A 230,686-nucleotide genomic window follows, 5' to 3' on the forward strand; every position below is an offset into this window, starting at 1 on the left:
ACCACTTTTACTCCACCTTCGTGAACTGGGCATGGGTGGTTTGCTGATCTTACTGAGATGATCTTGTATTTTCTTCCGATCTCTAAATTTCCGTGGCATAGTCGTTTAAATTTGCAGTTTTCACATTCCTCTATTTCTCCCAGGTAATAAAATTCTCCTCCAGTTTTTGCAAGTTTACTACCAATGAGTGTGATTTTGGTTTCTTTGCTCATATTATCCCTAATTTTGTTATTATTTTTAATATTGTTTTTAATTTAGTTTAATTTAGTAAGATTTTTATTTTGGTTTGATTTTTTATTTTCTTTTATCGTTTTTAACTTTTATAAATTTGGAAGCCAACTCCAAATAATATCTTCCCAATTCTTCCCTAAAATAGTCCAAATCCAAATATTTGGCTTTGTGGTCTTCTAAGTATATTGCTCTATCTCCTAAGGCAGTTAATAGGTCTAATGAACTTGTGACTATGATAAAAGCACTTTCTCCTAATTTTTCTCTGTCTTCCATAATGATCTCTGCTAAGGATTTAACACCTTCAAACCACTTACTTAAAACTCCGCTAACTAATAAATTAACTGCTGAATTGTCTTCATCTATTAAAATTAGTTTGGTTTTGTTTGTTATTGCCCTTTGAATTTGATATGCCATATACATTGAGCCCGATGCAGTTCCATAGACCGCTTTAGGAGAACCTTTAATTCCAGGAGGTAGTTTTTGAAAGAATAAACTTATATCTTGCCCGCTCATTTCCATACTTCCAGTTGATGCTTTTGATAAGCTTTTTGTAGTTATTATGAATTCTCTTCCGTCTCCTATTAAATGATCGTCTCTTCCGCTATCTATCGCTTGTAGTAGTGTTGTCTTTCCTTGTGCATTTCTTCCAGTGATTATAAATATCTCTTTTCGTTTTATTCCAAGTCCTTCTACTTTTTTTCCAAATTTTAGCTCTACTTTTATTGGTTCGAGTTCTTTTGGACATTCAAATGGTATGTTAACTTCTTTAGGTCCTGCTATTCTGTAATGTCTCCTAACTTCTGTGTATTTTCTTGCTGGTTTTGAATTATTTGCAATAAAACAAACTAAATTGAGGTCATCTAATTTATCTCTTAAATATTTCTGGTTTATTATATTTTTAGCTTCTTCTATTAGTATGTCTATTTCTATTTTTTTAATAAATGCGTTTAGATCATTGCAGAGTTCATTAATTTTACTAACGATCTCTGAGGGTTCTTTTTCTTTAAATATCATTCTAAGCATTAGGTATATTTTATCCTCTTTTATGTAGTTGTATTTATCTACTTTCCAAAGATCGTATCCTATATTTAAGTCGCAGTTTACTACGGTTAGGGGCTCATATAATGCTTTATATATTCTACCAAAGTATCCTGCTAATGGGAGGAATCGTTTCTTTTTTATCATTTCTTTTTTTATTTCTTCAATAACTCTTTGTGTAGCTCCTTCTATTCCATCACTATACTCTTTAAGTTTTAAAAACTTTTCATTTTGGAAGAAAAAAGGTAAAACTACTTTTATATTACCATCTGGCTGTTTTACAGCGTAGTATACCTTGTTTTTGTTGCTTTTAGTCAGTAGGGCTGTGTTTAAAAATTTGTTCTTGTTTTGTAGTATTTTTATTATCTCATCGATTAACATGGGTTATCCCTTCGCGTATTTATGGGCATTTATACACAATCTTTTGTAAATTTAAATTTTTATGAATTTTAGTTGAATGGATTGTTTATAACTTAATATTTGTGGGTAGTTAATAATAATTAATAATTATAGGAGGTTAATAAACTAACGAAATCCTATTTAAAAAATTTAAAAAATAAAATAGAAATTCTAATATATTTTATGCAAATTAAAATTTATATGAGGATAGGAAAATAGAATCTCAGCGTAAGGAAATAAAAATGCCCCTCAGCCAGTGCCGATTTCTTCATCCCGATAAGGTCAGTGGGGGTAACTTTCATCATTAGGGCGTTTTTAAGTTTTTAAAATTTTGAAATGATTTTTTATTTGATCATTATTCTATCATTTTATTTTTTTTATTTTTTACTATATTTGTTTTTCTTTATTACCTTTATCTTTTATTTACTCCCAACCATAAATTTAAATTTTTTGAAATGGAGTTTTTATTAAATTTTGAAGGGGCAAGGTATAAATATATTTTAACCATAACTGTTCAGCGAAGGTTTCTTTAATTTAATTTTTTTTAAATTTTCTGAAAAAACAAAATAAAAATAAAAATAAGAAAGAAAAACGCAATTCATTATAATAACATAGTTAAATTAATGAATAACATCAATAAACAATATTAAAAACAACTAATATAGGTCGGAGACGATGAAGGTGATCAGGGATTCTATTCATAAGGATATATATTTAGAAGATTACGAGTTGGAAGTTATAGATAGTAGTGAAATTCAGAGATTAAGAAACATAAAACAGACGGGTTTAACGTATTTAGTTTACCCCTCTGCAAATCATACAAGATTTGAGCATTCGTTGGGGACTATGTTTATCTCCTCTAAAATAGCAGAGAAGATAAATGCAGACAAAAAACTCGCAAGAATATCTGCTCTACTTCACGATATTGGACACCCACCTTTTTCCCATACCTTGGAGATCTTTGGATATGATCATGAATATTTTGGAAAAAGAAAGATAAAAAAGATGGATCTTGTTAATTTTTCAAGTAGTGAGGTAATTAAAACATTAAATAAAAAAAACTTAGAAGGGAAAATAATATCTGGGGATGTTGATGCGGATAGGATGGATTATCTGTTGAGAGATAGTTATCATACCGGAACTGCCTATGGAATGATCGACTTGCCAAGGATTTTAAGGGGGTTAACAACTTTTAAAAGTTTTAATAAGGTTAAGATTGGGGTGTTAAAGAAGGGAATTCAGGCAATTGAGTCATTATTGGTGGCAAGGCATCAGATGTATTCAGCCGTTTACATGCATCCTACGGTTAGGATTGCAGATACGATGATGAAAAGAGCCGTTATGAAAGAAATTTTAGAAAAAAATCTTAATGTTGAAGATTTATCCCTTATGGATGATATTTCCCTTGTTTCTTTTCTTAGAATGTCAGAAAATTACTTAATGGAGAAAATAGATAGGAGAGATCTTTATAAGAATCTTATAACCTATGGGTATTCTGACTTAACTCCTGTAGAGAGGTGGATCTTTGCTAACTTGGATGAGAATCAAGTTTTGCAATTGGAGGAAAAATTTTATAATCATTTTGGTTGTGATGTGTTTTTAGATATTTGCTCAATTCCAAAAATGGAGGAGCATAATGTTTATATTGTTTCTAAGGAGGAAATTAGAAGATTGGATGAGGTTTCTCCAATAGCCAGAAGTTTGAAAATGGCAGAGATCCAACTATGGAATATTGCTCTCTATGCTCCAAGGGAGAATATAAAACATTTAAAAGAAAATGACGATGTTAAAAAGAAGATACATAAAATCTTAAAAGAAATTGACTTTGAAATTAAAAGTAAATTGGTAGATATTTTAAGAGAGTATAAGAGTATTATTGGAAAAGGAAAATTTTTAGAAATTGCAAGAGAAAGAGGAATATCTCCAAAAGAGTTTTACGAAGAATTGCACAAGTTAATATTTTGTGGATTGATAAAAGAAAGGTTCAATGGACGGAAATATATTTATTCCCTCTCTAATTCTATAAACTCTCATTATCTATAAAAATTGTATCGTTTCCTTTTTCAAGTATGATGTTTAAAAGCACTTCCCTGCTTTTAATCCAAGATAGGTTTTCTATATTGAAAAATCCGCTGTCTGCGTTAATATCATATGGAATTCCTACCTTTTTTAAGGACTGCACCATAAATTTTGAAAATTTAATGTCCTCATCTATCGATGATTGAATCTCCTTATCTTTTTTAGAGATCCAGTATGGTCTCCAAGCCCCCACCCATGTTGGGATTCTGGTTTTGTTAGACCAGTTTAATGCTAATTCTATTGATTCATTTATGTATGTTGCATTATACGTGCCATGTTTTGGTCCTCCAGCATAGATGTGCCACTCTGCAAGAATATACCCATCATTAGATACGTTTAAATATTTTAAATAAGATGGTTTAGAAACATGAGCAGGAGTTATTATAATAATTCTCTTGGGATCTATTTTTCTTATTTCAGATATTGTTCTGTTATAAACTTTGTTTAATACTTCTGGATGATCTTTTATTTTTCCACTGGATTCTATTAGAAGATCATAAGATAGCAAGTAAGAACTACCTTTAAAACACTCTGCTACTGTTTTCCACCACATTACAAAGTGATCTTGGGCCTCTATGCTTGTTGGATTATTCCTAAGTTCTGGGGCGGTGTATGTTATTATCGGAATAAGGCCTACTTTAAGACAGTCGTTAACGATCTCTTTTAGCTGAGTTAGAGCGGTTTTATTTGAAATGACATCTTGACTTACTCTAATCCTAACGTTGGAAAAGCCCTCTTCTTTAAAATATTCTGGAACAGAAACTCCTTTTGAACGCCAGTAGAAATAATATCTATGCACTCTTGGAAATGACATCCAGTCAACATCAATTCCCACGCCGAGGATCTTTTGGTATGTCTTGGCTGAGATGGAAACTTTATCTTTTGTGTTATTGACTGCGTTTATTGTCTCATTTTTGTTATTTTCATTATTATTTGTTTTATTTGGCATTATAGGTTTGAGTTTATGAGTGTATGCTTCACTGTACTTATGATACGCTAAACCAACTCCAAAAGTCAATAACAACAAAAATATAAAGATATATACAACTTTTTTCATTTTTATACCTCCTTTTTTGAATCGTTTGGAGAGATAATTACCCTAATTAAGATCTTACTCTCTGATGTTTTTAAATTTTTTTAAAGTTCTTTTTATCGAATGTTGAAAGATTTCGAAGTAAAATTTAATAAATAAATAAAAAATAGACAAAATAATGGAAAAAGAAGTAGAATAAATCTAAATCAAAATAAAATAATTGCAAAAAACGGAATAACTAAAAACAAATAAAAAATATAAATATAAAAAAGATAAAAGATGAAAAATAGAAAATAAAAAAAGAAATTAAATTAAAATAAATTAATAAAAAATAGTAGATGTTTTATGTTGTAGAGCTCTCAGCATCGTTGTATAGTTCATCTCCAATCTCTACCTCTTCTTCGAAACCTCTACTATCTTTAAGTGTTTCTATTCTGAACATGTATGATTTATACCAAATATCCTCTGGTTTTTTCTTTATTGGAGAAAGATCCCATGCTCTTGTTTCTTCTTCATAGCCCCAATTTACGTAATGATTAAAGTTTCTTATTATATCGGTTATAACAACATTAAACTCATTTATTAAAGTTCTTTGAATTTCTCTCCATTTGTCTAATGAACTCTCTCTCCTTGTGATTCCAAAGTAGCCAGCCCTTCTCTCTCCTTTTAATGCAGAAATCCCTCTACCAATAAATGTTTTTATCGCATATACGGTTTCTGGAGGATCTGTTATAAATGTGTCAAATGCCTTGCTGTATTTATCCGGAAGTGGTTTTCTTAAATCTAATGTTATAACCTCTATATTTTCATAGTTTAGTTGTTTAGCAACGTCTTTTATAAAAGAGATTAATCTATCGTCAATATCCACAACAACAATCTTTTTAGGAAGTTTTGAAAGCATCAAAGCAATACTTGTTAGATCATCGTCTCCTAAAACGAGAACATCTTTATTGAATAGATCTCCTCTTGAGTTCATTAGAGCAATTCTTGAGATTGTGCACTCAGCCGTTACAAACCCCTGATCATATTCGTGTTTTGGCATTGGTCTATTTTTAACGATCTCTTTAAATTTTTCAAGTATATCTTGATAATTTTTTAAAGAAACACCTCTGCCCTCACAGCATTCACAGATACTTTCTTCTCTTTTTCCAATTCCATATTCCTTTACAAGTTTATTTCCTTTTTCAGTTAATTTTATTCCCTCATCGATACTTACAATACCTTCTTCTTCCAACACTCTAATTATATCGGAAACGAGAGGTAGGGGCTCTTCACTGAGATCTACGATTTTCCAAAAATCTTCACTTGTTAATATTGAAGATAATACATTTTCAATTGATTTTTCATAAACTGGAATTTCTGATCTCGCCTTAACTTTTTCTAAAATATTTTCCATCATCTCACCTCTCTTCTGTATATTCTTTTAAATATTTCCTATAACAAGCACCTTGCCCTATTCCTTCGTTGATAGAGACCTCTATCCAGATAATATTTGAAAAACCGAGGTTTTTTAATTTTTTTGAAATTTCATTGGTAAAATACTTAGCCAAGTCCTCAGCAGTTGTGGATGGGATAGGCAAAAGGATAACATCCTCAACAGGAATAGTGTATTCTTTATACTTATATTTAAAGTATAAGGTTTTATCTTTTAATTCGTAGTAAACTTTTTCGTGATTTTTTGGAAGGATGAGTTTGTGGTCTAATTTTTCACAGATCTCTTTTACAACCGTTTTAATGGTTTTAAAATCGCACACGAAATTAAACTCTCCGCATCTTTCTCCAAATATTCTAACGTCTACATAATATGAGTGTCCGTGTATTACTCCACAACTTGGATGTCCAAAGACAATATGGGCTGAAGAAAATCTCAACCCTGCATGAAGCCCGTTTAATTCTAACATCATCATATTTTCACCGTTGTAATTTCCGAGATTTAACTTGAAGAAGGATTAAATCTTATGATTTTATACTAAATTTATTATGGCTGATGTTTATATTTACATATTGGAGTTATGATAACTATAATAATGACATTATTAATCCCGCTATCGATCATGAAATTTATACCCCAGAGATTTTTTATATGGGAAATAAAGCATAGGGGGAGTTAAATCATTTCTTTTAATGTTTTTTGATTATTTAATTTTATTTTTTGATTTTTTTAAGTAATTTATCAACCCTTCAGCTTTTAGTATTTCTTTTTCTATACCTTTCGGAGTTTTACATTTTATTGTTTTGTTTTTATTTAAGATCTTGATTTCTTCATTATCTAAGTCGATTTCAACTATATCATTGTCTTCTAATTCGTCTGTATTTGCGATTATTGGAAATAGTCCAATGTTTATCGCATTTCTATAAAATATCCTTGCAAAACTTTTTGCTATAACTGCTTTAATGCCACAATACTTTATTGCTATAACCGCCTGTTCTCTACTTGAACCACAACCAAAGTTTTCCCCCGCAACAATGACATCTCCCTCTTTAACCTTTTTTGAAAACTCTTTATCAATTCCATACATACAATATCTCGCTAATTCATAAGGATCAGTTGTTCTTAAATAAGGTCCTGGGATTATTGCATCAGTATCAACATCATCCCCAAACTTATGAACTCTTCCTCTAATCATACTTTCACCTCGATTTAAAAAAGATTAAATGATTTTATAATAAAAAGGTTTATTATAAAAAAGTTGTTTTGAAGTTTTTTGGAAATATTAATTATGACTAAAACAGAATATACAAAATATTCTTTCGATATGTTTTATTGTATATTTAAAGTGTATTACTCATACTCTATTTTATATTTTAATTTTTATATTTTAATGTGTTGACCTTCAAAATTTCAGTCCTTGAACAAATAAAAGGAGTGGGGGAATTATTGTTTAATTTCTGCAATTTTCTTTTTCATTGGAGGAGTTAGTATTGGTTTCTCTGGAATCAATCCAGATGGTTTGTAGTATAGGATGAGGAGCATCAATACTCCAAAGAGCATATAGGACAACCATACGGGCTCGAATGGAATATTTAGGGCATATTTTATATTATACTTGTAAATATCTAATAACACTTTAATAATAACATAGCATAAAACCCCTAACGCTACTCCTTTGTTATTCCCCTTTCCTCCAAGTAGAACCATTAGAAAAGGAAAGAATGTCCAGTCCACTCTTGTGAATGCATTTGCAATAATATTAACTGTATATAAAGAGTAGAGGACACCTGCTATTGCACCTATTGCGGATCCGATTGCCATTGTTTTTATTCTCAACATCATTATGTTTCTTCCAAATGCCCTTACAGTATTTTCATTTTCTCTCATTGCCCTTAAAACCCTTCCGAATGGAGTATTTAACAACCTTTCAAAGAATAGGAATACCAAAAACGCAATTATTAAAACGATCCCTGCAAATACCTAGCCCCTATACTCTCCAGATACAAATGCTAAAATATCGGGGGTTGAGATACCATAATAACCACCAATTATATTCAAGTTGTATGTGCAGATTAAAAATACTGCCTCACTTATTGCGAGTAGTGTTATACCCAAATAATCCTCTTTCAATTTGGCACTTGGGAGAATAAATATCGCTCCAACAATAAGCCCAAGTATTGATGCTAAGATAATGGCTAAGATAAGTATTCCTATCCCTACAATCGGATGGGAAGCGATTATAGTGTTTATTGCTGATGTTGCATACGTGCTTCCTGTGATAAAATCTCCACTTGTTTTAAAATATAACATTAAAAGTCGATCCAATATTCCTCCTACAGCGATCGCTCCTACTAAAACAGAGAGGGCTTTACCAAAGTTTGGAATTCCTGCATATCCAAATTCCATATTTAAAGATAATGAGACAATATAGTAAAGCCCAAACCATAGAAGAATCATTGAGATGATGTCGAAACTCATAATTTTCACCTCTTTTTGTTGAATTTAGTTTTTATATTATATTCATTAATAATTATCGATATTGATTATAACTACTGGGAGAGTAATCTTTTTCTTACTTTTTTCCAATCTACACCGGTAATTCCATATGGAGCAATTAATAAGGTTGCAATCATTATTATTAGCGAAACAACTTTTCCATAAACTAAGAATCCAGCTCCGAATGCCATTGCTAAATAATATGTTATCAAGCTCTCGGATATTCCAATTATGTAGCCCCCTATTAAAGCTCCACTTATATGTCTAAGCCCTCCAACTATACTCGCAGCAAATATTGAGATTATGATAAGGTCTCCTGTGGCTGGAACTATTTCTTGCATAAAAGGCAATAGTCCTCCTGCAACTCCCGCTAATGCTCCTGATAGTATCCAAGAGAATAATCTTGTTTTTTCTACATCAATTCCCATGGTTTGAGCCAGTGAAGGATTTTCCATCGATGCCCTTAATGCAATACCAAACTTTGTTTTGTAGAGGAGGAGATACAGTCCAAAAAGTAAGAGAATAACAACTAACGTTGACACAAATAGTATTCCTCTAAATCCAAAAATTGAAAAATCCAAATTAGCAAAGACAAATTTTGCCTGTGTAGATCCAACAATTTGACTTAGAACTTCGGAGTATGCCCCAATAACTCCAAGTAATATTAAATCAATAGCCAAAGTTGCAATCATCAACATCTCAACAGATGCATTTCTTTTTATAAGAGGTTTTAAAGCTAAGTAGGTTAGTAAACCAACAATTGCTCCAACAATAAATAAAACAGGTAGAGATAAGTATGGACATATTCCAAACAATTTTAATAGTGTTAATGCCACATAACTTCCAACTATCGCATAACTTCCCTGAGCAAAGTTTGGGACATTTGTGGTTATATATGTTAGAGTTAAACCAAGTGCCAATAAAACCAAAAGGTTAGAATATATAATCGCTCCTTCTATGATCATGCTTCTCACCCTACAAAATCAATTTTTGATAAAAATTGCCAAACTGATAGTAATCGATTAAATATAGTTAATATTATATTACTTTACAGACCAATCTGAATTTTAAATTTTAAAGGGCAGTTATTCCTAACGAATATTCCTTAAACTTCTCATGATTTAAGAGTTCCTCAGCCGTTCCTTCAAATGCCACTTTTCCGCTAACAAACATATACCCATTGTCGCTGATCTCTAATGCTCTCTTTGCATTCTGTTCAACAAGTAAGATTGTAAGGCCAAACTCATCCCTCATTTCAACGATTTTTCCAAATATCACTTCTGCAAGTTTTGGAGAAAGTTGTGCAGTTGGTTCATCTAACATCAAAACCTCAGCATCTCTTACCAATGCCATTCCCATTGCTAAAAATTGTCTTTGCCCTCCACTCAACGTTCCTGCTTTTCTTTTTAGAATGTCTTTAAGCTCGGGAAATACATTTAAAGCAATTTCTATTCTCTCTCTGACTTTATCCTTATCTAAAACATATCCAGCAATTTTTAGATTTTCCTCAACGGTTAGATCTGCAAAAACATTATTTGTTTGTGGCAAATAAGCAATTTTCATTCTTGCCTTTTGATGTGGTGGAACATAAGCGATATTTTTATTATTGAAAATTATCTCTCCAGAGTATATGTTAGTTAATCCAAATAGTGTTTTTAGAAACGTTGATTTTCCACTTCCATTCGGACCGACAACAGTTGTTATTTTACCCTTTTCCACTTTTGCGTTCACATCAAACAATATTTGCAGTTTTCCATACCCTGCGTTTAAATTTTTTATTTTTATCATAAACCATCACCAGCCCATAATCGTTTAATGTGTTCAAAATTTATTAAAAGTAGAATTTGCGAATAGTTAAGAAATTTTAAAATTTATCAGCACTCAAAAACTCGCTAATCTCCAATGTAGATCTCAACAACCTTAGGATCTGAGAGGACTTTTTTGATCTCCTCTTCTCCTCTACCTTCTGCAATGATCTGCCCGTTAAACATAACGTATAAATGATCTATATATTTTAAAACAATATCTAACCTATGCTCAACAATTAAAAATGTTATCCCTCTTGCTTTTAATTCAAGAACATGATTAAATATATCGTGGGCTAAACCCGGGGCAACCCCTGCTATTGGCTCATCCATAACGATCATTTTAGGATTGGTCATTAAAGCCCTCCCAATCTCAACAAGTTTCATCTGACCTCCACTTAACTCCCCTGCTTTTCTATCATAGAGATGAGATAATTTCAAAAACTTCAATATCTTGAAGGCCTTCTCTACCATTTCCTCCTCTTTTGGAATCCATTTTTTATAAAATAAAGCAGTCGTTGGCTTTTCTCCTGGATTTATATCTCCTATTAAGAGGTTTTCCAACACAGTCATCTCTTTTAAAGGTTGGGGCGTTTGAAAAGTTCTAACTAATCCATAATGATAGAGTTCCTCTGGCTCTTTGTTTGTTATATCTTTATTTGCAAAGTAAACCTTTCCCTCGTCCGCCTTTAAAAATCCAGTGATTACATTGATCAGTGTTGACTTACCGCTTCCATTTGGCCCTATAATCAAAGTTATATCCCCTTCATTTACACTTATTGAAACCCCATCTAACGCCTTAAATTCCCCAAAATATTTTACAATATTATCTGTTCTCAAAATCTCCATCTTATCCCTCAAAAAAATGATAAATATTAAAAATATGATTAAACAAAAAACCAATTTAAAAGTTTTAAAAAGAGTTATTTAAAGTTTTGGGATTAGGTTATTTCAGCCACTTTATCTGCCCTGTTTTATAGTCCCAGATTCCAACTAACTTCCATCCATCCTTCGTTACTGCGTGAATTCCATAGTTTCCACTTGCCCTATCGTTCCACTCGTTTAAGTATATATCTCCGGTAACGGGTTTAACTCCGAATTGTCCTTCTGAGTATTTGACAGTGTTTTCTTTTATTAGTTTTGATAAGAGATCTGCGTTGTATTTTCCTCCTGTCTCATTCAACATCTGAGCGTAGGAAATAGCTCCAACCCAGATGGAATCGTAAGCAATTAAAGCGTATTGTCTTGGTCTTTTACCATATCCCATTTTTTCGTATTCCTCTGCCAATTTTTTTGCTTCATCACTTACTCCATAGAACTCAGTTGAATATAGCCCAACTTTTTCTGCCTTGTCTTTTGCTTCACTAACGACCTTCTCACTATCTACAATTCCATCAGATCCAAACCATTTGACATTTAATAATGGAGAATTATCGCTTATTTGAGATAACAAGGTTGCAATTTCATCAAATCCGATTGCTAAAACTGCGGTTGTTTTTGGATCTTTTCCAGATATTTTATTTTCAAGCATCTGTATGTATGGGCTCCAATCTGATGGCTCTGGTGTACTTGGATATTCAACTTCTCCTATTACAGTTATTCCCTCTTTTTTCAGATTTTGGACTGCTGCGGTTTCTAAACCTCTACCCCATGCATCTCCTCTGTATATAACAACCACATTCTTTATTCCCATGTCCTTTATCTCTCCAGCAATTGCTTTTGCTTGGAAGTTGTCTGTTGGAACGAATCTAAATACGTATTTTTTCTGTTCTGGACTTGTGAATCCAAGCATCTGAGGAGGAGCTGTTGAACTTGGAGAGATTATGATCATTCCATTGGAGTTAATATAGTCCTTTATGTTTTTAACTTCTGCACTTGATGTAGGGCCAATAATTAAGTTTATACCCATTGCGTTGAAAGATTGAACTTTCTGTAAGCAGATTGAAGGATTGCTTTGGGTATCTTCAATATAAACTTTAATTGAGTAAGGAATTCCTTTTTCTTTAAAGTAGTTGTTTATATCATTCTGAGCCACTTTTAGGGTGTTTGCAATATCTGTTCCGTCAGATGACAGAGGTCCAGAGAGATCTGTTAAAACTCCAACTTTTATTACATTTTCATTTTGGGTAGGTTCGCTTGTTGTTGTAGTTGAAGTGTTCGTTGTGCCTGATTTTTCAGTACAGCCGGCTAAAAAGATTGATGATACCAAAAGTAGTGAGAGCAAAATTATCCATGTCTTTTTCACGTTCTCACCCCTACTAATGGAGGAAAGTATTTTCCGACCATATTATATTTTTATTATATATTAAAAGTTTTCGCTTAATTATGGAATTAATTTTTTAAATCAACAAATGTATTATATTAATATTAAATGCATGGATGTAAAATTTAAAATTAAATCGAAAAATTAAATTTTTAAATTATGGAACTTTATTCTTTCCACGTGATGTTTCCGGTTCTTGAATCCCAGATTCCAACTAACTTCCATCCATCTTTTGTTACGGCGAAGATTCCATAGTTCCCGCTTGCTCTATCGTTCCACTCGTTCAGTTTTATATAACCAGTAACGGGTTTAACTCCGAATTGTCCTTCTGAATATTTAACAGTGTTTTCTTTTATCAGTTTTGATAAGAGATCTGCGTTGTATTTTCCTCCCGTCTCATTCAACATCTGAGCATAGGAAATAGCTCCAACCCAAAATGCATCATACACGTTTAAAGCATATTGATCTGGCTCTCCATAGCCCCTCTTTTTAAATTCTTCTTTTAACTTTTCAGCTTCGCTTGTTTCTGACTGGAACATTGTTGAATATAGCTTAACTTTCTCTGCTTTATCTTTTGCTTCTTCAATAACCTTCTTACTATTTGCTGTTCCATCACACCCAATCCAGATATGATTTAACAGTGGAGAGTTGTCATCCATTTGAGATAACAAAGTTGCAACTTCCTCATAACCAATAAATATTATTCCAGTGTCATTTCCTTTTCCAGTGATTTTATTTGTGGCTGTTTGAATTATTGGACTCCAATCCCCGATATTAGGATCGTATGGGATTTCAGCAACAACATCTATACCATTTTTCTTTAACTTCTCTATTGTTGCTTTTTCTAAACCATCTCCCCATGCATCGTCCCTATATATTACAACCACATTTCTTAAACCGAGTTGTTTAGCCAAGTCCCCAATAGCATTTCCTTGGAAGTTGTCTGTTGGAACGAATCTAAATACGTATTTTTTCTGTTCTGGACTTGTGAATCCAAGCATTTGAGGAGGAGCTGTTGAACTTGGAGAGATTATAACAAGTTTGTTTGAGTTTACAAATCCCTTGATGTTTTTAACTTCTCCGCTTGCCATAGGGCCCAAAAAGAAGTTTATCCCTTGAGCGTGGAGTGCTTGGACTTTTTGAAGACAAATATTTGGATCTGCCTTTGTATCTTCAACATAAAGTTCAACTTTATAAGGAATTCCCTTCTCTTTGAAGTAGTTGTTTATATTTTCTTCGGCAATTTCACATATGTGCTTTTCATTATTTCCATAAGTTGCTAAACTACCTGAGAGATCAACGAGTAATCCCACTTTAATCGTATTGTTTGACTCCTGACTTTGCGTGCAACCGGCTAAAAAGATTGCTGAAACCAGAATCGCCCCCAACAGAAGGGCTACTGTTTTTTTAATGGTATCACCTCAAAAAATTGTAGCAATTCACTTTTTATGAAATAAATAATATTTAAGATTTTCGAGATGATTTTATTTTAATTATCTATTATCGTTTTTAATACCTCATTGACGAAAATATTAAAAACGAAATCTAAAAAACTTTATTAATACAAAATTAAATATTAAATATATAATGTAGATATTGTAAAATTGATAATAAAAATATAAAAATTTAAAAAAATTGATAATAATCCAACGTGAGAAAATGAAAGAAAGAACCTTCGTAGCTTTAAAGCCAGATGCCGTAAAAAGAAAATTAGTGGGGAAACTTATTGAAAGATTCGAAAATAAAGGTTTTGAGATTATTGCAATGAAAATGGTAAAATTAAATAGGGAAATGGCAGAGAAATACTATGAAGAGCATAAAGGAAAGGATTTTTTTGAAAATTTAGTAAAATTCATGACTTCTGGAAGGATCGTCGCTATGGTGGTGGAGGGGGAGAACGCAATAACTGCTGTAAGAAAAATGATTGGAAAAACAAACCCTATCGAAGCGGAACCCGGAACTATAAGAGGAGATTTTGCTACAAAAACTCCTGAAAATGTTATTCATGCATCCGACTCAAAAGAAAGTGCCGAAAGAGAAATAAAGTTGTTCTTTAAAGAAGAGGAGATATTTAGCGAATAATTTATTTGATATTTTAAATATTTATTTGATTGTCATTTTTATCTTTTATTTTTCTATTTTTCATCATGTTTTTTTATTTCTTTTATATATAGTGAGAATATCAAAGCATATACAAAAAATTTAACTCAATTTTAAATGTAGGTAAATAAATTCATGCTACCAAAAAATTTATATTAACTCAATACTCTTTTTAATTTTAACTTAAAACTTAAATTTTAATTTTAATTTAACCTAATTTAAAAATCTGATAAGGTGTAATTATGGACGAGAACGATATAAAATATATAGAAAATACCTTAGGAAGAAAATTAAACGATATAGAGTTAGCAATGTTTGAAAACTTATGGAGTGAGCATTGTGCTTACAGAACATCAAAAAAACTCTTAAGAATGTTTGCTAAAACAGTAAATGAAAAAACATCAAAAAACATAGTTGTTGGAATTGGAGATGATGCTGCCATAATTAGGTTAAAAGACGATATTTGCTTAGCAATAGCCATGGAAAGCCACAACCACCCTTCATATATAGATCCCTACAACGGAGCAGCCACAGGAGTTGGAGGGATCGTTAGAGATGTCTTGTCAATGGGAGCTAAGCCAATTGCATTATTAGATCCTCTAAGATTTGGAGACATATTTGGAAAAGAAGGAGATAAAGTTAGATGGTTAATTGATGGGGTTGTGAGAGGAATTGGGGACTATGGAAATAGGATTGGAGTTCCAACGGTTGGAGGAGAATGTGAGTTTGATAGTTCTTTTGATTATAACAACTTGGTTAATGTTGTATGTGTCGGTTTAGTTAAGGAGAATGAAATAATAACAGGTAAGGCAAAAGAGCCAGGTCTATCTTTAATATTGGTTGGATCAACAGGAAGGGATGGAATAGGCGGAGCTTCATTTGCATCAAAAGACCTAACTGAGGAAAGTGAGGAAGATAGACCAAGTGTCCAAGTTGGAGATGCATTCTCTGAAAAATGTTTAATTGACGCTGTTTTAGAGGCAGTAAAAACAGGTAAAGTTAAGGCAATGAAGGATTTGGGAGCTGCAGGACTTTCGGGGGCTTCATCTGAGATGTGTTATGGAGGAGGAGTTGGTTGTGAGCTTTACTTAGAAAATGTAATATTGAGAGAGCCACTAACTCCATATGAGATAATGATTTCTGAAAGTCAGGAGAGAATGTTATTGGCTGTTGAACCGGGAAGTGAAGAAGAGATAATTGAGATATTTAAAAAATATGAGTTGCCTGCCTCAGTTATTGGTAAAACAATTAAAGAGAAAAAGATTATTGCAAAATATAACGAAGAGGAGGTCGTTAATTTACCACTTGACTTATTATGTGAAGCTCCTTTATATGATAGAGAAGCAAAAGAGGACTTAAAAGAAAAAGAAGATGATAAAGAAAAAATAAAAATGCCAGAGGACTTAAATGCAGTATTACTAAAACTCTTAGAAAGCCCAAATATTTGCTCAAAAGAATGGATTTATCAGCAGTATGATCACGAAGTCCAAATAAGAACTATCATAAAACCAGGAAAAGATGCAGCTGTTTTAAGGATACTTGAAACATATCCTACCGGTATTGCCTTAACAACCGATTGTAATTCGAGATATTGTAAATTAAACCCTTATGTAGGGGCTTTAAATGCTGTTGCTGAGGCAGTGCGAAATTTGGCAACAGTCGGAGCTGAACCAATGGCTATGCTCGATAACTTAAACTTTGGAAATCCTGAGAGGGCAGAGAGATTTTGGCAGTTGGCAGAGTGTATAAAGGGCTTAGCAGATGCCGCTGAATTTTTCGAGATTCCAGTTGTTGGAGGAAATGTAAGTTTATACAATGAAACAGTTATTGAAGGAAAGGAATTTCCAATAAACCCAACTCCTGCGATATTTGTATTAGGTAAGGTCGAGGATGTTGAAAAAGTTCCTGGAGTTTTAGGTAATAAAATTAAAGATGGAGATGTATTAATAATTACAAATGAAACAAGAGATGAGATGGGTGGAAGCGAATACTATAAAGTTATACACAATACCGAAGAGGGAATAGTTCCAAGAGTTGATTTAGAGAAGGAGAAAAAGATCTATAAAGAAATTAGAGAGATCATAAAAGAGGGATTGGTTAGTGAAGCGGTGGATTGCTCAAGAGGAGGTTTGGCAATAGCTTTGGCTAAAATGGCAGTTTTAAACAATATTGGCTTAGATGTGGATTTAACTTCATATAATAAAAATAATTTAAGAGATGATGTCTTATTGTTTTCAGAAACCTCTGGAAGAATAATTTTGGCAGTTAGAGAGGAGAATAAAGATAAAGTGTTAAATAAGTTAAGCTCTGCTCACGTAATTGGAAAAGTAGGTGGAAATAGGTTAAAAATAAAAGTTAATGGGAGAGGTATTATTGATTTAGATGTTAATACCATGAAAAAAAGATATTATGAGGCGTTTCCAAAGATGATGGGAGAACTTTAAATTTCTCTAATTTTTAATTTTTTAAATTTGGTGATAACATGAATTTTGAGGATGAAAATGACTTATTTAAGAAAGCACTGGAAGAGAAAGAGAAAGGAAATTATGATGATGCCATTTATTATTTAGATTGGGCGTCTCTTATAGCTTTTGCTAAAGGGAATCTACGAAAGATTAAAGAAATCGAGGAAATACTTTCTGAATTGGAAGGAAAAACTGATTATTTAAGTTTATATGCCAGTTTTTTTATTAAAATAACCAATTTGATGATTAAAAAAGAAAAACTCTCAGATAATATAATTGATGAATTTTTTGAAATGGTAGTGGAAGGTATTGAAGAAACAAAGCCGGAAATTAAATTTGCAATAATGTCTCTAAAAAGAATAGTTAATTACATGGAGTCGATGAATCAAACAGCTCCTGACTGGGTTTATGAATGGATTAAAGATAGAGAGGAGATGATTAAAGAAATAGAGAAATTTAACCCAGAAAAAGATAAGGTTTTAATCCAATCTAAGGATTTTAAAAAAGGTTTTGTTATGGGAACTTTTGTGGGAGGAGAGTTGGACAAATCAAAAATGAAAATTGTTAAAAGAGCTAAAATGGAGTTTGGAATCATAGAGGTTGATGGGGCAGTTATAGAAATTCCTTTAATGGCAATGAACTTTACTGGGGGAGTTTTTACAGCTAAGGGAGTAAAAAATGAAGAACATTTAAAAAAGATAATAAAAACTATTGAAGATTTGATGATAGATGTCTATTTCTATTAAAAAAATACCGTTATTTGGTTATATTTTGTTAATTTAATTCATAACAACTTAATTGATTATTTATTTTTAATTTTTTAAACTCTTTACTATTTTATCTTATTGAGAACTTTAATATCTCTCTTTTTATACTTTACTAAGTTGTTTATGGATGTTGCAAAAAAAAAACACTACTTAGTAAGGTTTAAATATTAAAAAGTTAAGATAAAACTATCAAAGGATTGATAAATATAACTTTACAAAGGTAAAGTAAAAAATAGCTGGCGATGATGCCTCAGTATAGAGGCGGAGCCAAATAAAGCCCAACTACCAAATAAAGAGGGGTATTATGAAACTATGGAGCAAAGGAATATTTAAAATTTTTGCCTTAGTGGCTATGCTATGCGTTGTAGGGAGCGTTTTTGCTACATCAACAAGTTTGTCAGAGAATATATCTAAAATACCGAATAATAAAAAAATTCCTTTACGAGGAGGAGCAGGTTTAGGGACGATTATGGATTCCACACTTTCAGGAAGTGGAGTAATTTCCTGTAAAACAATAGATATTGGAAAATACCTTTCAAAAATATCTAACGATAATATTATATTAAAATATAGATGGATTAGATTATATAAAGTTAAACATAACGGTGAAGGAAACTTAAATGTTTATGTGTATAAAGTGCCATGGGGAAACTATGATATAATAACCATTTTCCCAAAAGATATGACAGTATATCCTGAAAAAGCCACGGGTGCAAAATATATAGGATCATGGAATTATTATACTGGCAATTCAGTTCAAAGCTATCACTTCTGTAAAGATAGATGGTTTGTTTGGTCAGTTCATTTAAAAGTGCCACTAAAATTCAACGCAGGTTATGGAAAACATGGAATATTAATTCTTGGAGGAAGTAGTTCTGTAATGGATAAGATTATTGGCTATTCAGGAATAGAGACTTTATTTAAAAAAGCCGTAGAGCGTTTTGCTATAAGTAGTAATGAAATTGGCATAATATTTGTAGCGATTTCTACAGGAGCAAATGTCGATATTATTGGATTTAATGAAGTATAATTCTTTTTAATTTTAACATTATTCTTTTTTAATATTATTTTGGTGGTGAAATCTATGTTAAATGAAATAAAACAACACTTAAAATGCATAAAATCAACTTTAAAATTTATTGGAAGCACCATTTCATTTATTGGAGTTATATATTACGCCTGTGGTTATGGTTCTTCTTATTTTTCTAAGGGAGTTTATTCCATACTGTATGAAGCTGTTGGTATATTAATTGGATGGTTTATACTATTTTTGCTTATAAGTATTGGAACTTATTTTAAAAATAAAGAAAGAAAAAAAGAGGTTGTAAATTCTTTAATAATAGCGTGGTTGTTCGTAATGATCCCAATTGTTGTCATGTCATTATCTACCGCTCTTTTAGTAATTGGTGATTATCTAATTGGAAAAAGTAATCCACTACTTGTGTTTTTCATAAAAATAACTGCCATATTTTTGATATTATTATCATATACAACAGTATTGTGTATAAATTTTAAAAAATGATTTTAGATTTAAAATGGTGGTAATATGAATAATCACATAATAAAATATATATTAATTGGATGGTTGATTACCTTTTTATTTTACTTACCACGACTTTTAGCTTTATTATTTTTCTGGCAGGGTTCATTTAATCCCTATTGGATTATCTTAATTATATTATTGATGAGTTTTGTAAAATCTATTGTGTATTTTGGGATTATTGCTTTATTTTTGTTATTATTTAAAAAATTGCTTAAGTTAGACATAAAAAATATTTATAAAAAGATAGTAATATCGTTTATACCATTGAGCATCGTAGGACTAACTATCTTTATCATAAGAATAATAAATTATTCATTTATCCCTCAAATAACACCATATAGAATGGTTTTTGAGCAACTATTTATTTTGTTCGGATTAATTTATTGCTATTATTTATTGGGAAAAAATATCAATACAGACGTTAAAAATTTTAAAATATCTTACTTATTATGTGGAGTTTTATTTATTATAATGTGGATTATTTTCCCATTTCCATTTTAGATAATTCTTAGCATAATAATTTATCTTCTATTTACATTTGTGAATTCTTTAGGATTCTTCTATTTAAGATTAATGGGAAAATTTAAACTACTTAATTATTGTCAAGAGTTAAAAATTCAATATTTGGTGATATAATGAATAAAAAATCATTAAAATTACTTAGAAATGTTGGGATTTTTACAATAATTGGAATGATTTTTGGAGCTTTATTTGGGTATTTTTGTATGGTTTATTATTTATTGTTCATAGATCCTTATTTAAAAATACCTAATAAATTTTATCCATTAAAATCATCTACTTTATTTTTATTTATATTTTTAATGATTTTTTTATTTGGTTTCTTTGGAGCATGCTTAGATGGTAATCCAAAAACTATCAAAGAATTTAAAATATCCACCATTTCCATAATTGTCGGAATATTTATATATTCCATAATATTGTTAATTATTATATTAGTAAGTGGGGATGCACTATCTACATATATATCATATAAAAATCAAGGCGTATTATGGATAGGAGGGATAATTGTAATCCTTTGCAGTTATTTCCTTATCAAAAAATATTTATTTAAAGTATCTTGGTGAAATAATGTCCAATCCTCTAATTAAAAAAATTTTCATAGTAATTTTTCCATTTATAATTTATTCTTTCTTAAATTTAATATTTTCCGTTAAAAATTTTGAATTAAATTATGAAATAGGTTCATTGTTTTTAGTTTGGTATTTGGGATATATTGTTTTAATTTTTGATGATAATTTTAAAATAAAGTTGAAAAATTTAATGAGTTTGTTTCTATATTCCTTGTTTGTAATATCTTGGATTATCCTTTCATTAATAATGCATCAGAATCCTGTATATGGATTTTTTGGAGAGTTCATAAATTATTGGTTATTCTTAACTATAATAATGATTTTAGCTTATTTCACTGTTTGGAGGGATAAAGAGAATGAAAATAATGCCCTTAAATTTGGATTGTTATTTTCAATTGTTTATTTGTTCATTCTTATACTCTTAAATTTAAATAACATATATATTTGCAATTGGAGGAATTTTATTAATACTATTAATTAAATTTTTGCGGTGATAATATGAATCAAAATGAAATCAAACAATATAAAATAAAAAAATTAAAAAATAGAAGATTAGGTTTATTAATTGGGGCTTTTATTTGGTTTTTTTATTTTAGTATTAAACGCTATTATTGGTTCTATGATTTCTTCAACAATTAATAGTTCAATTACTTATGCAATTGGTTATCTATGTTATGTTATTATCATACTTTTATTTTCAACATGTATATTAATTGGGATTTATTTTTTTAATAGGGATAGTTTAATGGTAAAGAAATTGTTAAAAATAGATGTTATTTGGCTATTTACAGGAATTATATTGGCAATTATTGAAGTTACATTAAATCAAAACTATCATGCATATAATGAATACTTGCCTTGGGAGATTTATATGCTTAGATTGATGATTATATATATGCTTATAGATAAAATAGCCGATGATAATGAAAAGATATTTGAATGGAAATTTAAAAGTAAATGGTGAAAAAATGGATACAAAAGCAGAAAATATTGTTGCTTCATTATCTTACCTCTCAACGTTTATTTTATTGTTTGTAGTGCCGTTGTTGTTTTTAATTATATTTAATAAAAATGGATTCATTAAATTTCATTCTTTACAGGCCTTATTATTGGTTGTAATCTATTTACTGGTTGGAACCGGAATTGCCACAATATATCTTTACTTTGGATTATATCTCATGTATTCCACGCCACCACTGCTTGATAATGCATTTTATTGCTTTTTAATAGTTTGGCTTATTGTATATGTTATATTGTGCATTGTCGGAGCTTACAAAGCATCTGGTGGAGAAAAATTTAAACTGCCAATAATTGGAAATATTGCTGGGAGGATGATAACATGAATTTTGAGGATGAAAATGACTTATTTAAGAAAGCACTGGAAGAAATATATCTCTAAAAAAATAGTTAATTACATGGGAGTCGATGAATCAAACAACCTATAACAGAGTTTATGAATGGATTAAAAAAACTTAAAAACATCTATTGGCCTAAAACTGCCATTTCTAATTCTTCGGGTCTGTGTAGTTCTCCTCCAATCTTATCTACCAAAATAACCTCAGATCTTTTACAAACTCTTTCAACTTCATAGTATATCTGTCCTAAATTCATTTCTGGAACAACGACTTTATCTGCTTTAATCTTTTTTAGAAGTTCATCAGGGAATGGATAAACAGTTATTAATCTTATGTATCCAACATCCAAGCCCTTTTCTCTTAAATTTCTAACTGCATGTTTTACAGTTCTTGAAGGAGATCCATAACATACAAACATTATTTCCGCATCCAAGTTCTCTCCTTCCCATCTAATAATATTTTCCTTATTTTTTCTTATCTTATTAACTATTCTTCTAACTAACTTGTTGTGTGTTTGAGCGGAAACATCAGGATAGCCCTTTTCATCATGAGTTAATCCAGTTATGTGGACATTATATCCTTCTCCAAAAACAGGCATTTCGGGAATTAACTTGTCGAAAGGATATGGCTTTTTACATGGCTTTTCATTTGGTGTTTTTCTATTAACAACTTCAATGTTATCGTGTAATATGACTTTCTCTCTCATATGTCCGACGATCTCATCTGCCATCACAAAAACTGGAATTCTATACTGCTCAGCATAATTAAATGCCATTATTGTAAAATCATACATCTCTTGAACTGAACTTGGAGATAATGCAATAACTTCATAATCCCCATGACTTCCCCATCTACACTGCATCATATCTCCCTGACTCGCGGAGGTTGGTTGTCCAGTTGAAGGACCCCCTCTTTGAATATCAACAATAACGCAGGGGGTTTCAGTCATATATGCGAATCCGATATTTTCCTGCATTAAACTAAATCCTGGGCCTGAGGTTGCGGTCATTGCTTTTAAACCACCCCAACTTGCCCCAATAACCGCAGCAATACTTCCTAACTCATCCTCCATTTGTATGTAATATCCGCCAACTTTTGGTAGTTCTCTTGACATTGCCTCCGCTATTTCAGTAGATGGAGTTATAGGATAGCCAGCAAAAAATCTACATCCTGCTTTTATTGCTCCTTTTGCACATGCCTGATTTCCCTGGATAAAGTCCACTTTCATAATCTTATCACCTTTTTTCACGTTTAGTTATTATTGTTTTTTGATTTGGTTATTTTTAGTATTGATTTTTTATCTGGTTTAATATTTTGCATAACACATGATCTCTTAAAGGACTAAAAATTATATATTTAGGTGGATAAAAATACTCTATCCATTTATCCCTATAACCTCAAATATTCATTAGTTTAATTACTAATTTCTTTTAATTTTTTTCTTAAAATTTCATTAACTAACTTTCCATCTGCCTTTCCTCTTAATTTTGCCATACATCTACCCATTAAAAATCCATAGGCCTTTTCTCCTTTTTCTTTAACCACATTTAAATGTTCTTTAATTATATCTTCAATGATCTTTTCGACTTCTTCTTTTGATAAACCCTTCAATCCTTTAATCTCTAATATCTCATCTATACTTTTATCTGGAAACTCACAAAAGCCCTTTAAGACCTCAACAATTCCCTCTTTTGCTAATTTTCCTTCAGATAATGCTTTAAAGGTTTCTTCTAAATGTTTGTCCTTCAATTTGTCAATATCATAACCCTCTCTTTTTATTTCCTTCAATGTTCCTTCCAACGTTGTAGCAATTAAGATCGGCTTAATGTTCTTAAATTTCTTGCAGAGTTCTTCAAATAAATCAACATAATAACTCAAAACCATTTTTCTTGCTAATTCATCATTTAATTTATACTCCTTCTTAAACCTCTCAAACTTCTCTTCTGGAAGTTCTGGCAGATTATTTTTAATTTCTTCAATAAACTCCTTCTTTATGGTTATTGGAGGAATATCTGTCTCTGGATACATTCTTGCAGCTCCGGGCAGAGGTCTTAAATAGGCAGTGTTTCCATCCTCTAACGCTTTCCTTGTTTCCTCTGGAACTCCTACTAATGCCTCCTTAGCCCTCTCTATAACTGCCTCTAATGCTTTATCTACCTTACTCTCTTCATCTGCAACGATAATTACAGCATCATTTTCCTCTGCATTAACAAACTCTCTAAGTTTTTTAACATCCTCCTCTGTAATGCCATATTTTGGCAACTCATCAGTGTGGAAAAGCCCTCCAACACCAGCTATAACTTTGGCTCTATCTGAAAACTCTGTTCCCAATCTTCTTCCTGGTTGGATCTCTCTTCCAACTAAACCAGCAAAGCCCTTTAATAAAACTGCTTTAACTTTTCCATTCTTTTTCTTTAAAGCATTTTGTATGATTTTTGATTTGCAGTCCTTAAATATCTCGCTGACATCAAATATTTTCTCAATAACCTCAGCATTTCTCTTTCTTAATTCATCTCTAATTTTTAATAAGTTTATCTGCCTTATAACTTCATTTTCAACAACTTTTTCAATTAAGTCCAAATTCTGAACTCCTTTAACTTCTATTCTTGCCCCATCTTTAATTGATATGTTTATATCTTGTCTTATTGTCCCTAAACCTCTCTTAACTTTTCCAGTAGCCCTTAATATCTCCCCAATCCTTCTCGCTGCCTCTTTTGCCATTTTTGGGGTTTTTATATCTGGAGCGGTTGAGACCTCGACTAACGGAATTCCTAATCTATCTAAATTATAAACAACTGCATCTCCTCTCTCCTCTATTTTTCTCGCAGCATCCTCCTCTAAACATAAGCTTGTTATTCCTACTTTTCCTTCAGATGTTTCTATAAACCCATCTCTTGCCAGATATATAGTTCTTTGAAATCCTGATGTGTTAGAGCCATCGATAACGATCTTTCTCATTGTATATGCAACATCAACAACCTTCATATTCATTAATAAAGCAACTTCTAACGCTATCTTTAATGCCTCTTCACTTGGTGGATGAGGGGGTTCTTCATCCAACTCAACTAAGCAAGTTGTGTCGTTATAAAATTGGTAGATGAATTTTTTCCCCTTCCTTGCTTCTATTAAAGCCGCTCTATCAACTTCTCCCATCTCACTTAATGAAGGTCTTAAAACTCTTATGATTTCTCCATCTGGCTCATCATCTCTTAAAATTGTAGGACAGTGGCAGAATAACTTTCTTTTTGTATTTAACTGTTGATGAATTTCTAATCCAACTTTTAAACCAACTTTTTCATAATCAATTTCATAATCAATCTTCATCTTATCACCATATTTAGATTTTTGAAAATAAATCTAACGTCCCAAATTCTTTTATATAATAATCATCTATTTCATTAAAAGACATTAAAAGACAATCAAAAACTATAGAATTGTTCAATATTCTATTAAACTCATTGGTAATTGCTTTTTTTATCTTGTCATATACCGATTTTTCATTAATTTTTAAATAATCCAACACCTCAAGAGATGCTAAAATGTCCTCTACACTACAAAATTCAATATCGACTAAAAGTATGAAATAGACCTTAATATTTTTCTGGAAGTTAATTATATCATTTCTTTTAATTCTGACTTCTTCATTTAGTTTATTTACATACTTACTCCTCATTAAAATTTGAATAAGCTGAATGCTATCAAATGCTTTTCCAAATAGATTAAAGTTATTAAATATCTCGTCAATATTCTTATCAATCTCCTTATCGGTTAAATTCTCATTTATCCTATGATTAATACTTTCTTTAAGCTTTTTTACTTCAATAAGATCGATTCTTTCATTTTCCTTAATTATTATTAGGGCATCAGATGATTGAAATTTTCCCAAATTGTGGTCATTACATATTTTTTCTTTTGCTTTATCGAAATCAATAATTTTTAATTTTGAGTTGCATTTTGATTCTATGGTATTCAATTCCACAATCTTAAAATATCCCAACGTAATTCCACAGAAATATATCTTCTTTAAGGTTTCTTTTGCATCCCCCATACTATCTCCCTAAGTGGTTGAGATAATGTTCTAAAGATTTTATTTATCTCTTCATCTACATTTCTGATTACAATATTATCATTCTCTTTCTCTGCTAAGTAGAACCTTGATATGTCAATAATCCCCTCTTCTATTGCAAAATATTTCAGTGCTTGAATCATATATGGGCTATGTGAGGAGACAATAACCGGAATTCCATATTTCGCCATTTTTACAAGAACATGGGCATATTTAACCTGCCATTTTGGATGTAAATGGACTTCTGGCTCATCAATGATTAATAGTATATTTTTATCCAAATAATCAGATTTTGCCAATAGTTGCAAAATCCCAAAAGATTTTATTCCACTTGCAATATTTACTGACCTAACTCTAATTTTTTCTTTATCCAATCCCTTGGAATATACGAAATCTTCGTAAGATTCTAAATAATCTACACTTCCCTCAATTATTGATGAAATTTCTTTGATAATTTTATATTTCATTTTGTTATTGTCTTCATCCAATAAACTTGGTTTATTTTCGAATTTTGCACTCTTCAATTTTGCAATTAAATCAAGTATATGAAATGGCATGGCATCTACTTTATAATCCCAAATATTCACCATGTCTAAAATCCTATGAATGTGTAAAATTGTAGGACTTTCAATATATACTACGTCATCGTAAAATATTCCAAACTCTATAACATTAGAATCCAATTTAAAATGTTTTATTTTATTTTTATGTAAGGATATGTCCATTATTTTTTCATGCCCTCCATATATTTTAATATATGATTTATCAGTATTCTTTTTTGACAATTCTCCATAAAATTCTGACTTTACAATCTTATTAAACGCTTTTTTTATCATTTCATCTTTTGTGAATTTTTTATTAATAATATTCTCAATTTCATTAAATATTTCAATAAATCTAAATTTATCATTTGAGTGGAGATTTAAACTCAAAATATTATCTTTTAAGCGATTGATAAAGGATTTTAAATCTTCATCATCATAAGTGCTATACTGTATATTATCTGACTTTATGTTTGCTTTGATTTTTTTTAAATAGTCGATACACTCATTAAACTCCCTTTTAAGTTTTAATATTTTATATCTATCGCTCTCATTAAGTTTTCTTTGATACTTACTATAAAAATAACTCATATGATATTTTATACTCATTAATGCTTTAATAATCTCTTTAATTTTATCCATTTCTCCAATTTCTAAATCCTTCTCATATCTCCCTATTGATTTTATTATTGAATATAATAATTTTCCAACAGTGCTTTTACCTCTATCATTTTCACCAGCTATAACGGTTAAACCTCCAAATTCAACTTTTGCATAATCAATAATTCCAATATTTTTTATTTCAATGGTGTATTGCATAATTATTACCTCCTAAATACCAGAGTTCTTTCAACATCCTCTTTCTTAAATCTTCCATATAATTTAATAACACTAATTTTTCTTTCAATTTCTTTTTTTATTTTTTAGTAATTTTTTCTATATATCTCAAATATATTCTAAATCCTCATCTGAAATATCAATTTTTATAATTAATATGCATCAAATCTACTTCTATATTCAATCTCCCCAACCAAATCCTTATTAATTAGTTTTTTAACCTCTTCCACATCATAATTTCCTAAAAGATACATCAACTTAACCAATGCAACTTCTGGGGGCATATCTTCACAACCAATAACTCCTATTTTCTGCAATTCCCTACCGTTTGAATAGACGTTCATATTTACTCTTCCATTGATTGTTTGGGTAGTCATTACAACTATTACTCCTTTATCAATTGCATACTTTATATCCTCAAATATATACTCTGGAGCATGCCCCAAACCAGTTCCCTCTAAAACAATTCCTTTATAGCCGTTATCAACATAGTATTTTATAATCTCTCCATCCATCCCGGGGTAAATTTTTATTAGGGCTACTTTTTCCTCTAAGTTTGTGTTTATCTCAACTTTTCTGCTATTATCTGATTTTTCAACCTCTTGCAAGTAAATAACTTCTTTTGTAAATGGATTTATCTTAGCCACTGGAATATTATTTATTGATTTAAATGCATCTCTTCTTGATGAATGGCATTTCCTAACCTTAACTCCTTTATGTAGATAGCAGAATGTATCTCCACTCTCTCCATGCATAACTACATAAACTCCTATAATCGGCTCTCTCGCAGCCAAAACAGCACTTATTAAATTGAGGGCGGCATCTGATGAGGGTCTATCGCTACTTCTCTGAGCTCCAACCAAGATTATCGGAACATCTGCCTTAACCATAAATGAGAGTGCTGAGGCGGTATATCCCATAGTGTCTGTTCCGTGGGCTATAACAACACCATCAGCTCCCTCTTCTACCTCTTTTTTTATCTCTTCAGCAATCTTTTTCCAATACTCTGGTTTCATATTTTCGCTTAGTATGTTCATTATTGCTCTTCCTTTTATGTTGGCAATGTCCAAAAGTTCTGGAACAGCCCTAATTAAATCATCTGCTGTGAAAGAGGGATGAACTGCTCCTGTCTTATAATCAACTTTTGAAGCAACAGTTCCTCCGGTTGATAGGATAGAGATCGTTTTTAATTTTTCATTCTTTTTAATGTTTAATGGTGGAAGTTCATACTTTGGCTTTTCTCCTTTGGCAATGATTTCAATGTTTTTTATATTTTCTTTTAATATCCCCACGTTGTAGCCGTTGTCCATTTTTATTGTAATTATTTCTTCTTCTGTTGAAGGGAGTAGAATTCCTTTAAAAACACCTTTTTTGGTTTCTACTTTTATAATATCTCCGATATTTGCTTCTATCATTATTACCACCATTATAGATTTTAATATTTAGTTAATCCTATTTTTCGATTATTTTTAATTATTTTTGATATTGTTTGAATTTAATGTTTTTCAATGTTTTATGTTTTTTGTTGAATTTTTTTCTTTTTCTTAGGTTTATTGATGGTTTTATTTAATTGCATAGTTGTTCGGTTTCAGCTTTATTTTATTATTCTTATTCTGTTTTTGTTGAAGAAGTACTAAACATAAAAATATCTTAAAATATATAAAAAATATGAATAACAAAAAATAGGTTATTTAACTATCTCAATGCCCCTATTTACGATCTTAAATTCTAATTTTTCCTCTCCAGCATATAGATGTTTCTCTAAAATCGCAATTCTGGTTTTTTCGAGTTTTTCTAACCTTATTATACATTTACTCCAGTATTCTAATAATCTTCCACCTGATGCCTCAAATCCATTCACAGTTTCTTTAACTTGGTTTGTTATAATTACCGCTAAATTCTTTGTTTTTGCCAATTTTAATAATGTTTTAACTTGATTTCCAAGCATTTTATTAAGAAGTATGTTTTTATTTGCTTCGTCGCTTAGTTCTAACTTGTAAAGTGAGGTTATATTATCTACAACTATTAAATTCACATTATTCGCGATTAGAGGAATTTCTTTTTGAATTATATTATTCTGCTCATAAAAATCAAAGACATTGTATATGATCATATTTTCAAGAATGTTTTTGTAATTTTCAGGAGCCAGTTGTTTGATTCGCTCTATCGACATTCCTCCTTCAGTATCTAAGTATATAACTTTACCTCCTTGATTTATCGAGTTTATTGTATTAATTAAACAGATATTTGTCTTTCCAACGCCCGGAGGGCCATATATTTGTGTGATCATTCCTTTGTTTGCATTTCCAAGTAGTATATCTTTTAGCATTGAAGATCCCCTATTTCATCATTTTTTAATCTCTTCTAAGATCATGGCAATTGCTTTATCTACGGATTTTTCGACTTCTTTTGAAAGTCCGGGTTTTATATAGGGCATGGTGAAGTTTTTTCCCTGACATCCAATAACTACAACCTCTATTCCATTATCATGAAGATCTTTAAGAAATGGGGCAAGTGGGACGTTATGGGCATCGAAAGTGTATTTTTTGATATTCGGTAGTTCTTCAATTGGTATCTTTTTTACTGTTCCAGGTTTTAATCCAAAATCGATGGCATCCACTACTATAACCTTTTTTATATCCTCATCTACAAGTGTCATTAGATAGTAAGCTCCACTGGCTCCTGCATCTATCACTTCTACATTTTCAGGTAGGGAGAGTTTTTCCAATCTGCTAATAACTTCGCATCCAAAGCCATCATCCCCAAATAACAGATTTCCGCAACCTACTACAAGTATCTCTCTCTTATTCTTCTCACTTTTCATAGAAATCATCCCTTATGTTTTTATTTTTAATTTTTTAGTTATATTATTTTTATTTTTTGTAGTATATTGTTTTATTTTGCTTTAAATGTTTTTTATTTGTTCTTTAAATTTTTTTGCAGCATTTTTAGGATCTTCTGCTTGGTAAATTGCTCTTCCAACAATCACGTAGTCATCTTCTCCAAGTTCGTTTAAAATATCTTCTATTTTACCACCTTGAGCTCCAACGCCGGGGGTTATTATCGGCAAGTTTGCAATATTTTTTAATCTTTTTAGTCGTTGAGGTCTTGTTGATGGGACAACTATTGCATCCACTTCAAGTTTTTTGGCCATTTCTGCCAATTCCTCTGCTATGGGTTGTATAAACTTTAAAGCCCCTGGATGGCTCATTTCTGTAACCATTATTACCTTTTTATTAAGATTTTTAGCAACGTCTTTAACTGCTTTAACTGAATCTTCTCCTACAAAACCGTGAACTATTATCCCATCAGCGTATTTTAGAGTTATTTTAGCAATTTTTTCATTTGTTGAGGGAATATCTGCAACTTTAAAATCAGCTATAACTTCTTTATCACATATGTCTTTTATTTTCTTTATAACATCTAAACCGCACGCTAAAACCAGAGGATAGCCGATTTTCACTGCATCTATGTAGTCATTCACTTCTTCAATTATTTTTAATGCCTTATTCTCATCAAGGACATCGAGGGCAAGCATTAATTTAGCCATTTTATCTCCCTATTTATTTGTTTTTTCTTTTTATTTTTTATTTTTTTGTTTTCTTTATTTTTTTTGTATTTTTTGATCTGTCTTCACTGATCTTTTTAATTTACTGTCTATTTGATATGTTGCTATATTGTTTTTTTATTGCATTTAATTGTTATCTATTGCCATTAAAAATTTAAAAAATTTTAAATATACGTTTAAGATAACTTTAATATAACTTAAACTAAAATTTAAATTAAAATAGATTAAAACAGAGGGTAGTGAATATTATGTCCTTAGAAAAAAAGATAGAACTTTTAAAAAAGATACGTGAATTTTTGATTCTAAATTTGGAGATAAAAAAGTTGATGAAGGAGTTAGATGTTGATGAAGAAGTATATAATGCGTATGATAAGGTAGTAGATATATTAAGATCTCCAAATATAAAACTTTATAGGATGTATTATGATGCAGTAAAAGAGATGTTCTATGAAGAGTATGGAAAAAAGAGAAAGGAGATTGAGTGGTATCCAACAATCGACTATAAAAAATGTAAAAATTGTGGGAAGTGTATAAATTTCTGTCCGAGAGGAGTTTATGACATAGAAAATGATAAAGTTGTGGTAAAATATCCTTTTAGTTGTATAATTAACTGTAATGCCTGTGCTACAATGTGTTGTGAAAATAATGCAATTATCTTCCCTAATAAAAAAATTCCAGTTAAAGAATCTTAAATAAATCCAAATAAAAACTAAAAACCCAATAAAATAAATAAAATAAAAATAAATTAGAATTAAACAACAAATAGTTAAAAGAAAAACAAGGAAATGGTAAAAAATAAAAAATTTATAATTCAAGTTCATCCTGTTTTATTAGTGCTTCAATCACGCTTCTTTTAACTGCTTTTGCAATCATCTCCCCGATCTTTGTATGCCCTCCTGTGTAGCTTACTTTTTTTCCAAAACCTTTAACAACTATGGTATTATCAGTTCCCGTCCCCGTTGCTTGGAGTTCTGGATGTTTTGTGCTTCTTATATCCAATTCTTGAAAAGCATTTGTTTTTGCTTCTGTTATTGTGATTATTGCCCTTGCCATTGCTCCATCTGTTAAGTCAGCGTTGGTAATTAAGATAATATTAACTGTTCCAACTTCTTCTTTTGGAACTAACTTTCCATCAACAATTTTGTATGTTTTAAGGTCTTTTTCGATGTAATCTGCCTCTTCATCTCCCAATCTAACTGCGTTGTATTTCGCTCCTGCTGTTGTAAATGCAACAACATAAAACTCGTCAAATTCCTCTTTTGCCACTGCAAGGTTATCCATATCCGCTCCAGTGGATAACAAAGCAATATCTTCCTTTTTAATTCCTATTTTTTCTAATACCTGTTTTTCATAGTCCTTGTAGTTGTGAACTTTGTCCCAAAAGGGAACTGGTATTGAATGATTTCCGACATACTTAACTTCTTTAAACCCTTCTCTTGTAGATAACACTCTCCTCTTCTTTTCAAACTCTATCACAAGTGTCTTTGTATTTTCTACTTCTCCATCGATCTCTACGGTGTGGGGTATTTTGTAAGCAAACCAATCATCCATTTTTAAGACATCTTCCACAACTTTACCATTTTTTAGCATGTTATTACCCTAAAATATTTTTTAAATTTTTAATGCACTCATCTAAATCATTTATACTCTTTTTTTGCAGTTCTATCATTTTTATTGCCTTTAACTTTTTCAGTTCTTCGCTAAATTCATTAAAATTAATTTTTCCTTTCCCAATACATAAATGTTCGTCAAAATTTCCGTTGTTATCGTGTATATGTATATGAGCAATTTTATCCTTTAAATCTAAAAATTTTGAGATGTTTTTATTTAAAAAAGCGTGCCCTATGTCAAGTGTTATTTTTAACTCTTCTAAATTTTCGATTATCTTTTTATCGGGCTCTCTGAACATGAACATATCATAGGATGGCATATTTTCAATGGTTATCTGAACTCCAAAGTTTTCTTGTAGTTTATTTAATTCTTTCAAGCTTTTTATTAAAGAGACGAGTGATTTTTCGTAATCGTGCTTAAACACGCAATATCCAGGATGTAATACAACAACCTTTGCATCAACTTTTACAGCATACTCTAATATATCTTTAACATATTCCAAACTTGTATTTCTTATCTTTTCTCGATATGAAGATAGGTTTAAGTCGGTTATTGGGCAGTGTAGTGTATATGTTAAGTTATATGACATTGCAGTTTCTGCATTTCCATCTTCCATTATGTTTAAATTTCCATCACATACTAATTCAACATACTTAACCTTTTTTTCTAAGTGGTTTAACGCTTCAGATAGCGATTTTTCTGTATCTAAAAACAAACTTGAAGAAACACCGATTTTCATTCAGATCACCATTAGTTGTCGCTAAGGAAGCTTCGGGCTTTAGCTCGGAGAGGAATTCAGATGAAAACCTAACGGTTTTCATTATTCTCCTCGCTACGCTCGAAGATAGGGGAGGCGGGCGGAGATAAGGTTTATATATTCAAATTGGCTTATTATTTATCGAGGCGGTCTGATCCCGCCCAATGAGCTGAACCTGCCCGATGACTCCTCGGCGACGAGGATGAGAGGGTGTTCCCAGTGGGAACCTCCACCCTTTAGGGCGGAGAGGAGGTCAGCGATCTTGCAGGTAGCGTAATATCCCAACGTGTTGGCAGTTTAGTAAAGTTATCATGTATCTTAATAAAAATAACTTAACCTTTTTATCTTTTGTGCATAGATATGATAAAATTTTCCTCTTGTCTTTTATTTGAAGTATCTGCAAGACCGGCTTTATCTCTCCGTCTATTTCCATCTCCTCTATCTCAACGTCTTTTATATTGCAAAAAACCTCATATATTTTCTCTTCTCTACCTTTCTTTACTTTAACTGCTAATATTCTCTCTATTCTAACAACAAATTCTTCTTTTATTCTTTTCTCTATAAAGGTTAAATAACCATCTTCCCATGATTTAGTTTCATTATTTTTAACATCATAAAGGATTTTTGCCTCTTTCTCGTTAAGTAGGATGTAGAATAACTTCCTTAGAAAGTTATCTATTGGGGCTTTTCCATATATTGACGTTTCAGGAGCAAATCCAATAATCACTTCTCCATTACCTTCTATTTTAACAACTAAGGATGAGTGGTATTTAATATCCTCTAATGTAGCTTTTGCAATGTCAAGAACCTTTTTTGGTAATTCAACACCTACATCTATAATATCTTCGATCTTAACCTCAATCTTTTTATCCACAAATTCAAATATTACTTTGTCTGTGTATAGGATTATCTCTAATTTCTCCCATTTTATCATTGGTCTTTCCAATATCTTTGGAGTGATTAAAACCCCTTTTCCTGAAAATCTTCCAAATTCCCTGTTTTCTGGTTCCATAACCCCTCCCCCAACTAAGATTTTATGATAAAATTAAATTGAGTTTCTAATTTTTATTATTCTCTTTCTATTACCTTTTGAGAACTTTAACTTGTAATGTTAAATATACCGATTCATTTGAGGTTTCTCAAAATGTCCTTATTATATTAACTTAATGCCATAATTTAATAACTTTTCGATTTTTTTCTAAACATTATTCCACATTATTAAAATATTAAGCAAATATTAACCAGAATTTTCAACAGAAATCGCAACAGTAGTCCCATCTTTTTTAAATTTTCTTAAAATTAGATCTATATTGCCAATATCAACATTTGCAAGTTTTTTCACAGCTAAGATCGATACTGGCTCAGAGACCCCATAAACGCCCAAATGTTCAAAGACAAAATTAGATCGTTCAATATTCAGATCTTCTTTTTTATACAATTCGTTGATTTCATCCTTTTTAAAAATAAATAGTGGTTTTTTAAATTTTTTAACCGTTTCTACAATCCCTTTTTCCTCTTTTTTATCTTCAACGGTAGCAAATGCATCAACTCTCCATGTAGGAATTCCTCTTAAATAAAGTGCCTTTTTCACTGCCCAAAAAACTTTATATCTTTTAATCCCCTTTCTTGCTCCCAGCCCAACACATAATTTCAAAGGTTTTAATTTTATTGAATCATCTATTAAAACAAACTCCTCATCGTGATATTTAATCAAATATCCGGGAATATCTTTTATTTTCCAAGTATTTGGTAAGGTTAATGAAACGTCTTCCTCTAAAATTTTTTTATTTATTTTTAAAATATCTTTTCTTTTTGGTATTTCAAGAAATAACATTTTTGAAAGCTCATCTATCCCTATCTTTCCACTAACGTCAGTTGCAGTTGTATAAACTACTTTTCCATTTATCTCCTTTGCTATGAGTTTTGAAAAGTAATTTCCTCCTCCTAAATGATTGGATAGTATGGGAATAATTTCTTTTTTTTCATTACATACAATTACAAAGGGATCTTTGAATTTATCTTTTTTTATTTTGTCGATATATTTCCTTAAAACAATTCCCATTGCACATATAAAAATAAATCCTTCATCCTCTCTTTCTAAACTAAAATTTTTTATATTTATTGCCTTACATTCATATTGGTAGTATTTAAGAGCGTTTTCTATCTCGTTGGAAATTTTTTTCCCACTTTTTGTAATGTATATAATTTTTATCATTTTTGCCCCTCAATAAAGTTTTTATCTATGATGATCGTTAATTTAATATTAATTAATATTAACCAGATTAGTTAATAAAAGTTAATAAAATTAATATTATTAGCTCAATTTTATATAGCAAATAATTATTTGGGTGAGGTAAATGTGGCTGAGCCATTTGATCTTATTAATCTTGCTGATCGTGGTTGTGATTTTGATTTTAAAGCTAACATTTAAAATAATAAAATATTTAGCAGTAAATACAATCGTTGGTTTAATACTTATTGGCCTATTAAACTTTCTTGGAATAACGCATATTCAATTAAACTTGTTAAATTTGCTAATTATTGCAATTGGAGGTGTTGTTGGAGTTTTTTTCCTGATTTTACTATCATTTATTTAATTTTATTTATTAAGATATAAAAAATTGGTGAGAGATTATGATTAAAGATATTAAAAAATATGAGGAGTTTGAACAACTTAAAGATGTTGTAAAATTTCATGGGCATTTATGCTTTGGTATCGCACTTGGATACCGAGTTGCAAAATGTGCAAACAAGTATTTTAGGAGAGATATTGACGAGGATTTGGTAGCGATAGTTGGAAATAACTCTTGCAGTGTTGATGCAATACAGTTTCTTTTAGGTTGCACATTTGGAAAGGGAAATCTTATCCATAAGGATTATGGAAAGCATGTATATGTTTTTTATTCGAGAAATTATAAAAAAGCCCTTCGAATTTCAGTTAAAGGAGATTTATTTGAATATGTAAATTCGTTAGCTGAGGACTTTGAAAACTATAAGAAATCATTAAAGGAAGAGAATAAAAATGAAGAAGAAGTGAAAGAAAGATTAAAGCAATATTCGAAAGAATTAAGAGAAAAAATTATTGATAAGGTATTAAAAACCCCTGAGAAAGAATTACTGAATTTAGAGTGGATAGATATAAACCCACCAAAAAAAGCAAAAATATACAAGTCGATAAAATGTGAAGAATGTGGAGAGTATTTTATGGAGATAAAAGGAAGAGTTGCCAATGGAAAAATCGTTTGTAAAGAATGTTTTGAGAGATTGATTAACGAGTAGTTTGATGAGTTGTTTTAATTTTTTTATTTTTTTATTTAATTTTTATTTTTATTTTGTATCAATTCTGTATAAACATTTGTATATTTCAATATACTAATCCTGATATTGGCAATTAGAACATCTAATAACATACATACTCATTAAAATTTCTTAACAAAAAATTTAAATCCACATAGTTAGAATCTCTACCGTAGTATGGATTTTAAAATAATAATAGATCTTAATACCCAAGTATCCTCTGAAAATTAATACAAAAATAAAAACAGATGATAAAATGAAGTTGGGAATAGATGTTGGATCTACAACGACAAAAATGGTTTTAATGGAAGATAAAAAAATCGTTTGGTATAAAATAGAGAATATAGGAGTTGTAATAGATGAAAACACATTATTAGAAATGATTAATGAACTTGAAAACACATATCCAATAGAAAAGATCGTGGCTACTGGATACGGAAGGCATAAAATAAGCTTTGCAGATAACGTTGTTCCGGAAGTTATCGCTCTGGGAAAGGGGGCTAATTATTTTTTTAGTGAAGCAGATGGAGTTTTAGACATTGGAGGGCAAGATACAAAGGTTTTAAAAATTGGTAAAGATGGAAAAGTGTTGGATTTTATTTTATCAGATAAATGTGCTGCTGGAACTGGGAAATTTTTAGAAAAAGCAATAGATATATTAAACATCAATAGAAACGAGATTAACAAATATAAATCAGAAAATATCGCTAAAATTTCCTCAATGTGTGCTGTTTTTGCTGAAAGTGAGATTATAAGCTTGTTATCAAAAAAAGTTCCTAAGGAAGATATTCTAATGGGGGTCTATGATAGTATAGTAAATAGGGTAGTTCCGATGATCAACAAACTTAATGTCCAAAATCTTGTATTTAGTGGAGGAGTTGCAAAAAATAAAGTATTGACTGAAATGCTCGAAAAAAAACTAAATAAAAAACTTCTAATACCTGAAGAGCCACAGATTGTTTGTTGTGTTGGTGCTCTATTAAAATAATTGAAATAAAAAATAAATAAAAAATAATTATTAATTAAGATTTTTAGTTAAAATTAGGTGGTAAGATTAATGATAAAATTAACCAATATATAATATATAATATATTTTTTATAATTATTTTTCGAAATCAAAGAGAGGAGGAATCTTATCATCAACTCCCGGCACGTATCCAAAAACATCTCTAACTTTCAACTGCATTCTATGGAAGATATATGCAAGAGGAATATCCATGGGGCAGACATCTTCACACTGACCACAATTTATACAACTTTGAGAAACGTGGCTCAATCTAATTCCCTGAAACATAAGCGGATCTGGAGGGATTTTTCCTTTTTCATCAACATAATCCTTTTCCAATCTACAATCTTCACAGAAACAGAGTGGACAAATATCTCTACAACCATAGCATTTTATACATCTGTTCCAATATTTCTTCCACTCTTCCAAAGATGGAAAATTATCCTCTAAATGTATTTTCTGGAATTTTTTAGCCAACTTTATCATTGAATTTTCGATCTTTTCTCTTATCTTTATAGCTCTCTCGGAAGGTTCTTTAACTTCTATATAACCCTCTTTTTTAGCATTTTCAATCAACTCTTTTCCTCTCTCAGAGCAAATTTCAACAAATGTCCATCCCTCTTCAGCCCCCCAATTTCCACAAGCAATATCTGCCATTCTCGGAACCATAACTTCACATCTTTGACAACTTTTTCTCCTACCAAATCCTCTCTCCTCTAATTCATCTATCTTTATCGCTTTATGCTCTCCGTTTTTTAATTTAATTATAAACTTTCCCTTATCTATTTCTTCTTTAACCACATCAAAGGGATCTACTTTATAGAACAACTCTATCATCTTCATTGCAGTTATTGGGCTTATAGTCCCTCCACAGTTTAATCCCAGCATATAAATGTTGTTAAGATCGACTTGATTTAGTTTTGAAAGTTCTTTTAATGCCATAGCATCGCAGGGTTTCGTTGGAACTGCAATTTTCATATCTCTTAAATATTTGCTTATTAATTTTCCAAAGTTTACAGGAGAGCAGTGTAAAGAACCAGCAGTGTTAAGTAGTTCTTTTGAATCGGTTATAAGTTCTGGAACTCCATCATAAATATCTTCTCCTCTTTTTAACGCTAAAACACCGTCCACTATATTTTCTTCAAGAAGATACTTAAATAGGGAGGTTATTGCCCCTCCACATTCTGCTCTTTTTAAGATCTCTTTGTCAGTAGATCTAACCAATAAATATTTCACATTGATCACCTCAATTTAGATCTTTAAGATAGTTCATAACCTCTTTATGCAATTCATCGAATGATTCAAACCCTAAGTTGATATTTAGTTTTTCAGCCAGTTTTTTTATTATTTTCCAATCTTCTAATGCCTTATGTTGTGGATCAACTGCTTTTTTTATGTGTTGTATCTTTTTTTCAAAGTTTGTAAATGTTCCGTCTTTCTCAGCCCAGCATTTTGTTGGAAGAACAACATCTGCGAGATCTGCTGTTTCTGTGAATATAACATCTTGGACAACTAAAAAGTCAACGTCTTTTAAAATATTTTTATTAACAAGAGCAGGATTTTCTCCTACAATATATAAAAACTCTGAATCTTTTAATAAGTTGAAATATTCTTCTCTGTTTAATGCAGGAATGTTGAGAAGGGTTGCACCAACAGTGTTGCAGTGTTTAGCCACTGGCAAGATCTTGAAATTTTTAAATTTGTTATTCTTGAATTTGTCAGTGTCAATTGGTGCATTGATTATGATTAGATCATCTTTAAAATCGTTTAAGTCAATATCTGAATAATCATCAACTTTTATGAATTTGTCGGCATTTAGTTTTAAAATCTCCCTTTCTTCAGTATTAAAAATCGTTATCTTAGCCCCTTTATCTTTTGCTTTAATTACTTTCCTTCCGATTAACGCATGTTCGGAAAACACATCTCCAATAATCACAATATTCTTTGCATCTTCAATACCTCCACTGATCGAGATCTCTGCGTAATCAACTTTTGGAGAGTTGCATATGCAGTGTCCAATTTTAGCTTTTAATCCATCAGCCAGTTTTTTTAACGCATAGTTATCTTCATTAGTGCATTTCCCTGAAGCAATGAAGGTTATCTCATCCCCATTATATTTTTTTAAATGAGAGGCAATATAATTTAGCGCTTCTTCCCAGCTAACTTCAACAAAGGCACCATTTTTCTTAATTAATGGATTTTTTAATCTTTTTTCATGATTTATTATTTTGTAGCAAGTTCTACCATTAAGACAGTTTTTTCCTTCGTTTATTGGATGTCTTTTGTTAGGATAAACCCCCAAAACTTTATCGTCTTTAACTATAAGTCCAACTCCACAGCCGACACTGCAATTTGGACAAATTGTGTTAATTATTTTCATCATCTCACCGAATTTAAAATTTTTTGTTCCATTTTAGTGTCTAAATTACTTATTTCTTCCAACGATGTTGAGTAGGTTTTAGTTATCCCAAGGATCTCCATCATCACAGTTAAAATATGCTTAAACATCACTTTTAATATCTTATCAGAGAGATTAACGGGCTTTTCATATATTATCTCAACGTATCCTTCTGCTGTGAATAAGATCGGGAAATTTTTTATCTCTATTAAACAAAAATACTTGTAAAAGTTAACATCCACCATCTCACACTCAATATTCCAATCAATATTCATCTCAACTTTTTTATTTTTTGGATTATCCTCTGGTCTTACCAAGTTTATTTTTTTAACGCTAAGTTTCAACTCCATTCTACGCACCAAAAAAACTTTCCTACATTTAATATCACCTCCACTTTTCATATATAATATTTACTACTTAATCAAAATTATTATTACGATAATAATATAAAATTACAAAAAGTATTACCAAGATGTAAAAAATAAAAATTTTGGATAAATTATAAACTACATCTCCCTAATCTTCTTTATAATCCTCTCTAAAATCTCCCTATCTGGCAGAACTCCATCAGGAGGATCCATAATCTTTTTCAGATGAACTGGAACTCCATCCATCCTATAAGCGGTTCCATCCGTCTCAACCCCAGCAATTGCAGGAGGAAGGATTATATTTGAGATCTCAGCAGTTGCAGAGTTATGTGGCTCTATACAGATCAGCGGGATCTTTGCCATATAGTCAACTGCCTTCTGTGGGAAATGAGCCCCAGGATCAGATGCAATATTTAACATAACATCTGCCTCTCCTCTCATCAAAATATCGGTTATACTTGTATCTCCCGGGTTAAATCGTGGATAGCCCCTTGAAAAATCTACACATAAAGGAAATCCAGTAATCCATGTGCAAACTTGGTTAAATCCATTTACGTTGTAGTGTCCTCTCATTGGCATTAGTCCGAATTTTGTGTATGCGTTTAAATCAATAACCAACTGAATAGCGTTATCAATATTCCTATGCTTACATCCTGATTGAGTCATTCCCATTCCAAAAAATAACTCTCCAAATTGAGCATTTTTACAAACTTCTACTGCTTCGTATATTAAGTCAGCTGGAACGCCAGCAACTTTATCCACTTGCAATTCAAAGCCCTTTAATACAGCCCTCATTGCACTAACCAACTCATAATCCTTATGTGGCTCAACTTGTAAGTGAATATCAGCCAACTTTGCAGTATCTGTTTCCCTTGGATCAACAACAATCAAAGTCCTATCCTCTCTCCCCCTCTCTCTGAAAAATCCTCTCGCAAATATTGAATACCTACTCATATGCCTTGGGTGGGCATGCATTGGATTAGAACCCCAAAAGATAACAACATCAGCTCTATTTTTAACCTCTCCTAATGTGCAAATTGGATAACCAACATCTTGCAATGCCCAGACACTTGGTCCATGACAAACTTCTGCTGTATTACTTACAATTCCTCCTATAAGTTCCGCTAATTCGATACCACAAGCATGTGCATGGCATTCAGTTGCGGAGAATCCATATATTAATGGAAGAGTCGATTCAGCTAACAATCTTGCTGTCTCTTCTATTGCTGTATCGTAATCAACTTTTTTAAAATCATCTTTTTTATTTTCTCTCATCAATGGTTCTGTGTATCTAACAGCCCCTTCAAAATGCATAAATTTAGCGTTTCCAATCCTACACGCGTGTCTTGTTCCTACGATATGTCCATCATCATCCAAGATAATTACAATATCATCACATAAAGTTCCGCAGAATGGACAGACAACATTTTTTATCTCCTTCATTGTTTCACCTTTCATTTTCATTTGAGTAAATAACCCTAATCAATAAATTATCAATAAATTGGATAACTTGAAATTGGATATAAGGGAAAGAGATAATAAAACAAAGTAAGAAAATGAATTAAGATAGAAAGGGAAAAATTATGCAGGATCTTTAAATGCTCCCTCAATTTGCTTATAGAGTTGTATTGTTTTGAAGTGATTCTGCTCTAACGCACCACTTGGGCATCCAGCAACGCAAGTTCCACATCCTTTACATAATGCCGCAATGACATCACAAACCAACTTTCCGTCCTCTTCAATTAATCTCGGAGCTCCATAAGGACACTGCTTAACGCAAACCCCACAACCCCCACATATTTCTTTATTTACAGTTGCGACAATTGGTTCCACTTCAACTTCTCCCTTAGATAATGGAATAGCCGCTCTTGACGCTGCTGCGGAGCCCTGGGCTACGGATGCAGGAATATCTTTAGGACCTTGGCAAGCTCCTGCTAAATAAACACCATCTGTTGCTGTATCAACTGGCCTTAATTTTGGATGTGCCTCCATGAAAAACTGATCTGGTGTTCTTGAAATGCCTAAGATTCTCTGAATTTGATCTGCTGATTTTGTTGGAATCATTCCAACTGATAAAACAACTAAATCATATTCTTTTTCTATAATTTCTCCTAATAATGTGTCTTCTGCTCTAATAATAAGATTTTTTGTCTTTGGATCTTCTAATATCTCAGCAGGCCTTCCTCTTATGAATGTAATTCCATACTGCTTGGAACTTCTTTCATAGAACTCCTCATAACCTTTACTAAATGCCCTTATATCCATATAGTAGATGTCAATATCTGTCTCTGGAGCTTTTTCTTTAATTAATTGCGAGTTTTTCATGGCATACATACAGCAAACGTTAGAGCAATACCTATTCCCAACTTTTGCATCTCTTGAACCAACACATTGGATAAAAGCTATCCTTTTTGGTTTTTTTCCATCGCTCAATCTGATAACTTTTCCACCTGTTGGTCCTGAGGCGTTTATCATTCTTTCCAATTCAAGGGCAGTTATAACGTTATCATAAACTCCATAGCCGTACTCTTCTCTAACCGTTGGATCAAATGGATCGTATCCGATAGCACAGATTATCGTTCCAACTTCAACGTCAATAAACTCCGGTTTTTGATCGTAGTCGATCGCATTTGGACCGCAAACTTTGGCACATAAACCACAGTCAATACAGTGTTCTTTGTCTATTGTATATTTTGATGGAACTGCCTGTGGAAATGGTTTATATATTGCTTTTCTCATTCCCAAACCCATATCAAACTCGTTGGGGACTTCTATTGGGCAAACCTCAGCACACTGCCCACAACCGGTGCATTTTGTTTCATCAATATATCTCGGTTTTTTCATGATTTTGACTTTAAAGTTTCCAATGTATCCTTGGACATCTACAACTTCTGAGTAGGCATAGAGTTTAACATTTGGATGTTTTGCAACATCAACCATCTTAGGGGCTAATATACAGATAGAGCAGTCATTAGTTGGAAATGTTTTATCTAATTGAGCCATCCTTCCTCCGACGGAAGGGGATTTTTCGACCAATATTGTTTCAAATCCCATATCTCCTAAATCCAAAGCTGCCTGAATTCCTGCTACCCCTCCTCCTATAACCAAAGCCCTCTTTGTAACTCCTACCTTAATAAATTCTAACGGCTCCAATAATCTTGCCTTAGCAACAGCCATTCTAACTAAGTCCTTTGCCTTTTCTGTTGCCTTTTCTGGCTCGTGCATATGAACCCATGAGCAGTGCTCTCGTATATTTGCAAACTCGAATAAGAATGGGTTCAATCCTGCCTCTGCAACACATCTCCTAAATGTTGGCTCATGTAATCTTGGAGAGCACGCAGCAACAACAACTCTGTTTAAGTTATATTCCTTAATATCTCTTTTAATCATCTCTTGTCCGGGATCTGCACACATATATTTATAGTCCCTTGCAACTACAACATTTTTTAATGTTTTAGCAAATTCTGCCACTGCTTTACAATCTACAACTCCTCCGATATTAACTCCACAGTGGCACACATAAACACCGATCCTTGGTTCTTCCATAATATCACCTTTAATATACTAATTAGATTTTCTAATAAGGTAAGGTGTAAAATTTGAAGCAAAATTTTAACTTGAAAAAACACATCTATTTTTTCTTTATTTTTTCTTTTCTTTTTTTATTTTAGTTGGAGTATTTTTTTCTCTTTTTTTTCTTTTTCTGCTATGCTTAGGCAGAGTAGGCACATTACGCAGTATCCTTTTAGTGGTAGTTTGCCTCTTGATAGTCGTAGTGTTTTCATTGGGCAGACTTCTACGCATTTTCCACATTTATCACACAAGTATGGGCTGAATTCGATTCTGTTGTATTCTTTTCCGTTGTGTTCTATTTTACCAAGTTTTAGAGCTCCTGTTGGGCATGCGACGGTGCAAGCTCCGCAGACGATGCACATTCTTACTTCTCTTTTCTCTTCATCAACGATGATTGCTTCTGTTGGACAGACGGAGGCACATTTTTTCAATACGTCAAAGTCCTCTTCTACGATGACTAAACCCTCGTCAGTTATTGGGTGTGGGGAGCTTAGTTTAACCTCTAAATCTAAAGCATTAACTGGGCAGGTGTTAACGCAGAGTTTACAGGCGGGGCATGATTTTGGTGGCACTACGATCATGTTGTTTTCATCAACTTTGATCATATCTCCTGGGCAGATTTCGACGCATTTTAAGCAGTAAACGCATTTTTCTGCATCAACTTCGAATTTTTTAACCTCTTTCCTCCTTTTTTTAGGAATCTTTCCAGCCACGAAAATTGCATTCCACGGACACGTTTGAGCGCAAATACTACAATAAACACACTTACTCTTATCAATAACCGCCTTACCATCCTCTAACGTTATAGCTCCTACAGGACACTCAGGAACACAAACTCCACAACCCACACAATCATCAGTAACGACAATTGGTTCTTTTGGAGCTTTAACTTCCTTCTTCGGTTTATCAATCACTCCAGGTATTGAGATGATCTCTATTGGGCAGACGTCAATACACTTCTGACAAAGAACACAATGCCCCTTCGAGTAAGGGAAAGTATCATCAACCCTCTTTATACCAATAGGGCAAGCATTAGCACAAGCCCCACACTTTTCACACTTATGAGCCAAATAATTAACCCTCTTCAACTTCTTCCCATTAACCTCAATCTCTTCTTCCATCAAAGCCCCAGTCGGACAAACCATAACACACTCCATACACAAATCACAAACCCTAAAACTATCTATATCAATCGCCCCAGTAGGACACTCCGCCTGACAAGCATAACAAACCAAACAAACATCCCTCTGAATCACTATGCTCATAACTATCCCACTATCTTTTTTGATATTTTATTATTTTTATTTTGAATGATTTCTAAGGTTAGTTTATCCTCATTGTTAGTTTTTTTACCAATTATATGAGTTGCACAGGATAAACAAGGGTCATAAGCCCTAATAACCATCTCCATATAATTTAAAACATTTGGTTTTGCATCTTCTGGATTTTTGATATATTTTTCAGCTACTTTTCTTACTCCAATGTCCATGGCAGGGTTGTTTTGCACTGTTGCAACTATTAAATTAACGTCTGTTATTATCCCCTGCTCATCTGTCTTGAAGTGATGAATAAGGGTTCCTCTTGGTGCTTCTACACAACCAACACCTTCTCCTGTTATTTCATTTGGCTCAGCTCTGATGTCTGTATCAACGATCTTATCGTTTTCTAAAAGTTCTTTTACTTTTTCTGCGGAAGAGAGGATTTCAATTAATCTTGCATAGTTAAATAAGATAGGATAGTGGCACGGTTTTCCAAACGTGTCAATAAACTCTTTATAATATTTCTGTGCCAATGGAGTTGCCATTTTATCTGAAACATTCAATCTTGATAAGCTATTTACTCGATATATTCCATCTTCTGGACCTTTATCTTTTAAATATGGGAATTTTAAGTAGGAATATGGTCTAACTTCTTCAGCAATATATTGTAAATAATCTTTTGGATTGAATTCATATTCTACTTTTCCTTTAGGATTTACAACTCTTAACATTCCATCGTAGAGTTCATGAGTTCCTTTATTTACCATTCCCATGTGATAGGACTCAAAGTAGCCAATATCTAACAGGTTGTTTTCTTTTATATTTTCAATCAGTTTTTTTCCAATTTCAATGGACTTTTCCGCCAATTCGATAGCCCGATCTGACAGTTTTAATAGTTTATCCCTTTCTTCTTCTGTAAGTGGTTTTGACTGTCCTCCAACAACTGCTGTGGCAGGGTGAATTGCTCTTCCTCCAACGGTTTTGACTATTGTCTGCCCTATTTTTCTTAGTTCTATTGCCTCTTTTACAACTTCTGGATGTTCTTTTGCTATTCCCAAGATATTTCTTTTTAGAATATCATCCGTAGTTGGAAACATCAAGTCGGGGGCTGCTAAGAAATAAAAGTGTAAAGCATGGCTGTGTATGGTTGCTCCTTGATGCATTAAATTTCTTAGAAGTTCTGCTGTTTCTGGAATTTTTACATTGAATATCATGTCAACTGCCTTAGCACTTGCCAAATGATGAGATACTTGGCAAATACCGCAAATTCTTGGTGTATAGATCGGTGCATCCTCTATGTATCTTCCTTCTAAAAATTTTTCAAAGCCCCTAACTTCAACAACGTGAAAATGAACTTTATCCAAGTTTCCATTTTCATCGAAGGAGATCGTTATCTTTCCATGTCCTTCAACTCTTGTAATTGGCTCAACACTCAACTTTACCATCATATCACCAAATCACTACCTTGAATATCACTTGATCTTACCGGGTATTAAAGCACTTGGAAGTGTAAATTTGTAAAAACTCCCGATCTTGTCTTTTATTGAGTTTGGAAGTATTGTTGGATCGGTTTCTTTATCTTTATTCACTCCAAAGTCAGAACATAGGGCAGAGATCATCTTAGCCCCCTGATCTGTAACAACATCTGTCGCTCCATTGCAACCACTACATGGAACCCCTACTCTCGGACATGCAGCGTTGCATCCTGCTCTTGTTGCAACACCTAAGCAAAGATACCCCTGCTCTAAAAGACATCTTTCTGGATCTGGCTTTCCTTCGAATTTCCTTTTTATCTTTTCTATTGAAATTCCCTCATTGCTTTTCTTTCTTGGACACTCTTCACATAGATTTTTCTTTGGGAGTTCTGGTTTTTTACCTTCCAATAATGCACTTAAAACCTTTGCTGTGAGTTCTGGATCTGGAGGACAACCTGGGATGAAGTAATCAACATCTATAACCTCTGAAAGGGGCTTAACTCTTGATGTTAGTGGAGGAACTTCTTCATTAGGAATGATTCCTTCATCATTCTTTGTTGATAGGGTTGATTTATACACTTTTTCTAAAATTTCATCTTTTGAGTATAAATTTCCAAGTCCTGGAACTCCTCCAAACACTGCACAGGTTCCAAAGGCAATGACTATTTTTGCCTTTTTTCTCATCTCTTTTGCGATTTCTTCGTTTTCTTTATTTCTTATTCCTCCCTCTATCAATGCAATATCAATATCATTCGGAATCTCTTTAACATCCATCAATACTGGGCAATGGACAAGTTCTACCTTTTTTAAGAGAGTTAATAACTCTTCATGTAGGTCTAATAAGCTTATATGGCATCCAGAACAACATCCAAGCCATGTAGTAGCTAATTTTAACATTTAACCACCATTTTTTAGTTGGTTCAATTAATTTATTAACTTAATTAATTAAATTAATCCATTAATTATAATTTTTAAGTTTTAGTTTTAACTCTTTTGTTATTCCTTTAATTTTTCATTTAATTTTAAGGGTCCAAGGGATTTTATTGTGTTGTGGAACTCAATCATGGTTTTTTGGAATTTCTCTCCTTCTGAAGCAGAGATCCATTCAAATCTAAATCTTTCTGGCTCAATTCCAAACTCTGGCAATAGTTGCTTTAAAAAAATAGCTCTTCTTTGCCATTTGTAGTTTCCAGCATCGTAGTGGCAGTCCCCTAAGTGGCAACCGCCAACAAAAACGCCATCTGCTCCCTCTTTAAATGCTTTTAAAATAAGTGAGGGCTCGATTCTTCCAGAGCACATAACCCTTATTATTCTTATACTTGGAGGATACTGCATTCTCCCTACTCCTGCTGTATCTGCTCCTCCATAGGTGCACCAATTGCAACAAAATCCAATAATTTTCGGTTCCCATTCCATCCTTTCACCTATTAAAAAAACTAATATATACATTTCAATTTCCAATAAGTGTTTTTATTATCTACTATTTAAAAAATTCCATTTGATTTCAAATAGAAAATCTTATAAATGATATTAGTAAATCTTATATTGTATTTCCATATGATTGAACATATAAATTTATGGTATAAAATTTTGTTATAACTTCTTCCCAATTAAGATTTTAAAAATAATATTTTTATGGTCAAAACACTATCCTTTTAATGAGTTCTCAGAAATTAAGTGAGATAATATTAAAAAAACTAATACCTAACATACCGATTAAAAACATTAATGGTGAGAAGATGAAGACACAGGCAATTGAAAAGTTAATGCAAAAATTTGCAAATAGAAAAGAACAGCTCTACAAGCAAAAAGAAGAAGGAAGAAAGGTCTTTGGAATGTTTTGTGCATATGTTCCAATAGAAATTATTTTAGCAGGAAATGCGATTCCAGTCGGTTTATGTGGAGGAAAAAATGATACAATTCCAATAGCAGAAGAAGACCTACCAAGAAACCTCTGCCCTTTAATAAAATCATCTTATGGTTTTAAAAAAGCAAAAACCTGCCCTTACTTTGAGGCCTCTGATATAGTTATTGGAGAAACTACCTGTGAGGGAAAGAAGAAGATGTTTGAATTGATGGAAAATTTAGTTCCTATGCATGTAATGCACCTCCCTCATATGAAAGACGATGCCTCTTTAGAAATCTGGATTAAAGAAGTTGAAAAATTAAAGGAGTTGGTTGAAAAAGAAACAGGAAATAAGATAACTGAAGAAAAATTAAAAGAGATGGTTGATAAGGTAAATAAAATTAGAGAACTGTTTTATAAACTCTACGAGTTAAGAAGGGCTAAGCCAGCCCCTATTAAAGGTTTAGATGTTTTAAAACTTTTCCAATTTGCTTACTTATTGGATGTTGATGATACAATTGAGGTTTTAGAGGACTTAATTAAAGAGTTAGAGGAGAGAGTTAAAAAAGGAGAGGGTTATGAAGGTAAAAGGATCTTAATAACTGGATGTCCGATGGTTGCAGGAAACAATAAGATTGTCGAGATAATTGAAGAGGTTGGTGGAATAGTTGTAGGAGAAGAGAGTTGCACGGGAACAAGATTCTTTGAAAATTATGTTGAAGGTTATAGTATAGAGGATATTGCAAAAAGATACTTTAAAATCCCCTGTGCTTGTAGATTCAAAAATGATGAAAGAATCGAGAATATAAAGAGATTGGTTAAGGACTTGGATGTTGACGGGGTTGTTTACTACACTTTACAGTATTGCCATACATTCAACGTTGAGGGAGCTAAGGTAGAGGAGGCCTTAAAAGAGGGGGGTATTCCAGTCATAAGAATTGAAACTGACTACTCTGAGAGCGATAAAGAGCAATTAAAGACAAGATTGGAGGCATTTATTGAGATGATTTAAGTTTTTGATTAGTCCTTAAACACACCTTAGTATTAGTAAAATTATATTTTCATATTTAATAATTTTTTTAAATATTTTGTATAGGGGTTTTTTGTCCCGAGGTTATTATCTTTTCTAATATGCAATTTTATATATTTTAATTTCAATTAGTTAGTTATGTGATAGCATGATTGCAATTTGCATGCGTTATAAGGATAAATCCACCTTTCAAGATAAATTTAAAAATAAACTGGTGGATTGGGGACTACATTTCTACCCGAAAATTGTAAAAGAGAAAAATATCATTGGTTATCACGCTCCAATTTTAAATTTAGATAAAAAAGATAGTGTTTTTATATTAAAGAATATTATTCAGACCATAGATGGGTGTGGTTATTTAACAGTCCATTTACATAATGGAAAGAATAAAACAGTTAATAGGGACGATTTAATTGAAAATTTATCCATTGTTAATGATTTTGCAGATAAAAAAGGAATAAAGCTATGTATTGAAAATCTAAGAAAGGGATTTTCTTCAAATCCCGATAACCTAATAGATATTGCTGATGAGGTAGATTGTCATATAACATACGATGTAGGGCATATCCCTTACAACAAAAGATTAGAATTTTTGGAGATCTGTTCAGATAGGATTTATAACGCCCATATCTACGAGATAGAAATTAATGGGAAACACCTTCCTCCAAAAGATTTAAAAAATTTAAGGCCAATACTTGACGAACTTTTAAATATTAAGTGCAAATTGTTCTTAATTGAGTTAATGGAGATTGAATCGATTTTAAAAACTGAAAAGATGTTAATTGATTACTTTAATAGTGTCGATAACCACAACTTTTCTAATAAGGACTACAAAATTTAAGAGGAGACATTCCTCCATTTAACAAAGATAACAATATATTAAAGGGTGAGATTGTGATTTTTAATGATTTAAATGGAAATTTAAACTTTATAGATTTTAAGAAGTCATTTAACACTCTGGATCTTTCAGAGGATACTTTAAAGATCTTAGAGGAAAATGGTATAAAACAGAAAGATATTGCTGTTGGAGAGTTTTCCGGAAGAGATAGTGTGGCAGCAATAATAAAGGCAGTTGAAGATGGAAATCAGGTTATTTTACCAATAGTTGCATTCACGGGAACCGATTATGGGAATATTAATATTTTTTATAAAAATTGGGAAATTACAAATAAAAGAATGAAGGAAATTTCAAAAGATAGTATTTTATTGCCTTTACATTTTATATTCGAACCAAAACTTTGGAATGCCCTAAATGGACGATGGGTAGTTCTATTATTCAAAAAATATGGCTATTATAGCCCATGTATAGGATGCCATGCATATTTAAGAATAATAAGGATTCCAACTGCAAAACACCTCGGGAGTAAGATAATTAGTGGAGAGCGACTTCATCATAACGGAGATTTTAAAATTGACCAAATTGAAGAAGTTTTAAATGCTTATGAAAGAATTTGCAGGGAGTTTAACGTTGATTTACTTTTACCAGTTAGAGACATAAAAGAAGGAAAAAAGATCAAAGAGATCATTGGAGATGAATGGGAACAGGGAGAGAAACAATTTTCATGCGTGTTCAGTGGCAACTATCGAGACAAGGAAGGAAAAGTGATATTTGAAAAGGAAAAAATAGAAGATATGCTTAACAATTATATCCTTCCCGCATCTATTGAAATACTAAAAAAGGGATATGAAGGGAATTTTAACTACTTAAACATCGTTAAACAGATAATTTGATAATTTAAATTATTAATTAAATAATTAATCGGCATAACTATAAAAGTAGGAAAAACGGAAACATAGAATTAATAAGATACAACACCAAATTCTTTTAGTTTATTGTTAAATAACGTAGGTAATCAACAAAAATGCAATCTTTGAATTTATTTTAAATTAATTAACATATACATGTTATTTTCAATTTTTCATTTAATTAGTTTTAATTACTTCAAACTTATCCACATCCGAATTTAATCAAATTATTAATCAAATTAATCCAGGGATACAATGAGAGCGATTATAATACTATTAGATGGATTAGGAGACAGATCTTCTGAAATTTTAAATAATAAAACCCCTTTACAGTATGCTAAGACACCAAATCTTGATACACTCTCTAAAAAAGGAATGTGTGGGTTGTTAACTCCCTACAAGGAAGGGATCCCCTTAGGAACAGAAGTTGCTCATTTCCTACTGTGGGGGTATTCGCTACATGAATTTCCAGGAAGAGGAGTTATAGAGGCCTTAGGAGAGAATATCGAGATAGAGAATAATGCAATATATTTAAGGGCATCATTGGGCTTTGTGAAAAAAGATGATAAGGGATTTTTGGTAGTAGATAGAAGAACGAAAGATATAGATAAAGAAGAAATAGAAAAACTCATTAAAGAATTACCGACTTGTATAGATGGGTATGAGTTTGAACTATTTTACTCTTTTGATGTTCACTTTATATTAAAAATAAAAGAAAGAAATGGATGGATCTCTGATAAAATCTCTGATTCAGACCCGTTTTATAAAAATAGGTATGTTATGAAAGTTCAACCAATAAAAGAATTATGCAATGGAGAAGTTGAGTATAGCAAAGCGAAAGATACTGCAAAAGCACTTAATAAGTATTTATTAAATGTGCATAAAATATTAGAAAACCATAAAATAAACAAAAAAAGAAGAAAATCTGAAAAAATGCCTGCAAACTTTTTACTAACAAAGTGGGCATCAAGATATAAAAAAGTTGAAGATTTTAAAGAAAGATGGGGAATAAGTTCGGTTATATTGGCACAAAGTTCTCTTTTTAAAGGGCTGGCTAAATTTTTAGGTATGGATTTCATAAGAATTAACAGTTTTGAAGAGGGAATAGATTTAATTCCAGAATTGGATTATGATTTTATCCATCTTCATACAAAAGATACAGATGAAGCTGCCCATACTAAAAATCCAATGAATAAAGTAAAAGTTATTGAAAAAATAGATCAATCTATTGGAAAACTAAAACTCAGAGAAGATGATCTATTGGTGATCACTGCTGATCATTCCACACCTTCCGTTGGGGGGCTGATACACTCAGGAGAGAGCGTTCCAATAATAATCTTTGGAAAAAACATTAGGATTGATGATGTTGAAAACTTTAATGAAGTTAGTTGTTCAAAAGGGCACCTTCGCATTAAAGGAGAGGAATTAATGCCATTAATTTTAAATTATACTGATAGGGCTTTATTATATGGCCTAAGACCTGGAAAAAAATTAAGAAGATACATACCAAGTGATGATGATGTTGACATTCTTTAATCAAACTTTATTGTTATCATTAACTTTTATTTGTTATTTATTTGTTATTATTCCTTTATCTTCTCTCTTTTTATCATCTTAAACTTCTTTCCTCCACAACTACAAACCAGATCTTCAATTTTTTTAATATCTTTTCCAACTTTATAAACCTTTCCACATTTTAGGCATTTATAATACCTTACAACTGGTTTAACTAAGCCCGTGTATATGTTCTCTGTATCACCAATAACGGGCTTTAAATCTCTTCCGATTAATCTTGCAATGAATGTTGTATTGGCAATGATCTCACTACCCTCATAATAATTGAAGTTTGGAATTAACTCAGATATAACAAATCCCATATCAGTAATAGCTTTCTGAACTAAAAGCCACTCATTTATTGGTTTGTGGGAATAGGAGAGATACGCAATCCCATCCTTTCCTAACGCATCGATCCCTCTTGATAAGAACAGCTTCAATCCGTTAGTGGTGTAAGGAGGATCCGTTGAGATCACATCAAATCTTCCCCTCAAAGATGTTGGAATCGGTTTTCTTAAATCATGTTTTATGGTTTTTATCTCCACTCCTTCCTCTTTTGAGAATTTATTTATCAAGGTTAAAATCCTATCGTCAATATCAACCACTACAACTTCCTCAGGCATGTGCGTTAAAGCAGTTGGAAGAGATGTTAAATCATCATCTCCTACAAATAAAATCCTCTTTCCCTCAAGATCCCCTCTCTCATACATTAACGCAGTTCTATATGTTGCAGTTTCAGGTGTGGCAAACGATTGATCTATTGAAGTATCGACCAGTGGTCTTTTTTCTGCCCAAACTTTAACCTTATCTAAAATATTTTCAAAAAACTCATCTAAGACAATTCCTCTACCTTTGCATTTATCGCAAGTTAGAGATCTCTTATGTTTTAATTTTAAAAAATTTTCAGCAAATTTTATTCCCAACTCCGTTAGTTTAGCCCCCCTATTAGTTCTTTTTAACATTTTCTCTCTTTCTAAGAGCGTTCTTACCTTAGCCACTATTGGTAAAGGCAACCTCGTCTTTTGAGCGATCTTTTTTGTTGATATTGGTTGATGTCTATAAATAACTCTTATAATATCTTCAACTGCTCTCTTTCCCTCAGCAATATCTGCCTTTTTCGCAATGTTATCCAAAATTATTGGAAATTTCGCTTTTTCATCAATTTTTATATTGCCACTTTTTCCAATTTTACCTATAACTTTCATAATTTCACCAAGAATAAAAATAATACAAATGATCAATAATACTATCTTTTAATCTATATCTATAAAATTTAAAATCACTAAATACACTCTAAACTTAAAAATAAACACTTTAAATATTCAGTCCCTTTGGAAGTTATAGGATGATCTGGACTTTGAGAACCATATCTTACTATTTTAGCCCATTTCTTTGCCTTTAAGCAGGCATCTATAACTAATGCTTTAAAAGCATCCGGCTCTACTGGCTGAGAGCAGGAACAAGTGATCAACATCCTATCCGTTAACCTACTTCCCAACCTATTTAACATATGATAGCCCCTAATAGCGGACTTTAATGACTTCTTTGATTGGGCAAAAGCAGGGGGGTCTAATATAACGACATCAAACCTCTCTCCGTCTTCTATAAACTCTTCCATAATTTTAAATGCATTCCCTTCTATAAACTCATATTTATCCTTTGGAATATTGTTTAACTCCATATTCTCCTCAGCAGTTTTTAGGGCTTTTTTTGATAGATCAACTCCAACAACCTCTGCCCCTCTAATAGCTGCATGAACAGAAAAACCCCCAGTATAACAGCATACATCCAAAACCCTATCCCCCTCTTTTATAAACCTCTCAAGATATAACCTATTCTCCCTCTGATCCAAGAAAAAACCTGTCTTCTGCCCATCAAAGGTAACTTTAAACTTTGCCTCTCCCTCTTTAATAATGGTTTCTGTTTTCTCTCCAGCTAATATGCCTTCCACTTCCGGCAATCCAGCCCTCTTCCTATTTCTCCCAGAACTTTTTTCGTATATGCTATCAACTCCCAAATCTAAAAGAGTTTCAACAACGACATCTTTCATCTTCTCAATACCATAGTTAAATATCTGAACTGTTGCTATGTCGTTGTATTTGTCGATAACTAAGCCGTTCAGCCAATCTGACTGAGTATAAACCATCCTATATGTGTCTTTAAATCCTAATTTTAATCTGTATTCGTTTGCTTTAATTATCTTTTCCCTTATATAATTTTCATCTAAATCTTCCTTTCTCAAAGTCATTATTCTTACTTCTCTTGGATTTTTAAAACCTCTACCTAAAAATTTTCCTCTCTTTGAATAAACATCTACAACCTCTCCAATCTCAATGTCATCAAAGTCATTTTTATTTAAAATATTCTCTCTTGGGATAATTAAATTCCCTTTCTCTATTGCTGAATAGCCCCCAAAATCAACATACAGTTTTGTTGCCATATTTAATTCACCGTATTTTTATTTTTTTGTATTTTATGTTTTATCTTCTCCTTTTTTATTTTCCTTTTTTTCATTCTCTTTTAGTTTTTCAGTGTATTTACATTTTGGATAGTTAGAGCAACCAATAAACTTTCCAAACTTGCCTTCCCTAACAACCAAGTCCCCTCCACATTTTGGGCATTTTCCTACGATCTCTTTTTCTTTTTTATTTATTGGTTCTGTGTATTTACACTTTGGATAGTTTGAACAACCATAAAACGCTCCATAGACCCCTTTCTTTAAAATTAATTCAGCTCCACATTTTGGGCAAATCCTATCTTCTTCTTTAATCTCTACCTGCTTTAAAGGACATTCTGGATTTATGCATATCTCTCTATCTCCAATTTTTAAAATAGGAGATTTACAGGCATTGCAAACTTTGTTTGGAATCTTTATTCTACCTTTATCTGGGAGGGAATAGTTTACATCACATTCAGGATAGTTAGAACAGCCAACAAACCTGCTCTTTTTATGTCTTATTAAGATTAGATCTCCTCCACATTTAGGACATTTCCCAACGATTTTTGCTTTTTTGTTTGTAGCATCTAAGTTTTTAATAAGATAGGTTCCAACATCTTCCTCTTTTTCTTTAAACTCTTCTAATATTTTCCTTAATTTATTTTCTGCCTCATCTAAAACCTCATCCTTTTTAATCTTTCTAAACTGTATTTTTTCCAACTTCTCCTCTAAGTCCCTTGTCATCTTTTCATCAACAATCTCTGGGCAGAACCTTTTCAGTGTTTCAATTACTGAAATCCCTAAATCAGTTACTTTTAAAGAGCCGTCATCAACAACATAGCCCCTTTTTATTAATTTGTCTATGATCTCTGCCCTTGTTGAATTATGAACAACTATGTTGTTGGCAATAAAGTTTAAATATTCTGAGTTGATAATATCATAAACATATCCGTTGTAGTTGATTTTTCTAATATTTGAGATTGTTTTTGTAATAAAATCTTTATTATCTGTAAATGAGATAGTTTTCATACCTTTTTTCAAGTCATTGGCTTTAACGTATCTAAAATCTCCGTTATCATATATTAAAATTGGATGCTCTTCTGTTGCCTCAATAAAACTACCATCTTCAAATTCGATTCTATAGACGCTCTCATCCTTCTCTAATTTTCTCCTACTTATAAATTTAAAACTGCTCTCAACCTCATCTTTATAATTAAATGAGAAACATTTTATGTCTTTGTTATTTACTGCTAACTCAATATTTTTCTCTTTATATTTTTCATTTAACAACTCAAATAATTTCTCAATCTCCATATATTTGATTTCATTATCAATTTTAACTTTAATTAATGTCTTTGCTGTTAAACATTTAGTCCCAAGCCCTCTTTTCTCTAATTCCTTAATTATACTTGCAACAGTGTATCTCTTTGGTGGTTGTGTTTCTTTTCTTGTTATTGTTATCTTTTCAACTTTAATTATGTCATTTTTCTTTAATGGGGGCAATTCAATCTCATCAAATTTTGGGAAGTAATAAATTTCATGCCAGCCCTCTTTTACGGTTCTTGAACCAGATAATTTAAATTTCTCTCCTTTAATGTCAATTTTTACGTTTAAATATTCTCTCTCTGCATTATCCCAGAAAGCAGATAAAGTTCTTCTTGCAATTAAATCATAAATCTTCTTCTCTTTCTCTGAAAGTTCTTCTTTTGGAATATCTACTATATGTATGGCTGGATGTGCTGGATCATCTTTTTTACCTTCAACTGGTTTTAAATTCTTCTCTAATATTTTCTCAGCCCATTTTCCATAAATTGGATGATTCTTTATTATATTCAAAATATCTTCCAAATACTTTCTGTCTTTTGGAAGTTTTTGGCTTGATGATCTTGGATAGCTGATCAGAGCTCGTTCATATAATCTTTGAGCAATTTCTTGCGTTTCCTTTGGAGATATTTTAAAATAACTGTATGCCTCTCTCTGTAAAGTTCCCAAGTCAAAAGGTGGAAGTGGCTTTATCCTTCTTTTTGTCTTCTTTATTTCAACAACTTTGGCAGATTTTTCATCTTTTATTTTTTCATAAACACTTTTTGCTTCTTTTTCATCCCAAAATTTCTCCTTTTCATGAATAGCTTTTAAATTATCTTTTAATAGTGCTTCAATAACCCAGTATGGCTTAGGAATAAATTTTTTAATTTCCAACTCTCTTTCAGTTAAAAACGCTAATGCAGGACCTTGAACTCTTCCGACACTCATCGTTTTCCATCTATTCACAGCCCTTATAGCATTCATTAAAGCTCTCGACAGATTTATACCAAAATACCAATCTAAAATATGCCTACTCTCTCCTGCATCAACTAAGCCGTAATCAATCTCATCTGGATTTTCAAATGCCTTAACTATCTCTTTTTTTGTTAAGGATGAGAATCTCATTCTCTTTGCTTTTTCTCTTCCACAGCAGTATTTTAACGCATGATAACCAATTAACTCCCCTTCAATATCCCAATCTGTTGCTATATAAAATTCATCTGCCTCTTTTGATAGTTTTTTTAATGCCTTTATGTATTTATTAACATATTCTTTTCCCTTATCAACACTTGCAGGCACCCATTTTATATCAAAGATAGGATATTTTCCAAATTCATTATTTTCATTCTCAACCAAGGTGAAGAGATGCCCGACTGCACTTGCCACTATAATTTTTTTCCCGTCTCTTTCTAATTCATAGTATGGAACTCCATCAATGCTTTTTTTCTTTGGTTTTCCTAAAGCATTAGCTATCTTTTTAGCAACACTTGGCTTTTCACATATTATCAATGCAGTCATGATTCCACATTCGTTTTATTGACTTTAAATAACTTTATTATGAATTTGTGCTTCGATTTATTTATTATTAATGTTTGTTAATGTTTGTAAGTAGTTTTTCTTATTATTGTTTTTGGGTTATAAATAGTTCATATGATTGGTTCATTAAGTTATAATTTAGTTAAAGGTTTAATTATTATTACAACTATAAATATGGATATACAAATTAAATAGTTAGAGTTAATAATTAAAATTTTGAAAAAATAAAAATAAAAAATAATGGATAGAAGATAGTTGGTAATATTATATTTGGTTTTATTTATTATTCTGGAAGTTTATCGTTGTATGCTGCGTGGGCTATTGCATGGGCTAAAAATGGAGCCAATATTAAATAAACAAACGCTAATAACGTTTCTCCGAGAGCAAGAAAAATTAAAAAGCATGCGCAGTCGATAACTCCCAATATATGAATTCGTGCATATATCATATTTTTTCTGTCTTTTTCTACCCAGAGACGATATGAGGCAACAATAATTCCAAAAGAAGCGATTACTACAAGGGCATCTTTTATTATATCAACAAACTGTTCCACTGAGCACCACCCGTTATATTGTAAAAGGCCTAAACTTTTATTTAATTTTCATTTAAATACTTGTTAATTTTGATAAATAATTGTTTTGATAAAGTTGCCTGTATCTAAATCAGTAAGTTAAATTGACCTATTAGATTATTCAAATTTAATTAAGTCAGTAGATTATAATGATCGATAATGATAGATTTTACTCGCGATTATTTATATATTACGCAAATGAATTTGAATTTAATAGTAATTCACATAACTGTATTGCTAATAGCTTATATTTGTATTTTAGTATATTAGATGAACTTTGTCTATTCCTTTGTTTGCTATTTTTTATTTTCTTTTATCTTTACGATTTGTTGTCCCAAACATTCTGAAAAGTGCAAATAATACAACACTTACCACGATCATTGCAACAGATATGGGTTTAGAGGCATTCAATCCAAAACTCATGAATCTTTCATAGATTAAGATAGGAACAGTTTTTGGATAGTATGCAATGATCAACAGGGCTCCAACTTCGCTAATTCCTCTTGCAAAACTTAAAATAGTTCCAGAAATAATATTATTTCTTATTAACGGAATAGAAATTTCAAAGAATGTTCTTAGTTTAGAAGCTCCGAGAGTTCTCGAAACATATTCTATTTCTTCATCAACACTTAAAAAGCCATCTCTTATACTGTTGATCATAAAAGGAATGCCAACAAAAAGATAAACAACAACAATCCCCCAAAAGTTGTCAACTATATACTCTCCAATAAATTTTATAAAATCAACACCATAAATAAAAGATAGAATCATAATCCCAACAACACTGTGAGGAATAGCCATTGGTAAGTCCAAAACTGCTTCAATAAAATTTTTAAATGTAAATTCATGCCTTGCTAAGATATATCCAGTGGGAATTCCAAAGATTAACGCTATTGACGTAGCGACAACCCCAGCCAGTAGTGTTGTCTTAAACGCTTCGATAACTTCTTTATCAAGTAGTTGAGATAGATCTCCTGGGTTTAAGATCATATAAACGATGGGCAAAAATACGAAAGAGAAGATAAATATTAAAAAGATTGATAGAAATGTATCAAATTTGTCCATAATTACCCCTTTAATCGTTAAAAGCTATCACATTTGACTCTCCATTTAATTTTAATTTATTGTTAATTATTTTTGGTTAATCTTAAAATTATCATAAACTCAACATTCTAATGTATAATATTAATAAAAAGGATAATCAATAAGTTATATAAAATTTGCGTAATCAGAATCAATAAACAAGATTGATGTGGAGGAATTTGCATGATAACAGTAGGAATAGATCATGGAACATCTGGAATAACAACATGCATAAAAAATAACGGAAAAAAGATAATATTTAAACTAAAAAGAACAGAACTTAAAGAAAAATCTTATTTAGAAGAATTAAAGAAATATATTCCACTAGAAAACATCGATCTAATCGCTTTAACATATTCCATGGGAGATGGTATAGATAAAATCTTACCAATAGAAAGAGTTAGAAACAGAGGAGTTTTAAGCGTAGAAGGAGCAGGGGAGAAAATTGGAGGAGGAACAAAAGTTTATGATGAGATCAAAGATTCAGGAATTCAGACAGTAGTTATACCAGGATTGCATAGAGGAATTGAATGTTTAGATGAAAGATTTAGAGCGTTGTATTCCCATATTGCATCTCCGGAGAAGGTTTCAATTGCCTACTACGCTCATAAAAAATTTGGATTTAATGATTTTGTCCTTTCAGATGTCTCTTCAAACACCGTAACACTGCTTATAAGAAATGGAATTATCGTTGGAGGTTTTGATGCATGTATTGGAGCAATTGGAATTTTACATGGGCCTATTGATTTAGAGATGATTAGAAAAATAGATGCTGGAGAAATAACAGCAAATGACGCATTTTCAAAGGCAGGGGCTGTTAAGATAGCAAAAATTTATGAAGGAGTGGAGGATACCAAAAAAACAATAATAGATAAATACAATACCAATAAAAACTGCAAATTAGCAATAGAAAGTTTAATATTAAGTGTTTCAATGGAAATAAATGGATTACTTCCTTTAATAACAAATAAAAATAAAAAGAATGTTGTTTTAGCAGGATCTATTGGAACCCTAAGATCTCCAATAGATATTCCAAGAAGATTAAAAGAACTAATTAATGCAAGGATCTATTCTTTATATGGAGAAAGTGGGGCCATTGGTGGTGCAATAATTGCAGAAGATATATTAAAAGGAAAAGACAGTATTTTAGGGATAAAAGTTGAATTTTAAGGGGTTAAAAATGTATGCTATTGGATTAGGAGAGAATAAGGATGAAATTTTAAAAGCAGTGGAAAAGTTAGAAGAAGAGGGGATAGATATAGAGTTAATTAGAGATCCTAAACGTTTAGTGGATAAGTTAATTCGTGGAGAGATAGAAGGTGCAGTGAGGGGATCTCTTCCTTCATCAAAGGTTATTCCATATTTAAAATCAAAAATCGGGAAATTTTATCGGACTTCAATATTAAAAAATCCATTTACAGGAGATATATTTTTACTCTCTCCTGTAGGGATTGATGACATCTCAGAAGAAGAGGAAGAAAGAGTAAAAGATAAAATAAAAATAATAAACCTTGCATCAAATTTTTTGCGATCTGTTGGAATCGAGCCAAAAGTTGCTCTTCTTTCTGGTGGGAGATTAGGAGATTTAGGGAGAAGTAAAACAGTAGATCGGACTATATTGGAAGCAGAATTGGTATTAAACCATATTAAGAAAAAAAATAAGAACTTAGAGATAGATCATAGGGGAATATTAATAGAAGAGTATTTAAAAGAAGGATATAATATAATAATCCCTATGGATGGAATAAGTGGAAATTTAATATTCAGATGCTTAGCCCTTGTTTGTAGAGTTTCAGGATGTGGAGCAATAATTCTCTCAGAAAAAAATGTAAAATTTATTGATACAAGTAGAAATGCAGATTGGAGACGATACTACAATGCTATTAAATTTCTTCACGATCTTAATGTTAAGAATGGAAAATTAACAAAATATTAGTTAGTATTATCAAAAAATCAAATAACTATAATTGAATGAACGTCGAACACCCAATATAAATGAATACTACCAACATTGATTAATCACCTTGCTTGAATATACAAAATAAATGTAAAATAAGTATGTTATGTTAAATCAGATGACGGATAACAAAAATATTAAAAACGTAAAATAATTAAATATTAAATAAAAATAAAGATAATTAATAGATTATAATATAGCATAACATTAAAACAAACCAGATAACTACTAACAAAAGAAAGAATATCAACTCCCTTTTAATCTTTTAATCTATATTAGATATTTAAACTTAATAACTTTAAAATAAAATAACCTAAATTTTCACGATGATTTTCCTATTTTAGAATGGCAAACTACAAAAGGTGAGGATTTTGGGAAGTATAAACACGTTAAAAAGCATTGGGAAAAGAATAATGCTCGATTTTTATAAAATTTTGGATAAATCAAGAGTATTGAAAATATATGAAAATATCTTAGAAGAATCAATAGACAAAAACAATCTTCCGAAACATATTGCAATAATAATGGATGGAAATAGGAGAACAGCTGAGATATATGGAAAGGATAAGTATTATGGGCACTATTTAGGAGCTGAGAAAGTTAGAGAAGTTCTTAGATGGTCGAGAGACCTTGGGATAAAAGTAGTTACCCTCTACGCATTTTCAACTGAAAATTTTAAAAGATCTGAAGAGGAAGTCAATAAATTAATGGAATTATTCGAAAAGAAATTTTATGAGATTGCTGATGACGAAGAAACACACAAATATGAAGTTAGGGTTAGAGCCATTGGAAGAATCAACCTATTACCGAAAAACGTCCAAAAAGCTATAAAATATGCTGAAAAAAAGACGGAAAATTACAATAAATTCTTTGTAAATATAGCAATTGCATACGGAGGTCAGCAGGAGATTATTGATGCAATTAAAAAAATAGCTGAAAAGGTTAAAAGAGGGGAGATCGAGCCAGAAGACATTAACAAAAAATTGATTGATGAACATTTATATACTGCGAATTTACCGTTTCCAAATCCGGATCTTATTATAAGAACCTCAGGGGAGGAACGAATAAGCAATTTTTTAATTTGGCAGAGTTCTTATTCAGAATTATACTTCTGTGATACTTACTGGCCTCTATTTAGAAAAATTGATTTTTTAAGGGCAGTTAGGGACTATCAACGAAGGCAGAGGAGGTTCGGAAAATGAAACATGAGGTTGATAAAATCAACGTGAACGATATAACAAACCCAAATAAAAAAATCAAAGTTAATATTAATTTATATATTATAATATGCCTTTTAATAATAGCATCTCTTTTAATATGTGGATGCACAGAAACAAAAACAAATAATATGGAGATAAATACAATGAACACCATTAACATTGATAAAGTTAATAAAACAAACATAACAGATTTAAATTTAAATCATACTAACATAAACATAGAAACAAAAACTCTTCAAACTGAGGAAAAAAATCTAAGTTATGAAATTCTTGCATATGGATCTTTTGGAAGTAAAGAAAGGGATAACTACTTCTATTATCTTGACAATAAAACAGTAATCGTTATAAATCTTGGAGAAATGCCCACATCTGGATATGTTATAAAAATCCTAAATATAACAAAAAAAGGGAATAACCTTACAGTGTTTTATACGATAATTCCTCCAAAAAACGCTACTGCAATGGTTATAACCTACCCTTACATAAAACTCTATGTAAATGGAACATTTGATAATGTAATCTTCAAAGAAAAATAAAAATAAAAATAAAAGAAAAGAGAAAGAGGAGAAGATCTGCTCATATCTGTTTTTAATATTTTAAGTTTTTATTTTTTTAATTTTTAGAGTTATTTTTGTATAGAAAAATTTGCATATAGTGTTGTTATATTTAATATTTATATTGTATTATATTTAATGCCATATTAATTTTAATTTTCAGATTTAGTATTATCATTCAGATATTTTTTAACAACCATTGGGTAAAAAAGATTTAATAGTTCGCCAACTATTTTTATTTTGAAGTTAATACATTAAAAGGAGATGGTATTTTGAGGGCGGAAATTATTTTTTTAGGATGTGGTGGTGGACGATGGGCAACTATAACACAAAAAAAAGCGACAGGAGGATTTAGAATACATACAGATGAGTTAAGATTACACGTAGATCCCGGTCCGGGTGCGATAGTTCGATTAAATGAGTTAAAAATCTCCCCTTGGAGAACCAATGCGTTATTTATATCCCACTGCCATCCTGACCACTACACCGATGGAGAAGTTATAGTGGAAGCAATAACACAAGGAATGACAAAGAAAAGAGGAATATTTTTAGGAAGTTTATCAGTTGTTGAGGGTTTTGGAGATTATGAACACGTAATTTCGAAATATCATCAGTCAAAGCTTGAAGAAGTTAAAATACTTTATCCTAAAGATGAGGTAGAGTTATATGATACTAAAATAAGAGCAACACATACAAAGCACGGCGATCCCTTTGGAATCGGATTTCGGCTTTACACACGGTATGGGGATATAGGATACACATCCGATACTGAGTTTATTTCAGAACTGATCGAAGATTTTGATGGAGTAAGGATCTTAATTGCAAACATAGTAAGAAAAAAGAATGAAAGAATAAAAGGGCATCTATGCTCTAACGATGCCATAGATCTAATAAATTCAATGAATAAAAAACCTGAACTACTGATAATGACACATATGGGAATAAAAATGACAAATCCTCAATTAGAAGCAGAGTATATCTCCCAAAATACTGGTGTAGATGTGATACCTGCACGACTTGGTTTAAAAATCGAGTTATTGAACGGAAAGTATCGATACCAACTATTAAAACAGTAATAATAGGAGGTAGAAATTACCTAATAATTATAATTAGATTTTATCTTTATAATTGCAAAGATCCCAATTAAAAATATTGTTATCGAAGTTATCAATGTAGCAATAGCTCCCCCAACTATTCCATACAACTTTACTAAAAATAGGTTTAAGATAACGTTCAAAACTAAACCAAATGCCATTATATAAAAAGACGTTTTTGCATATCCCAACCCTTGAAGAGCAGAAGATATCAAAGTATAATAGCTCATAAACAATGATGATATGGATAAAATCCTTAAACATAAAATTCCTTCTGGATTTACAACTTTAAATAAAATATTTAGGGGTATTTCTGGAAAAAATAAACATATGATAACAAAAATTGATGAAAATAAGGTATTTTGTATAATGCCCTCTTTTAACAATCCTAAATCCTTAGTTTTCGATATTCTTGGAAGAAGAGGAATGCTAACTGACGAAGCAAATAAAAACACTCCCCTCGATATTAAAGAAGAGTAACCATAAATTCCACTCCAAAAGCCACCCATTAAAGACATTATAATGATGTTATCAATATCTCCAAAGAGACGATAAGAAGAGGATGTTAATGCAATGGGAACTGAATATTTAAAAATATCTAAGTTGAATTTTGAAAACAGAGTTGAGGGATTGATTTTAAACAAGTATAAAACGTTTGAGATATTTAATGATCGACAGATCAGATACAAGCCAAAAACTCCACCAATTAAATAAGCCAAAGACACGGAGATCAAAGCTCCAAAAACACCAAGATATAATGTTAGAACAAATACAAATACAACTTTTATTGTATACTCCACAATCCATGTGAGAGATAAATATTCTATCCTCAATAAACCTTGCAAAATTCCTCTCGAAAACGCTATTAACGTTGAGGAAATAATACACAATCCCACAGCAAAGTAAAGAATATTGGGAAGAGTTAGATAATACCCTCCTAAAATATACTTGATATATGGGCTTATGAAAAATCCTACGATAGATAAGATTAGCATTAGGTAAAATATTGATGAATATTTTCTTATATTTGGATGTTTTTCTTCCGCTAAAAACTTTGCAATTGCGGGAGGAACCCCTGAAGAGAAGAATATGGTTAACGTATCAGCGATAGGAAGAATACCTTTTAATATCCCAAACTCTTCGGTTCCCAATAAAAAAGCAGTTATGAAATAAAATAAATAAGCCATCCCCTTAGAGTAAATATTTGCCATCAGAATATAAAAACTATCCTTCTTTAGAGACATATTAACCCCTTTAACTCATTCAACTTTAACAACTCAACGTTTTTATAAAATTAACCAATTCCTCCACATCTTTAAAACAGATCGGATACTCAATCACCGGTCTCTCAATCACAATAACACGTGCTCCAACTTCCAACGCTCCAAAAACCTTTTCCTTAAAGCCCCCACTCTCTCCGCTGTCTTTTGTTATAACTACATCACATTTATAATCCCTTATTAAATATTTATTTAATTCCTTAGAAAACGTTCCATACATTGCAACAATATGTTTTTGAGGTAAGATCTTTAATGCTTCACTTACAGATATTGGAAGAACTCTCGCTACAACCTTATCCTTTCCAACAATATCAACAACCGTCTTTAAATTCTTAATCCCTGCCATATGAAAAACTCTACCTGCGTTTTTAGCCAATTTTGCAGCTTCTTCAAAATCTTTAACATAGATAACATTTGGATGATCTATCCTTTCCTCTCTTCGTTCAAATCTAACATATTTTATTCTGAGTTCTTTACAAACTTCAATAGCATTTTTACTTGCATTTATTGCAAAAGGATGAGTTGCATCAACCAAAACATCTATATTATATTTTTTTAAAACCTCCCTTAATTCCTCCTTATCTAAGGGCTTTGTTATAATTTCATTGGCAAAATTCTCAGCTAACTTACCCCCATAATCAGTAGTAGAGGTATAAACAATAAATAGATCACACAACTCCTCTAATCTTTTAATATTTTTTCCAATCTCAACACTATCCTTAGTTCCGCCCATTAAAAGTATGTTCATAACTTCACCATTAAAATGTTTTTCTTATTCCTCAATGTTTAAACTCTTATAACAATAAATAATTCCAAAACACATATTAATTTAAAAGATTTTTATATACTTCTTTTTTACTTATATCAAAATGGAAAATAAAAAAAAAGAAAAAAGTAAAGTTGTCAAATTTAAATAAATTTAAAAATCTATTTTCCCATTAGAGCCATCTTAGCCAATAAAGCACTTAACTGAATTCTTTCATTCCATAGGGCTCCGCCCTATTGGTATACCCGGGGATGCATTGCCTCGCTACGCTCGACAATACCTCTTAAATTACTTTCCCATTAAAGCCATCTTGGCAAGCAATGCACTCAACTGAATTCGCTCATTAGCTCCTTCAACTATTCTAAAGTCGGTCTCTCCAATAGCATCTGCTAACTCAACCTTCTTCCTTTCATCAATATCTAAATTATTTATCTCTCTAAACATCTGATTCAATATATCCTCTCCACTCATTCCCCATTCGACCATAAGCTTATACAATAAATCCCTTGCTTCAATAAACTTTCCATTTAAAGCTAATTCCATCATCTTTTTAACTTCCTCAGGTCTTGCCCTTGATGAGACCTTATAAACAATCTCATCATCTATAACATCACTCAAAGCTGCTGCTGTCTGCAAAACATTTATTGCCTTTCTCATATCTCCTTCAGAAACATAGATTATTGCATCTAAACCACTCTCAGTTAAATTCAAACCTTCTTTTTCAGCAATCTCTTTGAGCTTTTTGGCAATATCCTCCTTTTTTAATGGAGAAAACCTAAATATTGCACATCTTGATTGAATTGGAGGAATGATCTTGCTTGGATAGTTGCAACTCAAGATGAAACGAGCTACATCTGAATATTTCTCCATAGTTCTTCTTAAAGCGTTTTGTGCATCTGCTGTTAATGCATCACTCTCATCTAAGAATATAATTTTAAATGGAACATCCCCAATTGGCTTAGTTCTCGCAAAGTCCTTAACTTTTGTTCTAATTACATCTATCCCTCTTTCATCTGACGCGTTTAGTTCTAAAAAGTTGTCTCTCCAATTTTCTCCAAATAAGTCCCTTGCTAAACATAAAGCAGCGGTTGTATTATGCAGTATAGTTGGTAAATTCCCACCTATAAAGTTGTGATATTTTGGAACATGTAAGTCATAGATTGTGAATTCACCATTTAATTGTTCAATTTCAACAATTTCGTCCCAATATAGTTGATTTTCATGTAAGAATATAAGATATAATATTGCATCCCTTAACTTATCATCTATATTGCCATCTATTGACTCTAATTTGTAGAGAATTTCTTTTAAAACATCTCTACCTAAATCAACATCTAAATTTAATTTTTCTGATAAATAGTTTAATATATTTTCATTTATAATTAAACCTTTTCCTTTTAATTTTTCATCTTTAAAGACAAAACCATCTTTTTTATAAATAATATTACATGGAACTGCTAACTTATCTCCAACTTTTAAGTTCTCTACCTTTTCCCATTTTATTTCTCCATTTTTGTTGTTTATTAATAAAGGATGATAAGTAGTTACCTTCAACTCTCTACCCATTTTGGTTTTTATTTTTATCAAAGTGTTGGTTTTATCTTTATAAACATACTGCACATCGAACTCTCTGATTTTTCCATCTTCATCAATTCCTAAAACTTTTAAGTTGTTGGTTAAAGTTGCTCCAAATTTTCCATTGCTTATCTTTTCAACAACATCTCCAATCTCTCTAATTTTTCCATTCACAATAACCTTTGTATCTCCTGTTAGGCATTTTCCAACCCCTGGAGGTCCGCTAAATAATAAATGCGGCATGCTCTTTTTTTCAACATATTTCTTTAATCTCTTTACTATTTCATCCTGTCCAACAATATCATCCAATGTCTTTGGTCTATACTTCTCTACCCATGGTTTCTCCATTATTATCACCAAAAATTTTTATAGATCAATATAATCCCTAACTTTATTCTAATGCATAATCCAAAATCTCTCCAAATCTTGACTTAACAATGTCTCTCCATAGGGCTCCGCCCTATTGGGATACCCGGGATGCATTTACTTCTTAACGGAAGTAAATGCCTCTTAGATTACAGTGGGGCTGAACGAAGTGAAGCCCCACTCTGAGGTATAGTAATCGCCCATGGGCGAGTAATGAAATCCGTAGGATTTCATCTGATAGGAGCTTTGCTCCTATGCATGTATTGCCTCGCTAATGCTCGGCAGTGCCTCTTAACATATAATCCAAAATCTCTCCAAATCTTGACTTAACAATATCTCTTTTTCCTAAAACCTTTGCATGTGCATCTAATTCAACAATTGCATAATCATAAATTTCCTTTATTGGATGATAGGTTCTTGGTCCATCACTTATACCTATCTTTATTATATTTTTGTCTATTTTTTCAATTGGTAAAGCGTGAGGAACACCAGAGACAATAACTGCATCAACATCCAAATTTTTTAATATTTCAACTGCCTTCTCTCCAGTTATTGCATACTCATCTAAACCTCCGATAGTATAATCTACATTAAACCTTTTTAATATATTTTGTGCATCTTTCCTTATCTTTGGAAGTCCTTTATTTATATCCAAATTTGCAATATTTATACAGTTAAAATACTTATTTAATACAATTAGAGGATGAGCAAATAAATAGGCGGTCTCTTTCTTAGCATTCAACACACATGCTATTTTTCCATTTTTTTCTTTTAAATTTTTTAATACGTTGATTGCTTCATTTAAATCATCATCATAACTTGGCTTTATATATTCTTTCTTTGCCATTCCCCTCTTTTTTTCAACCTCTGTCGCTTTTTTTAATAAAAACTTCTGTCTCTCAAACTCTTTCTCATCAATAATGCCTAATTTTAAAGCTGACTCCATTGCCTTTATTGCCCCAACTGTGTTATCTCCACTACCGCTATGCACTTCAACTGGGATAATTGTTGCTCTATCATCATCTATAAATTCCCATAAATCCTCTCCAATAATCATGCTCGCACACGTTCCAACGATACCGATCATTGGCTGTTCTTTATTTAATTCTCTTTTTAAATATTCAATTGCATAATCCAGGGCTTTTTTTAAGTTTTCTGAAGCTCCAAAAACAATGGCATTTTCATCAATATTGCTTGTAAAAACCCTAACTCCATCTAACTCTAAAAGTCGTGCAGTTCTGAAACAACAACCACTTGGGCCATGTAAAATTATAGCATCAACACCTAAGTCCCTAAGTTGATACATTGCAGCAGCTATTGGTGAAGGTCTTGGATGGAATATCATTAAATTTCACCTTGTTGAACTATAAGTGCAGATTTTATTGTATAGTTTTGGTTTTTAGAATCTCATATTGAATATTGTATTTTAACGGAAGTAGGTTAAGTATTTTATTCATTATCATAGGTATAGTTTTTTGTTTAATGTTTAAGAATGAGTAGATATTTATTAGAAGGGGTATTGTAATAATAAGATAATTAGAGCATAGATTCGTTTATATTTATTTTATACGTGGGCTTTATATTTGTTTAATTTTTAATTTTTTAATTGTTTGATCTTGTTTCTTAGATTTTCGAATTTTAATTTTTTGATTTAATTGCTTAAAACCGCATATTATTTATTTCATTTTTAACCATTATTTGCTTGTTTATAACACATTAATAAGGTTGGTGAGAGATAATATGGCCAAAAAGATTGTTGGACTATTGGATGGAGATAGGGTGATAGTTTTTGATAAGAACGGTATTTCAAAGTTATCAGCGAAACATTATGGAAATTTAGAAGGTAATTTCTTATCCCTATCTTTGGTAGAGGCACTTTACTTGATGAATTTAGGGTGGATTGAAGTAAAAGATAAAAATAAAAAAATTATAAGTTTTGAAGAGTTATATGAGTATGCAAGAACTGTGGAAGAAAAACTATGTTTAAAATACTTAGTTTATAAAGATCTAAGAACAAGAGGTTATATTGTAAAAACCGGTTTAAAGTATGGAGCAGATTTTCGGCTTTATGAAAGAGGAGCAAACATTGAAAAAGAACATTCTGTCTACTTAGTAAAGGTATTTTCAGAAGATTGTTCTCTTTTACTAAGTGAACTAACAGGATTTGTTAGAGTGGCCCACTCTGTTAGAAAGAAATTATTAATTGCAATTGTTGATGCTGATGGAGATATTGTATACTACAACATGTCCTATGTAAAACCATAAATGTCTCTAAGTTGAATACAATTAGATATATGGATATGGAAATTTTAAGTGAAATACTAAAAAATATTAAAAATAATTAAATTATTAAGAATTATTAAAACATAATAAAACCTTATAAAAAATAAAAAGTTCAGTAAAGAGATATGATGGGAGGGATACGATGATCTTAACACCAGAAAGTGAAAAAAAACTAATAATTGACGTTTTAAAGAAATTTGATATTCCAGAAGAAGATGCAAAAATAACAGCAGAGGTTTTTGTTGACGCGGATTTGAAGGGTTTTACATCGCATGGAATCGGAAGATTTCCACAATATATAACTGCTTTAAAAGTTGGAAATATAAACCCAAAGCCAAACATAAAAGTTGTTAAAGAAAGTCCTGCAACAGCAGTGATAGATGGAGATCTTGGCTTGGGGCAAGTTATAGGGAAAAAAGCGATGGAATTAGCAATAAAAAAAGCAAAAAATGTTGGAGTTGGGGTTGTTGCTACAAGAAATGCCAATCATTTTGGTATCGCTGGCTATTATTCAGAATTAGCTATGAATAACGATATGATCGGGATAACAATAACAAATACAGAACCAGCTATGGCTCCTTTTGGAGGTAAAGAGAAAATTTTAGGAACAAACCCCATAGCCATCGCTTTTAAAGGCAATAAATATAAGTTCTCCTTGGATATGGCCACTGCTTCAATTGCAAGAGGAAAGATTTTAGAAGCACTGAGAAAAAAATTAAATATTCCAGAAGGTTGTGCTGTGGATAAAGATGGAAAGCCAACGACAGATCCTGTCAAGGCATTGGAGGGCTGTATACTTCCGTTTGGAGGGCCTAAGGGATATGGTTTAGCGTTAGCCATTGAAATGTTATCTGCCATTGGAGGAGCTGAGGTAGGAACCAAAGTTAAAGGAACAGCAAATCCCGAGGAAAAATGCACCAAAGGGGATTTATTTATTGTTATAAATCCTGAATTTTTTATGGGAAAAGAGGAATTTAAAAGAAAGGTTGATGAATTGTTAGAAGAGATTAAAACATCAGAACCAGCAGAGGGCTTTGAAATATTGATCCCTGGAGAAATAGAGGAAAGAAATAAAATGAAAAGGAAAGATGGATTTGAAATTGATAAAAATCTATATGAGCAGTTAAAAGAAATATGTAATGAGTTGGGGCTTGATATTGACAATTATTTAATATACTAAAAATTAGAATAGTTAAATTGATGGAATAATTGATTACAAGTCAATAACTTAAATGATCAATTGCCAATAATCAGATTTAAAACTAAATCACAAATTTTAAAATTAATAATACACAATATTATTAGTTTAATAATTAAAAAATTAAAAATTTAATAATTAGTCCATTATGGTGATCTTTATGTTAGTAAAAGACGTTATGAAAAAACCAATAACAGTAAAGGATAATGATGACTTAACAGAGGTAATAAAACTATTTAGAGAAAAGAGAATAAGCGGGGCTCCTGTATTAAACGATGATGGAGAATTGGTTGGAATCATATCTGAAAGTGATATAATAAAAACACTTACGACCCATGACGAGGACTTGAATCTAATTCTCCCATCTCCTTTGGACTTGATAGAACTTCCACTTAAAACTGCTATAAAAATAGAAGAATTTAAAGAGGATCTAAAAAAAGCCCTAAAAACAAAAGTCAAAGATGTGATGACAAAAGATGTAGTGGTTGCAAAGCCAGACATGACTATAAACGACGCTGCAAAATTGATGGTTGAACATAAAATAAAAAGATTGCCAGTAGTTGATGAAGACGGGAAACTCATCGGAATAATAACAAGAGGAGATATAATAGAAGCATTAGTTTAATAACGAAAATCCATTAATTACTTTTCAAATTTAAATTAAAATTTAAATAATTTTTAATGTGTCCAATAAAATTATTTTTATTGAATTGTTTTTATTTAATTATATATTAAACATTAAGTTGTTAAAATACTGTTAAAATCATATCAATGTAGCCGATCACTTAAAATAGACAACGTTAAACAAAACAACTTTCTTTACGTCATATATTTAAAGTAAAATATTTTAATAATATTATATTATTTAATATTTTTAATAAAAACACGGTGAGATCATGAGAATTCAAACCCCTTCAAGAATTCACATGGGTTTAATTGATTTGAACGGATCTATTGGAAGAGTTGATGGAGGAATTGGTTTATCCTTGGAAGAACCGAATATAAAAATTAAAGGAAAAGAAAGTAATGATATATCTATTGAATTTGAAAAAAATTTGATTGAAAAATTTGGAGAAGAATACCTCTTATCCATAAAACAAAGAGCAAAAACGATTGCAGAAAGGATCTTAAATTTTATCAATGAAAATGGGGTGGACTTGAAAATAACGTCCTTATTTCCTGCCCATTCTGGTTTAGGTAGTGGCACCCAGTTAGCGTTAGGTATTGGGAAATTAATCTCAAAACTCTACAACAGAGACCTAAACGGATATGAAATTGCCAAGATTGCAGGTAGAGGAGGAACTTCAGGTATTGGAATAGGAGCTTTTGAGTATGGAGGATTTTTAATTGATGGAGGGCATAGTTTCGGTAAAGGTAAAGATAAAGAGGATTTTAAACCCTCTTCAGCTTCAAAAGGGGTTAAACCAGCACCAATAATATTTAGACATGAGTTTGATTGGGATGTTGTATTAATAATTCCAAAAGGAGAGCATGTTTATGGGAAAAAAGAAGTAGACATATTTAAAAAATACTGCCCAGTTCCTTTAAATGACGTTGAAAAAATCTGCCATTTAGTTTTAATGAAGATGATGCCGGCAGTTGTTGAAAAAAATTTGGATGATTTTGGAGAAGTTGTTAATAAACTTCAATATCTTGGATTTAAAAAAGTTGAGCTCTCTTTACAATCAGATATTGTTAAAAATTTAATTAACGAATTGCATAAAGATGTTTATGCAGGACTTTCAAGCTTTGGTCCAACAATTTATGCCTTTGGAGATAAAAAATTAATCATTGAAAAAGTTAATAATGTTTTTGATAAATATGGAGTTTATGGAGATATAATTATAACCAAGGTAAATAATATCGGATACAAGATTTTCTAATCGTTTAAATGGATTGTAAGTAAATGATACAATACACATAAAATATGGTGCATGTATAAAAAATAATTCTACCAAATCTTAAATTTTAATTTTATTTAGTATCATATTTAGGTGATTTTATGAATGTAGAAGAGACAATAAAAAAACTAAATTTAAAATTCAGAGATATAGATGGAGAGAGGTTAATTTTAGCAATAACTTGCGATGGAAATAAGAATGTATTAATGGTTGCGTTTATGAATGAAGAGGCATTAAAAAAGACGTTGGAGACAGGATATATGCATTACTATTCAACAAGTAGAAAAAAGTTATGGAGAAAAGGAGAGGAAAGTGGAAATGTCCAAAAATTAATAAAATTTTATAGGGACTGCGATGGAGATGCTTTATTATTTATAGTTGAGCAGAAGGGAGTTGCATGCCATGAAGGTTATTATTCTTGCTTCCATTATAAAATAGAAGATGATGATGGATTAAAAATAACTGAAGAATACTACTCCAAGGGATGAGATCATGGATTTAGAAAAATTTAAAGAGAGAGAAATATCAAAAAAAGAAGCATTAGAGTTATTTGAGGATGATGAATACATATTTGATCTATTCAAATTAGCAGACGAGTTAAGAAAAGAGAGTGTCGGAAAAATCATTACCTATGTGGTTAACAGAAATATAAACTTCACAAATATCTGCACTGGAAACTGCAAATTCTGTGCATTTAAAGCAAATGAAACTGATAAAAAGGCATATTTTTTAAATATCGATGAGATTGCTAAGAGGGCAGTTGAAGCAAAAAAACTCGGATGCACGGAGGTGTGTATTCAAGGGGGCTTACATCCAAAAATTGATACTTATTATCAAGCAGAGATTTTAAGGGCAGTTCATGAAGCAACGAAACCCTATGGGGATATACATATACACGCATTCTCTCCAATGGAAGTTTACTTCGGAGCTGAAAATGCTGGCTTAACTATAAAAGAAGCATTAAAGATATTGAAGGAGAATGGCTTAAACAGCATGCCAGGAACTGCGGCGGAGATTTTAGATGATGAAATTAGGAAAGAACTATGCCCTAATAAATTAAAAACAAGAGAATGGATTTATATAATTAAGGAGGCGCATAAATTAGGAATTCCTACAACTGCAACCATGATGTATGGACATATTGATGAATATAAGCACTGGGTTAATCATCTTTTTATAATTAAAGAAATTCAGCAAGAGACAAATGGCTTTACTGAATTCGTTCCTTTATCATTTATGCATAAATATGCCCCAATTTATAGAGAGGGAAGAGCAAGAGCTGGAGCTACAGGAATTGAGGACTTGAAAGTTTTTGCGATTAGTAGAATTATTTTTAATGGCATTTTAAGAAATATTCAAGCATCGTGGGTAAAGTTAGGAAAAAAGATGGTTCAAGTTGCTTTAAGATGTGGAGCCAACGATGTTGGTGGCACTTTAATAGAAGAGAATATCTCAAAAAGTGCAGGGGCAGAGCATGGGGTTTATATGAGTGTTGAGGAAATTAAAGACATGATCAGGAGAGTTGGGCTTATTCCTAAAGAGAGAACTACCTTGTATAAAATTCTGGACTAAGATTAGAAAATTAATAAAACAGAAAAAAGAAATTAAACAATCGAAAATTATTCAGTTTAGGTGATTAGATGGAAGGTTTAACAGTAGGGTTGTTTGGACATATTGAAGGCGTAGGAAAAGAATTAGGAAAAAAAGGAACTTCAACAGATATAACACTATACAACTACAAGCAGGGAGAAAAGGCAATCTGTTATGTTGAACCAACAAGGTATCCTGATAGAATAAATCCTTTAATATACTGTATAAATATGATGGACTACGCATTAGTTTTTATAAATGAGATAACAGGAGAATTGGGAGAGACACTTTTAGCATTGGATATGTTTGGAGTTGATAGAGGAAGTTTTGTTATTGGAGAGTATGTGGACTTGGAAATGTTAAAGAACATTATTTCTCAGACAACAATGAAAAATTTCGATATAATGGAGAAAGATTTTATAACCCTCAGAGAGAAGATGATAAATTTAGAAATTGAGAGAGATTACTCTGCTCCAATTAAAATACCAATTGATCACTACTTCACTGTAAGAAGTGTTGGGACAGTAGTGCTGGGAAAAGTGGAAACAGGAACAGTGAAGGTTCATGATGAGCTTAGGGTCTATCCGACAGACAATGTTGCAATGGTTAGAAGTATACAGATTCACGATAACGATTTTAAAGAAGCAAAAGCTGGAAATAGAGTAGGTTTGGCTTTGAAAGGAGTATCGACTGACGATTTGGATAGAGGAATGATCTTATCTAATGGAGAGTTAGGTGTTGCAGATGCTTTAACCTTGAATATGAACTGGAATCCTTTCATGCAAAAAAGCGTAAAAGAGGGAGAACACTATCAAATTATTGTAGGACTGCAAAGTGTTCCTTGCGTGGTTGAGAAAGTAGATGACAAAAAACTGGAAATTTCACTTCAAAAAAAGGTAGTTTACGATAAAGAGGACAAGTTCTGTTTAGTGGATGGAAGTGCTAAGATCAGAATACTGGGAATTGGTTCATTGGGTTAGATGTAAGTATTAGATAATGTGAATATATGATGTTTGTAGGGATAAAATAAATAAAAAATAGAAAAATAGAAAATAACATATCTGTAATATTAAAAATCTATAACTTACATACATAATCATAACAATGTTTATAATTATACTATTTACATAATAACTTTTATATAATTTTATATATTTTATTATTTATTATTTTTTATAGCAAAATTCAGCAAAATGTAAAGTAATGTGGTGATTATGTTCTTATTGGATCCGTTCTCGGGTATCAGCGGAGATATGTTTATATCTGCAATGATCGATTTTGTGGATAGGGAGGAGATGATCAAAACTATAAAAAAAGTTATAGATGTGGATATAGAAGTAAAAAAGGTAAAAAAATGCCATATATTAGCAAATAAGATAAATATCATTCCAAAAAAAGAAAGTTATAATATAAAAACCTATAAAGACATTAAAAACTTAATAAAAACTTCAGATATTCCCAAAAATGTAAAAATATCTTCATTGGAAATCCTAAAAATACTCGCTGGGGCTGAATCAAAAGTTCATGATGTCGATATTGAAAAAGTTCACTTTCATGAGGTTGGAAACTACGATACAGTTGTAGATGTTATAGGGGCATCTTACATTATAAACAAACTTCAACTAAAAGATAACTGCCTTTATAAACCAATTAACCTTGGAGGGGGCTTTGTAAAAACTAAACACGGTCTAATGCCAGTTCCCGCCCCAGCGACAGCTGAAATATTAAAAGATTTAAAGACGTTCTTCTCAGATGTAAATGAGGAGTTAACCACACCCACAGGTGCGTCGATTTTAAAATATATTAACCCAAAATTGGTTAATGGAAGATCTATGGTTATAAAAAATGTTTCCTATGGAGCAGGAGATAAAGATCTTGAAATACTAAATGCGTTAAGGGTTTTTAAAGTTGAAAAGATAGATTTAAAGAGGGTGTTTGTATTAGAGAGTAATGTAGATGACGTTCCTGGAGAGATACTTGGCCATCTGCAAGATAAGTTAAAAGGAAAAGTTAGAGATCTACACTTTATTCCAACGTATATGAAGAAGAATCGACCCGCATACACAATAAAAGCGATAGTCGATGAAGATAAAGTAAATGAAGTTGCCAAAAGTATAATGAGAGAAACTGGAAGTTTGGGGGTTAGAATCTATAATGTAGAGAGGATCGTTTCAGAGAGGAGTTTTGAAACCGTTAAATTATTTGGTGAGGATGTTAGAATAAAGATTGGAAAAGTTGATGGTGAAGTAATATCAAAAAAACCAGAATTTGAAGACCTAAAAAAAATATCGGAAAAATATTCTATCCCAATAAAGAAGTTGTATGAACTTGTCTTTTCAAAGGAGGATGAGATGGTTATTTAACTTAACTACATTTTTTATTTTTATATTTATTTTTATTAGTTAAATATTTTTTCTTGTTAATTTGATTTTTGGCTGATCTTAAATTAGATGGACTCAGTTCTTATCGCTTCTGAGATTTTGTAGGGAATAATTGCAAGAATGCCCAAGATCAAATATATCGTAATACCTTTTAAAAGATTCCACTCCTCAAAACCCAATAAAAACCCAATGCCATGAGAAATTAAAACCAAAAAAGCAACAATTCCAATTCCTAATCCTACAATAGAAGCAGTAAACAGATAAGAAACTGCTCTTATATCCCCATAAATCGCCTTTTTCATGCCTATAATATATGTTATCCCCACAGCTAAAAGTGCCAAACCCCCAAATACATCTCCTACAAATAATGGGAGAGAGATGTTAATCCCCAATATCTTACTAACTCCCAATGCCATCTCCACAAATCCTGAAATTATAAACGAACATCCAAAGATCAGAGATACTGATGCAACCATATTTCTTACTCTTCTCACATCCATATTAATCACCTTTTATCCAAACAAGAAATGCCCAATCACTGATATTAAGAGAGCAACTACATATGCAAGTATCATCTCATATGCAACTGCAAACAATGCCCATTTCCATCCAATTTCATTTTTGATGACTGCAAGTGTTGCTATACATGGGAGATAGATTAAGCAGAATGCCATAAAAGCATATGCCGATATTGGAGAAAATGCATGAGCAATAACATTTGAGAGGTTTTCTCCGGCTCCGTATAACATTGCCAAACTTCCAACAACCACTTCCTTTGCAATAATTCCAAAAACTAATGCAGAACAAGCCCTCCAATCCCATCCCATTGGAGCAAATAATGGAGTTAGCATTTTTCCTATAATTGCCACATACGAATGAGCGATCAGATTTGGGTTGTTAAATACCTCATCTCCCAAGTAGCCCGATGGGCCATAGACAGACAGGAACCAAACTAAAACTACTCCAAACACTATAACTGTCCCTGCTTTCTTTAAAAAGTCATAAACTCTCTCCCATGTATTTTTTAAGACCACGTTTAAATGTGGAATGTGATATTGTGGAAGTTCTACAATCAAATATGCCGGAGATGTTTTAAAAATCAATCTTCTAAACATCAAAGCAGTTAATAATGCTAAGATCACTCCAAGAGCATACATACTTAGGATTACAACTCCTTGATACTTAGAAAACAGTGCTCCTGCAAATAATGCATATATTGGAAGACGTGCAGAGCAGGAGAGGAGGGGGTTTATTAGTATGGTTAAAATTCTATCTTCTCTATTCTCGATAGTTCTCGTAGCCATTATTGCAGGAACATTACATCCAAAACCCATAACCATTGGAATAACTGCCTTTCCCGGAAGTCCGAATTTATTCATTACTCTGTCCATTATAAAAGGAATTCTTGCCATGTATCCGCTATCCTCTAAGAACGATATTGCAAAAAATAAAAATGCAAGTATTGGAAAGAACGTTAACACTGCCCCCACTCCTGAGATAACCCCATCTGCTAACAGTGAAGCGAGGAATTTGTTTGATATTGATGTTTTAATAAACGTTGATAAACTTGCAAATATATACTGTATTATCTCCGAAAAAGGTTTTGAAGCATCGAATGTAAATTTAAATAACATCCATAAAAATGGAATAATTAATAGAGTTCCAATTTTTTCGTCTGTTAATACATCATCGAGCATCTCTGTTGTCGTTAACTTTCCAGATGTCTTTTTTACAACGTCCTTAACAATCCTGTCTATAATTTTATATCTTTCTTCTACTACCGCTAATTCGGGCTCTCCATATTTTTTTGAAAGTTCTTTTTTTATATCATTTAATACTGGCTCCAAATCTTTCCAAATTTTGCTATTCTTTACCATTTCATTTATATATTCATCATTTTCGATTAGTTTTATTGCCAAATATCTCGGGTTGTATTTTTTTAATGCCTCATCCTTCTCTATAATTGAAGATAATCTTTTAATGTATGTTTCAAGATGTGGGTATTTTATAGAATATTTATCTTTTCTTTTTAAATTTTCTCCTTTTTTTCTTTTTTCTTCAACGGCTTCAACTATCGCTTTTTTTAAATCGTCAATACCTATTTTTTTGGATGCAGAGAGAGGAACTACTTTAATTCCTAAAATATCTTCTAATTTTTTTACATCTACACTTATGCCCAAGTTATTTGCTAAATCCATCTTATTTAATGCTAATAAAAGATCCGCTCCAATTTCCATAAGTTGAAGTGTTAAGTATAGATTTCTTTCCAAGGCAGTTGCATCTGCAATATTAACCACAAGATCTGGATTTTCGTTTATTAAGTAGTCCCTTGCAACAATTTCATCGATCGAGTTTGCTGTTAAGCTGTAAACTCCGGGGAGATCTACTATTTTAAATTTTTTTCCATCATATTCCATTTCTCCAACTTTTTTTTCAACTGTAACTCCTGCCCAGTTTCCAATGTATACATTTTCCCCAGTTAAAGCATTAAATATCGTTGATTTTCCAACATTTGGATTACCTATTAAAGCGATCTCGTATTCCATCCTCTCCCTCAAACATTGGATCAGCATTTTTCACACATGATCTTCATTGCTAAACCTCTTCCTATTGCAATATTGCTTCCTCTAACGGAAACGATCACTGGACCATTCTGATTCCTAACCACTTTTAATTTACTTCCAACATTTATCCCCATACTCGTCAATCTCTGCGTTGCTCCTGACCCTGCATCGATCTTTTTCACTACAACCTCTTCTCCTTCCTTTGTAAACGCAAGCGGATACATACTACCACAACATTTATATATGGTTAAATGATTTAATTATAGTTAAAACTTTTAATCGTAGTTAAATAATAACTTGCGGGGTATAAATACCTTTCGGTGGCATGATGTCTCAGAGTGTAGAAGATTACTTGGAAAGAATCTATCTATTCGTAAAAGAAAACAATAGACCAGTTAAAACTACGGAATTAGCAAAATTACTGAATATAAAGCCATCAGCAGTTACAAACATGGCAAAAAGATTACACAAATTAGGGTATGTCTATTATGAGCCATATATTGGAATAACTCTAACCGAAAAGGGAATGAAAAAAGCAGAAAAGATTTTTGAAAAACACAAAACAATAAAACTATTTTTAACAGAATTTTTAGGTCTTGACGAAGAGACCGCCTCAGAGGAAGCTTGTAAATTAGAACATGCTTTATCAGATGAAATATTAAAAAGATTAAAAGAGTTTATGGAAAATTTCAATAAAAATAAGTAATCTCAACAACTCTATAAGAAATACAAAAAAAGAAAAATAGATAATAATGTCCTTTTAATTTTCTAAATCTTTTAATCGTTTTCCAATTGTCTTTCCCAATGTAATTGCACTATCAAGATCATCGATCTCACAATTAATTTTTCCTGAGGCGTGTTTTAACTTCCCATTTAAAAAGACCGTAGCTTTTAATGTTAAAATTTTTTTATCTTCGTCATAAATAGACAATGCCCCAAATGGGACGCTACATCCTCCTCCAAATTCGTTTAAGGCAGTTCTCTCGCATAAACATTCTAAAAAAGTTTTTTTATGATTTATTCTTTCTAAAATTTTTTTTATTTTATTATCATCTCTCCTACATGCAACGGCAATAACTCCCTGAGCAGGAGAAGGTGTTATATCTAACCTTCTATAATTAAAATCAGAAAGATCTATATTCAATCTAATGATTCCCGCCTCTGAGAGAACTATCGCATCATACTGTCCTTCTTTTAACTTTTTTAAGCGTGTATCGACGTTTCCTCTTAATAATTTAAATTTTACATTTGGATACATTGCTTTTAAAAAAGATCTTCTCCTTATACTTGATGTTCCAACAGTTATTTCTTTATCTAATTCTAAATCTTTATTTTTATCCCAAATTATTAGATCATAATAACTATCTCTCTCTAAAACCGCCCCTATCATTAAATTTTCATTCCAAATAGTTGGAACATCTTTAAAGCTATGAACTGCAATATCAATCTCGTTATTCATTAATGCCAAGTCAAGTTCTTTTGTAAAAACACCTATTCCAATTTCAGATAGCTTTTTATTTAATATTTTATCCCCTGTGGTTTTTTTTATTATTATTTCCACTTCATACCCAAGATTTTTTAATAACTCGGCTACTTTATTTGCCTGATACAATGCTAATTTACTACCTCTTGTTCCAATTCTTAACATGGTCTCCCAATTTCTTGGTTTTATTTTTTATTTTTACTCTTTATCAACCAATTTTGCCTTTTTTATATGATAAACACCCCAGGTTTCATGCCACTCTATCTCCGCTTCTACAACTTCGATCCTCTTTTTAAACATGGGTGCATCAAAAACAAATGTTTCCGCTTCTCCACCTTCAAATGCTTTGTGTATCCCATATTTTTCACATATTCTTAGTAGTTCATCAATATTATTTTCATCTATTCTCTTTCCTAACCATTCTTTTCCCAAACCATAAGCATAAACTCCCACAATCCTAACATCGAAAAGTTCGCTAACAGTTCTTAAAATCCACTCTGGATCTTTATGCCATAATGGAGAGAAGGATTTTAAACCTAATTCTTCGCAAATTTTATCTATTCGTGATTTTTGATAAACACTTGCAACAGCCCCAGTTATAATTCCTTCAACGTCTAATTTTTTTAGCCCTTTTTTTAAATCCTCAACCTCTTTCTCTTTTTCTCCTTTTGTATATAGTTTTACTAACGGAATTTCAACGGCCTTTGAACTTAGTTCAGTTAAGTGCACATTTGGAATATGAAACATATAACTTTCTTTGTTTTCACTTTCAACATTTACTAAATATTTAACATCGAACCCCTGCTTTAATGCCCAATATAAAGCATAATTAGAGTCCTTACCTCCAGAATAAAGAACAGCAACTTCCATATTCTCCACCTCATCATTTACTCATTTCAATAAATTATTTATGAATACAGCATGGTGCAAATTATGATATAAATTATAAGATATATGGAAATATTTCCAAGCATAACAAAAACTTAAAAATCAATTACAAATCAACTATATACCTAACGATCCACCCATTATTATTTTTTTTAACTTCCATCTTATGGTAGGTAATGGCTTTTACCTCTTCTTTGACGTTATGCTTTTTTTTATCTATTTCTTCTCCATAAGCAACGCATTTTAACTTATATCCTCCCTTGTTGTCTTTTTTAATATCTATATCAAAATCTCCAAAAACCATATTCTCAACATCAGTGTAATACAGGAGTTCATTTAAAAAATTATAAAGTAGGGACTCTAAATCATCTCCCGAAACTTCAAATTCTATTTTGCCATTTTTTTCAATCTTATCAACATCGACCATTATATTATACAGCCCTCTTGCTCCTTCTTTAAATGCTTCTTCTAAACTTTTTCCTACTGCTTCAACTCCAATATCTGCTGTTGTTTCAAAATATTTGAACATGATCTTCACCAAAAAATTATTTTTATTATAGAGTCGTTAAATTGTTAATAGTTAAATACGCTTTCGGATATATCTTACAATTTCATCCCCCACCTCTACCGTTTTTAAATTTCCTCCTAAATCAGGTGTTGTTTTTTTATTGATTATACACTGTTTTACTGCCTCTCTAATTATATCTCCTTTTTCCTTTTCACCCATGTAATCAAATAGCATCGCAACGCTTAAAATAGATGCCATAGGGTTTGCTATTCCTTTTCCTGCAATATCTGGAGCTGAACCATGAACTGGTTCAAAAAGCGCTTTTTTGCCTCCAATATTAGCAGAGGGGGCTAAGCCAAGACCTCCAATTAATACAGATGCCTCATCTGAAAGAATATCTCCAAATAAGTTGGTAGTTACAATAACATCGAATTTTTCTGGGTATTTAATTAGATTCATAGCAGTTGAGTCGACTAAAAAATCATCCGCTTTTATATTGTTGTATTTTTCTTTAATTTCATTAAATATTTTTAAAAAGAGTCCATCAGACACTCTAAGAACATTTGCTTTATGGATGCAAGAAACCTTTTTTCTATTGTTTCTTTTTGCATATTCAAATGCAAATCTTATAATTCTCTCACTACCTTTTCTTGTTATTATTCTTTCAGAGATGGCAATATCATCTTCTAAAATTTTTTCTCTTCCAACATAAAGTCCTTCTGTATTTTCTCTGATTATTACTAAATCCACATCCTTAACCTTTAAAAATTCGTAGTTGTTTAATCTACCTATCAACTCTCCTACTCCAAAATTATTTATTGGTCTAACATTTGCGTAGAGATCAAACATTCTCCTTAACGTTATTATTGGGCTTTTATAGTTTTTTACTTCGTTTGGTTTAGGAGATGTGATTGCTCCGAATAAAATAACATCTGCTTCTTTTGCTTTTTCTATGGTTTCATCAGGTAGGGCAGTGCCATATTTTTTTAAACATTCCAAGCCAACATCTCCTTTTATTATCTCAAAGTCCCCGAGTTCTTTTAAAACCTTTAACGCCTCAGGAATAACTTCCTTTCCTATTCCATCTCCTTCCATAACACAAACTTTCCTCATGATCACACCAAAAACTTTTATAACTTAATTAATGTTAATCTTAGCAAGTATACAATGTAAATGATTTATCAATTGTTAGGTATAAACATTTAAAAATAAGATTAAATGAGATAGAAAGGCGTATAAAGTGTATATACGTGATAAGGGTTATTATAAATTTCGTAGTGATTGTTATTGTAAAAATTTTATAATTAAAAAAGATAATTAAAAAAGTTTTAAAAAATGAAAATGGAGGGATTGGTTATGAAATACTCTGACGTGCCAAAATTTATAAAAGAAATATCAAAAAAACAGCATGATTGGATGAGAAATAGCATAAAATTAATTGCAAGCGAAAATATAACAAGTTTGGCAGTTAGGGAAGCATGTGCAACTGATTTTATGCACAGATATGCTGAGGGTTTGCCAGGGAAAAGATTATATCAGGGTTGTAAATATATTGATGAAGTAGAAAATCTCTGTATAGATCTTGCTAAAAAATTATTCAACGCAGAGCATGCAAATGTTCAACCAACAAGTGGTGTTGTTGCTAACTTAGCTGTTTTCTTTGCAGAAACAAAGCCAGGAGATAAATTAATGGCTCTAAGTGTTCCAGATGGAGGGCATATAAGTCATTGGAAAGTTAGTGCCGCGGGAATTAGGGGGCTAAAAGTTATAAATCATCCATTTGATCCAGAGGAGATGAATATCGATGCAGATGCAATGGTAAAAAAGATATTAGAGGAGAAACCAAAGATGATTCTTTTTGGCGGTTCATTGTTTCCATTTCCTCATCCAGTAGCCGATGCTTATGAAGCTGCTCAGGAGGTTGGGGCTAAAATTGCTTATGATGGAGCCCATGTCCTTGGATTAATAGCTGGGAAGCAGTTCCAAGATCCTCTTAGAGAAGGAGCGGAGTATTTAATGGGAAGTACTCATAAAACTTTATTTGGCCCTCAAGGGGGTGTTATATTAACTACAAAAGAGAATGCTGAAAAGATCGACAACCATGTATTTCCTGGAGTTGTTAGTAATCATCACTTACATCACAAAGCAGGTTTGGCAATTGCATTAGCCGAGATGTTGGAATTTGGAGAGGACTATGCAAAACAGGTAATTAAAAATGCAAAAGCACTGGCTCAGGCGTTATATGAGAGGGGCTTTAACGTTTTATGCGAACATAAGGACTTTACAGAAAGTCATCAAGTAATTGTAGATATTGCAAGCTCTCCTGATATTGAATTTTCAGCAAGCGAATTGGCTAAGATGTATGAAGATGCAAACATCATTTTAAATAAAAATCTTCTACCGTGGGATGATGTAAACAACTCAGACAATCCAAGTGGTATTAGGTTAGGAACACAAGAATGCACAAGATTGGGTATGAAAGAAAAAGAGATGGACGAGATCGCTGAGTTTATGAAGAGAATTGCAATTGATAAAGAAAATCCTGAAAAGGTTAGAGAAGACGTTATAAACTTTGCTAAGGAGTATAGCGTAGTTCATTACAGTTTTGAAAAAGAGGATGGGTTTGTTTTACCATTTAGAGGGTTATAATTCGCAACAATAATTAAAAGCCAATAATAAAATCAAAATAAAAGTAAAAAATAATAAAAATATGAAATAAAAATATGAAAAATAAAGAAGGAAGGAATAGGTAATAAAAATGTAAAGGATTAAAAAATAACTAATTTAATCATGGGAATTTACTCCTTCATTAATTTTCTAACATCCTCTAAGAATTTTTCGTATCCAACTCTTTTCATAACTGCCGATAACCTTTCTCTTTGTGGTTTTTCAGCATATTTACCATAGACAACTAACACTTTATCAATAAAGTTTAGTATCTCCTCAACACTCATCAACTTCATTTTAATTCCTTTAACAACTTCTCTTCCTGTCTTACCTCCAACATAAACTAAATAGCCCTCTTCTTTAACTTCTCTTGCCTCATTTGGACAGTTTTTAATACACTTTCCACAACCAATACATACATTGTAGTTTGTGTAAGACATCTCTCCTCTTATATCTATCGCTTCAATCTTACAAACCTCAGCACATCTTCCACAACCGTTGCAGTTTTCCTCATTTACTTTCGGATATTTGACACCAACAATTCCTACATCGTGAATTTGAGGTCTAACACAGCAGTTTGGACATCCGCTAATTGCAATTTTAAACTTGTATGGAGCAGGTCTCTCTTTAAATTTATCTTCTATTAAATTAGCCAATTCCGTTGTGTTTATCAATCCACTACTACAATTTCCTCCTCCGGGACATGCCAACGTTGCTCTAACTAATGGCCCCTCCGAACCAGTTAATAATCCCTTCCCTCTCAATCTTAAAACAATATCTTCCGCATCGAATCCACTAATTCCATGAATTTCATATGCTCCTCTATCAGTTATTTTTATTTTTGCTCCGTATTCTTCTGCAATATTTAAAATTTCTTTTATTTCCTCTGGTTTATACCATCCTCCTGGCTTTGCTCTTATCCTTATAAAGTAGTTTCCATCAGCCCTCTTTCCGATCCCTCCATAATCTGCGATCCAGTAGAAGGATATATACTCTCCAGTTTCTTTTCTTCTTTCAACTTCTTTTTTAAATCTCTTTAATTTTTTATTCCTTAATTTATTAATTGCCTCTACATCAACACCTTCTTTTAATTCAATGGCATTTTTAATTTCTTCTCCCTTTTTAGTTCTTATTATGATTGTTGAATAACCATCTGGACTTCCAACACATCCAACTGAAACATCTGCCATTCCTGCATCAAAGTCCCTACATATATTACATCCAGAACAGACCTCAAATTCCTCTAATTTAATTTCTTTTTTATCATTTTCTAAGTAAACAATAAGTTTTCCTTTTTTAATGTCAAATTTTTTAACATCTTCAATTTTTATTCCATGTCTTTCCAAGACCTCTTTCATATTGTCATATTTGAATTTTTCCATACAGAATAATCCAATTAAATACTCTATCTTAGGTAGCTTTACGGGCTTTCCATCTCTTCCAAGTTCAAAATCATGTTTTGCCAAGTATGGGAAATACTGCAACTTCCTTAAACCGTTAATTTGACATGGCAAACCAACAACAGCAACTTTTTCTAACCCCATTTCTCCTGCTTTCCTCAAAGCATCTAACGTTGAGACAGCATATTTTGATTTTGTAGATTTTAATAAGTCATCTGCATTTTGGACAGCCATTGAGATTGGTTTCCAGCATTCATCCCCAACAACTATGGCTCCATCTATCTTCCCATTTTCTAAGAGGTATTTTAAAAAGGCAGTAACAACTCCACCATCCTGTCCTTCAATCTCACTCTTTCCATAATAGTATTTTTCAAAAAAGTTTTCTCTTATTTTTATTTGATATTTTCCAGATGAAACTCTCGGACAAACTTCAAAACACATCCCATTTCCTTTTCTCAAACACTCATCTTTTAATTTTGGTCTATCTTCAAATGTTAATAGGTTATTTGGACATACAACCGTGCAAGTTCCACATCTTGCACACATATTACCATCTACAATTTCGTTCAACTTCCATTCATACATTTTTTCACCACGTTAAAAGTGTGATTAAATTATTCACACTTTAATGTTCCTTGTCCAAAGTATATATATTTTATTATTTGATCGATAAGAATATTTTACCCATATGAGTATTTACTCCTTTCGATTTTTTTATTATCTAATTTATTAGATGCTGATTCATTATTTAATCTAAATTTAATCAATCTAAAATATTAAAAATATTAAATTAACCTAATTAGTTTCATCGCTAAACAACCTAATCTTTTATAACCTTTAACTGATTAAGTTCAATAATACTAAAAAGGTGAATGATATGGACTACATAACTCCATTTATAAAAAGCATTGAAACATCAGCATACTACACAATAAAAATATCTATAATTGTATTAATAACAATGTTTTTAGTAAGTTATTTTATGAATACAGGAGTTATGGCTAAAATAAGTTATCATCTCTCTCCAATAATGAAAAAATTAAAAATAAACCCAATCTCCGCCTCTTCAATTTTAGCGTGTTTTTTCAGTCCAACAGTAGGATATTCAATATTGGCTGAGGGTCTGAGAGAGAAGAAGATAACTGAGAAGGAATTAATAGGCACTTCTTTAGCAAATTCATTTCCCTCTGTTTTATCTCACATATTTACATTTTTTATTCCCGTTGTGATTCCAATATTGGGTCTTACAGGGGTTATATTCGTTTTAATAAGATTGGGTGTTGCATTCACAAAAACAATAATTGGCTTAGTATATTTATCACTACACTCTACAAGAGATTATTTTGAAACCCCACATATTGAGAACATGAATCGAAAAGAAAACATAAAAAAATCATTCAAAAGAACCTTAAAATTTGCAAAGCGATTAATCCCTACAATGTTTTTTATGATGGCGTTGGTAATTTATCTTTCCAAAATTGGAACTTTCGATTATATTGGGAAATTTGTTAAACCAATAACAGATCTACTACACTTAAATCCAAATGTTGGAATATTGGCTTTAACCGAAATAGTGAATGTTCAAGCAGCAATAGTTATGGCCGGGGGCTTATTAAAAGAGAATATATTAACCTCTAAGGAAGTAATAATCGGATTAATAATTGGAAATGTTTTAACATTTTCAACGAGATATGTTAAACACTCTCTTCCCCTACACATCTCACTGTTTGGATCAAGATTGGGAACAAAAATAGTTATGATAAACGCAATTTTTACGTTAATACTTGATATTTTTGTAATAATTGGCCTTTTATTGGTTTGATTTATAATTTATACATGGAATAAAAAATATAATATTTAATAGAAATAAACATTTAACCTATTTTATTACTCTTATGAAACTTTATAGAAATATTTCAAGTTATTATCTTCTCCAAATAACTCGGGATGGAGCATTTTGGCAAAGTCCAACATATAATTAGAAGGATCCCTTGCTTCCCATACATAGTAATCTGAATGTGATATATAAAACCGTCCTGTCTTAAATGCTTTTAACTCTGCAAACTCTGGACTTATATTAAGAAGTTGACTTTTGTTTGAGATATTTTCATTATAATACCACAACATTATTACAACATCCGCATTTCTTGCCTTTTCAAAGAACGTCTCCTTATCAACATATTGAAAATCACATTTACAATTTGAAAACACATTTTTTCCATTAAAATCTGCTATCATCCTGCTGTAATAGCTCTCATTTCCATATATTCCAGGCATGTTTCTATACTTTGACCAACTAAATATAACCACTGTTGGCTCTGTAGAGTTTTTTACCTTCTTTATAATATTTTCCCTAACAGAAACAACTCCATTAAACCATTTACATGCATTATCATACGCGTTTTTACCCCAAAATGCAGCTGCAAATTTTATCCACTCAACTCTTCCCATATATGTCGGCTCTTCGTAAGTATGGAATCTCGAAACAGGAATTCCTAACTCTTTTAATTTCTCTTCAACTTCATCTTCACTCTTCCAACCACTTAAAAATACCACATCTGGAGAGAGATTAGCAACCAACTCGTAGTTTATATTTCCAGGAGAGCCAATATCAACAACCTTTCCCTCTTTATACAATCTTTTAAGTGTAGGGGACTCTTCTATTGCATACTTTGGAGCACCAACTATTGTATTATGATAGGCATGTAATATATCAGCCGTTGAGATAATGGGGCAGTAAAAATCAGTAACTATCTTTTTTACAGGAACTTTTATCACTTTTGCTGAAATATTTGGGGTCTTATTATTTCCTTCAACTAATAAGAACTTGTTCCCTTCAGAATCGACAACTAAACAGTATCCTTCGTTCCAGTGGGGATAAAGTTCAAATTTCTCTGCGAATTTAACGGCAGATGTCTCATTTTTATAATGAGGAGTGTTATTGTTTTTAACACATCCTGAAAGTCCTACTAAAAGACAGACGACCATAAAAGATAAAAAAATATGGCTTTTCTTTGTCATAATCTCCCCAAAATTATTTTATATTTTTATATTGTTTATGACTTCTCATATTTGACTTCTGTATTTATTATTTATTATTTTTTATTTTACATTTTTTAATATTAAATTAATATCATTTCTGATAATGTAATACCACGTAAGATATTATCCCGAATAGATAATATAAAGTTTACTATCTACTTAAAAATATTTAAGAAAATATTTAAAATTTCTAAACAAAAATAAACTACAAATAAAAATAACTTTACTTAAAACTAAAAAATAAAAAGATAACACCATTGAGATGATTTTTATGTTAAAAGCAGAAAACCTATCAGTCGGATATGGAAACTATGTGGTGGTTGAAGGCATAAATTTAGAGATAAATAGAGGAGAGATTTTGTGCATTATAGGCCCTAATGGAGCAGGGAAATCAACACTCTTAAAAACAATTGCAACTTATTTAAAACCAAAAAAGGGAGTGGTTTATTTAAATGGAAAAAAGATTCATGATTTAAAGCCGAAGGATTTGGCAAAGGAGATGGCTGTTGTTTTAACAGAGAGGGTTAATCCGGGAAATATGACAGGTTTTGATGTTGTAGCAATTGGAAGACATCCATATACTGATCTATTTGGTAGATTGACAGAGAGGGATAAAGAGATTATAATCGAATCGGCAAGGGCAGTTAATGCAGAATATTTATTGGAGAAAAATTTCTTTGAGATGAGTGATGGAGAAAGGCAAAAGATAATGATAGCGAGAGCATTAGCTCAAGAACCAAAGGTTTTAATCTTGGATGAACCAACATCATTCTTAGATGCAAAGCATAAAATTGAATTAACCTTATTGTTGAGAAAGTTAGCAGATGAGAAAAATTTAGCCATAGTTGTTACTCTACACGATATCGAACTTGCTTTAAGAATTGCTGATAAGATGGCTTTAATAAAAAATCATAAAGTTATTGCCTATGGATATCCTGAAAATGTTATGAAAAGGGAGATAGTTAATGAACTCTATGATTTAAAAAATGCCAATTATAGTGAGGTCATTGGTTATTTTGAATTGAAAAGCAATCCAATAAAAAATAAAAAAATATTTGTTATATGTGGAGGAGGAACTGGGGCTAATGTTTTGAGATATTTAGTTAAAAATAGATATGAGGTTGTTGTTGGCATCTTACATAAAAATGATGCTGATTACTTTATAGCAGAGGCAATGGGAGTTAAGATAATTGAGGAAGAGGCATATAACAAAATATCAAAGGAGAAATTTGAAGAGGCGTTAAAAGAATTAAAAAATTCAGATGTTGTTGTTTATACTGATTTCCCTATAGGAGAGATGAATGAGCTAAATTTAAAGCTTATTGAAGAGGCAAAAAATTTAAAAAAGAGGATAATTTTTTATAGGGAGGATATTTCAGTTTTAAAGGGGGTTTAATAGTCAATCTTTATTTTCTTTTCTCCTTTATAGACCAAATACACAACCAACAATCCTCCTAATATATCCAAAACTGCTCCAATAGGAAGAGGAGAGGCAGGCCTATTTATTCCATAGATGTAATGAATTGGAAGATAATACTTCAATGAAAGGATATGGCAGGAAACCATTAAAATAACTCCCAAAAACATTGTTGCTGGAACTAAATATCTATGGTCAGAGGTTTTTATTAATGGTCTTGCTAAGTATGGAGCAATAATTCCAATAAATGCAATTAATCCAACATAGGGAATTATAGCCCCAGTTATAAACGAAGCGAAGAATAAAATTAAAATTCTTGTCTTTTTTATATCCAATCCAAAACTTTTCGCATACTGCTCTCCAAACAGTAGAGCGTTTAAGGACTTTATCAAAAACATAACTCCAATAATAAATACAATTGAGCAGATTGTCATTGGAATAATATCTCCCAAAGTTATCTTAGATAAAGAACCAACTGTAAATCCCCAATATTCTTGAATCTTCAACTCTTCAGCATTTGCAATTAAATAAGCTCTTAGACCCATAAAGAAATAACTCAGTAATAAAGCAACAATTATAACTCCATTTGCCTCTCTAACTCTCAAAGCAATGATAATCAGCAAGATCATTGAAAAAATTCCTCCACACCAGCCAGCAACTAAAATACTTTTCCCTCCAAAAATCTCAAATAAATGTGAAAGGGAATCAACAAATATAACCAGTGCAACAACCATTAAAACTCCAGAGGAGATTCCAGTTGTGTATGGGGAAGCTAATAAATTCCTAAATAGCGTTTGAAGCATTAACCCAGCTACTGACAACGTTAAACCTATAAGAACCGCTCCAATTATTGGGGGTAATCGAATATCTTTTATTATTATATCCTTAAACTTATCTCCTGTAGTTCCTGTTAATAGAAAATCTACTATATCTTTTAAAGTTATTAAATGAGTATCACCAGCCAGATATAGGGCAGTAAAGGGCAATATTAAAGATAAAACAAATAAAATTGATAAAATTCCAACTCTATTCATTTAAATCCCCATTTTTCTTATTTTTAAATATATAAGAATTGCTATTGGTGATCCAATTATTGAAAGAGGGCAGAGTAATGGAAGAACATTAGTCGATGATATTAAAACTCCTGGTCTTGTTAATATGTCTGCAACAACTAAAAACACCGCCCCTAAGAGCATAGTTGTAGGAATTACATAGATATGTTTGGAAGTTCCACAAATCATTCGTGCAAGTATTGGGCATGTTATTCCAATAAATGCAATAGGCCCAGTAAATGCTACAACCGTTGCAGTTAAAACGCAAGAGAGGATAATAAGCCACATCCTTAAAGATTTTATATCAACTCCTACACTGATTGCATACTTCTCCCCTAACAAATTTGCATCCAATTTTTTTGATAGAAAGATGTGGGTTAAAATTGAGAGTGGAATTATAATTAAAGCCATTATAACAACCATGTCCCATGTTAGATTATTTACTGAACCCATTTCCCACATCAAAAAGCTTGAAAGATTGCTGTTTTCCTCTCCAATATAATCCCCCAAATAAATAACAATAGTGGAAAATCCTGCAGCAATTGATCCGATCATTAAACCGCAAATTAACAAAGTTGAGACCTGCTTAACAACTCTTGCAATATTTATTACTATAAACATCGTTATAAACGCTCCAATGTATGCAGCTATTATAAATCCATAGATATTATGTGGAATTCCTAATTTGAAGAGCATGTAGGTAAAGATGTATAAAACAACTCCCAAAGATGCCCCACTTGCAACTCCCATTAAGTAGGGATCTGCTAACGGGTTTCTAAAATAGCCCTGCATTAAAATCCCTGCCAATGCAATAGCAATTCCAGCAACAACTGCCCCAATAGTTCTTGGTAATCTTAGATAAAATATGATTCTATCCTTTATTTGATTCCCAGTAGTTCCTTTAATAAAGTAATCCACCAATTCTTTATTTTTTATAGGGATAGTTCCTAATTTTATGCTATAAATAGAAGAAACTATTAAAAGCAAACTTAAAATTGAGATAATTACCAAATATCTTTTGATTTTCATAATTACACCTAAAACATCAAATCTTATTTTTTATAGCGGATGTGCTATTATTTTTCGTTTATTAAGAATTGTTCTATTTTTTTAATTTTTAATAATTCTTGATGGTTTTTATGATTATTTATTAACTTATAAATTATTAAACAATTATATTGTTTAATCTGTTAATTCATTTATTTATGTATTTGTTAATGGAATATCAACAATAGCAAAAGCACCAAAATAAAAATTTATATAGAACAACTATGTAAAGATAAATGAACAAAATATAAAGATCACTTTAAATTAAAATTTAATAAACCTAACGGAGGGAGTGAAATGAAAAAATTCCTTACCTTTTGCATACTGTTTGTAGTAGTTTTTATGAGTATGTTGTCAGGATGCGTAAATAGCGAGCATCCCAATATTACTAATTCATCATCCATATCCAATAATTTAACAAAAAATATGGCAAACTCCCAAATAAAAACACCTATTGTAGAATATGCAAAAAATTTTAAATTAATATATTATGATAAAAATGGGAATGAGGTTAATCCCTACACTAATGGAGATAAATGGGCATACAAAGTGTTAATTGATGCATTAGGTCAGAAATTCCTATTAAAAAATGCATCTGAACCAGTTCCAAGTTGGGCAAAAGAAAAGTTAGGGGGCAATTTTAAAGTTATAAATGTTCCATTAAAGAGAGTAGTGGTAATGAGTTCAACTGAAATTGCATTAATGGAGGCCATAAACAACGACGGTTCAGTTATAGGATCAGTTAAAGGAATAATGTGGGGAAAAGCATACAAGTGGTATTTTAATAACATAAAAGAAGGGCTGGAAAATGGATCAATAATTGATGTTGGTTCAACAAGTAATCCAAACTGGGATAAAATTATTGAACTCAAACCACAAGTTATATTTGTTTATCCTGGCTATGATGGAAATAAAGTTATATCGAAATGTAAAGAGTTAGGAATTACCTACGTTGCAGATGCAGAGTATTTAGAAAACGATCCACTTGGTAGATGTGAATGGGTTAAAATGTTTGCCGCCTTCTATAACAAAGAACCGGAAGCAAAAAGATACTTTGATAGAATAGTAAATAACTGTTTAATGGTTATGAATAAAACTAAAAACTGTCCAAAAGTTACAGTTGCATGGGGTTATAATTCACAATGGGGATGCTATGTTCCTGAAAACGACTCCTACGTTGCTAAGGAGATAACAATATACTGCAATGGAGATTATATCTTTAAAGATCTAAATGGAACGGGTAGTGCGAAAATTGACTACGAAACATTTGCTGAGAGAGCAAGAAATGCAGATGTTTGGGTTATTCCTTCAAGTGTAAAATGGCTCACAACGTTTAAAAAAGACAACCCTGGTTATGAGACATTTAAAGCAGTCAAAAATGGAAGAGTATTTTGTGAAAGTGAAGATTATTGGCAACTCGGATTATTAAAAACGGATGAGGTTATAATGGATTTAGCAACAATAATGCATCCAGAAGCATTCAAAGGAAGAAAAACACACTTCTTCCTAAAATATAATATAGAAAATAATACTGCAACACCATTCATTGCTAAATAAACAATAATACAAAACACCAAACTTTGTATAATAATTCTTTTTTCAGTTAGGATCTTTTCCACATAGTAGCTTTGGAGAATTTTATTAACAATCACAATATATTATATAATATGTTTATCACAAAATCTTCCAATGGGAATATTAATAGGAGTTCTTATGGGAGTGGGTGGATTTGTTATCCTACGATTATTAATTAAAATCTTAAAAGTGTAAATAATATTAATGATTAAAAATTTTATTCAAAATAATTTTTCCTTACTTTATCTATTTTTGTTTATTATTTTTAGTCAATAATTTTTTATTAAATTTATAATTAAACCTTTATATAACCATGATTTAGAAATTAAGTTTTTATAAACAAAAAAGAAAATAAGAAAAATATGTTTTATAAATATAATACACTATTATTTAAAAAATCTTTCTTTATATTTCAATGGTATAGGAGATAGTTATGAAAAGAGTTGTAATTGCTGGAACATCGAGTGAAGTTGGAAAGACAGTTATATCTACTGGAATTATGAAGGCGTTATCAAAAAGATATAATGTTCAGGGCTATAAAGTTGGGCCTGATTATATAGACCCAACGTATCACACAATAGCAACAGGAAATAAATCAAGGAATTTAGATTCTTTTTTTATGAATAAAGAGCAGATAAAATATCTCTTTCAAAAACATTCAAAAGATAAGGATATAAGTGTTATTGAAGGAGTTAGAGGACTTTATGAGGGAATATCTGCAATAGATGATGTTGGAAGCACAGCAAGTGTTGCCAAGGCATTAAACAGCCCAATAATTCTGCTTGTAAATGCAAAAAGCTTGACAAGAAGTGCAATAGCAATAATAAAGGGATTTATGAGCTTTGACAATGTAAAAATTAGAGGAGTTATCTTTAATTTTGTTAGAAGTGAAAAACATATAAAGAAATTAAAAGAAGCGATGAGTTATTATCTTCCAGATGTTGAAATAGTTGGCTTCATCCCAAGGAATGAAGATTTTAAAGTTGAAGGAAGGCATCTTGGTTTAGTTCCAACACCAGAAAACTTGGAAGAAATAAAAAATAAGATAGAGTTGTGGGGAGAGTTGGTTGAAAAATATTTAGATTTAGATAAAATTGTAGAGATAGCTAATGAGGATTTTGAAGATATTGACGATATATTTTTATGGGAGGTTAATGAAAATTACAAAAAAATAGCTGTTGCCTATGATGAAGCATTTAATTTTTACTATTGGGATAATTTTGAGGCATTAAAAGAAAATAAAGCTAAGATAGAATTTTTCAGCCCATTAAAAGATAGTGAAGTCCCAGATGCAGATGTTTTATATATTGGGGGAGGATATCCAGAACTTTTTAAAGAGGAGTTGAGCAAAAACAAGGAGATGATTGAAAGCATTAGAGAGTTTGACGGCTATATTTATGGGGAGTGCGGGGGCTTGATGTATTTAACAAAATCGATTGACAATGTGCCAATGGTTGGCTTGCTAAACTGCTCATCAATTATGACTAAGCATGTTCAAGGGCTTAGTTATGTTAAGGCAGAGTTTTTAGAGGATTGTTTAATTGGAAGAAAAAACATGAGGTTTAAAGGGCATGAATTCCATTATTCAAAGCTTGTTAATATAAAAGAGGATAGATTTGCTTATAGAATAGAGAGAGGGATGGGAATTATCAATAACTTGGACGGAATTTTTAATGGTAAAGTTTTGGCTGGCTATTTGCACAATCATGCTGTTGCCAATCCTTACTTTGCCTCATCCATGGTTAATTTTGAGAATCGATAAAAAGGTTTTAAAAGATTAACAGCAAAATTTTAATGCTAAAACTAAAAAACGGAAGTTATGATTGGGACATAATAAAACTATTTAATTCTTCATCTCTCTATTTTCGTTATATTTTTATATACTCTAAATTGTTTATATCAAATTGCTTATTATAACAACTAATCAAGGTTGAGAGGTATGAAGGTTGGAATTGTTGGAGCTGGATTAGGTGGATTATTAATCGGAGCTTTGCTTTCTAAACACTGTAAGATAACTGTTTTTGAAAAACTTCCATTCATTGGGGGTAGATTTACCAATTTAAACTATGAAGGGTTTCAACTAACAACTGGGGCGCTACATATGATTCCCCACGGAAGTGATGGATACTTGGCATATGCATTAAAAAAAGCAGGAGCAGATGTTAAAATTGTAAATTCACAGCCAGATGGGACATTTCTCATAGGGGGAAGGGATTACTTGTATAAAGAGTTGTTCTCTCTTTTAGGAATTAAAGAAAAAGCAAAAGCGTTTAAATTAGCTACACAATTAAAATTAGGAAAAGTTGATAAAAATATATCGTTTGGAGAGTTTTTAGAAGATATTGATTTGGCTTACAAAATTGGAAATGCCTTTACTGGATGGGCATTGAGTTTAACGGCTTATGAAACACCAATGAGTGAAATAATCGAAATTGCAAATAACTATCATAAATTTGGAGGACCAGGGGTTCCAATAGGAGGATGCAAATCAGTAATTGATGCACTATCTAATATAATAAAAAGAAATGGAGGAGAAATAATAACAGAATATAATGTAAAAAATATAGAAATCGAAGAAAAAGCATATGTTGATGATAAGGAGTTTGATATTGTTATAAGTAATCTCTCTCCAAAAAAAACACAGGAAATGTGTAATATTAAATTTTTACCTAAGGATAAAGTAAAACCCTCAAGAGGGATAAAAATAAGTATAGCAACTAAAAAAGGAATTATTAACCATACAGGAGTTCTTTTTACACCCGAATGCGAGCGAATAAATGGTTTAAATCAACCTACAAACGTAGATAGATCATTAGCCCCTGAGGGATGGCATCTTGTAATGACTCATCAAACCCAAATAACAAACAATATAAAGAAAGAGATTGACCTTGGCTTAGAGGATATAGAAAACATATTTAAAGATGTGGATTATAAAATATTACATATTCAGTCATATAGAGATGATCTTCCTGTAAATCACGCCTCAAATGGAACTGATATAGATAATATCGTATGTGATAGGTTATTTTTGGTAGGAGATGGAGCAAAAGGAAGAGGAGGAATTGAAGTTGAAGGAATCGCAATGGGTGTTTTAAAAGTGTATGATTATATTGTCCGCAACATTATAAATAAGTCAAAATGATAAAAATTAAGGAAAAGAGGAATGAGATATGGAATTCCAAGAAGAAATAAATTTGGAGGAATTTAAGGACTATTTAATTGCATATTTAAGGAATACTCATCAAGAAGACATAGTTATGGACAGTGAAGTTGTAGTTGTTGACTTAAATAATCTCTACTATTATGGATTAATGGAATTTGTCGATTATTTAATTCATAATCCTCAAAAAGGTATAGATTTTATAAAAGAGTGCTATGAATCAGCATATTTTACGTTAAAAAATGAATATCCAAAAAATTTTATAATTTCAGTTAAAAACTTACCGAAAATATTTAAAACCAATAAAAATGGGAAGCTATTTACGGTTGAAGATATAAAAAGCAATACATTAGGTAAAATTGTAGAATTTGAGGGAATAATAGTCATGGCCTCAAAAATTAGACCGATTCTTAAAAAAGCTTACTATTTCTGTCCAAAATGTGGAAAATCAGTAATTAAAGAAGTTGATTTTTTGAAAATTGCAGAAGAAAAAGAATATTGCGAATGTAAATCAGAACTAAACTTAATAGAGGAAAAATCCACTTATACTGATTTTCAGGAAATAAAGGTTCAGCAACCATTGGATCTAATGGACAACCCTGAAGAACCCCCAAAGTATATAACAGTATTTTTAGAAAATAGCCCCGGAATCTATGCTGGTAGAGTAAAAATAACGGGAATTCCTGTAAAAATTAAAAAGAGCAAGAAACTTCCAATTTATGAAATATATGTTAAGGCATTGCATTGTGAGGTTTTAGATGGAGAAGTTAAGGTGAAGATAACAAGAGAAGATGTAAAAAATATTGAAAAGATTGCTAAAAGGAATGACGTTGTTGATATATTGGCAGATAGATTGATTCCAGAGATTAGGGGTCATTCTGCAATAAAAAAAGCTGTATTTTTACAACAAATAAAAGGAGTTAAAAAGCCCGGAAAGAGGGCAGATATTCACATACTCCTAATAACTGATCCTGGAATTGGAAAAACAGTGATTTTAAGAAAGATAGCTGAAATTCCCGGAAATTTATATGGCTCTGTAACAACAGCCACGGGTGTGGGATTAACAGCCGCTGTTGTTCGGGAAAAAACAGAGATCGGAGAAGATACGTGGGTTATTAAGCCGGGTTTGTTAGTTAAGGCACATAAAGGAACTGCCTGTATTGATGAATTAACTGTTAATAAAGATCTACAAAGTTATGTTTTGGAGGCAATGGAGAGTCAGACGATCCACATTAGTAAAGGAGGAATTAATGCAAAATTGCCAGCCGAATGTGCTATTTTAGCTGCTTGTAATCCAAGATGGGGTAGATTTAATCCAGAGGTTTCAGTAGCAGAACAAATAAACATTCCAGCCCCTTTATTAAGTAGATTTGATTTAATATTTCCAATTAGGGATGAATCAGATAGAGACAAGGATAAAGATATTGCAGAGTATATTATTGACTTGCATAGGGCTTATTTAGATGAAAAAATAAATAAAAAAATGGGTCTTGACTATTTGGAGATAGATGGTGTTAAGATAGATAAGGAGTTTATAATTAAATATATCCATTATGCAAGGCAAAAAAAGCCAATCATCAGTGAAAAAGCAAAGGAGTTGTTTGTAAAGTATTATGTAGAGATGAGAAAGAGGCATCAAATAACTGCAAGGCAGTTAGAAGCATCAATAAGGATCGCTGAGGCACATGCAAAAGCAAAATTAAAAGATGTTGTTGATGAAGAGGATGCAAAAGAAGCAATAAACATAATAACCGAATGTTTGAAAGAGATTGCTTATGATCCAGAGACAGGAACATTTGATGTTGATAAGATTTTAGGAGTTTCTAAAAAAGAGAGGGATAAGTTGACAACTGTTTATGAGATTATTAAAGAGTTGTCTGAGAAATCTGAACTTGTCGAGCATGAAGATATTGTCGAAGAGGCAAAAAATAAGGGAATCAAAGAGAATGAAGTGGAAAATATAATAAAGAAGTTGATCAAATATGGAGATATAGATGAACCAAAACCAGGAAGGTATAGATTGTTATAATAACAACTCATACTAAATTACATTTAAAAATTAAAATACGTGAAATAAATAAAAAGGGGATTGTAATGCTAATAAATGGACACTGGATAGATAGGAAGGATATTGACGTTATTAATCCTTACACATTAGAAGTTATCGAGAAAATTCCTTCTTTGAATAGAGAGGAAGTTAAAACAGCGATTGATATTGCAGAAGAGTGTAAAGACAGTATGAAAAATACTTCAATCTCTCAAAGATACAAGGTCTTGATTGGTATAGCAAACAAAATAAAAGAAAATAGTGAAAAATTGTCAAAAATATTGGCCATAGATGCTGGAAAACCGATAAAACAGGCAAGAATTGAAGTTAAAAGAAGTGTAGAAACGTTTTTATCAAGCGCCTTTTATGTAAAAGAACTTAGAGATGAGGTTATTCCCTCAGATAATCGCTTAATATTCACAAAAAGAGAGCCCGTTGGGATAGTTGGGGCAATAACCCCATTCAACTTTCCAATAAACTTATCCGCTCACAAAATAGCTCCTGCAATTGCAACGGGAAATGTAGTTGTTCATCATCCTTCATCCAAAGCACCACTCGCATGTATTGAACTGGCTAAGATTATAGAGGAAGAATTTAGGAAATATAACGTTCCTCTTGGATCTTATTCTCTGTTAACGGGTTTAGGAGAGATCGTAGGAGATGAGATAGTTAAAAATGATAAAGTAAACATGATCTCCTTCACAGGAAGTTCTAAGGTTGGAGAGGGGATAACAAAAAAAGCCGGTTTCAAAAAGATTGCATTAGAGTTGGGAGGTGTAAATCCAAATCTTGTGCTAAAAGATGCGGATCTAAAAAAAGCAGTTAACTCTTTAATTAGGGGCAGTTTTGTATATGCAGGGCAGATATGCATTTCAGTTGGAAAGATAGTTGTGGAAGAAAGTGTAGCAGATAAATTTATAAAAATGTTCGTAGAAAAAGCAAAATCGCTAAATGTAGGCGATCCGTTAGATGAAAACACAGATATGGGGCCTTTAATTACCTTAGATCATGCAAAATGGGCAGAGAACCTTGTCAAAAGATCGGTAGAAGAGGGATCTAAACTTCTATGTGGTGGAAAAAGAGATAAAACCTTATTTTATCCCACAGTGCTTGAAGTAGAACCAGATAATATAATCTGTAAAGTAGAGACCTTCGCTCCAATAGTTCCAATAATTAGAGCAAAAGAAGAGGAGATGATAGAGATAGCTAATGATACGCAGTATGGGCTTCATTCAGCAATATTTACAAAAAATTTAGAAAAAGCATTAAAATTTGCTGAAAATTTAGAATTTGGAGGTGTTATAATAAACGATTCCTCCCTATTTAGGCAGGATAATATGCCATTTGGAGGAGTTAAAAAAAGTGGGATTGGAAGGGAAGGTGTTAAATATGCAATGGAAGAGATGTCTAATATAAAGACAATAGTTATTACTCACTAAAAAATTAAAAATAAAATAAGAAATAATTTAATCTAAGAGTTGGAAAAATGTCTTGGTGATGTTTATGGCAAAGGTGATCGTTAACGGAAAAGAAAAAGTTGGAGAAACATTAAAAGATGTTTTAAAAGATGAATATTATGTGAATGGAACAAATATAGTCGTGATAAAGGGTGTTAAAAAGGAAGCGGAAAAAGTTCCAAAAAAGTTTTTAATTAAAACTACAAAAGGAAATATAACGATAGCAATAACCGAGAATAATGAGACAGCGAAATTTTTCACAGAAAATTATAAAAATTTTGTTAAAAAATTGAGATGGATCAGTGGAATAGATGTTGCATTTGGATCTACAAGGATCGACTTAGAGATCTCAACAGAAGAAAAAGAATTTAAAAAATGGGATGTTGTTTTGAGCATATCTGGCTTAGACAAGGATGAGGGGCATATCGTTTTTATAAAAAGAAAAACAGAAGGAGTTTATGGTCTAAAAGATCCAAAAATTGGAATTGTAGTAGGAGGTAAGTGGGTAATTGACAGATTAGAAGTAGGAGATAAGATAATAGATATTGAGCCGATTAGAGAAGAGAAAGAGGCCGTTGATTACATCGTAACAACTGATTTAAACTTAAAACTTGAAGACGGATGGAAGATATTTACTTACTTTACGGCAGAGTTCGATGGAACACCCTCAGCAGTTGAGCACTGTTTAGCTTTAATGGAGGATGGAATCTTTGAGATAACTGAGAATACAAACACATTTGTCGCAGATTGCAGATTACAAACATTGAAAATTGAAGAAGGAAATTTAATAGACAGAGAACGTGGATTTATAACTGTAAGAAACTATGGGGCGGGAGAAGGAAAAGTTTATATTTATAGGGAAAGTAGAAGTTCATCCCTATCCCACACAGTCGTTGGTAGAGTTAAAGAGGGAATGGAGTTAGTAGATTTTTCAGAATCTGGAATTCTATCAGTAAAAACCATCCCTGAGAGGTTGTGTGTTATTGGCTTAACGATGGAAGAGGCGGAAGATCTTTTGAAGAGATATGACATTGAAGTTGAAAAAGAAGGGGACTTAGAAAATGCAATCGTTGTCGATCAACAGCCAGAATTTACCTTAGATGTATTGAAAGAGAAAAAAGTCAAAATTAGAGGATTAAATAAGGATAAAATAGTGGTTGTTGAGTTATATGAGGATAAAGCCCCAATTACAGCGTGGTATTTCAGAAAAACAACTGGCTTAACCACCAAGAGGGTAGGAAAACTCCACGTATATTTCAAACACAATGACATAATAATGTTCAAAGGAAATCCCGAATATGCAAAAGGGCTTCTCCCAGAGAACGTTCCAACAGATAAAGTAGAGGCCTGTTCGATAGGAGTTACAAACATGGTCAGTAGATACAAAGGTATGATCGGTGTTAGGTTAAGTGAAAGCGATAAATTTGGACCTACTGGAGAGAGTTTTGAAAAAACCAACATTGTTGGAAAGATCGTTAAAAATGCCGAGTTTTTGAGAAAGGTTAAAACAGGAGATGATGTCTATATCCTTTTACAAAAATAAATAAAAATAAAACAGATCAATAGAACCATTAAAAAGTTATACAAAAGGATAAAAGATAACAACTCAATAACAAACCGAATATTTTAACTTTCTCACTCAATTTTTAATGATAATATCCAATAAATACAATTCGATTTATTTTTCGAATCGTAATTGAATTTAACAATAGATAGTTTATCATACTTTATCATGATATAAAATTTACTTAATTTAAACTTTTTTGGTGAGATCTATGGGAAAAGAAGCGAATCCATTTAAAAAAATGCCGACTATATTGATGCCTGATGAATTAATGGCTAAGGCACTGAGGAGAGGAGAAAAAGTGGCAGTTGAGATGAGACAGAAAGAGTTGCCATGGCTTTTAAAGGCAAGATTCGTTGAGGAGCATAAAGTAAGAACCATCTCTTCGGTTGTGGCAGATAACTTACAGAAGGTTATAGACAAAACCCCTCCAATAAGAAAATTACCTAAATTCTATCAAGAGATGGTAGAGGTTTTAGTAGGAATTGATGAATTTAAAAAATCGATGGGAGCGTTTAAATGGGCTTCTGAATTAGTTAGAAAATTAGGAAATGAGTATGCGAGAAAAATTAGGAAAGCAAGAACTCCACAACAGGCAGGAAAATTAAGAAAAGAATTTGTTGGTAGAGTTAAATCAATATTAGAGCAGATACATCCAGAAATGGCATTTATAGCAGTGGCAAGGGAGAAATTAAAAGAACTACCGACATTTAAGGATCTACCAACAGTAGTTATTGCTGGTTATCCAAACGTTGGTAAATCAACCCTTTTAAAAAAACTCACTGGAGCAGATGTTGAAATAAACAGCTATCCTTTTACAACTAAGGGAATAAATGTTGGTTATATGGGAGAGATTCAAATGGTGGACACCCCCGGATTGTTGGATAGGCCATTACATGAAAGAAATGATATTGAGTTGCAGGCAATTTTGGCATTAAATTACCTTGCAAACGTGGTCTTGTTTGTTATAGACGCGAGCGAATTTTGTGGTTATACGATAGAAGATCAGATCAACCTTCTCAGGGAGGTAAAGCAGTTATTTAACGTGCCGATTATTGTGGCCATAAATAAAATTGACTTAGCAAGTGAAGATAAGATCAAAGAGATAGAGGAGAAGTTGAAAAAGTTGGGTGTAGAGACAGTGTTAAAGATCTCTGCCAACAGTGAAATAAACTTGGATACATTAAAAGAAAAACTTAAAAAAATAGCAATAAGGGAATTTATGAGCAAATAATAACAATAAAGCTTCTTTGATTTTATGTATTTGTTTTTATTCGTTCTCTATTTCATTTATTAAGTTAAGTGATTCAGCATCACCATATTTGTTGGCAATGGCTTTCACTTTTTCCAAAACTTTTGGTTTTTTGTTTGTTAATTTTTTTAACTCTTTGCAATATTTTATAACATCTCTATATGCGACATCTAAAAATTTGTTTTTAAATCTTGAAAGTTCATAAGCGAGTAAACCTCTCAAAACGTCATCTGTTGAGAATAGAAAGACAGGATGTATCCATATAAGGATTTTTCCATCCTCCCTTTCAACAAAATTCTCTATTCTATTAACATCCATAAACACATCAATATAGACAGAAACATCTCCTTTAAATCCTACTTCATCTATTAACTCTTCCAAAATCTCATTTACGTTTGTGTCAAATTCGATAATCTTTTCATCCAACTCTTCATCTTCTAACTCCATCCATTTTAATATCCTTTCCTTGAACTCGATTGTTGTGTTGCTTGTAGGATAAATTATATTATAATTTCTTGCGTCAAATTTATATTCTTTACTTGTTCTTGAAGATAAAGTTATAATCATCAACCCTTCATCCAGATTTTTTAAATTTACACTTTTTAATGTGTATTTTCTTGCCTCAACATCAAAATCTTCTAAATGATCAATATCCTCTAAACATCTAATATATGCCTTCTCCCCATTTTTTCCTTTTAAATAAAATCCCTTAAATTCAATATCTGCTAAATCCCCTCTGATAACATCCTTAGAAAACTCATCTAAATTTCTGTAAATATCCAGAAGTATTTTTTTGGCTAAAACTTTTGAAGTTTCTGTTTTCATAATTTTCACCTTATAAATATTTAATCAGATCAGAAAGTAAATCAGTAAGACAATTAATAAAACGAAATAATCATAAACAAACTGATTATCCTCCTTCTCTCAAATACCATCCCTTATCTTTTATATTCTTTATCATCTTACCATCAAAAAATCCAATTCCTAAAAATTCTCTATTTTTGTTAAAAACTGCGATCCTTCCAGAGCCCTTTATTTCTAAGATCGAGTTTTTAAATACATCCCTTCCATACAGGAACAATTCCTCTGCTTTTTCATTCACAATTGCGTAATTATTCATTATTCCGTTAGAAATAATAGTAAACCCCTCCAAAGAAAGTTTAAAATCTTTTCTAATCTCCCCAAATATATTGCCAACTGAAAATATATTGTTAAAGTTTTTCAACACTTTTATAACGGATGGATTTGTGTAACAAACAGTTGTCCAATTTCCCTCCAAAGCAACTAATCTCTCATATTTAAAATTTTTTACTGCATTTGGGCTTAGATACCTCCCCAACTCTTTACTAATAAGATTTATTTCTCCTTTTAATAGTTTTCTCGCTTTCATTCTTCACCTCTCGAATTATATCCCACTCAACAAATCCAAAAACTTCTTTGTTTTCTCTTTTTTGACTTTTCCATACTTCTCCAATTTCTTAACATTAACATTTTTTTCTTTTAAAACTTCTTTTATTGGCTCTATCAATGCTATCTTTTTAAGCAGATCTTCAATCTCTTTTTTATCAAAGTTGAATCTCTCTACCGCATTCCAATCGTGAATTAAGTAAAGCGCAACTCCTCCAACATTTTTTAGAGGAATTTGGTATTTTGGCAATTCTTCTTCTAATTTAAATTTTAAATCCAACACATCAGTGCAATTAATCCCATCAACCTTCATCCAAGATAAGAATCCTTTTTGAGGTGTGATCATTATTGATGGAAATAGATTACTTCTTGCTCTTTCATCCGGGGTTTTGCAAAGGTAAAATTTAAACACATCTTCAGAAAACTTCTTAACAAGTATATCCTTAGAGACCTCTTTTGAGATTTCATTTCTAATTTGAAGAGCTTTTTTCAGGGGATCTATTGGTTCTCCATTTTTAAAAAGCCCTTCTCTTTCGAGCATCTCTTTTAATTCCAATTCTTTTAATTTTTTTTCTTCCATGCATCTAATATCCAAGATTCCTCCATTTACATCTGTTTCAGTTCTAAACATCATACATATGTCTAAATATTTGTTTAGATAGGATTTTTCTTCTTCGTTTAACAACTCATCGATCTTTTTCTTGATAGAGTTTTCAATCTCATCTTTATACGTCTTCAAATATCCAATTGCTAAGACCCTTCTAACATACTGATCGTCTATTATTTTATTTTTTGAAAAATTTCTTTTTATTGATGTAATTATAGCATTTCCAAACTTTTCTTTAATAAATTTCTCGTAATTTGGATCCTCCACCTTTACTCTTTTAAATTCTCTTTTTCCCTTATTTATGACGATAAGAGAGATCGTATAAGATGTTAAAACCCCCCTACCCTTCGGCTCTAAGATGTCTAAAAAAGTTTTATACGTTGATACAAGATAAGGAGGGAATTCAAACATCATCCTCTTGTAAGATCCATCCAGAGGAAGATTTGGAGGAAGTAGGATGTTTCCAATATCCTCAGTTAAGTGGGATAAAGCGATCTTATGGGCTACTAATGCATGCCTTACTCTCTCCAAGATCCCCTTTTTTTCGCTTGCTATTCTTCTTAGGTATGTGCTATAACTTGCTATCTCTTGTAGTCCTTCACTATCATAGCCCCCTTTCAATTTCCCAACATTTTTATAAGGAGAATCAAATTCTAAAAATTCCATCTTGGATTTTAAATCTTGTAAGATCTTTAAATTTTTTTCTAATGTGGAGATTATATCGGATAATTCATTTTTATCAATATTTTTGTTTTTTATTTTCTCAACTACTGTTTTTAATTTCTCATTTAACCCGCTTAGTGAATCCAGAAATTCATTTGCATTGTTAATTAAATTTCCAGTGTTATCCATAATTACCCTACTCTGAGGTCTTTTCAATATTTAAAACATCAAATAATTTACAAAACTGTATGCTACTAAAATGTAATGTAAAGAATATAAAACCAAAAGTTAGGAATAAGTTTTATCTAAATCTAACTCAATGATCTCTCCATTTTTTGGATTTACATGTTTGGGTATTGAAATATTTACAAATTTTCCGTTTATGATGTCTTTAAATAACTCAACCACATGAGAGTATTTTCGCTCAGCATATGCACATACTTTACAACCCTTTATAAAAACTTTATCATATTTTTTTAGGAAATTTTCAACCCTCTCCCTATCGAACACAGGTGGACCTTCTCTTAATATAACCTTTGGCAGTTTCTCAACTAAAAACTCCCAATACAAATAACAAAACTTATCATCTGCAAAACACTTACTACTCAAAATTACAAATTCATTTTTAGTTATTGCTTTATTTATACTTTTTTGAAGCTTTTCCATCTGCGGGTAGAGGATGTCATCTACAACATCTTCTCTTCGAATTTTTAATATCAATCTATAACCATGTGGTCTGTCTTCCAATTTTTCCTCAATTTTTTTTCCATAATCTTTAAAAAATTCTAATGATGGGTTTTTTAAAAATTCCCTTGCATAAAATATAAATTTGCAAAAGTTCTCTTTGCTTAGTGGAGATGCAACATTTCTATTTAAATCTACAGGATCATAAACTACAAGTGGATCATCAAACCTTTTTAGATTAATTTTTTCTCTACTGTATAATTCAAAAATATCTTTTAAAATTATTGTTTTTCCTAATTTCCAATTTTGAGCATCTTTTAGTAAATTTTCAAAGGATCCATAATGTAAAATCAACAATTCACATAGATAACCAGAAAAACCCTTAGTTTTAACATCAGATCCATAAAGTCCTAAACTTCTTAAAAATGCCTTTAACACTCTAACTTCATCACATAACTCCTCATTTAACCTATTACATAAAAATTTGTGATGAAGAGGCGTTCGATCGACAGCAGATATTATCCTCTCTCCAAATTCAATTTTATAACAAGGAACTATATCTACTTCATATCCGTCTATAATTCCATTGACGTATGGATGAGAGGCATAGTTTATTGAGTAGGTTCCATTTAGTTCACTTATTGTCTCAATTCCTATCTTTATCCCGATGTCTTCAAGCGTCTCCTCATTGACAGATCTGTCAAATAATAAAAAAATGTCAATATCGTAATCGTTCTTTAAATTTGTGTTTCGTGCAGAGGATCCAACCAACAAAACTTCCAAGACAGGAAAATTATTTCTTTTGATGATCTCCCATATTTTGCCTATTATTGCGTTAGATTTACGTTTAAGATTTTCCATTTCCTCTTTTGAAGGTTTTATCTCTTTTAGAACTTCCTCTTTTATATGTTCTATCAATTAGATCACCATAGAATAAGATTTATTTCTTAAACAAAAATAAAACCAACATTGATAAGACAATGATAAGACAATAATAAAATGATTGTATCAATATTATTTATTGTATTATGATTATTTTTATTATTAGAAAAACAATATTCAACAGTGAAAGTGAAAATTTAAAAAAATGTCTCTACCCTTGGAAAACCGATAAACCCTCATCGAAGCCCAATGGCTACTCAGGACGGCCGCCTTGTGGGTAGAGTGCCGAGGTGGTTTCATCCCAGAGAGGTCTCCACCTGATTGGCAGAATATACTTTTAAAGAAGAAGTGATATATAAACGTTTTTTATAGTGTTCTTTTATAAATGTAAATATTTCTATTTTAATTTATTTTAAATAATTCGAGCAATTAATAAAATGAATTTAACAGCAAATCATTTAACTTTGTTTATTTTAACCATCCAAAGTATTTTTCAATAATATACCACGCTCCCTGTGGCGGAATCAAGCCCACTTCCGTTATTATTGCATCAATATACTTAGACGGCGTTACATCAAAAGCAGGATTTCTGATCTTTATTCCCTTATACTTTCCTTCAAAAACTACAACCTCAGAAGGATCTCTTTCTTCAATTTCTATTAATTCCCCAACTATCGTTTTCGGATGGAATTTATACGTCTCAGCAGCTGTTAAAAAGGGAACTCTACTTTCATTTGCTACTAACGCTATTTGTGAGGTTCCAATTTTGTTCACAAGACATCCGTTTGCTGTTATAGCATCTGCTCCAACAACAACAATATCTATTTCTCTTATAAAGTATCTAACTGCTGAATCTACAATGAGAGTTGTATCTATACCATAATCATATAAGGTTTTAGCAGTTATATATCCCTGATTCCGTGGTCTTGTTTCGGTGCAAAACACTTTAATTTCTTTTCCTTCATCATAAGCAGTTTTTATAACACTTATTGCAGCTTCAGAGTTGCAGTGAGTTAATATTGTATCTCCATCTCTTATTCTATTAGCCCCAAATTTTCCTATATTTTCAATTGCCTTTAATGACGAATTTATAAACTCCTCTGCTCTTTTTACGACCCCAATTTTCGGATTCTCATCTTCTAAACCCTTTAAAACAAATTTTACTGCATTTGGTAAAGAAACTGCCGTTGGTCGTGCAGATACCAACAACTCTCCCGCCTTCTTCATTCTAATTTTAAATTCTTCATCATTTAAATCTTGTATTTTCAATGCATACGTTTTCAATGCATTAGCCGCAGCCCTACCAATCCTACCAGCCCCTCTAATCTCCATATTTTTAATTTTTTCAAACGTTTCTTTTATAACATCTATCTCACGTTCCATAAATCACACCTTTTAATATCACTACACTTAAAGTTTTAACCTAACTTTTATTTAAACATAACTATTTGTTTTCTTATTTATCTTGTTGTTTGTTTTTATTTTTTTGTGTTTTGAGTTTTTAGTTTAGATTTTTGTTTTTTATTTGTTTTTAGTTGGTTTCTAAGGGGTGGTTTGTTTTATTATTTTGTATATTTGGATGTATTTAATTATGGAGATTTTTTAGAGTTTTTAATTGTTTGTAGTTGTTTTTAAAAATCCATGGTTGATTAAGTGTGTTTTTTGTTTTTATGTTTTATTTATTGTTGTTTTTTAAATAAAAGTTCGAATTGTTTTGTTATAGGGTTTATAAAGAAGAGGGGTTATCTATGGGTAGAAGTTTTATAGTGTAGAAAAATATAAATATTAGTAAAAACATTATAATGAAATAAGAAAGATTGCCCTATTAAAATCAGCACGAGTCGTGATGGAAACTCTTTTTCATCTATCTCTTTATACTGTATTAATACTGACTCAATTAAAATCAGCACGAGTCGTGATGGAAACTGAGGAAATTAAAATACAGTTAGCTGTTCAGAATGATAACATAATTAAAATCAGCACGAGTCGTGATGGAAACGTTTATATCAAATACTGATGATACTGATACTGCTGGTATTAAAATCAGCACGAGTCGTGATGGAAACTATGTGTTAAGGTTTCCAAAGCAGTATGTTAAATACGGTATTAAAATCAGCACGAGTCGTGATGGAAACTGGTTTAGTAAAAATGGGAGAAGAAGGAATCGATTTCCCAAATTAAAATCAGCACGAGTCGTGATGGAAACCATTGACATCATGTTTGAGAGTAAATTCTGAGGGTATTAAAATCAGCACGAGTCGTGATGGAAACTATGCAAGATATTCTTTATTATTGATAAAAGATCATTAAAATCAGCACGAGTCGTGATGGAAACCTGGTTCATTTTTTTAAGGAATTTTTAAAAATTTAATTAAAATCAGCACGAGTCGTGATGGAAACATAAGCGTATTTGAGTTTTATGATGATGCTACAGCAATTAAAATCAGCACGAGTCGTGATGGAAACCTTTTATACCGTTTGCGAGTGAATACCTTTCGCATTAAAATCAGCACGAGTCGTGATGGAAACAGAGCCATTGCCCCGAATTTTTGTAGTGGAAGTATTAAAATCAGCACGAGTCGTGATGGAAACTAGATTAACAAGAAAATTAAGAAATATGGGATTGAATTAAAATCAGCACGAGTCGTGATGGAAACTGAAATAGCAATAGATTCACAAAACACAGTATTTATATATTAATTAAAATCAGCACGGATCGTGATGGAAACTGAGATCAGGGGCAAAACTATTTATCTTTTTTATATTAAAATCAGCACGGATCGTGATGGAAACTTGATTGCATCATTTCCATCGGATTCTGTGTTGTTTCAAATTAAAATCAGCACGGATCGTGATGGAAACACATCAAGATTAACTGAAGAGGAAGTTAATGTTGAAATTAAAATCAGCACGGATCGTGATGGAAACACATCAAGATTAACTGAAGAGGAAGTTAATGTTGAAATTAAAATCAGCACGGATCGTGATGGAAACACATCAGATATATACTTATTATACCACTGTGTTAATTAAAATCAGCACGGATCGTGATGGAAACTACCGTAATCTACTCCGAAGTATTTGCATAATTCACTGTATTAAAATCAGCACGGATCGTGATGGAAACACATCAGATATATACTTATTATACCACTGTGTTAATTAAAATCAGCACGGATCGTGATGGAAACTACCGTAATCTACTCCGAAGTATTTGCATAATTCACTGTATTAAAATCAGCACGGATCGTGATGGAAACACTTTTGAATTTACTTAATGATGGATGGAGATCTGCATTAAAATCAGCACGGATCGTGATGGAAACATTTTATTTAGTTCTTCAACAACTCTTACAAGTTCATCAACATTAAAATCAGCACGGATCGTGATGGAAACTTATGATAATTACCCTATAAATGCATTGTTAAAAATATTAAAATCAGCACGAGTCGTGATGGAAACCTTTGTTAGAGGAAAGTAAGTTATCAGCTTGTTATACATTAAAATCAGCACGGATCGTGATGGAAACAAGAATACTCCTGCACTGCTATAAACTTGTTTAGTCCAATTAAAATCAGCACGTCTTGTAATAAAAAAGATAAAAGAAATTTGATTAATCAACTCTAAAAGAGACAGATTGCCTAACGTTATGATATAGGAATTAGGACAGATCCTATGGAACTTAAACTTTTTAAAGGATGTTTCTCTCATTTATAATTCTTTTAATTATCAAAATCAGACCTTTTTATGAATGTTAATTCCTAAAAATTATATCAATTTTTATAAAAAATTAAGTTAAAATAGCCATCTTCAAAAAGTTTTAATTTTATTTAGAGTTGTTTTCTATAACTTTAAGAACTTCTAATCCGAATACTCTTGCGTAGTTAGGAGATTGTGCAGTTATTATATTTCCATCAACAACGACTCCTTTATCCTCATATATTGCTCCATATTTTTTTAATTCTTCTATTGCCTCGGGATCTGGGAAGACAGTTGCTTTTTTACCCTTTAGAATACCTGCTCTTGCTAAAACAACAGGAGATAAGCAAATAGCTGCAACAACTTTATGATCTTCATAAAATTTCTTAACTAAGGATAACAATTCAGTATTATTCCATAGATATTCTTTGGAGCCGATCCCTCCTGGTATAACTATTGCCACATATTCGTTAGGGTTTACTTCATTTATGGTTTTATTTACAGTTATTTTATTTCCAAGCATACCTATGCATGTGCCTTTTTTTGTAGAGACGACATCTACTTTTAATCCATTTGCTTCAAATACTGCCATTGGTTCAAATAACTCCTCATCTCGGAAGTCCTTTGGAGCAATAACCATTAAAACTTTTTTATTACTCATAATTTCCCTCTTTTCGTTTGGAGAGGATGTGCACATTGAAGAGAGTAGTGTAGTTATTATCAGCGCTATTAAGATCAATTTTAACTTTGCCATGCTCTCACAAATAGTTCAACAATAGTTTATATGCATTTAGATAATATTTTTTATTGAATGATATTTTATTATCATTATTGTCTTATATCTTAATCTTAAAAATTTTTATTTTATGTTATAACTTAAATTATATTAAAAATTATATTAATTATTATTTAGTTTATTTAGTATATTTAGTTTAGGGATTGACATGATTGCGGTTGTATTTGATAGTGCTGGAACTCTTGTAAAGATTATGAGGGCAATTAAGAATCTAAAAAAGAATAAGTTTATTTGTAATAGGCAGACGGTTGATATTGTAGATGAAAAGGAAGGTAGGGCGTTAGTGATAATTAAGGATGATCCTTTGGAGGTTGTAGATAAAGCAGATTCGGATATGTTAATATCCGATCTTTTAAAGAGTGCAAATATTGGAATATCATATTGCAATCCTCCAATAGATAAGGAGGGAATTTTTAAAGATGAAAAAACGAGAGTTAAAGAGTTGCAAGATCCTCTAAATATTTTAAAGAGGTATGATGTTGAAACCGGATATGGTAGTGCGTTGATCGTTGATACAAGGTCTGGAGAAGTTGAATATACGATTGCAACTGCGGGATGCCTATTTAAAGAAGTTCCTGAGACCATTAGAAAATTAAAAGATATGGGAGTTGAGGTTTTCATTGCCTCGGGAGATAGGAAAGGATTTTTAAAGAAATTAGCTAAGATAACAGGAGTTAAAGAGGATCATATTTTAGCCGAGGCACATCAAAAAAAGAAAAAAGATCTAATTAAAAAATTAAAGAGTAGAGGTTATTTTACAATAATGGTAGGAGATGGAGCTAATGATGTTCCTGCAATGTTAGAGAGCGATCTTTCTGTTGTAACTTTACAAAATGGAAATGTATCAAAAAAAGCTCTGGAAACTGCGGATGTAAAAATATATAACATAAGAGAGATCGTGGATATATGTAAAAAAATAAAAAATGAAAATAAAAAATGAAAGAGAAGATAAAAAAGGAAAATAAGTGGTTATGCTCCAAATTTCTCATTTCTTCCAGTTAGGTCTAATAAAATTTTCATAATATGTTCTCCTTTGATCCAGTGTAGGCCCCCCTTAGCACAAGAAAATTCGTTAAAGTTTTCAACATCATCAACTCTAACACTTTTTCCCCAGATAACTATCGGAATAGGATCAGCGGAGTGATCTTTCATCTCTATTGGAGTTGAGTGATCCCCTGTCAATACAAAGTAAACATCTTCTTTACTTATATGTTCAAAAACGTATGAAAGCATGTTATCTATCTTTTCTAAAACTTCTTTTTTAAGATCATAATTTCCGTCATGGCTTGCTTCATCTGCTCCCTTTACGTTAACTAAAACGAAATCATATTTCTTTAATGCATCAACTAATGCCTTTGCCTTACCCATAAAGTTTGTGTTTGGAGTTCCTGTGGCTCCTTCTACTTCTATTGGATCCAATCCGACCATTTTTGCAATACCTTTTATTAATCCAGTTCCACAAATACATGCTCCTTTCATTTTATATTTATCATAGAATTTCTCAATTTTTGATACTACTCCTGCTCCTCTTGGAAGGATAATATTAGCCGGAGGTAGTCCTTTTTTTCTTCTTTCTTCGTTTATCGGGTGGTTGTTTAATTTTTCATAAACTATTTTTAAGAGTTTATTTAAGATCTCTGCGGTTCTTTTTGCCTCTTTGGAATCATCGAGAGGTTTTATTTCATTAACTTTTACTCCTTCTTCGTGTGGATCTCCATCGCTTACTTTGCAAGATAGCCCTTCCCCTCTAAGAACTAAAACCCCCCTGTATCCTTTTGATGATTTGAATATAATTTTAACTCCATCTATTTCCAAACCATCAATAACTTTTTCTAACTGTTCGGCTTCCTCAGGGCTGATTCTTCCCGCCCTTCTATCCAAAACTACAAAGTTTTCATCAACAGTTGCAAAATTACATCTAAATGCTACATCTCCTTCTTTCAAATCTAAACCTACACCAAACGCTTCTAACGGCCCTCTTCCAGTGTAAACCTTGTAAGGATCATAGCCCAATATTGAAAGATGGGCTGTATCACTCCCGGGCCTTATTCCTATATCGATCGCGTTCATCAAACCACAGATTCCTTCCTTTGCTATTTTATCCATTGTTGGCGTTTTTGCATCCATTAGTGGAGTTTTTCCCTGCTCGTTTGGTCTATCTCCTAATCCATCTATTATAAATATTACGCATTTTTTTTCGTTCTTCATAGTCCTCCCTCATGCAATTATAAACTCATTATCGTATTTGTCATTTTCACTACCACTACGATTCTTTTTATCATTTTCTTTTTCATTATATATACTTTCCGCTTCTTCTAAGGAATTTAAATTTTTTTTCATTAAATCCTCTTTTTCTACTCGGTATAGCTCTACAGATCCATGCTCTTTTTTTCTTCTGTTAGATTTGATGTTTAGTAAGAGGGTTTTTATGTGATATTCGAAATCGTATAGGGTATTTAAATATGTTGCATATGCATCAAATGGAGTGTCAAAGTGGCTGAAATAGTTGTGAACGTTCATATCGCAAAGGCCTTTAATTGATTGATAGTAGAGATTATCGCTTGTTTGTAAAACTTTATAAATTTTATATATCTCCTTAAATTTCCCACACATTTTTAATTTTTCTTCATTCTTTTTTATAAATCTTCCAAGGGATTTTAATTTTTCAAAGGAAATTCTTTGCATTTCATTTCCAAGCCATGCACTCACATCCCTCTCAGTGTCAGCCCAAGATATTGTAGAGAACTCATGAACGTAGAGTTCTCCTCTTGGCTCTAATCTTTCTACAACTTCACTAACATTGACAACTTCTAAGTGTTCATATTTTCCAATCTCTGCAGGAAGATGTTTTAAAAACTCAAATATTCCGGTTTCTTTCCAATGGTGCTCTCCAAACGTTTCATAATCCATATAAATATTTATAACCTCTCCAGGAGTTGAAGCTAACCATGTAGCGTATTTATCTGCTGTTAATGGATACTGATCCCAATCTTTTGCTGAAAATCTAAATCCAATATCATCACTTAATCGATAATTTCTTAAAAGAACTTTCATTCCATCTGGAGAGTGGTATAAGTAGTTTGGAGATCTCCATCCAAGTATTTTTTCAATTCCTTCTGTAAATATTGCTTCAAATCCAACATCTTTTGCGATTTTAGCAATTCTATTATTGTATATTAATTCAGTATTTCTAAAAATTTTTGCTTTATAGTTAAATAGATCCTTATAAAGTTCTCTATGCATTTCAATATCTTCAATAAACTCCTCTTCATCCTCATATAAACTTGTTAGGGAGTGATGATACGTTTCTGCGATCAACTCAACATTTCCAGTTTTTACAAGATCTTTAAAAAGGTCTAATACATACTCATTAAACTCTAAGGCCTGTTCTATGAACACTCCTGTGATGGAATAGTTGACTTTAAAGTCATATTCATCTATCAAGTCCAATATAAGCTCATTTGTTGGAATGTAGCATTTTTCAGCTACTTTATTAAACACTTCCTTATTTAATCTCACGTCCACGTATTTTTCCCAAAGGTTTGTTTTTTCCTGATCAATATCTTTATTCAATCTATGGGGTTGATGCACTTCAAAGTTGAATGTTAGTAGCATATGTATCATCTCAAAATGATTTTTCTTCAATTATTTGGCTAAAACACGTAAAATATTTTTTAAAACATTTTTACGGAATGAATACATTGTCATTCTCATACACATAAATAAGGAACATTGCATTGCTCCATCCTAATGGAATTGCGGATATTGGCACGCCTAATTCTTTATGAATCTGTTCTGGAAACAGACCGTCAAAGCTGTATTTAACTGCCCAATCAAACAATTTTTTAGATTTTTCAATATATGGTTTCCTTTTATCTTTATCAACCCCTTTACTTTTTAAAACGTTATATAATCTTCTATAATATAAAGAAAGCCATAGTGTAGTTATTATCCAAGGATTTCCTCCAAAGTATGTATCTTCAGGGTATCTTCCAATCCCTCCAACTTTGTAGTTAAATGCCTTCTCGATGGATTCAGCTGTCTTTATCATTCTTTCATCATCAACTGCTATTAAGTTGAAAGGATAACTTAAACCCAAAATGCTTGTATCGATCTCTTTATTTAGAGGATTTATTGATTTTGCGAACCTTTCTTCATCTTCTAAGTAAAATCTCTTAGGGACCTCTTTTTTTAGATATTCTAAGGTTTTACCCCAATGTTTAACATCTTCTCTTTTATTTACCGCTTTGCTCATACTGTATGCACATTTCAATCCTGCATAGACCGCTCCGATTGTATATGCAAAGACACCAAATTTCTCCTCCCATAGATCAAAGCATGGGGTAAAGTTTAAAGCAACATTATTTAAATAATTTCCAGCTTTTTCTATATTTTCCCAATATCTTTCAACGAATTTTCTATTTCCAGTTAGCCGATAATGAACATCCATTGCCCAAAGTAGAGATCCAATCTGATCGTTCTGTATAGCAGTTAGCCGAGGTTTTCCATTTACATAATAGTTTTGTAGCCAAGAACCATCTGCATTCTGTATTTTTGACATAAATTCAAAGAATCTGTCTGAGACCCCTCGTATTCCAAATAGATCAAGGGCTATTGAGATATAGCTTCCATCTCTTCCCCAAACATATCTATAATCTGGATACAGGGAAGGAGCTGCGATTATTCCTCCTTCCTTATCACAAAGCATTAATAGGGCCATTAATGCTCTTTTTGTTATGGAGTATATTTTATAATTCTGTCTTAGTTCTGGATGTATTACCCTATTTATTTTTTCTATAATGTTTTTCCAATAGTTTAGTGATAGATTTTTTATATTTTCGCTATTGTTTTTTATAATTCTAAGTTGTTCAGTTATAATTGATAGATCTCCATCAAATTTTTGGGGGAGTATGTAGATGTTAAATGCCAATGTTCTATTTTTATCTATTTCAATATTCCAAGAAATTGCACTATCAGTTAAAATACCTGAGCTTTCTCTATGTTCTTTCAAGATACCATTTTCTATATCGATATATGCACTGGTTTTGCTATATCTGTTTCCACACTGAAATGAGTCGATTTTTTTATCACTTCCTATGCAAAAGATGTATTTTCCATTACACTTAACAATACAGTCCTCATCCTCGATATATTTGACTGTATTAACTTCAGGATTTTCTCCAATCCTTAAATTTTCATAAAAAAATAGTTTGAATCTTATTTTTTCATCAAGTTTGTTTTTTATATAGATACGTTTTATTAAAACGTTATGGGAGACAGGAACAAAGTCCTTTACAGTTAATATGATCTTTTCATCTTCTAAGATCGTCTTAAATATATTTGTTTCTCCAATATACTTTTGTGTTATGTTCCAGTCCTCATCCCAGTGCCACTTTACCTTATTATCGTATATTGCCAATGCAGAGTCAAAGAAGTGTGTCTCATAGCCAATGTGGGGATAGAACATATACTCAATTTCCCCATAATCTCCAATTTTCGTTAATAGGCAGTTATTTCCAACGATCCCTCCCATAAAAATCACGCTTTGTTGTTGATAATAAGAAATTTATTTCCCTTTATTTTAATTTTTATATATTTGCTCCATATCTGGTTTTCATTCTATAATGTTATTTTTCATGTTATTTCAATATTGATTCAATAAAAGAAACGGATCTAAATTTTGATATTGATTAATTATAAAATTAAAATAATAAATTATAAATTGAACTTATATAGTCGGTATTAACTATTTTATTTATTTTGATAATTTTATTTAATATCTAATAATACTAATATATAATTACTTTAATATTCCAATTTTGATTTAATTTTTTAATTTTATAGTCCATTTCTTTTCATCTTTTAAAACGCATATTTTATCCTCTCGAGCCAGCCATCCAATAGCCATTTTCACGATGTTAGAATTGTATCCCTCTTTTCTCAACGCTCTTTCAATTTGGGAGAGGGATTTTTCTCCATCTTCTAACAGATGATAAACCCTCCCTGCGGTTTCTCCAATTTTTGCCCAGAGATCCTCCATATTATCACCAAAAGTTTTAAAAACTCCTTTTATTCTTAATGATCACTGTTAGATTCGTCTATTTTTCTCGTTAATTATTCATCTTAATTATTTATATCAATGTTTAATAATTATATCAATTTTTCTATATACTTCCAAATCTTTAATATCACAATTTTTCAGTTAATTTGATCGCTCAACTTAATCATCCTTATCTATTTATACATCTTATATTGTGTTATTTCATCATATCTATCGCAATATTGTAAACATCCACAGTTTCTTTGGCAATATTGTCCCAACTGTATTTTTCATAAACATCCTTTTTTGCATTTTGAACTATATAGTTCCTCAAACCCCAATCCGACAAGACCCTATCAACTCCCCACGCAATAGAATTCGGGTCTTTTGGATAAACCCATATTCCATTAACTTCGTGCTGTATTATCTCCTTTAAACCTCCAACGGAACTAACTACAACAGGGGTTCCCGCAGCCATTGCCTCCAAAGCAACTATACCAAACGGCTCATACACAGAGGGTATTACAACAACATCCGCAGAGTTGTAAAGTTTTTTTAATGTTTCCCCATTTACAAACCCCAAAAATATAACCTTATGCCTTATTCCCAACTGATAACAAATATCTTCTAAATAGTCCCTCATATCTCCTGAACCAGCGATTACTAATTTTGCATTATGCTTCTCCAATATTTTTGGCATTGCTCTTATTAAATATTCTATTCCTTTTTGATATGTTAATCTTCCAACAAATAGAATCATCTTTTCATCATCTTGAACTCCTATACTTCTTCTAAAATTCATCTTTTCTTCCCAACTTAGATTAAGATCGAATTCCCACGGGTTTATTCCATTATAAATAACTTTAACCTTATCTTCTGGTGTATTGAAGGTAGAGCAGACCTCTTCTTTTAAAGATTTACTTACTGTTATAACCTGACAAGATTCATATGTGGAAAGATATTCTAATCCAAATATTGTTCGAGAATCGTCAGAGTATATTCCTCCACATCTTCCGATTTCAGTGCTGTGAATGGATTGGACGTAGGGCATTTTACAGATGTGCTTTAAATTTGCCCCAACAAAGTGTGTCATCCAATCGTGGCAGTGCACAACATCATATTTTCCTATTCCTAAAATTCCAAGCTTTTTTTCCATTTCCTCAGCCATTAGCATACTCCACGTTAAAAAGTGAGGATGAGATATGGGCTTTACTCTGTAAACGTTGACTCCATTAATATTTTCGTAGTCGGGCATGTCATATCCCACAGTTATTACATCTACCTCATGTCCATTTCTAACTAACCCTTCTGCTAATCCCTTGCAATGAATCGCAAGCCCTCCTACGATTCTTGGCGGATACTCCCAAGTTATCATAGCAATTTTCATAATACCATCATTTAGATTTTTAAATATGATGTAAATCTTAGAAAGGTATAAAAACTATCTAATAGATACTTTAAATTAGATGATATAAAAAGATTGTGATACGTTATACATTATTATATCTTACATTAAAAATTAAAAGCATAATTTCGCGTTTTCAAAGTGATAGCCATGAAAATTGTAGTTCTCGCCCCAACGATAACGCCCATTGTTTCTTATGGGGGATTGGGAGATGTAATGAGAGATCTTCCTAAATTTTTAGAGAAAGAAAATGAAGTCCTTGTTTTAACTTTAAACCATAATGGTAGGTATTTTAAATTACCCTACGAAAAAATTAAGACAATCAAGATAATGTATAAGGGGACGAAAATCGTTTTTGATGTTATAAGGACAAAGCATCCAACAACAGGCATTGAATTGATCGTTTTTAGCAATGAGAATGTGAACAACTTAGACGTGTGGGATCCTGTAAAGTATGAGATATTTGCCGATTTGGTAATTGCATATTTAGATGATGTTGATAAACTCGATGTTGTCTCTGGGCATGATTGGATGTGCGGTTTGGCAATAGCAAAATGTAGTGATATTTTAGATATTCCTACAACTCTTACAATACATAACGAGGCATTTAAAGGAGATGTCGTTGAATACAAAGGAGAGGTTATGACCTTCTTGGAATTGGGATTGAAGTATGCTGACGCAGTAAATACTGTAAGTCCAACCCATGCTGAGGAAATAAAAAATCTTCCACATATTAAAAGATATATAGAAAATAAACCATTTTGTGGTATATTAAATGGAATAGATATTGAAGAATACGATCCAGTTAAAATAATTGATAGAATGATCGCCCTATCCAACAACAAACTTGATCCAAGGAACTACGCTTATATTTCTCCTTACTCTGCCGAGGATGCATACGATATAAAACCGAAAATAAAGTATTCATGGTTTTACAAGGGAGGGATCTTTGAATACATAGAGGACTGGAATAAGATAGAGAAAGAGATCTCCGCAACTAACGTGGAGGTTCATGGAAATGTTCGAGGAGATATAGAAAATCCCATGATTGGATTTGTAGGTAGAGCAACGTATCAAAAAGGATTTAACACGATATTTGAAACAATTCCTGAAGTATTGAAAAAACATGATGATATAAGATTCGTATTTTTAACGAAAGGAGACAGAGATATTGAAAATAAGCTAAAAGATCTCGCAGATGAGTATGAAGATAATATATTGGCGTTGATCGGCTACTCTTTACCATTGTCATCATTGGTATTTGCAGGAAGTGATTGGATCATGATGCCTTCCTACTGGGAACCCTGTGGTTTGGTTCAGATGGAAGCAATGGCATACTGCACTCCTGTTATTGCCACGGAGACGGGAGGGTTGAAAGACACGATTATTCCTTTGGATCCAAATCCCTGTGAACATCCAAATTTTGACAAGGCAACAGGGGTTTTATTTAAAGTTCCAGATAAATTAGGTTTAATGTGGGGAATAGAGCATGCTTTAAATTGGACATTTTATAAATTAAATGAAATATGTATGTTTATGCAATATTTAAGATACGAATGTCCAAAATATCCATACGATAAAAATGCTCCACTCTCAATGATGATGAAAAATTGCTATCATCACGTATTTAGAAATTTAAGTTGGCAGAACTCTCCATCCATAAGGAGATACAAGGGTTTATTTGGAGGAGGAATTTACCAACACTGTTTAAAATAAAATAATTTTTAAAAATTTTAAAAACTTTTCAAATATATAATAATATATCAAATAATGGATGGAAATCAATAAAAAATAAAATAAATGAATTAAATGTAAGAAAATATATCAAAAATATAATTTAAGAGAAATTTAAAATAACGGTCTATCATCTCTAAAACCTTTAAAACCGGATAAAAATTTTGTAAATTAAAAATTACTAAAAATTTAAAATAAAACCAAAAAAAGAAAAATAACTAAAAATAATAAAAAGATACTTAGGGGAGAAAAGATGCTAAATTACTACTATGAAAATGCTTTAAAGGTTGGAGAGATAAAACTAAAAGACGTAGAAAATGTTAACTTCACGAATGCATATTCCAATCTAATGGAAAAATTGGAAAACGGAGACGTTGGATTTAGAGAAGTTATCTATGAAGAAGATATAGAAAAATACGAATCACTAAGAGGGTTTAAAAACGTTGTTGTTATAGGAATGGGAGGATCTATACTTGGAACTGTGGCAATATACAGGGCAATATCTCCATTTGAGAATGGTGCATACTTTATAGATAACAGCGACCCTGAAAAAACCCTCTCCCTACTTAAAAATTTAGATCTAAACGAATCAATAATATATGTGATCAGCAAGTCAGGAAATACTCTCGAAACGCTTGTAAACTACTACCTTATAAAAAAGAGGATTGAAAAAATAAATAACTTTAAAGGAAAAATCGTATTTATCACAAATGGAGGAAAATTAAAAAGAGAAGCTGAAAAAAATAATTATCCGATATATTCAATCCCCGAAAACGTTCCTGGGAGATTTTCGGTCTTTACATCTGTTGGATTAGCCCCACTCTATTCATTAGGAGTTAATATATCTGAAATATTGGAAGGAGCAAGAGAAATGGATAAAACATGCCAAAATGATGATATATTCGAAAATCCTGCACTTTTAAATGGTGTTATTCACTATCTCTACGATAACTTAGGAAAGGATATATCTGTGATTATGAGTTATGTGGAAAGTTTGAAATACTTTGGAGGGTGGTATAAACAACTTATTGGAGAAAGTTTAGGAAAAAACGGATATGGAATAACGCCTCTCCTATCAATAGGGGCAAAAGATCAACACTCTCTATTACAACTATACATCGACGGAAAAAAAGATAAAGTAATCACATTTATGATTGCTGAAAAATATAGATTGGACGAAAATATCGCTTTTGAAGATGTAAATGATGAAGAAATTGTTTGTAAATACTCAGATATAATAAAAAGCCAGCAAAAAGCTACGGAAATATCTTTAACCAACAATGGAGTCCCAAATGTTAGAATAACAATCGATGAGGTAAATGAGAAAACAATGGGGGCTCTTCTATATATGTATGAAATGCAAGTTGGATTTATGGGGGAACTTTATAATATAAATGCCTACAATCAACCAGCAGTTGAAGAAGAAAAAAGAATATGCTGGGATTTAATAAAAAGTAGTAAAAAGCAAATCTAATTTATAAAATTATCTTAATGAATAACTAACGATCTATTGATGATTTTTATCTAACTTTTAATTATATTCTTTCTTTTTATTTTTATTTAATTTAGTTTTAGAGGGGGATAGGATGAATATTGAGAAATTTCTAAAAACCATAAAAGAAACCAAGTTATTTACCGCTTATAACACAAACGTAGATGCTGTGAAATACTTAAAAGATGAAGATGTTCAAAGATTGGTAGATATGTTTGATCACAATGAAATAATAGAGAGAATGGAAAGTTATCCTCGAATAATTAAAGATCCGCTTGATTTCGTTGCAAGATTAGTTTATAGTATAAAGACCGGAAAACCGGCAGAGGTTCCAATGAAAGAAGATGAAAACCTTCAAAGATGGTTTGATAGCATAAAGTATGATGAGGAGAGAATGGGAGGGCAGGCAGGCATCGTATCTAACCTAATGGCAACACTTCAAATTAATAGAATAATAGTGTATACCCCTCTTTTATCAAAAAAACAGGCAGAAATGTTCGTTGATTATGATAATTTACTCTATCCTGTTGTAGAAGATGAAAAGTTAGTGTTAAAAAAGGTTAGAGAAGCATATAAAAACGATCCAACAAAAATAAACCGAATATTCGAATTTAAAAAGGGATTGAAATTTATATTAAACGGAGAGAAAATCGTGGCAAAGCAATCAACACGATTTATAGTTGCTTCAAGACCTGAAAATTTAAGAATAGAAATAAAAGACGATGTAAGAAAGTTCCTGCCTGATATTGGAGAGATGGTTGATTGTGCATTTTTATCAGGGTATCAGGCAATTAAAGAAAAATACAATGATGGAAAAACAGCAGAATATTACTTTAAAAAAGCCAGAGATGATATTAAATTATTAATAAAAAGGAATAAAAATATAAAAGTTCACTTGGAATTTGCGTCCATACCAAACATAAATATAAGAAAAATGGTTGTAGATTATATCCTAAGTAGTGTAGATAGCGTTGGAATGGACGAGACAGAGATAGCTAATGTATTACATATCTTAGGATTTGAGGAGATGAGCGAAAAGATATTAAAAAACAGTTTTGTGGAAGATGTTATAGAGGGAGCAAAAATTTTACTTGAAAAATTTAAAAATTTGGAAGTGGTTCAAATACATACAATATACTACATACTTTTTGTTTGTAGAGAAGATAATCCATTAAGTAATGAAGAATTAGAAGAATGCTTAGAATTTGCGACGATCTTAGCATCAAGCAGAGCAAAACTTGGAAATATAAGAAATATTGAAGATCTTAAAGAGGGTTTAACAGTTGATCATAACAAATATGGAGATCTATTGAAAAAAATAGCAAAAGAGCATAGTAATGGATATAAGGTAGTTTTATCTCCATCAAGATATGTAGAAACTCCAAAATCAACCGTTGGATTAGGGGATACAATTTCCAGCGGGGCATTTTTATATTACGTCTCTCTTCTCAATAAAAAAGAAAAGAAAAATGAGAGAGAGGATGGTAGAGATTAGATTATCCTCAGGGAAGATACTAAACAAAAAAGTCCATAAAATTGGTGTTATTGCTCTTGGATCCTTTTTAGAGAATCATGGGGCAGTTTTACCAATAGATACAGATATAAAAATCGCTTCTTACATAGCATTAAATGCATCGATCTTAACAGGAGCCAAATTTTTAGGCGTGGTTATTCCTTCAACTGAATATGAATATGTCAAACATGGAATACACAACAAAGTTGATGAGATTCTCGATTATCTAAGATTTATGATTAATTGGGGAAAGAAAATTGGCGTTGAAGAGATTATCATAGTTAACTGCCATGGAGGAAATGTTTTAATAGAGGAGCATTTAAAAAACTTGGAAAAAGAGTTAGATGTAAGTATTGAGATGATAAATATAACCTTTACCCATGCATCAACAGAAGAGGTCTCGGTTGGAGAAGTTATAGGGATTTCAGATGTTAAAAGGTTAGAAGAACATACAAATTTTGAGAAGTATCCAGAAGTTGGAATGGTTGGTTTAAAAGAAGCGAGAAGAAATAACCCAATTATTGATCAAGAAGCTAAGGAAGTTGAGACATCTGGTGTTAAAGTAGATAGAGAACTTGGAAGATCTATTTTAAAAAATGCCATAGAAAAGGTTGTAAAAAAGATTGAAGAAAAAATAGCCAAAAAATAGCAAATTTTATAAAAATAATTGAGGTGGTGGAGTTGGAATATCGGATAAAAAATATGAGAAAGAGTGATGTAAAAAAGTTAAAAGTTGGAGATGTAATTTATTTAAGTGGAAAAATATACACAGCCCGTGATGAAGCCCATTTAAAAATAATTGAAATGGTAAAAAATAATGAGGAATTACCATTTGATTTGAAAGAAGGAATAATATATCACGCAGGGCCAATAATGCGAAAATGTGGAGATAAATGGACTTGTGTTTCAATAGGACCAACAACATCTGCAAGAATGAACAACATTGAAGAGGAGTTTATTAAATTAACTGGTATCTCCGCGATAGTAGGTAAGGGAGGAATGAAATCAGAGTTATTAAAGACATTTAAAGAGTTTGATGTTGTTTATTTATCTGCTCCAGGAGGGTGTGCAGCTCTGCTCGCAAATTGTATAAAAGAAGTGGTTAATGTTTATTTTTTAGAGGAATTGGGAATGCCCGAGGCAGTTTGGGAATTGGAAGTTGAAAATTTTGGTCCACTAATCGTATCTATGGATGCTCATGGACGTAGTGTTTATGAAAATGTTAACAAAATAGTAATGGAAAATTTAAAACATATTCTTTCTGAAATTTAGATTTATTTGGTTTTTTCGAGTTCTTTTTTTAAGATTTCTTCAACATATCCTTTTTTTGCTCCTAAAATTAAAATTGTTTTTTGTGAACTTGTCTTTCCGAGTATTATTTCTACATCTTTTTTAAAGAGGTTTCCAAAAAATTTAATTATCTCTTTGTTAGCTTTTCCTTCAATTGCAGGAGCTTTTATTTTTACTGAAAGCCGTTTTCTCCATTCGTTTATGCCCGCTATTTCATTTCGTTTTGCATTTGCTTGGACATCAATATCTATTAAAATCCCATCCTTTCTCTCTTTAATAATCGTCTCTATCATCATCTCCTCCTATCCTGTGTATTTTTTTCCATTCCTCTAAAGGAATCGAAAACTTATCTTCAACCTCCTGCCTGTGAAGTGTGTTATAAGAGCAGAATGGAATTATCCTATTGTCAGGCGTTGCATAGTGAATACAACACCTTTGAACTCTCCTGACATCAAAGTTGTAAGGATCCATAAAGTGCATGCAACTTATCATCAACATATGGTAATGAAGTTCTGCAAGTGCATCGTAATCGCTCTTTAAAACACTTAATATCAGATCAATGATTTTTTTAATATTCACTGACTTTGGAGCTTTATTTAAGTCAATTAATGAAGGTAATTTTATCGCAATTTCTCCTAAAACTCTAACATCATGCATTTTTGATCTTCCGAGTTCCTCTATTTTTTCTTTTATCAACTCTAAAAATCCCTCAACATCAATAAATCTTGTTAATGGAATTAATTTTCCATCTTCATCAACAAAAACATAAGTTGATGTTCCGCAGTGTTGATGAGCACTTAACGTTGGTTTTTTCTCTCCAGTTAATTTTTCTACAAGAACAGAGATCGGAGCAACGGAAGGAACTGGATAAAAATCTTCTTCTGAAATATCCCCACCTGTCTGCTCTTCAACTAACTTTATAAAGTCAGGAATTGTTATTCTACCTTCTAAAAGCGTTTTTTCATCGACTCTTCCAGTAAAAGAAACAGGTTGGAAGTTTATTCCTCTAATAACATTTACATTCTCAGCAGCGTATCTTATAATGTCTCCAACCTCTCCATCATTAACTCCTCTAACAAGAGTAGGAACCAAAACAACACTATCAAACCCTACTTTCTTACAATTTTCAATAACTTTTTGTTTTATTGGAAGTAGATTTTTCCCCCTCGCAATTAAATACGGTCTCTCTGACAATCCATCAAACTGTAAATATATTGTAGATAACCCCGCTTCTTTTAGTTTTTTGAGATAATTTATATTTTTTAATTTTATACCGTTAGTTGCTAACTGGATATGTAAAAATCCCATTTCATTTGCTAATTTTATTAATTCAGGAAGATCTCCTCTAACCGTTGGTTCTCCTCCTGCAAACTGTATCGCAGGAGTTGGTGGAATTTCCCTTCTTAAATTTTCCATCATTCTTTTTATTTCTTCAAAAGATGGCTCATAAACTTTTCCTGATTTATTGGCATTTGCAAAGCATATGGGGCAGTTTAGATTACATCTGTTTGTTATATCTATATTTGCGAGTATGGTTGTTGATTTGTGATTAGGGCAAAGACCACAATCGAGAGGACATCCATTTTTTATTTTTGTGTTGGTTATTGAGATTTTTCCCACAAATTCGTATTTTTCAAATTTTTTGTATAGGTTTGCATCTCCCCAGTATATATCTTTAAACTCCCCATGCTCAGGACATGTTTTTTTAATTATTATCTTGCCATCTTCCTCCACTATTGTTGCGGGTATTCTTTTTAAACATGTGGGGCAAAGAGATAATGTTTTTTTCTCCATTTCATCACCATGTATGTTGTAATTTTTGCAACTCCGAAATGTTTAAATGTATTATTTTTAATTTTAATTTTTTAATTATTTTCATTGTCCAACTATTTATTAGATGTTGAGATAAAACCATTAATAGATTCGTTCTTTCCGCTAATTAATTAAATTTTTATAGTTTATGAGGTTATAAGGTGTTAATTATATTTTTTGTAAATTAAGTTAAGTTTTTACAATAATATGATATATTGGGAGAGATATATAAGACCTATGGAACTTTTTTTAATAATTAAATTTCATTTTTTATTATTCTTATTCTTTTTTATATAATATCCATAAATCATATTAATAATATACCCTAAATAATCTTATTAATATATTACACAAATATTTCATGAACTACGTATATTTAACATTGTATATTTAAACGTACTGGTGTAAAGGGGGTAGTAATGAAGTTTGGAATAATAACAACAGAGAGGGATGAAGTGGTTAACGATCTAATAAGATGCTGTGAAAATTTAAAGATCGACTATAAAATTATAAGTCCTTCAAGTATAGTGGCAGGTTTTGGTGTGGATTTTAAATTAAAATACTATAAATCATTCTTAGATGAGTTAAACTGCTATTTTGTAAGAAACCTTGGATGGGAAAGTTTCTTCAGATTTGATGTTTTAGAATACTTAAATAAATTTGTTCCAGTGATAAATCCTCCTGAGGGATTAAATAGGGCTTCAAATAAATTTTTAACATCTATGCTTCTTGAACTGCATAATATTCCTCAACCAAGAACAATAGCCACTGAAAATATAAACGAAGCAGTTATGTGGGTAGATAAATTCGAAGATGCGGTTTTAAAGCCAATATTTGGATGCAGGGGGGAGGGTATTGTAAGATTAAAAAAAGAAATGTCAATAGCTGTTAAATTAAAGACCTTAACTGAGTTTAAGGAAAAATACGGGGTTTTTTACATACAAGAGTTTATAGAACCGATTGGAAAAGATCATAGAGATATTAGAGCTTTTGTTGTAGATGATGAAGTTGTAGGGGCGATGTATCGAATAGGAGGAGAAAATTGGAAAAATAATGTTTCTCAGGGAGGAAAGATTGAGGTCTGTGAAATAACCGAGGAAATTGAAAAGATTGCTTTAAAAGCGAAAAATGCTCTTGGATTGTTCTATGCGGGTGTTGATATAATTGAATCAGAGGACGGTTTGAAGGTTCTTGAAGTGAACTCTACACCTTCGTGGATTGGTCTATCTAAGGTCTGTGAGACAAATATTGCTGAAAAATTAGTGGAAAAGATTATCCAAAAGATTTGAATGTAGGAATATATATTTTTATATTTAACTTCTAATTTTAATCTTTAAAATCGTTATGGATCAAAGATGGAACAACTGTTTTTTGATACTTATATTTTGAGGACTTTCTTTCAGAATAACCAACATTTGCAGGAGACAATAACTTACTAAAAATTAACTGCCCAATTCGCTGATCTTTATATAAAATAACTGGTTTGTCAAATGCAGCAATTTCTAATGTTATTTTCCCTTTAAATCCTGCATCGATCCATCCAGCGGTTTGATGGGATGTTAAAAAAACTCTTCCTAAACTACTCCTTCCCTGATACTGTGCAGAAATATCATTTGGTAGTTCTATATATTCATTTGTAGTTCCTAAAATTCCTCCTTTTACTACATGATCAACACCATATCTCTCTTTAAAATAATCGATCTTATCATCGCATAACTGAAAATTTAGAGGACAGACCAAAATAGAATGTTTTATTTTTATTTCTTCATAATTTAGTTCCTTTGATAAATCGTAAACCTCATCCCTATAAATAATAAATTCTCCTCCCAACGTAACATCATAACTACACGGCCCAACAAATTTTTCATTAAAAGGTTCTATAACAAGTTTTCCTAATTCTATATATTCCAATATATCTTTATCACTAAGAATCATCACTCTCACCACACACTTTCTAAACCCTACTTATTTTTATAGAATAATTTTTAAATTTTACCCCTTCCATAAATAAAAACCATATTAATTTAAAAACATTAATTATTTTATTTATCTTGTTGTTTGTTTTTATTTTTTTGATTTTTAGGTTTTTAATTTAGATTTTTGTTTTTTAGTTGGTTTTTGTTGGTTTCTGAGGGTTGGTTTGTTTTATTATTTTGTATATTTGGATGCTTTTATTTATGGAGTTTTTTTAGAGTTTTTAGTTATTTATAGTTGTTTTTAGAGATCCATGGTTGATTAATTATATTTTATGTTTTTGTTTTCTATTTATTGTTATTTTTTAAATAAAAGTTTGAATTGTTTTGTTAAAAGGTTTATAAAGAAAAGGGGTTATCTATGGGTAGAAATTTTATAGTGTAGAAAAATATAAATATCAGTAAAAATATTATAATGAAATAAGAAAAATTACCTTATTAAAATCAGCACGGATCGTGATGGAAACACATATTGTATTGGAAAAGATGAAATAGAAACAAATGCTGAATTAAAATCAGCACGGATCGTGATGGAAACATATATTGTCTAACTGTTTTATTCAACTTATCAATATCAATTAAAATCAGCACGGATCGTGATGGAAACTTTTTAACATATTTAGATACAGTAGCTAATATCCATTAAAATCAGCACGGATCGTGATGGAAACAAACTTTTTTGGCTTGTTTTATAACCAACTCCATTATTAAAATCAGCACGGATCGTGATGGAAACAAGTTCATTATATCTCTGAACTGCACTTTACTGGCTATTAAAATCAGCACGGATCGTGATGGAAACTACGGTTCTATCACATAATACATATTCAATGTTTGATAAAAATTAAAATCAGCACGGATCGTGATGGAAACATACATCACAGGAGTAGAATTTAGTAAAGCAGATAGATCATTAATTAAAATCAGCACGGATCGTGATGGAAACCACATTTTACACAAGTGTATGTTTTTCCTGCCCCTGCACTTCCTATTAAAATCAGCACGGATCGTGATGGAAACTTACATATACTTCGTTCAATCGGGGCTCGTGCCCCATCACAATGATTAAAATCAGCACGGATCGTGATGGAAACTCCCTACGAGGGCTGATTTTAACTAAAAAAAAATTAAAAATTAAAATCAGCACGGATCGTGATGGAAACACATAGAACAGATTAAAATAAGTGATTTAAAAAGGAAGATTAAAATCAGCACGGATCGTGATGGAAACACATAGAACAGATTAAAATAAGTGATTTAAAAAGGAAGATTAAAATCAGCACGGATCGTGATGGAAACACATAGAACAGATTAAAATAAGTGATTTAAAAAGGAAGATTAAAATCAGCACGGATCGTGATGGAAACACATAGAACAGATTAAAATAAGTGATTTAAAAAGGAAGATTAAAATCAGCACGGATCGTGATGGAAACAAGGGTTCCCCGTCAAAGTCGTTGGAGACAACAGCATTAAAATCAGCACGGATCGTGATGGAAACTTAAAATAAACGATCCATTTGGTTGGGGTTCGAATAAATTAAAATCAGCACAGGTTGTGATGGAAAGAATTTTACTGGTATAAACTCAACTTCTGTTTCAGAGGTAAAATAACCTACGTTTTGTGATAGAATCAGGAAAAAAGTTATAATTTTTAAATATTAAATTTTATACTTATTAAAATCAGATCTTGGATATTAATTTCTATCAAAAGAATAAAAAAACTAAAAAAATTAATCATTATCTGGCTTAGTGAAAAGGTGTGGATAAGGTTGTATCTGATTGAGAGTTATTATTAAAGAACTGTCCTTTAAGCATTGCAATAACAAATCTTGTCTCGGCCTTATCGAGTTCTTTTAATGAATTTCCTTCAATTATGAATGTGTTGTTTACTTTCTTAATCATTGCTGGAGTATTGGTTTTTATAAACTCAATGATCATGGTTTTGTTATTGTGTTTTAAATACTCACTTTCATTTAGTTTTAACACAGTTATTGCCTTTTTTCCGTTAGAGAAGATACTTTTAACAGTAATATTATCTCCTGATCTGTTTAACTCTACAACAATATTGTGAGGATAAAACTGATTAAACCATTCTAATTTAGTTATAAAATCGATTATAGATATACCTCCCTCTTCTGGTTTTAAACTCATGTTTCCACAAATATAAATCAAAATTTTAGAGTGATAATAGTTGTATATCTCCTGATCCGTTGTATTTATTAGTTTTACATTCTCAGCTTCTCCAAGAGTAGCTCTTAAGGGAACCTCAATTGGAGTATTATTAACTTCGATTAATATACTTTTTTTTAGGTTTATATCTTTTGGATTTGTATTTAAACACATTGTAGCTGAAACTACAAGTAATATAATCCCGAATATCATAAAAAATAATTTTCTCATTCTCTCCCTCCTTTTAAATAATAGTAGAGGTAGTATATTACGAATAGTAATATCACTAAATACCAATATTCTTTTAACCATAGGGATATATAGCCAATATATGGAATAACTAATGGATGGCCATCGATCACCACAACTCTCTGTTTTATCTGATTTACAGAAACAAGTTCTGGATCATGTATTGGGTTATTATCTCCTTTTATTATAAAGTATTTTTCGTTATTATAATTTACTTCATCAATAACTCTGTGAATTACAGGAGTTGTTGGACTTTTGGGTGCGAATATTTCTAAAAGTTTGTATGTTCCTGTTTTTGCTTTTAGATCTCCTAAAAACTTTACTGAGATGTCTTTAACACTGCCTTCATTAAATATACATAGTGTTTTGTAAGGGTTTAAATTGAATCGATAGTATATATCATTTAAAAGATATTGATAACTTGGCCAGTGAGCTTTATACACAACAATGTCTCCAACTTTAACGTCATTTGGGTTAAACTCAAAACCTGCATTCTCAACTACAACAAGATCTCCTCTTTCCATTAGAGGATACATACTGTTGGACACTACAACATTAACGTGGCTCCATATTAAAAACAAAACCACTAAGAAGATTGTCCACTCAACTATATCTCTTTTTTTAATTTTATTAAGATTTAGTTCGATAATTCCACCCCAAAAAGAATGAGTTTATTGATTATCTAAATTTTAACTACTAATTTAACTATTTACCAATTAATTTTAATGGTTTTATAGTAGGTAGTTTTATATTATAATCTTGTAATTTAGTATTTTTATCTTATTTTTATTTTTATCTTTAATTCAAAGGTTCCATTTTGTTTTTAATTTTTAATTTTTAATTCATTATTTTATTTAATCTTAATATAATGGTAGATTTTTCCCCATCCTGGGAATTAAAGCCATAATTACACTTTCCCTACAAAGATCTTTTCTTGTTATGTTTGCATCTGTTAAATATCCAATTAACCCAATATTTTTTCCAATATCTTTGATTTTAGATATTTTCTCAGCAATTATTCCTCCTTCTACTCCTTTTAGCACATTTTCATATACGATCTTTGGATATTCAAAACCTTGGGAGATCCCAACTGTATCTCTAACTCCATCATAAACTACACAAACGTGAACATCAACCCAATGATTACCTATCTTTACCATTCCTGCCTCTATACCAACAGAATATGTGCATTGAATAGTTTCAAAAGCATTTTTGGCTCTATTGTATGCTCCCAAATACGTCTCCTCCAAGCCGATGGGATGAGATGAGACACCACTCTCAACATCCACACCTACAACTTCAACAGTCCCTAACACTCTTTCGAATCCCTCTCGAACTGCTTCCAACTTAACTGGATTTTTAGAACCAACACTTACGATCCTTGATTTATGACGAGCCATGCTTAAACTTTTTGCTTTTTTAAAACAATCCTCATCATCACATAGAAATTTTCCGAATAAGAAAATTTTAGCATCTTTTCCACAAATCTCGCATTTTTTTCCATTTAAATCCATAATATCCCTTAAAAAATTATTCTTTTATCGGATCTGAAAGTTAAGTATTTTCATTTAGTTTGTATTAAATAAAGTATATATAAGTTAAGCATCAAATAAGAAACTCACAAGACAGTTTGATATATTAATTGTATTATTAAACAACTTTCTAATAGATCTTCTTTAAACGATTGTTCTTCTCCCTATTAAGAAATTAAATTTAAAAAGAATATGAGTAATAAACAAATTACTTCAGTATTTTTAGTAGTTATGATAATTAAAATCAGTTAAAAACCAAATAAAACATAAAAAACAAAAAAACAAATAAAAAAGGACATGGACCTTTAAAAATTGTAATAAACATTTGATTAAGTTATTAATAAGCTATGGAAAGATATAGAGGGATACTATGGCTAAAAAGAAAAATAAAACAAAAAAAGATGAAAAATCTCAAAATCTTAGATGTCCAATTGTTTGTGTGCTGGGACATGTAGATCATGGAAAGTGTTTAATACCAAGTGAAAGTGTGTTAACTGAATTTGGAAAAATAGCAATAAAAGATCTCTTTGATAAAGGAACAACAATAGTTAAAAAAGATGAGAATACTGAGGTAAAAGAACTAAATATTAAAGTTTTTGGAGTAGGAAAAGAGGGATTATCTCAAATAACCGCAACCCATGTGTGGAGATTGAAACATTGCGGAAAAATGATAAAAGTGTTATTAAATAACAATCTTGAGATAACAACAACTCCTGAACATCCTTTCCTGACAAACTTAGGATGGTTGCCTGCTGAGGAATTAAGAATCGGATTAAAAGTTGCAATACCCGATGTTAATAATAAAGAAATAAAAATAGAAGAGAATAAAGATTTAATAGTTGGGAAGTTATTACTTGGAATAGACGAGGATGAAATTCCAGATCTTAAAAATCTGAAATTTGTGGAGATTAAGAATATTGAAAAGATAAACTATGACGGTTATGTATACGATCTAACTACAACTACTCATAATTTTATCGCAAATGGCATTTTAGTCCATAACACCACACTGCTCGACAAGATAAGACAGACAAGAGTTGCAAAAAGAGAAGCAGGAGGGATAACCCAACATATTGGAGCGAGTGAGATTCCAATAGAAGTTATAAACCAACTTTGTGGAGATCTGCTAAAAACGTTAAAGGCAGATTTAAAAATCCCAGGACTTTTGGTTATAGATACTCCCGGGCATGAAGCATTCACCTCATTAAGAAAAAGAGGAGGATCTCTGGCAGATATTGCGATATTGGTTGTAGATATTAACGAGGGCTTTAAACCGCAAACAGTTGAGGCAGTTAATATATTAAAACAATGTAAAACACCGTTTGTCGTTGCAGCAAATAAAATCGACTTAATTCCTGGATGGAACTCTAAAAATGTTCCATTTATCCTAAACTTTAATGAAAAAAGCCAGCATCCAAATGCATTAACAGAATTTGAAATAAGATTGTATGAAAATATAATAAAACCATTAAATGAGCTTGGATTTGAAGCGGATCTCTATTCAAGAGTTCAAGACGTAACAAAAACCGTTTGTATAATTCCTGTTTCGGCAATTACTGGAGAGGGTATTCCTGATTTACTTATGATGGTTGCGGGTTTGGCTCAGAAATTTTTAGAGGAGAGGTTAAAACTTAATGTTGATGGTTATGCAAAAGGAACGATATTAGAAGTTAAAGAAGAAAAAGGTCTTGGAACGACAATTGATGCGATAATATATGACGGTATTGCAAGAAGAGGGGACTATTTAGTTGTAGGATTACCAAACGATGTTCTTATCACAAAGGTAAAAGCACTGCTAAAACCAAAACCGTTAGACGAAATGAGAGATCCAAGAGATAAATTTAAACCAGTGAATGAAATTGTCGCAGCTGCTGGAGTTAAGATAGCCGCTCCTGACTTAGATAAAGTTATTGCGGGCTGTCCAATAAGGATCGTGCCAAAAGAAAAGATAGAGGAAGCAAAAGAAGAGGTTGTAAAAGAAGTTGAAGAGGCAAAGATAGAGGTTGATGATGAAGGAATCCTAATAAAGGCAGATACTCTCGGATCTTTGGAAGCGTTGGCTAATGAGTTAAGAAAGGCAGGGGTTAAAATTAAGAAAGCAGAGGTTGGGGATATAACTAAAAAAGACGTGATTGAGGTTGCATCATACAAGCAAACAAATCCTTTAAATGGTGCAATAGTTGCATTCAACGTGAAAATACTGCCAGAGGCACAGAAAGAGATAGAAAAATATGGAATAAAGGTATTTTCAAACAATATACTATATAAGTTAGTTGAGGACTTTACAGAGTGGATTAAGAAAGAAGAGGAGAAGATGAAATATGAGGAATTTGAAAAATTAATTAAACCAGCGATTGTGAAAATCCTTCCAGAATGTATATTTAGGCAGAAAGATCCTGCAATCTGCGGAGTTGAAGTTCAATATGGGACTTTAAAAGTTGGCTACCCCCTAATGAGGGAGGATGGAATGCTGCTCGGGTATGTTAAAGAAATAAAAGATAAAGGAGAGAATGTAAAGGAAGCAAAAGCAGGAAAGGCAGTTTCTATCTCCATAGATGGAAAGGTTGTGTTAAAGAGGCATGTTGATGAAGGTGACTATATGTATGTGGCAGTTCCAGAGAGTCATGTTAGAGAACTCTATCACAAATACATGGATAAGTTGAGACCTGATGAAAAAGAGGCGTTGTTAACATATATGGAGTTAATGCAAAAATTAACAAATAATATCTTCTGGGGACGATAATGAAAAGGTCTCAATTATATATTTTTTAATTTAAGCTTTCTTTTTGATTTTCTTAATTCTTTTTTATAAATTTTCTAACGGATTTTAAATTTAAAATTAAATATGCTAAATAAACTAAAAAAAGACAAAAAATTTAACAAAACTTAAAAAATGAAATTTATTAAAATAAAATTTTATTGTTTGTTAATTAATGGTATTATCAATTAGATCAAGTGAGGATTGTTTTCTACAGAGATGTAGAGTTGCCCTTTTGGCTTGTTATGGACGTAATCTCCAATAAATTTATAGAACGTTCCCTCAATTGGGGTTCCTTCATCTTTTTTACTTAACTTTATAACTGGATTTTCAACTATTCCCTCATATTTAAATGATGGTAAGACCTCATCAACTTTTCCATAAACAACGATTGCTCCTGCCTTCATTTCTCCTCCAACTCTCACGTCAACGTCTCCATCAATAATAATTATTCCACCATTTTGGTGAATTCCAGCCATTATTCCAACATTCCCCTTTATATGAATGAGTCCTTTTCTCATAAACTCTCCAATCTCGTTTCCAGCATTTCCTTCAACTATGATCTTTCCACCACTCATTCCCCTCCAGTCCCCTCTGTATGCAGATCCGACATAATCTCTGGCACTTCCTTTTATTAAGAGTTCTCCCCCTTTCATATTTTGCCCGGCCCAACTATCTGCATTTCCATTGACGATTATTTTACCTCCCTTCATCTCAGCTCCAACATACATTCCTACATCTCCTTCAACTATAACTTCCCCTTTTGTCATCTTTGAACCTACATACTTTAATTTATTGTTGGAGTTTTTAATCACAACTCTTGGCTCTCCCTCTATCTCATTCAACTCCACATCAAAAAGATCTCCAACTTTAACTCTCTTTCTTCCTTGAACTAACTCTAAGTTTTTTATTTCCTCCAAACTTAAATTTTCTATAACATTTGGTATAACTTTGTCCATCTCCACAGGAACGATTATATCTTTTTGGAGAGTCAATATCAACTCTTTCATGCCATCACCATTATTTTTTTAATATTTTTTATGATAAGATTTTTTATTCTATATTTGGCTTTTATTAATACCTTTTAACGATAACTGCCGTTCCATATGCATAATATGTCAACTCCGGAACGGAATAATTTTCATTTGAGATCTCAGCAGTTAATTCATTCGATATTCTTATTCCAATAACAGCGTTTGCACCCATATTTTTGGCAATATCAATTAAATCTTCTAATGCATCCTCTGGATCGTCTCCATAGCCAATAATAACCCCTAAATACTCGACTATTTTAAATCCATCTAATGTATCTGTTGTAGATGTTATCATTCTCAATCACAACAATAATTTTGAAAGATATTTAAGGTCTAAGGAAGATTTAAAGGTAGTTTAAGGGGATAATCCAAAAAGTTAATAACGTTAGTTTTTCAGTTTTAATTGTCTTAATATTAAGTTTTTAATTTATATCTGTTGCATCGATCTTTATAACTCTCCAACTATTTGCATATTTATCAGAGACAGGATAGTTGTCAATATTGACAGAGTAGTATCTTCTAAACTTCTCTTCCACATCCTTTAATACTTCATTCATTAAATCCTCTCCAACTTGGACATCAACATATATTGTGTCTCCAAAGATCTGTTTAACAATATTTCCATCTTTAACTACCACATCTCCTCCTTTCAAGACATATTTTGCATATCTAAATGCTTTTTCAATTTTCTTACCATCTTTCTCTTCTGGATCTATTGCATATATTGCTATATCTGCCTCAGCTCCAACTCCCAAGTGTCCTTTTGTCTCACTTAATCCTAAAACCTTGGCTTGATTAGCCCTTGTTATTTTTGCGATTTCATATAGATCATATTCTTTATCTGCATCCGCTACATGACTTCTCTGCTGTGCCCACTTGTGAACTTTGTTGTATAACCACTCATCCCTATACTTTTTACTCATTAACCATGCAATAACTCTCGGGTATCTAATAAATGGCCCAGCATTTGGGTGATCTGTGGTTAATAAAACCTTATCTGTATTGGTGTGTAGGAAGAGTTCCAAACCAATTGCCCACTGAACTGCATAGACAGGTCCTTTTGGACTGTAAATGAAAGGAACAACTCCAGAACCTGTTTCAAGTTCAACATCACAGTTTGCCCACTTTAATCCATTAGTCATGTGTAGATCGTATTCCATTGGGCCATCAGCAGTCATTGTAGTGGTTTCATCTAATGTGATCTGCCCTACATCAATAACCACATGTTTTGATTTGTTTACATATTCTGCAATTTCTATTGCCTTACTTTCAAAGTCCTTCCATGAGGTTCCTCCATAGGAGTGGAATTGACAATGGGTGTTGTAGTAGGATGTTTCCCTCTCTCCAACTCTTGGTTTTGCCTCTATTCCCTCAACACACTTCATTGTCTCTAATGTTGTCTCCCAGTTTCCAGGATGTCCCAAGTTGTTTGGATGGACGTGGATTGAGTGAGGTAAACCAAGCATCTCGTTAACTTCTGCTAAACCTCTAACGATCTCTCTTGGTGTTATATCGAAGTATGGGACTGGATCATCTAAGCTGTGAACGTTTTTACCCCAACCCCATGCCTCTGTTCCTCCAGGGTTAACGATCTTTATTGCAAAACCTCTTGTTGCCTTTAACAGCCAAGCAACATATGCAGCACATGCCTTAATATCACCCTCTTTTAAATATTCCATAACCATCCAGTTATTTCCAAATAATGGCATTGCTGCTTTGTCTATCTGTGGGGTTTCTATAAACTCTTCGTGTGTGTGTCTTGCAATTAGTGGAGGCATTGCTGCCTCAACAACCATCGTATATCCCATTTCTGAATATTGATAACCTGTTTTGTATGTAGATGGAACTGAAAATCCAGTTCCAGTTCTTAATCCCTTTTTGGCATAGATGTCTTTTACACTATCTTCTGGTCTAAATATCCTTCCTACGTTAACTTTTGCTCCTGCAAGGTGGCTGTGAGAGTCAACTCCTCCGGGCATTACTACACAGTTGGAAGCATCAATAATCTTTGCGTTGTCAGAAACGCTCTCAACGATCTTTCCATCTTTAACACATATGTCCATTTTTTCTCCATTAACACCATTTAAAGGATCGTAGACGATTCCATTTTTAATAATGTATTCCATCCTATCACCGTTTTAATTTTAAACTATTTTAAATTAATTTAATATTATTAATAGGAATTGCTCAATTATTCTCCCGTTTCTATGTATTTTTTCCTCATTAAAGCCCTCATATCTAAAAGTTCTTCATCTGTTTTCTCTACTTCAACATAAAATCCAGGATAGCCCTTAAATGTTGGCATTCCAGTGCTGTGTGTATCTGGCTTAACAACACAGTTTGCCCAAGGTCCCATCGGGATATATATCATCCCTTCAGGCATTCTTTCTGTTGCTTTTTTCACATGAACCACAACTTCTCCGTATTCGGACTTAACTTTAACTTTATCTCCTTCTTCAACTCCAAGTTTTTCCATATCTTCTTCATTGATATAAACAACACCTGCTGCTTTTACATACATATCCAAGTTTTTTCCGGCCTCCATTGCCTCTCCTTGCCATATTGTCCTTCCAGTGTTTAAAAAGAACTTCATTTTATCACCGAACTATGATTTATTGTTAAATGACTCCTTTTTGTATTTTCATCCCTTTTTGTCATGTTTTTTATTAATTTTTTAAGTTTTTATTATTTGCTAATTATTTTCTTTTAAAAACGAGTTCTATTGCCCCTACTGGACATGCCTCTATGCACGCTCCACAACCACCACAAAGATCTTTGTTAATTATTGCAACAGCTCCATTTTCTACTCTAATAACAACATCATCACTGTAAGGACCCTTACCTCCCCATGTTTCTGGATTTTTAGCGTTTACTGGACAAGCTATTACGCAATTACCACATCCGTGGCACTTTTCTCGATAAACAACCAATTCATAAGCTTTCATTTCCTCACCTTCTAATGTTGATTATATTTAGTTTCATTATATTTTTATATTTTTATGTTTAGTTAAATTTATTTAATTTTGTTAGGTTATATTAAACCCATTTTACTTTTTTAAATGCTTATTTTAGCAGATTTTACTGATTCATAAGTTTTTTAAATGCTTCCTTCCATGCAATTGCTACCGGTTCTCTTTCGAAGTTTATTTCAGTTCTTTTAACTTTTATTGCGTTAATTGGGCATGCCTTACTACAAGCTCCACACAAAACACATAGATTTTGATTTATTATGAGTCGTGGCACTTTTTCTGCCTTGTCTTTTGGCATTGGGAATTCTAACGCACCACACGGACAGATAGCTACACAAGCTCCACAGGCGTTGCAGGCATCAACATCAATTATAACTTCTCCTTTGAATGGTTTTTCAACCTCTATCGCTTCTGCTGGGCAAATAAAGGCACACCATCCACAGGTTACGCAGGCATCCTTATCAACAACTGTTTTTCCGTTAATGTCTTTATATAATTCTGCTTTTGGTATTCTTTTCATCATTGGACATTTGTAGCAAATAACCTCTATTGCATTGTGCGGACAAACAAATTCACAAACTTTACAGTATACGCATTTATCTGAGTTAACTTCTATATCTGTTATTGGTTTTGGGTTTGATGGCGTTGGATAGCAGTATTTTAGGTCTATGGCATCAGCAGGACAGTAATCAGCACAGATTCCACACAAAACACATTTCTCCTTGTTTATGTTTACTTCTCCAATAACAAACTTACTTCTCTCAGCCAGTGTTTTTTCAACTTCTATTGCTGATTGTGGACAAACCATTTCACACTGCTCACACAAGACACACTTATCCTGTGAAATTTTAATATCTCTTTTTATCTTTGGGTATCTTTCATCTTCTTTTATTGATTTTCCATTTATTTTCAAATCCATTGCATTAAAAGGACATGCTGATGCACACATTCCACACAAAACACACTTTTCTTCATCAATATCCAATTTTGGGGCAATAATATCCCCTTTTGCAATAGCTCCAAGAGGACCCATTGCTATTGCTTCAACAGGACATATGTCTGCACATATTCCACAACCAACACATGGTTCATCATTCCATAAAAGTTCTCTTGTTTCTATCTTTCCATCTCTATATATCCTAAATCCGTTTTCGAATGTTTCTTTTACTTGCTCGATCATGGTTATTCCTCCTTAACAAATTTTAGCGAGTTAGTAGGACATTGAAGAGTGCATGAACCGCAGAGATAACAGGAGTTTTCATCTATCTTTAACTTAAAGTTATCCAGTGTGAGTGCTACACACACAAGACATGAACCGCAAGCGATACATGACTTTTCATTCCATATGAGTTTTACACCATATAATTCTTTTATTAAGTTTTTTGCAAGGTTTTTATCATCTGTTAATGAATGGATCAACTTTGATCCATAATTCGGAGGAAGATCTTCTATTGTTTTAGCAACATTTAAGATTTTCCTCTTTGGATACCTTCCAGAAAGATAATGAGAAACGATAGACCTATCGCTTTTAATAATCTTTGCTATTTCTCTTTGAATCATTCCTTTTCTTCTTAGTTTCATTGCAACTATTGCCTTTATCCCTGAAAGAATATGCTCTGGCATTGTCTCACATGACATTATTGATGTTATTTTACAATTATTATATATAGGGTATGTATAAAATCCAAGTAGAAACTAATATATATTGCTGTGAGCATTGCTCACTTTTTAATGACATTCTAAAAATAGGAATAAAAGTTCCTATTTTGGAAGACAACCTTTATATTGGTAAATTATATTAATATATCATTGACCATAAAAAATAAATATCACGATGATTTAGATTAGAAGAATTTACGGTGATCAGTATGAGAGAGATATTAATATCTGAATGTATAGAATTATTAAGGGCTCATAAGTTTATTGTTTCAAAACCACTGGGAAGAAGTTGTTTTGATATGGTTGCAAGTAAGGAAGATATTCGACTTATTTTAAAAATATTAAAAAATATAGACAGTTTAAGTAAAGATCAGTCAAAAGAATTAAAAAAGATCAGCAAGATACTTCATGGAACTCCTTTAATAATTGGAATAAGGACAAGAAACGCTCCAATGGAGCACGGAGTTGTTTATGATCGATATAATATAAAGGCAGTTACTTTTGAGACATTTAGGGATTATTTAGAGGGAAGTCCGCCCATGGTTTATGCAAATAGAGGAGGATTTTTTGTAAAGATAGATGGAAATGTATTAAAAGAGGTTAGAGAGTCGATGGGCATTTCGGTTGGGAAACTTGCAGAGGTTGCAGGTGTTTCAAGAAAGGCAATATACAAATATGAAACGCAGATGGCTAATCCATCAGTAGATGTAGCTATTAAAATAGAGGAATTTTTAGATGTCCCACTGGTTAGGGGCATAGATCTGTTTGAGCCCGTTGAAGACGAGGATGTTGAGAACAAATTAGAAAATTTAGAGGATTTTAAAAAGGAAGCAATAAATTTTTTAAATGACCTGGGATTTAAATCGTTCGTTGTTGAGAAAGCACCTTTCGATGCTGTGGCAGAAAAAGATACCGAAAAAGATATGAATATTCTACTAACCAACATAGAGGAAAAAAGTAGTGAGGAAGTAAAGAGAAAGGCACTTTTTGTTAGAGAACTTTCTAAAATGTTGGATGGATATTCTCTCCTAATATTAGAAGAAAAAGAAAAAGAATACAAAAATTTACCGGTTATTAGTTTAAATGAATTAAAAAAGATGGATGATGCTCTTGAATTGATAGAGCATATAAAGTCCATGTTAAAATCATTTTAAAATTTGATTCAGTTTTTTACTGTTCTTATTTTGACTTTTTATATTCTGTTATGTAATATTTTAATATTCCAGCGTTTAATAGCCAAGTATTTAAAATATCCGCAACTAATGCTAAAATTAGAACGGTAGCAATGTTTGCCAGTATCTCTGCTACTGGGATGAATAACTTCACTACAATCAGTAGGATAAGCATTGCAGTTATTGTTGTTAAAGTCATAGTTAATCCTGTCTTCATTGCTTCTTTTACTGTTTCATCAAAACTCTTTGTTAATCGTTTTAAAACTCTTGTAGTTAATAAAATGTCTGAATCTACACTGTATCCGATAACCATTAAAAGTGCTGCAATAGTTGCAGACGAAAGTTCTATTTTCAGTAAACTCATTCCTCCCAATGCCATTATTATATCCGAGAGAGCGGAGAGGATTATAGCCCCACTTGGTACTGGACTTCTGAAATATAGGTAGACAACAATAGCCATAAACAAAAATGCAAACCCAACGGCTTTAAATCCTTCTTCAAAAAACTTTTTACTTAAAGTTGCTCCGATAGTTTTTTCTGAGTAATCCAACTTACTTAAACTATCCACATGAAAGAACTCCATAACCTTCTGTTTTACAAAATCAACATATTCATTTTTACATCTGATTACAATGTAATAACCATCCGCTGATTTAAGTTTTTTCACGGTTGCTTTTCCATCGAGCATTTCTTTTAATGGAGTAATATCAATATCTTTATTTACTTTTATCGTTATTTCAGTTCCTCCTGTTATATCTATACTTTTTGGAATCCCATTAACACCGATCAACACGATGGAGAGGATTAAAAGGCATAAAGGGATAGCTATCGATACTCTATAATCCTTTATCATCGTTCCAACCTCTTACTCTTTACATTATTTAAATTTAATTTAATCGCAATCGTTTATTTAATTACTTTATTCAATAGATCTTATCTATTACATTCGTTTGAAAATTATGTTATTATCTTTTTTAACATTATATCTTTTTTCTCTTAATTAGCTATTATAATGTTGTAATTTTTATGTTTCAAATTTTTTAACATTAAGTTGTTAGAGAACTTTAAGATAAATTTTTATATAAAAACAGTTGTTATATAGATACAAATACTTTATGGTCAAGGTGATATTCATCAAACCAAGAGATGCGGTTATTTTTTTATTGTTATTGTTTGTAGCGATCAACGCATCTTCCTCGTATGTAATTAAAAATCTAAATATTGACTGCATTGTTAATCCTGATGATACAATAAATGAGACAATAAAATTTGTGGTATACAACAACGAGGACAGAAATCTTACTGAAATATCGTATACAATCCCTCAATCAATAAAAAATTTTACAATAACATCATCTAACGGGGTTAAAGGATACAGTGCACTATACAACGAAGGGGTTACAGAACTTGATATAGAGTTTAATAAACCATTGTCAAAAGGGGACTCAACAAATATAACAATAAATTGTATAGTTAGAGATGCAATATGGACTAAAAATGGAATTAAACAACTGATAATGAGCTTTCCAATATCATCAAACAAGGCAGAGATAAAGATCGTTCTTCCACCTGGAGCGGTTATTCTTTCTCCAGAGGGAAATCTACTCGTCACCCCTTCAGGATATAAAATAACAACAGATGGAAAGCATCAAATAATTATATGGGATCTTTCACTAAATAAAGAAATAACCTTTACAATAACGGTAAAATACACCTTCATATCCTACCCTACACATAACATTATAGAACATCCACTTGTTAATGAGAATTTGAAATATTTGTTGATAGTAGTTGTTATAGGGGCGGTTATATTTGCGGGATTGTTTATAAGGGAAAGAAAACTTAGAAAAAATAATATAAAAAAGTTAGATGATTTAAATAATGAGATAGCATCTTTAAAAAATACTCTAAGTGAAAAAGAAAACCAACTTAAAGAAAAAGAAATACAATTAAATGAAAAAATAGATGAAATCAGAAAATTAGTGAGTAAAATAAAAGATCTTGAAGAAAAACTCGCAAGTGCAAGTAAAAATCTACTAAGTAAGGATGAGATAATAAATATCCTAAATGAGAAGATCGTTGATTATGAAAGTAAAATTCAGAGGTTATTGGAAGAAAACTCAACATACAAGGAAAAAATAAACGCCTTAACTAAACAGATCGAAGACCTAACAAGAGAAAATCAACATCTCAAAGAAAAAATTATAAATCTAAGTAATATTGCTAAAAAATACGTAGAAGAGAAGAAAGGTGTCTTGTGGGACTTTTTAACTGAGGACGAAAAGATAATAATAGATCTAATAAAAAAGCATGGGCATATTACACAAAAGGAGATTGTTGAGATGACTGGTATGAGTAAACCTAAGGTATCGAGAATAGTTTCGGAATTAGAAGATAGGAAAATCATAAGAAAAGAAAAGATAGGAAGAATAAATAAATTGACACTTACTGATGAAAGTAAAAAACTTCTATAAAAATTTAAAAATAAAAATTATGAAAAGTAAAAATAAAAATATAAATAAAGAAATTAAAATTAAAAAATTAAATAGAGGGATAATTTAAAAATATGATTTAAAAAATATATTAAACATTTAATAAACAATAAATACCTAATAAATTATATAAAATAAATTTAATAAAAGTGAATCTCGGGTGAGATGATGAAAAAAATACTGATTTCTGTATGTGGGGAGGGTTTTGGACATACAACCCGATGTATTGCGGTTGGAGAGGCGTTAAAAGATGACTATGAAATAGCTTACATTGCATACGGAAAAAGTAAAGATTTTATTGCTAAATACAACTATCCCGTGTTTGAGACATTCCCCGAGATTAAACTTAAAGGAAAAGATGGAAAGTTCGATATAAAATCGAGTATATTTAATAAAGAGTATAGCCCTAAAAAAGCGGTTAAAAAAGAGTTAAAAATTATAAAAGAATACAACCCCGATTTAGTGATTTCTGATTGTAAATATAGTACTGTTGTTGCAGCAAAACTTTTAAAAAAACCAGTTATGTGTATAAGCAATCAAAACTATACTCGATATAAATTAAAAACTGATTTAATTGTTTATCCAACGATGAAAGCCCTAAATATGATAAATGAAAGATGTGAAAAATTTATCGTTCCTGATTTTCCACTACCCTATACAATATGTGAATATAACTTAAAAATTATAAAAAATATGGAGTTTATAGGGCCATTAATACGATACGATATTGATTATTCAGATAACAACCAAAATAATACAGAAAAAGGCCACAATAAAGATTACAATGTTGATAATGATTACATACTCAGTGTTATAGGTGGTTTTGAATACAGATATAAAATACTGGAAAAACTTGGAAATATTGCATTAAAAAATGATTTGAAAGTTAAACTTGTCTGTGGAAGTTATGATGTGGCTAAGCGATTAAAAAGAGACCTGCATTTAACTACATATAAAAATGAAAATATAGAAATAATTCCAATAACAACAGATATGAAAGAACTCATTAAAAATGCTGAGTTTGTAGTATCTCATGGAGGACATTCCACAATAATGGAATCCCTATCTTTTGGAAAACCATTAATTGTGATTCCTGATTTAGATCATCCAGAACAGGGGAACAATGCAAAAAAAGTAAATGATTTAGGATGTGGAATACATCTCTCCTACAAAAATCTTGAAAAATTAGAGGAAGCAATATTTGATATAAGAAATTTAAAATTCTATAAAAGAAATGCACTAAAAATGAAAGAACTTGCACAAAAATATAACGGAAAGAAAAATATAAAAAAGATTGTAGATGAATTTTTCGAAACGAGAAAAAATTTAAGAAAATACTACTTAACCAACAAACTTATCAACAAATTTAGACCCAACATAAAATCCTAAAAAACTACTGAAAACTTTTAACTTCTTTAACGGTGAGATCGTGATTACAGTTCTATCCGGAGGAACAGGGACGCCAAAACTCTTGCAAGGGTTAAAAAGAGTAGTAGACAGTAAAAATCTTTCTATAATAGTTAATACTGGCGAAGATACTTGGATAGGAGATCTTTATCTTTCCCCTGATGTAGATACTGTTTTATATACACTTTCAGATTTAATAAATGAAGAAACATGGTATGGAGTAAAGGAGGATACTTTCTATACCTACAATCAATTAAAAATGCTTGGATTTGATGAGATTCTAAAAATAGGAGATAAAGACAGAGCATTAAAAATGCACAAAACATACTATTTGAGAAGAGGATACAAACTTTCAGAAGTTGTGGAAATGGAAAGGAAAGCATTAAATATCGATGCAAAAGTAATTCCAATGACAGATGATAAAGTTGAGACAAAAATACTTTCAAAAATTGAAGGAAAAGCCGATTTATTAAAATTTCACGACTTTTGGGTAAAAAGAAAAGGTGAAGTTGAAGTTTTAGATGTAATATATGAGAACTCGATATATGCGAAACCTTGCAGTGAAGCGATAAACGCAATAAAAAATAGTGAATTCGTTATAATTGGTCCCTCTAATCCAATAACATCAATAGGCCCAATTTTAAGTTTAGATGGAATAAAGGAAGAATTAAAACACAAAAAAGTTATTGTTGTATCTCCGATAGTAGGAAACTCAGCTGTTTCTGGACCTGCAGGAAAATTGATGAAAGTTAAAGGTTATGATGTTTCAGTTAAAGGGGTATATGAATATTACAAGGACATAATAGATGTTTTAGTTATTGACTCCAAAGATAAAGATATTTCAGGAGAAATTCCCTGTGAGGTTTTAATAACAAACACCATTATGAAAACAATAGACGATAAAATAAGATTAGCAAAAAATATAATAGAATTTTGTGGTTCTTTATGAGGCCGGTAGCATTGATCACCACAAAACCGGGATTCGAGCCAGAACTTAAAAAAGAAATTGAATCCCTTAAAATAAAGAAAAAGGTTGTATGGACACCATTTAGAGGATTACTAAAAGTATTATCTTACGATCCTAACAAATTTTTAAGAGAAGTAGAGTATAATAAGGAAGAACTTAAATTTTTATTTCGAGTAATTCCATTAGAAAAAGAGTGTGAGACAAATATAGAAAGCATAAAGAGGGCAGTTTTTTCTTTAATTGAAAAGAAAAAAGATAAAATAATTGGTAAATCTTTTGTTGTAAGATGCAACAGAAGAGGATCGCATTCATTTAAAAGTGAGGATATAGAAAGAGAAATTGGAAAATACATCTTAGATAAATTTAATAATTTAAATTTAAAAGTAAATTTAAAAAACTGGGATTTTAAAGTAAATATTGAAATCTTACAAGATGAATCTTACGTTTCAGTATTTACTGAGAGTTTTAAAGATATTTCAATACATAAAAACATACAAAACTTAGAAAAGTTAAAAAAGTATGAAGCGAGACCATTGAATAGATCAGAGAGAAAAATGCAGGAGTTAATAGAAAAGTTTCCAGAGTTGTTTATCGATCTTAATTGTGTGGTAGATATAGGCGCATCTCCAGGAGGTTGGGCTAAACTCTTATCTAAATTAGCAAAAAAGGTTTATGCGATAGATACCGGAGAATTAAAAGTTAAAAATGACAATATCATTCATATAAAAAAGAGGGCAGAATCTGTAAATTTTAAAGAGGATATTAACGAAGATATTGACCTAATAACTAATGATACTAATTTATATCCTATTGAATCGATTTTGTTAACACTAAGATTTGTAAACTATTTGAAATCAGGAGGTTATATTATCCACACAGTAAAAGCTGAGGACTATTCTAAAAAGAAATCCTCTTTGAGTGAAATTTTAGAGATATTGAACCGTAGATCAGATATTCACATATATAAGATAATTAATTTAAAGGCAAATACTAAAAATGAACTCACATTGATACTCAAAAAAGTGTAGCAAAAATATTATGGAATATTTCCGAAAAATATATATACTGCAAAATAGAAAATTGAAAATGTAAATTTCTGAGGTGATATTATGGCTGAGCTTCCAGTTGCACCATGCGTAAGGATATTGAAAAAGGCGGGAGCAGAGAGAGTTAGTGAAGAGGCAGGAAAATACTTTGCTGAGGTATTAGAAGAAATTGCATTAGAGATCGCTAAGAAATCTGTCGAATTGGCTAAGCATGCGAAGAGAAAGACCGTTAAAGTTGAAGATGTAAAGATGGCTTTGAATGGATAGAGCCACCCTTACATAATAATTATTAATATGCAACACCTTTTTATTTTTTGTGGATATTAATCTTTATATTTTAATACTCGAATTTATATTGAATTAAAATTAAATACTCCCTTTTTAATACTTTGAATGACTCTTTTAGACGGATCATGATAAAAGGTGAAAAAGAATGAGGATCGTTTTTGACTTGGGCGGATCGGTTGTGATGCCAAAAGAAGGAGCAGATCCAGAAAAAATTAAAAAATATGCAAATACTTTTAAGGAAATTAAAGATGAAGGGCATGAAGTTGCGATAGTAGTTGGAGGAGGTAAAACTGCAAGGGAGTATATTGAAATAGGTAGAAAACTCGGAGCAAATGAAAGTTTTTGTGATGAGCTTGGGATAATGGCTACGAGAATGAATGCAATGATACTAATAACCGCCTTAGGAAATTATAGTATAAAAAAAGTCCCTACATCATTTGAAGAGGCAGAGTTTATTTTAAATTTGGGAAAAATTCCTGTTATGGGAGGAACACATCCTGCACATACAACGGATGCGGTAGCTGCTTCATTAGCAGAGTTCATAAACGCAGATCTATTAGTTATAGGAACGAATGTCGATGGTGTTTATGATAAAGACCCAAATAAATATTCAGATGCAAAAAAACATGAAAAGATGAGTGTAAAAGAACTTGTGGAATTGTCATTATCCTCTTCATTAAAAGCTGGATCTTCCTCAGTAGTTGATCCCCTTGCAGCGAAAATTATTGAGAGGGCTAAATTAAAAGTAGCAGTAGTCAAGGGAACTCCAGAAGAACTCCTAAATGTCAGTAGAGGAGTCATAAACGGAACAATAATAGAGGGATAGATATGGAAATACCAAAACATAGACATTGTTTAAACTGTGGGATTTCTATTCCACCAGATCAAGTATTCTGCTCAGAAAAATGCAGATTAGAGTATATGCAAAGAAGAAAGAGAATGTTAAGGACACAATACATGTTTTTAGCAATTGCAGGGCTTATCATTCTCTACTACATAATTACAATTGCATTCAAAGTTTAACCAAAAACTATTTAAAACATATTCTCCTCAATAAATACTGCCCTACATTCTCTCTATTGTCCTGACCTCAGGTTGGGACTCGTTGATGATCCAGTTGAGTTCCGTTCCTTTTCCCCAAAGGAACGAAAAAACGATGAAACTGGGGAGGCGGAGGGCGATTCTAACAAGACAATCTCAACATTAAAATATTGAAAAACAAGACGTTTTTATTAACAGAAATTAAAATTTAAACAAACATTCAAAAATAAAAAATAAAAAGAAACAAAGAGGGATACTAATGCCAACAGCTAAATTCGTTGTTGCAGATCCAAAAAACGGAAAATGTTATCAAATTGAAGCAGACAACACCCCATTAGTAGGGAAGAAGATCGGAGAAATATTCGATGGTAAAATAATCGGATTAGAGGGGTATAAATTACAAATAAGAGGAGGAACCGATTCAAGCGGTTTTCCAATGAGACCAGACATACATGGCAGTAGGAAAGTTAGAGTATTGTTAAGCGCTCCTCCTGGATTTAAACCAAGGAAAAAAGGAGAAAGAAGAAGAAAGACAGTAAGAGGAAACACGATAGCTTCAGATATTGTCCAAATAAATGTCAAAGTTGTTGAATACGGCGAAAAAACCATTCCAGAATTATTGGGTCTTGAAGGAGGAAGCGAAGAACAATAAATAATTAAAAATAATTAAAATAATTAATCTAAAATAATTAAAGGACGTGTAAATAACTCTTACCATTAATCAACAACTTTTTTTATTTTTGGAGTATAATGCAAGATTCAATGTCTCTATTTTAAATACGTAGTTTATAAAGAATTTTAAGTTAGGGATAATGAAGAATAAGAAAAAATTTTAAAACTTCTATAAAAAGTTATAAATATAAATTCGTAATAACCCCAATTAATAAGGATTATTTAGTAATCACAAAGATAAATATAAAATTGTAGGATTCAACTAAACAAAAAATAAAATTAAAATAAAAAATTAAACAAAATAGATTAAATTATATTAAAAATTATAAACTAATTAAACAATAAAGGTCAAAAATAATTAAAGGGGATAGATATGACAAAGAAAAAACAGACAAAACAGGCAGAAGTTAACATAGGTATGGTAGGACACGTTGATCATGGAAAAACGAGTTTAACTAAGGCCTTAACAGGAGTTTGGACTGACAGACATAGCGAAGAGTTAAGGAGAGGAATATCTATTAGATTAGGTTATGCCGACTGTGAGATAAGAAAATGCCCACAGTGTGGAACTTACACTACAAAACCAAGATGCCCCAACTGCTTAGCAGAAACAAAATTCTTGAGAAGGGTTTCTTTTGTTGATTCTCCGGGACATGAGACGTTAATGGCTACAATGCTTTCCGGAGCTTCTTTAATGGATGGAGCAATTTTGGTTATAGCCGCTAATGAACCCTGCCCTCAACCTCAAACAAAAGAACACTTAATGGCTTTGGAGATTTTAGGAATTGATAAAATCATAATTGTGCAGAATAAAATTGATTTAGTTGATGAGAAACAGGCAGAAGAGAACTATGAACAGATAAAAGAATTTGTTAAAGGAACCATAGCTGAAAACGCTCCAATAATTCCGATCTCAGCTCATCATGAGGCAAATATTGATGTTTTGTTAAAGGCAATACAGGACTTTATTCCAACACCTGAAAGAGACCCTAATGCCACGCCAAGAATGTATGTTGCAAGAAGTTTTGATATAAACAAACCAGGAACGGAAATTAAAGATCTTAAAGGAGGAGTATTAGGAGGAGCAATAGTTCAGGGTGTCTTTAAAGTAGGAGATGAGATCGAAATCAGGCCGGGAATAAAAGTAACAGAAGAAAATAAAACATTCTGGAAACCATTAACAACCAAGATCGTTTCATTAGCCGCTGGAAACACCACACTTAGAAAAGCACATCCTGGAGGTTTAATCGGAGTTGGAACAACATTAGATCCTTATTTAACAAAATCAGATGCTTTAACTGGAAGCGTTGTTGGATTACCAGGAACTCTACCTCCAATAAGAGAAAAAATAACAATAAGAGCTAATTTATTAGATAGAGTTGTAGGAACGAAGGAGGAGTTAAAAATAGAGCCATTGAGAACTGGAGAAGTTTTAATGCTTAACATTGGAACCGCAACAACTGCAGGGGTTATAACATCAGCAAGAGGAGATGTTGCAGATATAAAATTAAAACTTCCAATCTGTGCAGATGTTGGAGATAGAGTGGCTATAAGCAGAAGAGTTGGATCAAGATGGAGATTAATTGGTTATGGGACAATTGAGGGCTAAAATTTTCATTATAACAAGTAAAATATCAAAATGAAGAATATTTAGAAATTATAAATAGTTATGATAGAAAAATTACCAAAACGTTTAATGATTTTTTAGGATATTTTTCCTTTTTTATCAAATTTTTATCTATTGTTTAGTTTTTAATGTTAATTAATCAGAAGGGGATCGTTTATGATAGAATATCTTCTAAAAAATAGAGATCAGATAATTAAAAAAATGGAAAAAATTAATGACATTGATAAAAAAGAAGTTGAAGAACATTGGATTTTAAACGATTTTGACGATCCTGTGGACTTAAACTTCGCAGGAGGAGATGGAAGTTGTAATAAAATAGATTACATCTCTTTTTCATTCTATGGTGTTGGAGCAGTTAGTTTTATGCATAGAAACGGAGAAAAAATAAGGCAAGTTGGTGAGGAATATATTTTTGACATTGCACATCCCTTAGAGATTGAAGATAGAATTAGGAGATTTATGCAAATACTTGAATTAAAAACAGCAATGTATGTTTTGAAAAATTATAATGTAGATTACTACCTCTTCGATGGCTCTTTATTCTCACTATTGATCTCTACAAAGAAAGGGATGGAGGCGTATGAGGAACAACTAAAAAATGTATTTCTTGAATATAAAAAGGAATTTAGTAAAAAAATTGATGAAGAAATAGAAACTGGAGAAATTGGGGTCATATCAAAAGATCTCGAATATAATTTAAATGAAAAAATATTGATAGAACATGTAGAATATATTATAACCCTGACAAAATTGATTAATGAATTTAAGGATAAATTAATAGGAATCTCAAAAACATCAAAAATAAATATCTACTTCGACAGAAACATGCCAGACATTGCAATATTTACAAAATATACTGATAAAGCAGGATATTCAAAACCCATCGATTTTCTTGGGAAAATAGGTGATGAAAAAAAAGAAAAACATAAACAACTGAGCAGTATAGTGAAAGGGATCCATTTTATAGAAAAACACCCATTTAATGCAAAAATTGGAACAGCATATATCCAATTTATACGATTAGAAGACAACTGTGGGGTTGTGGGCTTAACAAGCTTTAATAAAGTTGATGAAGGAGTAATCTCATCAATAAAAGAAATATCAATAAATGGCTACCCTTATATTTTAAAAAAAGCACATAATACAGTAGAACTAACTACAAAAAAGCTTGAAACCATTGCAAAGATGTTGAATATAGATGATCCAATTGCGAGACATATATTAGGTAAAAGAAAAAAATAAAAATAAACTTAAAAAATAAAACAATTAAAATTTAAAAGTTAAATGATAAAAATAGCATAAAAATATTTGAGGGATAAACATGCGATACCTAATAACCACCGCCTTAGCATACACAAACGGCCCCTTACATTTAGGACATGCAAGAAGCACCTACATCCCAGCAGATATTATGTATAAATACTTAAAGTTAAGAGGAGAGGATGTTATACACGTTGGAGGGACAGACAACCATGGAGTTCCCATAACATTAACTGCTGAAAAAGAAGGAAAAAGCCCAGAGGAGATCGTTGAAAAATATCACAATGAGATTAAAGAGGACTTAGACCTGTTAAATGTTGAGTTTGATGCCTTTGGAAAGACACACAGCCAAATACATATAGAGACAGCTCAGGAGTTTTATTTAAAGTTGAAAGAGAATGGTTATATTTATGAGAAGGAGATAGAGCAATTTTACTGTCCAAAATGTAAAAAATTCTTACCAGATAGATACGTTGAAGGAATCTGTCCCTACTGTGGAGGAGAAGCAAGAGGAGATCACTGCGAAGTTTGTGGAAGACACTTAGAGCCATTTGAGTTAAAAAACCCATACTGTGTAATTTGTAAAGGAACACCAGAAATTAGAAAAACAAAACACTACTTTTTCAAGTTGAGTGCTTTAAAAAATGAGTTAGAGGAATATATTAAAAATGCAGAGGAGATGCCAGAACATGTTAAAAACATGGCCTTGAATTGGATTAAAGAGTTGCATGATTGGGACATTTCAAGAGACATAAGTTGGGGAGTTCCAATTCCTGGAACTAATCAAGTAATGTATGTTTGGTTAGAAGCCCCTATTGGATATATCTCATTTTCAAAGATGTTAGGAGATATTTGGAAGAAATATTGGTTAGAAAAAGGCACAAAGATTTATCACTTCATTGGGAAAGATATAACGGTTCATCATGCTGTCTTCTGGCCGGGGATGTTAATTGCTCATAAGGGATTTAATTTACCAGCAGCAGTGGTTAGTGGTGGTTATTTAACCTTAGAAGGACGAAAGATGAGCACAAGTAAAAAATGGGTTGTTTGGGTTAAGGACTTTGTTAAAAACTTTGATGCTGATTATTTAAGATATTATTTGATAATGTCAGCTCCTCTCTTTAAAGATTGTGATTTCTCATTTGATGATTTTAAAAATAAAATAAATAATGAACTAATTAACATTATTGGTAATTTTACACATAGGGTTTTAACGTTCACACATAGAAAGTTTAAGAAAGTTCCAATCGTTGATGAAAACAGATTGAAAGAAGAGGATAAAGCGTTATTAAAAAAGTGTGAAGAGACGATTAAGGCAGTAGATAAAAATATAAGAAGTTTTAAATTTAGAGATGCGTTAGTTAATATACTACATCTTGCTATTGATGGAAACGCTTACTTCCAAAAGATGGAGCCATGGGCAGTTAAAGATGAGGAAAGATTAAAGGAAATATTATATACCTGTTGTAAGACAGTTAAAACTCTCATCTATTTGTTGTATCCTTACATGCCCAAAAAAGCACTTGCACTGTTGGAGTTGATGAACGAAGAACTCGATCTGAATTTAAGAGGAAATGAGTTAAAAAAACCAAAGATAATATTTAAAAAGGTAGAAGACAGAAAGATAGAGGAAATGAAGAAAAAACTATATAAAAATGATAAAAATGAAAACAACAATAAAACTGCAGAGGGAGAAAAAATGGAGCAGATAGACATAACATATTTAGAAAAGATCGATTTGAGAGTTGGAGAAGTTGTAGAGGCAGAGGATATACCAAAGTCCAAAAAGTTATTAAAACTTATAGTTGATTTAGGAGATGAAAAGAGACAGATCGTCTCTGGAATTAAAGATTACTACAAACCAGAGGAGTTGGTTGGTAAAAAAGTTATAGTCGTTTGTAATTTAAAACCTGCTAAGTTGTGTGGTGTTTTATCTGAAGGAATGATCTTGGCAGCTGAGGATGATAAAGGAAATGTTGTTTTATTAACAGTAGATAAGGATATAAAAGCAGGAAGCAAAGTTAGGTAAAATTAAAACAGGAAAATAAACATAAACTTTAACTTAAATATTTAAAAACGAAAATATAAACTTTGGGGACACAAATGAAGGAAACAAAAGTAGATTTACATGTTCACTCCATAGTGAGCAAGTGTTCTTTAAATCCAATTTTTTTACTTAAAAAGATCTGCAAAAAAAAGAATATACTCCCTGCCGTTTGTGATCACAATAAACTCACAAAATTGGACTTTGCAATTCCTGGGGAAGAGATAGCAACTAAAACAGGAGAGTTTATTGGGTTATTTTTAAATGAGGAGGTTCCTTCAAACTTGGATATTTATGAGGCATTGGATAGGGTTAATGAGCAGGGTGGGTTGGTATATTTACCTCATCCTTTCGATCTACATAGGAGAAGAAGTTTGGCTAAATTTGGAATTTTAGAAGATAAGGAGTTTTTAAAACAGGTAGATATTGTTGAAGTTTTTAATAGTAGATGTAGGGACATTACTGCAAACTTAAAGGCCTTTGAGTATGCTGAGAAGTATGGTTTTGCAATGGGATTCGGAAGTGATGCTCACTTCATTTGGGAGATTGAAAACGCCTATGTTGTATTTAATGAGTTAGATTTCGAAAAACCAGCAGATTTATCTCCAAAAGAGTTCTTAAAATTTCTAAAAATAAAAAATGATGAATTAATAAGATCAAAATCCTCTTTACTAAAAAATCCCTGGAAAACTCAATACCACTATGGTTCATTAGGGAGTAAATATAATATAACCCTTTATAGCAAGGTTCTAAAAAAGATTAGAAGAAAATTTGACATTTAAAGATATTTAATCATTAACATACATCTATGGCTTTCTTTTAAGTCGATAACCGCAATAAGGACAAATTATCCACTCTGGTTGAATAGGACGCTTACAATTTGGACATCTTAATACTGCCTCTTCCTCTTCTTTTAATTTTGCTCCACAGTGAGCACAATGTTTCCAAGAGTCGGAGATGTAGTTGTTGCAGTTTGGACACTTTGCAATCTCTTCTTCAAATTTCATGCTTTTGATTTCTGCACCACAATTTGTGCAAAAATTCCATCCCAAATCGATCGGTGAGTTGCAGGACGTACAAAGAGGAACAAATGTAGAAAATTTCGTTCCCAATGCTTTTTTGACTTTCTCAAGAGTTATCATTGCTTCTCTTCTAAGAATTTCATCAGGATCGTATTCTATAATTTGATTTAGCAAAGTAATAATTTCATTTAATGTTACTTTATCATAAGTATCTAAGTAGATAAGTGCCTCTGGTCTGACTTCTGCAATTTCTTGTAGTTTTCTTAACGTTACGAGTTTTGTAGCAGGAACTGAACTTCTCAATCCTGAGACAATACTCATCTTTTCTTCATCAGTTAAAGGAACTACTCTAACCATACGCTACCCCTCCCCTTTTAATTTTTTATTTATGATTATTTCTATCATTATTATTACGCATATTATTACAAATAATTTACTTTCAAAGCAATTACTTAACAGTTAGATGCTTATTAACCCAAAGGTCTCCTAAGGACAGTAACTTATCCATACAGTATAACGTAGCGGAAGGAAGCTCATTTTCAGAAACATTTAACAATCCTGAGAGTTCCGCATCCCTTCTATCTATTTTAAATTTATAGTATGGCTGAATTCCTCCATTTCCAGCATAATAACAGATTATTTGGACTTCATCTACGTCAGTATTTTTAAACACGTAGTATGTTATTATTGCAATATCTTTTCTGCTTTGTGCATCTAACCCATAAGGTGAAGTTCTATCTCCAATTTTAGTTTTTACCTGATAAACTATGGCAGTTTTTACCCCATTTATTGTTCTATTCTCTATCTTTATTACATCATGTTCTTTATATAACACGTCAGGATATTTTTTTGGGAATATTACAACACATCCACACAGTATCACAACTGCAAGAACCACAACTCCCCCAATAATTTTAAATTTATGCATAACCCCTCTCCCCACAAGATGTTCTTTAAAATTGGTTATATAACTAAGAACTATTTGCAGAATTTATATAAATACTATTTCTTTTCACTCTCTATTTATATGTTTATCCCTCGTATTTATTATATTTCATTTAACAATATATAATCTTCATAGCAAAAACTTGTATAACCCAAATAAAAAACAAAATAAATAGTTAAATAGATTAGATTAAAATTAAAAAACAACACAATTAAGGGGAAGAGTTATGAATGTTTTATCCTATGATTTAAATAAAATTGCTGAAAAGCTTAACATTTCATTAAAGGATTTAAACAAAGCATTTAAAAAGAGAATTTTAAGAGAGAATGAGTATAAAGATGTAAAAACACTCATATTTAAAAAAGATTTTAGGGGGATAGAGAAAGGAACAGTAATATTTTTAAATAAAAATCTTGATGTAGTTAGAGGTTATCCTAAAACTTATCGAGCAATAACTCTATATCCTACAATAAAAAAGCATTTTGTTGATAAGGTTGTTGTTGAAGAAAAGTTAAATGGATACAACATAAGAATTGTAAAGATAGAGGGAGAAGTATATGCGTTAACAAGAGGTGGGCATATATGCCCATTTACCACAAAAAAAGTAAAAAAATTTTTAGATTTAAGTATATTAGATGAATTTAATAACTATATGTTATGCGGGGAGATGATTGGAAAAAACAATCCCTACACTCCTTACTACTACGAAGAAGTAGAAAGGGGCTATGAAAATTTAGGTTTTTATATATTTGATATAAAAGAGAGGGATTCCAATAGATCCCTTCCAATAAATGAAAGAATAGCCCTCTGTAAAAAATATAACTTACCATACGTAAAACCACTGGCTATCCTTGATAAAGATACTGCCCACTTACATATAAAAGAGATAATAAATGATTTAAACAGAAGAAAGAGAGAAGGAGTTGTTATGAAAGACCCTGAAATGATAGTTCCTCCAATAAAATACACTACCCACTATACTCAATGTGAAGACCTAAGATCTGCGTTTACGTTTTTCTTTGACTTAGGTGTGGATTTTTTATTTAGTAGGGTTGTAAGAGAGGGCTTTATGAGTTATGAGTTTAAAGATAGTGAAGAGGATTTAAAAAAGAGAGCAGAAGATTTAGGAGAGGCAATATTGGTTCCGATGGTTGAGACAATACGAAAAATTTCAAATGGAGAAAGGGTCTCTGAGGATTTTGAATTGATATTTGATAGTGAGGATGATGTTGATGAATTTATATATTTTATGAGAAAGATGAAAATGTTAATTGTTATAAAGGATATTAAAAAGATCGATACCAATGAGGGAGTTAAAATAAAGGTTTTAATTGGAAAAATTTATAATAAAACCAATGATAAAGTTATAAGCTATTTAAATGGGACGCTCTGGGAATAACAAACTTTAAATACTCCTTACTCTTTTAAAATTTTATTATTTTATTAATTGTTGAACTACCAATTTTGGTTAATTGAGGTTATTTACCACCCAAGTAGTGTTAACTAAATCAATATTAAATTTAATAGCAGGGTATTAATAATAAACACAATTATAATATCCAAGATTATGGGTAAAATTTATCGGAATTGAAAATAATTAGATTAGAAAGGGGATAGGTGTGAAAATAAATGAAAAAGAATTGGCTCTAAAACTCGCCCTTCCAGTTATTGCAGTTATAGTATGGGAATTGTTAGCAATATATATAAACAATCCAGTTATTCTTCCAAGAGTTGAAGCAGTTGTAAATGTTTTAATACATCCAAATCAGGGGATATTAGGGACAGGAAACTTAATAGAGAATACACTAATCAGTATAAAAAGGGTTTTAAGCGGATTTTTCTTAGCTTCTGCTGTTGCAATTCCACTGGGAATATTAATGGGACATTATAAAACAGTCAACAACTTATTTGATACAATAATTGAACTGTTAAGGCCAATTCCTCCTCTGGCCTGGGTTCCATTATCTCTGGCATGGTTTGGATTAGGAGAGATGTCAATGATCTTTATAATATTTATTGGAGCGTTTTTTCCAATATTGATAAATACAATCTCAGGAGTTAAGAGTGTTCCAACACCGTTAATAGAAGCAGCACTAACATTGGGAGCTAAGGGAAGGGATATTCTTCTAAAAGTAGTTATTCCTGCATCATCTCCAAGTATTTTAACAGGTTTGAGGGTTGGGGCAGGGATTGCATGGATGTGTGTTGTAGCTGCCGAAATGCTACCTTCAAGTAATGCAGGTTTAGGTTATCTAATAATGTATGCCTACTCTATCAGTAGGATGGATGTAGTTATTGCGTGTATGATAATTATTGGAATAATTGGTTTGATATTAGATAGAGGTTTGAGATATATTGAGGATAAATATTTTGTGTGGAGAAAGATGATGAAATAAAACATCCAGAACATAAAAAACTAAAAAACTAAAAATCTAATTGTTAAAAATCTAATTGGATGAACAAATAATAATATTAATAATAACTAAGTAATAACTAAGAATAATAATTAAATTAAGGGATAAAATGAACGTAAAACTAAAAGTTGAAAATTTATCAAAGATCTTTGAGTTTAATGGAAATAGGGTTAAGGCCTTAGAAAACATCAACTTAGAAGTTTACGAAAATGAGTTTTTAACAGTAATGGGACCGAGCGGATGTGGAAAGACCACTCTCTTAAGAATAATAGCTGGCTTGGACACTCCAACTGAGGGGAGAGTTTTACTTGATGGAAGAGAAGTTAAAGGGCCAGGAGCGGATAGAGGGGTTGTTTTTCAACAATATACTCTAATGCCCTGGAGAACCGTGTTAAAGAACGTTACATTTGGATTAGAACTGAGGGGAGTTCCAAAAGATGAAAGGATTAAAATAGCAAAAAAATTTATTAAAATGGTTGGTTTAGAAGGATTTGAAGATGCGTATCCTTATCAACTAAGTGGAGGAATGCAACAGAGGGTAGCAATAGCAAGAACTTTGGCAAATAATCCAGAAATTGTCTTGATGGACGAGCCATTTGCAGCGTTAGATGCTCAAACAAGAAACATACTGCAAAATGAGTTATTAAAAATATGGCAAAAAGATAGAAAAACAGTATTCTTTGTTACTCACAGTATAGACGAGGCAATATATCTCTCAGATAGAGTAGTTGTTTTAACTGCAAGACCTGGAAGAATTAAAGAGATCGTTGAAATAAAATTAGAAAGGCCAAGAGATAGAACAAGTATAGAGTTCCTTGAATACAGAAAACTACTTTTAGAAATATTAAAAGAAGAAGTATTAAAAACAATAAAAAGAGGGGAGTAATAAAACCCTTAAAAAGTGAGATAAAAATATAAAAATTAAATAAAATGAAATTAAAGGGATTAGTATGCTAACAAAGAGAATTATTCCATGTTTGGATATTAAAGATGGAAGAGTTGTTAAAGGCACAAAATTTTTAAATCTTAGAGATGCAGGAGATCCTGTTGAATTAGCACAGTATTATGATGATGAAGGAGCAGATGAACTTGTGTTTTTAGATATAACTGCATCAGCAGAGAAAAGGAGCATATTAATAGATGTTGTAGAAAGAACTGCGGAAAAGGTTTTTATACCTCTAACTGTTGGAGGCGGAATAAAATCCATAGAGGATTTTAGGATGATCCTGAGAGCAGGGGCTGATAAGATCTCTATAAACACATCTGCGGTAAAGAATCCCATGTTAGTAAAAGAAGCAAGTGAGATCTTTGGTTCTCAGTGTGTTGTTGTTGCTATCGACGCAAAAAGGCATTATGTAAAAGAAGATGAAATTGAGAGTATTAAAGAAGATGGGAAAAATATATTCAAAGTTGAGGATGGCTATTGTTGGTTTGAAGTTTACATTTATGGAGGAAGAAAGGAAACAGGAATTGATGCTGTGAACTGGGCTAAGAAGGTTGAAGAATTAGGAGCAGGAGAGATCTTACTAACAAGTATGGACAAGGATGGAACTAAAAGCGGATATGATATAATTTTAACAAGAGAAATATCAAAAAGCGTTAAATTGCCAGTTATTGCCTCTGGTGGAGCAGGAAAACCAGAACATGTTTATGAAGCTTTTGTTGAAGGAAAGGCAGATGCTTCACTAATGGCAGGCATTTTACATTACAAAGAATACACTATAAAAGAAATAAAAGAATATTGTGCTGAAAGAGGTATTCCTATGCGTCTTTAATAATTAAATAAACCAAAAAACTAAAAAACAAAACTAAAAAACTAAAAAATAAATGAGAAATAGAGAAAAATAATATTGAAGAAAGATCGATGTGAGAACTTAAAACTCATCAAGATCGCTTTTTTCTTCCTCAGTTATTCCCGATATTGCCTTTGCTAATTTTAAAGCCCTTAAAGATGCAAGATCTTTTTCTAAGTAGATACTTGCTAACTCATTAGCAAGAGAGAGCAACTCCTTTGTAAACTTTGTTTTTTTGAGTTTAACTATTGGACTACTCTCTACCCACTGCCTCTCAATGTTTTGATCATAGGGCAATATTCCGATAACATCATCTATTATCTCACTAATATCTGTCAAACCCCTATACTTGTTTACGATTATTCCTGTTAATCCAATACCTAAATCCTTTAAGAGCTCCATAGTTTTCAAAGAATTTACAATGGATGGAATGCTATCTTCCCCAACAACTATAACCTTATTTATTAGTTCTAATTCTCCAACGTATCCCAATATTGGGTTATCTTCTGTTATATTTGGAGGAAAGTCATAGACGATTATATCATATTCCTCTTCAAGGGTTTGAATCAGCGTTTCAAATCTGTCAAGTTCTGGTTTATATCCAAAAACATCTGAGGAAACATCTGTATGTATAATATCTAAGTCGTCATGTTTTGAGATAATATCCTCTATTGTAGAGTGTCCAGCGAGATATGTATTTAGGTTATGTTCTCTTCCCTCTAATCCGAAGAGTATCGCAGACGTTCCCCCATATATATCACAATCAATAAGTATTGTTTTTGCTGAATGGCTTAAAATATAGGCAAAATTCGCAGCGATCGTTGTTTTTCCTGTTCCTCCTTGAATATTATAAAATCCAATTTTCATCATCTCACCAGAATGAAATTAAATTATTACTGGCATTTTTATTTTTGCATGTTTTTATATATTTTTATTTGGGTTTTTATTTTTATTCTAATTTTATATTTTTATTTTTTTATTTTCAATTTTATGTTAATCTAAGATAACGATCTTTGGTGGGTTAACAATAACATATTTACACTCTTCTCTGTTAAATTCTTCATATTTATATTTCCCATTGAAATCTTTCTTAAATACTGTTATTTTTATTCCAGTATTGTTTTTTATTAGCAGGAATTTACCTTTATAGTGGATACTGTTCTTATTGTAATTGTATAACCAATTTGCTAAGTTTCTGAAAGATACAATATCTGTTGCATTTTCTTTTAATTGCATTATTAAAGATGGGCTGTAATTTCTAATATCCGATATGTATATCCCGAAATCCTCCTCCTTTGGTGGAATATAGGTTGTTTTAACAACATTTACTCCATAAACATCTCTTAACGGATTTGGAACCCTGATAACAGGAATTCCATTTATCACCTCAAAGCCCTTCTCTCCAGGAACAACTGCATAATTTACTTTATCTTTTATATCCAATCTCCAACTTAGATTTTCGTTTTCAATACCAAAGATGGCATCTACCAAATACTTATCAGAACTCTCTAAGAAGAGTCCATCGCAACCGCTTGCAAGAGCATAAGCATAATTTTTGACAAACCAGTGGTTGAAGTATTCATACTTCTCCCACATTTTACTTTCATTTTCAGGAGATACAGGTTTTCCTTCGTAATACCATGTTGAGGGCTCGTTTGCCTTTCCATTCCAGTATGGCTCTCCCTGATCTACGTGGTAGTATTCAACTTCACTTTTAGCCCCCTCTTCCCAGTATCCATAATCTCCCGTTCCTTTATAACTTATCACTTTTGGATAGTAGTTTCCTATTGGATCGTTTCTAAATGTTTCTGGGGCTTTGTCAGTATAGATGAGTGGGTAATAACTTAATGCTAAGAGATCATATGATCCATTTAAATATTTTAGATTGCTTTCTTCGGTGTAGGGGTTGAAGTATATGTGTGTGTAGTTTGTCCATGGCTTTTTAAACCAGTAATCGTAATAAAGATCTCTAAGTTCATCTAAATTGACATTTTCTTTCTCTACCAAGGTTATTCCTTCACTACCTGTTATAATATAGCTAACATTTATACCGAATGCCTTTAATGCTTTTATTTGTTTTAATTTTGAATTCAATATATTTTCGTTTAAAACATCTACTTTTATCTTTCTACCTGCAACATCTACTGCGTAGGATCCGTCTTCATCCGGGATTATTTTATCTACTGCAACCCCTGTGGCAAGAATATGCTTATAGTATGGAGGAACTTTGTTTATATATGCAAAGACCCCTCCATTTTTTGCTATATAACTTCCAATAATATCTAAGGTGGATTTATCATTTAATGACGTTGGATACAAGATTAAAAGTTTGTTCTTTTTTATTTCATAGACACCATCTCCTATTCTTTTGTAGTTGAGTTTATAAACGGGTGGGGAAGAAACATCTACTGGAGGTTTAAATATCAAGACCCCATCTTTATCTTGATATACATATTTTTTTGGATAAATTAAAAAGACATCGTTTTTATCTACAAATATGTAGTCGTAATAGTTTGGAATACAGTTTTCATGTGGTGTGTACGTATATTTGTAATAGTAGTCGTTTGATTCGTTTTTTGGAGGATTGAAGTATATTTCTCCATTCTTTCCGACTGTGATATACTTTTTAGGATACAGTATAAATGTCGAGTTTTGAATCAACACATAGCCGTCATAGTTTGGGATTTCAGTGTTATTTGGAATTTTTATCTTATACGGTTTAACAAACTCATATTTGCTATTATTTTCATATTTTGGAGGGTTGTAGATTAAGGTTCCATCTTTTTCTCTGTAAACATAGTATTTTGGATAAACAAATATGATTCCATCCTTAGTTATATAAGTGTAGTTACCATAGTCAGGAATTTTTGATGGGGAGTATTTTTTAATCCCAAGTTTTAACATTACCTTTTCATCTATATTGTCGCTATCTACACAAAATACAACAAGAGCATTAGAGTTCAACAGTCGATCGATTTCTTTGGCATTTGCATCTGAAAGTTTTACAAAGGTTATGGGAATTGAGCTTGTGTATTTGTAGTTCAAGGCATCAGAGAAAGATAATCCCGCAACGAGGATCATTAATGTTAAGATTACAATTTTTTTCATTCAATCCACCTCGAAACGTCAACTCATTCTATCATCATCTATATTTTATAATATTCCTATTTATAATATTTTTCCTTGGTATTTATTCAATAATCTATTTGAATGGTTCATCAGTGTGTAGTAGTTAATCACACGTAATTTGATATAAAATTTTTATGTAAATTTTTAATAATAAGATTTACTAATTTTTATAGTCAAGTTTTAGTGAGAGATTTCCTCAAAACTCTCAACATACATTAGTGGATAGTCAATATCCTCAATATATTTTAATTTTAAATTAGCAATAGTTTTATTTATCTTTATTTTTAAATGAACATTTAGCATTTTTCCATCTAACGAAACATACTTTTCTCCAACACCCTTAATCTCTACCTTTATATCATATACACATGGCTGATTTTTCATTGCTTCCTCTATTGCTTTTTCTAAAATGTCCTTATTTTTAGCACTTACAGGGGTTCCAACAAATTGATGAAACAAAGCTCCAAGCGTTATTCCTCCTTCAAAGACAGCCCTCTCTCTTTCAGATAGATTTTCAAAATATTTTTTGAATATTGGATTTTCTTCTAACTTCATTATTATCCCCGTTAACGAATTAATTGTTTTTTATTTTATTTTCATTTTACTTCAAGCATTTTTTCAATAGCAATTTTTGCTTTTTTAATAACTTCTTTATCTAATTTAATCTCGTATTTTTCTTCCAATAGGCATTTCTCTAACTTCTCCAAAGTTATTTTTTTCATTTCATTACATATGGCATCTTTTCTTAATGGAATTAATTTTTTCTTTTTTCCAATCTTTTCGAGTTCAATCTCAAGACGATTTATCATTCCAACTTCCGTTCCAATTATAAATTCCTCATCCTCTGAATTTAAAACGATTTTTAATATTCCGCTTGTGCTTGCAATATGATCGGCATGATCTTGTAATTCAGGATTACATTCTGGATGAATCAGCACTTTTGCGTTTGGGTATTTTCTTTTTAGTTTTTTTAAATCGTCTAACGTAAATTTTTTATGAACATAGCATCCTCCTCCTTCTGGGATGGCAATAACCTTTTTTTCAGTTCTTTTTTTTACAAAATAAGCTAAGTTATTGTCTGGCCCAAAGAGAACTAAATCTTCTTTTAGAGAGTTTACGATCTTATCTGCATTTGCGGAGGTGCATGTTATATCTGCCAGTGCTTTTGTTTCTGCGGTTGTATTTACATAAACAACCAGTGGAGCTTCTGGATAAAGTTTCCTATATTGTTTTATAATTTCAGGAGGTAGTTGATGAGCCATTGGACACTGGGTTCCTTCAATTTCTGGGATTAAAACCTTTTTTTCAGGATTTAGTATTTTTGCCGACTCTCCCATAAAATCGACGCCACAAAAAACGATAATATCTGCATCTGTTTCTTTTGCTTTAATGCAAAGTTCAAGTGAATCCCCTAAAAAATCAGCTATTTTTTGGATCTCTTTTGGTTGGTAGTTGTGGGCCAATATTACTGCATTTTTTTCTTCTTTTAATTTTTTTATTCTTTCTTCAATCTTCATAATTATCCCTCATTAATCGTCCCAATAGATCATAATAAATAATCCAATTAAGTTTATTTTCGTGTTTTGATTGCAATACTCTTACATTATATTCTTAGTTTATTAAGTTATTTTGTTATTTTTAAGTTATTTATGCTTTTTAATTATTTTTTAATTTTAATTAATTTAGTTTTATTTAATTTTTGTTAATTTTGTTAAATTTGTTTTATGTATCTTATATCTTATATCCTGCTCTTTCTAATCGTTCAATAACTTTGCTCCACGTTGGAAGATTTGTTTGACAACCTTTCGCTTCAACTACATAAGAAGCAGTAGCAGAACCAATTAATCCACATTTTTCTAAATCGTAACCTTTTACATAGGCAGTTAAGAACCCTGCCCTATAACTATCTCCTGCTCCCGTTGGATCTGCTGGATTTTCAACTTTGATACAAGGAATTTCAATTTTTTTATCTTTTGTATAAATAATACTTCCTTCACATCCTCTTGTTATTACCAAAACATCTACCCTATCTAAATAATCCCTAATATCAAATTTTAAAAGGTTTGAAGCCCTTTCAAATTCATGCTGATTCATAAATAAAAAGTTTGTATTTTCTATAACGTCTTTCAATAAATTTCTTGAATATTGGGGAAGATCTTGCCCAGGATCAAACGAAACAAGATTATTCCCATAGGAATTTTCTGCACATCTTGCATTAAACTCTGGATCTCCAGTAGCTATGTGAACTATTTCAGTATTAAAATTTGGAGGATTTAACTCTTTGTAGTGCTTTGCCGCACCCCATAAAAAGAAAGTTATCTGATCGTTATTTTTATCTGTAAAGATCCACGCCTTTGGTGTTTCTTCTTCTTCCGAATAGTAAAGTTTTGAGATATTTATATCTAAATTTTTTAGATACCTCTCATAACCGCTGTTCTTAAAATCATAGCCAACACAGGAGAGGAGTTCAGAATCAACTCCAAGTTTTTTTATACCAACCGCAGTATTTGCAGCAGCTCCACCGTAGTATTTCCTTGCAGATGGTATTTGAATCGAAGTATTTACTTCTGGAAACTTTTCTATATTGAATATATAATCAAGGGCAGTGTGCCCTACACATGCAATTTTTTTCATAACTACCACCTTTGTCTTTGGAATGGGGTATTTTTGATAAATTTCGTAAATAGAATAAAATATTAAAACGAAATAAATAAAAGAAATGATGAAAAATTGTTTATATATGATAAACTTAAAGATTAATTATTGAACTATTACTTAAAGATTTTTAGGTGGAACATATGATAGTCCTATCTGAGAATTCCGAAGCAAAGGATCTGATTCCAATAGCAAAATCAGTCCATTTTTTAGTTAACAAGCTTCCTGTTGCTATGAGAAGTAAAAACAAGCCAGGAGTAAGGTTGGAAAAAGGAGAAGTTGTTGATACGAATTATGATGGATACGTATTAAAAATAGCAATAGAAACAGGAGATATAGTTAAAGCCACTCCAATTGTTGGGCCATATGCTGGCCTTCCTGTTATCGTAACTCCAATAAAAGAAGATGACAAAGTTATTGGAGCGATAGGGGTTGTAGATATTACTGCTGGAATATTTGAGGATATACTGGCAATAGCAAGGAGACCTGAGCTGTATAAGTTCTTACCTGACGATGTATTTCCAAGATAATTCTTTTAAAGGGATCAAAAATAAAAATAAAAATTGGAAATAGTTAATAGTTAATCACAATAAAAAATAATAAAAAATAACCACAAAAAATAAAAATAAAAAAATTAATAGAAAATGAAAAATAAGAATTTAACGTGCAAAAAATAACATAAACAATTAAACAAATGAGAGTATATAAAATAGATAAAATCAATTGTAAAGGTGAAAATTGTGAAGAAGATATTTATCTACCCTCCAAACAGTTTAATTTTAACGGATTTAGTCGAGAGATTTGGCCATAAGCCCTTAAACTTAAATATTGTTATTGGAAAGCTTGTTAGAACTCCAGAAATTGACAGTCCGCCAATGAACATAACTGATGAGGAGCCAAAAAAAGGTTTGAAATATGCTGCTGTTGAAGTTCCTTCAGGTGTTAGGGGAAGAATGGCATTAATAGGGCCCTTAATTGATGAAGCAGAGGCAGCAATAATAATGGATGAAGCCCCGCTTGCCTTTGGATGTATTGGTTGCCAAAGAACAAATGAATTAACATTATATTTAGTAAAAAGGAAAAATATTCCTACTTTGAAAGTAAAATATCCCTCTAATGAAGAAGAAGCAGAGCTTTTAGTAAATAAAATAGCAAACTTCTTAAAAAGCTTAGAAGAAGGAAATCAATAACTCAAAATCGATATTTCCAATTTTAAGGTAGCCATGTGCTTTCGTCTTTTATTTTTTCTGGAAGATAGGTATTAACTACATACTTTAACCCATACTTTGCTAATGACTGCTGTTCTGCCCTGACACCCATATCTAACATCTGTTTTAATGCCTTCTGCCACTCAGGGAAACTTCTAACGAAATCATCATTTTTTAACCCATCTTTTATTCTCTTAATATCCTGTTCTTTTAGTGGATGTGTTGGTAGATCGTAATCGACTATATCTTGAGGAGTTACCCCAATCAACCTCGCAGAGGGAATGGAAAGTTTATCAGCCAGATGTATTGCTTTTCCACTTCCGACCTTCAATGTTCTATAAATGTTCAGATACCCGTAAGGGTCTCCATCCGTAAAAACCAAAACAGGAATATCATACTCCTCATGTAATCTTTTTATAAACCTCCTTGTAGCTCTTGCAGGAACTCCTTTTAAAGATACCAATATACAGTTATGTTTATCCCAAAATCTCTCTGCATTTAACCTTGCAAACATACCTGATGTTTCTATTGCCAGTATAAAATCAGCATTTGTTTCAAGATTAAGTTTTGTTATGTCGTTTGGAATGTTATATGCTCCAGTTCCTAATTTAGAACAATCAACGACGAGTTCTCCTTCCGGTGTTTCCTCTATTATTTTTAATGGCCCTACTACTGAGGAACCATCCTCCTCTGGAATAAACCCTAAATGTTCTCTCAAAACTCCGAGTGCTGCTTCCAAGTCCTCAATAACGTTGTTTGATGCCTGCTGTTCGTCAAATCTCGCTTCTCCCCAGTTTTTTGAGACATAATATGCTTCCCTTAATGTTGAGAAATCATCTGTTTCTAATAACTGTTTTGCAAATTCCATCATTTTAGTGGTTTGAGCAAAAATCTTTGCCTGATTTACAGTTAGAGTTCTTGCTTTTTCTTTACCAACCAGTGTAAATGAACCCTTTTCTCTATCAAACATTGCATTGGATAAACTTCTAATTGGCATCGTTATTTTCGGTCTTTTTCCTTTCATTAAATCATTATACATCTTTTTAGCCAAATCGATAATTTTCTGTCTCGCAATTTCTCTCGGCTTTTTTGATAGCGTAGGAATCTTAACCATTCTACCTCACCAGATAATTTTTTAAACTAAATGTATTACATATTATCGTTATTGTTAATTTAAGATATGAACAACCAATAGATTTTTATACCTCATCTTAAAATTGAATAATAATGATATATTACAGTGATCTTGCAGGGGAATACTATATAAATATACATATATAATCATTTGGTCAACCCTCCCCTTTCTTTCATTTATTAATTTAAAAATTTATATGGAGGTTATAGCGTGAAGTTTTTAAAAAGTGTATTAGAGGAAGGAAAGAACCTTGACGAGTTTGATGAGTTGGATTTAACTCCTGAAGATAAAGAGTTGTTAGAATATCTCCAACAAACAAAGGCAAAAATCACTGTTGTTGGATGCGGTGGAGCAGGAAACAACACGATAACAAGGTTAAAAATGGAAGGGATAGAAGGGGCTAAAACCGTTGCCATCAATACAGATGCTCAACAACTAATCAGGACAAAAGCAGATAAAAAGATCTTAATCGGAAAAAAATTAACCAGAGGTTTGGGAGCTGGAGGTAATCCAAAAATTGGAGAAGAAGCAGCAAAAGAAAGTGCGGAAGAGATTAAAGCTGCGGTTCAAGATTCGGACATGGTATTTATTACATGCGGTTTAGGAGGAGGAACAGGGACAGGATCATCTCCAGTAGTGGCTGAGATCTCTAAGAAGGTAGGGGCTTTGACAGTTGCAGTAGTCACCCTCCCCTTTGTAATGGAAGGAAAAGTTAGAATGAGAAATGCAATGGAGGGTTTGGAGAGGTTAAAACAACATACCGACACATTAGTAGTAATTCCAAACGAGAAATTATTTGAAATCGTTCCAAACATGCCTTTAAAACTTGCATTCAAAGTGGCTGATGAAGTTTTAATTAATGCAGTTAAAGGATTAGTTGAGCTTATCACAAAAGATGGACTAATAAATGTTGATTTTGCTGATGTTAAGGCAGTTATGAGCAATGGCGGTTTAGCGATGATTGGAATTGGAGAGAGCGATAGTGAGAAAAGAGCAAAAGAAGCTGTAAATATGGCATTAAACTCACCTTTGCTTGATGTAGATATAGATGGAGCTACTGGAGCGTTAATCCACGTTATGGGTCCAGAAGATCTTACCTTAGAGGAAGCAAGAGAAGTTGTGGCAACAGTATCTTCAAGATTGGATCCAAATGCTACAATCATCTGGGGAGCTACAATAGATGAGAACTTAGAAAATACTGTAAGAGTTTTACTTGTAATCACAGGAGTTCAGTCAAGAGTTGAATTCGGAGAAACGGGACTTAAAAGGAAAAAATTAGAATTAACAGGAATTCCAAAAATTTAAGGGGAGAGTATGAGAGATCTAAACAAAAAAATTGAAGAACTCAAAGAGTTCTTAGAAGAATGTAAAAGGGTCTGGTTAGTTTTGAAAAAACCTACAAGAGATGAGTTTTTAGCGGTTGCAAAAGTAACTGCAATGGGAATTTCCTTGCTTGGAATATTGGGTTATATAATCCACGTTCCAGCCACATACATAAAAGGCATTTTAAAAGCAAAGCCATAAATTTTTAACTGGTTTTATTTACATACTTCAATATAATTATTTTTGTAAAGTAAAGTTAAATAGACAAGAATATAAATTATTATTCGAATTACTATTTTAGTATTAGTTTTTAACTAAAATTTAAAAGTTTGGCAACTTTTATGTTAATTATCAAATGAAAATAATAAACTTAACAAACAAATTTTTTAAATGATAAACAATAATAATTGAGGTTAAGTTATGTTAATAGTTGATGTAAATCATGGGGGCTTGATTCTTGCAGAGGAGTATCTAAAACTTGGATATGATGTAGAGATCTTTGACATATACAAAAAATTGAAAAAATCAGCAGAGGCACTGGCAAAATATAAAAAACTAAAAGAGACGTATGGAGATAAGATAAAAGTAATCTTTACTACTCCAAATTTCGATAAATATAATAAAATAATTGCTCCAATTCATTGTCCAATAGATTGCGATTTTTTACCATTTAACGATGCAGTATCTTTCCTAATCGAAAAAAAATATGGAAAGTTGTATAGAAAAATAATAAACATAACAGGAGTAAAAGGAAAAACCACAACAACATCGTTAATAGCCCATATTTTAAAAGATCAATACAACATTTTTCTCCATAACTCTAACTCTGGCTCTATCTCTCCTCCCGCAGTGTTGGCTGTGCTAAATAAATTGAATAATATATCTCACATTGATGATTATGATTATTTTATTTTTGAAACATCATTAGGCCTTGTTAAGTGCAAATTTGGAGCCATAACCAATATTTTAGAAAACTACAAAATCGCAGGGGGAAGAAGATCTGCGTTAATTGCAAAATTTGGAAGTTTAAAAAATGCCGATTATTGTTTTGTAAATAAAAAAGATGTAGAAAAATATCATCTAACCAATTTAAATTTTAAAAAAGACATCTCAATTTTGGACATTGAAAAATCAGAAATTATACAGAAGTATCCTTTAAAATTTAAATATAATGGCATAAACTTTGAGTTTAATGAAAAAGTATTTGGAAATCATTTTGTAGAGAATACCATATTTTCATTTGAGATCTGTAAGTTTTTAGTCGATGTTGACCATATTTTGGATAGGTTAAAATCGTTTAATCTAAAAAATCGTATGGAGATTAAAAAAGTTGAAGATAAAGTTATTGTTAAAAATGTAAACCCTGGATTAGATATAAAAGCGATAAAATACGCGATTAAAGATTTTTTAGAGGTTTTCAATGGAGACATTTATATAGGTGGGGACTTTGGAATTGTCTGCGAAGAGATAGATGTTAAAAAACTTGCAGATGTATTAAAACAGTTTAATTGTAAATATTACCTTGTGGGGGATATTGGAAAAGAGTTAAGAAAGTATATTGATGGAGAGATTGTAGATGAAATTAAAGAGCATGACTTCAATAAAGGCGTGTTATTGATCCTTAGAAAAAAACTATCGTAAATTTAGATTTTTTAATTTTTTGTTTTTATAATTTAGTTCATAAAATATGAATTTTAATTCAAAATAGAAAACTTTATATACCATTGTGTAGCTTACACTTTTATCGTAAAACCTTGAAAGGTGATGATGTGAAAAAAATATTGGCAATAGCACTGGGGTTGTGCTTAATAATCCCAATAATCTCACTTGCAGGATGTGTCAGCAGTGAAAAATCTTCCTCATCAACAATAATAATCAGAACTACTGGGGCTACATTTCCAAAATATCAAATCCAAAAATGGATCGAGGACTATCAGAAAACTCACCCAAATGTAAGGATTGAATATGAAGGCGGAGGTAGTGGATACGGACAAGAGGTATTTGCAAAAGGTTTAACAGATATTGGAAGAACAGACCCTCCTGTTAAGGAAGATATGTGGAAGAAATTCTTATCAACTGGAGATCAGCCATTGCAATTCCCTGAAATTGTTGGAGCAGTTGTTATAACCTACAACATCCCAGAAATAGGAAATAAAACCCTAAAATTAAGTAGAGATGTTTTAGCAGATATATTCTTAGGAAAGATCACATACTGGGACGATGAAAGAATTAAAAAAATAAACCCAGAAATTGCTGATAAACTTCCACATAAAAAGATTATCGTTGTTCATAGAAGTGATGCAAGTGGAACAACTGCTATATTTACAACATATTTAAGCTTAATTAGTAAGGACTGGGCTGAAAAGGTTGGAGCTGGAAAAACTGTTAATTGGCCAGTTGATAATATGGGAAGAGGAGTTGCTGGAAAAGGGAACCCAGGAGTTGTGGCAATAGTTAAATCAACACCTTACACAATCGCTTACACTGAACTTTCATACGCTATTGAAGATAATCTTCCAGTTGCAGCACTTGAAAATAAAAATGGAAACTTCGTTAAACCAACAGATAGTACAATAAAAGCAGCTGTTTCAGCAGTTAAAGCAAACATTCCAAGTCCAACAGAGGGATACAAAGAGGACTTAAAACAGATGTTAGATGCTCCAGGAGATAACGCTTACCCAATAGTTGCATTCACACACCTACTTGTCTGGGAAAACAAAGAAATGAAAAATGGCAAGCACCACTATACACCAGAGAAGGCAAAGGCAATAAAAGATTTCTTAACCTGGGTTTTAACAGAAGGGCAGAAGCCAGAGCATTTAGCTCCCGGCTATGTAGGATTACCTCAAGATGTTGCTAAAATAGGATTAAATGCTGTAAATATGATAAAAGAGCAATAACGTTAAATTAAAACATATCCCAATTTAATTAATTTGATTTTATAAGTTTAATAATTTTTTGATTTTTATAATTAATTTTTATATACTGCTTTTATAATTTAAAGATCATCATAAACAGTGAACAATCAACAAATCAATCATATATAAACAAATAATATTAGAAATTAATATTAAAATGACAGAATGAAAACAAAAATATATAAAAGTAAATCTGCTTAATAAACCAATCACAACCCAAGATAATGGAATACTCAATTTTTGTCATCTTTTAAAAAAACCTTAAACAGATTAAAAAGGGTTGAAAGCTATGAAGATCTTAAAAAAATTAGATAAATTTAAACTAACAACATTACCAGCAATATTTATCGTGTTTGTATTATTTGTGCTTATGTTAGGATTTTATTTTATCAATGCTCTTCCAGCCATTGAGAAGTATGGTATAAATTTATTTATAACAAATATCTGGCAAGCAGCAGAGGATCCTGCAAAAGAGGTTTATGGATTAGCAGCCCCAATATGGGGAAGCATATATACTGCAACAATCGCTATTCTTATAGCTCTACCCTTATCTCTATGTTATGCAATATTTGTTAATGACTACGCTCCTAAAAAATTAAAACATCCTTTGATTATAATATCTGATATTATGGCAGGTCTTCCAACAATAATTTACGGAATCTGGGGAGCGTTTATATTAGTTCCTTTACTCAGGGACTATATTATGAAATTTTTATACAATCATCTTTCATTTATTCCATTATTTAATTATCCTCCACTTTCGGGCTACTGTTATCTATCCGCAGGAATTTTGCTTGGAATAATGGTTACTCCATTTGCAGCAGCCATTATAAGAGAGGCATATGCAATGATCCCATCTGTTTATAAAGAGGGTTTAGTTGCGTTAGGAGCAACGAGATATGAGACAACAAAGGTTTTAATAAAATATATAAAACCAGCCATTATCTCTGGGCTTATATTAGCTTTTGGTAGGGCTTTGGGAGAGACAGTTGCTGTTTCGTTGGTAATAGGAAACTCCTTTAACTTAACATACAAACTCTTTGCTCCAGGATATACAATATCATCATTAATAGCGAATCAGTTTGGAAATGCAATCCTCTATAAGTACATGACATCTGTTCTCTACTCCGCCGGTTTAGTTCTATTCATAATCGGTTTAGTAGTAAATATCTTAGGCCTGTATTACTTGAAGAGGTGGAGAGAATATGTCTCACATTAAACACAAAACTATTAGAATGATTAAAGATAAGATTTTTTTAATTGTAGTTGGAACTTTGACTTTACTTGCAATTCTTCCTCTATTTCATATAATCATATCAATCTTTGAAAAAGGATTACCAATAGTTATGGAGAGAGGATTAACCTTTATAACTGGAACACTTAGTGAAGGAGGAATAGGGCCTGCAATAGTTGGGACTTTAATGTTAACTTTTATGGCAACTTTAATCGGTCTTCCACTTGCCTTCTTAGCAGGAGCTTATGCATATGAATTTCCAGATAGTTTTATTGGAAGAGGAACTAAGATGCTATTACAAATAATGTTAGAGTTTCCGACGATCTTGGTAGGGACTTTTATTATGGGGCTATTAGTTATTCCAATGGGAAGCTTTTCTGCCTTAGCAGGAGCGTTATCTTTGGCTTTAATATTAACCCCTTATGTTGCTGTCTATACAGAAGAGGCAATGGCAGAGGTTCCAAGGATCTATAAAGAAGGTGGATATGCGTTAGGATGCACAAGAGCCCAAGTTATATTTAAAGTCATTACAAAGATGGCTAAAAAAGGAATTTTGACAGGAATTTTAATAGGAATGGCAAAGGTTGCAGGAGAAACAGCCCCTCTACTATTTACCGCTGGAGGACTATACGAGGTCTATCCAACAGATCCCCTACAACCTATTGGGGCAATTCCCCTCCTCATCTACACCTTAGTCCAAAGTCCATCTCCACAAGATCATCAAATGGCGTGGGGAGCGGCTTTAATCATGCTTCTAATATTCTTATCAATATTTGTCCCAATAAGATATGCCTTAAAAGATGATATTAAATTGTAGGTTAAGTTTAAGTTAAATATAACATTATTTTTTTAACGTTAATATAAAAAATAAAACAGAAATCAACACTAATCCTCTATTAATCGATGAAGTCGATAAAGATAAAAAATGAAATGAAAATAAAGAATAGGACGTGGAAACTCTTTAAAAAATTTAAAAACTTCAAAAGGGATGAAAATGGCCAGTGTAAAAATGGAAACAAAAAATCTAAATTTGTGGTACGGGGAAAAGCAGGCATTATTTGATATAAATCTTCCAATATATGAGAAAAAAATAACCGCCCTAATAGGACCAAGTGGATGCGGTAAATCAACATTCTTAAGATGCTTAAATCGTCTAAATGATTTAATAGCAAATGTTAGAATAGAAGGAGAGGTTTTATTGGATGGAAAAAATATCTATGATAAAGATGTCGATGTTTATGAGTTGAGAAAGAGGGTTGGAATGGTGTTTCAAAAGCCCAACCCTTTTGCTATGAGTATATATGATAATGTTGCATTTGGCCCAAGAATCCACGGAATTAAGGATAAAAAAGAATTGGATAAGATTGTTGAGTGGGCATTAAAAAAAGCTGCATTGTGGGATGAGGTTAAAGATGAATTGCATAAAAACGCTTTATCTCTCTCTGGGGGGCAGCAGCAGAGATTATGTATCGCGAGAGCGATAGCAGTTAAGCCAGAGGTTTTATTGATGGATGAACCAACTTCTGCATTAGATCCTATATCTACCTTAAAAATAGAAGAGTTAATGGTTGAGTTAGCCAAGGATTATACGATCGTTGTTGTTACCCACAACATGCAACAGGCAAGTAGGGTTTCTGATTACACTGCCTTTTTCTTAATGGGGAAATTAATTGAGTTTGGAGAGACGGAGCAGATATTCCTAAATCCACAGAAGAAGGAGACAGATGATTACATCAGTGGTAGGTTTGGTTAAATGCACAATCAAAATTTTTTAATTAATCACAAAATATGAACTTTTATACTTGTTAGGGGATGTTTATGCCAAAAAAATTTAGTGACATAGTGAATGAGATGGATAGAAAAATAGAGCTATTAGGAGAAGAAATAATAAAAAATCTAAATCTTAGTGTTGAAGGATACTACACAAACAAAAAAGACATCTGTAATTTGGTAATTTATAAAAACAATAACATAATCAAAAATTTAGAATCATTGGAAATGTATGCAGTAAAGTCCCTATGCTTGTATAGACCCGTCTCAAAAGATTTAAGAAAATTGCTAACAATTATAAAATTGTGTTCAATGTTGGAAAAAATCGAAGAATGTGCTGTAAAGATAAGTTCTGTTCTGATAAATTCAAAATTTAACTTTGATAGAAACGATAAGTATATAAACAGAATGTCCTCTTTAACTGAGGAGATAATTTTATTGAGTATCTCATCATACATAAACGAAAATATAAATAAAATTGATGAAATATATAAACTACACAGAGAGATTGAAGAGATATTTTATGAAGAGTTTCAAAGATACTTAGCAAGAAAGATTTTTGAAGACATATTTAATGTTGCTATTGTAAATGAACTAACCAATATAGGAAAATACTTAGAAAGATGCGAAAATTCTGCAAATGATTTTAGAAAAGACATATATTTTTTAATTACCGGCAAAAAAATGATAGAGGGAAATTATGCCAAAAAAGTTTGAAGAGATTATAAAAGAAGTTGAAAACGACTTAATAGAGATGGCTGAACTTTGTGCAGACCAGACAGAAAATGCAGTAAAGGCGTTTATTGAAAGTGATAGAGAGTTGGCTAAACAGGTTAGAAAGAGAGATACTGCCATTGATTTAATGGAGATGAAAATAGAGGAAAAGTGTATTAAAGCAATTGCTTTGTATCAACCGGTTTCAGGGGACTTGAGGGAGTTAATGACTGCCATTAAAATTTCTTCAAAATTGGAAAAAGTTGGAGACAATGCATCAAAGATTTGCAAAATTTTGTTAAAATCAGATGTTGAGGGAAATAGAAAGAATGAACTTCTTATTGTTATGAAGGATTACTTAATAACCATGCTAAAAAATGCAATGGTTGCATTTAGGGCAAGAGATGAGAGTTTAGCAAGAGATGTGTATCATATGGATAAAAGGTTGGATGATTTGTATGAGCAACTATACAGAAGTATGATCAGTAAGATTATTGAAAATCCTAAAAATCTAACTCTCTACACTGAAATAATATTTGCAGGAAAATATTTAGAAAGAAGTGGAAATATCGTTGCTTCAATAGGAGATAGGATCGTTTATATGATTACTGGAGAGAGAATAAAAGAGGAGGAGATAGAAGAAGAATTAAAAAGAGAAGAAACAAGTGAGAACCCATAATTCTTTATTTGGGGGAAACGATGAGAATTGCAATAACTGGAACCCCAGGAGTTGGTAAAACCACAGTATCAAAAATTTTAGAAAAAAAACTTGGGGTAAGGGTAATAAATATTACCGAAGTCGTCAAAAAATACAAATTATACAAGGAGAAAGATGAAGATATGGATTCTTATGTAATTGATTTTGAAAAACTGGAAGAATTTATTAAGAATATTGAAACAAAAGAAGGTGTTGTAATCCTCGACGGGCATGTTTCACATCTTTTAAATCCCGACTATACAGTAGTGCTAAGATGCGATCCTGAAATTGTAAAAGAAAGATTGGAAAAAAGGAAATATGATAGAAAAAAAGTTTTAGAAAACGTTCAGGCAGAAATATTGGACGTGTGTTTGTGCGAAAGTAAAGGTAAAGTTTACGAGATAGATACGACAGGAAGGGATGTAGAAGATATAGTCGAGGAAATAATGACTGCCATTAAATTTAAAAAAGAAAGAAAAGGGGTTGCTGATTGGATGGAAAAATATTTTAACTATCTTTCTGAAAACATATAATTACCGTAAATTTGAACCTTATTTTTAATATTTCCGTAATTTTTTCATATATGGTTGTGGGTGAAATTATGGATCTATTTAACATATTGAGGGGAATAATTAAAGACAAAGATACTATAACTCCAAAGGAAATGGCAATAATAGATGAAAATGCCGAATATCTCGGAATTAAAAAAATACTACTAATGGAAAATGCAGGAAAATCCGTTTATGAAGAAATTAAAGATATTTATGCAGAAAATTATATAATATTTTGTGGAACTGGAAATAACGGTGGGGATGGGTTTGTAGTTGCGAGACATATAGGAAATGCAGAAGTAATACTAATAGGAAGAGAGCAGGATATAAAAACCCATGAAGCGAGAGAAAACTTCAAAATATTAAAAACTCTATCTGAATTTGGAGATATTAAAATAAGACAAATTTTAAGAGTTGAGGAGGTTGAAGGTATATTTAAGCAATTAGAAAATGAAAATAAAAAAACTATAATCATTGATGCGATGATAGGAACAGGGGTTAAAGGAGACCTTAGAGAACCATATAAAAGTATTGTTGAAAAAATCAATACTTTAAAGAAAAGGAATAAAAATATATTTGTCGTAAGTGTAGATGTTGAGACAGGAAATTTAGATAGTGATTTAACAATAACATTTCACAAGAGGAAGACAATAAACAGGAAAAATGCAATTGTTAAAGAGATAGGAATTCCAAAAGAAGCGGAATACATAGTTGGGTGGGGAGATTTAAAGGCACTAAAAAAAAGAGAAAAAGATAGCCATAAAGGCCAAAATGGAAAAGTTCTAATTATTGGCGGAAGTAGGGAGTTTTATGGGGCTCCAATATTAACAGGGCTTTCGTCTTTAAAGATTGCAGATTTAGTTGCGGTATTTTCAGTAAATAAAGTTATAAATAAAATAAATCATCCAGAATTCATACTCTATGGTGTTGAAGGAGATTATTTAAGTTCACAACACGTTGATTATGCGTTAAAAGTTTCTGAAAAATACGATGTTGTAGTTTTAGGTAATGGATTGTCAGTTAATAGCAAGACAAGAGCATTTGTAAATGAATTTTTATCAAGATGTGAGAAAAAGGTAGTTATTGATGCTGATGCAATAAAACTTATAGATTATGCTGAATTCGAGTTTTTGGAGAGCTATATCTTTACACCACATATAGGAGAGTTTAAACGTATGAATTTAGAGTTAGACAATCCTAAAAGTATTAAAAATTTAAAATCAACAATAGTTTTAAAGGGAGAGAAGGATATTATATTTAATAATGAAATGGTAAAAATAAACAAAACCGGAAATGCTGGTTTAACAAAAGGAGGAACTGGAGATATTTTGGCAGGGATAATTGGGGCACTATTTTCAAATAATGAAGCATTTTTATCTGGATGTTGCGGAGCTTTTATTAACGGCTATGCAGGAGATCTTCTATTAAAAGAAAAAGGGTTTTATTACACTCCAATGGATGTAATAGATAAAATCCCACACGTATTAAAGATCTTTGAAATTTAACACTAATGCAAAACAGATTATATTAAATTATATTAAAATTATCATATAGGATATTTGAGTAAATCTATTGAATGGCATTATAAATAATTAAGGAGGGAATATGAAAGCGGATCTGCACATTCATACAAAATACTCGGGTATTGGAAGATTTTGGAAACTTAAATTTCCTGATTCAGTGGAAGAGCCAAAATGTATTTTAAAAATGGCTAAGAAAAGAGGAATAGACATTGTGGCAATAACTGATCATAACACCATACGAGGCGGAATAGAAGCGAAAAAAATAGAAAAGGAGTTTGGTGTTGAAGTTATAATTGGAAGCGAAATAATGACATCTCAGGGGGAGATCATAGGACTATTTTTAAATGAGGATGTTCCAAAAGGTCTAACTCCTGAAGAAACGATAGAGAAAATTAAAGAGCAAGGAGGGTTAGCAGTAGCTCCTCATCCTTATAGTCCAATATGTAAAGCCCTTGGAGATAAAATATTTGAGCTGGAGCTTGATGGAGTTGAAGTTTTTAACGCATATCATCGTGATGGAATTGTAAACAACATCGCACTAAATAGAGTAATAAAAAACTACCATAAAAAGCCATTTGCGTTTATAGGGGGGAGTGATGCCCATATAGCCAAAATGGTTGGGAATGCCTATACATTATTTGAAGGAAACTCCTCAGAAGACCTCTACACTGCCATACGTAAAAAAAGAACAACATTCGCAGGAAAGCCGACTCCACTATATCAAGCAATACTTTGGAGTTATAAGATCGTTTATAAGTCAGAGAAAAAATTAATAAAATCGCTATTTTTCAATGTGGAAGATAACACTATAAACTCGATAAAACTTTATAAAAAGATTCTTGGGGTTTTTGGAGGGATTGTTTATATCTTAACTCCTTTACCAATTGTCTCAGGGGTCGTGGGAAACTATTATCTTAAAAGGAAGGCAAAAGAGAAGATGAAAGAGGAGATGGGTATTTAATTAAATTATTGAATTTATTTTGAATTTATAATAAATAAATAAAAGTTATAAATAAAGATGCTCTAATATAGGATGAAGGATTGTATAAAGTCCTATGATAATTATTACACTTCCGCTTATCAAGGGAAGTTTGGAGATGTTTCTATTTCCTATATATTTTTTAATCAATTCCTTACTCTCTACAAATGCAGCTGCTAAGCCAGTTAATGATATTGCCAACCCAGCGCTAAATATCGCAACATACATCAAACCATCCATTAAATTTCCTGATGAAAGGGAAAGGAGAAGAACAGCCAATGCCGCTGGACATGGAACTAATCCAGCAGATAATCCTAAGGCGATAACTCCCTTTTTTGTATCGATCTTATGCTCGTGGGGTTTTATATACTGTTTTATTATCCACATACCCACGAGGATCAGTATAATTCCTCCAACTGCACTCATGACATCATGAACCACATCGATGTTTAAACTTTCTAATAGGAAGAGAGAAAGAATACCAAGTAGAAATATCACTGCTGTATGGGATATGGTTATTGTGGTTCCCAACAATATTGCATCTTTTAGACCTGCTTTTGTTCCTAAGATATAGGCAGCAACAACACTTTTTCCATGCCCTGGCTCTAAGGCATGCAACATTCCGAGTATGAATGCAGTTATAGCATATAAAAGTTCCATAATCATCACCATAATAATTGATTTTTATATTGTTCCATTTTTTGTAATACTTAATATTACCTAAGTTGCCTTACTATTTAAATAGTTTATTACTACAAAAGATAACTTAATAGTTATTAAAAATGAATTTAATTTGATGGGTTAATACTTAGTAATAAATAATGTTAAAATTATCATACTAAATGAAAAAATAAAAATAAAAAAAGATATAAAAATGTATAAAAACACGTAAATATAATAATAAAAGAACCAAAAATCTTAAATAATAAAAACTTGAAATTAAAATTATAGTTGATTAAACGATTTAACCCTGTCTCAAAGTAGACAGGGTGCACAATTTTTCACTGCACCCCATAGTGGGTGCAGTGTAACCTTATTCATCAATTTAAAGATTAAAAAAACGAAATTATAATATAAAAAATAACTATTTTTAGTCCCTATTTTTAATTTAAAATAATTAAGAAATTAAATAAGCGACACAATTACTCTTCTTGACTATAAATTGTCCAAAGTGCTATTAAAGCGGCAGGGATCGCGTGCTCCGTAGCAAAGGTCATATGAGGGGCTAAATCTATAACGTAATCTGCAAATCTAAAAAGACCTCTTGGAATTCCTTCTCTTGATCCACAAAATATTATAACTTCTTTCTTTTTTCTAAGATCTTTCTGCAAGTTATCTCTAATTTTAGACAACTCATCTCCTTTTGGATCTGTTATAATCAGCAGTCGATTATCTCTTCTCTTATCTCTAACTACCTGATAAAGATCTTGAACAGTTATTGGAACTAACTTTATATCAAAAGGATAGGCCCTCTTTTGAATTTCATATCTTGACTGCTGTCCAATTTTAACTCCTTTAATGAACTCCATCAACTCGTAAGCATTTACTTTTTCTTTTGGGGATATAATTAACTCTTTAATTTCAAACCCTTGAGCGGATCTTCCAATCGCCTCTCCAAATTTTTTACATACGATCTTTTCTCCCAAATATGGCATTTGAACAACAACAACCTTTTTAAATAGATCTCTTGCGTTTCTTTTTTCTTTTGTATATTTTCTGTATTTTTCTCCGGGAGTTATTGAGATATATGCTTTATCTTTAAAAATCTCTACATGAACAACTTTATTGGGATGGGTTAAATCAACGGTAGCGTTTGTTAGGTCTTTAATCTTAGCCCCTAAAACAATATTTACATCTGAAGAACTAAATTCATGTTTTCCTCTTTTTTTAGTTTCTACTGCGAAGGTCTCGTTTTCTTGTATATGATCTTTTATTTTTTCTGCTAAGTTGACTATCTTATCAAAATCTGCTTCTGTCTCAAAATAAACTTTTAAAACTCTCTCAACTTCTGGGATCTTTAAAAGTTCTTCTTCAATATCTTTTTCAGTTTCGATAATAACAATTCCTTGATAACCGTTTGGGGTTAATTCATAGTTAAAATTATCAATAACCTCTTTAAGATTATTTACAACAATATTTTCAAATCCTTTCTGTGTCTTTATAATAAATTTCATATCAATCCCTTTTTGTTTATTTTGTTTTACTTTATCCTCATTTTACTTTACTTCTTTTTTTAATTCCTTTTATAATCTAATTTTTATATTTCAAATAGTCATTTGAATATTTAAGCTTTGAATTTATATACAAAAACAAAAACAGAACGATGAGAAAGCCATAGTTTATGCCTATCTCACAGTAAGATAGCAAGATCGATGCGTAAATTGCATAGAGTTTTTTGTCTCCTTGATATATATATTTTGACATTGCCCCCAAGATCATTGATACAATTATTCCATATATGCCATAATCTAAATATAGTGTTCCAAAGAGAGTGGTTGTTATATTATGTTTATAATTGAAAAGTATTTCTCCAATTTTTTCTTCTCCATTGGGAACTAAGGTTATCCCGCCCAAAGTCAAAACTCCTCCATTGATTATTTTGTTTAAAACTTGAAGATCAAAGTATGCCCTGTATGACAACAAACTTAATGGATCTAATTTCCAATGCTGATGAGATGAAAGTAAAATAATCTTTCCCATAACTCCAAGAAGAAGCAATGCAACAATAGCAAGAAAAATCATTTTTTTAAGAGAGATATTGACTCGATTATAAGCAATATATGCAACAAATAGCATTAACACACCTGCTTTATATCCAAGTAAAATTAATATCAAAAAAGATATTATAAAGAAGAATTTGTTTTCAATGCCTGAATATACAAGTGCTCCTGTTGCAATTAATCTCAACGGCTCTGAATTTATTGCCATCCTTATATCATAGTTAAACAGGGGAATTCCACCATAAACTACAACAATTAATAAAAAAGACAGTATTCCAACTGTAAGCATCATATAATTAATTATTTTTGTTCTATGTAGTTTAATAAATATCTCTACAACACCAAGAATAAACAACAAATATATTATTGCGAGAAGAAGAGAGCGTGTTGCAATAAATGCTCCAAAAATTGAAAAAAGAGAAAATAATAACAAGAATATGTATATTAGTATATTATTTTTTATTTTTATATTACCTTTATTATTGAATATTGTTTTAGTTAGTCCAATCCTTTTAAGGAGGTTATCAATAAAGAAAGGAATAGAAAAGCCGAAGATAAATAACACAATAACTAAAAAAATTTTAAAAAGTTCAAATATACTGAAATTTTTTAAATATGGAGTTGCAAGTAAGAAAATTGCCGTATAACCAAAAATCACAATTAAAACAGGATGAAATATATCTATTTTTGCCACAGTATATTTTATTTCTCCCATTATTTTTTCTATTCTTCTCATTTCAAAATCCCTTTAAATTTTTTAAATTTTTTAACTTTCCAGAAATTAATGCATAAATACACAACAACATTCCAAATAAATAGTATATTATTACATCTAAATCTAAAATTCCACTCTCAATGGCTATAAGTGTATACGCAAATAAGATCCCATAGACCCCTAAATATATCCCTTTTAATCTTTCGGACAGTTTATAAAAGAAACCTAAAAATATCCCTAAAATTCCAAAATATGGAATAACTGCAAGAGTTCCATAATCCCCAACAACCGCTCCCACGATGGTTGGGGTTATGCTAACTCCATATATACCCAATATATGAGCGATTACAGTCCTTGCACCGCTACACATCCCAAGATATGAAAAAACAGCTGAGTAGTGAATATACCCATTAAAAATTCCGTTAAAATTGTTAAAAATAATATCATAGACAGACATTGTTAACTCTATCCTTGATGTTATTGGATTTCCTCCAACACCTAAAACATACAACCTCAACGCTGAAAGAAATATTAAAACTGCAAACACCCCTATTCCATATTTAAATAATTCCCTATTCGATATATCTCCTTTGTAGTATAAAACAATAATACTTGAGATTAATAAAACTAATACATTAGTTCTATATCCAAGAAGCATAATAAGCACTGCAAACACTGCTGTATATGCAATAACTTTTTTCCTTTCGATATTTGTTGAAGCAATTACGATTGCCCAACCTAAGAGGAAGAGATGTGAAAAAGTGGTAAAGTAAACGCTAAGAAATCTTCTTGATAAGGGATCGAAAAGTGGAACGTCTCTAACCCAAAGTAGATCTGCTATAATAAAGATTAAACCAATAATCATTAATATTAATCCAAAAGTATAGTGTTTTTTTTCATTGAAATTGGGGAGAGTTGAGAACTTTGAATATAGTTTTTTTCCTACTATAAAGGAGATATAGAAAAATAGTGCAGAAATTAAAAAGACGAATGCAGAGATAATCGATATATTTGAGAATATTAAATAAATGCATGCGATTAATACAAAGAGATGGTGAAGTTCCAACCTTTCGTTTTTAATTAAGCGTAATGATGGCATAATTATCCTTTATTTCTTTTGGTATCTGATTTAAAGTGTTGTTTAGAACAATATATACTTTTAATTTGGATGTTAATACCTCAGAACTGTTTACATAGTTGTTCAAATTTTTTAACGTATTTAAATTTGTAGTTCCACTGATTATAAATCCTTTTTCCACAAAATAAATATTCATTCCTTTTTTAATTTCAGCATCAAATTTATTTAAGATCATCTGCCTCTGAACTGGAGAGAAAGTTGTAGAATCAACCCCTACATCTCCACTAACCTCAACATCTAAAATTTTGAGATTTTTATATTTTTCCAAACCTAAGGAATGGGTTATATCATTTGTAAGGTTTACATACACGTTATTTAACGTCCTTCCTTCTATCGGCTTTACGTTGTAAACGATCATTGATTTTCCAACTGGCTTCAATAAAATCTTAGATGCTGCAATATCCTCCTCATAAGCCATCTCTCCTCCAATGGTTATGGGAGTGTTGTTGTATATAGCATATAACGTCCCTCCTCTCGCGTTATATATCTCCACCTCTCCTTTGAATGGTTTTTTTGTTGCTGTCCATCTACCGATAATTGTGGCGTTTAGTGGAAACTTTTTGTTTAGAATTTTTTCACATATCCATGCACATTTATACATTTGATCTCCACTAAATTCATATTTACTTTCACTGCCGGAGTAGAATTTGTATGCAATTGAGGCAGAAGTGATAATAATTGCCAATATTACGATTATCTCAAGAATACCAATTTTTTTCATTCACATCCCCAAACACCTTATTTAATGTTCTAATGATCATTATAGTATAAATAAGTTAATGAATTGATGCAAGTTTAGATCTATGTTGAAAAAAAGGTAAAAAGTTAAAAGTTTGCTTCATTTTCTGGCCCTTCAACTTCTACAATTACATACTGCCCATCCAATTTTATATCAACCTTAATTCCTTTCTTTTCTATATCCTCTTTATCTCTCTCCTTTTTCTTTAATAACTCTTCATATTTTTCTTTTGCAGTTTCTTCATCCTTGTATTTTTCAACTCTAACTATTTTAACCATGTTGTTATCTTCGAAAGATATTGACGATCCATCTGCTATCGTATTATCCCAAGGATCGTAAGCGTTTCTAACTTCATAAACACAAGCATCTGACGGAAGTTTATCATATATATCCATAACTCCTTCATTTTTCAATAAGGATTCTTCCTTACCTTTGATTACATCTATACACTCACGAACTCCCTGTTTAGTTCCTGCAATTATCATATCCTTATATATTGTTAGTGCAAATTCCTCATCAGGTTTTGTATATATTTTAAATCCCTCATACTCCTCTGTTGGGTTTATTCCAACTTTTTTAAGATGATTTTTAAATTTATCAAAGTCGTAGTCCCCTTCAATTATCATAACGAAGTTGTCATAACTGCTTCCTCCAAATATCATTCTCTTTGTTTTGTTTATATATATTCCTGTCTCATCTTCGTTTGTATTCCTTATTTTTAGCATATTTAAAATTTTTGAGCGGTATTGTGATGACTCCTCTCCCTTAAGTGTCTCAAAATTAACATATATAAATCCATTGTAATTGTAGGGAAGCATTTTGATTAATTCATTTGCCTCACTTTTGCTGTCATTTACGCATCCACTAAATGAAGCTCCCACTACAATTGCTGACAACATTATCAATATTTTTGCCAATATTTTTAATTTTGCTGTTTTTATGTCCATCTTATCCCCTCCTTTTACTTTTTACTTCCCCATAATATTTTTCTACTTTCAAATATTACCATCTCCGTTCGTGAAGCCACATACATCTATGCTTCTAATATAAATACTTTTCGTTAATCTATAAAATCATATATTCATGAATGTATATACTAAGTGTAATATTTTATTAAAAGTTTTAGAGTTGTCAGTTATGATAACGATAAAATAAAACAAAAGATGAATTTAAATTAATAATTAAATGGAGGTCTAATTAACAAAAATCAATTAAAATGCTTTTCCAGCAAAATCTAAAATACATCTAAAAAATAAAATTAACGTAAAATAAATAAAATAGAAAATCTGAAAAATTTTATTTTAAAATTAAAAATTTTAATAGTAATACCATATAGTCCTATACTCCTCGATATTTTCTCCGATCTCTTTTAAACTGTCTAAGTATTCTTTAATTGGCACATCTTTGTAGGTGTAGAGTTTAGTTGGATATATTCCTTTTTCCCATGGATGCATTAAATAAACTCTCCCTCCATCTGGTTTTATCGCTATCAACTCTCTATCCTGCCAAGCCCTCAAGTGATTTTTTCCCATTCTTGGGACGTTGAATATTGGTTCGTCTGTTCTAAACGAGCCGGGTAGTAATCTCGCTTCTTCTTTAACTTCTTGGGCTAATCTTGCAATTGGAACCAAGTAATCTTTATGTTCCATCTTTCCTTTTGGATAAAACGTATAGTAAGGAATGATTCCAACTTTCTTTAAAGCTATCCTTAAAGCTACATTTTCAAATCTTCTACTTACATATCTGTGGAATACATGTTGATTATAGACGTAAATTTTATTTTTATTGAGTTTTTCTACGGCATCTTTAACTTCTGGAGTTATTTCATAGCAACTTTCCACATGTGTTGAGATCATGATCCTCTTTTCAAAACTTCCCAATAACTCTGCCAACTCATCAGTTATTCTCATCGGGGCTGTTACTATTGTTCTTGTTCCAAATCTGACCCCTACAACGTGGTTCATTTCAGATATTCTATTTAACATTCTCTCAATGGCTTTATCACTTAAACTGAATGGATCTCCTCCTGTTATAAGAATTTCAATCATAGAATCATGCTCAGCAAACCAATCTAATGCCTTCTCGATCTTTTCCCAACCTTTAAATGCCTTGGCATCAAAGTCCTGCACCATCCAGTTTCTCTGGCAATAGACGCAGATCTGTGGGCATGATTCATAAGGTTTCACTATCGCTATTGTTACATATCTTCTTGTAATTAGATCGATTGGAGATGTGTCATGTTCTCCCATAAAGTCAAAGGCAGTATCTCTATCTTCTTTATGCTCGATCATCTTTTCAACATACCACTCCGGTGGAATCACTTGCCTTCTAACTGCTAAGTCCTCAACGTAGGGATTTTCAAAATCAAATAAATGGAGATAATAGGGAGTTAATCCAAATGGAATGCCATTCTTAACTGCTTTTTCAATAATCTCTAAATCATCGTCAGATATTTTAAAATTCGTTTCTTCTCTAAGTTTTTTTAATATTTCAACACCTTTTAAACCTCTTAGGACATTTTTAAATTGCCACTTGTAATTAAACCACTCTTCATCAGTTATACCAAAGAACTCTTTTAAAGTTTCTTTATTCTTTTTTCTTTTTAATATTACTCTTTTATCTAATCCACTTGGGTATCTGCTTATATACTCCCTCATAATATCATAGACCTTGTCTAAAAAGTTAGATCGTGCAATTCCTGCATCTCTACCTTTCAATTTACTAAAATCGATAAATTTTATCCCTTCTTCAAGTAATCTCTCTCCTAAAAAACCAAGGGAATAATCTGCCTTTCCAGATATTGCTAAAAATATATGTTTAAATTCTTCAATAAAACCTTCTCCAATCTCTTTTAACGCATCTTCATCTCCTTTATATGCCTTCCACAAATATTTTAGGGTGCTAAATCCTGCTAATTTTTCGTTATTTTTTGATATTATATTTAAAAATACATTTATGGCTGTTAATGAGAGCCAACGGTCTATCTCATTGTTAAATACTTTTCTTCCTGTTCTAATCTCCCATTCTAATTCCTTTAAATAGTCAAATAACTTATTTCTCGCTTCTTCTAAACTTTCACTCTCCTCTAAGATCTCTCCAATTTCGGGTAGTGGAGAAAACACCTCTGTAAATATTTTGTAGTTGACTGTTTTCTCTTCACTCAATAATTTTGTTTCCATCATCTCACCCCCCATGTAAATCAATCAGAATAATTGAATTAATTAAATTGAAAGATATAGTGTAATTTATAAAAATTTGAAATATTTAAATATGGGAAAATAATAAAAACCAATCAAAAAATTTAAAACATTCAAAAAACTAATGCCTTCCAATAATATAAATGCCCATAATAATATAAAAAAGTTGTTATTATGTTCAAAAAGATAGTCAAAATTTTATTAAAAGATTTTATTAAAAGAATTTGAGATATTTTTACTTTTTACTATTCTAAGTAAATAGCGGGTTTAAACGGAAGTGCATGTCTTTTTTTCTTTGCCTTATCTTCCCCATTTATTATCACATCTTCAACATCAAATTCTTTCTTTAAAAATTCCTTAGCATTTTCTAATACTTTAACTTCGTTAATTAATTCAGAATTGTTTTTTATTAGTTGATTAACTACTTTTGGAATTTCTTTTCCATATTTTCTAAATTTGCTATCTTTCATAATAATCGGCATTAATTCTTTAATGGTTTTTCCTTCGTTTTCTTTTATTATTTTCAATAGATCATATTTCCAATCATCAGCAGTGTATAAATATATTTTTTTTGGTTTAACCTTAGCAACGTTTATTATTTCTTTTATATCTTCCATAATTGCCTTTAAATACTCCTCTCCCTTTTCTATTTCTTCATTTATTAAGTCCTCATTAACATCTGGGAATTTAGAGATGGAAACAAAGCCCTCTTTTCCTAAGATCTCCCACATCTCTTCACATATATGGGGAGTAAATGGACACATTAACTTAATTAAAACTTCCAAAAATTCTTCTAAAACGTTTAAATTATCCCCTCCTCTTCTTTTATACCATTTTAAGTTATCCAGTAGTTGATAAATTAAAATACCTGCTTTTCTAAGTTCAAAGTTGTCCATAAATTCACTATACTGTTTTATTGCTCTATTTAAAACACTTAGCAACCACTGATCGATATATGTTAATTCCTCTTTAACTTTTTCTGTTTTTTTCCTATCTGCAACTTCTTTTGTTAAGAAATAAATCCTTTCTAAAACCTTTTTTGTATTTTCCATCTCTTTGAATTTTATATCTGCATCTTGAGGAAGTTCTGCACATGTTGTTATGTAAAACCTTCCCACATCTGCTCCAAACTTTTCAGCAACCTCTAAGACGGGCAATACAGGACCTTTCGATTTAGAGAGTTTTTTACCCTCAATTGTAACATAACCGTTAACCACTATTCCTCTCGGCCAGTGTTCCTCTGGAAATATTGCCACATGATTGAATATATAGAAGGTTAAATGGTTTGGAATTAAGTCCTTGGCTGAGCATCTCCAATCGACTGGATAGTAATAAAGAAACTCCTCCCTCATGTTTTTTATAATATCCTTTGATATTCCTGTTTCTTTTTCAATATCATCAATATTCCCTTTTCCTAAAAATACATAGTCAAATAAAGTTAAGGTCAGTTGTTCAGGTTTTATGTTGTATTGATTTATATATTTAGCAATAGTGTAATAAGCAGGATATATCGTTGAATCAGATAATGATTCTATAACCCAGCCCTCTTCAAATGGGAACTTAGTCCCTAAGCCCCTTCTTCTAACACATGCCTTGTCTTTCATCCAATCGATCTTTTCATGAAAGACCTGCCTTAAATTTTCTGGGATAAATTTCATCCTATCAATACATTTATGCGCTAATTCTTTCCATTTTTCGTCTGAATATTTAATAAACCACTGCCCTTTAACCATCTTCACCATGCACGGAGCCCCACATCTGCAAACAACCTTTTCTTCGCTAAATTCATACATTATCTCTGCGAGACCTTTTTCAATTAGGTCTTTTGTTAGTTTATCTTTAACTTCCTTTACAGCGAGTCCTTCATAACCGATACAATTTTCATTTAAAACCCCCTTATGGAATTCTTCTTTATAAATTTTCTTAGTTGCTTCTTCCAATTTATCCTCTTCTTCCTGACTTTTTATCCCCATCTTTTCAACAATCTCTTTTGCAGGAAACTTTCCATAATTTGGAAGCTTTATTAGAGAAATAAGTCCAATTTTATCAACTAAACCTAAATCCCTTAATGCAATGTAATCGTATGGTGCATGAGCAGGAACTGACATAACACAGCCAGTTCCAATATTGGTTTTTACAAACTTAGCGGGTAGTATAGGAACTTCTTTTCCAGTAATTGGATTTTTGACTTTTTTTCCTACGAGTTTTTCTCCTTTAAATTCTTCGATAATTTCAATTTTCCTATTCTGATGTTTTAGTTTTTCAGCACACTCCTTGGCCATTATCCATATTCCATTATCGATTAATTTAATACCTTCATCTGTCTCTTTCTCTAAATAGACCTTTGCTTTCACATAAGTCGCTTCAGGATTAATCCAAACGTTTGTTACTCCAAAGACCGTCTCAGGTCTCAAAGTAGCCATTGGCATTATGCAATTATCTCCTGTTGTAAATTTTATTAACGTGTATTCAACCAGCGTAGCGTTTTCTCCTATTAAAATATCGTGATCTTCTACTGGATTATCGCAACTTGGACAGTATCTAACTGGATGAGACCCCTTAACGATTAAACCTTTTTCTTTCAGTTTATGGAATTGCCACTCAATAAATTTGGTAAACACTTCATCACTTGTTTTGAAATTTCTCCTCCAATCCAAACTAAATCCCATTCTTTTAAATGCCTCTTCTGCTTTTTTTGAGAAGTATTCCACTATCTTCTCAGGGGTTGTTAATTCGAGAAGATCTTCCTCTGGAATTCCGTGCAATTGAGTATAAGCCCAAATGGTTTTTTCATCCCTATTTTTTATCAATTCAGCCAAACCCAAGATTGGAGTTCCAGTAACGTGATAACCAAACGTCCATAGAACATTTCTATTTTTCATTCTTTGAAATCTTGCAACAACTTCAGGGATTGTAAATGTTCTTAAATGTCCTGCATGTAAAACACCATTTAGATAAGGAAAAGCAGCTGTTATAAAAAATTTTTCTCTTTCATCCGGATTTGCTTCAAATAATCTTGCTTTTTCCCACTTTTCCTGCCATTTTTTTTCTATTTTTTTAAAATCAACGCTCATAATCATCCCTCATATTACATTATTTTTATTAGGGGGTTGTTGTTAATTATAAATTAATTAAATTATAATTTATTCTGATTAAAGTGGTTATGGTGATTGACATAAACTATCATAAATACTACATTAACTACTGTCAATATTATCGAATCATACATAAGTGGCAATAACACACTGTCCAAAATATGACGAGAAAATATTACACAAAATAGATATATAAAAATTGAGTATGGAGATAGCATGAACGAGTTTAAAGACAAAGTATTTGGATCCGTTTTTGGAGCAGTTATTGGAGATGCCTTGGGAATGCCAACTGAAAATCTAACCCGAGATGAAATAAAAACCCTTTATGGATTTGTAGACGATTACGTAGAACCAAAAAATTATTTATCTGGAAAATTGGAAAAAGGAGAGTGGACTGATGATACAGAACAGGCAATCTGTGTTATAAACTCAATAGATATGGATGGTGTAGATATTGAAAAATTTGCTAAATGCCTGATCGAATGGGCTAAAAAGAATCCTCCCGATATTGGGTTAACATCTTTAACAGCAATAGAGAAATTAAAAAATAATGATTATTCTGGAGTTGATAGTAGTAGTTGTGGAGCAGCAATGAGAGCTTACCCCCTTGGTTTAGTGTTTTATGATGATCATAAAAAGTTAAAGGAGGAGGTTATAAAAATATCAAAGATAACGCATAATAATCCTACAGCAATTGCAGGATCTTTATCTATTGCATTTTTTGTTAGTAAAGCGTTGATAGGTAGAAAGGATGTTGATCTTTTAGAGGAGTGCTGTAATTTCATAAAAGATGTTGATGAGAGTTTTTCAAAAAGGATTTTAGAGATAAAACATTTCATAAATAAGGAATTTGAAGAGGCGTTTGATCATTTTGGAACTGGTGTAAAAACTGAGGAGGTTGTTCCATCTGCAATAGCTTCTTATCTTATAACCGATAATTTTGAAGACGGAATGCTTGCATGTGTAAATGCAGGTAGGGATACTGATAGCTTAGCTTCAATGTATGGAGCAATTTCTGGAGCATTTTTTGGATTTAAAAGTATTCCAAAAAGATGGATCTACGGATTAAAACATAAAGATATGATTTTTACATTGGCAGAGAAATTATCTTCAATATTAGAAAAAAGAAGGAAATTAAAATAGATAATTAAAAAATAATACAAAAGTTAAGTTTATTAATTTTAATTGAATTTTTAGTTGTCATAGACAGTGAATTCAACTTTTACTACTTTACTTACACCTTCATTTGATGTAACTTTTAATGGAACTTCAAAGGTCATCCATCCATCATTTGTGGTTCCTTTATAGTTTGGTAATTTTATGGTGTTGAAGAATAGGTAAGTATTTACCGTTGTCTCTGAATTTTTCTGTAAGGTTCCTATAACATATTCTGGATTGTTAAATAATGAATCCAACGCTTTTGGTTTAAGGAACCATGTTGCTACTAATGTTCCGTTTCCAAATGCTGGTTTAAACTCTTCTCCACTTGCAGTATACAATTTAACATTACTACAAGCAGTATCATTCATTGGCCACGTGGTTTCTAATATTGGAGCTATTCCTGTAGTAGAATCTACTGCAGTCCACTGGGATTCATTTAAAACTCCTACTTTTGAAGATAATTCTCCATAGGTATCTCTTGTTTGATTCCATGCAACTACATAACCACTTGAAACTTCATACATGCCTGAAGAGTTTATATAACCTACAAACACGTTTCCATTCTTATCAAGTAGTTGATAGTTATCATTTAAATGTAGCCAGTAGGAATAGAACTTTACATCACTATTTTTAAACGCGGTTGTATATGTTCCTCCCATATTCACTATCTCTGGAGTTCCTCCAATGACTTTAACGCCTGTTAATTTGTAATCTTGTGTATCAATAGTTACAGGTATTTGAACGATAAATCTCTCATCATAAAATACAGTTCCATATTTGGTGTTATATACTGCGTTTGAGCCCCATGAACTTGTTGAAGGAATCCCAATGTATCCATTACCTGCTGGGAATCCAAGCCAAGAACTGTCATCATCAACTTCTTGATGTTTTATATTGTTTATACACGTTGCAGAGACCCTGATTGCATTTGCATCATAGAACATATTTGATGTAGTGCCTTCAAGAGCTCCCTGGGTTTTTTGCTGACTACTGCTAAACAATCCATTACCCCATGCGTAGAATACTGCTCCTACAACTATTGTAACTCCTAACACTATTAGTAGGGCAAGTATTGGAGATAGTGCCTTTTTATTCTTTAAGAAGTCGAACATTAGCAATCCCCTCGTTATTTTGATATTACGATTAAATATAATTCAAATATTTATTATTATTTTATGTTGGTTTTTATGTAGGTAGTATTACGAAATTAAATTTTGTATGATTATGTATATATAGTTTACGATTTTTTTATAAAAAATAATACATTATATTAACATCTAAAAAATTAGTAATAAAAAGGAATTTTAAATATTTTAAAATTTTTTTGAATATTTAGGATTAATATTAACTCGAAGATTTACATTTTTTGAATTTCTCTGTTAAGGTTTAAATACCAATTCCACTAAATAATAAAATTGTCAAAAGTTTTTTTAAGGTGAGATTAATGTTGAGTGAACCAGTAAAAGAGATAATGACGAGAGAGGTTGTTACAGTAAGCCCTGATACTCCTGTTTCAAAAGCACTCGGAATTATGGAGGAAAATGGATTTCATCATTTAATCGTTGTGGATAAAAAAGATGGTAAGGAGGAGTATTATTTAATAAGCATGAGAGATCTATTATTGGCCTCATCAACAGACGAAGAAGTTAGATCACTCATGTATAAAGCACACTGCATTCATGAAGACACACCTGTTTTAGATGCAGTTTGCGAGATGTTAGATAGTGGACAAAGAGCAGCCCCAATAGTCAATAATGTTGGAAAGATGGTTGGAATTATAACAGATTATGACATAATGGCAAGAGTTGCGAGATCTAAAATAATGAAAGACACAAAAGTTACCAAGATAATGACAAGAAACGTAATAACCATTAATGAAAACGACTCTATAGGAAAGGCGAGAGCGTTAATGAGAGATAATAACATAGGAAGATTGGTCGTTGTAGATGACGAAGGTAATCCTGTTGGAATGGTTACGGAAGTAGATATATTAAAAAAGGTCTTTAAACCAAAGAGAAAAATGACTGCTGGGGACTTTAAAGGTGAGAAGGTTCCAAGAATGGGACAACCAGTTAAGTTGATCATGAACACTCCACTGATAACAATAGATGCTGATGCAAGTGCTGCTGATGCTGCAAGAGTTATGCAAGAGTATGATATTAGAGGAGTGCCTGTTGTTAAAGGAAAATCATTAAAAGGGATCGTAACAAGATTGGATATTATTAAGTATATTGCTGAATTGAAAAAAGGAGCCATGATTGAAATTGAATTGCACGGGACATTAGATCCTGAATTTAAAGATCTTGCTGAGAGAATTATCGCAACAGAAGTTAAAAAGATGGTTAAACACGCTGGAAGGATACACTGGATAAAGATAACAATTAAAAAAGACAGGGACAAAGGAGGAGTTCCATATTACAGAATAACAACCTATGTTAAAACACCAAACAAGTTATATGTTGGAGAGGGTAGGCCAAAGGCCTCATTACCAAATAAATTGGAAGCGGAAGGAGAAGATATTGCCTACGTTTCTGAGCATGAGAGATGGGAGTTTATTGATGTTTTGAAAGAATCACTGGACTCAGTATTAAGACAGTTAGAGGCGGACTTTGATAAATATCATCCGAAACATAGCGGAAAGTTAATTAAAGGCCAAATTCCAGAAGAATTCAATCCAGAAGAGTTTAAAAAGGAGGAATAACTTAGTATCAATTAAATAATCCCTAATAACAATTAATTCTTTTATTTTTTATTTTTAGGAGTTTTATATAAATAATAAATTTTTTATAATACTTTTTTAACTTTTTTGTTATGGCAAGTTTAATCAATTTTTAATTACCCTACATCTTAAAATTGAATGAAAAACTTTTATTTTAAGTGATTTCTATGGAGGAGTTAAAAGTTAAAAAAATTACAAATGGGACAGTTGTAGACCATATAGACGCTGGAAAGGCATTAGTTGTTTTTAAGATTTTAAATGTTCCAAAAGAAACATCTGTGATGATCGCTATAAATGTTCCATCAAAAAAGAAAGGGAAAAAAGATATTTTAAAAATTGAAGGGATCGAGTTAAAGAAAGAGGATGTTGATAAAATATCGCTAATATCCCCAGATGTAACCATAAACATTATTAGAAATGGAAGAGTAGTTGAAAAACTCAAACCACAAATTCCGAATGAGATTGAAGGCATATTAAAATGCACGAATCCAAACTGTATAACCAATAAAGAACGAATAAGAGGGAAATTTAAAATTGAAAATACATCTCCATTAAGGATCAGATGTCATTACTGTGAAAAATTTTTAAATGAAGTGGTTTTTGAATAAACCTTTTTATTTTTATCAATCTTTTTTAATCTTTTTTTAATGTTTTTTTAAGGTTTTTATAGAATCCTGCCCTTAACTTTCTTTATATCAAATTTTGCAGTTTTTGCTATTGCCATTACTGCCAAAACTCCCGCTTGCAGGGGATCGCCAACCACAAGATCAACTACCTTAGGAACCGATCCAAACATTTTCAAGCTAATAACGGGAATATCTGACTTTTCTTTTAGCTCTTTAACTGCCTCTGTTATCTTTCCTCCCATTAAAGAGCCAGCTAATACTAAAATTCCCACTCGTGGGAGAGTGGCTACTGCCTTAACGGCCTCATATAAGTTTTCCTCTCCAACGATCGGGAGGGTATCTACGCTTATTCTCTCTCCTCTTATATTGTGTCGGTCTGCTTCGCTTATAGCCCCTCTTGCAACTTCTGCAACTTGTGCTCCTCCGCCAACAATAATAACTCTCTTACCATATATCTTCTTCAGAGAGTTGTGAATTTCAAACCTTTTTACATGCTTGCATTCTTTAAGTTTATTATTTAGAAGACCTAAGTTTTTTATTCCCTCTATTTCCATATATATAAATCCCACGTTCTGATCTTCTTTTATAAACTGCTGAGTGTAGGTTATATTACCCCCAAGCTCATATATGATTCCAGTTAGTTTATGCAATACTCCAACCTTGTTTTCTGCTTCAACACTTAATCCAATCTCCATATACACCATCTTTCAGATTTTTAATAGAGAATTATAGATCTGCCTCTTTTATTGCCTCATAGAGTGAATCACATAAATAGTTAATCTCCTCTTCCGTTATTGAAAGTGGTGGAACTAAGATAACCACATTACCAATTGGTCTCATGTATATTCCTCGTTTTAATAATTTCTCAGCAACTCTATAACCAGCTTTATATCCATAAGGGTAGGGTTCTTTTGTTTCTTTATCTTTTACAAGTTCTATTCCTATCATAAACCCTCTTCCTCTCACATCTCCAACATGATCAAGTTCCTTTAACTTTTTTAGTTTTTCATGTAAAAGTTTTATCTTGGGTTGTATTTCTTCTAAAATATTTTCTTTTTCGAATATCTCCAATGTTGCCAGTGCAGCTGAACATAAGAGCTGATTTCCAGTATAAGTATGGCCATGGTAGAACTGCTTACTTTCTCCAAACTCTCCTAAAAATTGGTTATATATCTCATCCGTGGTTAGCGTAGCTGCTAATGGTAAATATCCTCCTGTTATACCCTTTCCAAGACATAAAATATCGGGTTTTTTTAATTTTTTCAACTTCTCGTTATCACAAAAAAACATCTTTCCAGTTCTTCCAAATCCTGTGGCCACTTCATCTAAAATAAATATAACATCGTTTTCTTTACATGCCTTTGCTACTCCTTCAATATATCCATCCGGAAACGGGATCATTCCAGCAGATCCTCTAATTCCACCTTCAAGAATAACGCAAAATACTTCATCTGCTTTTTTTTCAATTAGATCGAGCATCTCATCTAAACAACGCATATCACAACCTTTTTCATTTCTCTCATCAGTGTCTTTGAATGAGTGGTATTTGCATCGGTAGCAGTAAGGAGGATCAGCATGATACCCTTTAAAAAGAAGAGGTTTAAAAATTCCATGAAAGAGTTCACTTCCTCCAACACTCATCGCTCCAACAGTATCTCCATGGTATCCTTCTTTAACTGAGATGAATTTATTCCTCCCTTTATCTCCCCTTAATATGTAGTATTGGTATGCCATTTTAACTGCGATCTCTACTGCTTCTGCTCCATCTTCAGAGTAGAATACTTTTGTTAAATGGTTTGGAATAATATCTATCAATTTTTTTGCCAACAATATGGATGGAACATTTGCACTTCCCAATAGTGTTGAGTGGCAGATTTTTTCGGCCTGTTTTTTTATTGCATCTATTATCTCTCTTCTACTATGTCCAAAAAGATTGCACCATATTGAAGAAACAGCATCTAAATATCTTTTTCCATTTATATCAATTAAATAGTTTCCTTCTCCCCTCTCTATGATCAGATTTTTTGAATCCTTATATTCCTTCATTTGTGTATATGGATGCCAAATATACTCCTTATCCCATTTTTCAAGCAAATCCTTGTTTTTCATATGATCCACCTCCTCTTTCCAAAATTAAAAATTAATTCAAAGAGTTGAGTCGTTATTTGATTATCAGCTACTAACCTTAATATCTCAAAACTATTGTAATTGTCTCTAAAAATATATACCTTGCATATATTTGCTTTTTTATTTCATGATCATAGGTCCTTTTACATCTAAACACTAAAATATAAAGATGTCATATCGATAATGTTAAAATAACTGCATGGTAAATAACATAGGTATTGATTTATTTTAAAACTCAGGATTTTAGTTGAGTCGTTAATGCTTTAAGTTTATTGATGGACTAATTAAAATCCAAAATGTTAAGTTTATAAATACAAAATGGCTATAAATGAATGAGTTATAGTATGTCAGATAATAGTATTTCAGATTGATAATAGGTTTGCAATTACCATCATTCATCTGAGTATCTAAGTGTGATAATTATGATTCATGTTGCATGTTCAGAAAATATGAGAAAATATTTTGAAAATATTGTAAAAGAAGTCGAAAAACTTTACAAAATAGCAGAAGAGTGTAGAAGTAGAGGGTTTGATCCTACTGATGAAGTAGAGATCCCCTTAGCTGTTGATATGGCAGATAGGGTTGAAGGATTAGTTGGACCAAAAGGTGTGGCAAAACGAATAAGGGAATTGGTAAAAGAACTTGGAAAAGAACCTGCCTCTTTAGAGATCGCTAAGGAGATCGTTGAGGGAAAATTTGGAAATTTTGAAAAGGAAAAAAAAGCGGAACAGGCAGTTAGAACTGCACTCGCGGTTTTAACAGAGGGGATTGTCGCTGCTCCACTCGAAGGAATCGCAGATGTTAAGATCAAAAAAAATCCAGATGGAACTGAATATTTAGCAATCTATTATGCAGGGCCAATAAGAAGTGCAGGAGGAACTGCTCAGGCCCTATCCGTTTTAGTTGGGGACTTTGTAAGAAAAGCTATGAATTTAGATAAATACAAACCAACGGAGGATGAGATCGAGAGATACGTGGAGGAGGTTGAGTTATATCAATCAGAAGTTGGAAGTTTTCAATACAGTCCAACCGCTGATGAAATTAGAACTGCTATAAGAAATATTCCCATAGAGATTACAGGAGAAGCAACAGATAACGTTGAAGTTTCGGGACATAGAGATCTTCCGAGAGTTGAGACAAATCAAATAAGGGGAGGAGCTTTATTGGTCTTAGTTGAAGGGGTTTTGCTAAAAGCACCAAAAATATTAAGACATGTTGATAAATTGGGAATAGAAGGATGGGATTGGCTTAAAGATCTAAAGGGTAAAAAAGATGATAATAAATCAGAGGAGAAAGTGGAAGATGAAGAGATAGATGAAGAGAACGATGAAGAATTAGAAGGATACTGGAGAGATGTTAATATTGAAGCAAATAAAAAGTTTATAAGTGAAGTTATTGCTGGAAGACCTGTTTTTGCCCATCCTTCGAAGGTTGGTGGATTTAGGTTGAGATATGGAAGGAGTAGAAATACCGGCTTTGCTACGCAAGGTTTTCATCCTGCATTAATGTATTTAGTCGATGAATTTATGGCAGTTGGAACTCAACTTAAAACAGAACGACCAGGAAAAGCAACATGTGTTGTGCCAGTTGATAGTATTGAGCCACCAATTGTTCGTTTGAAAAATGGAGATGTTGTTAGAGTTGAAACAGCCGAAAAAGCAATTGAATTGAGAAATAGAGTTGATGAAATTTTATTTTTGGGAGACGTTTTAGTTAATTATGGTGATTTTTTAGAGAATAACCATCCTCTCCTACCAAGTTGTTGGTGTGAGGAGTGGTATGAACAACTCCTAAAATCAAAAAATATCTCCTACAATGAAGAGTTTATAGGAAACCCAAGACCAGATGAGGCAGTGAAATTTGCCTTAGAGACAAAGACCCCTCTCCATCCAAGATTTACATACCACTGGCACGATGTTAGTAAAGAGGAGATAATACTACTAAGAAACTGGCTTTTAAAAGGAAAAGAAGATAATTTTGAAGGAAAAAAAGTTTGGATTGTAGATTTAGAGACAGAGGAAGATAAAAAGGCAAAGAGAGTTTTAGAGTTAATTGGTTGCTGTCATTTAGTTAGAAATAAAAAGGTTGTAATTGAGGAGTATTATCCATTACTCTACTCTCTTGGGTTTGATGTTGAGAATAAAAAGGATTTAGTTGAAAATATAGAAGAAACTGCAAACTCTGCCAAAAATTCTATCCATTTCGTAAACTTGTTATCTCCTTTTGAAGTTAGAAGAAACACCTATGTTTATGTCGGAGCAAGAATGGGAAGACCAGAGAAAGCTGCCCCAAGAAAGATGAAGCCCCCAGTTAATGGTTTATTCCCAATAGGAAACGCTGGAGGACAAGTTAGGTTAATAAACAAAGCAGTTGAGGAAAACAACACTGATGATATTGATGTTTCGTATGCAGTATGTCCGAAGTGTGAAAAAATTTCTTTATATAGAGTTTGCCCATTTTGCGGAACTAAGGTGGAGTTAAATAAGTTTGGAAAGATAAAAGCTCCTCTAAAAGATTATTGGTATAATGCGTTAAAAAGGTTGGGAATAAATAAGCCAGGAGATGTTAAGTGTATTAAGGGGATGACATCAAAGCAGAAGATCGTTGAGCCATTAGAAAAAGCAATTTTAAGGGCAATGAATGAGGTTTATGTCTTTAAGGATGGAACTACAAGATTTGACTGCACAGATGTTCCAATAACTCACTTTAAACCAAGTGAAATAAATGTTAGTGTAGAAAAACTTAAAGAACTCGGATATGAGAAGGATATACACGGTAGAGAATTAGTAGATGAGGATCAGGTGTTAGAACTCAAACCTCAGGATGTTATAATCCCAGAAAACTGTGCAGAGTATTTTGTGAAGGTTGCAAACTTTATAGATGAGTTGTTAGAAAAACTCTATAAGATGGATAGGTTCTATAACGTAAAAGAGAAAAAGGATTTAATTGGACATTTAGTTATCGGAATGGCTCCTCACACATCTGCAGGAATGGTTGGAAGAATAATTGGTTATACTGAGGCAAGAGTTGGTTATGCCCATCCTTACTTCCACGCTGCAAAGAGAAGAAACTGTTTCCCAGGAGATACAAGGATTTTAGTAAATATAGATGGAAATGTTGAGAGAATTACATTAAAAGAACTATACGAGTTGTTTGATGAAAAATACGAGGTCTTTGAAAACGATGCATTCGTCAGAAAAAAACCATTAAATAATAAAAACATTAAGGTTTATTCCTTTAATCCAGAACATAAAAACGTCGTGTTAACAGATATTGAGGAAGTTATAAAGTTAGAATCTCCAAATCATCAAATAAAGATTACGTTAGATGGAAATAGAGAGTTTATAACAACTCACGACCACTCAGTTATGGTTTATGAAAATGGCAAATTTATCAAAAAATTAGCTATGGATGTTAAAGAAGGGGACTTAATGCTAATTCCAAAGGTTGATTTTGAAGAAGATAATATAGAGGAGTTCGACTTATTAAAAGAATTCTCAAAAGAAGAGTTTAAAGATCTGTGGAGTATTTTAAGAGTTATAGGAATTAGTAATTGGATTAAAGAAAATATTGGTAAAGAATTAATTAGAGAGTTGAAGTTAGATGAATATTTAAAATATGATACAATACCTTTGGATAAACTTCTTATATTATTAGAAAAATCAAATTTAACAATTGATGAGGTTCCAAAAAACTGTTATATTGCAGTTAAAGATGATAAAACGAATATTAATAGGATTATTAAAATTGAACCCTTATTAAAGCTTATTGGCTACTATCTCTCTGAAGGATATGCAAGAGAATCAAAAACTGTCTATCAAATAAACTTCTCAAATTCAGAAGAAGAAATTAGAGAAAATATTAAAAAATCCATAAAAGAGGCATTTGGAGGTATAAACGTATATGAGAGTAAAGAAGAAGGAAAATTGAGCTTATCATCAAGAGTTGTTTATTTATTCTTCACAAGAGTTTTAAAAATTGGTAAAAATGCAAAATCAAAGAGAATTCCAAGCTTTATCTTTAAGTTGCCAAAGGAGAAGGTTAAGTTAATGTTATCTGCCTACTTTGATGTAGAGGGAAGCATTTCCAATACAAAACCGAGAATTTCTGTTTATAGCATAAACAAAACGTTGTTGGAGGATATTGACTTACTTCTAAATAGATTTGGAATTAAAACTTACTGGATAGATGATAAAAATGTGGAGGGAGGAGGAAAAGAAAATCCAAAATTAGCTGTTTATGCTCTAAATATATCTGGATATTATTGTGATATATTCTTTAAAGAGATTGGATTTTTCTTAAAAAGAAAGCAGATGATCTATGAATTACATAAAAATAAAGTAAGAAAAAATGATTCAACAGAACATAACTTTGGTTGGATTGTAAAAGTTAAAAAGGTTGAAATAATAAAGTCGAATGATGAATTTATCTATACCTTAAATGCTAAGAAGTATCACAATGTAATTATAAACGAGAATATTCAAACATTCCAATGTGATGGAGATGAGGACAGTTTCTTCCTACTTTTAGATGCATTCTTAAACTTCTCTAAAAAATTCCTGCCCGATAAAAGAGGAGGGCAGATGGATGCTCCGTTGGTCTTAACAACCATATTAGATCCGAAAGAGGTCGATGGAGAAGTTCACAACATGGATACGATGTGGAGTTATCCATTAGAGTTTTATGAAAAAACCTTAGAGATGCCTTCTCCAAAAGATGTTAAGGATATTATGGAGACGGTTGAGGATAGGTTAGGAAAGCCAGAGCAGTATGAGGGAATTGGCTATACTCATGAGACATCGAGAGTTGATTTGGGACCGAAGGTTTGTGCCTATAAAACACTTGGTTCGATGCTGGAAAAAACCGCCTCTCAGTTACTTGTTGCGAAAAAAATTAGGGCTACGGATGAAAAAGATGTTGCTGAGAAAGTTATTCAATCCCACTTTATTCCTGATTTAATAGGTAATTTAAGAGCTTTTTCGAGACAGTCAGTTAGATGCAAGTGTGGAGCAAAATTCAGAAGGGTTCCATTAAGAGGAAAATGCCCAAAGTGTGGATCAAAGCTTATTCTTACAGTTTCAAAAGGAGCTGTTGAAAAATATATGGACGTTGCTGAAAAAATGGCGGAGCAGTATGATGTAAACAACTATATAAAACAGCGACTAAAAATTATCAGAGAGGGAATAAACTCAATATTTGAGAATGATAAAAGTAAGCAGGTAAAGTTAAGTGATTTCTTTAAGATTGGATAAGAATTTTTAAATTTTTAGTTTTTAATTTAGATTTTTTAGATGGTTTATTGACTATCTTTTTAAGAGCACGTTATCTCCTACTTTAACACCTATATGATCAGCAACTGGTTTGCATTTTGCCTTTAATATGTAGTATATTGGTTTTTTTATTCTGTCTTCATATTCTGTTAAACTTTCATAATTCCCCATTCCCTTAGCCACAATCATATCTGCTGTTTCAAACTCTTTTATAAATTCTGAAGAGCATTCTTCTAAGATAACGCCTATTATATCTGAACCTGTTGTTATAACTCTTCCAATCTCATCAATTTTTGCAATTTTCGCATCTTCTAATGTGGCATCGTTCAATATCGGCTTTCCTTTAACCACTGCAACAATTTCTTTTCCATATTTTTTGATCTCTTCCATTAAGACCCTATCAAATATTATCTCTCCTGCATTATCACAGATATATAAAACTTTTTTTATATCCTTATTTTTTAAATCATCCAATAGTTCTCTGCTGTTATCTAATGCTAACGTTCCGTTTAGGGTTTCTTCGATCATTTTTTCAATATCTACTTCTACACTGTAAGCTCCAAAGTCAATAACATTTCCAGCAATTGATGCCAAAACCTTCTTTCTTAAACGTTCGAGATCATCCCCCTCATCACTCATTTTTCTAACTTTTTCCAAATATTTAAGTGCTATTTTATTGGCTTTTTCTTTTAATGTTTTGTAAGGATCGCTGTTTCCACTAATCTTTTTTAAATGCCTATGAACCACAGTTCCCATCCACGCAGGAACTGCCTCTTCCCCATAAACCTCTGTAATAACAGACATCGTATCTTTTATTAGTTTAAATTGCTCACTTTCATCTTTTGATATTTCTTTTACAACTTCAACAACCTGCCTAACTATACATATAGCACATTCGGGTTTTATTTTCACAATTTCACCTTTCGAAGTGTTTTTAGTATTCTATTTACATCTTTCTCTTTTGCTCTAAATGTTATAATATGTGTTGATCCTTCCATTACATCCTCTATTATTTCTGTGTTTTCATAAAGATAAGATATAACTTTTGGATCGCAGGTTTCAACCGTTCCTGTTGAGAGATTTAAGTTTTCTAAGATCTTTGAAATGAGAAGATCGATATTCTCTCCATATCTTGCAGAAACGAATATTGGATTTACTAAGTATCTTTCAAGTTTGTCTATGATCTCATTTTTCTTTTTCTCTGAGATTTTGTCTACCTTGTTAAGAACGGTAATTATCGGGGATTTGCAGTTAATCTTACTTAAAATTTCATGATTTACCTTTAACTTCCTTTCGATCTCCTCAATGCTATCGGATGAATCAACCACTATTAGTATTAAATCGCTGTTTGCACTTTCTTCAATTGTTGATAGAAACGCTTCTATCATGAACGGAGGAAGATCATCCATAAATCCAACTGTGTCAGTTATTAGTATCTTCCTCTTAATACCTTTTATTGCTCTTGTCGTTGTAGTTAGTGTTGTAAAGACCTGATTTTTAGATTCTTTATCTTCTCCTGTTAATATATTTAATAAACTTGTTTTTCCAGCGTTTGTATATCCAATCAATCCTACAGAATCGAACTTTTCTCTACTCTTTCTTGCAATTTTTCTATGCTCTTTAACTTTTTCCAACTTTCTTTTTATCGTTGCAATCTCTTTTTTTATTTTTTGATAGTATTTTTCAACTTCGTAATCTCCATATCCTCCAAATCCTGGTTGTTCTCCCATTTTAGCTAATCTAACTTTTTCTCTTGCTCTTGGAAGCTCGTATTGAAGTTCTGCTAATCGAACTTGCAGTTTCGCCTCCTTGGTTCGAGCATGTTTATAAAATATCCTCAAAACAAGCTCAACTTTATCTATTACTTCAACTTTAAATTTTTTTGCTAAATTATACTTCTGAGAAGGAGTTAATGTATTTCCTACTATAACTATCTCAATATTCTCTTCTTTAATTATCTCTACTAATTTTTCTACTAACCCACTACCTATTTGATATTTTGGATCCGGCTTTCTAATTTGAACAACTGACTTAATCGGCCTATACAAAACCTCTGCCAGTTCCTTTAACTCATCAATACTTTTGTTGTCATATTTTTTGTCCTTTCTTAAAATTAACAGTGCTCTTTTTTTAATTATCTCTCCTCCGTAATTTCTTTTTAATTTTAAAATTTTAATAATTTACCGATACATATCTTGTTTTTTTTAACTTTGTTTTTAATAATTTTAACCTTTACTTACATTTATAAATCTAAATGTGATATAAAGTATGATGTTTTTGTTTTTCTTTTTATTTATTTTTTATTATTTTTTTATTTTAGAGACGTTTTATACTAAGCACATTAAAAAAGAAACAAAGTTAAAAAGAAAATAACGTTAAAAAATAGAAAACACCACATATAAAAATAATAAAAGATATATTTTGATTTTTTTACGTCGGATTATGAATAGTTAATGACTTATATTATTATGGCCAATATATTATATGGTATACATAATACAAAATGACGGCTCTCCGCCCTAAAGGGCGGAGTTTCGGGAGAGCAGAGGGCTCCGCCAAAGCCACTACCCCTATCCCTTAACGGGACTCGGGGCTACCTCCTCTCAACCGTTAGCCCCCAGCGGTGGGATTTTCGATACCGAAGCGAAGCTTCGGGTAGCAAAATCGAAGATTTTGCCTGAATCCCACCCATAATAACGTGGACTGGGGGCAATAATTATTATATCAAATTGGATATATAAGATTTCCCCACCCACCTCCCCTATCTTCGAGCGTAGCGAGGAGAGTAATGAAAACCGTTAGGTTTTCATCTGAATTCATTACCGCCCTAAGCAGAGTTTCTTAGCGACAACTAATGTAAATAAATTTGGTGAACGTTATGGTTGATGTTAGAGGGTTTTTAAAAGATCTTGTTGAAAAGAATAGGTTATTGGATGAGGTTGTGGAGATAAAGATTTCTGATACTAAGTTGGATACTACTCGAATTAAGGATTATCCTTTGATGAGTGGGAAGGAGATTTTGTTGAGGGCTGATTTTAAAGGATGTTATGGGGATGCCTTCACAGATAAACCCGTTGAATTTAAAGGAACTGTAAGGGAGCTTTTGGATAAAGGAAGTAGGGCAGAGGTTGTGGCAACGTTAAATGCAGTTATGAGGTATCTTGGGTTAGTGGATAGAACAGTCCACTGCTCGGGGGATGAGCCAGAGAAGTGTGCAAAAGAGTTGGTTAAATATTTAAAAGAATTAAATCCGAAGAAGATCGGAGTTGTTGGATTACAACCAGCATTTGTTAAAGAGATTGTAGATACCTTTGGAGCGGAAAATGTATTAGTAAGTGATTTAAATCCTGAAAATATTGGAAAAATAAAGTATGGAGTTAGAATAATCCACGGAAAATACAATGAAGAAGTAATAAAAAACTCAGATATTGTTTTAGCAACTGGCTCAACCATCGCAAACGGAACTTTCGAAGAAATCTGGAACCTCGCTAAAAAACACAACAAAAAAATAATATTCTACGGCACAACAATAGCAGGAATCTCCAAAATATTAAAAGTCGAAAGATTCTGCAAACTCGGGAGATAAACATGCTAAAAATTGTAAATTTAGAAAAGAAACTTGCATATTTTACTCTAAAAATTGACGATCTTGAGGTATACGAAAATGATTACTTCGTAGTTTTAGGATCGAGTGGTAGTGGGAAAACCACACTTCTGGAGATATTAGCAGGATTTAGAAAGGCAGATATGGGAAGTATTTACTTGGATGGAGAGGATATAACAAATAAGCCAATAAGCGATAGAAAAATAGTAATGTGCCATGGTAAATATTTATTCCCTCATTTAAGCGTTAAAGATAACATCGGCATCGGAATAAGGAATAAAAAAATCAGAGAGGAGAAGGTAAAAGAAATAAGCAAAATGTTGGGGATAAGTCATCTTTTAAATAGGAATCCAAAAACACTCAGTAGGGGTGAACAACAGAGGGTTGCACTGGCAAGAGCACTTGTAGTTAATCCAAAGATCATACTATTAGACGAGCCATTAAGTGCATTAGATAAATTAACTCATGAAAATCTAATTATTGAATTGAAAAAAATTCATGAAAGTTCAGATTTAACATTTATTCACGTGACTCATGATTTTATCGAGGCAATTGCACTTGCTAAACACATGGCAATAATTAAGGATGGAAATATAGAACAATTTGGAGATGTAAATGAAATAATAAATACTCCAAAAAATGAATTTGTAGCGAGATTCGTAGGATATAAAAACTTTTTAAAAGGAAAAATAAAAAAAGATGGGAAGAAATACATATTCAAAGGAGACCTTGACATTATTATAGACAAACCACAAAAAGAAGGAAATGCAATTTTAGCCATAAGACCGGAAGATATAATGCTCGTAGGAGATGGAGGTTGCAGATATCACTACAACAAGGAAAATATATTTGACGCAGAAATTATAGATGTTTATCCTTTAAGCTTGTCAACTGTTAGAGCAATTCTTGACGTGAATGGAATTACCTTAATTTGTGAAGTTATAAGATCTAAGGCAAATAGAATGGGGCTTAAAAAAGATATGAATGTTAAAATTTCAATATCTTCTTCTGTCATCATTAGGAAATAACTTTCCCTATTCCGAAATATTTATATGCAAAAAATAGGAATGTTACTAAAAGACATACATAAATTGAAGGGTGAAAGTATGATTAGAGGAAGAGTTCATAAGTTTGGGGATGATGTTGATACTGATGCAATAATCCCAGGACCTTATTTAAAAACAACTGATCCTTATGAATTAGCGAGATATTGTATGTATGGAATTGATAAAGAGTTTTCAAAAAAGGTTAAAGAGGGAGATGTCATTGTTGCGGGGGAAAACTTTGGTTGTGGTTCAAGTAGAGAACAGGCGGTTATAGCAATAAAGTATTGTGGCATTAAAGCAGTTATAGCAAAAAGTTTTGCAAGGATATTTTATAGAAATGCGATAAACATTGGACTATTTCCAATAATCGCAAATACAGACGAATTAGAAGACAATGATATAGTTGAAATCGACTTAGATAATGAGAAGATAACTGCAAATGAAAATCTTATCCTTGATTGTAAGGTGCCAAAAGGTGTGGAAAGAAAAATTTTAGATGCAGAAGGCCTAATAAATTATTTTCACATTAGAAACAACAAGTCAAGGTAAATCATTTTACTACTTTTATTTTACTTAATCATAGCACAACGTTTAACAATAGCTTCATCAATATTTTAAATCTATAAGGAAGTAAGATTCCTAATACCGAAAGATTTATATAGATCTAATAAAAATTTTAATAAGGTGATAACTATAAAAAAGAGGTTGAAAAAATGAAAGTCCTATTCTTAGGAAAAAAACTCGATAATATTGACTCTTACGACGTAGATGAGTGCTTATTTCTTCCATTTAACAAAATAGATGTGGCAAAATATGATCTATCTATTATCTATCTCCCATTATTCTTTAATGACTTAACATCATATTCAGCAAATCAGTCAAGTATCTCCACAATATTAAAAGATATAAAAGTTAAAGAGGTCTTAGAAAGCAAAGATGAACCAAAAGTTGTCGTTATTGATCCTTACTTTAAAAATATATCAAAAGGGAGGATTTTAGAACATTATTTAATGAAACATCTAACCAGAGATGGTTTTGTGGTTAGATGCAAAGATGGAGATGATATCAAAGTCAAAGATGATAAATTTTCAAGATATGCTGATTTAATTAGAAAATACTCACACATATATGAGATTAAAGACGAAGAAGGGAAGTTAGGGATAGTTGATACTCTAACACTAATTTGTGATTATGAACAATGGAATTATGAGCCAATTATTGAGAACAGTAAGGGAGAGGTTTTGGGAGTTAGAGTTTTCAAAAATGGTTCTTTATATATTTTGCATCCTCCGAGTGAAGATGTTAACGACTACAAAAAATTAATTGAAGTGTTAAAGGAGATAGTATGAATGAAAATGCTGTAAAAGTCCTTCCATATAAAATTACATTAAAAAGGGATGGGCTTCCGCTATCAGATAAGAAATCATCTCCAGGGGTTGTTAATCAAAGAAGTTGTCCATATTATGGAGCAAGATGGATTTTAGCCCCTATAAAAAATACACTTCATATTATACACTCTCCAATTGGTTGTGCTTTTTATGGGCAGAACGTTAGGAAAAAAAGATATACTATAATCTCAACAGATATACAGGAAGCAGATGTTGTTTATGGAGGAGAAAAAAAGCTATACAATACAATAATTGAATCCCATAAAGAATTAGGAGGAGAGGCAATATTTGTTTATATAACTTGCGTTCCTGCATTGATTGGAGATAATATAGAAAGGATTAGTAGAGATGCTGAAGATATATTGAGAATTCCAGTTATTCCAGTATTCTGTCCTGGATTTTGCGGTTATCATCAATCAAAGGGTCATGAAATTGCAATGAAAGCTTTATTTAGATTAATTAAAGAAGGAGAGTTTAAGAAAGAATTTAAAGACAAATTAGTGGTCAACATAATTGGGGAATATAACGTATGTAATGAAACAAAGGTTATTAAAGATTTGTTGAATAAATTAGGTATTGAGGTTATAGCAACATTTACAGGAGATTGTTCAGTAGAGGATGTAAAAAATTCAAAGAATGCTAAGCTAAATCTTGTCCATTGCAGAAGAACTGGAAAATATATAGCAAACTATATGGAAGATAGATATGATATTCCACAATTAAAGGTTTCTTTTATTGGATTAAGAAATACAAAAAAATCATTAATGGATATTGCAAAATTCTTTGGAATTGAAGATAGAGCAAGAGATGTTATAAAGGAAGAGTTTGAGAAAATTAAAGATGAATTAGAATTTTATATAAAAAAGTTGAAAGGGAAAAAAGTAGGAATGTTCATGGGAGCTTCTAAAATAGGAATACTAACCTCTGCATTTAAAGATTTGGGCATGGAGGTTGTTTCAGTTGGCTCACAGTTTGGTAGTTTTGAGGATTACTTAGATGCTTATATAAATGTAGATGACAACACCATCTTAGTTGATGATGCCTCAAAGATTGATTTAGAGCTAATATTTAAGCACAAAAAACCAGATATATTTGTTGGCGGAACTAAGGAGAAATATATGGCGTTAAAATTTGGAATTCCATTTCTATCATTCCCTCAGGACTTTTATCCATTCACTGGATTTATAGGATTTTTAAACTTTGCAAGAGAGGTTTATAAAGCCATATATCATCCAATTTGGAGGATGATTGAGTTTAAATACTAAGACATTTGATATTATGTGTCCTTTTTCTTCTTATCTCCTAATCTAAATAAACTACAAAAGTAATCTAAAAAACTACTTTAAAATCTTAAACACCTCCTCCATAACTTCTATTGTTTTATCAACAACCTTATCATCGTGTTTTATTGAGGTAAAGCAACATTCAAACTGTGAAGGAGGAACAAAAACCCCTCTCTCCAACAATCCCCAAAAGTATTTCATAAATCTCTCAACCTCACTCTGCTTGGCAATCTCATAATTCACAACTTCCTTATCATTGAAATAGATTTGGAACATTGAAGCAATGTTATAAACCTTAGCTTTAATATTATGTTTATCAGCCAACTCTCTCAATGTATCTGCCAATATCTTAGCAGTTCTTGCTGTTTCTTTATAAAACCTATCATCCAACTGTTCAAGAGTGGCGATTCCGGCAGTTATTGATATTGGATTTCCGTTAAATGTTCCTGCTTGATATATAGCCCCTAATGGAGAAAACTGCTCCATAAGTTCTCTTCTCCCTACAATCGCACCAATTGGAAAGCCCCCTCCCAAAATCTTTCCTAAGGTAGCAATATCTGGAACTACTCCAAAATACTCTTGAGCTCCTCCTTTAGACAATCTAAATCCAGTTATAACCTCATCAAATATTAATAAAATGTCATTTTCCTCAGTTATTTCCCTCAAAAACTCTAAATAGCCATCTTTTGGTAATATACAACCAACATTACCCATAACTGGTTCAACTATGATACAGGCAATTTCATCTTTATTTTCATTTATTACTTTTTTAACAGCATCTTCATCATTAAAAGGCACTAATATTGTGTTTTTTGTTGTCTCCTCTGGAATGCCTGGAGAGTTTGGATGTCCGTGGGTTAAAGCTCCGCTACCGCTTTTAACTAAAACATAGTCATGAGCTCCATGATAAGCTCCATCAAACTTAATAATCTTCTTTCTTCCAGTAATTCCTCTTGCTAATCTTATAGCTGACATCGTCGCTTCAGTTCCAGAATTAACAAATCTAACCATCTCAGCACATGGAACTCTTTTAACAACCTCTTTAGCTAAGATAATCTCTTTCTCTGTTGGACATCCGTAAGCACTGCCAAGTTCAAGTTGCTCTTTAACTGCCTCAACTATCTTTTCGTTTGCATGACCTAAAACCATTGGTCCATAAGCTAAGCAGTAATCAATATAGCAGTTTCCATCAACGTCAAATAAATAGCAGTCCTTGGCTTTTTCAACAAAAAACGGATAGGGTTTAAAGTATCTTACTGGGCTGTTAACTCCTCCAACCAAATATTTTTTTGCCTCTTCAAACAACTCCTTTGATCTGCTCATTTTTCACACCTCGAAAACTTTACTCATACATCCTGCTAAGAGTCCTGCAATAGCATCATCTAAAAACATATAACCCTCTTTATCTAATTTTCCAATAATTCCCGGTTTTTTTCCATCGTAGAATCTGAAATTGAATATTGCTTTTGTTCCTGCTATTTCATTGGCTATTGCTAAGCCGATAACTTCATCTGCATAGACGTAGTTGGGATCGTCTGAATAGTTAAAGGGAAGTTTTCCATTTTTTCCTTCTCTATCTAAAAGTATTGCAGCAATTATTAAGGTTGAGACGTTTGGATTTGAAAGTTGTTTTAGAATTATTTTTTCAAGATTTTTTTTAACTTCTTTTTCCTCTTCTTCACTTCCAATATATAACGCCATCCCTGCTTCAACTAAATTTTTTAAAGTTATTCCAAACTCTTCTAACTTTTTTAGAGTCATTTTCTCACTTATTTGGTTGTTATTTCAATTCCATTATCAGTTATTAAAATTGTATGCTCTGCTTGACTAACCATTCCTCCGTTTCTTTCTTTTAATATAGGATAACCGTAGATACATGAAGCTCTAAGTAAAGAGTTTAATGCCAATCTTTCGTTTTCACTTTTCAAAACCCATCGTTCTGCAAAAGGTAAGTAGGAGTGGTTTTTTGAAATATGATCTAAAAGTTTTCTTGCTTGCGGTAATCTAACTGGTCTTTTTGCTAAAAACTTGTAAATATTTCCTAAGTTCCCATCCTTCACCATTCCAAAACCATTGGTAGCGAATGGCTCTATTGCTACTAAATCCCCAACGTTTATTTCTTTATTTGTTTTTTCATAAACGTTTGGAATGCTAACTCCGGTGTGTAGTTCGTATCTATGCATCACGTGCCCTGAGAGGTTAGAAACAGGTTTGTAGCCATAACTTTCTATAACTTCCTGAATAATTCTTCCCATTTCTCCGATATTCATGGGAGGGGTAATCTCTTTTATTACTGTATAGAGAGCATCTTCAGAAGCTTTTATTAGATCGCTGTATGATTTTGAAAGATCTACGGTTAACGCTGTGTCTGCAATATATCCATCAATATGAGCCCCTAAATCCAATTTAACAATATCTTCATCTCCAAATTCTAAATCATCATTTAATTTTGGTGTGTAGTGAGCAGCAATATCGTTTATTGACAGATTACATGGAAAGGCAGGTTTTGCTCCTAACTCCATAATTCTCTGCTCTACAAATTCTGCTACTTCGATTAACTTTACTCCTGGTTTTATCATTTTTTTTGCCTCTTCTCTTACTTTTGAGGCAATTTTTCCCGCTTCTATAATTTTATCATATGCCTCTTTTTCTATATCCATTTTTTCATCCTCTTAATTCCACTAATTAATCTTATAGTTAACTTCAAGATATTATACTTAACATGATGATTATAAAAGTTATAAAAAATGTCTTACCATTATTATAATAAAGATAACTGCTCCTAAAAATATCATAAACCAAACCCATATATTCAAAAAAAATAAAAATTTAAAAAGTTTTTCTCTTTTTTCTGGGTCGTTCATTAGTTTTTTTATTGGATCTCTTCCATAATACTTCTTACTCTTCATGTTTATCACTTTTTAATCGCGTAGAGATAGTTTAAAGATCAGTTGAGTTGTAGTTGGCAGTTCTTTTCTTACTATTCTTAACTCTGGCTTGTAGATGTAGAGAATATCCCTCTCAGAAAACGGATCTATTTCTTTTTCTAAAATTTTAGATATTACTTTAACCTCTTCAACTCCACTAACTTTTATCGCTCCTCCTATTGATGTGTCTACTTCTAACACTATGGGAATTTTTAGATTTTCGTTAGCAATCTCTTTTAAAAACTCCAACTCTCTTCGCTTTATTCGATGTCTCTTCCCATTTATAATTACATGTGGCTTTTCTTCATCTATAAGTTCTTTTAATGTTTTTCTCTTAAATCTTGGATTCATATCTTTAATTATTCCCTTTATAATTGTTTCCACATCCTTCATATCAACCACAATCACGATAATTATTTTATATGTTGATGGTTATATTATTTATTGTATGTTGTTAAAATTTTCCAAATAAATCGAAATGAAATAAAAAAATAATATAAAGGAAATAATAAAATGATATAAAGATATAAAAATAAATGAAATTTATAAAATTTAGAAATAAACCGATAAGGGATAATTTATCGATCGCTTGGAATAACCTCAAAAATTCCGTGAGGGATGCTCGTGAAAGTGATAAAAATAGCAGAAAATAAAAAAATAATAACGGTATATCCAACCACAACAATAAGAAACGCTCTTAAAACTATGAATGAGAATAGATACCGAAGATTGCCTGTTGTTAATGCAGGAAATAATAAAGTGGTTGGAATAATTACAAGTATGGATATAGTGGATTTTATGGGTGGGGGATCAAAATATAACTTAATAAGAGAGAAGCATGGAAGAAACTTGTTATCGGCAATAAACGAGCCAGTTAGAGAGATAATGGAAGAAAATGTAATAACTTTAAAAGAAAATTCGGAGATAGATGATGCAATTGAGACATTTCTAAATAAGAACGTTGGGGGAGTTCCAATAGTTAATGATGAAAATCAGTTAATCTCTTTAATAACTGAGAGAGATATTATAAGATCACTAATAGACAAAATAGACGAAAATGCAGTCATTGACGATTACATTACGAGAGATGTTATCGTGGCAACACCGGGAGAGAGATTAAAGGATGTTGCGAGAACGATGGTGAGAAATGGATTTAGAAGATTGCCAGTAGTTAGTGAGGAGAGATTGGTAGGAATTATAACATCAACTGACTTTATAAAACTCTTAGGTAGTGATTGGGCATTTAATCATTTAAAAACTGGAAATGTTAGGGAAATAACAAATGTTAGGATGGAAGAGATAATGAAGAAGGATGTTATAACAGCAAAGGAGGGGAATAAATTAAAAGACATTGCTAAAACGATGATCGATAATGATATTGGAGCATTGCCTGTTATAGATGAAAATAACAGGGTAGTTGGTATCATTACTGAAAAAGATATTTTAAAATATTTTGAGGATTATTTTAGCAAGCGGTAAATTATTTTTTATAAATTTTTTGAAGGAAAATAATTTTTTAATGTTATTAGAATCTGCGATCTATGATTCAATCTGTTATATTGGGTTGTGTTGTTAAAAGAAAAAACAGAGGGGGACTATGGATATTGAAGAAATCGAAGAAGAACTTAAAACTTCATTAAAAACTGGATTATCCTCTGAGGAAGCAAAAAGAAGATTAGAGAAGTATGGATATAACGAAATTCCAGAAAAAAAAGTTCATCCGTTAATAAAGTTTTTATCTTATTTTTGGAATCCTATTGCTTGGATGATAGAAATAGCAGCTATTTTATCAGCAATCATCAAACACTGGATTGACTTTACCATAATTATGATTTTACTAATTGTTAATGGAATAATCGGATTTTGGGAAGAACACAAAGCTGAAAATGTAATTGAATATTTAAAACAAAAGATGGCATTAAACGCACGGGTTTTAAGAGATGGAAAATGGCAAGTTATCCCAGCAAAAGAACTTGTTCCTGGTGATGTAGTTAGAATAAGGATAGGAGATATAGTTCCTGCAGATATAATATTGGTTGAAGGAGATTATTTAGTGGTGGATGAATCTGCCTTAACAGGAGAATCCCTTCCAGTGGAAAAAAAAGTTGGAGACATTGCATATTCAGGATCTATCGTTAAAAAGGGAGAGATGACAGGAGTAGTGAAAGCCACAGGTTTAAATACCTACTTTGGAAAAACCGTTAAATTAGTTGAAAAAGCAAAGAGAGTTAGTTCCTATCAAAAGATGATCGTTAAAATAGGAAACTATTTGATGATATTAGCAATTATATTAATAGGAATTATGGTGGCAGTTGAGCTCTACAGAGGAAAGGATCTTATTGAAACAGCCCAATTTGCACTTGTTTTAGCTGTTTCTGCAATCCCTGCTGCAATGCCAGCTGTTTTATCAATAACTATGGCAATAGGTGCCTTAAATTTAGCAAAAAAAGATGCAATAGTTAAAAAATTAGTTGCTATCGAAGAACTTGCTGGCGTGGATATTCTCTGTTCAGATAAAACAGGAACACTAACCAAAAATCAACTTGTCTGTGGAGATATAATTCCAATGAACGGATTCACAAAAGAGGATGTTATTCTCTATGCTTCTCTTGCTTCAAGAGAAGAAGACGCCGACGCAATAGATATGGCAATCTTAAATGAAGCAAAAAAATTGGGGCTTATTGAAAGGTTAAAAAAATATAAAGTTAAAAAATTTATTCCATTCGATCCAGTGATTAAGAGAACAGAAGCTACAATAACAAACGATGAAGAATTTAAAGTTTCAAAAGGAGCTCCGCAAGTTATCCTCGATCTGTGTGAAGCAGATGAGAAATTAAGAAAAGAGGTTGAGGATATTGTTGATAAACTCGCTGAAAGTGGATATAGAGCGTTAGGAGTTGCGGTCTATAAAAATGGGAAATGGCACTTTGTTGGGATAATTCCTCTATACGATCCTCCAAGAGAGGATGCTCCGCTTGCAGTTAAAAAGATAAAAGAACTTGGTGTTATAATAAAGATGGTTACAGGAGACCATATTGCAATAGCCAAAAACATTGCAAGAATGTTGGGAATTGGAGATAAAATAATTTCAATAAGAGAATTACTCGAAAAACTAAAAAGAGGAGAAATTAAAGAAGAGAAATTCGATGATATTATTGAAGAGGCAGATGGATTTGCAGAAGTTTTCCCTGAACATAAGTATAAGATCGTTGATGCCTTGCAAAACAAAGGACACCTTGTTGCTATGACAGGAGATGGAGTTAATGATGCTCCTGCTCTCAAAAAAGCTGACTGTGGTATTGCTGTTTCAAACGCAACGGATGCTGCAAGAGCTGCTGCTGATATAATCCTACTCTCTCCAGGAATATCTGTTATAGTAGATGCAATTCAGGAAGCGAGAAGGATCTTTCAAAGAATGGAAAGTTATATAATATATAGGATTGCAGAAACCATAAGAATCTTGTTTTTCATTGAACTTTGTATATTATTACTCGGAATCTATCCAATAACTGCATTGATGATCGTGCTTTTAGCGATATTGAATGATATACCAATATTAGCAATTGCCTACGATAACGTTGTTGAAACAAAACATCCTGCAAAATGGAAGATGAAAGAAGTATTACTGATCTCCACAATAATCGGCTTTGTCGGAGTTGCTGGTTCGTTTATTGTATTCTATATTGCAGACAAAGTCCTACATCTCTCATTATCACAACTACAAACCTTCGTATTCTTAAAGTTAATACTGGCAGGACACGTTACAATATTTATAACAAGAATTAAAGATTGGATGTGGAAGCCCCCATATCCTCACAAACTATTGTTCTGGGGAATTATGGGAACCAATATAATCGGAACGATCGTGGCAGCAGAAGGGATTTTAATGTCTCCAATTGGTTGGGGCTTAGCACTATTCCTCTGGGTCTTTGCAATACTTGAAGGACTCTGTGCAGATGTAGTGAAGATGATACTCCTAAAAAAGATTAAAATTGATTAAATAATCTTTTTTATTTATTTTATTTTTTATTACATATTTCGCTTTTTAATCGCTTTGCTTTTATTTGTCTTAGTTATCAATTTTTAATTTTTATCAATATAATCCAATGATAGAAACAAAACTACAAAACTATATATACATCATATACCCCTTTATATAAAAATTGAGACGTTTATATTTGATTTTGATTAACATGGATTTTAATTTTGCCAGTTTAATTTATTTTTTAATTATTTTTTAACCTCAATTTAGGTAAAAAAGTATTTTTGTCTCTTAAACATAGAAGGTGAGATCGTGAAAGTAGTTATCTCAGGAATCGTTGATCTTTCAACAATTGACTTTCCAAAAAAGGCCTCTGCTGTTATATTTTTACATGGATGTAATATGAAGTGCCCCTACTGTCATAACCTAAAACACATCTTACAACACAAAAAAGAAATGACAATAGAGGAACTTTTTAAAGATATTGACTTTTTGTTTGCAGATGCGATCGTTATCAGCGGAGGAGAGCCAACATTGCAAAAAGATGCAGTAATAGAGATAGCAAGATATGCTAAAAAAAATAATCTTCCTGTAAAAATAGACACCAATGGAACACATCCTGAGGTTATTGAAGAGTTGGTTAAAAACGATCTTGTTGATTATGTGGCTGTTGATGTCAAGTGTAGATTTGATAGATATAGGGAGTTTGTAAAGTGTAAAGAAAGTGGAGAAGAGATAAAAAATAAAATATTAAATATAATTGATATTTGTAAAAGTCATGATATCTTTGTTGAATGCAGAACAACATTTGTTCCTAGGGTTATGGATGAAGAAGATATTAAAGAAATTGCAAAAACAGTTAAAAATTGTGATCTATATGCTATTCAACAATTTGAACCAAAAGATGCTTACGATGATGAATTCAAAAAACTACCAATGCCAAAAGAAAATGAGTTAAAAAAATTAGGAAAAATTGCAAAAGAATATATTAAAAATGTTGTTGTAGTTAGAACCGTAAATGGGACTTTTGAGATATAATCATCCCACAAAATATTACTCATAAATATTTATTTTTTGTAATATTTGCTTTATCGTTTTTATTTTCCACCAATAACTCTTGTTATCTTATATTGACCAACTGCCTCCATATATTCTACTTCTCCTCCTGGCTCTAAACCTTCCAAACCTTCTGGAATTGGTAATTCTAATGTTTCATATGTTTGCAAGTCCATAATTTGAACCATATCTCCCATTATAGCTAAGACCTGTCCTTTTCTTCTATCAATTATTGGCACCTCTACCTTGCTTGATGTTGGTGCAACAAACTCTTTTTTAACCTTATCAAATATTCCAATTCCTACAACTCTTGCCTTAGCTCCACCGTGTTTTCCTGGCTTTGAGACGCTAATATCTACAATTTCACAAGGAATTCCATCAATCATAACATACTGTCCAACTTTTAATGAACCAACGTTAACCTGTTTTGTTCCTGGCATTAATATCACCTTTTCTTTTCTTTCATATATAAACCAAATTGCCTTTTAATTATTTTTTAAGGTATGTTTTAAGTTGTTCAAAAATGGTTTTTAATAAACTACTTCCTTATGTTATATAAATATTATCCTTTTTTTGAATTACCACTCCTTGTTATTTATTTCATTCTCCTTCATAATTTGAGATATATACATTGATAAACCCCCAACAGTAGCAGCTATTTTTTTATTCTTCTCAAATACCTTCTCTGAAACTACACTATATAAATCTCTCGACTCTAATGCATAGGTTATCATTCTATCCTTTAATTTTGGCATCTTTTTCTCAACATAATGCGTTGATATATTTCCTTTTAAGAAATCCTCTTCTTCCAAAACAGCCCTGTGAAAAGGGATATTCGTTTTAACTCCAATAATAACATACTCCCTCAAAGCTCTCCTCATTCTCGCTATTGCCTCCTCCCTACTGTTTCCATAGGTAATTAACTTAGCTACCATCGAATCATAATAAGGTGGAATCTCTGCCCCTCCATAAACACTACTGTCTATCCTAACCCCCGGACCTCCCGGAGATCTGTAAAGCTTTATCTTTCCGGGAGATGGAACAAAATCGTTTAATGGATCTTCTGCGTTAATTCTACACTCAATAGCATGTCCTCTTATCTCAACATCCTCCTGTTTTAGAGTTAATTCTTCTCCAGCAGCTATTTTAATCATCGCCTTAACTAAATCAATTCCAGTAATTTGCTCTGTAACTGTATGTTCAACTTGAATTCTTGTATTCATCTCTAAGAAGTAAAAGTTGCCGTTTTCATACAAAAACTCAACAGTTCCTGCACTGTCATAATTTATTGCCTTTCCTGCCTTTATTGCTGCTTTTCCCATTCTCTCTCTTAACTCTTCTGTCATTATTGGAGATGGGGCTTCCTCAATTAACTTCTGATGTCTCCTCTGTATTGAGCATTCTCTATCTCCCAAGTGGATGATATTTCCATGCTTATCTCCCAATAATTGGATTTCAATATGTCTCGGATTTTCTAAGTATTTTTCAATAAATACCGTTGGATCTCCAAAAGCACTCTTTGCGATATTTCTTGCTGACTCTATAACTTCCCTTAATTCTTCTTTGCTGTAAGCAACGCTCATTCCCATTCCGCCACCGCCAGCTGAGGCCTTAACAACCACGGGAAAGCCAATCTGTTCAGCAATCTCTATCGCTTCATCAATATCTTCAATAGCCCCATCACTTCCTGGAATTAAAGGAACTCCTGCTTTTTTCATGATTTTTTTAGCATTTATTTTGCTTCCCATTGCTTCTATTGCTTCAGGATTTGGCCCAATAAACTCAAAACCTGCCTTTTTAACTGCCCTCGCAAATTTTGCATTTTCAGCTAAGAACCCATAACCCGGATGGATGGCATCAACTTTTGCCTTCTCAGCAACATTTAATATTGCATCAATGTTTAGATAACTCTTTATTGCTGGGGCTTCTCCAATGCAGTATGCTTCATCTGCTAAGGTAGCGTGTAGGGATCTTTTATCTGCTTCAGAGTAAACAGCGACTGTTTTAATCCCCAATTCCCAACACGCTCTTATAATTCTAATTGCTATTTCCCCTCTATTTGCAATTAAGACCTTGTTGAACATTGTTTTTCACCTTCCAAATATAATATCTAAAATATCTGCTAAGGTATTTTTTCCTTTTAGAACTTTTTTGTCATAAAATTCTGTATATCCGCATTTTTTACATGTTATTGCTATAAAACGGTTATATTGGATATTAAAAATTCTTGAAAATATTCCTCCAGTCATGGATACTTCTCTTTCAAAAGCATCTGCATTTCCACATTTCGGGCATATCCATTTTTTCTCCATAATTTCCCCCAAATACTAAAAAATATCTTAAAAAAGAGATTGAATTCGTTTTATTTAATTATCATAATCACATCTCCAACATTCACGGCATCTCCTTCGTCGATTAAGATCTTCTCTACAGTTCCCTCAACTGGGCTTTCTATTGGATGCTCCATCTTCATTGCCTCTAATACAACAATAACATCTCCCTTCTTGACTTTATCTCCTTCTTTAACTTTAATTTTTGTTACCATTCCTCTAAATGGTGAGGTTATAGCCCCCTCCATCTCCGCAGTTATGATCTCTTTCTTTCTCTTCAACTCTGTTCCAATCTTTGGTTCTATCTTAACTTCAAACTTCTCTCCATCAACCTCTACAATATATTCAGTTGGAATCTCTAAGATCTTTCCAATATCTTTTTCTTTTGGAATTGGCTCTGCCTTTAACTCTCCTCTTAGGAATTTAACAGCTATCTGTGGATATAAGGCATAGGTTAATATATCTTCTTCCTTCTTAACAATTCCTTTCTCTTCTGCTTCTTTTTTAACTTTCTCCCATTCTGGAGGTAATAAATCAGCAGGTCTGCAAGTAATTGGCTTCTCTCCTTCATCTAAAACTCTCTTCAATAACTCTGGATTAATTGGAGCTGGTGGCTTTCCATAAAAGCCCTTTACATAATTAACTACTTCGTTTGTGATAATCTTGTATCTCTCTTCAGTTAAAACATTCAAAACTGCCTGAGTTCCAACAATCTGAGAGGTTGGAGTAACTAATGGAGGATACCCCAAATCCTTTCTTACTCTTGGAATTTCTTTTAAAACGTCCTCTAATCTATCAAGTGCTCCCTGCTCTTTAAGTTGTGAAACCAAGTTAGATAACATTCCTCCTGGAACTTGATAGATCAGTACTCTCGCATCGACAATTTGCGATATTGGAGAGATTAACATCTTATACTTCTCTCTAACTTTCATAAAGTAATCCCTGATCTCATTTAAGAGTTTTAAATCCAAGCCGGTATCGTATTTTGTTCCCTTTAAAGCTACAACAATACTTTCTGTTGGTGGTTGGGATGTTCCCATTGCGAATGGAGATATTGCACAGTCGACAATATCTGCCCCCGCTTCGATAACTTTTAGATAAGTCATTGGGGCTAAACCACTTGTGCAGTGGCTATGAACGTCTATCGGTATTGAAATTTCTTCTTTTAGTCGTTTAACTAATTCGTATCCTTCATATGGAGTTAAAAGTCCTGCCATATCCTTTATACAGAGAGAATCGCACCCCATCTCTTCCAATTTTTTTGCCAACTCTACGTATTGATCTATCGTATGAACTGGGCTTATTGTATAACTTATAGCCCCTTGAACCTCAGCTCCTACTTTTTTAGCTGTTTTTATTGCCGTTTCCATGTTTCTTACATCGTTTAAAGCATCAAAAATTCTAAAAATATCTATTCCATTTTCATGGGCTTTTATAACAAACTTTTCAACTATATCATCAGGATAGTGTCTATAACCAACTAAGTTCTGCCCTCTTAAAAGCATCTGCAATGGGGTTTTTTGGATCCTCTTTTTTAAAGCCCTCAATCTCTCCCATGGATCCTCGTTCAGGTATCTTATACACGCGTCAAAAGTAGCTCCTCCCCAGACCTCCATAGAATAAAAGCCAACCTCATCCATCTTCTCCGCTATTGGTAGCATATCCTCGGTTCTCATTCTTGTAGCGATCAACGATTGTTGAGCATCTCTAAAAGTAGTATCTACAATTTTAACCATAATATCCCTCTCAATAAGCGATATTTGTTTAAAAATGAAAATTTAAATTGAAATTACATTAAAAAGGAATAAATTCGAATATTCAAAATGTAAAAACTTTAATCTCCTACTACAAAATTCTAAAACATCAAATATATATTTTTCTAAACAACGACAAATTCCTTTCTATTGATATTCATACCTCCTCCTTATATTTTAAAGTTTTCAGGGAATTTTCCACTAATGATTTTTAAAATATCCGTTCTTGTGATAATTCCAACAATTTTCTCGTCATCATCTACAATAACCAATCTTCCAACATTATTTTTATTCATAATTTTTAAAGCATCATGTATTTTCTCGTTTTTGTGAATTGTTAAGACATTTTTTCTCATAACTTCTTTAACTTTTTTATCTACATTTTCAATGTTTTCAGCAATATCATGTAAACTAATTACTCCAACTAACTTTCCTCTATCTACAACAGGAGCTCCGCTGATGTATTTCTCAGCAAACAATTTTGCAGTTTCTTTTAAAGTGCAGTTGGGACTTATTGTCCAGACCTCTTTAATTCCAACATCTCCAACTCTTATATTTGGAATGCTTGAGACCCCAAGGACATCTATTAATAAAATTCTATGAATATCATCCCTTCCAACGATTCTTCCATTTATTATAATTTTATTGTGATACGTTGGCCCCACTCTGATAATGTCTCCAATGTTAAAGTGTTTTGTATCTCCCTCTATATGTATCTTTGAAGAACAACATTTTTCATGTGAGACGGTATCAAACTCTATTTTCACAACTTTAACTCCCTCAACCTTTTTTCCATCTTTGTATATTGGAACAATTATTTCTCCTTCATCTCCTAATCCCAATGCTCTATATGCCTTACTTGTTGGAACATACCCTCCTTTAGGTCCTGGAACTCCATCAACTAAGTCGAGAGCTCTTAATGCCTGCATTTGATTTCGAATTGTTCCTGGATTCCTATTTAGCCGTAGAGCTATTTCTGTTCCTTTTATTGGTCTATTTTTCTCCCGATAAAGATTTATTAACTCTTGTAGAATTTCTCTTTGCACAACTGTCAGTTCCATAAAAATCCCCTTATCAAAAACACTAATGATTATAAATTATGATAAATTATTGAGATCCATTATAGATAATTATGGCAATAAAATAAATATATACTTATCGATTTAACTTAAAATTGATCTAATAATATATCTACATTCATATACTTATATTTTCATTTCTTCAAGAAGTATATTCACAATTTTTTCTCCACTTTTTCCATCTCCGAATGGGTTTTTCCAATTTCTCTTTTTATTGAGCATTGTTTTAACTGCTTTAATTAGTTTTTCCTTGTTATCTCCGACTAATATATTAGCCCCTACTTTAACTGTTTCTGGTCTTTCTGTATTATCTCTCAAAGTTATGCATGGAATTTTTAAAATGCATGCTTCTTCCTGAACTCCTCCACTGTCTGTTAAGATTAATTTTGCATTTTTTTCTAACATTAAAAACTCCAAATAACCAACTGGATCAATGATTTTTATTTTTTTGTTGCTTTTTAGTTTATCAAACAAATTAAACTCTTCCAATCTTTTCTTAGTTCTCGGATGGATTGGAAATATTATTTCTTTATCGTAAATTTCAGATATTATAGACAATCCATCAATGATATTCTTTAATCTTTTCTTATCATCAACATTTTCAGCCCTATGTAGAGTTAGTAAAAAATAAGCTCCATCAACAATATCATTAAAAAAATCTTTAACTTTTTCGTTTTTTTCAGCAATCTTTAAATTTTGCAAAGTGGCATCAACAATAGTATTTCCAACGACAAAAATCTTACTCTCTCCAATACCTTCATCTAACAAATTATTTTTAGCCATTTCCGTCGGAGCAAATAGATAACTGCTTATATGATCAGTTAAAATCCTATTTATCTCCTCTGGCATGTTCCTATCAAAACTCCTTAAACCAGCTTCAACATGAGCAACATCGATTTTTAATTTAGAAGCAGTTAAAGCCCCAGCTAAAACAGTATTTGTATCCCCTTGAACGATCACAACATCTGGCTTTTCTTTTAAAAGAACTTTCTCTATCCCTATTAACATCTTTCCCGTCTGCTCTCCATGACTACCAGAACCAATATTCAAATTATATCTTGCTTTTGGCAAATCCAACTCTTCAAAAAATACCCTATCCATATTCTCAGAATAATGCTGATTAGTATGAATAATATGCCAATCTATATTAATCCTTTCCAAAACCCTAATTATAGGAGAAAGTTTTATAATCTCAGGCCTCGTCCCCAAAATAATAGAAAACTTCATTCTATCATCTCCTATCCCTTACAATCTAAACTCTTAACATAACTTTGACAAAATTAACAAAATAAAACTTTCATGTGCCTAAAAGTTGTTATGAATTATATTTATAACCACAGTAAAGATTAATAAAGATATTTTGTATGAAAATTCTATTAAAAAAGGTATATATTTTTAAAAGAAATATTTAATATTTTTTCTATTTTTATTGATTTCCCATAAAATTTTAGAAAAAGTTATATAAAAACCTAAAAGGTTTTCATTGCCAGAAAACAACTTTCTGTTTCATCAAAATAAAAAGAATAAGGGAAGTTATGGCTTTTCTATTTTTACTGCTTTCCCATCTTTCCATTCTACGAATATTGGTTCTTTTGGAATGTCGTCTAATTGTTTGAAGTATTCTACCGCTGCCTTAGTTCCCCATCTATCAGAACCTGCCAAGAGAACTACCGTTACATCCCTATAGATATTTTCATCAACTTTAACCCTCAAAGTAATTGCCTCAATAACTCCCCTATTCTTACCTGGGTAGTCATTGGTTATCCTAACTGGGAATTTATCCATATACTTCTTAGTTAACGGATTAGCCACTGGACCTCCAACTAATATGGTATCATCAGTTATCTCTAACGGTTTGTTGATTAAATCATAAGTATCCTTTAACTCCTTAGCCGATAAATCAGCATCTACTTCTGAACCAACTATTAGTTTTGAAATATAAGTTATTCTACTGATTTCTAAGGATTTAATATCTTTATTAACCCCTAAATAGTTATGAGAATGTCCTGAAGTTATCACAGTATTTATTATTAGATCATTAGATGTTGATGGAGAAGAAGAATACTGAGGCATGTTTTTAGTTTTCACTATGGTGTTTGTTGTCAGTGTAGTGAAAGATGAGGTTATCGTTGGTGGAATTGTATCCACTGTGAACGATATTGATTTATTGGCCACGTTTCCAGAAGTATCGTTTGCTATAATTGTTATAGTGTGATGTCCATCACCGATGTTTACGTTTGTAATGTAATAACCGTTTTGTAATGTCATGGTATGATTAATTCCATCCACGTCAGCAATGACTGTATTCACAGCAGTATTGTCTGTTACTGTTACATTTATCAAGGTTATGTTGTGATCATACGTGACGTTTTGAGGATAATTTATACTTATCGTTGGTGGAATTGTATCCACAGATATATTATATACAGTATTGTTGTTTTTATTTCCTGATGTATCGTTTGCTATAATTGTTATATTATACAATCCATCTTTTGGAGCTGATAGTTCTCCAAAATATACTCCGTTGGATTGGTTTCCTTGCAACGTGGTTGTATTCACAACACTTCCAGAGCTTATTAGCTCTGCGATTACTTTATCTACTCCCATATTATCTGTAACGTCTGCCTTAACTTCGATGAATTTTCCACAGTTACTGTTATTTAGCGGCTGTATTATACTTATCGTTGGTGGAATTGTATCCACTGTGAACGATATTGATTTATTGGCCACGTTTCCAGAAGTATCGTTTGCTATAATTGTTATAGTGTGATGTCCATCACCGATGTTTACGTTTGTAATGTAATAACCGTTTTGTAATGTCATGGTATGATTAATTCCATCCACGTCAGCAATGACTGTATTCACAGCAGTATTGTCTGTTACTGTTACATTTATCAAGGTTATGTTGTGATCATACGTGACGTTTTGAGGATAATTTATACTTATCGTTGGTGGAATTGTATCCACAGATATATTATATACAGTATTGTTGTTTTTATTTCCTGATGTATCGTTTGCTATAATTGTTATATTATACAATCCATCTTTTGGAGCTGATAGTTCTCCAAAATATACTCCGTTGGA

General features: G+C 31.7%; 202 protein-coding genes, 1 pseudogene and 2 CRISPR repeat arrays (2 of these 205 cut by a window edge). Of the genes and pseudogenes, 92 read left to right on the forward strand and 111 right to left on the reverse strand.

The genetic code is table 11. The features are described 5' to 3' along the window. Together METVU_RS03290 and METVU_RS03295 are read right to left on the reverse strand one after the other, a co-directional pair. Positions 1 to 212, reverse strand: partial view of a UPF0179 family protein gene (locus tag METVU_RS03290; protein WP_015732751.1) — the 5' end (the start) only. It extends 247 nt beyond the left edge of the window; 212 of the gene's 459 nt are visible here — the first part of the coding sequence; its start codon is at positions 210 to 212; its stop codon lies beyond the left edge, outside the window. An 82-nt stretch (positions 213 to 294) separates the two neighbouring features. Continuing rightward, positions 295 to 1,650, reverse strand: coding sequence for a P-loop domain-containing protein (locus METVU_RS03295; protein ID WP_015732752.1), 1,356 nt, complete (start codon positions 1,648 to 1,650; stop codon positions 295 to 297). A gap of 693 nt (positions 1,651 to 2,343) precedes the next feature. Here METVU_RS03295 and METVU_RS03300 point away from each other — a divergent pair. After that, complete coding sequence (locus tag METVU_RS03300; RefSeq protein WP_015732753.1) at positions 2,344 to 3,711, forward strand: HD domain-containing protein; 1,368 nt, start codon at positions 2,344 to 2,346, stop codon at positions 3,709 to 3,711. On the opposite strand, the gene METVU_RS03305 is transcribed toward METVU_RS03300, so the two are convergent. The 10 genes and pseudogenes from METVU_RS03305 to METVU_RS03350 form a co-directional block, all read right to left on the reverse strand. After that, positions 3,689 to 4,804: a glycoside hydrolase family 5 protein gene (locus tag METVU_RS03305; protein WP_015732754.1), complete on the reverse strand. Its 1,116-nt coding sequence runs from the start codon at positions 4,802 to 4,804 to the stop codon at positions 3,689 to 3,691. The two genes, METVU_RS03300 and METVU_RS03305, sit on opposite strands and share 23 nt — an antisense overlap. Positions 4,805 to 5,123: 319 nt before the next feature. Then, entirely contained in the window at positions 5,124 to 6,176 is a 1,053-nt protein-coding gene (locus METVU_RS03310; protein WP_015732755.1) for a bis-aminopropyl spermidine synthase family protein, read from the reverse strand. Positions 6,177 to 6,180: 4 nt separating this feature from the next. After that, positions 6,181 to 6,684, reverse strand: coding sequence for a 6-carboxytetrahydropterin synthase (locus METVU_RS03315; RefSeq protein WP_048197011.1), 504 nt, complete (start codon positions 6,682 to 6,684; stop codon positions 6,181 to 6,183). Between the two features lie 231 nt (positions 6,685 to 6,915). Then, positions 6,916 to 7,407, reverse strand: coding sequence for a homoaconitase small subunit (gene hacB, locus METVU_RS03320; protein WP_015732757.1), 492 nt, complete (start codon positions 7,405 to 7,407; stop codon positions 6,916 to 6,918). Between the two features lie 248 nt (positions 7,408 to 7,655). Beyond that, positions 7,656 to 8,690 (reverse strand): annotated as a pseudogene (locus METVU_RS03325) (branched-chain amino acid ABC transporter permease). 71 nt (positions 8,691 to 8,761) lie between these two features. After that, on the reverse strand, positions 8,762 to 9,673 hold the full coding sequence (locus METVU_RS03330; protein ID WP_015732758.1) for a branched-chain amino acid ABC transporter permease: 912 nt from the start codon (positions 9,671 to 9,673) through the stop codon (positions 8,762 to 8,764). Positions 9,674 to 9,782: 109 nt separating this feature from the next. Continuing rightward, positions 9,783 to 10,496 (reverse strand): branched-chain amino acid ABC transporter ATP-binding protein, encoded by a 714-nt coding sequence (locus tag METVU_RS03335; protein WP_015732759.1) that lies wholly within the window; start codon positions 10,494 to 10,496, stop codon positions 9,783 to 9,785. 104 nt (positions 10,497 to 10,600) lie between these two features. Further along, complete coding sequence (locus METVU_RS03340; protein ID WP_015732760.1) at positions 10,601 to 11,362, reverse strand: ABC transporter ATP-binding protein; 762 nt, start codon at positions 11,360 to 11,362, stop codon at positions 10,601 to 10,603. 97 nt (positions 11,363 to 11,459) lie between these two features. Continuing rightward, the gene (locus METVU_RS03345; RefSeq protein ID WP_015732761.1) at positions 11,460 to 12,758 is read right to left on the reverse strand and encodes an ABC transporter substrate-binding protein; all 1,299 of its coding nucleotides are present in this window, start codon (positions 12,756 to 12,758) and stop codon (positions 11,460 to 11,462) included. Between the two features lie 185 nt (positions 12,759 to 12,943). Then, positions 12,944 to 14,164 carry an ABC transporter substrate-binding protein gene (locus METVU_RS03350; protein WP_015732762.1) on the reverse strand — a complete coding sequence of 407 codons (1,221 nt, stop codon included), beginning with the start codon at positions 14,162 to 14,164 and terminating at the stop codon, positions 12,944 to 12,946. 271 nt (positions 14,165 to 14,435) lie between these two features. Here METVU_RS03350 and METVU_RS03355 point away from each other — a divergent pair, with 271 nt between their 5' ends. The 8 genes from METVU_RS03355 to METVU_RS03400 all read left to right on the forward strand — a co-directional run bounded on the left by METVU_RS03355 (position 14,436) and on the right by METVU_RS03400 (position 22,085). Beyond that, a complete protein-coding gene (locus METVU_RS03355) occupies positions 14,436 to 14,858 on the forward strand; it encodes a nucleoside-diphosphate kinase (protein WP_015732763.1) in 423 nt (140 codons plus the stop codon). A gap of 260 nt (positions 14,859 to 15,118) precedes the next feature. Then, the gene (gene purL, locus METVU_RS03360) at positions 15,119 to 17,320 is read left to right on the forward strand and encodes a phosphoribosylformylglycinamidine synthase subunit PurL (protein ID WP_015732764.1); all 2,202 of its coding nucleotides are present in this window, start codon (positions 15,119 to 15,121) and stop codon (positions 17,318 to 17,320) included. A 38-nt stretch (positions 17,321 to 17,358) separates the two neighbouring features. Then, on the forward strand, positions 17,359 to 18,087 hold the full coding sequence (locus METVU_RS03365; protein WP_015732765.1) for a hypothetical protein: 729 nt from the start codon (positions 17,359 to 17,361) through the stop codon (positions 18,085 to 18,087). 325 nt (positions 18,088 to 18,412) lie between these two features. Next, on the forward strand, positions 18,413 to 19,138 hold the full coding sequence (locus METVU_RS03370) for a hypothetical protein (RefSeq protein WP_015732766.1): 726 nt from the start codon (positions 18,413 to 18,415) through the stop codon (positions 19,136 to 19,138). 54 nt (positions 19,139 to 19,192) lie between these two features. Continuing rightward, a complete protein-coding gene (locus METVU_RS03375; RefSeq protein WP_015732767.1) occupies positions 19,193 to 19,630 on the forward strand; it encodes a hypothetical protein in 438 nt (145 codons plus the stop codon). 656 nt (positions 19,631 to 20,286) lie between these two features. After that, complete coding sequence (locus METVU_RS03385) at positions 20,287 to 20,736, forward strand: hypothetical protein (RefSeq protein ID WP_015732769.1); 450 nt, start codon at positions 20,287 to 20,289, stop codon at positions 20,734 to 20,736. Positions 20,737 to 21,487: 751 nt separating this feature from the next. Further along, positions 21,488 to 21,706: a hypothetical protein gene (locus METVU_RS03395; protein ID WP_015732770.1), complete on the forward strand. Its 219-nt coding sequence runs from the start codon at positions 21,488 to 21,490 to the stop codon at positions 21,704 to 21,706. 4 nt (positions 21,707 to 21,710) lie between these two features. Further along, a complete protein-coding gene (locus tag METVU_RS03400; protein ID WP_015732771.1) occupies positions 21,711 to 22,085 on the forward strand; it encodes a DUF4870 domain-containing protein in 375 nt (124 codons plus the stop codon). Between the two features lie 139 nt (positions 22,086 to 22,224). On the opposite strand, the gene METVU_RS03405 is transcribed toward METVU_RS03400, so the two are convergent. From METVU_RS03405 to pyrF, 8 genes are all read right to left on the reverse strand, one after another. Next, positions 22,225 to 23,325, reverse strand: a complete 1,101-nt coding sequence (locus METVU_RS03405) for a 2-oxoacid:acceptor oxidoreductase subunit alpha (RefSeq protein WP_015732772.1) — start codon at positions 23,323 to 23,325, stop codon at positions 22,225 to 22,227. Positions 23,326 to 23,510: 185 nt separating this feature from the next. Next, the gene (gatE, locus tag METVU_RS03410; protein ID WP_015732773.1) at positions 23,511 to 25,421 is read right to left on the reverse strand and encodes a Glu-tRNA(Gln) amidotransferase subunit GatE; all 1,911 of its coding nucleotides are present in this window, start codon (positions 25,419 to 25,421) and stop codon (positions 23,511 to 23,513) included. Between the two features lie 13 nt (positions 25,422 to 25,434). Beyond that, a complete protein-coding gene (locus METVU_RS03415; protein ID WP_015732774.1) occupies positions 25,435 to 26,145 on the reverse strand; it encodes a hypothetical protein in 711 nt (236 codons plus the stop codon). After that, positions 26,121 to 27,524: an AAA family ATPase gene (locus tag METVU_RS03420; protein ID WP_015732775.1), complete on the reverse strand. Its 1,404-nt coding sequence runs from the start codon at positions 27,522 to 27,524 to the stop codon at positions 26,121 to 26,123. The genes METVU_RS03415 and METVU_RS03420 overlap by 25 nt, the downstream gene beginning before the upstream one ends. 170 nt (positions 27,525 to 27,694) lie before the next feature. Next, complete coding sequence (gatD, locus tag METVU_RS03425; RefSeq protein ID WP_015732776.1) at positions 27,695 to 28,957, reverse strand: Glu-tRNA(Gln) amidotransferase subunit GatD; 1,263 nt, start codon at positions 28,955 to 28,957, stop codon at positions 27,695 to 27,697. 272 nt (positions 28,958 to 29,229) lie between these two features. After that, the gene (gene radB, locus METVU_RS03430) at positions 29,230 to 29,871 is read right to left on the reverse strand and encodes a DNA repair and recombination protein RadB (protein WP_015732777.1); all 642 of its coding nucleotides are present in this window, start codon (positions 29,869 to 29,871) and stop codon (positions 29,230 to 29,232) included. Positions 29,872 to 29,889: 18 nt separating this feature from the next. Then, on the reverse strand, positions 29,890 to 30,366 hold the full coding sequence (frhD, locus tag METVU_RS03435) for a coenzyme F420-reducing hydrogenase, FrhD protein (RefSeq protein WP_015732778.1): 477 nt from the start codon (positions 30,364 to 30,366) through the stop codon (positions 29,890 to 29,892). Between the two features lie 81 nt (positions 30,367 to 30,447). Further along, a complete protein-coding gene (gene pyrF, locus METVU_RS03440) occupies positions 30,448 to 31,092 on the reverse strand; it encodes an orotidine-5'-phosphate decarboxylase (RefSeq protein WP_015732779.1) in 645 nt (214 codons plus the stop codon). 266 nt (positions 31,093 to 31,358) lie between these two features. On the opposite strand from pyrF, the gene METVU_RS03445 reads away from it, so the two are divergent. Beyond that, positions 31,359 to 31,802 carry a 4Fe-4S dicluster domain-containing protein gene (locus METVU_RS03445; protein ID WP_015732780.1) on the forward strand — a complete coding sequence of 148 codons (444 nt, stop codon included), beginning with the start codon at positions 31,359 to 31,361 and terminating at the stop codon, positions 31,800 to 31,802. Positions 31,803 to 31,914: 112 nt separating this feature from the next. Here the strand turns inward: METVU_RS03445 and METVU_RS03450 are convergent, their stop codons facing one another. The 4 genes from METVU_RS03450 to METVU_RS03465 all read right to left on the reverse strand — a co-directional run bounded on the left by METVU_RS03450 (position 31,915) and on the right by METVU_RS03465 (position 35,693). After that, entirely contained in the window at positions 31,915 to 32,700 is a 786-nt protein-coding gene (locus tag METVU_RS03450) for an adenosylcobinamide amidohydrolase (RefSeq protein WP_015732781.1), read from the reverse strand. A 4-nt stretch (positions 32,701 to 32,704) separates the two neighbouring features. Next, the gene (locus tag METVU_RS03455; RefSeq protein ID WP_015732782.1) at positions 32,705 to 33,460 is read right to left on the reverse strand and encodes a sugar phosphate isomerase/epimerase family protein; all 756 of its coding nucleotides are present in this window, start codon (positions 33,458 to 33,460) and stop codon (positions 32,705 to 32,707) included. Between the two features lie 271 nt (positions 33,461 to 33,731). Beyond that, positions 33,732 to 34,490 (reverse strand): CheF family chemotaxis protein, encoded by a 759-nt coding sequence (locus METVU_RS03460; RefSeq protein WP_015732783.1) that lies wholly within the window; start codon positions 34,488 to 34,490, stop codon positions 33,732 to 33,734. Between the two features lie 225 nt (positions 34,491 to 34,715). Then, a complete protein-coding gene (locus METVU_RS03465) occupies positions 34,716 to 35,693 on the reverse strand; it encodes a cobalamin biosynthesis protein (protein ID WP_015732784.1) in 978 nt (325 codons plus the stop codon). 142 nt (positions 35,694 to 35,835) lie between these two features. Between METVU_RS03465 and METVU_RS03470 the strand changes: the two genes are divergently transcribed. The 3 genes from METVU_RS03470 (at position 35,836) to METVU_RS03480 (ending at position 37,763) form a co-directional block, all read left to right on the forward strand. Beyond that, entirely contained in the window at positions 35,836 to 36,075 is a 240-nt protein-coding gene (locus tag METVU_RS03470; protein WP_015732785.1) for a pro-sigmaK processing inhibitor BofA family protein, read from the forward strand. A 37-nt stretch (positions 36,076 to 36,112) separates the two neighbouring features. Then, positions 36,113 to 36,757, forward strand: coding sequence for an FmdE family protein (locus METVU_RS03475; RefSeq protein WP_015732786.1), 645 nt, complete (start codon positions 36,113 to 36,115; stop codon positions 36,755 to 36,757). Positions 36,758 to 37,031: 274 nt separating this feature from the next. Beyond that, positions 37,032 to 37,763: an acyl-CoA dehydratase activase gene (locus METVU_RS03480; RefSeq protein ID WP_015732787.1), complete on the forward strand. Its 732-nt coding sequence runs from the start codon at positions 37,032 to 37,034 to the stop codon at positions 37,761 to 37,763. 114 nt (positions 37,764 to 37,877) lie between these two features. Here the strand turns inward: METVU_RS03480 and METVU_RS03485 are convergent, their stop codons facing one another. The 9 genes from METVU_RS03485 to METVU_RS03525 form a co-directional block, all read right to left on the reverse strand. After that, positions 37,878 to 39,017: a Coenzyme F420 hydrogenase/dehydrogenase, beta subunit C-terminal domain gene (locus METVU_RS03485; RefSeq protein ID WP_015732788.1), complete on the reverse strand. Its 1,140-nt coding sequence runs from the start codon at positions 39,015 to 39,017 to the stop codon at positions 37,878 to 37,880. Between the two features lie 10 nt (positions 39,018 to 39,027). Further along, the gene (locus tag METVU_RS03490; protein WP_048196765.1) at positions 39,028 to 40,161 is read right to left on the reverse strand and encodes a molybdopterin oxidoreductase family protein; all 1,134 of its coding nucleotides are present in this window, start codon (positions 40,159 to 40,161) and stop codon (positions 39,028 to 39,030) included. Next, positions 40,161 to 40,529 carry a hypothetical protein gene (locus tag METVU_RS03495; protein WP_048196767.1) on the reverse strand — a complete coding sequence of 123 codons (369 nt, stop codon included), beginning with the start codon at positions 40,527 to 40,529 and terminating at the stop codon, positions 40,161 to 40,163. The genes METVU_RS03490 and METVU_RS03495 overlap by 1 nt, the downstream gene beginning before the upstream one ends. Positions 40,530 to 40,685: 156 nt before the next feature. Continuing rightward, positions 40,686 to 41,990 (reverse strand): formylmethanofuran dehydrogenase subunit B, encoded by a 1,305-nt coding sequence (locus tag METVU_RS03500; protein WP_048196769.1) that lies wholly within the window; start codon positions 41,988 to 41,990, stop codon positions 40,686 to 40,688. A gap of 138 nt (positions 41,991 to 42,128) precedes the next feature. Continuing rightward, on the reverse strand, positions 42,129 to 44,093 hold the full coding sequence (locus METVU_RS03505) for a CoB--CoM heterodisulfide reductase iron-sulfur subunit A family protein (protein WP_015732792.1): 1,965 nt from the start codon (positions 44,091 to 44,093) through the stop codon (positions 42,129 to 42,131). 116 nt (positions 44,094 to 44,209) lie between these two features. Beyond that, positions 44,210 to 45,385 carry a F420-non-reducing hydrogenase associated-polyferredoxin VhuB gene (gene vhuB, locus METVU_RS03510; protein WP_015732793.1) on the reverse strand — a complete coding sequence of 392 codons (1,176 nt, stop codon included), beginning with the start codon at positions 45,383 to 45,385 and terminating at the stop codon, positions 44,210 to 44,212. A gap of 2 nt (positions 45,386 to 45,387) precedes the next feature. Then, positions 45,388 to 46,824 carry a Ni/Fe hydrogenase subunit alpha gene (locus METVU_RS03515; protein WP_048196770.1) on the reverse strand — a complete coding sequence of 479 codons (1,437 nt, stop codon included), beginning with the start codon at positions 46,822 to 46,824 and terminating at the stop codon, positions 45,388 to 45,390. Between the two features lie 27 nt (positions 46,825 to 46,851). Further along, positions 46,852 to 47,751 (reverse strand): NADH-quinone oxidoreductase subunit B family protein, encoded by a 900-nt coding sequence (locus METVU_RS03520; protein ID WP_015732795.1) that lies wholly within the window; start codon positions 47,749 to 47,751, stop codon positions 46,852 to 46,854. A 99-nt stretch (positions 47,752 to 47,850) separates the two neighbouring features. Beyond that, a complete protein-coding gene (locus METVU_RS03525; protein ID WP_048196772.1) occupies positions 47,851 to 48,270 on the reverse strand; it encodes a hydrogenase iron-sulfur subunit in 420 nt (139 codons plus the stop codon). A gap of 323 nt (positions 48,271 to 48,593) precedes the next feature. Here METVU_RS03525 and METVU_RS03530 point away from each other — a divergent pair, with 323 nt between their 5' ends. The 4 genes from METVU_RS03530 to apgM all read left to right on the forward strand — a co-directional run bounded on the left by METVU_RS03530 (position 48,594) and on the right by apgM (position 53,012). Further along, complete coding sequence (locus METVU_RS03530) at positions 48,594 to 49,712, forward strand: double-cubane-cluster-containing anaerobic reductase (RefSeq protein ID WP_015732797.1); 1,119 nt, start codon at positions 48,594 to 48,596, stop codon at positions 49,710 to 49,712. Between the two features lie 166 nt (positions 49,713 to 49,878). After that, positions 49,879 to 50,571 carry a sugar phosphate isomerase/epimerase family protein gene (locus METVU_RS03535; protein ID WP_015732798.1) on the forward strand — a complete coding sequence of 231 codons (693 nt, stop codon included), beginning with the start codon at positions 49,879 to 49,881 and terminating at the stop codon, positions 50,569 to 50,571. 53 nt (positions 50,572 to 50,624) lie between these two features. Beyond that, positions 50,625 to 51,461 carry a hypothetical protein gene (locus tag METVU_RS03540; RefSeq protein WP_015732799.1) on the forward strand — a complete coding sequence of 279 codons (837 nt, stop codon included), beginning with the start codon at positions 50,625 to 50,627 and terminating at the stop codon, positions 51,459 to 51,461. Between the two features lie 270 nt (positions 51,462 to 51,731). Continuing rightward, complete coding sequence (apgM, locus tag METVU_RS03545; RefSeq protein ID WP_015732800.1) at positions 51,732 to 53,012, forward strand: 2,3-bisphosphoglycerate-independent phosphoglycerate mutase; 1,281 nt, start codon at positions 51,732 to 51,734, stop codon at positions 53,010 to 53,012. A 47-nt stretch (positions 53,013 to 53,059) separates the two neighbouring features. On the opposite strand, the gene METVU_RS03550 is transcribed toward apgM, so the two are convergent. From METVU_RS03550 to wtpB, 5 genes are all read right to left on the reverse strand, one after another. Continuing rightward, complete coding sequence (locus METVU_RS03550; protein WP_015732801.1) at positions 53,060 to 54,235, reverse strand: bis-aminopropyl spermidine synthase family protein; 1,176 nt, start codon at positions 54,233 to 54,235, stop codon at positions 53,060 to 53,062. A gap of 77 nt (positions 54,236 to 54,312) precedes the next feature. Next, entirely contained in the window at positions 54,313 to 55,470 is a 1,158-nt protein-coding gene (locus tag METVU_RS03555; protein WP_015732802.1) for a class I SAM-dependent rRNA methyltransferase, read from the reverse strand. A 33-nt stretch (positions 55,471 to 55,503) separates the two neighbouring features. Further along, positions 55,504 to 58,290, reverse strand: a complete 2,787-nt coding sequence (gene topA, locus METVU_RS03560) for a DNA topoisomerase I (protein WP_015732803.1) — start codon at positions 58,288 to 58,290, stop codon at positions 55,504 to 55,506. Between the two features lie 301 nt (positions 58,291 to 58,591). Further along, positions 58,592 to 58,861: a cation:proton antiporter gene (locus METVU_RS03565; protein ID WP_015732804.1), complete on the reverse strand. Its 270-nt coding sequence runs from the start codon at positions 58,859 to 58,861 to the stop codon at positions 58,592 to 58,594. 321 nt (positions 58,862 to 59,182) lie between these two features. Then, positions 59,183 to 59,944 (reverse strand): tungstate ABC transporter permease WtpB, encoded by a 762-nt coding sequence (gene wtpB / locus METVU_RS03570; RefSeq protein ID WP_015732805.1) that lies wholly within the window; start codon positions 59,942 to 59,944, stop codon positions 59,183 to 59,185. Between the two features lie 201 nt (positions 59,945 to 60,145). Here wtpB and METVU_RS03575 point away from each other — a divergent pair, with 201 nt between their 5' ends. The 5 genes from METVU_RS03575 to METVU_RS03595 all read left to right on the forward strand — a co-directional run bounded on the left by METVU_RS03575 (position 60,146) and on the right by METVU_RS03595 (position 64,769). Then, positions 60,146 to 61,132 (forward strand): methanogenesis marker 12 protein, encoded by a 987-nt coding sequence (locus METVU_RS03575; protein ID WP_015732806.1) that lies wholly within the window; start codon positions 60,146 to 60,148, stop codon positions 61,130 to 61,132. Between the two features lie 10 nt (positions 61,133 to 61,142). Next, a complete protein-coding gene (mtxX, locus tag METVU_RS03580) occupies positions 61,143 to 61,898 on the forward strand; it encodes a methanogenesis marker protein Mmp4/MtxX (RefSeq protein WP_015732807.1) in 756 nt (251 codons plus the stop codon). Positions 61,899 to 62,332: 434 nt separating this feature from the next. Beyond that, the gene (gene uppS, locus METVU_RS03585; RefSeq protein ID WP_015732808.1) at positions 62,333 to 63,121 is read left to right on the forward strand and encodes a polyprenyl diphosphate synthase; all 789 of its coding nucleotides are present in this window, start codon (positions 62,333 to 62,335) and stop codon (positions 63,119 to 63,121) included. Beyond that, positions 63,118 to 63,675, forward strand: a complete 558-nt coding sequence (locus METVU_RS03590) for a protease complex subunit PrcB family protein (RefSeq protein ID WP_015732809.1) — start codon at positions 63,118 to 63,120, stop codon at positions 63,673 to 63,675. Before uppS ends, METVU_RS03590 begins: the two co-directional genes overlap by 4 nt. A 290-nt stretch (positions 63,676 to 63,965) precedes the next feature. Next, complete coding sequence (locus tag METVU_RS03595) at positions 63,966 to 64,769, forward strand: MBL fold metallo-hydrolase (protein ID WP_015732810.1); 804 nt, start codon at positions 63,966 to 63,968, stop codon at positions 64,767 to 64,769. A 20-nt stretch (positions 64,770 to 64,789) separates the two neighbouring features. Here METVU_RS03595 and METVU_RS03600 read toward each other — a convergent pair whose 3' ends face one another. The 4 genes from METVU_RS03600 to cfbD form a co-directional block, all read right to left on the reverse strand. Continuing rightward, complete coding sequence (locus METVU_RS03600) at positions 64,790 to 66,031, reverse strand: flippase (protein ID WP_015732811.1); 1,242 nt, start codon at positions 66,029 to 66,031, stop codon at positions 64,790 to 64,792. Between the two features lie 25 nt (positions 66,032 to 66,056). Next, positions 66,057 to 66,815 carry a precorrin-6A reductase gene (cobK, locus tag METVU_RS03605; RefSeq protein WP_015732812.1) on the reverse strand — a complete coding sequence of 253 codons (759 nt, stop codon included), beginning with the start codon at positions 66,813 to 66,815 and terminating at the stop codon, positions 66,057 to 66,059. Between the two features lie 306 nt (positions 66,816 to 67,121). Beyond that, entirely contained in the window at positions 67,122 to 68,756 is a 1,635-nt protein-coding gene (locus tag METVU_RS03610; protein ID WP_015732813.1) for a replication factor C small subunit, read from the reverse strand. A gap of 289 nt (positions 68,757 to 69,045) precedes the next feature. Then, positions 69,046 to 70,119: a Ni-sirohydrochlorin a,c-diamide reductive cyclase catalytic subunit gene (gene cfbD, locus METVU_RS03615; RefSeq protein WP_015732814.1), complete on the reverse strand. Its 1,074-nt coding sequence runs from the start codon at positions 70,117 to 70,119 to the stop codon at positions 69,046 to 69,048. Positions 70,120 to 70,514: 395 nt separating this feature from the next. On the opposite strand from cfbD, the gene endA reads away from it, so the two are divergent. The 8 genes from endA to larC all read left to right on the forward strand — a co-directional run bounded on the left by endA (position 70,515) and on the right by larC (position 78,109). After that, positions 70,515 to 71,039 carry a tRNA-intron lyase gene (gene endA / locus METVU_RS03620; protein ID WP_015732815.1) on the forward strand — a complete coding sequence of 175 codons (525 nt, stop codon included), beginning with the start codon at positions 70,515 to 70,517 and terminating at the stop codon, positions 71,037 to 71,039. Between the two features lie 160 nt (positions 71,040 to 71,199). Beyond that, entirely contained in the window at positions 71,200 to 72,237 is a 1,038-nt protein-coding gene (comC, locus tag METVU_RS03625) for an L-sulfolactate dehydrogenase (protein ID WP_015732816.1), read from the forward strand. 178 nt (positions 72,238 to 72,415) lie between these two features. Beyond that, positions 72,416 to 72,880, forward strand: a complete 465-nt coding sequence (locus METVU_RS03630) for a CBS domain-containing protein (protein WP_048196774.1) — start codon at positions 72,416 to 72,418, stop codon at positions 72,878 to 72,880. A 271-nt stretch (positions 72,881 to 73,151) separates the two neighbouring features. Beyond that, positions 73,152 to 74,138 (forward strand): beta-ribofuranosylaminobenzene 5'-phosphate synthase, encoded by a 987-nt coding sequence (locus tag METVU_RS03635; RefSeq protein ID WP_015732818.1) that lies wholly within the window; start codon positions 73,152 to 73,154, stop codon positions 74,136 to 74,138. A 119-nt stretch (positions 74,139 to 74,257) separates the two neighbouring features. Beyond that, positions 74,258 to 74,644, forward strand: coding sequence for a phosphoribosyl-AMP cyclohydrolase (gene hisI, locus METVU_RS03640; RefSeq protein ID WP_015732819.1), 387 nt, complete (start codon positions 74,258 to 74,260; stop codon positions 74,642 to 74,644). A gap of 4 nt (positions 74,645 to 74,648) precedes the next feature. After that, positions 74,649 to 75,728, forward strand: a complete 1,080-nt coding sequence (cofH, locus tag METVU_RS03645; protein ID WP_015732820.1) for a 5-amino-6-(D-ribitylamino)uracil--L-tyrosine 4-hydroxyphenyl transferase CofH — start codon at positions 74,649 to 74,651, stop codon at positions 75,726 to 75,728. A 68-nt stretch (positions 75,729 to 75,796) separates the two neighbouring features. Next, positions 75,797 to 76,726: a selenocysteine-specific translation elongation factor gene (locus METVU_RS03650; RefSeq protein WP_015732821.1), complete on the forward strand. Its 930-nt coding sequence runs from the start codon at positions 75,797 to 75,799 to the stop codon at positions 76,724 to 76,726. Between the two features lie 234 nt (positions 76,727 to 76,960). Next, complete coding sequence (gene larC, locus METVU_RS03655) at positions 76,961 to 78,109, forward strand: nickel pincer cofactor biosynthesis protein LarC (RefSeq protein ID WP_015732822.1); 1,149 nt, start codon at positions 76,961 to 76,963, stop codon at positions 78,107 to 78,109. Positions 78,110 to 78,192: 83 nt separating this feature from the next. Here larC and METVU_RS03660 read toward each other — a convergent pair whose 3' ends face one another. Genes METVU_RS03660 through METVU_RS03670 form a run of 3 tightly spaced genes read right to left on the reverse strand, consistent with a single transcriptional unit; the run spans position 78,193 to position 80,915 of the window. After that, positions 78,193 to 78,627, reverse strand: coding sequence for a hypothetical protein (locus METVU_RS03660; RefSeq protein WP_015732823.1), 435 nt, complete (start codon positions 78,625 to 78,627; stop codon positions 78,193 to 78,195). Between the two features lie 12 nt (positions 78,628 to 78,639). Beyond that, a complete protein-coding gene (feoB, locus tag METVU_RS03665) occupies positions 78,640 to 80,673 on the reverse strand; it encodes a ferrous iron transport protein B (RefSeq protein WP_015732824.1) in 2,034 nt (677 codons plus the stop codon). A 20-nt stretch (positions 80,674 to 80,693) separates the two neighbouring features. Continuing rightward, entirely contained in the window at positions 80,694 to 80,915 is a 222-nt protein-coding gene (locus METVU_RS03670) for a FeoA family protein (protein ID WP_015732825.1), read from the reverse strand. A 104-nt stretch (positions 80,916 to 81,019) separates the two neighbouring features. Here METVU_RS03670 and METVU_RS03675 point away from each other — a divergent pair, with 104 nt between their 5' ends. Next, positions 81,020 to 81,397: a metal-dependent transcriptional regulator gene (locus METVU_RS03675; protein WP_015732826.1), complete on the forward strand. Its 378-nt coding sequence runs from the start codon at positions 81,020 to 81,022 to the stop codon at positions 81,395 to 81,397. A 54-nt stretch (positions 81,398 to 81,451) separates the two neighbouring features. Here METVU_RS03675 and hemC read toward each other — a convergent pair whose 3' ends face one another. The 4 genes from hemC to aksF all read right to left on the reverse strand — a co-directional run bounded on the left by hemC (position 81,452) and on the right by aksF (position 84,683). After that, positions 81,452 to 82,339 (reverse strand): hydroxymethylbilane synthase, encoded by an 888-nt coding sequence (gene hemC / locus METVU_RS03680; protein ID WP_015732827.1) that lies wholly within the window; start codon positions 82,337 to 82,339, stop codon positions 81,452 to 81,454. A gap of 33 nt (positions 82,340 to 82,372) precedes the next feature. Further along, positions 82,373 to 83,044, reverse strand: a complete 672-nt coding sequence (locus METVU_RS03685) for a diphthine--ammonia ligase (RefSeq protein ID WP_015732828.1) — start codon at positions 83,042 to 83,044, stop codon at positions 82,373 to 82,375. Between the two features lie 124 nt (positions 83,045 to 83,168). Then, positions 83,169 to 83,591 carry an archease gene (locus tag METVU_RS03690; protein WP_015732829.1) on the reverse strand — a complete coding sequence of 141 codons (423 nt, stop codon included), beginning with the start codon at positions 83,589 to 83,591 and terminating at the stop codon, positions 83,169 to 83,171. Positions 83,592 to 83,642: 51 nt separating this feature from the next. After that, positions 83,643 to 84,683, reverse strand: a complete 1,041-nt coding sequence (aksF, locus tag METVU_RS03695) for a homoisocitrate dehydrogenase (protein ID WP_015732830.1) — start codon at positions 84,681 to 84,683, stop codon at positions 83,643 to 83,645. Between the two features lie 243 nt (positions 84,684 to 84,926). Here aksF and glyA point away from each other — a divergent pair, with 243 nt between their 5' ends. Next, positions 84,927 to 86,219 carry a bifunctional serine hydroxymethyltransferase/L-allo-threonine aldolase gene (gene glyA, locus METVU_RS03700; protein ID WP_015732831.1) on the forward strand — a complete coding sequence of 431 codons (1,293 nt, stop codon included), beginning with the start codon at positions 84,927 to 84,929 and terminating at the stop codon, positions 86,217 to 86,219. Between the two features lie 149 nt (positions 86,220 to 86,368). Here glyA and fsr read toward each other — a convergent pair whose 3' ends face one another. Further along, positions 86,369 to 88,222 carry a coenzyme F420-dependent sulfite reductase gene (gene fsr / locus METVU_RS03705; RefSeq protein WP_015732832.1) on the reverse strand — a complete coding sequence of 618 codons (1,854 nt, stop codon included), beginning with the start codon at positions 88,220 to 88,222 and terminating at the stop codon, positions 86,369 to 86,371. A 292-nt stretch (positions 88,223 to 88,514) separates the two neighbouring features. Between fsr and METVU_RS03710 the strand changes: the two genes are divergently transcribed. Next, positions 88,515 to 89,459 (forward strand): nucleoside recognition domain-containing protein, encoded by a 945-nt coding sequence (locus tag METVU_RS03710; RefSeq protein ID WP_015732833.1) that lies wholly within the window; start codon positions 88,515 to 88,517, stop codon positions 89,457 to 89,459. A gap of 71 nt (positions 89,460 to 89,530) precedes the next feature. Here the strand turns inward: METVU_RS03710 and METVU_RS03715 are convergent, their stop codons facing one another. Continuing rightward, positions 89,531 to 90,658 carry an ABC transporter substrate-binding protein gene (locus METVU_RS03715; protein ID WP_015732834.1) on the reverse strand — a complete coding sequence of 376 codons (1,128 nt, stop codon included), beginning with the start codon at positions 90,656 to 90,658 and terminating at the stop codon, positions 89,531 to 89,533. Between the two features lie 292 nt (positions 90,659 to 90,950). Between METVU_RS03715 and METVU_RS03720 the strand changes: the two genes are divergently transcribed. Beyond that, positions 90,951 to 92,075: an ABC transporter ATP-binding protein gene (locus METVU_RS03720; protein ID WP_015732835.1), complete on the forward strand. Its 1,125-nt coding sequence runs from the start codon at positions 90,951 to 90,953 to the stop codon at positions 92,073 to 92,075. On the opposite strand, the gene METVU_RS03725 is transcribed toward METVU_RS03720, so the two are convergent. Beyond that, positions 92,072 to 93,130, reverse strand: coding sequence for a FecCD family ABC transporter permease (locus METVU_RS03725; RefSeq protein ID WP_015732836.1), 1,059 nt, complete (start codon positions 93,128 to 93,130; stop codon positions 92,072 to 92,074). The genes METVU_RS03720 and METVU_RS03725 overlap by 4 nt on opposite strands. After that, positions 93,131 to 94,177, reverse strand: a complete 1,047-nt coding sequence (locus METVU_RS03730; protein ID WP_015732837.1) for a FecCD family ABC transporter permease — start codon at positions 94,175 to 94,177, stop codon at positions 93,131 to 93,133. It abuts the gene before it with no gap. Between the two features lie 315 nt (positions 94,178 to 94,492). Here METVU_RS03730 and METVU_RS03735 point away from each other — a divergent pair, with 315 nt between their 5' ends. From METVU_RS03735 to METVU_RS03765, 7 genes are all read left to right on the forward strand, one after another. Continuing rightward, positions 94,493 to 95,752, forward strand: a complete 1,260-nt coding sequence (locus METVU_RS03735; RefSeq protein WP_015732838.1) for an ABC transporter substrate-binding protein — start codon at positions 94,493 to 94,495, stop codon at positions 95,750 to 95,752. Between the two features lie 451 nt (positions 95,753 to 96,203). Continuing rightward, complete coding sequence (cfbB, locus tag METVU_RS03740) at positions 96,204 to 97,532, forward strand: Ni-sirohydrochlorin a,c-diamide synthase (RefSeq protein WP_015732839.1); 1,329 nt, start codon at positions 96,204 to 96,206, stop codon at positions 97,530 to 97,532. A 177-nt stretch (positions 97,533 to 97,709) separates the two neighbouring features. Next, complete coding sequence (locus tag METVU_RS03745) at positions 97,710 to 98,912, forward strand: phytoene desaturase family protein (protein ID WP_015732840.1); 1,203 nt, start codon at positions 97,710 to 97,712, stop codon at positions 98,910 to 98,912. A 28-nt stretch (positions 98,913 to 98,940) separates the two neighbouring features. Then, positions 98,941 to 100,959, forward strand: a complete 2,019-nt coding sequence (locus METVU_RS03750) for an ATP-binding protein (RefSeq protein ID WP_015732841.1) — start codon at positions 98,941 to 98,943, stop codon at positions 100,957 to 100,959. Between the two features lie 65 nt (positions 100,960 to 101,024). Continuing rightward, complete coding sequence (locus tag METVU_RS03755) at positions 101,025 to 102,416, forward strand: lactaldehyde dehydrogenase (protein ID WP_015732842.1); 1,392 nt, start codon at positions 101,025 to 101,027, stop codon at positions 102,414 to 102,416. 64 nt (positions 102,417 to 102,480) lie between these two features. Beyond that, positions 102,481 to 103,977, forward strand: coding sequence for a methyl-coenzyme M reductase-associated protein Mmp3 (mmp3, locus tag METVU_RS03760; protein WP_048196777.1), 1,497 nt, complete (start codon positions 102,481 to 102,483; stop codon positions 103,975 to 103,977). Positions 103,978 to 104,209: 232 nt separating this feature from the next. Continuing rightward, entirely contained in the window at positions 104,210 to 105,232 is a 1,023-nt protein-coding gene (locus tag METVU_RS03765; RefSeq protein ID WP_015732844.1) for an NOG1 family protein, read from the forward strand. 36 nt (positions 105,233 to 105,268) lie between these two features. Here METVU_RS03765 and METVU_RS03770 read toward each other — a convergent pair whose 3' ends face one another. The 6 genes from METVU_RS03770 to METVU_RS03800 all read right to left on the reverse strand — a co-directional run bounded on the left by METVU_RS03770 (position 105,269) and on the right by METVU_RS03800 (position 113,947). Next, the gene (locus METVU_RS03770) at positions 105,269 to 106,075 is read right to left on the reverse strand and encodes a hypothetical protein (protein WP_015732845.1); all 807 of its coding nucleotides are present in this window, start codon (positions 106,073 to 106,075) and stop codon (positions 105,269 to 105,271) included. A gap of 85 nt (positions 106,076 to 106,160) precedes the next feature. Beyond that, positions 106,161 to 106,640, reverse strand: coding sequence for a PUA domain-containing protein (locus tag METVU_RS03775; RefSeq protein WP_015732846.1), 480 nt, complete (start codon positions 106,638 to 106,640; stop codon positions 106,161 to 106,163). 15 nt (positions 106,641 to 106,655) lie between these two features. Continuing rightward, positions 106,656 to 108,116: a DUF530 family protein gene (locus METVU_RS03780; RefSeq protein ID WP_015732847.1), complete on the reverse strand. Its 1,461-nt coding sequence runs from the start codon at positions 108,114 to 108,116 to the stop codon at positions 106,656 to 106,658. Positions 108,117 to 108,215: 99 nt separating this feature from the next. Continuing rightward, entirely contained in the window at positions 108,216 to 109,529 is a 1,314-nt protein-coding gene (gene cca / locus METVU_RS03785; RefSeq protein ID WP_015732848.1) for a CCA tRNA nucleotidyltransferase, read from the reverse strand. 432 nt (positions 109,530 to 109,961) lie between these two features. Then, positions 109,962 to 110,876, reverse strand: coding sequence for a ribose 1,5-bisphosphate isomerase (locus METVU_RS03790; protein WP_015732849.1), 915 nt, complete (start codon positions 110,874 to 110,876; stop codon positions 109,962 to 109,964). Positions 110,877 to 111,317: 441 nt separating this feature from the next. Then, positions 111,318 to 113,023: a CRISPR direct-repeat array (repeat unit 30 nt; unit sequence ATTAAAATCAGCACGGATCGTGATGGAAAC). Positions 113,024 to 113,320: 297 nt separating this feature from the next. After that, entirely contained in the window at positions 113,321 to 113,947 is a 627-nt protein-coding gene (locus METVU_RS03800; RefSeq protein WP_015732855.1) for a DJ-1/PfpI/YhbO family deglycase/protease, read from the reverse strand. A 190-nt stretch (positions 113,948 to 114,137) separates the two neighbouring features. Between METVU_RS03800 and METVU_RS03805 the strand changes: the two genes are divergently transcribed. Continuing rightward, positions 114,138 to 114,929, forward strand: coding sequence for an HAD family hydrolase (locus tag METVU_RS03805; protein ID WP_015732856.1), 792 nt, complete (start codon positions 114,138 to 114,140; stop codon positions 114,927 to 114,929). A gap of 29 nt (positions 114,930 to 114,958) precedes the next feature. Here METVU_RS03805 and METVU_RS03810 read toward each other — a convergent pair whose 3' ends face one another. The 5 genes from METVU_RS03810 to METVU_RS03830 form a co-directional block, all read right to left on the reverse strand. Continuing rightward, positions 114,959 to 116,197 (reverse strand): 2,3-bisphosphoglycerate-independent phosphoglycerate mutase, encoded by a 1,239-nt coding sequence (locus tag METVU_RS03810; protein ID WP_015732857.1) that lies wholly within the window; start codon positions 116,195 to 116,197, stop codon positions 114,959 to 114,961. A 9-nt stretch (positions 116,198 to 116,206) separates the two neighbouring features. Continuing rightward, on the reverse strand, positions 116,207 to 117,604 hold the full coding sequence (locus tag METVU_RS03815) for a glycoside hydrolase family 57 protein (protein ID WP_015732858.1): 1,398 nt from the start codon (positions 117,602 to 117,604) through the stop codon (positions 116,207 to 116,209). A gap of 70 nt (positions 117,605 to 117,674) precedes the next feature. Then, a complete protein-coding gene (locus METVU_RS03820; protein ID WP_015732859.1) occupies positions 117,675 to 119,522 on the reverse strand; it encodes a glycoside hydrolase family 15 protein in 1,848 nt (615 codons plus the stop codon). 291 nt (positions 119,523 to 119,813) lie between these two features. Beyond that, entirely contained in the window at positions 119,814 to 120,029 is a 216-nt protein-coding gene (locus METVU_RS03825) for a winged helix-turn-helix domain-containing protein (protein WP_015732860.1), read from the reverse strand. 217 nt (positions 120,030 to 120,246) lie between these two features. Beyond that, entirely contained in the window at positions 120,247 to 121,416 is a 1,170-nt protein-coding gene (locus METVU_RS03830; protein ID WP_015732861.1) for a glycosyltransferase family 4 protein, read from the reverse strand. A 168-nt stretch (positions 121,417 to 121,584) separates the two neighbouring features. Between METVU_RS03830 and METVU_RS03835 the strand changes: the two genes are divergently transcribed. From METVU_RS03835 to METVU_RS03855, 5 genes are all read left to right on the forward strand, one after another. Further along, complete coding sequence (locus tag METVU_RS03835; protein WP_015732862.1) at positions 121,585 to 123,150, forward strand: glycogen synthase; 1,566 nt, start codon at positions 121,585 to 121,587, stop codon at positions 123,148 to 123,150. Between the two features lie 232 nt (positions 123,151 to 123,382). Further along, on the forward strand, positions 123,383 to 124,642 hold the full coding sequence (gene pgi / locus METVU_RS03840; protein ID WP_083771294.1) for a glucose-6-phosphate isomerase: 1,260 nt from the start codon (positions 123,383 to 123,385) through the stop codon (positions 124,640 to 124,642). A gap of 112 nt (positions 124,643 to 124,754) precedes the next feature. Then, entirely contained in the window at positions 124,755 to 126,155 is a 1,401-nt protein-coding gene (pfkC, locus tag METVU_RS03845) for an ADP-specific phosphofructokinase (protein ID WP_015732864.1), read from the forward strand. After that, the gene (gene arfB, locus METVU_RS03850; RefSeq protein WP_015732865.1) at positions 126,142 to 126,822 is read left to right on the forward strand and encodes a 2-amino-5-formylamino-6-ribosylaminopyrimidin-4(3H)-one 5'-monophosphate deformylase; all 681 of its coding nucleotides are present in this window, start codon (positions 126,142 to 126,144) and stop codon (positions 126,820 to 126,822) included. Before pfkC ends, arfB begins: the two co-directional genes overlap by 14 nt. Positions 126,823 to 126,854: 32 nt before the next feature. Then, positions 126,855 to 127,445, forward strand: a complete 591-nt coding sequence (locus METVU_RS03855) for a FumA C-terminus/TtdB family hydratase beta subunit (RefSeq protein WP_015732866.1) — start codon at positions 126,855 to 126,857, stop codon at positions 127,443 to 127,445. 2 nt (positions 127,446 to 127,447) lie between these two features. Here METVU_RS03855 and METVU_RS03860 read toward each other — a convergent pair whose 3' ends face one another. Next, positions 127,448 to 127,756, reverse strand: coding sequence for a DUF167 family protein (locus METVU_RS03860; protein ID WP_015732867.1), 309 nt, complete (start codon positions 127,754 to 127,756; stop codon positions 127,448 to 127,450). Next, positions 127,737 to 129,257, reverse strand: a complete 1,521-nt coding sequence (gene tes, locus METVU_RS03865; RefSeq protein ID WP_015732868.1) for a tetraether lipid synthase Tes — start codon at positions 129,255 to 129,257, stop codon at positions 127,737 to 127,739. The genes METVU_RS03860 and tes overlap by 20 nt, the downstream gene beginning before the upstream one ends. A gap of 437 nt (positions 129,258 to 129,694) precedes the next feature. Here tes and mptN point away from each other — a divergent pair, with 437 nt between their 5' ends. Next, the gene (gene mptN, locus METVU_RS03870) at positions 129,695 to 130,564 is read left to right on the forward strand and encodes a tetrahydromethanopterin:alpha-L-glutamate ligase (protein ID WP_015732869.1); all 870 of its coding nucleotides are present in this window, start codon (positions 129,695 to 129,697) and stop codon (positions 130,562 to 130,564) included. Positions 130,565 to 130,601: 37 nt separating this feature from the next. On the opposite strand, the gene dcd is transcribed toward mptN, so the two are convergent. From dcd to yjjX, 4 genes are all read right to left on the reverse strand, one after another. Continuing rightward, complete coding sequence (gene dcd / locus METVU_RS03875) at positions 130,602 to 131,210, reverse strand: dCTP deaminase (protein WP_015732870.1); 609 nt, start codon at positions 131,208 to 131,210, stop codon at positions 130,602 to 130,604. Between the two features lie 475 nt (positions 131,211 to 131,685). Then, positions 131,686 to 132,815: a CRISPR direct-repeat array (repeat unit 30 nt; unit sequence ATTAAAATCAGCACGGATCGTGATGGAAAC). Positions 132,816 to 132,995: 180 nt separating this feature from the next. After that, a complete protein-coding gene (locus METVU_RS03880; protein ID WP_015732871.1) occupies positions 132,996 to 133,649 on the reverse strand; it encodes a hypothetical protein in 654 nt (217 codons plus the stop codon). Then, the gene (locus METVU_RS03885; RefSeq protein ID WP_015732872.1) at positions 133,646 to 134,254 is read right to left on the reverse strand and encodes a S24/S26 family peptidase; all 609 of its coding nucleotides are present in this window, start codon (positions 134,252 to 134,254) and stop codon (positions 133,646 to 133,648) included. The genes METVU_RS03880 and METVU_RS03885 overlap by 4 nt, the downstream gene beginning before the upstream one ends. Positions 134,255 to 134,527: 273 nt before the next feature. Then, positions 134,528 to 135,181 carry an inosine/xanthosine triphosphatase gene (gene yjjX, locus METVU_RS03890; RefSeq protein ID WP_015732873.1) on the reverse strand — a complete coding sequence of 218 codons (654 nt, stop codon included), beginning with the start codon at positions 135,179 to 135,181 and terminating at the stop codon, positions 134,528 to 134,530. Between the two features lie 388 nt (positions 135,182 to 135,569). On the opposite strand from yjjX, the gene infB reads away from it, so the two are divergent. Further along, positions 135,570 to 137,942: an intein-containing translation initiation factor aIF-2 gene (infB, locus tag METVU_RS03895; protein ID WP_015732874.1), complete on the forward strand. Its 2,373-nt coding sequence runs from the start codon at positions 135,570 to 135,572 to the stop codon at positions 137,940 to 137,942. A 203-nt stretch (positions 137,943 to 138,145) separates the two neighbouring features. On the opposite strand, the gene fwdC is transcribed toward infB, so the two are convergent. The 7 genes from fwdC to METVU_RS03930 all read right to left on the reverse strand — a co-directional run bounded on the left by fwdC (position 138,146) and on the right by METVU_RS03930 (position 143,583). Beyond that, a complete protein-coding gene (fwdC, locus tag METVU_RS03900; protein WP_015732875.1) occupies positions 138,146 to 138,967 on the reverse strand; it encodes a tungsten-dependent formylmethanofuran dehydrogenase subunit FwdC in 822 nt (273 codons plus the stop codon). A gap of 64 nt (positions 138,968 to 139,031) precedes the next feature. Next, on the reverse strand, positions 139,032 to 139,286 hold the full coding sequence (locus METVU_RS03905; RefSeq protein WP_015732876.1) for a heavy metal-binding domain-containing protein: 255 nt from the start codon (positions 139,284 to 139,286) through the stop codon (positions 139,032 to 139,034). Between the two features lie 127 nt (positions 139,287 to 139,413). Further along, on the reverse strand, positions 139,414 to 141,117 hold the full coding sequence (gene fwdA / locus METVU_RS03910; protein WP_015732877.1) for a tungsten-dependent formylmethanofuran dehydrogenase subunit FwdA: 1,704 nt from the start codon (positions 141,115 to 141,117) through the stop codon (positions 139,414 to 139,416). Positions 141,118 to 141,182: 65 nt separating this feature from the next. Continuing rightward, positions 141,183 to 141,584, reverse strand: a complete 402-nt coding sequence (gene fwdD, locus METVU_RS03915; RefSeq protein WP_015732878.1) for a tungsten-dependent formylmethanofuran dehydrogenase subunit FwdD — start codon at positions 141,582 to 141,584, stop codon at positions 141,183 to 141,185. Positions 141,585 to 141,687: 103 nt separating this feature from the next. Then, entirely contained in the window at positions 141,688 to 141,936 is a 249-nt protein-coding gene (locus tag METVU_RS03920; protein WP_015732879.1) for a 4Fe-4S binding protein, read from the reverse strand. 133 nt (positions 141,937 to 142,069) lie between these two features. Further along, complete coding sequence (fwdF, locus tag METVU_RS03925; RefSeq protein WP_015732880.1) at positions 142,070 to 143,140, reverse strand: tungsten-dependent formylmethanofuran dehydrogenase subunit FwdF; 1,071 nt, start codon at positions 143,138 to 143,140, stop codon at positions 142,070 to 142,072. 2 nt (positions 143,141 to 143,142) lie between these two features. Beyond that, positions 143,143 to 143,583 carry a 4Fe-4S binding protein gene (locus METVU_RS03930; protein ID WP_048196784.1) on the reverse strand — a complete coding sequence of 147 codons (441 nt, stop codon included), beginning with the start codon at positions 143,581 to 143,583 and terminating at the stop codon, positions 143,143 to 143,145. A 245-nt stretch (positions 143,584 to 143,828) separates the two neighbouring features. Here METVU_RS03930 and METVU_RS03935 point away from each other — a divergent pair, with 245 nt between their 5' ends. Then, entirely contained in the window at positions 143,829 to 144,773 is a 945-nt protein-coding gene (locus tag METVU_RS03935; RefSeq protein WP_015732882.1) for a transcriptional regulator, read from the forward strand. Positions 144,774 to 144,798: 25 nt separating this feature from the next. Here METVU_RS03935 and METVU_RS03940 read toward each other — a convergent pair whose 3' ends face one another. Then, positions 144,799 to 145,644 carry a protein translocase subunit SecF gene (locus METVU_RS03940; RefSeq protein WP_015732883.1) on the reverse strand — a complete coding sequence of 282 codons (846 nt, stop codon included), beginning with the start codon at positions 145,642 to 145,644 and terminating at the stop codon, positions 144,799 to 144,801. A gap of 262 nt (positions 145,645 to 145,906) precedes the next feature. On the opposite strand from METVU_RS03940, the gene METVU_RS03945 reads away from it, so the two are divergent. From METVU_RS03945 to METVU_RS04000, 12 genes are all read left to right on the forward strand, one after another. Then, positions 145,907 to 147,265 carry a DUF7343 domain-containing protein gene (locus tag METVU_RS03945; protein ID WP_015732884.1) on the forward strand — a complete coding sequence of 453 codons (1,359 nt, stop codon included), beginning with the start codon at positions 145,907 to 145,909 and terminating at the stop codon, positions 147,263 to 147,265. 183 nt (positions 147,266 to 147,448) lie between these two features. Beyond that, positions 147,449 to 148,672, forward strand: coding sequence for an MJ1255/VC2487 family glycosyltransferase (locus tag METVU_RS03950; protein WP_015732886.1), 1,224 nt, complete (start codon positions 147,449 to 147,451; stop codon positions 148,670 to 148,672). Between the two features lie 40 nt (positions 148,673 to 148,712). After that, positions 148,713 to 149,639, forward strand: a complete 927-nt coding sequence (gene cofD / locus METVU_RS03955) for a 2-phospho-L-lactate transferase (protein ID WP_015732887.1) — start codon at positions 148,713 to 148,715, stop codon at positions 149,637 to 149,639. Beyond that, a complete protein-coding gene (locus METVU_RS03960; protein ID WP_015732888.1) occupies positions 149,636 to 150,685 on the forward strand; it encodes a THUMP domain-containing protein in 1,050 nt (349 codons plus the stop codon). Before cofD ends, METVU_RS03960 begins: the two co-directional genes overlap by 4 nt. Positions 150,686 to 150,766: 81 nt before the next feature. Next, a complete protein-coding gene (locus tag METVU_RS03965) occupies positions 150,767 to 150,970 on the forward strand; it encodes a histone family protein (RefSeq protein ID WP_015732889.1) in 204 nt (67 codons plus the stop codon). A gap of 166 nt (positions 150,971 to 151,136) precedes the next feature. Continuing rightward, the gene (pyrH, locus tag METVU_RS03970; protein ID WP_015732890.1) at positions 151,137 to 151,817 is read left to right on the forward strand and encodes a UMP kinase; all 681 of its coding nucleotides are present in this window, start codon (positions 151,137 to 151,139) and stop codon (positions 151,815 to 151,817) included. 2 nt (positions 151,818 to 151,819) lie between these two features. Further along, positions 151,820 to 152,014 carry a DUF2116 family Zn-ribbon domain-containing protein gene (locus METVU_RS03975; RefSeq protein WP_015732891.1) on the forward strand — a complete coding sequence of 65 codons (195 nt, stop codon included), beginning with the start codon at positions 151,820 to 151,822 and terminating at the stop codon, positions 152,012 to 152,014. Positions 152,015 to 152,291: 277 nt separating this feature from the next. Further along, on the forward strand, positions 152,292 to 152,684 hold the full coding sequence (locus METVU_RS03980; protein ID WP_015732892.1) for a 30S ribosomal protein S6e: 393 nt from the start codon (positions 152,292 to 152,294) through the stop codon (positions 152,682 to 152,684). 393 nt (positions 152,685 to 153,077) lie between these two features. After that, a complete protein-coding gene (locus METVU_RS03985) occupies positions 153,078 to 154,313 on the forward strand; it encodes a translation initiation factor IF-2 subunit gamma (RefSeq protein WP_015732893.1) in 1,236 nt (411 codons plus the stop codon). A 174-nt stretch (positions 154,314 to 154,487) separates the two neighbouring features. Next, positions 154,488 to 155,573 (forward strand): DNA double-strand break repair nuclease NurA, encoded by a 1,086-nt coding sequence (locus METVU_RS03990; RefSeq protein WP_015732894.1) that lies wholly within the window; start codon positions 154,488 to 154,490, stop codon positions 155,571 to 155,573. Positions 155,574 to 155,652: 79 nt separating this feature from the next. After that, complete coding sequence (gene metG, locus METVU_RS03995) at positions 155,653 to 157,620, forward strand: methionine--tRNA ligase (protein ID WP_015732895.1); 1,968 nt, start codon at positions 155,653 to 155,655, stop codon at positions 157,618 to 157,620. Between the two features lie 74 nt (positions 157,621 to 157,694). Continuing rightward, positions 157,695 to 158,417: a PHP domain-containing protein gene (locus tag METVU_RS04000; protein ID WP_015732896.1), complete on the forward strand. Its 723-nt coding sequence runs from the start codon at positions 157,695 to 157,697 to the stop codon at positions 158,415 to 158,417. 24 nt (positions 158,418 to 158,441) lie between these two features. Here the strand turns inward: METVU_RS04000 and METVU_RS04005 are convergent, their stop codons facing one another. Together METVU_RS04005 and METVU_RS04010 are read right to left on the reverse strand one after the other, a co-directional pair. Continuing rightward, a complete protein-coding gene (locus tag METVU_RS04005) occupies positions 158,442 to 159,014 on the reverse strand; it encodes a zinc ribbon domain-containing protein (RefSeq protein ID WP_015732897.1) in 573 nt (190 codons plus the stop codon). 91 nt (positions 159,015 to 159,105) lie between these two features. Further along, positions 159,106 to 159,585 carry a hypothetical protein gene (locus METVU_RS04010; RefSeq protein ID WP_015732898.1) on the reverse strand — a complete coding sequence of 160 codons (480 nt, stop codon included), beginning with the start codon at positions 159,583 to 159,585 and terminating at the stop codon, positions 159,106 to 159,108. 244 nt (positions 159,586 to 159,829) lie between these two features. Between METVU_RS04010 and METVU_RS04015 the strand changes: the two genes are divergently transcribed. The 4 genes from METVU_RS04015 to hisF all read left to right on the forward strand — a co-directional run bounded on the left by METVU_RS04015 (position 159,830) and on the right by hisF (position 163,792). Continuing rightward, complete coding sequence (locus tag METVU_RS04015) at positions 159,830 to 161,002, forward strand: RNA ligase (RefSeq protein WP_015732899.1); 1,173 nt, start codon at positions 159,830 to 159,832, stop codon at positions 161,000 to 161,002. Between the two features lie 220 nt (positions 161,003 to 161,222). Beyond that, positions 161,223 to 161,999 (forward strand): ABC transporter permease, encoded by a 777-nt coding sequence (locus METVU_RS04020; protein ID WP_015732900.1) that lies wholly within the window; start codon positions 161,223 to 161,225, stop codon positions 161,997 to 161,999. Between the two features lie 127 nt (positions 162,000 to 162,126). Continuing rightward, entirely contained in the window at positions 162,127 to 162,903 is a 777-nt protein-coding gene (locus tag METVU_RS04025; RefSeq protein ID WP_015732901.1) for an ABC transporter ATP-binding protein, read from the forward strand. Between the two features lie 64 nt (positions 162,904 to 162,967). Further along, a complete protein-coding gene (hisF, locus tag METVU_RS04030) occupies positions 162,968 to 163,792 on the forward strand; it encodes an imidazole glycerol phosphate synthase subunit HisF (protein WP_015732902.1) in 825 nt (274 codons plus the stop codon). Positions 163,793 to 163,891: 99 nt separating this feature from the next. Here hisF and METVU_RS04035 read toward each other — a convergent pair whose 3' ends face one another. The 5 genes from METVU_RS04035 to METVU_RS04055 all read right to left on the reverse strand — a co-directional run bounded on the left by METVU_RS04035 (position 163,892) and on the right by METVU_RS04055 (position 169,573). Continuing rightward, entirely contained in the window at positions 163,892 to 164,677 is a 786-nt protein-coding gene (locus METVU_RS04035; protein ID WP_048196787.1) for a MinD/ParA family ATP-binding protein, read from the reverse strand. Positions 164,678 to 164,803: 126 nt separating this feature from the next. Then, on the reverse strand, positions 164,804 to 166,918 hold the full coding sequence (locus METVU_RS04040) for a hypothetical protein (protein ID WP_015732904.1): 2,115 nt from the start codon (positions 166,916 to 166,918) through the stop codon (positions 164,804 to 164,806). A 201-nt stretch (positions 166,919 to 167,119) separates the two neighbouring features. After that, positions 167,120 to 167,494 carry a dihydroneopterin aldolase family protein gene (locus METVU_RS04045; RefSeq protein ID WP_015732905.1) on the reverse strand — a complete coding sequence of 125 codons (375 nt, stop codon included), beginning with the start codon at positions 167,492 to 167,494 and terminating at the stop codon, positions 167,120 to 167,122. Between the two features lie 41 nt (positions 167,495 to 167,535). Next, positions 167,536 to 168,456 (reverse strand): quinolinate synthase, encoded by a 921-nt coding sequence (nadA, locus tag METVU_RS04050; RefSeq protein ID WP_015732906.1) that lies wholly within the window; start codon positions 168,454 to 168,456, stop codon positions 167,536 to 167,538. A 214-nt stretch (positions 168,457 to 168,670) separates the two neighbouring features. Next, positions 168,671 to 169,573, reverse strand: coding sequence for a carbohydrate kinase family protein (locus METVU_RS04055; RefSeq protein ID WP_015732907.1), 903 nt, complete (start codon positions 169,571 to 169,573; stop codon positions 168,671 to 168,673). A 164-nt stretch (positions 169,574 to 169,737) separates the two neighbouring features. On the opposite strand from METVU_RS04055, the gene METVU_RS04060 reads away from it, so the two are divergent. Continuing rightward, a complete protein-coding gene (locus tag METVU_RS04060) occupies positions 169,738 to 170,124 on the forward strand; it encodes a DUF2111 domain-containing protein (RefSeq protein WP_015732908.1) in 387 nt (128 codons plus the stop codon). 210 nt (positions 170,125 to 170,334) lie between these two features. Continuing rightward, on the forward strand, positions 170,335 to 170,784 hold the full coding sequence (locus tag METVU_RS04065) for a methanogenesis marker 5 protein (RefSeq protein ID WP_015732909.1): 450 nt from the start codon (positions 170,335 to 170,337) through the stop codon (positions 170,782 to 170,784). Positions 170,785 to 170,806: 22 nt separating this feature from the next. On the opposite strand, the gene METVU_RS04070 is transcribed toward METVU_RS04065, so the two are convergent. Continuing rightward, positions 170,807 to 171,916 carry a DNA topoisomerase IV subunit A gene (locus tag METVU_RS04070; protein ID WP_015732910.1) on the reverse strand — a complete coding sequence of 370 codons (1,110 nt, stop codon included), beginning with the start codon at positions 171,914 to 171,916 and terminating at the stop codon, positions 170,807 to 170,809. A gap of 231 nt (positions 171,917 to 172,147) precedes the next feature. Here METVU_RS04070 and ftsZ point away from each other — a divergent pair, with 231 nt between their 5' ends. The 12 genes from ftsZ (at position 172,148) to METVU_RS04130 (ending at position 183,628) form a co-directional block, all read left to right on the forward strand. Then, complete coding sequence (gene ftsZ, locus METVU_RS04075; RefSeq protein WP_015732911.1) at positions 172,148 to 173,242, forward strand: cell division protein FtsZ; 1,095 nt, start codon at positions 172,148 to 172,150, stop codon at positions 173,240 to 173,242. A gap of 9 nt (positions 173,243 to 173,251) precedes the next feature. Next, positions 173,252 to 173,461 (forward strand): protein translocase SEC61 complex subunit gamma, encoded by a 210-nt coding sequence (locus METVU_RS04080; protein ID WP_015732912.1) that lies wholly within the window; start codon positions 173,252 to 173,254, stop codon positions 173,459 to 173,461. 219 nt (positions 173,462 to 173,680) lie between these two features. Then, positions 173,681 to 174,901 (forward strand): coenzyme F430 synthase, encoded by a 1,221-nt coding sequence (cfbE, locus tag METVU_RS04085; RefSeq protein ID WP_015732913.1) that lies wholly within the window; start codon positions 173,681 to 173,683, stop codon positions 174,899 to 174,901. A 128-nt stretch (positions 174,902 to 175,029) separates the two neighbouring features. Beyond that, the gene (gene pstS / locus METVU_RS04090; RefSeq protein WP_015732914.1) at positions 175,030 to 176,160 is read left to right on the forward strand and encodes a phosphate ABC transporter substrate-binding protein PstS; all 1,131 of its coding nucleotides are present in this window, start codon (positions 175,030 to 175,032) and stop codon (positions 176,158 to 176,160) included. Between the two features lie 307 nt (positions 176,161 to 176,467). Beyond that, positions 176,468 to 177,397 carry a phosphate ABC transporter permease subunit PstC gene (gene pstC, locus METVU_RS04095; RefSeq protein ID WP_015732915.1) on the forward strand — a complete coding sequence of 310 codons (930 nt, stop codon included), beginning with the start codon at positions 176,468 to 176,470 and terminating at the stop codon, positions 177,395 to 177,397. Next, the gene (pstA, locus tag METVU_RS04100; RefSeq protein ID WP_015732916.1) at positions 177,384 to 178,229 is read left to right on the forward strand and encodes a phosphate ABC transporter permease PstA; all 846 of its coding nucleotides are present in this window, start codon (positions 177,384 to 177,386) and stop codon (positions 178,227 to 178,229) included. The genes pstC and pstA overlap by 14 nt, the downstream gene beginning before the upstream one ends. Before the next feature lie 177 nt (positions 178,230 to 178,406). After that, positions 178,407 to 179,165, forward strand: a complete 759-nt coding sequence (gene pstB, locus METVU_RS04105; protein WP_015732917.1) for a phosphate ABC transporter ATP-binding protein PstB — start codon at positions 178,407 to 178,409, stop codon at positions 179,163 to 179,165. Positions 179,166 to 179,230: 65 nt separating this feature from the next. Next, positions 179,231 to 179,899: a PhoU domain-containing protein gene (locus tag METVU_RS04110; RefSeq protein WP_015732918.1), complete on the forward strand. Its 669-nt coding sequence runs from the start codon at positions 179,231 to 179,233 to the stop codon at positions 179,897 to 179,899. Next, positions 179,883 to 180,575: a phosphate signaling complex protein PhoU gene (phoU, locus tag METVU_RS04115; RefSeq protein ID WP_015732919.1), complete on the forward strand. Its 693-nt coding sequence runs from the start codon at positions 179,883 to 179,885 to the stop codon at positions 180,573 to 180,575. Before METVU_RS04110 ends, phoU begins: the two co-directional genes overlap by 17 nt. A gap of 20 nt (positions 180,576 to 180,595) precedes the next feature. Then, entirely contained in the window at positions 180,596 to 181,126 is a 531-nt protein-coding gene (locus METVU_RS04120; protein ID WP_015732920.1) for an adenylate kinase family protein, read from the forward strand. Positions 181,127 to 181,194: 68 nt separating this feature from the next. Further along, positions 181,195 to 182,649 carry an NAD(P)H-hydrate dehydratase gene (locus tag METVU_RS04125; protein ID WP_153232532.1) on the forward strand — a complete coding sequence of 485 codons (1,455 nt, stop codon included), beginning with the start codon at positions 181,195 to 181,197 and terminating at the stop codon, positions 182,647 to 182,649. 100 nt (positions 182,650 to 182,749) lie between these two features. After that, on the forward strand, positions 182,750 to 183,628 hold the full coding sequence (locus METVU_RS04130; RefSeq protein ID WP_015732922.1) for a PHP domain-containing protein: 879 nt from the start codon (positions 182,750 to 182,752) through the stop codon (positions 183,626 to 183,628). Positions 183,629 to 183,673: 45 nt separating this feature from the next. On the opposite strand, the gene METVU_RS04135 is transcribed toward METVU_RS04130, so the two are convergent. The 8 genes from METVU_RS04135 to leuS form a co-directional block, all read right to left on the reverse strand. Beyond that, positions 183,674 to 184,318 carry a HoxN/HupN/NixA family nickel/cobalt transporter gene (locus tag METVU_RS04135; protein WP_015732923.1) on the reverse strand — a complete coding sequence of 215 codons (645 nt, stop codon included), beginning with the start codon at positions 184,316 to 184,318 and terminating at the stop codon, positions 183,674 to 183,676. Between the two features lie 470 nt (positions 184,319 to 184,788). After that, the gene (locus tag METVU_RS04140; RefSeq protein WP_015732924.1) at positions 184,789 to 185,820 is read right to left on the reverse strand and encodes an SPOUT family RNA methylase; all 1,032 of its coding nucleotides are present in this window, start codon (positions 185,818 to 185,820) and stop codon (positions 184,789 to 184,791) included. 76 nt (positions 185,821 to 185,896) lie between these two features. Next, positions 185,897 to 187,102, reverse strand: a complete 1,206-nt coding sequence (locus tag METVU_RS04145) for a hypothetical protein (RefSeq protein WP_015732925.1) — start codon at positions 187,100 to 187,102, stop codon at positions 185,897 to 185,899. Between the two features lies 1 nt (position 187,103). Then, complete coding sequence (locus tag METVU_RS04150; RefSeq protein WP_015732926.1) at positions 187,104 to 188,180, reverse strand: oligosaccharide repeat unit polymerase family protein; 1,077 nt, start codon at positions 188,178 to 188,180, stop codon at positions 187,104 to 187,106. Further along, positions 188,158 to 188,940, reverse strand: coding sequence for a TrmB family transcriptional regulator sugar-binding domain-containing protein (locus tag METVU_RS04155; protein ID WP_015732927.1), 783 nt, complete (start codon positions 188,938 to 188,940; stop codon positions 188,158 to 188,160). The genes METVU_RS04150 and METVU_RS04155 overlap by 23 nt, the downstream gene beginning before the upstream one ends. 104 nt (positions 188,941 to 189,044) lie before the next feature. Then, positions 189,045 to 189,905 carry a hypothetical protein gene (locus tag METVU_RS09070; protein ID WP_015732928.1) on the reverse strand — a complete coding sequence of 287 codons (861 nt, stop codon included), beginning with the start codon at positions 189,903 to 189,905 and terminating at the stop codon, positions 189,045 to 189,047. Positions 189,906 to 190,274: 369 nt separating this feature from the next. Then, positions 190,275 to 192,140: a KamA family radical SAM protein gene (locus tag METVU_RS04165; protein WP_015732929.1), complete on the reverse strand. Its 1,866-nt coding sequence runs from the start codon at positions 192,138 to 192,140 to the stop codon at positions 190,275 to 190,277. A 260-nt stretch (positions 192,141 to 192,400) separates the two neighbouring features. Further along, positions 192,401 to 195,229 (reverse strand): leucine--tRNA ligase, encoded by a 2,829-nt coding sequence (gene leuS, locus METVU_RS04170; protein ID WP_015732930.1) that lies wholly within the window; start codon positions 195,227 to 195,229, stop codon positions 192,401 to 192,403. A 237-nt stretch (positions 195,230 to 195,466) separates the two neighbouring features. Here leuS and METVU_RS04175 point away from each other — a divergent pair, with 237 nt between their 5' ends. After that, positions 195,467 to 196,393, forward strand: a complete 927-nt coding sequence (locus METVU_RS04175) for an ADP-ribosylglycohydrolase family protein (RefSeq protein ID WP_015732931.1) — start codon at positions 195,467 to 195,469, stop codon at positions 196,391 to 196,393. Positions 196,394 to 196,443: 50 nt separating this feature from the next. On the opposite strand, the gene METVU_RS04180 is transcribed toward METVU_RS04175, so the two are convergent. Then, a complete protein-coding gene (locus METVU_RS04180) occupies positions 196,444 to 197,523 on the reverse strand; it encodes an archaellin/type IV pilin N-terminal domain-containing protein (protein WP_015732932.1) in 1,080 nt (359 codons plus the stop codon). Between the two features lie 332 nt (positions 197,524 to 197,855). Between METVU_RS04180 and METVU_RS04185 the strand changes: the two genes are divergently transcribed. Together METVU_RS04185 and pyrI are read left to right on the forward strand one after the other, a co-directional pair. After that, positions 197,856 to 199,112 (forward strand): CBS domain-containing protein, encoded by a 1,257-nt coding sequence (locus METVU_RS04185; RefSeq protein WP_015732933.1) that lies wholly within the window; start codon positions 197,856 to 197,858, stop codon positions 199,110 to 199,112. 185 nt (positions 199,113 to 199,297) lie between these two features. After that, positions 199,298 to 199,738 carry an aspartate carbamoyltransferase regulatory subunit gene (pyrI, locus tag METVU_RS04190; protein ID WP_015732934.1) on the forward strand — a complete coding sequence of 147 codons (441 nt, stop codon included), beginning with the start codon at positions 199,298 to 199,300 and terminating at the stop codon, positions 199,736 to 199,738. 56 nt (positions 199,739 to 199,794) lie between these two features. Here pyrI and METVU_RS04195 read toward each other — a convergent pair whose 3' ends face one another. Together METVU_RS04195 and bioA are read right to left on the reverse strand one after the other, a co-directional pair. Beyond that, entirely contained in the window at positions 199,795 to 200,451 is a 657-nt protein-coding gene (locus tag METVU_RS04195; RefSeq protein ID WP_048196792.1) for a DUF5612 domain-containing protein, read from the reverse strand. Between the two features lie 31 nt (positions 200,452 to 200,482). Continuing rightward, a complete protein-coding gene (bioA, locus tag METVU_RS04200; protein WP_015732936.1) occupies positions 200,483 to 201,865 on the reverse strand; it encodes an adenosylmethionine--8-amino-7-oxononanoate transaminase in 1,383 nt (460 codons plus the stop codon). Between the two features lie 440 nt (positions 201,866 to 202,305). On the opposite strand from bioA, the gene METVU_RS04205 reads away from it, so the two are divergent. Next, positions 202,306 to 207,135 carry a DNA-directed DNA polymerase II large subunit gene (locus METVU_RS04205; protein ID WP_015732937.1) on the forward strand — a complete coding sequence of 1,610 codons (4,830 nt, stop codon included), beginning with the start codon at positions 202,306 to 202,308 and terminating at the stop codon, positions 207,133 to 207,135. 51 nt (positions 207,136 to 207,186) lie between these two features. On the opposite strand, the gene METVU_RS04210 is transcribed toward METVU_RS04205, so the two are convergent. Then, a complete protein-coding gene (locus tag METVU_RS04210) occupies positions 207,187 to 208,065 on the reverse strand; it encodes a damage-control phosphatase ARMT1 family protein (RefSeq protein ID WP_015732938.1) in 879 nt (292 codons plus the stop codon). Further along, positions 208,062 to 209,333 (reverse strand): GTPase HflX, encoded by a 1,272-nt coding sequence (gene hflX / locus METVU_RS04215; RefSeq protein WP_449405459.1) that lies wholly within the window; start codon positions 209,331 to 209,333, stop codon positions 208,062 to 208,064. Before hflX ends, METVU_RS04210 begins: the two co-directional genes overlap by 4 nt. Positions 209,334 to 210,031: 698 nt before the next feature. Here hflX and METVU_RS04220 point away from each other — a divergent pair. From METVU_RS04220 to METVU_RS04240, 5 genes are all read left to right on the forward strand, one after another. Then, complete coding sequence (locus tag METVU_RS04220; RefSeq protein ID WP_015732940.1) at positions 210,032 to 210,739, forward strand: Rossmann-like domain-containing protein; 708 nt, start codon at positions 210,032 to 210,034, stop codon at positions 210,737 to 210,739. 2 nt (positions 210,740 to 210,741) lie between these two features. Next, entirely contained in the window at positions 210,742 to 211,785 is a 1,044-nt protein-coding gene (locus tag METVU_RS04225) for an ATP-binding cassette domain-containing protein (protein WP_015732941.1), read from the forward strand. A 78-nt stretch (positions 211,786 to 211,863) separates the two neighbouring features. After that, positions 211,864 to 212,352, forward strand: coding sequence for a homoaconitase small subunit (gene hacB, locus METVU_RS04230; RefSeq protein WP_015732942.1), 489 nt, complete (start codon positions 211,864 to 211,866; stop codon positions 212,350 to 212,352). 164 nt (positions 212,353 to 212,516) lie between these two features. After that, the gene (locus tag METVU_RS04235) at positions 212,517 to 213,152 is read left to right on the forward strand and encodes a hypothetical protein (RefSeq protein WP_015732943.1); all 636 of its coding nucleotides are present in this window, start codon (positions 212,517 to 212,519) and stop codon (positions 213,150 to 213,152) included. After that, positions 213,149 to 214,456, forward strand: a complete 1,308-nt coding sequence (locus METVU_RS04240; protein ID WP_015732944.1) for a nitrogenase component 1 — start codon at positions 213,149 to 213,151, stop codon at positions 214,454 to 214,456. The genes METVU_RS04235 and METVU_RS04240 overlap by 4 nt, the downstream gene beginning before the upstream one ends. 72 nt (positions 214,457 to 214,528) lie before the next feature. Here METVU_RS04240 and hemL read toward each other — a convergent pair whose 3' ends face one another. From hemL to METVU_RS04260, 5 genes are all read right to left on the reverse strand, one after another. Beyond that, the gene (hemL, locus tag METVU_RS04245; RefSeq protein WP_015732945.1) at positions 214,529 to 215,797 is read right to left on the reverse strand and encodes a glutamate-1-semialdehyde 2,1-aminomutase; all 1,269 of its coding nucleotides are present in this window, start codon (positions 215,795 to 215,797) and stop codon (positions 214,529 to 214,531) included. Positions 215,798 to 215,800: 3 nt separating this feature from the next. Further along, on the reverse strand, positions 215,801 to 216,235 hold the full coding sequence (gene cobZ / locus METVU_RS08975; protein WP_015732946.1) for an alpha-ribazole phosphatase CobZ: 435 nt from the start codon (positions 216,233 to 216,235) through the stop codon (positions 215,801 to 215,803). 8 nt (positions 216,236 to 216,243) lie between these two features. Beyond that, positions 216,244 to 217,134 carry a type II methionyl aminopeptidase gene (gene map / locus METVU_RS04255; protein ID WP_015732947.1) on the reverse strand — a complete coding sequence of 297 codons (891 nt, stop codon included), beginning with the start codon at positions 217,132 to 217,134 and terminating at the stop codon, positions 216,244 to 216,246. 78 nt (positions 217,135 to 217,212) lie between these two features. Next, on the reverse strand, positions 217,213 to 217,383 hold the full coding sequence (locus METVU_RS09075; protein ID WP_015732948.1) for a hypothetical protein: 171 nt from the start codon (positions 217,381 to 217,383) through the stop codon (positions 217,213 to 217,215). A gap of 12 nt (positions 217,384 to 217,395) precedes the next feature. Further along, positions 217,396 to 217,794: a DUF61 family protein gene (locus tag METVU_RS04260; RefSeq protein WP_015732949.1), complete on the reverse strand. Its 399-nt coding sequence runs from the start codon at positions 217,792 to 217,794 to the stop codon at positions 217,396 to 217,398. A gap of 231 nt (positions 217,795 to 218,025) precedes the next feature. Here METVU_RS04260 and METVU_RS04265 point away from each other — a divergent pair, with 231 nt between their 5' ends. The 3 genes from METVU_RS04265 (at position 218,026) to METVU_RS04275 (ending at position 222,421) form a co-directional block, all read left to right on the forward strand. Further along, positions 218,026 to 218,880: a CBS domain-containing protein gene (locus METVU_RS04265; RefSeq protein ID WP_015732950.1), complete on the forward strand. Its 855-nt coding sequence runs from the start codon at positions 218,026 to 218,028 to the stop codon at positions 218,878 to 218,880. 118 nt (positions 218,881 to 218,998) lie between these two features. Then, positions 218,999 to 221,401, forward strand: coding sequence for a plasma-membrane proton-efflux P-type ATPase (locus tag METVU_RS04270; RefSeq protein WP_015732951.1), 2,403 nt, complete (start codon positions 218,999 to 219,001; stop codon positions 221,399 to 221,401). 294 nt (positions 221,402 to 221,695) lie between these two features. Continuing rightward, on the forward strand, positions 221,696 to 222,421 hold the full coding sequence (locus METVU_RS04275; protein WP_015732952.1) for an anaerobic ribonucleoside-triphosphate reductase activating protein: 726 nt from the start codon (positions 221,696 to 221,698) through the stop codon (positions 222,419 to 222,421). A gap of 59 nt (positions 222,422 to 222,480) precedes the next feature. On the opposite strand, the gene eif5A is transcribed toward METVU_RS04275, so the two are convergent. The 7 genes from eif5A to METVU_RS08815 form a co-directional block, all read right to left on the reverse strand. Further along, positions 222,481 to 222,879, reverse strand: a complete 399-nt coding sequence (eif5A, locus tag METVU_RS04280; RefSeq protein WP_015732953.1) for a translation initiation factor IF-5A — start codon at positions 222,877 to 222,879, stop codon at positions 222,481 to 222,483. A 138-nt stretch (positions 222,880 to 223,017) separates the two neighbouring features. Beyond that, positions 223,018 to 224,523, reverse strand: a complete 1,506-nt coding sequence (locus METVU_RS04285; RefSeq protein WP_015732954.1) for an acetyl-CoA carboxylase biotin carboxylase subunit — start codon at positions 224,521 to 224,523, stop codon at positions 223,018 to 223,020. A gap of 6 nt (positions 224,524 to 224,529) precedes the next feature. Beyond that, on the reverse strand, positions 224,530 to 224,751 hold the full coding sequence (locus METVU_RS04290; RefSeq protein WP_015732955.1) for a zinc ribbon domain-containing protein: 222 nt from the start codon (positions 224,749 to 224,751) through the stop codon (positions 224,530 to 224,532). Between the two features lie 50 nt (positions 224,752 to 224,801). Beyond that, the gene (oadA, locus tag METVU_RS04295) at positions 224,802 to 226,505 is read right to left on the reverse strand and encodes a sodium-extruding oxaloacetate decarboxylase subunit alpha (RefSeq protein WP_015732956.1); all 1,704 of its coding nucleotides are present in this window, start codon (positions 226,503 to 226,505) and stop codon (positions 224,802 to 224,804) included. Between the two features lie 188 nt (positions 226,506 to 226,693). Next, entirely contained in the window at positions 226,694 to 227,584 is an 891-nt protein-coding gene (locus METVU_RS04300) for a CBS domain-containing protein (protein ID WP_015732957.1), read from the reverse strand. Between the two features lie 144 nt (positions 227,585 to 227,728). Then, positions 227,729 to 228,829, reverse strand: coding sequence for a non-hydrolyzing UDP-N-acetylglucosamine 2-epimerase (gene wecB, locus METVU_RS04305; RefSeq protein ID WP_015732958.1), 1,101 nt, complete (start codon positions 228,827 to 228,829; stop codon positions 227,729 to 227,731). Between the two features lie 306 nt (positions 228,830 to 229,135). After that, positions 229,136 to 230,686 carry the end of a C1 family peptidase gene (locus METVU_RS08815; RefSeq protein WP_015732959.1) on the reverse strand. 1,821 nt of this gene lie beyond the right edge of the window, so 1,551 of the gene's 3,372 nt are visible here — the last part of the coding sequence; its start codon lies off the right edge, out of view; the stop codon is at positions 229,136 to 229,138.

Source organism: Methanocaldococcus vulcanius M7, from assembly GCF_000024625.1.
GTDB lineage: Archaea > AGJL01 > Methanococci > Methanococcales > Methanocaldococcaceae > Methanocaldococcus > Methanocaldococcus vulcanius.

What these genes read in the sequence shown, in the direction of transcription:
- METVU_RS03295 (WP_015732752.1), bottom strand. Translation starts at nt 1,650, where the DNA reads ATGTTAATCGATGAGATAATAAAAATACTACAAAACAAGAACAAATTT.
- METVU_RS03300 (WP_015732753.1), top strand. Translation starts at nt 2,344, where the DNA reads ATGAAGGTGATCAGGGATTCTATTCATAAGGATATATATTTAGAAGAT.
- METVU_RS03305 (WP_015732754.1), bottom strand. Translation starts at nt 4,804, where the DNA reads ATGAAAAAAGTTGTATATATCTTTATATTTTTGTTGTTATTGACTTTT.
- METVU_RS03310 (WP_015732755.1), bottom strand. Translation starts at nt 6,176, where the DNA reads ATGGAAAATATTTTAGAAAAAGTTAAGGCGAGATCAGAAATTCCAGTT.
- METVU_RS03315 (WP_048197011.1), bottom strand. Translation starts at nt 6,684, where the DNA reads ATGATGTTAGAATTAAACGGGCTTCATGCAGGGTTGAGATTTTCTTCA.
- hacB (WP_015732757.1), bottom strand. Translation starts at nt 7,407, where the DNA reads ATGATTAGAGGAAGAGTTCATAAGTTTGGGGATGATGTTGATACTGAT.
- METVU_RS03330 (WP_015732758.1), bottom strand. Translation starts at nt 9,673, where the DNA reads ATGATCATAGAAGGAGCGATTATATATTCTAACCTTTTGGTTTTATTG.
- METVU_RS03335 (WP_015732759.1), bottom strand. Translation starts at nt 10,496, where the DNA reads ATGATAAAAATAAAAAATTTAAACGCAGGGTATGGAAAACTGCAAATA.
- METVU_RS03340 (WP_015732760.1), bottom strand. Translation starts at nt 11,362, where the DNA reads ATGGAGATTTTGAGAACAGATAATATTGTAAAATATTTTGGGGAATTT.
- METVU_RS03355 (WP_015732763.1), top strand. Translation starts at nt 14,436, where the DNA reads ATGAAAGAAAGAACCTTCGTAGCTTTAAAGCCAGATGCCGTAAAAAGA.
- purL (WP_015732764.1), top strand. Translation starts at nt 15,119, where the DNA reads ATGGACGAGAACGATATAAAATATATAGAAAATACCTTAGGAAGAAAA.
- METVU_RS03365 (WP_015732765.1), top strand. Translation starts at nt 17,359, where the DNA reads ATGAATTTTGAGGATGAAAATGACTTATTTAAGAAAGCACTGGAAGAG.
- METVU_RS03370 (WP_015732766.1), top strand. Translation starts at nt 18,413, where the DNA reads ATGAAACTATGGAGCAAAGGAATATTTAAAATTTTTGCCTTAGTGGCT.
- METVU_RS03375 (WP_015732767.1), top strand. Translation starts at nt 19,193, where the DNA reads ATGTTAAATGAAATAAAACAACACTTAAAATGCATAAAATCAACTTTA.
- METVU_RS03385 (WP_015732769.1), top strand. Translation starts at nt 20,287, where the DNA reads ATGAATAAAAAATCATTAAAATTACTTAGAAATGTTGGGATTTTTACA.
- METVU_RS03395 (WP_015732770.1), top strand. Translation starts at nt 21,488, where the DNA reads ATGGTAAAGAAATTGTTAAAAATAGATGTTATTTGGCTATTTACAGGA.
- METVU_RS03400 (WP_015732771.1), top strand. Translation starts at nt 21,711, where the DNA reads ATGGATACAAAAGCAGAAAATATTGTTGCTTCATTATCTTACCTCTCA.
- METVU_RS03405 (WP_015732772.1), bottom strand. Translation starts at nt 23,325, where the DNA reads ATGAAAGTGGACTTTATCCAGGGAAATCAGGCATGTGCAAAAGGAGCA.
- gatE (WP_015732773.1), bottom strand. Translation starts at nt 25,421, where the DNA reads ATGAAGATTGATTATGAAATTGATTATGAAAAAGTTGGTTTAAAAGTT.
- METVU_RS03415 (WP_015732774.1), bottom strand. Translation starts at nt 26,145, where the DNA reads ATGGGGGATGCAAAAGAAACCTTAAAGAAGATATATTTCTGTGGAATT.
- METVU_RS03420 (WP_015732775.1), bottom strand. Translation starts at nt 27,524, where the DNA reads ATGCAATACACCATTGAAATAAAAAATATTGGAATTATTGATTATGCA.
- gatD (WP_015732776.1), bottom strand. Translation starts at nt 28,957, where the DNA reads ATGATAGAAGCAAATATCGGAGATATTATAAAAGTAGAAACCAAAAAA.
- radB (WP_015732777.1), bottom strand. Translation starts at nt 29,871, where the DNA reads ATGCTAAAAGATATACTACTTGGAAATGCAAACAAAGGAATGATCACA.
- frhD (WP_015732778.1), bottom strand. Translation starts at nt 30,366, where the DNA reads ATGAAAAGTGAGAAGAATAAGAGAGAGATACTTGTAGTAGGTTGCGGA.
- pyrF (WP_015732779.1), bottom strand. Translation starts at nt 31,092, where the DNA reads ATGGCTAAATTAATGCTTGCCCTCGATGTCCTTGATGAGAATAAGGCA.
- METVU_RS03445 (WP_015732780.1), top strand. Translation starts at nt 31,359, where the DNA reads ATGTCCTTAGAAAAAAAGATAGAACTTTTAAAAAAGATACGTGAATTT.
- METVU_RS03450 (WP_015732781.1), bottom strand. Translation starts at nt 32,700, where the DNA reads ATGCTAAAAAATGGTAAAGTTGTGGAAGATGTCTTAAAAATGGATGAT.
- METVU_RS03455 (WP_015732782.1), bottom strand. Translation starts at nt 33,460, where the DNA reads ATGAAAATCGGTGTTTCTTCAAGTTTGTTTTTAGATACAGAAAAATCG.
- METVU_RS03460 (WP_015732783.1), bottom strand. Translation starts at nt 34,490, where the DNA reads ATGGAACCAGAAAACAGGGAATTTGGAAGATTTTCAGGAAAAGGGGTT.
- METVU_RS03465 (WP_015732784.1), bottom strand. Translation starts at nt 35,693, where the DNA reads ATGATAAAAATTATATACATTACAAAAAGTGGGAAAAAAATTTCCAAC.
- METVU_RS03470 (WP_015732785.1), top strand. Translation starts at nt 35,836, where the DNA reads ATGTGGCTGAGCCATTTGATCTTATTAATCTTGCTGATCGTGGTTGTG.
- METVU_RS03475 (WP_015732786.1), top strand. Translation starts at nt 36,113, where the DNA reads ATGATTAAAGATATTAAAAAATATGAGGAGTTTGAACAACTTAAAGAT.
- METVU_RS03480 (WP_015732787.1), top strand. Translation starts at nt 37,032, where the DNA reads ATGAAGTTGGGAATAGATGTTGGATCTACAACGACAAAAATGGTTTTA.
- METVU_RS03490 (WP_048196765.1), bottom strand. Translation starts at nt 40,161, where the DNA reads ATGAAAATAATTAACACAATTTGTCCAAATTGCAGTGTCGGCTGTGGA.
- METVU_RS03495 (WP_048196767.1), bottom strand. Translation starts at nt 40,529, where the DNA reads ATGGAGTTGAAACTTAGCGTTAAAAAAATAAACTTGGTAAGACCAGAG.
- METVU_RS03500 (WP_048196769.1), bottom strand. Translation starts at nt 41,990, where the DNA reads ATGAAGGAGATAAAAAATGTTGTCTGTCCATTCTGCGGAACTTTATGT.
- METVU_RS03505 (WP_015732792.1), bottom strand. Translation starts at nt 44,093, where the DNA reads ATGGAAGAACCAAGGATCGGTGTTTATGTGTGCCACTGTGGAGTTAAT.
- vhuB (WP_015732793.1), bottom strand. Translation starts at nt 45,385, where the DNA reads ATGAGCATAGTGATTCAGAGGGATGTTTGTTTGGTTTGTTATGCTTGT.
- METVU_RS03515 (WP_048196770.1), bottom strand. Translation starts at nt 46,824, where the DNA reads ATGGTAAAGTTGAGTGTTGAGCCAATTACAAGAGTTGAAGGACATGGA.
- METVU_RS03520 (WP_015732795.1), bottom strand. Translation starts at nt 47,751, where the DNA reads ATGTTAAAATTAGCTACTACATGGCTTGGATGTTGTTCTGGATGCCAT.
- METVU_RS03525 (WP_048196772.1), bottom strand. Translation starts at nt 48,270, where the DNA reads ATGGAATGGGAACCGAAAATTATTGGATTTTGTTGCAATTGGTGCACC.
- METVU_RS03530 (WP_015732797.1), top strand. Translation starts at nt 48,594, where the DNA reads ATGAAGACACAGGCAATTGAAAAGTTAATGCAAAAATTTGCAAATAGA.
- METVU_RS03535 (WP_015732798.1), top strand. Translation starts at nt 49,879, where the DNA reads ATGATTGCAATTTGCATGCGTTATAAGGATAAATCCACCTTTCAAGAT.
- apgM (WP_015732800.1), top strand. Translation starts at nt 51,732, where the DNA reads ATGAGAGCGATTATAATACTATTAGATGGATTAGGAGACAGATCTTCT.
- METVU_RS03550 (WP_015732801.1), bottom strand. Translation starts at nt 54,235, where the DNA reads ATGAAAGTTATAGGTAAAATTGGAAAAAGTGGCAATATAAAAATTGAT.
- METVU_RS03555 (WP_015732802.1), bottom strand. Translation starts at nt 55,470, where the DNA reads ATGGCAACAAAACTGTATGTTGATTTTGGGGGCTATTCAGCAATAGAG.
- topA (WP_015732803.1), bottom strand. Translation starts at nt 58,290, where the DNA reads ATGACTGCATTGATAATATGTGAAAAGCCAAGTGTTGCTAAAAAGATA.
- wtpB (WP_015732805.1), bottom strand. Translation starts at nt 59,944, where the DNA reads ATGGACAAATTTGATACATTTCTATCAATCTTTTTAATATTTATCTTC.
- METVU_RS03575 (WP_015732806.1), top strand. Translation starts at nt 60,146, where the DNA reads ATGATAACAGTAGGAATAGATCATGGAACATCTGGAATAACAACATGC.
- mtxX (WP_015732807.1), top strand. Translation starts at nt 61,143, where the DNA reads ATGTATGCTATTGGATTAGGAGAGAATAAGGATGAAATTTTAAAAGCA.
- uppS (WP_015732808.1), top strand. Translation starts at nt 62,333, where the DNA reads ATGCTCGATTTTTATAAAATTTTGGATAAATCAAGAGTATTGAAAATA.
- METVU_RS03590 (WP_015732809.1), top strand. Translation starts at nt 63,118, where the DNA reads ATGAAACATGAGGTTGATAAAATCAACGTGAACGATATAACAAACCCA.
- METVU_RS03600 (WP_015732811.1), bottom strand. Translation starts at nt 66,031, where the DNA reads ATGTCTCTAAAGAAGGATAGTTTTTATATTCTGATGGCAAATATTTAC.
- cobK (WP_015732812.1), bottom strand. Translation starts at nt 66,815, where the DNA reads ATGAACATACTTTTAATGGGCGGAACTAAGGATAGTGTTGAGATTGGA.
- METVU_RS03610 (WP_015732813.1), bottom strand. Translation starts at nt 68,756, where the DNA reads ATGGAGAAACCATGGGTAGAGAAGTATAGACCAAAGACATTGGATGAT.
- cfbD (WP_015732814.1), bottom strand. Translation starts at nt 70,119, where the DNA reads ATGATATTCCATCCAAGACCTTCACCAATAGCTGCTGCAATGTATCAA.
- endA (WP_015732815.1), top strand. Translation starts at nt 70,515, where the DNA reads ATGGCCAAAAAGATTGTTGGACTATTGGATGGAGATAGGGTGATAGTT.
- comC (WP_015732816.1), top strand. Translation starts at nt 71,200, where the DNA reads ATGATCTTAACACCAGAAAGTGAAAAAAAACTAATAATTGACGTTTTA.
- METVU_RS03630 (WP_048196774.1), top strand. Translation starts at nt 72,416, where the DNA reads ATGTTAGTAAAAGACGTTATGAAAAAACCAATAACAGTAAAGGATAAT.
- METVU_RS03635 (WP_015732818.1), top strand. Translation starts at nt 73,152, where the DNA reads ATGAGAATTCAAACCCCTTCAAGAATTCACATGGGTTTAATTGATTTG.
- hisI (WP_015732819.1), top strand. Translation starts at nt 74,258, where the DNA reads ATGAATGTAGAAGAGACAATAAAAAAACTAAATTTAAAATTCAGAGAT.
- cofH (WP_015732820.1), top strand. Translation starts at nt 74,649, where the DNA reads ATGGATTTAGAAAAATTTAAAGAGAGAGAAATATCAAAAAAAGAAGCA.
- METVU_RS03650 (WP_015732821.1), top strand. Translation starts at nt 75,797, where the DNA reads ATGGAAGGTTTAACAGTAGGGTTGTTTGGACATATTGAAGGCGTAGGA.
- larC (WP_015732822.1), top strand. Translation starts at nt 76,961, where the DNA reads ATGTTCTTATTGGATCCGTTCTCGGGTATCAGCGGAGATATGTTTATA.
- METVU_RS03660 (WP_015732823.1), bottom strand. Translation starts at nt 78,627, where the DNA reads ATGGATGTGAGAAGAGTAAGAAATATGGTTGCATCAGTATCTCTGATC.
- feoB (WP_015732824.1), bottom strand. Translation starts at nt 80,673, where the DNA reads ATGGAATACGAGATCGCTTTAATAGGTAATCCAAATGTTGGAAAATCA.
- METVU_RS03670 (WP_015732825.1), bottom strand. Translation starts at nt 80,915, where the DNA reads ATGTATCCGCTTGCGTTTACAAAGGAAGGAGAAGAGGTTGTAGTGAAA.
- METVU_RS03675 (WP_015732826.1), top strand. Translation starts at nt 81,020, where the DNA reads ATGTCTCAGAGTGTAGAAGATTACTTGGAAAGAATCTATCTATTCGTA.
- hemC (WP_015732827.1), bottom strand. Translation starts at nt 82,339, where the DNA reads ATGTTAAGAATTGGAACAAGAGGTAGTAAATTAGCATTGTATCAGGCA.
- METVU_RS03685 (WP_015732828.1), bottom strand. Translation starts at nt 83,044, where the DNA reads ATGGAAGTTGCTGTTCTTTATTCTGGAGGTAAGGACTCTAATTATGCT.
- METVU_RS03690 (WP_015732829.1), bottom strand. Translation starts at nt 83,591, where the DNA reads ATGTTCAAATATTTTGAAACAACAGCAGATATTGGAGTTGAAGCAGTA.
- aksF (WP_015732830.1), bottom strand. Translation starts at nt 84,683, where the DNA reads ATGAGGAAAGTTTGTGTTATGGAAGGAGATGGAATAGGAAAGGAAGTT.
- glyA (WP_015732831.1), top strand. Translation starts at nt 84,927, where the DNA reads ATGAAATACTCTGACGTGCCAAAATTTATAAAAGAAATATCAAAAAAA.
- fsr (WP_015732832.1), bottom strand. Translation starts at nt 88,222, where the DNA reads ATGTATGAATGGAAGTTGAACGAAATTGTAGATGGTAATATGTGTGCA.
- METVU_RS03710 (WP_015732833.1), top strand. Translation starts at nt 88,515, where the DNA reads ATGGACTACATAACTCCATTTATAAAAAGCATTGAAACATCAGCATAC.
- METVU_RS03715 (WP_015732834.1), bottom strand. Translation starts at nt 90,658, where the DNA reads ATGACAAAGAAAAGCCATATTTTTTTATCTTTTATGGTCGTCTGTCTT.
- METVU_RS03720 (WP_015732835.1), top strand. Translation starts at nt 90,951, where the DNA reads ATGTTAAAAGCAGAAAACCTATCAGTCGGATATGGAAACTATGTGGTG.
- METVU_RS03725 (WP_015732836.1), bottom strand. Translation starts at nt 93,130, where the DNA reads ATGAATAGAGTTGGAATTTTATCAATTTTATTTGTTTTATCTTTAATA.
- METVU_RS03730 (WP_015732837.1), bottom strand. Translation starts at nt 94,177, where the DNA reads ATGAAAATCAAAAGATATTTGGTAATTATCTCAATTTTAAGTTTGCTT.
- METVU_RS03735 (WP_015732838.1), top strand. Translation starts at nt 94,493, where the DNA reads ATGAAAAAATTCCTTACCTTTTGCATACTGTTTGTAGTAGTTTTTATG.
- cfbB (WP_015732839.1), top strand. Translation starts at nt 96,204, where the DNA reads ATGAAAAGAGTTGTAATTGCTGGAACATCGAGTGAAGTTGGAAAGACA.
- METVU_RS03745 (WP_015732840.1), top strand. Translation starts at nt 97,710, where the DNA reads ATGAAGGTTGGAATTGTTGGAGCTGGATTAGGTGGATTATTAATCGGA.
- METVU_RS03750 (WP_015732841.1), top strand. Translation starts at nt 98,941, where the DNA reads ATGGAATTCCAAGAAGAAATAAATTTGGAGGAATTTAAGGACTATTTA.
- METVU_RS03755 (WP_015732842.1), top strand. Translation starts at nt 101,025, where the DNA reads ATGCTAATAAATGGACACTGGATAGATAGGAAGGATATTGACGTTATT.
- mmp3 (WP_048196777.1), top strand. Translation starts at nt 102,481, where the DNA reads ATGGCAAAGGTGATCGTTAACGGAAAAGAAAAAGTTGGAGAAACATTA.
- METVU_RS03765 (WP_015732844.1), top strand. Translation starts at nt 104,210, where the DNA reads ATGGGAAAAGAAGCGAATCCATTTAAAAAAATGCCGACTATATTGATG.
- METVU_RS03770 (WP_015732845.1), bottom strand. Translation starts at nt 106,075, where the DNA reads ATGAAAACAGAAACTTCAAAAGTTTTAGCCAAAAAAATACTTCTGGAT.
- METVU_RS03775 (WP_015732846.1), bottom strand. Translation starts at nt 106,640, where the DNA reads ATGAAAGCGAGAAAACTATTAAAAGGAGAAATAAATCTTATTAGTAAA.
- METVU_RS03780 (WP_015732847.1), bottom strand. Translation starts at nt 108,116, where the DNA reads ATGGATAACACTGGAAATTTAATTAACAATGCAAATGAATTTCTGGAT.
- METVU_RS03790 (WP_015732849.1), bottom strand. Translation starts at nt 110,876, where the DNA reads ATGGAACGTGAGATAGATGTTATAAAAGAAACGTTTGAAAAAATTAAA.
- METVU_RS03800 (WP_015732855.1), bottom strand. Translation starts at nt 113,947, where the DNA reads ATGGCAAAGTTAAAATTGATCTTAATAGCGCTGATAATAACTACACTA.
- METVU_RS03805 (WP_015732856.1), top strand. Translation starts at nt 114,138, where the DNA reads ATGATTGCGGTTGTATTTGATAGTGCTGGAACTCTTGTAAAGATTATG.
- METVU_RS03810 (WP_015732857.1), bottom strand. Translation starts at nt 116,197, where the DNA reads ATGAAGAACGAAAAAAAATGCGTAATATTTATAATAGATGGATTAGGA.
- METVU_RS03815 (WP_015732858.1), bottom strand. Translation starts at nt 117,604, where the DNA reads ATGCTACTAACATTCAACTTTGAAGTGCATCAACCCCATAGATTGAAT.
- METVU_RS03820 (WP_015732859.1), bottom strand. Translation starts at nt 119,522, where the DNA reads ATGGGAGGGATCGTTGGAAATAACTGCCTATTAACGAAAATTGGAGAT.
- METVU_RS03825 (WP_015732860.1), bottom strand. Translation starts at nt 120,029, where the DNA reads ATGGAGGATCTCTGGGCAAAAATTGGAGAAACCGCAGGGAGGGTTTAT.
- METVU_RS03830 (WP_015732861.1), bottom strand. Translation starts at nt 121,416, where the DNA reads ATGAAAATTGCTATGATAACTTGGGAGTATCCGCCAAGAATCGTAGGA.
- METVU_RS03835 (WP_015732862.1), top strand. Translation starts at nt 121,585, where the DNA reads ATGAAAATTGTAGTTCTCGCCCCAACGATAACGCCCATTGTTTCTTAT.
- pfkC (WP_015732864.1), top strand. Translation starts at nt 124,755, where the DNA reads ATGAATATTGAGAAATTTCTAAAAACCATAAAAGAAACCAAGTTATTT.
- arfB (WP_015732865.1), top strand. Translation starts at nt 126,142, where the DNA reads ATGGTAGAGATTAGATTATCCTCAGGGAAGATACTAAACAAAAAAGTC.
- METVU_RS03860 (WP_015732867.1), bottom strand. Translation starts at nt 127,756, where the DNA reads ATGATAGAGACGATTATTAAAGAGAGAAAGGATGGGATTTTAATAGAT.
- tes (WP_015732868.1), bottom strand. Translation starts at nt 129,257, where the DNA reads ATGGAGAAAAAAACATTATCTCTTTGCCCCACATGTTTAAAAAGAATA.
- mptN (WP_015732869.1), top strand. Translation starts at nt 129,695, where the DNA reads ATGAAGTTTGGAATAATAACAACAGAGAGGGATGAAGTGGTTAACGAT.
- dcd (WP_015732870.1), bottom strand. Translation starts at nt 131,210, where the DNA reads ATGATTCTTAGTGATAAAGATATATTGGAATATATAGAATTAGGAAAA.
- METVU_RS03880 (WP_015732871.1), bottom strand. Translation starts at nt 133,649, where the DNA reads ATGAGAAAATTATTTTTTATGATATTCGGGATTATATTACTTGTAGTT.
- yjjX (WP_015732873.1), bottom strand. Translation starts at nt 135,181, where the DNA reads ATGGATTTAAATGGAAAAAAATGCGAGATTTGTGGAAAAGATGCTAAA.
- infB (WP_015732874.1), top strand. Translation starts at nt 135,570, where the DNA reads ATGGCTAAAAAGAAAAATAAAACAAAAAAAGATGAAAAATCTCAAAAT.
- fwdC (WP_015732875.1), bottom strand. Translation starts at nt 138,967, where the DNA reads ATGAAAGAGTTGATATTGACTCTCCAAAAAGATATAATCGTTCCTGTG.
- METVU_RS03905 (WP_015732876.1), bottom strand. Translation starts at nt 139,286, where the DNA reads ATGATAACATCTACAACAGATACATTAGATGGATTTAAAATAGTCGAG.
- fwdA (WP_015732877.1), bottom strand. Translation starts at nt 141,117, where the DNA reads ATGGAATACATTATTAAAAATGGAATCGTCTACGATCCTTTAAATGGT.
- fwdD (WP_015732878.1), bottom strand. Translation starts at nt 141,584, where the DNA reads ATGAAGTTCTTTTTAAACACTGGAAGGACAATATGGCAAGGAGAGGCA.
- METVU_RS03920 (WP_015732879.1), bottom strand. Translation starts at nt 141,936, where the DNA reads ATGAAAGCTTATGAATTGGTTGTTTATCGAGAAAAGTGCCACGGATGT.
- fwdF (WP_015732880.1), bottom strand. Translation starts at nt 143,140, where the DNA reads ATGATCGAGCAAGTAAAAGAAACATTCGAAAACGGATTTAGGATATAT.
- METVU_RS03930 (WP_048196784.1), bottom strand. Translation starts at nt 143,583, where the DNA reads ATGCCAGAGCATATTCTTTCAGGGATAAAGGCAATAGTTGCAATGAAA.
- METVU_RS03935 (WP_015732882.1), top strand. Translation starts at nt 143,829, where the DNA reads ATGAGAGAGATATTAATATCTGAATGTATAGAATTATTAAGGGCTCAT.
- METVU_RS03940 (WP_015732883.1), bottom strand. Translation starts at nt 145,644, where the DNA reads ATGATAAAGGATTATAGAGTATCGATAGCTATCCCTTTATGCCTTTTA.
- METVU_RS03945 (WP_015732884.1), top strand. Translation starts at nt 145,907, where the DNA reads ATGGTCAAGGTGATATTCATCAAACCAAGAGATGCGGTTATTTTTTTA.
- METVU_RS03950 (WP_015732886.1), top strand. Translation starts at nt 147,449, where the DNA reads ATGATGAAAAAAATACTGATTTCTGTATGTGGGGAGGGTTTTGGACAT.
- METVU_RS03960 (WP_015732888.1), top strand. Translation starts at nt 149,636, where the DNA reads ATGAGGCCGGTAGCATTGATCACCACAAAACCGGGATTCGAGCCAGAA.
- METVU_RS03965 (WP_015732889.1), top strand. Translation starts at nt 150,767, where the DNA reads ATGGCTGAGCTTCCAGTTGCACCATGCGTAAGGATATTGAAAAAGGCG.
- pyrH (WP_015732890.1), top strand. Translation starts at nt 151,137, where the DNA reads ATGAGGATCGTTTTTGACTTGGGCGGATCGGTTGTGATGCCAAAAGAA.
- METVU_RS03975 (WP_015732891.1), top strand. Translation starts at nt 151,820, where the DNA reads ATGGAAATACCAAAACATAGACATTGTTTAAACTGTGGGATTTCTATT.
- METVU_RS03980 (WP_015732892.1), top strand. Translation starts at nt 152,292, where the DNA reads ATGCCAACAGCTAAATTCGTTGTTGCAGATCCAAAAAACGGAAAATGT.
- METVU_RS03985 (WP_015732893.1), top strand. Translation starts at nt 153,078, where the DNA reads ATGACAAAGAAAAAACAGACAAAACAGGCAGAAGTTAACATAGGTATG.
- METVU_RS03990 (WP_015732894.1), top strand. Translation starts at nt 154,488, where the DNA reads ATGATAGAATATCTTCTAAAAAATAGAGATCAGATAATTAAAAAAATG.
- metG (WP_015732895.1), top strand. Translation starts at nt 155,653, where the DNA reads ATGCGATACCTAATAACCACCGCCTTAGCATACACAAACGGCCCCTTA.
- METVU_RS04000 (WP_015732896.1), top strand. Translation starts at nt 157,695, where the DNA reads ATGAAGGAAACAAAAGTAGATTTACATGTTCACTCCATAGTGAGCAAG.
- METVU_RS04005 (WP_015732897.1), bottom strand. Translation starts at nt 159,014, where the DNA reads ATGGTTAGAGTAGTTCCTTTAACTGATGAAGAAAAGATGAGTATTGTC.
- METVU_RS04010 (WP_015732898.1), bottom strand. Translation starts at nt 159,585, where the DNA reads ATGCATAAATTTAAAATTATTGGGGGAGTTGTGGTTCTTGCAGTTGTG.
- METVU_RS04015 (WP_015732899.1), top strand. Translation starts at nt 159,830, where the DNA reads ATGAATGTTTTATCCTATGATTTAAATAAAATTGCTGAAAAGCTTAAC.
- METVU_RS04025 (WP_015732901.1), top strand. Translation starts at nt 162,127, where the DNA reads ATGAACGTAAAACTAAAAGTTGAAAATTTATCAAAGATCTTTGAGTTT.
- hisF (WP_015732902.1), top strand. Translation starts at nt 162,968, where the DNA reads ATGCTAACAAAGAGAATTATTCCATGTTTGGATATTAAAGATGGAAGA.
- METVU_RS04035 (WP_048196787.1), bottom strand. Translation starts at nt 164,677, where the DNA reads ATGAAAATTGGATTTTATAATATTCAAGGAGGAACAGGAAAAACAACG.
- METVU_RS04040 (WP_015732904.1), bottom strand. Translation starts at nt 166,918, where the DNA reads ATGAAAAAAATTGTAATCTTAACATTAATGATCCTCGTTGCGGGATTA.
- METVU_RS04045 (WP_015732905.1), bottom strand. Translation starts at nt 167,494, where the DNA reads ATGAAGTTAGAAGAAAATCCAATATTCAAAAAATATTTTGAAAATCTA.
- nadA (WP_015732906.1), bottom strand. Translation starts at nt 168,456, where the DNA reads ATGAAGATTGAAGAAAGAATAAAAAAATTAAAAGAAGAAAAAAATGCA.
- METVU_RS04055 (WP_015732907.1), bottom strand. Translation starts at nt 169,573, where the DNA reads ATGAAAAAAATTGCATGTGTAGGGCACACTGCCCTTGATTATATATTC.
- METVU_RS04060 (WP_015732908.1), top strand. Translation starts at nt 169,738, where the DNA reads ATGATAGTCCTATCTGAGAATTCCGAAGCAAAGGATCTGATTCCAATA.
- METVU_RS04070 (WP_015732910.1), bottom strand. Translation starts at nt 171,916, where the DNA reads ATGGTTAAGATTCCTACGCTATCAAAAAAGCCGAGAGAAATTGCGAGA.
- METVU_RS04080 (WP_015732912.1), top strand. Translation starts at nt 173,252, where the DNA reads ATGAGAGATCTAAACAAAAAAATTGAAGAACTCAAAGAGTTCTTAGAA.
- cfbE (WP_015732913.1), top strand. Translation starts at nt 173,681, where the DNA reads ATGTTAATAGTTGATGTAAATCATGGGGGCTTGATTCTTGCAGAGGAG.
- pstC (WP_015732915.1), top strand. Translation starts at nt 176,468, where the DNA reads ATGAAGATCTTAAAAAAATTAGATAAATTTAAACTAACAACATTACCA.
- pstA (WP_015732916.1), top strand. Translation starts at nt 177,384, where the DNA reads ATGTCTCACATTAAACACAAAACTATTAGAATGATTAAAGATAAGATT.
- pstB (WP_015732917.1), top strand. Translation starts at nt 178,407, where the DNA reads ATGGCCAGTGTAAAAATGGAAACAAAAAATCTAAATTTGTGGTACGGG.
- METVU_RS04110 (WP_015732918.1), top strand. Translation starts at nt 179,231, where the DNA reads ATGCCAAAAAAATTTAGTGACATAGTGAATGAGATGGATAGAAAAATA.
- phoU (WP_015732919.1), top strand. Translation starts at nt 179,883, where the DNA reads ATGCCAAAAAAGTTTGAAGAGATTATAAAAGAAGTTGAAAACGACTTA.
- METVU_RS04120 (WP_015732920.1), top strand. Translation starts at nt 180,596, where the DNA reads ATGAGAATTGCAATAACTGGAACCCCAGGAGTTGGTAAAACCACAGTA.
- METVU_RS04125 (WP_153232532.1), top strand. Translation starts at nt 181,195, where the DNA reads ATGGATCTATTTAACATATTGAGGGGAATAATTAAAGACAAAGATACT.
- METVU_RS04130 (WP_015732922.1), top strand. Translation starts at nt 182,750, where the DNA reads ATGAAAGCGGATCTGCACATTCATACAAAATACTCGGGTATTGGAAGA.
- METVU_RS04135 (WP_015732923.1), bottom strand. Translation starts at nt 184,318, where the DNA reads ATGGTGATGATTATGGAACTTTTATATGCTATAACTGCATTCATACTC.
- METVU_RS04140 (WP_015732924.1), bottom strand. Translation starts at nt 185,820, where the DNA reads ATGAAATTTATTATAAAGACACAGAAAGGATTTGAAAATATTGTTGTA.
- METVU_RS04145 (WP_015732925.1), bottom strand. Translation starts at nt 187,102, where the DNA reads ATGAGAAGAATAGAAAAAATAATGGGAGAAATAAAATATACTGTGGCA.
- METVU_RS04150 (WP_015732926.1), bottom strand. Translation starts at nt 188,180, where the DNA reads ATGCCATCATTACGCTTAATTAAAAACGAAAGGTTGGAACTTCACCAT.
- METVU_RS04155 (WP_015732927.1), bottom strand. Translation starts at nt 188,940, where the DNA reads ATGAAAAAAATTGGTATTCTTGAGATAATCGTAATATTGGCAATTATT.
- METVU_RS09070 (WP_015732928.1), bottom strand. Translation starts at nt 189,905, where the DNA reads ATGGACATAAAAACAGCAAAATTAAAAATATTGGCAAAAATATTGATA.
- METVU_RS04165 (WP_015732929.1), bottom strand. Translation starts at nt 192,140, where the DNA reads ATGATGGAAACAAAATTATTGAGTGAAGAGAAAACAGTCAACTACAAA.
- leuS (WP_015732930.1), bottom strand. Translation starts at nt 195,229, where the DNA reads ATGAGCGTTGATTTTAAAAAAATAGAAAAAAAATGGCAGGAAAAGTGG.
- METVU_RS04175 (WP_015732931.1), top strand. Translation starts at nt 195,467, where the DNA reads ATGAACGAGTTTAAAGACAAAGTATTTGGATCCGTTTTTGGAGCAGTT.
- METVU_RS04180 (WP_015732932.1), bottom strand. Translation starts at nt 197,523, where the DNA reads ATGTTCGACTTCTTAAAGAATAAAAAGGCACTATCTCCAATACTTGCC.
- METVU_RS04185 (WP_015732933.1), top strand. Translation starts at nt 197,856, where the DNA reads ATGTTGAGTGAACCAGTAAAAGAGATAATGACGAGAGAGGTTGTTACA.
- pyrI (WP_015732934.1), top strand. Translation starts at nt 199,298, where the DNA reads ATGGAGGAGTTAAAAGTTAAAAAAATTACAAATGGGACAGTTGTAGAC.
- METVU_RS04195 (WP_048196792.1), bottom strand. Translation starts at nt 200,451, where the DNA reads ATGGAGATTGGATTAAGTGTTGAAGCAGAAAACAAGGTTGGAGTATTG.
- bioA (WP_015732936.1), bottom strand. Translation starts at nt 201,865, where the DNA reads ATGAAAAACAAGGATTTGCTTGAAAAATGGGATAAGGAGTATATTTGG.
- METVU_RS04205 (WP_015732937.1), top strand. Translation starts at nt 202,306, where the DNA reads ATGATTCATGTTGCATGTTCAGAAAATATGAGAAAATATTTTGAAAAT.
- METVU_RS04220 (WP_015732940.1), top strand. Translation starts at nt 210,032, where the DNA reads ATGGTTGATGTTAGAGGGTTTTTAAAAGATCTTGTTGAAAAGAATAGG.
- METVU_RS04225 (WP_015732941.1), top strand. Translation starts at nt 210,742, where the DNA reads ATGCTAAAAATTGTAAATTTAGAAAAGAAACTTGCATATTTTACTCTA.
- hacB (WP_015732942.1), top strand. Translation starts at nt 211,864, where the DNA reads ATGATTAGAGGAAGAGTTCATAAGTTTGGGGATGATGTTGATACTGAT.
- METVU_RS04235 (WP_015732943.1), top strand. Translation starts at nt 212,517, where the DNA reads ATGAAAGTCCTATTCTTAGGAAAAAAACTCGATAATATTGACTCTTAC.
- METVU_RS04240 (WP_015732944.1), top strand. Translation starts at nt 213,149, where the DNA reads ATGAATGAAAATGCTGTAAAAGTCCTTCCATATAAAATTACATTAAAA.
- hemL (WP_015732945.1), bottom strand. Translation starts at nt 215,797, where the DNA reads ATGAGCAGATCAAAGGAGTTGTTTGAAGAGGCAAAAAAATATTTGGTT.
- cobZ (WP_015732946.1), bottom strand. Translation starts at nt 216,235, where the DNA reads ATGACTCTAAAAAAGTTAGAAGAGTTTGGAATAACTTTAAAAAATTTA.
- map (WP_015732947.1), bottom strand. Translation starts at nt 217,134, where the DNA reads ATGGATATAGAAAAAGAGGCATATGATAAAATTATAGAAGCGGGAAAA.
- METVU_RS09075 (WP_015732948.1), bottom strand. Translation starts at nt 217,383, where the DNA reads ATGAAGAGTAAGAAGTATTATGGAAGAGATCCAATAAAAAAACTAATG.
- METVU_RS04260 (WP_015732949.1), bottom strand. Translation starts at nt 217,794, where the DNA reads ATGAAGGATGTGGAAACAATTATAAAGGGAATAATTAAAGATATGAAT.
- METVU_RS04270 (WP_015732951.1), top strand. Translation starts at nt 218,999, where the DNA reads ATGGATATTGAAGAAATCGAAGAAGAACTTAAAACTTCATTAAAAACT.
- eif5A (WP_015732953.1), bottom strand. Translation starts at nt 222,879, where the DNA reads ATGCCAGGAACAAAACAGGTTAACGTTGGTTCATTAAAAGTTGGACAG.
- METVU_RS04285 (WP_015732954.1), bottom strand. Translation starts at nt 224,523, where the DNA reads ATGTTCAACAAGGTCTTAATTGCAAATAGAGGGGAAATAGCAATTAGA.
- METVU_RS04290 (WP_015732955.1), bottom strand. Translation starts at nt 224,751, where the DNA reads ATGGAGAAAAAATGGATATGCCCGAAATGTGGAAATGCAGATGCTTTT.
- oadA (WP_015732956.1), bottom strand. Translation starts at nt 226,505, where the DNA reads ATGGTTAAAATTGTAGATACTACTTTTAGAGATGCTCAACAATCGTTG.
- METVU_RS04300 (WP_015732957.1), bottom strand. Translation starts at nt 227,584, where the DNA reads ATGGAACTGACAGTTGTGCAAAGAGAAATTCTACAAGAGTTAATAAAT.
- wecB (WP_015732958.1), bottom strand. Translation starts at nt 228,829, where the DNA reads ATGAAGTTTTCTATTATTTTGGGGACGAGGCCTGAGATTATAAAACTT.